The sequence below is a fragment of the Paraburkholderia sp. RAU2J genome, assembly GCF_003634845.1.
GTDB classification, from domain to species: domain Bacteria; phylum Pseudomonadota; class Gammaproteobacteria; order Burkholderiales; family Burkholderiaceae; genus Paraburkholderia; species Paraburkholderia fynbosensis.
In genome coordinates this window covers 744,177-974,862 of sequence record NZ_RBXG01000002.1, presented here as the reverse complement: position 1 = coordinate 974,862, position 230,686 = coordinate 744,177, and the positions used below count along the sequence as shown (strand labels likewise).

At 62.3% G+C, this 230,686-nt stretch carries 195 protein-coding genes, 1 tRNA gene and 12 pseudogenes (1 of these 208 running past the window's edge); 65 read left to right on the top strand and 143 right to left on the bottom strand.

Annotation, left to right across the window (positions count from 1 at the left end; genetic code table 11):
* The 4 genes and pseudogenes from frc to B0G69_RS21830 form a co-directional block, all read right to left on the bottom strand.
* On the bottom strand, positions 1 to 212 hold the beginning of the coding sequence (gene frc, locus B0G69_RS21845) for a formyl-CoA transferase (protein ID WP_121320933.1). It extends 1,036 nt beyond the left edge of the window; the window shows 212 of its 1,248 coding nt (coding positions 1-212); the start codon lies at positions 210 to 212; its stop codon lies off the left edge, out of view.
* A 26-nt stretch (positions 213 to 238) separates the two neighbouring features.
* Positions 239 to 418: pseudogene (locus B0G69_RS21840) on the bottom strand (thiamine pyrophosphate-binding protein); the annotation flags it as partial.
* Positions 419 to 885: 467 nt separating this feature from the next.
* A complete protein-coding gene (locus B0G69_RS21835; protein ID WP_121320931.1) occupies positions 886 to 1,605 on the bottom strand; it encodes a GntR family transcriptional regulator in 720 nt (239 codons plus the stop codon).
* Positions 1,583 to 1,798, bottom strand: coding sequence for a hypothetical protein (locus B0G69_RS21830; RefSeq protein ID WP_121320929.1), 216 nt, complete (start codon positions 1,796 to 1,798; stop codon positions 1,583 to 1,585). Before B0G69_RS21830 ends, B0G69_RS21835 begins: the two co-directional genes overlap by 23 nt.
* Positions 1,799 to 2,143: 345 nt before the next feature.
* Here B0G69_RS21830 and shiA point away from each other — a divergent pair, with 345 nt between their 5' ends.
* The 3 genes from shiA (at position 2,144) to B0G69_RS21815 (ending at position 5,364) form a co-directional block, all read left to right on the top strand.
* A complete protein-coding gene (shiA, locus tag B0G69_RS21825) occupies positions 2,144 to 3,463 on the top strand; it encodes a shikimate transporter (RefSeq protein ID WP_121320927.1) in 1,320 nt (439 codons plus the stop codon).
* 352 nt (positions 3,464 to 3,815) lie between these two features.
* Positions 3,816 to 5,219: an OFA family MFS transporter gene (locus tag B0G69_RS21820; RefSeq protein ID WP_121320925.1), complete on the top strand. Its 1,404-nt coding sequence runs from the start codon at positions 3,816 to 3,818 to the stop codon at positions 5,217 to 5,219.
* 10 nt (positions 5,220 to 5,229) lie between these two features.
* Entirely contained in the window at positions 5,230 to 5,364 is a 135-nt protein-coding gene (locus B0G69_RS21815; protein WP_121320923.1) for an oxalate:formate antiporter, read from the top strand.
* Positions 5,365 to 5,505: 141 nt separating this feature from the next.
* On the opposite strand, the gene B0G69_RS21810 is transcribed toward B0G69_RS21815, so the two are convergent.
* From B0G69_RS21810 to B0G69_RS21790, 4 genes are all read right to left on the bottom strand, one after another.
* The gene (locus tag B0G69_RS21810) at positions 5,506 to 8,784 is read right to left on the bottom strand and encodes a YadA-like family protein (protein ID WP_121320921.1); all 3,279 of its coding nucleotides are present in this window, start codon (positions 8,782 to 8,784) and stop codon (positions 5,506 to 5,508) included.
* A gap of 366 nt (positions 8,785 to 9,150) precedes the next feature.
* Positions 9,151 to 10,371, bottom strand: a complete 1,221-nt coding sequence (locus tag B0G69_RS21805; RefSeq protein WP_121320919.1) for a sensor histidine kinase — start codon at positions 10,369 to 10,371, stop codon at positions 9,151 to 9,153.
* A 193-nt stretch (positions 10,372 to 10,564) separates the two neighbouring features.
* Positions 10,565 to 10,990 (bottom strand): DUF3830 family protein, encoded by a 426-nt coding sequence (locus B0G69_RS21800; RefSeq protein WP_121320917.1) that lies wholly within the window; start codon positions 10,988 to 10,990, stop codon positions 10,565 to 10,567.
* Positions 10,991 to 11,552: 562 nt separating this feature from the next.
* The gene (locus B0G69_RS21790) at positions 11,553 to 12,464 is read right to left on the bottom strand and encodes an AraC family transcriptional regulator (RefSeq protein ID WP_121323810.1); all 912 of its coding nucleotides are present in this window, start codon (positions 12,462 to 12,464) and stop codon (positions 11,553 to 11,555) included.
* 195 nt (positions 12,465 to 12,659) lie between these two features.
* Between B0G69_RS21790 and B0G69_RS21785 the strand changes: the two genes are divergently transcribed.
* Positions 12,660 to 13,661: a LuxR family transcriptional regulator gene (locus tag B0G69_RS21785; protein ID WP_121323809.1), complete on the top strand. Its 1,002-nt coding sequence runs from the start codon at positions 12,660 to 12,662 to the stop codon at positions 13,659 to 13,661.
* Positions 13,662 to 13,675: 14 nt separating this feature from the next.
* Here the strand turns inward: B0G69_RS21785 and B0G69_RS21780 are convergent.
* From B0G69_RS21780 to B0G69_RS21765, 5 genes and pseudogenes are all read right to left on the bottom strand, one after another.
* A protein-coding gene (locus tag B0G69_RS21780; RefSeq protein ID WP_121316635.1) for an IS5 family transposase occupies positions 13,676 to 14,487 on the bottom strand; the annotation gives its coding sequence in 2 pieces (ribosomal slippage) (positions 13,676 to 14,148 and positions 14,148 to 14,487; 813 coding nt in all).
* A gap of 186 nt (positions 14,488 to 14,673) precedes the next feature.
* Positions 14,674 to 14,835 carry an amidase family protein gene (locus B0G69_RS41995; RefSeq protein ID WP_241991429.1) on the bottom strand — a complete coding sequence of 54 codons (162 nt, stop codon included), beginning with the start codon at positions 14,833 to 14,835 and terminating at the stop codon, positions 14,674 to 14,676.
* Between the two features lie 148 nt (positions 14,836 to 14,983).
* Positions 14,984 to 15,496 (bottom strand): annotated as a pseudogene (locus B0G69_RS41990) (amidase family protein); the annotation flags it as partial.
* Between the two features lie 64 nt (positions 15,497 to 15,560).
* Positions 15,561 to 16,322: an ABC transporter permease gene (locus B0G69_RS21770; RefSeq protein ID WP_121320911.1), complete on the bottom strand. Its 762-nt coding sequence runs from the start codon at positions 16,320 to 16,322 to the stop codon at positions 15,561 to 15,563.
* On the bottom strand, positions 16,319 to 17,245 hold the full coding sequence (locus B0G69_RS21765; protein WP_121320909.1) for an ABC transporter ATP-binding protein: 927 nt from the start codon (positions 17,243 to 17,245) through the stop codon (positions 16,319 to 16,321). The genes B0G69_RS21770 and B0G69_RS21765 overlap by 4 nt, the downstream gene beginning before the upstream one ends.
* Before the next feature lie 415 nt (positions 17,246 to 17,660).
* Here B0G69_RS21765 and B0G69_RS41075 point away from each other — a divergent pair, with 415 nt between their 5' ends.
* Positions 17,661 to 18,083, top strand: a complete 423-nt coding sequence (locus B0G69_RS41075; RefSeq protein WP_158608966.1) for a hypothetical protein — start codon at positions 17,661 to 17,663, stop codon at positions 18,081 to 18,083.
* Between the two features lie 225 nt (positions 18,084 to 18,308).
* Here the strand turns inward: B0G69_RS41075 and B0G69_RS21755 are convergent, their stop codons facing one another.
* Positions 18,309 to 19,982, bottom strand: a complete 1,674-nt coding sequence (locus tag B0G69_RS21755; protein WP_121320905.1) for a tannase/feruloyl esterase family alpha/beta hydrolase — start codon at positions 19,980 to 19,982, stop codon at positions 18,309 to 18,311.
* Entirely contained in the window at positions 19,979 to 21,112 is a 1,134-nt protein-coding gene (locus B0G69_RS21750; protein WP_121320903.1) for an OpgC domain-containing protein, read from the bottom strand. Before B0G69_RS21750 ends, B0G69_RS21755 begins: the two co-directional genes overlap by 4 nt.
* Positions 21,113 to 21,710: 598 nt before the next feature.
* Here B0G69_RS21750 and B0G69_RS21740 point away from each other — a divergent pair.
* Entirely contained in the window at positions 21,711 to 22,871 is a 1,161-nt protein-coding gene (locus tag B0G69_RS21740; RefSeq protein WP_121320899.1) for an acyltransferase, read from the top strand.
* Between the two features lie 123 nt (positions 22,872 to 22,994).
* Positions 22,995 to 23,252, top strand: a complete 258-nt coding sequence (locus tag B0G69_RS21735) for a hypothetical protein (RefSeq protein WP_121320897.1) — start codon at positions 22,995 to 22,997, stop codon at positions 23,250 to 23,252.
* A 121-nt stretch (positions 23,253 to 23,373) separates the two neighbouring features.
* On the opposite strand, the gene B0G69_RS21730 is transcribed toward B0G69_RS21735, so the two are convergent.
* A complete protein-coding gene (locus B0G69_RS21730; protein ID WP_121320895.1) occupies positions 23,374 to 25,278 on the bottom strand; it encodes an AAA family ATPase in 1,905 nt (634 codons plus the stop codon).
* Positions 25,279 to 26,037: 759 nt separating this feature from the next.
* Positions 26,038 to 26,322: a hypothetical protein gene (locus B0G69_RS21725; protein WP_121320893.1), complete on the bottom strand. Its 285-nt coding sequence runs from the start codon at positions 26,320 to 26,322 to the stop codon at positions 26,038 to 26,040.
* Between the two features lie 313 nt (positions 26,323 to 26,635).
* On the opposite strand from B0G69_RS21725, the gene B0G69_RS21720 reads away from it, so the two are divergent.
* On the top strand, positions 26,636 to 27,673 hold the full coding sequence (locus B0G69_RS21720; protein ID WP_121320891.1) for a helix-turn-helix domain-containing protein: 1,038 nt from the start codon (positions 26,636 to 26,638) through the stop codon (positions 27,671 to 27,673).
* A gap of 3 nt (positions 27,674 to 27,676) precedes the next feature.
* Here the strand turns inward: B0G69_RS21720 and B0G69_RS21715 are convergent, their stop codons facing one another.
* Positions 27,677 to 28,990 (bottom strand): MFS transporter, encoded by a 1,314-nt coding sequence (locus B0G69_RS21715; RefSeq protein ID WP_121320890.1) that lies wholly within the window; start codon positions 28,988 to 28,990, stop codon positions 27,677 to 27,679.
* 282 nt (positions 28,991 to 29,272) lie between these two features.
* Between B0G69_RS21715 and B0G69_RS21710 the strand changes: the two genes are divergently transcribed.
* Entirely contained in the window at positions 29,273 to 29,896 is a 624-nt protein-coding gene (locus tag B0G69_RS21710) for an ATP-binding cassette domain-containing protein (RefSeq protein ID WP_121323808.1), read from the top strand.
* 97 nt (positions 29,897 to 29,993) lie between these two features.
* Here B0G69_RS21710 and B0G69_RS21705 read toward each other — a convergent pair whose 3' ends face one another.
* The 4 genes from B0G69_RS21705 to B0G69_RS21690 form a co-directional block, all read right to left on the bottom strand.
* The gene (locus B0G69_RS21705) at positions 29,994 to 31,001 is read right to left on the bottom strand and encodes an NAD(P)-dependent alcohol dehydrogenase (protein ID WP_121320888.1); all 1,008 of its coding nucleotides are present in this window, start codon (positions 30,999 to 31,001) and stop codon (positions 29,994 to 29,996) included.
* A gap of 417 nt (positions 31,002 to 31,418) precedes the next feature.
* Positions 31,419 to 31,733 (bottom strand): antibiotic biosynthesis monooxygenase, encoded by a 315-nt coding sequence (locus B0G69_RS21700; RefSeq protein ID WP_121320886.1) that lies wholly within the window; start codon positions 31,731 to 31,733, stop codon positions 31,419 to 31,421.
* Between the two features lie 133 nt (positions 31,734 to 31,866).
* Entirely contained in the window at positions 31,867 to 32,028 is a 162-nt protein-coding gene (locus tag B0G69_RS41985) for a hypothetical protein (RefSeq protein WP_241991428.1), read from the bottom strand.
* Between the two features lie 191 nt (positions 32,029 to 32,219).
* The gene (locus tag B0G69_RS21690) at positions 32,220 to 32,444 is read right to left on the bottom strand and encodes a hypothetical protein (protein ID WP_121320884.1); all 225 of its coding nucleotides are present in this window, start codon (positions 32,442 to 32,444) and stop codon (positions 32,220 to 32,222) included.
* Positions 32,445 to 32,826: 382 nt separating this feature from the next.
* On the opposite strand from B0G69_RS21690, the gene B0G69_RS21685 reads away from it, so the two are divergent.
* Together B0G69_RS21685 and B0G69_RS21680 are read left to right on the top strand one after the other, a co-directional pair.
* On the top strand, positions 32,827 to 33,024 hold the full coding sequence (locus B0G69_RS21685) for a heavy-metal-associated domain-containing protein (protein ID WP_121320882.1): 198 nt from the start codon (positions 32,827 to 32,829) through the stop codon (positions 33,022 to 33,024).
* A gap of 94 nt (positions 33,025 to 33,118) precedes the next feature.
* Positions 33,119 to 33,517: a DUF305 domain-containing protein gene (locus B0G69_RS21680; RefSeq protein WP_121320880.1), complete on the top strand. Its 399-nt coding sequence runs from the start codon at positions 33,119 to 33,121 to the stop codon at positions 33,515 to 33,517.
* A gap of 255 nt (positions 33,518 to 33,772) precedes the next feature.
* Here B0G69_RS21680 and B0G69_RS21675 read toward each other — a convergent pair whose 3' ends face one another.
* From B0G69_RS21675 to prpC, 5 genes are all read right to left on the bottom strand, one after another.
* Positions 33,773 to 35,017, bottom strand: a complete 1,245-nt coding sequence (locus B0G69_RS21675) for an MFS transporter (protein WP_121320878.1) — start codon at positions 35,015 to 35,017, stop codon at positions 33,773 to 33,775.
* Between the two features lie 193 nt (positions 35,018 to 35,210).
* On the bottom strand, positions 35,211 to 35,561 hold the full coding sequence (locus tag B0G69_RS21670; RefSeq protein ID WP_121320876.1) for a VOC family protein: 351 nt from the start codon (positions 35,559 to 35,561) through the stop codon (positions 35,211 to 35,213).
* A 60-nt stretch (positions 35,562 to 35,621) separates the two neighbouring features.
* On the bottom strand, positions 35,622 to 36,809 hold the full coding sequence (gene prpF, locus B0G69_RS21665; protein WP_121320874.1) for a 2-methylaconitate cis-trans isomerase PrpF: 1,188 nt from the start codon (positions 36,807 to 36,809) through the stop codon (positions 35,622 to 35,624).
* Positions 36,810 to 36,959: 150 nt separating this feature from the next.
* Positions 36,960 to 39,557, bottom strand: coding sequence for a Fe/S-dependent 2-methylisocitrate dehydratase AcnD (acnD, locus tag B0G69_RS21660; protein WP_121320872.1), 2,598 nt, complete (start codon positions 39,555 to 39,557; stop codon positions 36,960 to 36,962).
* A gap of 360 nt (positions 39,558 to 39,917) precedes the next feature.
* Positions 39,918 to 41,087 (bottom strand): 2-methylcitrate synthase, encoded by a 1,170-nt coding sequence (gene prpC / locus B0G69_RS21655; protein WP_121320870.1) that lies wholly within the window; start codon positions 41,085 to 41,087, stop codon positions 39,918 to 39,920.
* Between the two features lie 216 nt (positions 41,088 to 41,303).
* Between prpC and prpR the strand changes: the two genes are divergently transcribed.
* Positions 41,304 to 43,295, top strand: coding sequence for a propionate catabolism operon regulatory protein PrpR (gene prpR / locus B0G69_RS21650; protein WP_121320868.1), 1,992 nt, complete (start codon positions 41,304 to 41,306; stop codon positions 43,293 to 43,295).
* Positions 43,296 to 43,469: 174 nt separating this feature from the next.
* On the opposite strand, the pseudogene B0G69_RS21645 reads toward prpR, so the two are convergent.
* Positions 43,470 to 43,808: pseudogene (locus B0G69_RS21645) on the bottom strand (LysR substrate-binding domain-containing protein); the annotation flags it as partial.
* A gap of 86 nt (positions 43,809 to 43,894) precedes the next feature.
* On the opposite strand from B0G69_RS21645, the gene B0G69_RS21640 reads away from it, so the two are divergent.
* The 3 genes from B0G69_RS21640 to B0G69_RS21630 all read left to right on the top strand — a co-directional run bounded on the left by B0G69_RS21640 (position 43,895) and on the right by B0G69_RS21630 (position 47,364).
* Positions 43,895 to 44,977: a tartrate dehydrogenase gene (locus B0G69_RS21640; RefSeq protein WP_121320866.1), complete on the top strand. Its 1,083-nt coding sequence runs from the start codon at positions 43,895 to 43,897 to the stop codon at positions 44,975 to 44,977.
* 466 nt (positions 44,978 to 45,443) lie between these two features.
* Complete coding sequence (locus B0G69_RS21635; RefSeq protein ID WP_121323807.1) at positions 45,444 to 46,802, top strand: MFS transporter; 1,359 nt, start codon at positions 45,444 to 45,446, stop codon at positions 46,800 to 46,802.
* A gap of 235 nt (positions 46,803 to 47,037) precedes the next feature.
* Positions 47,038 to 47,364 carry a hypothetical protein gene (locus tag B0G69_RS21630; RefSeq protein ID WP_121320864.1) on the top strand — a complete coding sequence of 109 codons (327 nt, stop codon included), beginning with the start codon at positions 47,038 to 47,040 and terminating at the stop codon, positions 47,362 to 47,364.
* An 83-nt stretch (positions 47,365 to 47,447) separates the two neighbouring features.
* Here the strand turns inward: B0G69_RS21630 and B0G69_RS21625 are convergent, their stop codons facing one another.
* The 6 genes from B0G69_RS21625 to ugpC form a co-directional block, all read right to left on the bottom strand.
* Positions 47,448 to 48,605, bottom strand: coding sequence for an arabinogalactan endo-1,4-beta-galactosidase (locus B0G69_RS21625; RefSeq protein ID WP_121320861.1), 1,158 nt, complete (start codon positions 48,603 to 48,605; stop codon positions 47,448 to 47,450).
* A gap of 142 nt (positions 48,606 to 48,747) precedes the next feature.
* The gene (locus B0G69_RS21620) at positions 48,748 to 50,712 is read right to left on the bottom strand and encodes a beta-galactosidase (RefSeq protein WP_121320859.1); all 1,965 of its coding nucleotides are present in this window, start codon (positions 50,710 to 50,712) and stop codon (positions 48,748 to 48,750) included.
* A 54-nt stretch (positions 50,713 to 50,766) separates the two neighbouring features.
* On the bottom strand, positions 50,767 to 51,618 hold the full coding sequence (locus B0G69_RS21615; RefSeq protein ID WP_121320857.1) for a carbohydrate ABC transporter permease: 852 nt from the start codon (positions 51,616 to 51,618) through the stop codon (positions 50,767 to 50,769).
* A gap of 43 nt (positions 51,619 to 51,661) precedes the next feature.
* Positions 51,662 to 52,567 (bottom strand): sugar ABC transporter permease, encoded by a 906-nt coding sequence (locus B0G69_RS21610; RefSeq protein ID WP_121320855.1) that lies wholly within the window; start codon positions 52,565 to 52,567, stop codon positions 51,662 to 51,664.
* A 66-nt stretch (positions 52,568 to 52,633) separates the two neighbouring features.
* The gene (locus tag B0G69_RS21605; protein WP_121320853.1) at positions 52,634 to 53,887 is read right to left on the bottom strand and encodes an extracellular solute-binding protein; all 1,254 of its coding nucleotides are present in this window, start codon (positions 53,885 to 53,887) and stop codon (positions 52,634 to 52,636) included.
* 129 nt (positions 53,888 to 54,016) lie between these two features.
* Complete coding sequence (ugpC, locus tag B0G69_RS21600; protein WP_121320851.1) at positions 54,017 to 55,156, bottom strand: sn-glycerol-3-phosphate ABC transporter ATP-binding protein UgpC; 1,140 nt, start codon at positions 55,154 to 55,156, stop codon at positions 54,017 to 54,019.
* 202 nt (positions 55,157 to 55,358) lie between these two features.
* Here ugpC and B0G69_RS21595 point away from each other — a divergent pair, with 202 nt between their 5' ends.
* On the top strand, positions 55,359 to 56,399 hold the full coding sequence (locus B0G69_RS21595; RefSeq protein ID WP_121320849.1) for a LacI family DNA-binding transcriptional regulator: 1,041 nt from the start codon (positions 55,359 to 55,361) through the stop codon (positions 56,397 to 56,399).
* Here B0G69_RS21595 and B0G69_RS21590 read toward each other — a convergent pair.
* The 4 genes and pseudogenes from B0G69_RS21590 to B0G69_RS21575 all read right to left on the bottom strand — a co-directional run bounded on the left by B0G69_RS21590 (position 56,372) and on the right by B0G69_RS21575 (position 60,735).
* Positions 56,372 to 57,100: pseudogene (locus B0G69_RS21590) on the bottom strand (haloacid dehalogenase type II). The gene B0G69_RS21595 and the pseudogene B0G69_RS21590 overlap by 28 nt on opposite strands.
* 58 nt (positions 57,101 to 57,158) lie before the next feature.
* On the bottom strand, positions 57,159 to 58,163 hold the full coding sequence (locus tag B0G69_RS21585) for a 4-hydroxythreonine-4-phosphate dehydrogenase PdxA (protein ID WP_199731313.1): 1,005 nt from the start codon (positions 58,161 to 58,163) through the stop codon (positions 57,159 to 57,161).
* A 40-nt stretch (positions 58,164 to 58,203) separates the two neighbouring features.
* The gene (locus B0G69_RS21580; RefSeq protein WP_121320845.1) at positions 58,204 to 59,379 is read right to left on the bottom strand and encodes an L-rhamnonate dehydratase; all 1,176 of its coding nucleotides are present in this window, start codon (positions 59,377 to 59,379) and stop codon (positions 58,204 to 58,206) included.
* Between the two features lie 21 nt (positions 59,380 to 59,400).
* Complete coding sequence (locus tag B0G69_RS21575; RefSeq protein WP_121323806.1) at positions 59,401 to 60,735, bottom strand: MFS transporter; 1,335 nt, start codon at positions 60,733 to 60,735, stop codon at positions 59,401 to 59,403.
* A 145-nt stretch (positions 60,736 to 60,880) separates the two neighbouring features.
* Between B0G69_RS21575 and B0G69_RS21570 the strand changes: the two genes are divergently transcribed.
* Positions 60,881 to 61,804, top strand: a complete 924-nt coding sequence (locus tag B0G69_RS21570) for a LysR family transcriptional regulator (RefSeq protein WP_121320842.1) — start codon at positions 60,881 to 60,883, stop codon at positions 61,802 to 61,804.
* A gap of 66 nt (positions 61,805 to 61,870) precedes the next feature.
* Here the strand turns inward: B0G69_RS21570 and B0G69_RS21565 are convergent, their stop codons facing one another.
* A complete protein-coding gene (locus B0G69_RS21565) occupies positions 61,871 to 63,187 on the bottom strand; it encodes an MFS transporter (protein WP_121320840.1) in 1,317 nt (438 codons plus the stop codon).
* A 309-nt stretch (positions 63,188 to 63,496) separates the two neighbouring features.
* On the opposite strand from B0G69_RS21565, the gene B0G69_RS21560 reads away from it, so the two are divergent.
* Positions 63,497 to 63,895: a hypothetical protein gene (locus B0G69_RS21560; RefSeq protein ID WP_121320838.1), complete on the top strand. Its 399-nt coding sequence runs from the start codon at positions 63,497 to 63,499 to the stop codon at positions 63,893 to 63,895.
* A 74-nt stretch (positions 63,896 to 63,969) separates the two neighbouring features.
* On the opposite strand, the pseudogene B0G69_RS21555 reads toward B0G69_RS21560, so the two are convergent.
* Together B0G69_RS21555 and B0G69_RS21550 are read right to left on the bottom strand one after the other, a co-directional pair.
* Positions 63,970 to 64,963, bottom strand: a pseudogene (locus tag B0G69_RS21555) (ABC transporter substrate-binding protein).
* A 95-nt stretch (positions 64,964 to 65,058) separates the two neighbouring features.
* Complete coding sequence (locus B0G69_RS21550) at positions 65,059 to 66,135, bottom strand: zinc-binding dehydrogenase (protein WP_121320837.1); 1,077 nt, start codon at positions 66,133 to 66,135, stop codon at positions 65,059 to 65,061.
* A 150-nt stretch (positions 66,136 to 66,285) separates the two neighbouring features.
* Between B0G69_RS21550 and B0G69_RS21545 the strand changes: the two genes are divergently transcribed.
* Positions 66,286 to 67,248, top strand: a complete 963-nt coding sequence (locus tag B0G69_RS21545; protein ID WP_121320835.1) for an AraC family transcriptional regulator — start codon at positions 66,286 to 66,288, stop codon at positions 67,246 to 67,248.
* Between the two features lie 114 nt (positions 67,249 to 67,362).
* Here the strand turns inward: B0G69_RS21545 and B0G69_RS21540 are convergent, their stop codons facing one another.
* Positions 67,363 to 68,139 (bottom strand): SDR family oxidoreductase, encoded by a 777-nt coding sequence (locus B0G69_RS21540; RefSeq protein WP_121320833.1) that lies wholly within the window; start codon positions 68,137 to 68,139, stop codon positions 67,363 to 67,365.
* A gap of 203 nt (positions 68,140 to 68,342) precedes the next feature.
* Here B0G69_RS21540 and B0G69_RS21535 point away from each other — a divergent pair, with 203 nt between their 5' ends.
* Positions 68,343 to 68,933 carry a TetR/AcrR family transcriptional regulator gene (locus B0G69_RS21535; RefSeq protein ID WP_121320831.1) on the top strand — a complete coding sequence of 197 codons (591 nt, stop codon included), beginning with the start codon at positions 68,343 to 68,345 and terminating at the stop codon, positions 68,931 to 68,933.
* Positions 68,934 to 69,074: 141 nt separating this feature from the next.
* Positions 69,075 to 69,398, top strand: a complete 324-nt coding sequence (locus tag B0G69_RS21530; protein ID WP_147440753.1) for a hypothetical protein — start codon at positions 69,075 to 69,077, stop codon at positions 69,396 to 69,398.
* A gap of 56 nt (positions 69,399 to 69,454) precedes the next feature.
* On the opposite strand, the gene B0G69_RS21525 is transcribed toward B0G69_RS21530, so the two are convergent.
* The 4 genes from B0G69_RS21525 to B0G69_RS21510 all read right to left on the bottom strand — a co-directional run bounded on the left by B0G69_RS21525 (position 69,455) and on the right by B0G69_RS21510 (position 73,253).
* Positions 69,455 to 69,664: a hypothetical protein gene (locus B0G69_RS21525; RefSeq protein WP_121320827.1), complete on the bottom strand. Its 210-nt coding sequence runs from the start codon at positions 69,662 to 69,664 to the stop codon at positions 69,455 to 69,457.
* Positions 69,665 to 69,799: 135 nt separating this feature from the next.
* On the bottom strand, positions 69,800 to 70,123 hold the full coding sequence (locus tag B0G69_RS21520) for a hypothetical protein (RefSeq protein WP_121320825.1): 324 nt from the start codon (positions 70,121 to 70,123) through the stop codon (positions 69,800 to 69,802).
* Between the two features lie 188 nt (positions 70,124 to 70,311).
* Positions 70,312 to 71,694 (bottom strand): undecaprenyl-phosphate glucose phosphotransferase, encoded by a 1,383-nt coding sequence (locus B0G69_RS21515; protein WP_121320823.1) that lies wholly within the window; start codon positions 71,692 to 71,694, stop codon positions 70,312 to 70,314.
* Positions 71,695 to 71,735: 41 nt separating this feature from the next.
* Complete coding sequence (locus tag B0G69_RS21510; protein WP_121320821.1) at positions 71,736 to 73,253, bottom strand: mannose-1-phosphate guanylyltransferase/mannose-6-phosphate isomerase; 1,518 nt, start codon at positions 73,251 to 73,253, stop codon at positions 71,736 to 71,738.
* A gap of 620 nt (positions 73,254 to 73,873) precedes the next feature.
* On the opposite strand from B0G69_RS21510, the gene B0G69_RS21505 reads away from it, so the two are divergent.
* Together B0G69_RS21505 and B0G69_RS21500 are read left to right on the top strand one after the other, a co-directional pair.
* Complete coding sequence (locus tag B0G69_RS21505) at positions 73,874 to 75,121, top strand: O-antigen ligase family protein (RefSeq protein WP_121320819.1); 1,248 nt, start codon at positions 73,874 to 73,876, stop codon at positions 75,119 to 75,121.
* Positions 75,122 to 75,211: 90 nt separating this feature from the next.
* Positions 75,212 to 75,847 carry a phosphatase PAP2 family protein gene (locus B0G69_RS21500; RefSeq protein WP_121320817.1) on the top strand — a complete coding sequence of 212 codons (636 nt, stop codon included), beginning with the start codon at positions 75,212 to 75,214 and terminating at the stop codon, positions 75,845 to 75,847.
* Here the strand turns inward: B0G69_RS21500 and B0G69_RS21495 are convergent.
* From B0G69_RS21495 to B0G69_RS21470, 6 genes are all read right to left on the bottom strand, one after another.
* Positions 75,823 to 77,013, bottom strand: a complete 1,191-nt coding sequence (locus B0G69_RS21495) for a glycosyltransferase family 4 protein (protein ID WP_121320815.1) — start codon at positions 77,011 to 77,013, stop codon at positions 75,823 to 75,825. The two genes, B0G69_RS21500 and B0G69_RS21495, sit on opposite strands and share 25 nt — an antisense overlap.
* A 51-nt stretch (positions 77,014 to 77,064) precedes the next feature.
* Complete coding sequence (locus B0G69_RS21490; RefSeq protein WP_121320814.1) at positions 77,065 to 78,381, bottom strand: oligosaccharide flippase family protein; 1,317 nt, start codon at positions 78,379 to 78,381, stop codon at positions 77,065 to 77,067.
* A 29-nt stretch (positions 78,382 to 78,410) separates the two neighbouring features.
* Entirely contained in the window at positions 78,411 to 79,421 is a 1,011-nt protein-coding gene (locus tag B0G69_RS21485) for a glycosyltransferase family 2 protein (RefSeq protein WP_121320812.1), read from the bottom strand.
* A 120-nt stretch (positions 79,422 to 79,541) separates the two neighbouring features.
* Positions 79,542 to 80,987, bottom strand: coding sequence for a hypothetical protein (locus B0G69_RS21480; RefSeq protein WP_199731311.1), 1,446 nt, complete (start codon positions 80,985 to 80,987; stop codon positions 79,542 to 79,544).
* A gap of 21 nt (positions 80,988 to 81,008) precedes the next feature.
* Positions 81,009 to 82,124 carry a glycosyltransferase family 1 protein gene (locus B0G69_RS21475; protein ID WP_121320810.1) on the bottom strand — a complete coding sequence of 372 codons (1,116 nt, stop codon included), beginning with the start codon at positions 82,122 to 82,124 and terminating at the stop codon, positions 81,009 to 81,011.
* A gap of 66 nt (positions 82,125 to 82,190) precedes the next feature.
* Positions 82,191 to 84,509 carry a polysaccharide biosynthesis tyrosine autokinase gene (locus B0G69_RS21470; protein ID WP_199731310.1) on the bottom strand — a complete coding sequence of 773 codons (2,319 nt, stop codon included), beginning with the start codon at positions 84,507 to 84,509 and terminating at the stop codon, positions 82,191 to 82,193.
* A gap of 1,382 nt (positions 84,510 to 85,891) precedes the next feature.
* On the opposite strand from B0G69_RS21470, the gene B0G69_RS21465 reads away from it, so the two are divergent.
* Together B0G69_RS21465 and B0G69_RS21460 are read left to right on the top strand one after the other, a co-directional pair.
* On the top strand, positions 85,892 to 86,812 hold the full coding sequence (locus tag B0G69_RS21465) for a helix-turn-helix domain-containing protein (protein ID WP_199731390.1): 921 nt from the start codon (positions 85,892 to 85,894) through the stop codon (positions 86,810 to 86,812).
* Between the two features lie 45 nt (positions 86,813 to 86,857).
* The gene (locus tag B0G69_RS21460; RefSeq protein ID WP_121320807.1) at positions 86,858 to 87,862 is read left to right on the top strand and encodes an ATP-grasp fold amidoligase family protein; all 1,005 of its coding nucleotides are present in this window, start codon (positions 86,858 to 86,860) and stop codon (positions 87,860 to 87,862) included.
* Between the two features lie 129 nt (positions 87,863 to 87,991).
* Here B0G69_RS21460 and B0G69_RS21455 read toward each other — a convergent pair whose 3' ends face one another.
* The 4 genes from B0G69_RS21455 to B0G69_RS21440 form a co-directional block, all read right to left on the bottom strand.
* Complete coding sequence (locus B0G69_RS21455; RefSeq protein ID WP_121320805.1) at positions 87,992 to 88,699, bottom strand: molybdate ABC transporter substrate-binding protein; 708 nt, start codon at positions 88,697 to 88,699, stop codon at positions 87,992 to 87,994.
* Positions 88,700 to 88,714: 15 nt separating this feature from the next.
* Entirely contained in the window at positions 88,715 to 89,398 is a 684-nt protein-coding gene (ligK, locus tag B0G69_RS21450; RefSeq protein WP_121320803.1) for a 4-carboxy-4-hydroxy-2-oxoadipate aldolase/oxaloacetate decarboxylase, read from the bottom strand.
* 2 nt (positions 89,399 to 89,400) lie between these two features.
* The gene (locus B0G69_RS21445; protein ID WP_121320801.1) at positions 89,401 to 90,426 is read right to left on the bottom strand and encodes an amidohydrolase family protein; all 1,026 of its coding nucleotides are present in this window, start codon (positions 90,424 to 90,426) and stop codon (positions 89,401 to 89,403) included.
* A gap of 80 nt (positions 90,427 to 90,506) precedes the next feature.
* Positions 90,507 to 91,856: an aromatic acid/H+ symport family MFS transporter gene (locus B0G69_RS21440; RefSeq protein ID WP_121323803.1), complete on the bottom strand. Its 1,350-nt coding sequence runs from the start codon at positions 91,854 to 91,856 to the stop codon at positions 90,507 to 90,509.
* Between the two features lie 516 nt (positions 91,857 to 92,372).
* Here B0G69_RS21440 and B0G69_RS40695 point away from each other — a divergent pair.
* A complete protein-coding gene (locus B0G69_RS40695; protein WP_147440752.1) occupies positions 92,373 to 92,642 on the top strand; it encodes a hypothetical protein in 270 nt (89 codons plus the stop codon).
* Between the two features lie 343 nt (positions 92,643 to 92,985).
* Positions 92,986 to 93,504, top strand: a complete 519-nt coding sequence (locus B0G69_RS21435) for a hypothetical protein (protein WP_121320799.1) — start codon at positions 92,986 to 92,988, stop codon at positions 93,502 to 93,504.
* Positions 93,505 to 93,618: 114 nt separating this feature from the next.
* Here the strand turns inward: B0G69_RS21435 and B0G69_RS21430 are convergent, their stop codons facing one another.
* The 5 genes from B0G69_RS21430 to B0G69_RS21410 all read right to left on the bottom strand — a co-directional run bounded on the left by B0G69_RS21430 (position 93,619) and on the right by B0G69_RS21410 (position 100,519).
* The gene (locus B0G69_RS21430; protein ID WP_121320797.1) at positions 93,619 to 94,920 is read right to left on the bottom strand and encodes a cytochrome c; all 1,302 of its coding nucleotides are present in this window, start codon (positions 94,918 to 94,920) and stop codon (positions 93,619 to 93,621) included.
* 15 nt (positions 94,921 to 94,935) lie between these two features.
* Positions 94,936 to 96,714 (bottom strand): GMC family oxidoreductase, encoded by a 1,779-nt coding sequence (locus B0G69_RS21425; protein WP_121320795.1) that lies wholly within the window; start codon positions 96,712 to 96,714, stop codon positions 94,936 to 94,938.
* A gap of 5 nt (positions 96,715 to 96,719) precedes the next feature.
* Positions 96,720 to 97,454 (bottom strand): gluconate 2-dehydrogenase subunit 3 family protein, encoded by a 735-nt coding sequence (locus tag B0G69_RS21420; protein ID WP_121320793.1) that lies wholly within the window; start codon positions 97,452 to 97,454, stop codon positions 96,720 to 96,722.
* A gap of 28 nt (positions 97,455 to 97,482) precedes the next feature.
* Entirely contained in the window at positions 97,483 to 99,033 is a 1,551-nt protein-coding gene (locus B0G69_RS21415; RefSeq protein WP_147440751.1) for a methyl-accepting chemotaxis protein, read from the bottom strand.
* 340 nt (positions 99,034 to 99,373) lie between these two features.
* Entirely contained in the window at positions 99,374 to 100,519 is a 1,146-nt protein-coding gene (locus B0G69_RS21410) for a branched-chain amino acid ABC transporter substrate-binding protein (protein ID WP_121320789.1), read from the bottom strand.
* A gap of 37 nt (positions 100,520 to 100,556) precedes the next feature.
* Here B0G69_RS21410 and B0G69_RS41455 point away from each other — a divergent pair, with 37 nt between their 5' ends.
* Positions 100,557 to 100,805 (top strand): hypothetical protein, encoded by a 249-nt coding sequence (locus tag B0G69_RS41455; protein WP_199731309.1) that lies wholly within the window; start codon positions 100,557 to 100,559, stop codon positions 100,803 to 100,805.
* Positions 100,806 to 100,987: 182 nt separating this feature from the next.
* Here B0G69_RS41455 and B0G69_RS21405 read toward each other — a convergent pair whose 3' ends face one another.
* The gene (locus B0G69_RS21405) at positions 100,988 to 101,713 is read right to left on the bottom strand and encodes a hypothetical protein (protein ID WP_121320787.1); all 726 of its coding nucleotides are present in this window, start codon (positions 101,711 to 101,713) and stop codon (positions 100,988 to 100,990) included.
* Positions 101,714 to 102,230: 517 nt separating this feature from the next.
* Between B0G69_RS21405 and B0G69_RS21400 the strand changes: the two genes are divergently transcribed.
* The 6 genes from B0G69_RS21400 (at position 102,231) to B0G69_RS21375 (ending at position 108,244) form a co-directional block, all read left to right on the top strand.
* Entirely contained in the window at positions 102,231 to 103,229 is a 999-nt protein-coding gene (locus B0G69_RS21400; protein ID WP_241991427.1) for a catalase family peroxidase, read from the top strand.
* Positions 103,230 to 103,419: 190 nt separating this feature from the next.
* Positions 103,420 to 103,968 carry an RNA polymerase sigma factor gene (locus B0G69_RS21395; RefSeq protein ID WP_121320782.1) on the top strand — a complete coding sequence of 183 codons (549 nt, stop codon included), beginning with the start codon at positions 103,420 to 103,422 and terminating at the stop codon, positions 103,966 to 103,968.
* Positions 103,965 to 104,906 carry an anti-sigma factor gene (locus B0G69_RS21390; RefSeq protein ID WP_121320780.1) on the top strand — a complete coding sequence of 314 codons (942 nt, stop codon included), beginning with the start codon at positions 103,965 to 103,967 and terminating at the stop codon, positions 104,904 to 104,906. The genes B0G69_RS21395 and B0G69_RS21390 overlap by 4 nt, the downstream gene beginning before the upstream one ends.
* A 129-nt stretch (positions 104,907 to 105,035) precedes the next feature.
* Positions 105,036 to 105,929, top strand: coding sequence for a hypothetical protein (locus tag B0G69_RS21385; RefSeq protein ID WP_121320778.1), 894 nt, complete (start codon positions 105,036 to 105,038; stop codon positions 105,927 to 105,929).
* Positions 105,926 to 106,807 carry a DUF3365 domain-containing protein gene (locus B0G69_RS21380; protein WP_121320776.1) on the top strand — a complete coding sequence of 294 codons (882 nt, stop codon included), beginning with the start codon at positions 105,926 to 105,928 and terminating at the stop codon, positions 106,805 to 106,807. The genes B0G69_RS21385 and B0G69_RS21380 overlap by 4 nt, the downstream gene beginning before the upstream one ends.
* A 6-nt stretch (positions 106,808 to 106,813) precedes the next feature.
* The gene (locus B0G69_RS21375) at positions 106,814 to 108,244 is read left to right on the top strand and encodes a serine/threonine-protein kinase (protein ID WP_121320774.1); all 1,431 of its coding nucleotides are present in this window, start codon (positions 106,814 to 106,816) and stop codon (positions 108,242 to 108,244) included.
* Between the two features lie 15 nt (positions 108,245 to 108,259).
* Here the strand turns inward: B0G69_RS21375 and tagF are convergent, their stop codons facing one another.
* From tagF to B0G69_RS21300, 15 genes are all read right to left on the bottom strand, one after another.
* Positions 108,260 to 108,871 carry a type VI secretion system-associated protein TagF gene (tagF, locus tag B0G69_RS21370; protein ID WP_121320772.1) on the bottom strand — a complete coding sequence of 204 codons (612 nt, stop codon included), beginning with the start codon at positions 108,869 to 108,871 and terminating at the stop codon, positions 108,260 to 108,262.
* On the bottom strand, positions 108,868 to 112,380 hold the full coding sequence (gene tssM / locus B0G69_RS21365; RefSeq protein WP_121320770.1) for a type VI secretion system membrane subunit TssM: 3,513 nt from the start codon (positions 112,378 to 112,380) through the stop codon (positions 108,868 to 108,870). The genes tagF and tssM overlap by 4 nt, the downstream gene beginning before the upstream one ends.
* Positions 112,377 to 113,705, bottom strand: coding sequence for a type VI secretion system protein TssL, long form (gene tssL, locus B0G69_RS21360; protein WP_121320768.1), 1,329 nt, complete (start codon positions 113,703 to 113,705; stop codon positions 112,377 to 112,379). The genes tssM and tssL overlap by 4 nt, the downstream gene beginning before the upstream one ends.
* Positions 113,706 to 113,745: 40 nt before the next feature.
* Positions 113,746 to 115,080 (bottom strand): type VI secretion system baseplate subunit TssK, encoded by a 1,335-nt coding sequence (gene tssK, locus B0G69_RS21355; protein WP_121320766.1) that lies wholly within the window; start codon positions 115,078 to 115,080, stop codon positions 113,746 to 113,748.
* A gap of 4 nt (positions 115,081 to 115,084) precedes the next feature.
* Positions 115,085 to 116,641 (bottom strand): type VI secretion system-associated FHA domain protein TagH, encoded by a 1,557-nt coding sequence (gene tagH, locus B0G69_RS21350; RefSeq protein ID WP_121320764.1) that lies wholly within the window; start codon positions 116,639 to 116,641, stop codon positions 115,085 to 115,087.
* Between the two features lie 9 nt (positions 116,642 to 116,650).
* The gene (gene tssI, locus B0G69_RS21345) at positions 116,651 to 118,627 is read right to left on the bottom strand and encodes a type VI secretion system tip protein TssI/VgrG (protein ID WP_121320762.1); all 1,977 of its coding nucleotides are present in this window, start codon (positions 118,625 to 118,627) and stop codon (positions 116,651 to 116,653) included.
* Complete coding sequence (tssH, locus tag B0G69_RS21340; RefSeq protein ID WP_121320760.1) at positions 118,614 to 121,229, bottom strand: type VI secretion system ATPase TssH; 2,616 nt, start codon at positions 121,227 to 121,229, stop codon at positions 118,614 to 118,616. Before tssH ends, tssI begins: the two co-directional genes overlap by 14 nt.
* Positions 121,230 to 121,232: 3 nt before the next feature.
* Positions 121,233 to 122,270 carry a type VI secretion system baseplate subunit TssG gene (gene tssG, locus B0G69_RS21335; protein ID WP_121320757.1) on the bottom strand — a complete coding sequence of 346 codons (1,038 nt, stop codon included), beginning with the start codon at positions 122,268 to 122,270 and terminating at the stop codon, positions 121,233 to 121,235.
* Entirely contained in the window at positions 122,255 to 124,120 is a 1,866-nt protein-coding gene (gene tssF, locus B0G69_RS21330) for a type VI secretion system baseplate subunit TssF (protein ID WP_121320755.1), read from the bottom strand. Before tssF ends, tssG begins: the two co-directional genes overlap by 16 nt.
* Positions 124,121 to 124,140: 20 nt before the next feature.
* Positions 124,141 to 124,644: a type VI secretion system baseplate subunit TssE gene (gene tssE / locus B0G69_RS21325; RefSeq protein WP_121320753.1), complete on the bottom strand. Its 504-nt coding sequence runs from the start codon at positions 124,642 to 124,644 to the stop codon at positions 124,141 to 124,143.
* A gap of 31 nt (positions 124,645 to 124,675) precedes the next feature.
* On the bottom strand, positions 124,676 to 125,167 hold the full coding sequence (locus tag B0G69_RS21320) for a type VI secretion system tube protein Hcp (RefSeq protein ID WP_121320751.1): 492 nt from the start codon (positions 125,165 to 125,167) through the stop codon (positions 124,676 to 124,678).
* 54 nt (positions 125,168 to 125,221) lie between these two features.
* Positions 125,222 to 126,742 carry a type VI secretion system contractile sheath large subunit gene (gene tssC / locus B0G69_RS21315; RefSeq protein ID WP_121320749.1) on the bottom strand — a complete coding sequence of 507 codons (1,521 nt, stop codon included), beginning with the start codon at positions 126,740 to 126,742 and terminating at the stop codon, positions 125,222 to 125,224.
* Positions 126,743 to 126,781: 39 nt separating this feature from the next.
* Positions 126,782 to 127,354, bottom strand: a complete 573-nt coding sequence (gene tssB / locus B0G69_RS21310; RefSeq protein WP_121320747.1) for a type VI secretion system contractile sheath small subunit — start codon at positions 127,352 to 127,354, stop codon at positions 126,782 to 126,784.
* Positions 127,355 to 127,374: 20 nt separating this feature from the next.
* On the bottom strand, positions 127,375 to 128,460 hold the full coding sequence (gene tssA, locus B0G69_RS21305; protein ID WP_158608964.1) for a type VI secretion system protein TssA: 1,086 nt from the start codon (positions 128,458 to 128,460) through the stop codon (positions 127,375 to 127,377).
* A 110-nt stretch (positions 128,461 to 128,570) separates the two neighbouring features.
* Positions 128,571 to 129,083, bottom strand: a complete 513-nt coding sequence (locus B0G69_RS21300; protein ID WP_121320743.1) for a DUF3455 domain-containing protein — start codon at positions 129,081 to 129,083, stop codon at positions 128,571 to 128,573.
* A gap of 190 nt (positions 129,084 to 129,273) precedes the next feature.
* Here B0G69_RS21300 and B0G69_RS21295 point away from each other — a divergent pair, with 190 nt between their 5' ends.
* Positions 129,274 to 130,023 (top strand): M91 family zinc metallopeptidase, encoded by a 750-nt coding sequence (locus B0G69_RS21295; RefSeq protein ID WP_121320741.1) that lies wholly within the window; start codon positions 129,274 to 129,276, stop codon positions 130,021 to 130,023.
* A 303-nt stretch (positions 130,024 to 130,326) separates the two neighbouring features.
* Here the strand turns inward: B0G69_RS21295 and B0G69_RS21290 are convergent, their stop codons facing one another.
* The 3 genes from B0G69_RS21290 to phaP all read right to left on the bottom strand — a co-directional run bounded on the left by B0G69_RS21290 (position 130,327) and on the right by phaP (position 131,901).
* Positions 130,327 to 130,614 carry a hypothetical protein gene (locus B0G69_RS21290; RefSeq protein ID WP_121320739.1) on the bottom strand — a complete coding sequence of 96 codons (288 nt, stop codon included), beginning with the start codon at positions 130,612 to 130,614 and terminating at the stop codon, positions 130,327 to 130,329.
* The gene (locus tag B0G69_RS21285) at positions 130,607 to 130,930 is read right to left on the bottom strand and encodes a hypothetical protein (protein WP_121320737.1); all 324 of its coding nucleotides are present in this window, start codon (positions 130,928 to 130,930) and stop codon (positions 130,607 to 130,609) included. Before B0G69_RS21285 ends, B0G69_RS21290 begins: the two co-directional genes overlap by 8 nt.
* Before the next feature lie 422 nt (positions 130,931 to 131,352).
* Entirely contained in the window at positions 131,353 to 131,901 is a 549-nt protein-coding gene (gene phaP, locus B0G69_RS21280; RefSeq protein WP_121320735.1) for a TIGR01841 family phasin, read from the bottom strand.
* A 364-nt stretch (positions 131,902 to 132,265) separates the two neighbouring features.
* Here phaP and B0G69_RS21275 point away from each other — a divergent pair, with 364 nt between their 5' ends.
* Together B0G69_RS21275 and B0G69_RS21270 are read left to right on the top strand one after the other, a co-directional pair.
* Positions 132,266 to 132,979, top strand: coding sequence for a hypothetical protein (locus B0G69_RS21275; RefSeq protein WP_121320733.1), 714 nt, complete (start codon positions 132,266 to 132,268; stop codon positions 132,977 to 132,979).
* A gap of 80 nt (positions 132,980 to 133,059) precedes the next feature.
* A complete protein-coding gene (locus B0G69_RS21270) occupies positions 133,060 to 133,209 on the top strand; it encodes a hypothetical protein (protein ID WP_241991426.1) in 150 nt (49 codons plus the stop codon).
* 62 nt (positions 133,210 to 133,271) lie between these two features.
* Here the strand turns inward: B0G69_RS21270 and B0G69_RS21265 are convergent, their stop codons facing one another.
* The 4 genes and pseudogenes from B0G69_RS21265 to B0G69_RS41980 form a co-directional block, all read right to left on the bottom strand.
* Positions 133,272 to 133,667 carry an RcnB family protein gene (locus B0G69_RS21265; protein WP_121320731.1) on the bottom strand — a complete coding sequence of 132 codons (396 nt, stop codon included), beginning with the start codon at positions 133,665 to 133,667 and terminating at the stop codon, positions 133,272 to 133,274.
* Positions 133,668 to 134,071: 404 nt separating this feature from the next.
* Positions 134,072 to 134,563, bottom strand: a complete 492-nt coding sequence (locus tag B0G69_RS21260) for an Ohr family peroxiredoxin (protein ID WP_121320729.1) — start codon at positions 134,561 to 134,563, stop codon at positions 134,072 to 134,074.
* 475 nt (positions 134,564 to 135,038) lie between these two features.
* A complete protein-coding gene (locus B0G69_RS21250) occupies positions 135,039 to 136,043 on the bottom strand; it encodes a DedA family protein/thiosulfate sulfurtransferase GlpE (protein WP_121320727.1) in 1,005 nt (334 codons plus the stop codon).
* 397 nt (positions 136,044 to 136,440) lie between these two features.
* Positions 136,441 to 136,631: pseudogene (locus B0G69_RS41980) on the bottom strand (LysR family transcriptional regulator); the annotation flags it as partial.
* A 672-nt stretch (positions 136,632 to 137,303) separates the two neighbouring features.
* Here B0G69_RS41980 and B0G69_RS21240 point away from each other — a divergent pair.
* Positions 137,304 to 137,831, top strand: coding sequence for an Ohr family peroxiredoxin (locus B0G69_RS21240; RefSeq protein WP_121320725.1), 528 nt, complete (start codon positions 137,304 to 137,306; stop codon positions 137,829 to 137,831).
* A gap of 194 nt (positions 137,832 to 138,025) precedes the next feature.
* A complete protein-coding gene (locus tag B0G69_RS21235; protein ID WP_158608963.1) occupies positions 138,026 to 139,687 on the top strand; it encodes an FAD-dependent oxidoreductase in 1,662 nt (553 codons plus the stop codon).
* Positions 139,688 to 139,863: 176 nt separating this feature from the next.
* Here the strand turns inward: B0G69_RS21235 and treA are convergent, their stop codons facing one another.
* Positions 139,864 to 141,591, bottom strand: a complete 1,728-nt coding sequence (treA, locus tag B0G69_RS21230) for an alpha,alpha-trehalase TreA (protein ID WP_121320721.1) — start codon at positions 141,589 to 141,591, stop codon at positions 139,864 to 139,866.
* A 346-nt stretch (positions 141,592 to 141,937) separates the two neighbouring features.
* On the opposite strand from treA, the gene B0G69_RS21225 reads away from it, so the two are divergent.
* A complete protein-coding gene (locus B0G69_RS21225) occupies positions 141,938 to 142,198 on the top strand; it encodes a hypothetical protein (RefSeq protein ID WP_121320719.1) in 261 nt (86 codons plus the stop codon).
* Positions 142,199 to 142,372: 174 nt separating this feature from the next.
* Positions 142,373 to 142,804: a nuclear transport factor 2 family protein gene (locus tag B0G69_RS21220; protein ID WP_121320717.1), complete on the top strand. Its 432-nt coding sequence runs from the start codon at positions 142,373 to 142,375 to the stop codon at positions 142,802 to 142,804.
* 36 nt (positions 142,805 to 142,840) lie between these two features.
* Here the strand turns inward: B0G69_RS21220 and benD are convergent, their stop codons facing one another.
* The 5 genes from benD to catA form a co-directional block, all read right to left on the bottom strand.
* Entirely contained in the window at positions 142,841 to 143,617 is a 777-nt protein-coding gene (gene benD / locus B0G69_RS21215; protein WP_121320715.1) for a benzoate diol dehydrogenase BenD, read from the bottom strand.
* Complete coding sequence (benC, locus tag B0G69_RS21210) at positions 143,614 to 144,636, bottom strand: benzoate 1,2-dioxygenase electron transfer component BenC (RefSeq protein WP_121320713.1); 1,023 nt, start codon at positions 144,634 to 144,636, stop codon at positions 143,614 to 143,616. Before benC ends, benD begins: the two co-directional genes overlap by 4 nt.
* Before the next feature lie 39 nt (positions 144,637 to 144,675).
* Entirely contained in the window at positions 144,676 to 145,164 is a 489-nt protein-coding gene (gene benB / locus B0G69_RS21205) for a benzoate 1,2-dioxygenase small subunit (protein ID WP_121320711.1), read from the bottom strand.
* Positions 145,161 to 146,519, bottom strand: a complete 1,359-nt coding sequence (locus B0G69_RS21200) for a Rieske 2Fe-2S domain-containing protein (RefSeq protein ID WP_121320709.1) — start codon at positions 146,517 to 146,519, stop codon at positions 145,161 to 145,163. The genes benB and B0G69_RS21200 overlap by 4 nt, the downstream gene beginning before the upstream one ends.
* Before the next feature lie 113 nt (positions 146,520 to 146,632).
* Positions 146,633 to 147,568, bottom strand: coding sequence for a catechol 1,2-dioxygenase (catA, locus tag B0G69_RS21195; RefSeq protein WP_121320707.1), 936 nt, complete (start codon positions 147,566 to 147,568; stop codon positions 146,633 to 146,635).
* Positions 147,569 to 147,745: 177 nt separating this feature from the next.
* Here catA and B0G69_RS21190 point away from each other — a divergent pair, with 177 nt between their 5' ends.
* Together B0G69_RS21190 and B0G69_RS21185 are read left to right on the top strand one after the other, a co-directional pair.
* Complete coding sequence (locus tag B0G69_RS21190; RefSeq protein ID WP_121320705.1) at positions 147,746 to 148,669, top strand: LysR family transcriptional regulator; 924 nt, start codon at positions 147,746 to 147,748, stop codon at positions 148,667 to 148,669.
* Between the two features lie 125 nt (positions 148,670 to 148,794).
* Positions 148,795 to 149,196 (top strand): hypothetical protein, encoded by a 402-nt coding sequence (locus B0G69_RS21185; RefSeq protein WP_121320703.1) that lies wholly within the window; start codon positions 148,795 to 148,797, stop codon positions 149,194 to 149,196.
* A 76-nt stretch (positions 149,197 to 149,272) separates the two neighbouring features.
* On the opposite strand, the gene B0G69_RS21180 is transcribed toward B0G69_RS21185, so the two are convergent.
* Together B0G69_RS21180 and B0G69_RS21175 are read right to left on the bottom strand one after the other, a co-directional pair.
* Entirely contained in the window at positions 149,273 to 150,487 is a 1,215-nt protein-coding gene (locus tag B0G69_RS21180) for an aminotransferase class V-fold PLP-dependent enzyme (protein WP_121320701.1), read from the bottom strand.
* 249 nt (positions 150,488 to 150,736) lie between these two features.
* Positions 150,737 to 150,973 (bottom strand): annotated as a pseudogene (locus tag B0G69_RS21175) (EAL domain-containing protein); the annotation flags it as partial.
* 168 nt (positions 150,974 to 151,141) lie between these two features.
* Here B0G69_RS21175 and B0G69_RS21170 point away from each other — a divergent pair.
* Positions 151,142 to 151,984, top strand: coding sequence for an AraC family transcriptional regulator (locus tag B0G69_RS21170; protein WP_121320699.1), 843 nt, complete (start codon positions 151,142 to 151,144; stop codon positions 151,982 to 151,984).
* Positions 151,985 to 152,071: 87 nt separating this feature from the next.
* Positions 152,072 to 152,809 (top strand): alanyl-tRNA editing protein, encoded by a 738-nt coding sequence (locus B0G69_RS21165; RefSeq protein WP_121320697.1) that lies wholly within the window; start codon positions 152,072 to 152,074, stop codon positions 152,807 to 152,809.
* A 26-nt stretch (positions 152,810 to 152,835) separates the two neighbouring features.
* On the opposite strand, the gene B0G69_RS21160 is transcribed toward B0G69_RS21165, so the two are convergent.
* The gene (locus tag B0G69_RS21160; RefSeq protein ID WP_121320695.1) at positions 152,836 to 153,738 is read right to left on the bottom strand and encodes a LysR family transcriptional regulator; all 903 of its coding nucleotides are present in this window, start codon (positions 153,736 to 153,738) and stop codon (positions 152,836 to 152,838) included.
* A 141-nt stretch (positions 153,739 to 153,879) separates the two neighbouring features.
* On the opposite strand from B0G69_RS21160, the gene B0G69_RS21155 reads away from it, so the two are divergent.
* Both B0G69_RS21155 and B0G69_RS42800 read left to right on the top strand, forming a co-directional pair.
* Complete coding sequence (locus B0G69_RS21155) at positions 153,880 to 154,299, top strand: heme-binding protein (RefSeq protein WP_347232499.1); 420 nt, start codon at positions 153,880 to 153,882, stop codon at positions 154,297 to 154,299.
* Between the two features lie 243 nt (positions 154,300 to 154,542).
* Entirely contained in the window at positions 154,543 to 154,923 is a 381-nt protein-coding gene (locus B0G69_RS42800; RefSeq protein ID WP_121320693.1) for a BON domain-containing protein, read from the top strand.
* A gap of 247 nt (positions 154,924 to 155,170) precedes the next feature.
* On the opposite strand, the gene B0G69_RS21145 is transcribed toward B0G69_RS42800, so the two are convergent.
* The 6 genes from B0G69_RS21145 to B0G69_RS41450 form a co-directional block, all read right to left on the bottom strand.
* The gene (locus B0G69_RS21145; protein ID WP_121320691.1) at positions 155,171 to 155,551 is read right to left on the bottom strand and encodes a potassium channel family protein; all 381 of its coding nucleotides are present in this window, start codon (positions 155,549 to 155,551) and stop codon (positions 155,171 to 155,173) included.
* Positions 155,552 to 155,629: 78 nt separating this feature from the next.
* Positions 155,630 to 156,640, bottom strand: a complete 1,011-nt coding sequence (locus B0G69_RS21140; protein WP_121320689.1) for a DUF2955 domain-containing protein — start codon at positions 156,638 to 156,640, stop codon at positions 155,630 to 155,632.
* 19 nt (positions 156,641 to 156,659) lie between these two features.
* Positions 156,660 to 157,793 carry an HlyD family secretion protein gene (locus B0G69_RS21135; protein ID WP_121320686.1) on the bottom strand — a complete coding sequence of 378 codons (1,134 nt, stop codon included), beginning with the start codon at positions 157,791 to 157,793 and terminating at the stop codon, positions 156,660 to 156,662.
* On the bottom strand, positions 157,790 to 159,343 hold the full coding sequence (locus B0G69_RS21130; RefSeq protein ID WP_241991424.1) for a TolC family protein: 1,554 nt from the start codon (positions 159,341 to 159,343) through the stop codon (positions 157,790 to 157,792). Before B0G69_RS21130 ends, B0G69_RS21135 begins: the two co-directional genes overlap by 4 nt.
* Before the next feature lie 18 nt (positions 159,344 to 159,361).
* Positions 159,362 to 160,465, bottom strand: coding sequence for an AI-2E family transporter (locus tag B0G69_RS21125; RefSeq protein WP_121323800.1), 1,104 nt, complete (start codon positions 160,463 to 160,465; stop codon positions 159,362 to 159,364).
* A gap of 906 nt (positions 160,466 to 161,371) precedes the next feature.
* Positions 161,372 to 161,662, bottom strand: a complete 291-nt coding sequence (locus tag B0G69_RS41450) for a hypothetical protein (RefSeq protein WP_199731308.1) — start codon at positions 161,660 to 161,662, stop codon at positions 161,372 to 161,374.
* Positions 161,663 to 161,758: 96 nt separating this feature from the next.
* On the opposite strand from B0G69_RS41450, the gene B0G69_RS21115 reads away from it, so the two are divergent.
* Entirely contained in the window at positions 161,759 to 162,649 is an 891-nt protein-coding gene (locus B0G69_RS21115; RefSeq protein WP_121320684.1) for a 2OG-Fe(II) oxygenase, read from the top strand.
* 45 nt (positions 162,650 to 162,694) lie between these two features.
* Here B0G69_RS21115 and B0G69_RS21110 read toward each other — a convergent pair whose 3' ends face one another.
* The 6 genes from B0G69_RS21110 to phnX all read right to left on the bottom strand — a co-directional run bounded on the left by B0G69_RS21110 (position 162,695) and on the right by phnX (position 171,277).
* Positions 162,695 to 163,366: a hypothetical protein gene (locus B0G69_RS21110; protein WP_121320682.1), complete on the bottom strand. Its 672-nt coding sequence runs from the start codon at positions 163,364 to 163,366 to the stop codon at positions 162,695 to 162,697.
* A gap of 97 nt (positions 163,367 to 163,463) precedes the next feature.
* Positions 163,464 to 164,951, bottom strand: a complete 1,488-nt coding sequence (locus tag B0G69_RS21105; protein ID WP_121320680.1) for a cytochrome c peroxidase — start codon at positions 164,949 to 164,951, stop codon at positions 163,464 to 163,466.
* A 174-nt stretch (positions 164,952 to 165,125) separates the two neighbouring features.
* Positions 165,126 to 167,450, bottom strand: coding sequence for an alkaline phosphatase family protein (locus B0G69_RS21100; RefSeq protein ID WP_121320678.1), 2,325 nt, complete (start codon positions 167,448 to 167,450; stop codon positions 165,126 to 165,128).
* 448 nt (positions 167,451 to 167,898) lie between these two features.
* Positions 167,899 to 169,257, bottom strand: a complete 1,359-nt coding sequence (locus B0G69_RS21095; RefSeq protein WP_121323799.1) for an MFS transporter — start codon at positions 169,255 to 169,257, stop codon at positions 167,899 to 167,901.
* A gap of 47 nt (positions 169,258 to 169,304) precedes the next feature.
* Complete coding sequence (gene psrA, locus B0G69_RS21090; RefSeq protein ID WP_121320676.1) at positions 169,305 to 170,429, bottom strand: iron-containing alcohol dehydrogenase PsrA; 1,125 nt, start codon at positions 170,427 to 170,429, stop codon at positions 169,305 to 169,307.
* Entirely contained in the window at positions 170,426 to 171,277 is an 852-nt protein-coding gene (gene phnX / locus B0G69_RS21085; protein ID WP_121323798.1) for a phosphonoacetaldehyde hydrolase, read from the bottom strand. The genes psrA and phnX overlap by 4 nt, the downstream gene beginning before the upstream one ends.
* A gap of 161 nt (positions 171,278 to 171,438) precedes the next feature.
* Between phnX and B0G69_RS21080 the strand changes: the two genes are divergently transcribed.
* Both B0G69_RS21080 and B0G69_RS21075 read left to right on the top strand, forming a co-directional pair.
* Positions 171,439 to 172,302, top strand: coding sequence for a LysR substrate-binding domain-containing protein (locus B0G69_RS21080; RefSeq protein ID WP_121320674.1), 864 nt, complete (start codon positions 171,439 to 171,441; stop codon positions 172,300 to 172,302).
* A gap of 553 nt (positions 172,303 to 172,855) precedes the next feature.
* Complete coding sequence (locus B0G69_RS21075; RefSeq protein WP_121316209.1) at positions 172,856 to 174,118, top strand: IS110 family transposase; 1,263 nt, start codon at positions 172,856 to 172,858, stop codon at positions 174,116 to 174,118.
* A 394-nt stretch (positions 174,119 to 174,512) separates the two neighbouring features.
* On the opposite strand, the gene B0G69_RS21070 is transcribed toward B0G69_RS21075, so the two are convergent.
* The 4 genes and pseudogenes from B0G69_RS21070 to B0G69_RS21055 all read right to left on the bottom strand — a co-directional run.
* Positions 174,513 to 175,001 carry a cache domain-containing protein gene (locus B0G69_RS21070; protein ID WP_121320672.1) on the bottom strand — a complete coding sequence of 163 codons (489 nt, stop codon included), beginning with the start codon at positions 174,999 to 175,001 and terminating at the stop codon, positions 174,513 to 174,515.
* Positions 175,002 to 175,454: 453 nt separating this feature from the next.
* Positions 175,455 to 176,576, bottom strand: coding sequence for a sensor histidine kinase (locus tag B0G69_RS21065; RefSeq protein WP_121320670.1), 1,122 nt, complete (start codon positions 176,574 to 176,576; stop codon positions 175,455 to 175,457).
* Between the two features lie 228 nt (positions 176,577 to 176,804).
* A tRNA-Lys gene (locus tag B0G69_RS21060) sits at positions 176,805 to 176,877 on the bottom strand.
* A gap of 48 nt (positions 176,878 to 176,925) precedes the next feature.
* Positions 176,926 to 177,144: pseudogene (locus B0G69_RS21055) on the bottom strand (Hsp20/alpha crystallin family protein); the annotation flags it as partial.
* Positions 177,145 to 177,252: 108 nt separating this feature from the next.
* Between B0G69_RS21055 and istA the strand changes: the two are divergent.
* Entirely contained in the window at positions 177,253 to 178,278 is a 1,026-nt protein-coding gene (istA, locus tag B0G69_RS21050; protein ID WP_241991246.1) for an IS21 family transposase, read from the top strand.
* Positions 178,275 to 179,093 carry an IS21-like element helper ATPase IstB gene (gene istB, locus B0G69_RS21045; RefSeq protein ID WP_121315176.1) on the top strand — a complete coding sequence of 273 codons (819 nt, stop codon included), beginning with the start codon at positions 178,275 to 178,277 and terminating at the stop codon, positions 179,091 to 179,093. The genes istA and istB overlap by 4 nt, the downstream gene beginning before the upstream one ends.
* Positions 179,094 to 179,149: 56 nt before the next feature.
* Here the strand turns inward: istB and B0G69_RS21040 are convergent.
* From B0G69_RS21040 to B0G69_RS21030, 3 genes and pseudogenes are all read right to left on the bottom strand, one after another.
* Positions 179,150 to 179,518: pseudogene (locus B0G69_RS21040) on the bottom strand (Hsp20 family protein); the annotation flags it as partial.
* A 76-nt stretch (positions 179,519 to 179,594) separates the two neighbouring features.
* On the bottom strand, positions 179,595 to 180,002 hold the full coding sequence (locus B0G69_RS21035; RefSeq protein WP_121320666.1) for an Hsp20/alpha crystallin family protein: 408 nt from the start codon (positions 180,000 to 180,002) through the stop codon (positions 179,595 to 179,597).
* 28 nt (positions 180,003 to 180,030) lie between these two features.
* On the bottom strand, positions 180,031 to 180,474 hold the full coding sequence (locus B0G69_RS21030; RefSeq protein WP_121320664.1) for an Hsp20/alpha crystallin family protein: 444 nt from the start codon (positions 180,472 to 180,474) through the stop codon (positions 180,031 to 180,033).
* Between the two features lie 246 nt (positions 180,475 to 180,720).
* On the opposite strand from B0G69_RS21030, the pseudogene B0G69_RS21025 reads away from it, so the two are divergent.
* A pseudogene (locus tag B0G69_RS21025) lies at positions 180,721 to 180,960 on the top strand (hypothetical protein); the annotation flags it as partial.
* A 31-nt stretch (positions 180,961 to 180,991) separates the two neighbouring features.
* Here the strand turns inward: B0G69_RS21025 and B0G69_RS21020 are convergent.
* A complete protein-coding gene (locus B0G69_RS21020) occupies positions 180,992 to 181,180 on the bottom strand; it encodes a hypothetical protein (RefSeq protein WP_121320662.1) in 189 nt (62 codons plus the stop codon).
* Positions 181,181 to 181,292: 112 nt separating this feature from the next.
* Positions 181,293 to 181,646 carry a hypothetical protein gene (locus B0G69_RS21015; RefSeq protein ID WP_121320660.1) on the bottom strand — a complete coding sequence of 118 codons (354 nt, stop codon included), beginning with the start codon at positions 181,644 to 181,646 and terminating at the stop codon, positions 181,293 to 181,295.
* A gap of 115 nt (positions 181,647 to 181,761) precedes the next feature.
* On the opposite strand from B0G69_RS21015, the gene B0G69_RS21010 reads away from it, so the two are divergent.
* The 3 genes from B0G69_RS21010 to B0G69_RS21000 all read left to right on the top strand — a co-directional run bounded on the left by B0G69_RS21010 (position 181,762) and on the right by B0G69_RS21000 (position 185,859).
* Positions 181,762 to 184,947 (top strand): AAA family ATPase, encoded by a 3,186-nt coding sequence (locus B0G69_RS21010; RefSeq protein WP_241991422.1) that lies wholly within the window; start codon positions 181,762 to 181,764, stop codon positions 184,945 to 184,947.
* Between the two features lie 39 nt (positions 184,948 to 184,986).
* Positions 184,987 to 185,238 carry a nickel-binding protein gene (locus B0G69_RS21005; RefSeq protein WP_121320656.1) on the top strand — a complete coding sequence of 84 codons (252 nt, stop codon included), beginning with the start codon at positions 184,987 to 184,989 and terminating at the stop codon, positions 185,236 to 185,238.
* Positions 185,239 to 185,421: 183 nt separating this feature from the next.
* Complete coding sequence (locus B0G69_RS21000) at positions 185,422 to 185,859, top strand: hypothetical protein (protein ID WP_147440748.1); 438 nt, start codon at positions 185,422 to 185,424, stop codon at positions 185,857 to 185,859.
* A 79-nt stretch (positions 185,860 to 185,938) separates the two neighbouring features.
* Here the strand turns inward: B0G69_RS21000 and B0G69_RS20995 are convergent, their stop codons facing one another.
* The 18 genes from B0G69_RS20995 to B0G69_RS20910 all read right to left on the bottom strand — a co-directional run bounded on the left by B0G69_RS20995 (position 185,939) and on the right by B0G69_RS20910 (position 205,651).
* Entirely contained in the window at positions 185,939 to 186,493 is a 555-nt protein-coding gene (locus tag B0G69_RS20995) for an ATP phosphoribosyltransferase regulatory subunit (protein ID WP_277873583.1), read from the bottom strand.
* 402 nt (positions 186,494 to 186,895) lie between these two features.
* Entirely contained in the window at positions 186,896 to 187,417 is a 522-nt protein-coding gene (locus B0G69_RS20990) for a GNAT family protein (RefSeq protein WP_121320651.1), read from the bottom strand.
* Between the two features lie 110 nt (positions 187,418 to 187,527).
* On the bottom strand, positions 187,528 to 188,061 hold the full coding sequence (locus B0G69_RS20985; RefSeq protein WP_121320649.1) for a GNAT family N-acetyltransferase: 534 nt from the start codon (positions 188,059 to 188,061) through the stop codon (positions 187,528 to 187,530).
* Between the two features lie 339 nt (positions 188,062 to 188,400).
* Positions 188,401 to 188,856: a GNAT family N-acetyltransferase gene (locus B0G69_RS20980; RefSeq protein ID WP_121320647.1), complete on the bottom strand. Its 456-nt coding sequence runs from the start codon at positions 188,854 to 188,856 to the stop codon at positions 188,401 to 188,403.
* A gap of 442 nt (positions 188,857 to 189,298) precedes the next feature.
* A complete protein-coding gene (locus B0G69_RS20975) occupies positions 189,299 to 189,673 on the bottom strand; it encodes a VOC family protein (protein ID WP_241991538.1) in 375 nt (124 codons plus the stop codon).
* A gap of 520 nt (positions 189,674 to 190,193) precedes the next feature.
* Entirely contained in the window at positions 190,194 to 190,580 is a 387-nt protein-coding gene (locus tag B0G69_RS20970; protein WP_121320643.1) for an ester cyclase, read from the bottom strand.
* Between the two features lie 238 nt (positions 190,581 to 190,818).
* On the bottom strand, positions 190,819 to 194,004 hold the full coding sequence (locus B0G69_RS20965) for a multidrug efflux RND transporter permease subunit (RefSeq protein WP_121320641.1): 3,186 nt from the start codon (positions 194,002 to 194,004) through the stop codon (positions 190,819 to 190,821).
* Between the two features lie 7 nt (positions 194,005 to 194,011).
* Positions 194,012 to 194,575, bottom strand: a complete 564-nt coding sequence (locus B0G69_RS20960; protein WP_121320639.1) for a GNAT family N-acetyltransferase — start codon at positions 194,573 to 194,575, stop codon at positions 194,012 to 194,014.
* On the bottom strand, positions 194,572 to 195,093 hold the full coding sequence (locus B0G69_RS20955) for a GNAT family N-acetyltransferase (protein ID WP_241991420.1): 522 nt from the start codon (positions 195,091 to 195,093) through the stop codon (positions 194,572 to 194,574). Before B0G69_RS20955 ends, B0G69_RS20960 begins: the two co-directional genes overlap by 4 nt.
* 94 nt (positions 195,094 to 195,187) lie before the next feature.
* Positions 195,188 to 196,576: a TldD/PmbA family protein gene (locus tag B0G69_RS20950; protein ID WP_241991419.1), complete on the bottom strand. Its 1,389-nt coding sequence runs from the start codon at positions 196,574 to 196,576 to the stop codon at positions 195,188 to 195,190.
* Complete coding sequence (locus B0G69_RS20945; RefSeq protein ID WP_121320635.1) at positions 196,573 to 198,012, bottom strand: TldD/PmbA family protein; 1,440 nt, start codon at positions 198,010 to 198,012, stop codon at positions 196,573 to 196,575. The genes B0G69_RS20950 and B0G69_RS20945 overlap by 4 nt, the downstream gene beginning before the upstream one ends.
* Positions 198,009 to 199,655, bottom strand: a complete 1,647-nt coding sequence (locus B0G69_RS20940; protein WP_121320633.1) for a dipeptide ABC transporter ATP-binding protein — start codon at positions 199,653 to 199,655, stop codon at positions 198,009 to 198,011. Before B0G69_RS20940 ends, B0G69_RS20945 begins: the two co-directional genes overlap by 4 nt.
* Positions 199,655 to 200,767: an ABC transporter permease gene (locus tag B0G69_RS20935; protein ID WP_121320631.1), complete on the bottom strand. Its 1,113-nt coding sequence runs from the start codon at positions 200,765 to 200,767 to the stop codon at positions 199,655 to 199,657. The genes B0G69_RS20940 and B0G69_RS20935 overlap by 1 nt, the downstream gene beginning before the upstream one ends.
* Entirely contained in the window at positions 200,721 to 201,773 is a 1,053-nt protein-coding gene (locus B0G69_RS20930; protein WP_121320629.1) for an ABC transporter permease subunit, read from the bottom strand. The genes B0G69_RS20935 and B0G69_RS20930 overlap by 47 nt, the downstream gene beginning before the upstream one ends.
* A 7-nt stretch (positions 201,774 to 201,780) precedes the next feature.
* Entirely contained in the window at positions 201,781 to 203,679 is a 1,899-nt protein-coding gene (locus B0G69_RS20925; RefSeq protein ID WP_199731387.1) for an extracellular solute-binding protein, read from the bottom strand.
* A gap of 176 nt (positions 203,680 to 203,855) precedes the next feature.
* Positions 203,856 to 204,599 (bottom strand): energy transducer TonB, encoded by a 744-nt coding sequence (locus tag B0G69_RS42795; protein ID WP_121320627.1) that lies wholly within the window; start codon positions 204,597 to 204,599, stop codon positions 203,856 to 203,858.
* On the bottom strand, positions 204,596 to 205,015 hold the full coding sequence (locus tag B0G69_RS20915; RefSeq protein WP_121320625.1) for a biopolymer transporter ExbD: 420 nt from the start codon (positions 205,013 to 205,015) through the stop codon (positions 204,596 to 204,598). Before B0G69_RS20915 ends, B0G69_RS42795 begins: the two co-directional genes overlap by 4 nt.
* Before the next feature lie 24 nt (positions 205,016 to 205,039).
* Entirely contained in the window at positions 205,040 to 205,651 is a 612-nt protein-coding gene (locus B0G69_RS20910; protein WP_121320623.1) for a MotA/TolQ/ExbB proton channel family protein, read from the bottom strand.
* A gap of 1,070 nt (positions 205,652 to 206,721) precedes the next feature.
* Between B0G69_RS20910 and B0G69_RS20905 the strand changes: the two genes are divergently transcribed.
* The 6 genes from B0G69_RS20905 to B0G69_RS20880 all read left to right on the top strand — a co-directional run bounded on the left by B0G69_RS20905 (position 206,722) and on the right by B0G69_RS20880 (position 215,083).
* Positions 206,722 to 209,412 (top strand): TonB-dependent receptor, encoded by a 2,691-nt coding sequence (locus tag B0G69_RS20905; RefSeq protein WP_121320621.1) that lies wholly within the window; start codon positions 206,722 to 206,724, stop codon positions 209,410 to 209,412.
* A gap of 130 nt (positions 209,413 to 209,542) precedes the next feature.
* Entirely contained in the window at positions 209,543 to 211,159 is a 1,617-nt protein-coding gene (locus B0G69_RS20900; protein ID WP_121320619.1) for a peptide ABC transporter substrate-binding protein, read from the top strand.
* Positions 211,160 to 211,176: 17 nt separating this feature from the next.
* A complete protein-coding gene (locus tag B0G69_RS20895) occupies positions 211,177 to 212,112 on the top strand; it encodes an ABC transporter permease subunit (protein ID WP_121320617.1) in 936 nt (311 codons plus the stop codon).
* A 1-nt stretch (position 212,113) separates the two neighbouring features.
* Entirely contained in the window at positions 212,114 to 213,064 is a 951-nt protein-coding gene (locus B0G69_RS20890; RefSeq protein ID WP_347232498.1) for an ABC transporter permease subunit, read from the top strand.
* Position 213,065: 1 nt separating this feature from the next.
* Positions 213,066 to 214,067, top strand: coding sequence for an oligopeptide/dipeptide ABC transporter ATP-binding protein (locus tag B0G69_RS20885; RefSeq protein ID WP_121320615.1), 1,002 nt, complete (start codon positions 213,066 to 213,068; stop codon positions 214,065 to 214,067).
* Entirely contained in the window at positions 214,064 to 215,083 is a 1,020-nt protein-coding gene (locus B0G69_RS20880; protein WP_121320613.1) for an oligopeptide/dipeptide ABC transporter ATP-binding protein, read from the top strand. Before B0G69_RS20885 ends, B0G69_RS20880 begins: the two co-directional genes overlap by 4 nt.
* Positions 215,084 to 215,384: 301 nt before the next feature.
* Here the strand turns inward: B0G69_RS20880 and B0G69_RS20870 are convergent, their stop codons facing one another.
* The 5 genes and pseudogenes from B0G69_RS20870 to B0G69_RS20850 form a co-directional block, all read right to left on the bottom strand.
* Positions 215,385 to 217,019: a methyl-accepting chemotaxis protein gene (locus tag B0G69_RS20870; protein WP_121320611.1), complete on the bottom strand. Its 1,635-nt coding sequence runs from the start codon at positions 217,017 to 217,019 to the stop codon at positions 215,385 to 215,387.
* 571 nt (positions 217,020 to 217,590) lie between these two features.
* Positions 217,591 to 218,214, bottom strand: a pseudogene (locus tag B0G69_RS20865) (transposase); the annotation flags it as partial.
* Positions 218,215 to 218,264: 50 nt separating this feature from the next.
* Positions 218,265 to 218,756 (bottom strand): hypothetical protein, encoded by a 492-nt coding sequence (locus B0G69_RS20860; RefSeq protein WP_147440747.1) that lies wholly within the window; start codon positions 218,754 to 218,756, stop codon positions 218,265 to 218,267.
* A gap of 844 nt (positions 218,757 to 219,600) precedes the next feature.
* Positions 219,601 to 220,571: pseudogene (locus B0G69_RS20855) on the bottom strand (MFS transporter).
* Positions 220,572 to 220,586: 15 nt separating this feature from the next.
* A complete protein-coding gene (locus tag B0G69_RS20850; RefSeq protein WP_121320607.1) occupies positions 220,587 to 221,429 on the bottom strand; it encodes an NAD(P)H-dependent oxidoreductase in 843 nt (280 codons plus the stop codon).
* A 164-nt stretch (positions 221,430 to 221,593) separates the two neighbouring features.
* On the opposite strand from B0G69_RS20850, the gene B0G69_RS20845 reads away from it, so the two are divergent.
* Positions 221,594 to 222,499: a LysR family transcriptional regulator gene (locus tag B0G69_RS20845; protein ID WP_121320605.1), complete on the top strand. Its 906-nt coding sequence runs from the start codon at positions 221,594 to 221,596 to the stop codon at positions 222,497 to 222,499.
* Positions 222,500 to 222,572: 73 nt separating this feature from the next.
* On the opposite strand, the gene B0G69_RS20840 is transcribed toward B0G69_RS20845, so the two are convergent.
* From B0G69_RS20840 to B0G69_RS20815, 5 genes are all read right to left on the bottom strand, one after another.
* Complete coding sequence (locus tag B0G69_RS20840; RefSeq protein ID WP_121320603.1) at positions 222,573 to 222,848, bottom strand: DUF1330 domain-containing protein; 276 nt, start codon at positions 222,846 to 222,848, stop codon at positions 222,573 to 222,575.
* Between the two features lie 367 nt (positions 222,849 to 223,215).
* On the bottom strand, positions 223,216 to 223,692 hold the full coding sequence (locus B0G69_RS20830) for an SRPBCC domain-containing protein (protein ID WP_121320599.1): 477 nt from the start codon (positions 223,690 to 223,692) through the stop codon (positions 223,216 to 223,218).
* Positions 223,693 to 223,829: 137 nt separating this feature from the next.
* Positions 223,830 to 224,657, bottom strand: coding sequence for a class I SAM-dependent methyltransferase (locus B0G69_RS20825; protein WP_121320597.1), 828 nt, complete (start codon positions 224,655 to 224,657; stop codon positions 223,830 to 223,832).
* 302 nt (positions 224,658 to 224,959) lie between these two features.
* Positions 224,960 to 225,592 carry a class I SAM-dependent methyltransferase gene (locus B0G69_RS20820; RefSeq protein WP_121320595.1) on the bottom strand — a complete coding sequence of 211 codons (633 nt, stop codon included), beginning with the start codon at positions 225,590 to 225,592 and terminating at the stop codon, positions 224,960 to 224,962.
* 452 nt (positions 225,593 to 226,044) lie between these two features.
* Complete coding sequence (locus tag B0G69_RS20815; protein WP_121320593.1) at positions 226,045 to 226,266, bottom strand: hypothetical protein; 222 nt, start codon at positions 226,264 to 226,266, stop codon at positions 226,045 to 226,047.
* A 508-nt stretch (positions 226,267 to 226,774) separates the two neighbouring features.
* Here B0G69_RS20815 and B0G69_RS20810 point away from each other — a divergent pair.
* Together B0G69_RS20810 and B0G69_RS41065 are read left to right on the top strand one after the other, a co-directional pair.
* Positions 226,775 to 227,952, top strand: a protein-coding gene (locus tag B0G69_RS20810; RefSeq protein ID WP_199731125.1) for an IS3 family transposase whose coding sequence is annotated in 2 segments (ribosomal slippage) — positions 226,775 to 227,042 and positions 227,042 to 227,952 — 1,179 coding nt in all. Because the reading frame shifts where the segments join, the coding sequence is not laid out codon by codon here.
* Positions 227,953 to 228,030: 78 nt separating this feature from the next.
* Positions 228,031 to 228,174, top strand: a complete 144-nt coding sequence (locus tag B0G69_RS41065) for a hypothetical protein (RefSeq protein WP_158608962.1) — start codon at positions 228,031 to 228,033, stop codon at positions 228,172 to 228,174.
* A 266-nt stretch (positions 228,175 to 228,440) separates the two neighbouring features.
* On the opposite strand, the gene B0G69_RS20805 is transcribed toward B0G69_RS41065, so the two are convergent.
* Positions 228,441 to 229,013 carry a phosphatase PAP2 family protein gene (locus B0G69_RS20805; RefSeq protein WP_018422420.1) on the bottom strand — a complete coding sequence of 191 codons (573 nt, stop codon included), beginning with the start codon at positions 229,011 to 229,013 and terminating at the stop codon, positions 228,441 to 228,443.
* Positions 229,014 to 230,686 lie beyond the last annotated feature (1,673 nt).

The window sequence follows — 230,686 nt, the reverse complement described above, 5'->3', positions numbered from 1 at the left end:
GTGACCGAACGCTTGTTGTGATTGAGCATCGTGAAATACAGGCTGTCCACGTCGGGAATATCGCGCAACTGCTCGCGCGTGATGTCGCCTGCGCCGGCCCGCTCCACCTTGATCACATCCGCGCCGAACCATGCCAGCAATTGCGTGCAGGTCGGTCCCGATTGCACATGCGTGAAATCGAGAATGCGTACACCGTCGAGTGCTTTGCCCATGTCATGTCTCCAGAAGGCCTTGCGATTTACTTGTACATGGTCTGGTTCTTCGTGCCCGGCGCGTACTCGCGCGGGGCGACCCAGACATTGACGACCGCCGAACGGCCGGTACGATGATTCGCTTCGCGAGCGCGCTGCCACGCGCCGGCGATCTGCGCGGGATCGCGCACTTTCTCGCCTTGGCCGCCGCGCATGTCGGCGAACCGGTGTCCGCCCGCGATGACACCAGCACTGCGCGTCTTCTGCCTGAGCGTGTCGTCGGTCGTCGTGCTGCCCATCGTCGGGTTCAGCGATGAAACACCTGCAGACATGGTGGTCTCCTGTGTCTTTGCTCTAGCGCTTAGGCCGTCTGCGCCCTGTCACATACGGTATGTGATATATCACATTCGATCAAGGCCAATTTCGAGATGCGTGTGCGTCGGAACACTTGCTGTAGCGGCTTGCTGGTCAAGGCTTTGCAGCGAAAAGGCGGTAGCAGCGTCTGGCACCGCTCGGGAAAATACTGACTCGACACATTGCTGACTCGAAATGTTGATATATCACATACCATATTTCTTACGCCGTCAACCATGGGTTATCCCTGTGCCCCGAGCAGTGCACAAACAAAAAAGGCCTGCGGTGTTTGCACACCGCAGGCCTTGTCGTCGACAACGCCGGTCAACCGCTCACGCCATCAATCCAGAAAATCGCAATTCGCCTCGACGAACGCCGCGAGATCCAGCGAGTGCTGACGCACGAGCCGCTCGGCCAGCTCGGTATCGCGTTGTTCCAGCGCCTCGATGATCCGCAGATGATCGACGATCGAGCGCGACGCGCGGTCGCTCTGCGAAATCGTCATGCGACGGATCGCCCGCACGTGGATGAAGATGTTCTTGATTGTGTCCAGAATGATCTGCGACTTCGACAACTCGACGATCGCCTGGTGAAACGCGATGTTGGCGTCGGAATACTCGGCGATATGCTCGGCCGGCGTCGCGTCGCGGAAATTGTCGAACATATGACGCAAACGGGCGATTTCCTTGTCCGTGGCGTGCAGCGTGGCAAGTCGCGCCGCCATGCTTTCGAGCGCCGCCCACATCTGGATCATCTCGACGATTTCGCGCTTGCTCTTGCGCACGATATAAATACCGCGCCGCGGCACCATGCGCAGAAAGCCTTCCTGCTCGAGTAGTGTCATCGCTTCGCGCACCGGCGTGCGGCTCACGCCGAGCGATTCGCTCAGCACGCGTTCGTCGAGGCGGATTTCTTCGCGATTCTGGTATATATCCGCGTCGGCGATCGCCTGGCGCAGCATCGCGTACGCCTGATCACGCAAGCTCGCGCTCGCGCCAATCGGCTGCAACGACAAGGTCAGCGGTGTTGCCACTGTTTCAGTTCGAAGTTCTGACGACATTCATCGCCTCGGATTGAACATGCGCGCGATACGACGTCGCCTCGCGTGGTTGCTCGCCCAAGCCGATGAACCGGCCATGTTGCGATGCAAGCTGCGCGACCGATTGCGGAATCCAGTCGGTCAACAGAACGGTGGCGGAGGCGCCCAAACCCACAACAGCAAGGGCGAGCAGCAGAAGAGAGACAAATTCCATTTGTAACTCCAAACGATTGAGTGAACGAATGACTCAATCATATGCTGCATCGCCGCATTTTTCAATATTCGGTATGTAGTATATCAGGATATGTTGTTTTCACGTAACGCTCGTATTCCTCACGTTAGCACGCGCCAACCTGGCCGGTTTGCCGGCTGGCCGCTTCGATCCAGGCACGATCCTGCGCCAACGCTCGGTGTAAACGCGCAGTTTCACCCCCTGCGCGGATTGTGAGATCCGCTTCGCATCATTAACCTTCCGGACATTCTGAGCGGATCGGCGGCGGCCGTGCCGCCCCCGCCCGATCGCACCCAGCAACCCGAGCATTTCAAGGAGACAACGACAATGAGCACCACCCTCCCGACAGCCGCGATGGCCGACCACCAGCTAGCACGCACCCAGGCGCGCAAGGCGGCGCTCGGCAGTTTCGTCGGCGCCGTGGTCGACTGGTACGACTTTCTGCTGTACGGCATCGTCGCGGCGCTGGTGTTCAACGCCGAATTCTTCCCAAAAGTCAGCCCGGCGATGGGCACGCTCGCGACGTTCGCGACCTTCGGCGTCGGCTTCCTGTTCCGTCCGCTCGGCGGCTTCGTGTTCGGCCACTACGGCGACCGCCTCGGCCGCAAGCGCATGCTGGTCCTCCCGGTGATGATGATGGGTCTGTCGACCGCGGCAATCGGGCTGCTGCCGGCCTTTTCGGTGATCGGCTGGTGGGCGCCCGTGCTGCTCGTGAGCTTGCGCGCGATTCAGGGCTTCGCGGTCGGCGGCGAATGGGGCGGCGCGGCGTTGATGGCAGTCGAAAGCGCGCCGGAAAAGAAGAAGGCGTTCTACAGCAGCGGCGTGCGGGTCGGCTATGGCGTGGGCCTCGTGCTGTCGACCGGCCTCGTGGCGCTGATCAGCCGTTCGATGGACAACGCGTCGTTCCTGAGCTGGGGCTGGCGTTTGCCGTTTCTCTTCAGCGTGGTGCTCGTGCTGATCGCGCTGTGGATCCGCTCGAGCATGGAAGAGTCGAAGGAGTTCGTCGAAAAAGTGGGTGAGCGCGGCGAGCGCCGCGCTCGGCTGCCGATCGTCGAAGCGCTGCTGCGGCATCCGAAAGCGTTCCTGCTGATCATCGCGCTGCGTCTTGCCGAGCTGTTCACGATGTACATCGTGACGGCGTTCGCACTGAACTACTCGACGGCGAATCTGCACATGCCGCGCGAATTCTTCCTGACGATCGGCCTGTTGGTCGGCGCGGTGAGCTGCGTGACGATTCCGTGCTTTGCGTTGCTGGCGGACCGCTTCGGCCGCCGCCGCGTGTACATCATCGGCGCGCTGGTCGGCATGTTCAGCGCGGTGCCGTTCTTCCTCGCGCTCGACGCGCGCTCGACGGTGTGGATCGTAGTCTTCGCGGTGATGCTCGCGAACATTGCGCACGACATGGTGGTGAGCGTGCAGCAACCGATGTTCACCGAACTGTTCGGCACCGAGTACCGCTATAGCGGCGCGGGTGTCGGGTATCAGGTGGCGAGCGTGGTCGGCGGCGGCTTCACGCCGTTCATCGCGGTGGCGCTGGTCAGCTTCGCTGGCGGCTCGTGGCATCCGGTGGCCGCGTATCTGGCGACCGGCTGCCTGATCTCCGTGCTCGTGGCGGCCAGAATGAAGACGGGGCGCGGCGTCGCCTGACAGCCGGCAATCCGTAATCGCCCGGAAACAACGGGCCGGCATGGCGCAGCTGCCACCGCCGGCCCGTTTGCTTTTGCGCCCGCAGCCACCGTTTCGCGGCACCCTGCCGCGCATCAACAGGTTGCCGTCGCATTCACCAGGATAATGCCTTATGTCTTGGCACCTCATATTGCAAAGGCCAACGTCGCACCCTATCGTTCGGCAAAGCAAAATTCCTCATGAATTTGGCCGAGTCACATGAAAATAAATTGCATATATCGATGACGCGAGAGTCCGCAACCTTTACACTGCGCCGCCTCAAGCATTGTGCATGAAACGCCGATAACAAAGCTTTCCTCACCGGAGACCGACGATGAGCAGCATTACCGAGCCAGGCGGCCAGCCAGGCTCCGCCCCATTCTTTTCGAAACAGGCCACCATCGCGAAGCCGGGTTTTTCGCGCTGGATGGTTCCGCCCGCCGCCCTTGCCGTGCATCTGTGTATCGGCCAGGCGTATGCGTTCTCCGTGTTCAACGGCCCGCTGACCAAAGTCATCGGCATTACGCAATCGGCCGCCGATGACTGGTCGCTGACCGCGCTCGGCTGGATCTTTTCGCTGGCGATCGTGTTCCTCGGCTTGTCGGCGGCCTTCGCCGGCAAATGGCTCGAACACGTCGGCCCACGCCGCACGATGTTTACCGCCGCGTGCTGCTTCGGCGGCGGCTTCCTCGTCTCCGCACTCGGCGTGTACCTGCATCAGATCGCGCTGTTGTATCTCGGCTATGGCGTGATCGGCGGAATCGGGCTCGGGCTCGGTTATGTGTCGCCGGTATCGACGCTGATCCGCTGGTTCCCGGACCGCCGCGGCATGGCGACCGGCATGGCGATCATGGGCTTCGGCGGCGGCGCGATGATCGCCGCGCCGCTGTCGGTGGCGTTGATGAACCACTTCCGCAGCGCGACCAGCGTCGGCGTGGCCGAGACCTTCGTCGTGCTCGGCATCGCGTACTTCATCTCTATGTCGATCGGCGCACTCGCGATCCGCGTGCCGGCCCCCGACTGGAAACCGGCCGGCTGGACGCCGCCCGCGACGAATCAGAACAAGATGATTTCGCGCAACCACGTGCACATCGACCAGGCATTGAAGACGCCGCAGTTCTATCTGATCTGGCTGGTGCTGTTCCTCAACGTGACGGCGGGCATCGGCATTCTCGGTCAGGCCTCGGTGATGATCCAGGAAAGCTTCAAGAACACGGTGACGGCCGCTGCGGCAGCCGGCTTCGTCGGCCTTTTGTCGCTGTTCAACATGGGCGGCCGTTTCGTGTGGGCCTCGGCATCGGACTGGATCGGCCGCAAGAACACCTACTTCATCTTCTTCGTGCTCGGCGCGGTGCTGTACTACCTCGTGCCGGGTTTCGCGGCTTCCGGCCAGATCGCACTGTTCGTGCTCGCCTACTGCGTGATCCTGTCGATGTACGGCGGCGGTTTCGCGACGGTGCCCGCGTACCTCGCGGACATGTTCGGCACGGCCTTCGTCGGCGGCATTCACGGCCGCCTGCTGACGGCGTGGGCCGCCGCCGGCGTTGCCGGTCCGGTGCTGGTGAACTACATCCGCGCGTATGAAGTCGCGAATGGCGTCGCGAAAGCCGATGCCTACACAATGACCGTTCATATCATGGTCGTGCTGCTGGTGATCGGCTTTGTCTGCAACCTGCTGGTCAAGCGTGTGGACGACAAGCACCACATGACCGACGCACAACTCGCCAAGGGCGCTTAAGGAGATCCGCATGTCGACCGCTCACACTCAAACCGTACCTCAGACCAGCAAGGCGAAACTCGCCATCTTCTGGCTGTACGTGACGCTGCCGCTGGCATGGGGCGTGGTCAATACGATCTCGCAGGCGATGAAGCTGTTCAAGTAGCACCCTGGCGGCACCCCGGCCGCTCAGGCGACGGGGTGCCAGCGAAGCGCGTGAATGGGCGCATCGCGGCGCCCCGCCATGCGCCCATTCACGTCGCTGCATATCGACACGCGCCGCCGAGGCGCGCTGCAAGTCCTCCCCTTACCACTGGTACGATGCGCCGGCGCCGACTGTCGTTGTAGCCGAACTGACGCCCGCGCCGACTTTCACCTTCAGATTCGACGTGACGCGCGCGGACAAGGCCACCGCCACCGCCTGATATCCCTTATAGCCAGCCGTCGCGACACCCAGCGCGAGGTTCTTCGTTGCATCGACCTCCGGAACCATGGTCAGCGCGATAGCCGACGCGGTGCCTGAATACGCATTGCGCGCGACCTCGTTCATGCCGCCCTGGAACTGCTGCATGTTCACGGCGTCGGCAGGCGCCTGGCCCGCCGCGACGTTGGTGATGCGGCGCTCGTTGCCGGCCGAGCCCACCGACACCGTGCCCGTCTGATCGGCCACCGAGCCCTCGCCGATCGCCACCGAGTTTGGCGCCGATGCCTTCGCGCCGCCGCCGATCGCGACTGACCCATTGCCGATCGCCTGCGCCGCATTGCCGGAACTGTTGACGGATACGTACGTGTCGCCAGTGGTTTGAATATTGTTGATGACCTGATTGAGGCTGCCGAGTTGCTGGTTCGTGCTCCAGAGTTGCGCGCCGGTCACGGCGTCGCTGCTGGTGGCCGATAGTTCGCCATCCTTCAGATTGGTCAACTGCACCTTCGGCGCATTGGCGGCTGTGCCGCCGAGCGTGAGCTTGTCGTGGGCCGAGCTGTCGTACTGAACCGCATTCGCGACCGCACCGTTGAGGTTGACGAGGGTGCTCTGCAAACCGGCGATATCCGTGCTGTTCTGCGTCACGCGGCCATCGAGATTGGTCAGCGCGCTGCCGACATTGTTCACGACCGTACCGCCCACCTTATATGACGGCGCGGTCATCGTGCCGTCCGGATTGGCCGTCGCCCCGCCGCCGAGCGCCACCGCCGTGCTCGCCGCCTGCGAATACAGTTGCGCACCGTTGACCGCATCGGTGCTCGACGGACCGACCGCACCCGCCGCGACGCCGGTGACGACCCGGTTGCCCGCCGTGCCGGCCATGTTGATCAGCGAACCATCGGTCGCCGCGCCGACGTTGATCACGCGGGTCGCCGCATCTTGCGTGACCATGCCGATGCCGCCCGTCGCCATGTTCTGCTGCAACGTGGCGAGTCCGCTGTCGAGCGAGCCGAGCGCGTCGCCGACGTTGGCCTGTGTGCCGCCCTGCACGTGATACGTGGGGCCGCTCACCGATCCGTCCGCGTTGATCTGCGCGCCGCCGCCCAACGCGGCCACCATCGGTCTGAGCTGGCCGAGATTGACCGCCGACGAATCCGCCGTGCCCGCCGCAATGCCGGTCAGTTCGCGCGCGCCGGCCGTGCCGGTGAAATCGACGCGGGCGCCGTCCGTGTCTTTGGCCACGCTGAGGTCGCGCGACGCCTGATCCTGCTGGACGAGACCGATCTCGCCGTTCGTGATCTGGTTCGTGATGTTGCTCACATCCCCTTCGATCGTCGTGGTGCGCTGGTCGAGGTTCGTGATGCTGCCGGTGTTCTGCGCGACGGCTTCATTCGTGCTGAACAGCTGCGCGCCGTTGACGGCGTCCGCGCTATCGGCGGCGAGATTGGCTGCGCGCACGTTGGTGAGCTGGACCGGCACGGGCAGGTTGCCCAACGTGACCTTGTCATGCGCCGCCGAGTCGTACTGGAGCGCATCGGCGCCCGCGCCCACACTTGTCGCGACGGCTGCCGCGAGCGCCGCGCCGACGTCGCCATACGTGGTTCCACCGATGCTGTAGACCGGCTTCTGGATCGTGCCGTCCGGATTGACCGTTGCGCCGCCTCCGAGCGACTCGACGACCGGACCGAGCTGCCCGAGATTGACCGCGGAGCCCGCCGTCGTCCCCGCCGCGACGCCGAGCAGCTCGCGCGGGCCGCTCTTGCCCGTGAAGTCGACATGCACGCCGTCCGTGTCCTTCGCGACGCTCAGATCGCGCGAGACCGGATCCTGCCGGAGCAGGCCCAAGGTGCCGTCGGCGATATTGCTGACGTTGTTGGTGATGTTGGTAATGGCCGTCGAATTTTGCGTGACCGCCTGATCGACGCCATACAACTGCGCGCCGGTCACGGCATCGGAACTGTCGGCGCTGAGCGTGCCGTCCGCGATATGGGTGAGCTTGACGGCCGTGTCCCGATTGCCGAGCGTCGCGATGTCGTGCGCCGCCGTGTCGTAGCGCAAGGCGTCGGCGCTCGCGCTCACGCCGTCCGACGCGGCCGCGGCCAGTGCCGCGCCAACGTCGTGATAAGTCGCGCCGCCCAGCGTGTAGGACGGCGCGAGCACCGCACCGTTCGAGTCGATCGACGCGCCGCCGCCGAGCGCTGCAGCCACGCCGGCGAGCTGGCCGACGTTGACCGCGTCGGTGGCTTGGGTGCCGGCCGCGAGATAGCCGATCTGCCGGTTCAGCGTACTGTTGCCCACCGAGACCACGTTCGCCCGATCCGCCATCGAGCCGGCGCCCAACGCCACCGCACCCGCCGCGGTGGCCGTGGCGCCGGAGCCCATGGCCAGCCCGTTCGGCGCCGTCTGCTGGACGAACGAGTTATAGCCGATCGCCACCGCGCCGGCCGACGTCGCGCTCGCGAGCCCGCCGATCGACGCGCTGTTGAGCCCGCTCGAACGGGCGTTGTAGCCGAGCGCGATGGAGTTGTCCGACAGTGCGCCGACCGTCGCTCCCGCGCCGACGACCGTCGAATTCACCGACAGCGCGCCCGCTGAGGAGCCTACCGCGGTCGAGCCGTCGCTCCCGGCCGCCGAGCCCCCGCCGACGGCCAGCGCATTGATGCCGGTTGCCGCGGCCACGGGACCGATCGCCATCGCGTTCAGCGCGTTCGATGCGCTGGTGCTGCTCCCCTGAACGACATTGGGGCTCACGGAGATGTAATCGGTCACCGGCGTGGGGGTCGCCGCCGCCAGCATCATGATCGGCTGACTTGCTGCGCTCCCGCCCACGTCCGCCGGCGTGCCGGCGAACACGCTGGCGTTGCTGATCGCGGCAACGGTTTCCGGGGACATCGCCGCGTCATTGGCAGCCGGGCTGGCCGGGCTGGCCACTTGCGTCGTCGACGCCTGCGCGAGGTTGATGCAACTCTGCGTCTGCGGCGTGCAATCGTCGGCGCGGGCCGCCTGCGACAACGTCAGCGCGCCCAACAGACCGGCACAGGCAGCCGTCAGCGCCCGGCACACCGAGACGCCGGACGCGCCTCGCCGCCTGGCCACCTCGGAGGCGGCGACATAGGTGCGGGTGGTTCTGTTCCATACGATTTGATATGTCTTGTTCAACATGGCTCCCAATCTTTTTATCGAGACTCACTCGCCAAGATTTTTCTTACGCCATCCTAAGCAATGAGCCTGAACACGCCATGACTCAGGAATGCAGCGCGCTTCCACTTGGCCGGCAAAAGCGAAGTGGTCAGTGTCTTCGACAGAATCGGATTGGGAAATACGACTACTCTTAAAAGAGAATTTTTTAGCTCAATTAAGAAAAACGGCATAGCGGTACTAGGATGAAAGCTGCCAAATTTCTTAATTTGAGCTTTGTGTTCTTAGGTCGCTTTAGGATGCGCTCTGAATTCGTCTCAGAGTAAAAAGACGGACATAGGTCATCGGACCCGGCACAGGGCAACGGAAGGAAAAGCGCCAGCGACCGCTTCAGGCACCCGCCGCCTGCAAGCGCATCGGAAAGGTGATCTCGAAAATGGTCCCCTCGCCTTCCCGCGAATCGAAACGAATGTCGCCCTCGAGCACCCGGCACAATTCCTTGACGATCGCGAGACCCAGGCCGACGCCCGGAATGTCGTCGTCGGTGGCGCGCTCGAATTCCTTGAACACGCGCTCCCGATCGGACGCGCCGATTCCCACGCCGGTATCCGACACACGCAGACGCCAGTGCTCGCCCTGCGTGGCGATCATCGTCAATTCGATCTGCCCGGCCTTCGTGTATTTCGCCGCGTTGGTCAGCAGGTTGAGCGCGATCTGCTTGAGCTTCAGACGGTTGGACACGACCTGGTCCAGCGTGCCGTCGAACGCGCTCTGAAGGCGCAGCCCTTTCGCTTCGATCACGGGCGCGCACGCGCTCACCAGTTCGTCGAACAGTTCGCGCAGCGCGAAACGCTCCAGCACCAGCGGACTGCTGTCGCCGAGGACGACCGAGTATTCGACCAGTTCATCCACGAGCGCTTTCATGTCGGCGGCCTGGCGGTTCGCCAGCGCAAGCGCCGCGTCGATCCTGGATGGCGCGCGGCTGATCAGTTGCAGCGCCATCGAAAACACATTGAGGAAGTTGCGCAGATCGTGCACGACGCTGCGCGTGATCTGCATGCGCGACTCGTGCAGATCGCCGACCAGCCGCTGCTTGAGCGTCAGTTCGTGATTCGCGCGTTCGAGCCGGCCGGTGTAGTCGTCGATCTTCCGGTCGCGCTCGCTGACGACTTCACGGATCGACGTCAGCGTGACGAAGCTGACGGCTTCGTCGATGAAATGCCGCGCGCGCTCCTCGTGACGCCGCGTGAAAGACGGCCGCGCTTCGCTGAATTCGACGATCGCGCCCGCCAGCATCTGCCGGAACAGATCGAGCTCGCGCACCAGTTCGTCGATCCGGTAGCCCTGCTTCCAGCGCGTTTTGCCGTGCAGGCGTGCGTCGCGCTCGATTGCATCCTCCACGTGGTCGAGGTCCTGGTTCTCCAGCACGCTGCAGATTTCGTCGAGGATGTTGGGGATGTGATCGGCCAGTTGCTCGTAGGTCAGCCGGTCGGATTCGGTCAGGTCGGCATCGCGAAAGACGGCCTTCATCCAGCGTTCGGTCAAATCGACCTGTTGCGAGCGCAACTGGGCGGCGAAGGCAGTCAACGGGGGTACGTGCGAGTCTGTCATCTAGGAGACCTGGTGCCGCAGCGCGGCGAAAAATAGGTGTGCCGCTCGCTGCGCAACGCGACCGCAGGGGCTGCAAACCGCGCTCGCGAGGCAGATCGTGAGCGCTCGGCCGGCCGCTCCCGCGCCTCCAGTATGCGCGATCTGGCGAACAAAAATTAACCAGGGTTTAAGATGGATCGACCGCGCGCCCGTTTCAGATCTTCTCGAACAGCACTTCCTGCGCCCCTTCCCACAGCACCTTGGTGCCGAGTTCGCGCAGTTTGTCGCGGCCTTCGACGATAGTCAGGAAGTGATTGCCCGCCAGCTGCCCCAGCTTGCTCGCGAAGCAGCACGAACCGTACGCGAGGATGATCTCGGTCTCGCTGTAGCCGCCCGGGTAGAACAGGATGTCGCCGACCGACGGGTGGCTCGTGTGGTTCTCGAAGCCCACCGCCACGCCGTCGTTCTCCAGCTTGAAATCACCGAGCGGAACCCAACAGCCTTCGCCGCTCCAGCGCACGTGAATGATCTTCTGGCGATACGGCAGCAGCTTGAGGAACGCGGCCACCGTGTGCGGCGCATCAGGATGGGTTTCGGCGATGAACTCATGGCCGCAGGAGGTGATTCGGAGTCGGGTCATCGCAAGGTATCCGTTGTGAGGGGTTGAACCGGGAGGGTTGGCTGGCGAGGCCGAGCGCGCTCCATTCTGTCGTCCGGTGCAAGGCTTCGACAGATACAGTTGCTTGCGCACCGGTCAGGCCAGTTAGACCTGCAACTGCCACGCCTCGGCCAGCGCGTGGGAAATGCGCACGGCATGGTCATGCCAGGTCTCGCCAGCGTGTCGCCACGAAAGTTCGTAGTTTGCAAGCCACGCAATGCGAAGCACACTGCGCATTGCGCGTGATTCCCTCCAGAGGCTTGGTTCGCATGAACCTCGCTAACGCCTCGCGATGAATCCGCGCGGCTGGCCGTGGGTCGTAGGGCAGCACGTCGTCACCAGCGCGGCGCCGCACGATGAAACCGGTGCAGCGGCGGCAACGGCCAGCGCCGCAGACGAGACATATGACGAGATAAACGCGTCGCGGGCGCCGAACGCGGCCAGGCTTGCCGCCGCCGTCCACCGCCAATGGCCGCCTCAACCCGAGCGGCCGCCTCGCTGAGCGCCGGCCGCGTCCCGCCGCGCTATCCCGCGGTATCTGTACTCAGCCGCGCAGCCGGTAGCCGAGCGGCGTCACGCCATAGCCACGCTTGAACTGCACGGAGAAATGACTGGCGCTCTCGAAACCAACCGCAATCGCAATCTGCAACACGGTCTGATCGGTAGCGCGCAGCTGCCGCGCCGCTTCCTCGAGCCGCAAGCGCGTGACGTACTGATGGGGCGTCTCGCCGGCCTCGCGGCGAAACACTCGCGCAAAATGAAAACTGCTTAGCCCGGCCTGCCCGGCCAGTTCGCCGATGCTCAGATCGGAGGCCAGATTGGCGCGAATGTAGTCGGTCACGCGGCGAATCCGGCGCGGCACCAGCCGTTCGGGCTGTGCCGGCAGCCGGCCGGGAGCGGGACGGCCGCGCGAATAATGCTGCAACAGATGCGCGGCGAGCGCGTGAGCCAGCGCGTCGACGTAGAGACGCGAGTCGGACGGATCGGCGGCAGCGCGATGCAACGCGCCGAGCATCGTGGCGATCAACGGATCGTGAAAACGCATCGCGTCGCCGAGCGACAGTTCGCGCGAGCCGCCGAGTTCCAGCTGTTCGGCGACGCTGTCGATGAGGCCACGCTCGATGTGCAAGTGCACGGTGGACAGCGGCTCGTCGCCGATCGAGCGCCAGCGCCACGAGATCGGCGAGGACGGCACGAACCAGACGTCGCCCACGCGCATGTCGGCGCGCTCCCAGCGTCCGTTCAGATTGCGTTCGAGATGCTCGGCGCCGCTCGCGAGCGTCATCAGCGTGAGGTCCTGCAGGCCCGGCGCTTCGAGCAGTTCCTGCTCGACCGGTTCGAGATAGGAGCGCAAGACGAGGTGACGCCACGGCCGGTCCACGCTCGACACCAGTCTCTGGCCAGCCATGTAGCGGTCGTAGGCGAGCGTCGTTGTCAGCTTCGGAATTCGTGCCATCACATCCATTCCCAAGGAGGTGCCGTATGCAAGGAGAAAGCCCGCCATACCCGCGTTGCCGGTCCGCTGTCAGCGCAAGAGTCAGCGCAAGATCGCGAAAATGATAGCAAGGAACCGGCTACCGTAATTTCTGGAAATAGCTAATCATTCAGGTTGTCGTCTTTCACGCGTTTCGAACGCCGGAGCTACCGTTTCATGGAACACGAATGCGATACGCTGCCGCACTGGCTGGCCGGCCCGCCGCAAGGTGAAGCCGGGCAGGCGTCGGCAGCATACAAGTCAGCGGCTTCCGCACACCCGGCCTACCCGGCCGCCGCGCGGCAAGCCGTGAAATCAGTCCACGCGGCTGAAGCATCGAGAGCATCGTCCCGCGCCGCCAACGCTGCGGCGCCCAATGGCTTTCTCACCCTCTTCACCGAGGAGGAGATCGGCACGCCCCTGCCCGCCGCGCGGCGAGCCGCGCCGTTCATCAGTCCGCTGGGGCGGTTCGGCAGTGCGCAGGACCGCATCGAATTCGTGCGGCGGCGCATCAGGCAGCTTGGCTTCGACTCGTTCAGCTATACGGCCACGCGCACGTCGTCGCATCACAAGACGATGTTCGCGCTGACCAGCTACGAGTCGCAGACCTGGCTCACACGCTACTTCCGCGAGCGCTACTTCGAGCTGGACCCGCGCGTCGCGCTCGCGTCGCCGACCGGCCTGCCGTTTCTATGGAACACCGTCGACATGCGCGCCGATCTGCCGCGCGCGCAAATGCGCAGCGAGCGCCTGGCCGGGCTGATCGACATGCTGGAGGCGACCGGCCGCAAGAGCGGGATTCTCACGCAGATGCCGCTGCCCGAGCCGGAGCTGAGCGCGAGCCTGTGCTTCAACTCGGAGGTCGGCAACCCGCGCTGGATGACCGAATCGATCGTCGCCGAAACGTTGATGTTCGCGCACTCGATTCACGAGTTCATCTGGACGCATGCGAAGACCGTGATCGGCATTGCGCCCGCGCAACAGCAGCGCGTCGCGTTGAGCGAGTTGCAGCACGCGGTGCTGAAGGCGGTGGTGCAGGGTCAGCGGGATAAGGAAATCGCCTATTTCCTCGGATTGTCGCCGCATAACGTCGACTATCACCTGCGCCGGTTGCGGCAGTTGTTCAACGTGCGTAATCGCGTGCAGTTGATCAACGTCGCGCAGGCGTATGTGTCTTAGAGGCTGTTGCGAAATTAGTTAAACACCGGTTTGAGACGCGTCCAGCAAATCAAGGCACAAGCGAGAGACAGGAAGGCCTCGTGAACATGAGCATGGCGTTCGTAGCGAATCTTCAGGCGTCGAAACGAGTGAAGCCATGCAATCGAACGCTCGACTGGCCAACGCGTTTTGCCCAGACCACTGCCGTGAGGCGAACCGATTTTTGCGAGCACCGGCGTGATGCCGCGTTCCCGCAAGCGCTGCCGATGAGGCTCGGAACTGTAGCCTCGGTCGCCCTGAACGATTTGTGGTTTATGCAGGGGACGCCCCCGCTTGCCCCGAATGTGCGGAATGGCCTCGACCAACGAATCAAGCTGGGTAATGTCGTGGCGGTTTGCGCCGGTCAGGATGACCGCGAGCGGGATGCCTTGCGCGTCGACGATGAGGTGGTGTTTGCTCCCGAGCTTGCGCCGGTCCGTGGGATTCGGGCCGGTTTTTTTCCCGCCAGCACGGCACGAATCGATGAGCTGTCCACGAGCGCTCGGGACAAATCGATTTCGCCACGACGACGCAATTCGGCCAGCAGCGTTTCGTGGATGCGTTGCCAGACGCCTGCTTCCTGCCATGCGACGAGCCGTCGCCAGCAGGCAGTGCCTGAGCCGCACCCCATCTCCTGCGGCAGCAGATTCCACGCGATGCCTGAGCGTAGTACGAACACGATGCCCGTCAGCACAGCGCGGTCGGGTGTCGGCTTGCGCCCCGCATATTGTCGATTGCGAGGTGCTCGCGCAGGCAGAAGTGGTTCGATAAGTGACCACAGTTCGTCGTCTATGAGTTCTTTAGGCATCGCTTCCTGTCAGGCAAAACAAGACAGAAAGTTAACACCAAGTCAGAAAAGTTAACAGACCAGAAAATTAATTTCGCAACAGCCTCTTAGTGGACTGCTAACGGCGTGGCGGCGAATGCCGCCACGCCGTTATCTCGTTCGGGCAGCAGGCGGCATGAGCCTCTCGCCTGCCCGTCCGCTGAACGCTCAGCGGACTTCCGGCTTACCGGTCGCCCACGTACCGATGATCTCCTCGATCGCGCGTGCCGCCGACAGCAACGCCGCCTCACCACGCACCTTGCCGACGATCTGTATCCCCACCGGCAGACCGCTCGCGCTCATCCCGCACGGAATCGCAATGACCGGCATGCCGGTGAGCGTCAACGCATAGGTGATCGCAAGCCAGTCGATGTAGGTGTCGACGCCGCGGGCTGCGCGCCTGCGCAAGAAACGAATGCACCACGCCGCAAAATGCCGACGGCGTGCGCAGCGATCCTGCCAGATCGGAACCCTGCGCGACCCAGGCGGTGCCCGACGCCAACGCGGCCGCCGCGCCGCCCGACGACCCGCCCGCCGAGCGCGACAGGTCCCACGGATTGCGCGTGATGCCGAACACGCTGTTGTACGTATGACCGGCCGAGCCGAACTCCGGCGTATTCGATTTCGCATAGACCACGCCGCCGTGCGCTTCGAGGAGCGTCACGCCGGCGTCGGAGCTAGCGGGAACCCGCTCGCGATAAACCAGCGAGCCGCGCGTGGTGCGCACGCCCGCGACATCGGTCAGATCCTTGATCGGCACCGGCAGGCCGCATAGCAGGCCGCGCTCGGCCACCGGCTTTTTCAGCAGCGCATCGGCATGTGCGTGCGCGCGCTCGAAACACAGCGTGGGCAGCGCATTGACCCGCGGCTCGACACGCGCCACCTGCGCAGCCAGCGTGTCGAGCAGATCATGCGGACTCACCGCTTCCTCGCGCAGCAACTCGACGACATCGCACGCGCTGCGCTCAATCAGACTCAAATCGACGGACATGGTGGCTATCGGCTCCGTGGTGGAAGTGCCGGCCAGTTTCGCACGCCACGTCGAATAGCGTCGATCAGCTCTTGAGCCGGTAGCCGGTCTTGAAGATCCAATGGACGATCACGAGGAACACCAGGAGAAACAGCACCGTCATGCCGAGGCTCAACTCGACGTTCACATCGGCGAGACCGAAGAAGCTCCAGCGAAAACCGCTGACCAGATAGACAATCGGATTGAACAGCGTCACGACGCGCCAGAACGGCGGCAGAATGTTGACCGAATAAAAGGTGCCGCCAAGGAAGGTCAGCGGCGTGACGATCAGCAACGGCACGATCTGCAGTTTCTCGAAGCCATCCGCCCATATGCCGATGATGAACCCAAGCAGACTGAACGTGACCGCCGTCAGCACCAGAAACAGCACCATCCATAACGGGTGCTGGATTTGCAACGGCACGAACAGTCCCGCGGTCGCGAGAATGATCAGGCCGAGCAGGATCGACTTGGTGGCCGCCGCGCCCACATAGCTCACGACGATCTCCAGATACGACACCGGCGCCGACAATAACTCGTAGATCGTGCCGGTAAAACGCGGGAAGTAAATCCCGAACGATGCGTTCGAAATGCTTTGCGACAACAGCGACAGCATGATCAGCCCCGGCACGATGAACGCGCCGTAACTGATGCCGTCCACTTCCTTGATGCGCGAGCCGATGGCCGAGCCGAACACGACAAAATAAAGCGAAGTCGAAATCACCGGCGCGATGATGCTTTGCATCAGCGTGCGCCAGGTGCGCGCCATCTCGAACTTGTAGATCGCGCGCATCGCGTAGATATTCATTGGTCACCTCGGAGCAGACTGACAAAGATGTCTTCGAGCGAACTCTGCGTGGTATGCAGGTCCTTGAAGCGGATGCCGGCGTCATCGAGCGCTTTGAGCAGCGCGATGATGTCGGTGCGGCCGCCCTCGCCTTCGTATGTGTAGATCAGTTCGTTGCCGTCTTTCGCGACCGCCAGCGCGTAACTGGCCAGCGACGCCGGCACGTGCGCGAGCGGGCGCTCCAGTTGCAGCGTCAGCTGCTTCTTGCCGAGCTTGCGCATCAGTTCCGTTTTCTCTTCGACCAGCATGATCTCGCCCGCGTTGATCACGCCGATGCGGTCGGCCATCTCCTCCGCTTCGTCGATGTAGTGCGTGGTGAGGATGATCGTCACGCCGCTTTCAGCGAGCGAGCGCACCAGCTTCCACATGTCGCGCCGCAACTCGACGTCCACGCCGGCGGTCGGTTCGTCGAGGAACAGCACGCGCGGTTCGTGCGAAAGCGCCTTGGCGATCAGCACGCGCCGCTTCATGCCGCCCGACAGCGTGATGATCTTGCTGTCACGCTTTTCCCATAGCGACAGGTCGCGCAACACCTTCTCGATGTAGGTGGGGTTCTTCGGCTTGCCAAACAGCCCGCGGCTAAACGAGACGGTCGCCCAGACGGTTTCGAACGAGTCGGTGGTCAACTCCTGCGGCACGAGGCCGATCAGCGAACGCGCGCCGCGATAGTCCGTCGCGATGTCGCGGCCGTCCACCGTTACACTGCCTTCGCTTGCGTTGACGATGCCGCAGATGATGCTGATGAGGGTCGTTTTGCCCGCGCCGTTCGGCCCGAGCAAGGCAAAAATTTCTCCGCGGTCGATGGCCAGGTTGATGTTTTTGAGTGCGTGAAAACCGCTGGCATAGGTTTTCGACAGATTCGTGACCGAGACGATTGGCTGCATGGATTCGAGGATGGCAGACACCGTGATGGGATTGGAAGGAGCGGTGCATATATTCGACCGCACCCGCAATGTAATGGAAAGTGCGAAAGCGTGCAGCGCGCCGGGTGGCGGCGTCGCACAAGCGTGTGGCCATGGTGGCGTTCCATGCCGTGCGACGAAGCAGCCTGGCGAGGCCGAGCCGCCACTTCGCTGCACTGCAAAATAGTTCGGGTTCCGTATTGATCTGGCGAGAGCGGTCCTGGATCGAGCGCTTCGCGCGGGCACGCGGCATGCGCGTAGCGCGGCCCAAAAAAGAATCGACCAGCGTGTCGCGGTTTGGTCTTTCGCACGCACACTGAGGCACACCGCTTGCGGCAGTTCATTCATGTAAGCGAGAACGCTTGCGTGATATCAACCCGATTCTCTGGAGGTAATCATGAAACCCATGACCAGGACGATTTTCGCTTCGGTGCTCGTGATGGCACTGTCGGGCGGCGCCTACGCGCAAGCGGGGGGCGGTGGCGGCGCGGGTGGCGGAGCGGGCGGCGGCGCAGGGGCCGGTGCAGGCGGCGGTAACGGCATGGGCGCCGGCGGCGGCACCACGGGCGGCGCGGGCGGGACTGCCACACCCGGCGTCGGCCCAGGCTCGATGAAGAACCCGAACAATTCGGGCTATGGCTCGCCGGGCGTGACCGGCACCGGCGGCGGAGTCGGCACCGGCACGGGTGCAACGCCCAATAGCCCGTCGACGAACCGCTCGAATAGTGACATGAACAACGGTATGAACCAGGGCACGCGCAGCGGCACCGGCACGAACGACATGAACAGTGGCGGCGGCACGATGCAGAAAAGCCAGTAAGCCATGGCCGAAGCGGTAGCGAGGCAGCGCAACCGCGTTGGTCACCCGCTCACTTCGAACAGGCGACGACGCCGATGGTGGCGCCGTCGCCTTTCTGTTTTCTGCGGCAAGCTTGCGGCGACCCGAGGGCATCGGGCCGACGTGTCAGCCTTTCAACCCAACGGCAGGTTTTGCAAAGCACTCTATCCGGCCGCAGCCTGCACGCCGCAACAGCCTGCAGCCCTCTCATCTCAAGGCACACTCGAAGCTGTCCGCAAGATTCACATTGCCTTTGCCGAGGTAGCGCGGAAACAGCGGATAGCGGCACAAAGGCCGTGAGCGTCCATTGGTCGCCGCGGCGATGTCGGTCGCCGTCAAGGTCTCGGGAGGCAACCCGCGTGTCACCCAATTGTCGAGCGCGCTCAGCAGATCCACCGACGGCACGAACACGCCGCTGCCGTGCTGAAAACCCGGCACCATGTACAGCCGCATGAAACCATCGACCTGCCCGGCGCCGAATCGATCGATCAGCGCCTCGCGATACGCGATCGTCTGATTTGGGCTGATGACTTCGTCGGCGAGGCCTTGCACGGTGATCAGCTTGCCGCCGCGCGCGATGTAGCGCGACAGGTCGGGGTTCATCGCGCCGATCGTCTGCGAGAGCGCAACAAGTTGCGCGCGATATTTTCCGGGCCGCTGCGGGTCGAATCCGAGCGGGTCGAAGTCCGCGTCCCGCGCCACGAAATAGCGGACAAAGCCGTCGCCCTGCGCGAACAGATAACCGTTGGCATAGAACGTCGGCACCGGCAAGCGCTCCGGCTGATGCGCGAGCCCGAGCAGCCCGGTCAGACGCGTGCCCTGAAAAACGTTGTAGCCGCGATAGCCCGTGACGTCCCACGCCAGCCGGTAGGGCAACGACAGGCCATCGCGCATCACCAGCAAGGTGGCGAGTTGCGCGTCCGTCAGGCATTCATCGGATGCGTGCGCGGACCGCGCGCAATGCAGCGAATCGACGATCTCCGCCTCATGCTCGCGACAGCCGGCGACATCGCTGACGATACCGTCCGCCGCGCCGTCGAGCCGGTCGCAGACGTCGAGCGTGCGTTGATAAACGCGTTCGAGCAAGGGCGGCGGAACGAAGCCGCCGGGCGTCGCGTACTCCGCGCGGCCGAGCTTCACGCCGAGCAGGCGCACGCCGGAGAAATTGAGCGCAGGCGAATTGGCGATCACGCCGTCGTAGTCGTCGGGAAAGCGCTGCAACACGGTGTAGCCTTCGCGCCCGCCGGTCGAACCGCCCGCAAAATACATGCGCTGCGGCGGCCGGTCGTAAGCGCGCGCGATCAACGCGAGCGCGACATCGTGGGTCTTCTTCAGATGCGCATAGCCGAAATTCGTCACCGCTTCATCGACGAGGCCGAACACCGCGAGCGACGAATCGCCGACATGCCCCGAGTCGTCGCCGAACGTCGCATAGCCTTGCGCGAGCGGCGCGCGATCCGGCGAAAACGGCATCACGCCGGTGCCGCTCACCACCACGCCGTTGTAGCCGCCGCCGCCGATCTGCAGCGCGCGGCCGTTCCAGCGGCGCGGCAGATTCAGATCGAAACGGATATCGGGCGTGCTCGCCTTGAGCCCCTTGATACGCCCGGTGATGCGGCAATACTCGCCGCCCTGCTGATTGCCGGGCGCGGTCGCGCGCACCATGGCCGCGGATTCGATCTGTGCGCCGGCAGTCGGCAACGCAATCAGTTCAGGAGACAGCACGGCGCCCGCGAATTCCGCGCAACGCATCGCGAGCGGCTCGCCGGAGGGCGAGGCACATACCGCTCGCGCCGCGAGCGAAAGCAGCGCGCCGGCGACGACCCCGACAGCCGTGCGCACATTCGCTCTGCGACGCCGACCGCGCCACCGCACCGTCATCCGTAACCTGCGCCATTGGCGGGCGCACCCGACTGCTGCCCTTTCCAGTCGCTCCAGCCGCGCGCGATCATCAGCACGGCGCCGATCGCGACGAGATCGCCGCCAAACCCGATCAACACGCCGCGAAAGCCATGAAACGTATGCGGCGTGGCGGTGTCGACGATCAACGACACCAGCGTGCCAGTGACGAAACACACGAGTCCGGTGCGCCCGACCGTCACCACCGCGGGCAGCCGCCGCGCGAGCCGCGCGATGCTGCCCGTGCGCACGAGCTGCGCGGCAAGCCAGGCGATGACGATGAAGTTGATCACACGATCCACGGAGAGGTTCTGTTTAAACGTGCCGGGCAACGGTTGCGTCAGCACGAAGAGTTTGACGATGGCGAACGCCAGCACCGCGACCACCGCGGCGCAGGTGAACCAGCGCGCAGTGCGGCTTGCGTGAAAGCACTCGCTGATAGGCTGCACTCGGCACAGCATGCCGAGCACGAACATCAGTTGCCATGCAAACGGATTAAAAGCCCAGTCGGCCATGTCGTCAATGCTGAATAACGCGGCCAGCGGGCGGGCGAAGGCCCAGATCGCCACGCTCAGACCGAGCGCGATCCACGGCGCTCGGCGCGCGAGCGGCACCGCGAACGGCACGCACAGCGCAAACATCACGTACATTGGCAACACGCTCGACAGATACGGTTGACGCCGCAGCACCGCGATATCGAACGCCGCGCGCAGCGGCTGATCCGCGAACGGCGTCCAGCCGCTCAGCTCGACCATCGGCGGATTCAGATGCAGCAGTGCGAGGATCGCGCCGGACACGAGCGTCAACATCGCCGTCAACAGATAGGCGCGATAGATTTCCCAGCAGCGTCTGACGAAGCGCATTTTCGCCGCGCTCTCCCCGCGGCCTGCGAGCACCGCTGTATACGCCGCAGCCGACGCATAGCCGCCGAGGAACACGAACACTTCCGCGGAGTCGCACAACGCGTACGCATGCAACATCAGGTGCGACAACGTGCTGCCTGGAATGTGGTCCAGCACGATGACGATCAGCACGAGGCCGCGAAAGAAATCCACTTCGATGGAGCGCCCCCTTGCGGGACTTGCTTCGGAACTGCCGCGACGAATGTTCATTCAGGCTCTCGGGGAATGGCGCGAGCGACGCGCCGGGAAAAGCGGCCATGAGCAATGATCCATGAGTGATCCATGAGCCGCCGTCGTTCGTAGGAACACCATGACAATAATTCGTTCCGGCGGGCTTCGTGCGCGCTGCCAACGCGCGCTGACAACCGGCCTTTAATTGCGTTGCTCAAGACGGCAATCTGAAATCGCGCTGTCGGCGTGCGGTAATACTGAGGCATCGCGTCTTCGATTCGCGGCAAGTTTTGCGGGTTTCGCGCGCAACACGTGCGTATGACCGGTCATGACCGCGGAAAAAAAATCGCCGAACGCGCGCTACGATTTTTTTCGTTTTTTTTCATCGTACGATGGTTGCACGCTTGCCCGCCGGCGCTCGCGCGCGTCAGTTGCGCGATGCCCTCTTCCGGCGGCGGCCACTCATGTGGACCGGACACGTTGCCAGCCGAACCTCGAACGGCCGGCTCGCCAGGCGTCATGACGACGCCCTCTTTTCGCCGCGGCCAGGCTTCGCCATCGCCGGGCACACCGGTCCTTCCACTACCGCCCTGAACGGCTGCGCGCCGCGCACGCCTTCGCTCTGGAAGACAACCACATGAACAACAGAATTGCCGGCTTCGACGGATTGCGCGCCATCGCAGTGCTGATGGTATTTTTTCAGCACCGGCTCTTCGGCAACATCGGCGAGATCGGGCATCTCGGTGTATGGATCTTCTTCGCGCTGAGCGGCTTTCTGATCATCGGCATTCTTTCCACGCAACGCGTGCGCATCGAAGCAGGTGCCAGCCGGTTCGGCGCCGAACTCAGGCGCTTTCTGTTTCGCCGGACCCTACGCATCTTTCCGATCTACTACCTGATGCTGGTGGTGATGTCCGTACTGATGGCGTTCGGTCTCGCGAGCCCCGAACTCGCGAGCGGCATGCCGTTTCATTTCGCGTACCTGTCGAACTTCTGGATCGGTTCGGTGTTGCGTTACTGGCCGGGGCGCTACTCGCATTTGTGGAGTCTCGCGATCGAGGAGCAGTTTTATCTCGTGGTGGCGCCGCTGTTGCTGCTGGTTGCCGTGCGCCGGCATCGCGCGGTGTGCTGGACGATCGTCGTGCTCGGACTGATTTCCCTGCTGGCGATGCGCGCCGCGCAGTGGGACGAGATCACGATCTACACGCATCCGTTGACCAACTTCTGGCTGCTGGCATTGGGTGGGATCGGCGGTCTGATGATCGCCCGCGAGCAAAGCGCCCTGCGGGCCTGGCTCGGACGCGGCATGACGCTGTTCGCTTTGAGTCTCGCCCTCGTGGGCTTGTGCGCGACCGAGCCGAGGTGGAGCGAACTGGACAACCCGATGTTATTCACCGTCATCAGCGCGGTGTACGGCGTGTGCATCGCGGCGCTGGTCAGCTCGATTGCGTGCTGCCGCAATGCGGTTGTCATCGGTATGCTCGAAACGGGCTGGCTGGTGAGGTTCGGGCGCATCAGCTATGGCTTTTACCTCTATCACAATCTGATTCCGGATCTGAGCCGCAACCATCACGCCGTGGCGTTTTTCGGCGGCACGGTGCCGATGTGGGCGCACGCGGCGGGCATTGCAGCGTCGTTTGCGATCTCGCTGGCGATAGCGGTGCTGTCCTGGCGGCTGATCGAGGAGCCGATTCTCCGGTTGAAGATGCGGCACAAGTCTCCTGCGCAGGCGGCGCGCCGGGTTGCCGCGCAGCCACCCGCTGCGTTGAAGCCCCTCAATGAGCGCGCGCCACGCTAGGACAGCACTGCCTCCGACGCTGCGTGAGCACTCGCCCTGCGTAGAGCGCTACGTCGAGACGTCAAAGGGGTCGTGGAACGCGGCTTGCGGCATATCGTTCAATCTCATCAACCGGAGAACGTCGTGGCAAACACCCCCAATGTTCCGAACGAGCATGACGAGCACGAGCGGCGGGCCGACGAAGACCCGGGCAGCCCGCCCACCGAAGTGTCCAAACCGATTGGAGATGCAATTCCGACGCCGGTCGAACCGGGCCTGGATCAGCCATTGCCGCACAAAGGCGAGGACCCTGTGCCGGAAAAAGATGAAGGCGACGGCACCCCGTTAGGCGATACCGACACGCCGGGCGTGCCTGAACCCGGACCGTCCGACTTCGCGTAGCGAGCGGCGACGCTCGAAAGACCAAGTCCAAGGCAGCGAGCGCGCAGCCGTAAAGGGTGTACAGGTCCGCGCTTGCGCGCCCGTTGACATTGAAGCCGGGTTCAGCAGGCCGCGTTCACGCTCAAGCCGCGGCCGGCTCGTGCACGATCTTGAGCGTGCTCTTGTGTTCCTTGATCAACCGGTAGACCGTTTCGCCCGGGACGGTTTCATGCTCCAGCAGTTCGTCGGCGATCGCGCGCAGCACCGGTTCGTACGCATGCAGCAGGTTGTAGCAAAGCTCGTTCAATTCCTTGAGCAGCACGTTCGCATGCTCGATCGCGCTCTTCATCTGCAAGCCCGCGTACTGCGACGGCAGCGCCGCGAGGCTGAACAGATCGCCGTCGCTGTTGAAGCCGAACTTCGACACCATGTCGAGGCCGATCCGCGACGCCTCCTGCAAATCCGATGCGGCGCCGCTCGATGCTTCGGAGAACGTCAGAATTTCCGCGTTACGCCCGCCGAGCAGCACCTGGATCTCGTTGCGGATTTCGGTCTCACGGTACAGATGCTTGTCCTGCGCCTTGGTGATGAGCGCGACGCCCAACGCGCCGCCGCGGGGCAGAATCGTCACCTCTTCCAGCACGCCGGTGCCTAGCAGCGCGGCAACCAGTCCATGTCCCGCTTCATGCACCGCGATGCGCGTGCGTTCGTCTTCGCTGAGCGCGCGCTCGGCGCCGCTCACGTCGCCGATACGCGCAATCTTGATCGCTTCCATGAAATGCTTCGCGGCGATTTCCGTATCGCCGGCTTTGCGCGCGACGAGCCCCGCCTGGTTCACCACCATCGCGACCGTGGCCGGCGACAGGCCCGTGGTCAGCCGCGCCAGTTGGTCGTAGTCGATATCCGCGGACTTCGACTTCAGCTTATCCGCGTAGAAGCGGAAAATCTTCGCGCGGTCTTCGCGATCGGGCAAACGAACCTGCACGGTGCGATCGAACCGGCCCGGCCGGCGCAACGCCTCGTCGAGATTGTCGGGATGGTTGGTCGCAGCGACGATGATGACCCCTTCGTTCGACGCGAAGCCGTCCATTTCCGCCAGCAACTGATTGATGATCCGGTTGCTCTCGGCTTCGACGGGGCCGCCGCCGGTATCCGTGCGTTTCGCGAGACCGTCTGCTTCGTCGATGAAGATCACCGTGGGCGCGTTCTTGCGCGCCAGTTCGAACAGATGCTTGACCTTCTGGATGCCGACGCCGTAGTACTTCGCGCTGAAGTAGCTGCCGGTAATCGAAATGAAGCTCGCGCCGCACTCGCCGGCCAGCGCCTGCGCGAGCCGCGTCTTGCCGACGCCCGGGCCGCCCACCATCAGAATGCCGCACGGCGCGCGCACGCCCATCGACGTGAACTGCTTCGGGTCGGACAGATAGCCGCGAATGTCGGCGAGCGCGGCTTTCGCTTCACCCGCGCCGATCACGTCGTCGAAGCGCAGCGCGGGCGTTTCGCTGAGCAGCTTCGCCCCGCCCTTCATTTCGCGCCGCATGAACCACACCATGCCGCCGATCAGCAACAGCGGCAACAGCACGCTGATGGCGTCGCGCACGTGGTCCAACGCCTGCGTCAGGCGCGCGCCGTCGGTGCGGATGTCCGCATCGGGCAGCCACACGAGTTGATACGGCGTCGCCTCGGCGGATTTGGGTTCGCCGAGCAGCAACGCGTGCGAGAACGTCGCGTTGTGGTCGGTGACGAAATATTTCGCGCCGTCACGGGTCGACACGAGGATCGCGCTGGGGCTCACGCCGATCGCGGCCACCCTCGCGTCGTGAATATCGCGCAGCATCTCCGACGCGTCTTTCTCTTCGTGCGTCCATGCGGACGGGTCGTGGCGCATCTGGCTCGCCACGCCGGTCAGCGCCGGCGCCGTCTGCGCCGCGCGCTGTCGGGAATGCCAGAAGCCCAACGCGAGCAATACCGCGATGAGCACCGCCATCACCGCGACGGTGATCTTGCGTGTGCGTCGTTTCCCAAGCGAATTGTTTCCCGGCTTCATAAGTGACTTCCAAAAACGGGCTCGAAAGGCAAGCCCCAATACTTGTCAAAATCAGGGAGGTGGAGAGTGGCGGGGAAAATCGGCTGAAGCGATAAACACCGCGCGTGCGTGGAAGAAAGAGAGCCAGGTATGCGTCTCTTTTGCCGCCTTGACCAGCGACAGTATGTCGTGGGATTGCGTCTTCCAAATCACGGAAAAGTCCTGTTTCTGCCGTCATTCCGGCGTTTTACGTCGCCGGAATGAACGAAACGGGGCGAAGATTTGAGAGGATTACCGCACTGCTCCGGCGCACAGTTTATCAGCGTTAAATTAACTGCGTGGTTTGAATAGCTATATTTAACCGCACCCTAATTAAAGCGGTCAGAATTACTTTCGCCCGAGTTTTTTAAATGCCCGTTAAAATAAACGGCAGGCCATGATGCCCCGTTTTCCTTTACGCGAGGGCACCGGCCTATTGCGAACGATACTCACGAGACGAAGCCCGGCGCGGCGCGCCTTCGAGCGGCAAACAGCGGAGGGTAAATTTATTGACGTCGACGGTACGCCCCGCGACCAGGCCACCCGGCGAAACCGCATGGATTCACGCGGCCAGTTGTCTTGCAGGTCAGGGCAGATGAGCGACGAGCCTCTCTGGGCCCGTTCGCATCATCGCCACTTTCTCTCAGGTCCTACGATTTTAATGATCGACGCTGGCCCGCATCGATAGGTTTCTCCTCCGCTTTGCTACCCCGGCCCTCGCACTCCATCCCTTAAGCCGGCTCAGGCGGCCGTACGCCGCTTCAGCCCGGTCCGCGCTTCGCTCGCCAGCCTTTCCAGCAGCCTCGCGCTCCGCTGTCGCTGGCTCGCAATCAGTTCATGCGTCTCTTCGAGCGCCCGGACGCGTTTTTCCCAATACTCGTGGTCGAATCCATATTGCAATTGCGCCGCGCCCCCGCGCGTGACGTACTCGACCATGTTCTCGATATGTTCCAACTGGCTGTCCACCAGATTGGCCGGACGCCGCCCGCCGCGTTGCGCGGTCGCTTGCTTGATCGTGCCGCTCATCGTTCATACCCCGTGTCTTGCCTGCTGGCAAAGCGTGGACCTCGCCGCCCATTGCGCCGTACCCGACGGGCCGGCGCTTGTCTGCGCAGTTGCGATTCCGGTGCGGGGCGTCAGCCAGCCAATCTGCGGCGCCGTCGGCGAAACCGACCTGCAATCTAATCGTGCGACGATATCGCAGCTTTTTTGTTACGCTTTACCATCCGTCTCAATATTTGACGCTCGGCGCGAGAAATATTCGTTGACCGGCTACTTGCCGCCGTCCCGTCGCCGGAACCGCTGTTAACCGTCGTTAGCTGGCCGCCCCCGCCGATTCATGAACCATCGTTCACTGCCGCCCCACCTCGCCGCGGCTGCCGCCGCCGATTCTCGCTCGATCATTTCGACGAGCCGTTTCAGCACGCGCGGGCTCGCGCCAGACGAGCAATTCCTCGCCTGGCGTCAGCGCGTGGGGCACGTGGTCGACGCGCCGCCGTCGAAGGAGCAGCTCACGCGGGGCTTTCGCGGTGAAATCGACCTCTATGCGGTCGGCGGAATGGTGTTGACGGACTGCCGCACCGATTCGATGTTGCTGGAACGCTCGGTGGCGCGCGTGTCCACCGACACGCGGCGCGATTACGTATTCCAGCTCTTTCTCGACGGAGAAGTCGGCCACGTGACGGGCATGCGCAAGAAGCGCAGCGATCCGGGCTCGGTGCAGGGCATCGTCGCGTTCGATCTGAACCAGCCGTTTCGCGCCGAACGCCCCGAGAGCCGTCTACTCAGCCTGTTCGTGCCGGCCGCGCTCATCGACGAGGGCTGGCGCGACGGCGCCGGGATTCACGGCCGCATCGTCCAGAAGGAGGCGCCGCTGGCGGGCGTCGTGCTCGATCATCTCGCGGCGGTCGCCCGCGAAATCCCCTCGCTCGAACCGGCCGCCGCCATCGAAGCGCTGCACACCGGCGCGCAGTTGCTGGTCGCGGCGTTTCGTAAGGCGGCGCATCTGAGCGGCACGGATCGTGCCGCGCTGCAGGCCGCGTTGATGGGACGGGTGCGCCGTCACGTCGAAGCCAACCTGCATCAGCCCGACCTCACGCCGACCAGCGTGGTCGCGGCGCTGCAACTGAAACGCGCGACGATCTACCGCTGGTTCGAGCATGAAGGCGGCCTCGGCGCCTATATCCGCCATCGCCGGTTGCGGGAAGCAGCGGACGAACTGGTCCGGTTTCCGCATCGGCATGTCGTGGAAATTGCCTACGGACTCGGTTTCAACAGCGCGTCCGATTTCACCCGCGCGTTTCGCCGCGCCTTCGACATGAGCCCGCAGGACATGCGCGTGCGCGCGCTGGACCTGCAGCGTCATCAGCCGGCGTAGCGCTCAGGCGGATGGCCGGGCCGCGCGGCTGTCGGCGCAGGCGAGGGGCGCCGCCTGCGCCGGAAACGATTTCAGCGCGATCAGCGTCAACACGGTCGCGCCCATCAGATACCAGGCCGGAATCATCGGATCGCCCGTGCGCTCGATCAGCCATGTGACGAGAAACGGCGAAAAGCCGCCGAACAGAACCACGCCGACGCTGTAAATCAGCGACAGCCCGGCCGCGCGCCGCTGCGCCGGGAACGCCTCCATCATCAGCACCGAACCCGCCCCCGCGTTGTTGACGGCCAGCGCCACGTAGGCGGTGATGATGACGAGCGCGGCGAGGTCGCCCGCGCCGTGGGTCAGTGCACGGAACGCGAGCCACGCCACCAGCAGCGACGCCCACAGCGACGCGTACTGCAAGGTCTTGCGGCTCGCGAACCGGTCGGCCGCGCGTGCGACCAGCGGCGTCACCACGAGAATCACGAGGCCCGACAGGCAGGCCGTCAGCAAACTGATCGCCGGCGGCCGATGCAGCGTACGAACGAGGTAGGCCGGCATGTAGAACACGGTGATGTAGATACTCACCGACGGCGCAGCCATCATCAGCATGCCGCAGACGAGTGCTCGCGGGTGCTCCGCGAACAGCCGCCGCGGGTCGAGCCGCACGCGCTGGCGCGGCGCGGCCGCCGGCATGCGGCGTCGCAGATACCAGCCGACCGGGCCGATCAGGCCGCCCAGCACGAACGGGACGCGCCACCCCCAGTCGAGCATCGCCGCGGGCGACAGCAACGCCGTGGTGCTCGCGCCGACCAGCGCGGCGGCGAACGCGGCCGCGCCCTGGCTCGCGCCGCGCCAGCTCACCATGAAGCAGCGCTGCCGGTCACCCGCCGACTCCATCAGCGAGGCCGATGCGGGACCGATCTCGCCGCCCGCCGCGAGTCCCTGCATCAGCCGCGCGAGCACCATCAGCACGGTCGCCGCCGGACCGATCGACGCATAGCCCGGCAGGCACGCGATCAGCCACGTGCCGAGCGTCATCAGTGCGAGCGATACTGTGAGGCCGGCCTTGCGGCCGCGGCTGTCGGCGATGTGGCCGATCATCAGCGCGCCGAGTGGGCGCATCATGAAGCCCGCGCCGAAAGTGGCGAGCGACAGCAACAGCGACGCCGCGGGACTGCTCGACGGGAAGAACAGCTTGCCGATGATCACGGCCGAGAAGCTATAGACGGTGAAGTCATACGCAACGAAGCCGTTGCCGATCACGATCGCGATGATGATGCGCCCGAGTTCGGCGCGGGATGGCGGGGCCTGGATGCCGGCGGCGGTGTGCATGAGTGGCGGTCGGGGGGGGCGTTGAGGGTTAAAGGAAAAGGCGTGGCAAAGGGGGGCGCGACGGGTCTCGCTTTCGGTCTCCCGTCGTTTCCTGTCATTAACGGCCCGCCATCGCGCAACTTGATGAGCGAGCGGCGGTGTCGCCTTCAACACGATCCCATGCCGGAATTCAAGCGCGAGACCTGGGCGCATCGGCGCGCGTGGCGCTGCTACACTGGCGCGACGCCGACCCGCCAACCTCATCCACGCGCCCTTGCCGCGCCGACCCACGCTCTCCAACTCATGCTTCGATTCCACCACCTCAGCAAGCAGTACAGCGAACGCGTCATCTTCGAGGACCTGCATTACGACGTCGTGTCGGGATGCATCGCGTTAAACGATGAATCGGGCAGCGGCAAATCGACCCTGCTCGGCATCCTCGCCGGCACGCTCGTAGCCGACGCCGGCGAAGTATGGCTCGGCGGCCATTCGCTGCGCAGTGCGCCGCTCGCCGCCAAGGGCGTGCTCACGTATGTACCTGAAGATTGCATGCCCTCGCCGGACCGAACCGGCCGCGAGTACCTGAGCCATGTGGCGTCGGAGAGAAAGACGACCGTCGGCAGCGACACGTTCGAACTGGCCGATCGCTTCGGTCTCACACCGCATCTCGACAAGCGCTTCGAGCAGATGTCGTTCGGCAGCCGCAAGAAGTTTTTCCTGACGGCAGCCGCGCTTGGCCAAACCAGCGTGGTGAGTGCAGATGAGCCGGTCGGCGGACTCGATGCGAGCGCACGCGCCGTACTGGCCGATCTGTTCAAGACGCTGGCCCGAACCCGCACCGTCTTTTTCACGAGCTACGACGCGGCTTTTACTCAAGCATGCGAGGCGACCAGCATCAGCTTCGCCGAACTCGCGAGGTGTGGCTAGCGGAGCATCGCGCGCCGCCGCCGCTCATGTCAATGGCGGCAGCAGCGGGCGTGGCACCGCGAACCTTGGCGCCACGCTCGTCTGCCGAGTGCGCAACTCACACTGCCACGCAGATTTTCCCGAAGTGAGCGCCCGATTCCTCGTGCCTGAAGGCGTCACCGAGCTTGTCCAGCGTGAACGTGCTGTCGATCACCGGCTTGATGCCCGTCACTTCCAGCGCGCGAATCATGTCGAGCTGATCCTGGCGGCTGCCGACGATCAACCCCTGCAAACGCTGCTGCCTCGCCATCAACGCCACCGTCGGCACCGGGCCCGCGCGTCCGGTCAACACGCCGATCAGTGCAATATGGCCGCCGATCCGGCAAGCGGTGATCGATTGCGGCAAGGTGCCAGGACCGCCCACTTCGATCACGTGATCGACACCGCGCCCGCCCGTCAATTGACGAACCTGCTTGCCCCACTCGGGATTGTCGCGATAGTTGATCGTGTGGTCCGCCCCGAGCTCGCGCAGCTTCGCAAGTTTCGCCTCCGATGACGACGTCGCGATCACCGACGCGCCCATCGCCTTGGCGATCTGCAAGCCGAAGATCGACACGCCGCCCGTGCCGAGTACGAGCACCGTGCTGCCCGCCTTCAACTGCCCGTCGACGACCAGCGCGCGCCACGCGGTCAGCCCGGCCGTGGTCAGCGTGGCGGCTTCGGCGTGACTGTAGCCGCGCGGCGCGTGCGTGAAGTTGTGGCTTGGCAGGACGACGACTTCGCGTGCGTAACCATCGACGCCGTCGCCGGGCGTGGTCGAGAAATCGGCGATCGCCGGCGGGCCGTTTTCCCAGAACGGGAAGAAACACGACACGACGTGATCGCCCGCCTTGAAGTCGCTGACGCCCTCGCCGACTGCTTCGACGACGCCCGCGCCGTCCGCCATCGGAATGCGACCCGCTTCGGCAGGCAGGCTGCCGTTCACCACGCCAAAGTCGTGGAAGTTCAACGAATTCGCGTGAATGCGCACGCGAATTTGGCCCGCCGCGGGTTGACCGGGATCGGGGAGATCGACCACCTGGAGGTTCGCCACGCTGGCGGGCGAACCGATCTTGACGGCTTTCATGTTTGTTTTCCTTTCGTGAGCTTGGTCGGCTGCGTGGGCCTGGTGAGCGACGTGCGTGCCTTACATGACGCACGCGCTTTGCATGCACGCTTCGGTGGCGTGGCGTGCAACGCTCGATGCTTGCCTCGCAACAAGCACCCACCCGCCGTTCGAGTCGTAAAAGGATACCGTATGCACGATTTGCGCGTCGGCGCGACTTAGGCGGACGCGCAACGAGCGAAATCGTGCTGGGACGCGAGCGCGGTTTGGATCGCGTTCATCCGATCGAAGCGAAGATTGGTGCGGGGTGCTTGATGGCAGCGGAGACGTTCCCCGTGCTGAGTGAAATGACGCGCTGAATTAAACCTGGGCCAGGCCGACGCCCCGCCCACTCGCCAGACCATAGCAAGTCCAATGCGGGACACCGCCTGAAAGCGACTACTTCACTGTCTGGATAACTTCGAAGCCCTCGAATTCCGGGTGCCCGAGATAGAGCACGCGGTTTTCGTTGCCCGCGCTCCGATGCGCAGCCCGAAAGGCTTCCGACTTCGTCCATGCTTCGAACGCCGCGTGGTCGCGCCAGATCGTATGGCTGGAATACAGAACGTGATCTTCCTTCTGCGGTCCCCTCAGCAGATGAAATTCCACGAAGCCCGGAACCTCTTTCAGATGCGTGTCACGAGACGTCCACAGATGTTCGAAGGCGGCCTCGGACCCGGGCGTCACTTTGAAGCGGTTCATGGCGATATACATGCTGTCGGCCTCTTTGCAGTAGCGGTACGGTGGCGGGCAGCGGACTCTCCAGCCCGGCTCATTCGCGAGTCGTGAGCCCGCGACGCGGCTTTTTATTATAGGCCCGCACTTGCCGACGCTCTGCTCAGCCCGCCTACGTCTGCATCGCAGCAGGATTCAACTCGATATGCAGGATCACCAGCCAGCGTTTCGGACAGTCTTCGGGGATTTGCACGTGCTGCCCCGCCTCGCCGCTCTTTTCGCCGCTCTTTTTCACGAAACCCTTCTCGCGCGCGAAGCCGAACGCGCCGCGCATCGGCTTGCAGCCAGAGCGTCACCAGTCCCGACGTCACGCAACTGGACAGCCAGATCGTGTCATGCGGCAGCGCTGAGTCGAGCTGCTGCGCGGCATAGGTGAAGATGGTCGTGAGCACCTGGTTGGTGACGAAGGCAACGGCCACGACTTGCACAGCCCACGAAACATCATGATGGATCTCGACGACGGTCTCATGACAGGTCGAGTCCCAACAAGCGGCGAGCTTCGAGTTCGGCCAGCGCCATCGCCGCTGCGAAGCAGCGCACCGGGGGGCCACAACCGCGTCCGGTGATCCGCTGAATCTGCTTGTCATGCCGGGTGATCGCGACGCGCAGTGCGCCTTTGAACCGCTGACCCGGAGCGGGAAACACGCACGCTTCGACGCGCACGTTTCCCTTCGTCTGATCGAATGCCATACCGCCTCCAGCAAACTCCGTTGCTTTCTTTACGGCAAGACGCCAGTCGCCCACTCTAGTGACATCGCCATAAAGGCCGCGAAACGATTGCTGCGGACGGTATAAAAATTCCGTGAAATAAAATGCGCGCGCTGCGCTACGACGCGGTTAGCGCCGTAGCGCAGTCTTGCAAGGAACCAGACGCGCACCGCGCCCCTGTCTGATGCGGCAGGCGCCGCCGGCGCGCTCACACCGACGCTTCCCCGATCGAACTGGCTCGCTGACAGCTTTCACGCCGTCGCGTTGGATTGCCCGGCTCGGCGTCTGGCATTCGTCAAAGGGGCTTGACCTTACCGCACTGGGAAGGTCCACGCTTGAGTCTGGTTTCTGATAGGAGCAGGAAATGGAATTCGCCATCCCCGACATGGCGTGTGGTGGATGCGCCAATGCAATCAGCCGCGCCGTCACCCGTCTCGACCCTGCCGCGAAGCTCGACCTCGACGTCGCCCTCAAGCGCGTCGAGGTCGTCTCGACGCTGTCCCGGCAGCGGCTCATCAAGGTGATCGAGGCGGCGGGTTTTCATCCCTCTCCAGGAAATTGAACGGCATGCCTGCGGGAACACACGGCGCCTGGTTAAACTTTCGCTTCCCGGCAGCAGATCACTCGAGACACTCCTTACCAACGGACATCCCACTATGAAAAACCGTCGCGCATTTCGTGCTCTTTGTTTGTTCAGCGGCTTGACGTTCGCCGTGGCGGCCATGCCGGTCCACGCGCAGCAAGCGCCCGCGATGCACGGCATGCACATGTCCGGCTCGGAGCATGCGGATTCAGGCGAATCGACGCAAGCGTTCAAGGCCGCCGACGACAAAATGATGCAGGACATGAGCGCCCCCGATTATATGGGGGACGCCGACAAGGACTTCGTGGCCCACATGATTCCGCATCATCAGGGGGCGATCGAAATGGCGCAGGTGGAGTTGAAATATGGCAAGGATCCGGAGATCAAGCGCCTCGCGCAGAACATCATCAAGGCGCAGCACGATGAGATCGCCTTCATGCGCCGGTGGCAGGCGAAGCACGGCGGGAAGTAAGCAGCAAGCAAGTGGCGCGTACGCCCGACGCCGCCGGGGTGGGCGTGGGGCATGCTGCAAAGTGTGCGCTGCCCGATGTGCTGCCGTCCATGATGACACCACCCTGCGGCACGGGCATCACTTCAAAAAATCCTGGCGCTCCACGCGTTTCGCCGCGCATTTCAGTTGTGCGATGAACGCCTCGCTCGCGTCGTCTGCGAATGTGTACTTGCGTTTCCTGGGCGTGCGCTGGTCGGCAAGCACATCACATGCCGTTCACCATAGCGGCCGCTTGCGAAGCAGCGGCCTCATCGCGATCAAGCCGATGATCGGGCCGGGCAGCAGCAGCCAGGCGACCCGTGCATCGAGCGAATGATAGGCACTCGTCGACCACAGGATCGAACACGCCGACAGGAAAAAGCCAAAGCTGTTCTGCAAGGTCAGCGCACCGCCGATTTTATCGGCGGGACAAGCCTTGACCGACAGCGCGGAGAACTGCGGCGAATCGGCGATCACGCTGATGCCCCACACCAGCAACAGCGCGAGTTGCCCCGCGCTACCCAGCGCCGACGACAACGGGTAGACGGCGCACAGCGTGCCCGATATCGTCAACGCGAGCGCGGCGGTGCGCGCGCTGCCGATCGACTTGCTGAGCCTGCCGCCGAGCAGGCATCCTATCGCGCCGATCGCGATGATCAGAAACGACCAGAGCGCGACGGCACTTGCGGACACCTGCGCGCTGCCTGCAAAAGCCCGCTGCACCAGCAGCGGCGTGAGCGTCCAGAACGCATACAGTTCCCACATATGCCCGAAGTAGCCGAGCGCGGCCGCGCGAAACTCGCTGATGCGCAGGACTTGCCCCACGCCCGCCGACAACCCCGCGCGCCGGTTGCCGGCGCGTCGCGCGTGCGGCCCTTCGCCGAGCACGAAGACCAGCAGCGCGCCGATCACCGCGAGCACCGACGACGCCAGCACCACGGTCTGCCAGGGAACGGTCGCAAACAACGCCCGTATCGCATGCACCGATGCCGTGCCGAGCGTCAGCATGGCGACCAGCAACGCGAGTGTTTGCGCGGCACGGCGCGGGTCCCACGACACCAGCAGCTTCATCCCCAGCGGATAGATGCCGGCCAGCGCGACCCCCACGCCGAAGCGGAACCCGATTGCCGAAGCCAGTCCGCTGCTGCAGAGCGCAAACAGCGCGTTGAGCGTGGCGCCGAGCACGCCGCACACTGCAAATACCTTGCTGGCAGAGATACGATCCGCGAGTCCTGTCGTCGCCGAGAGCAATGTGCCGACGATAAAGCCTGCCTGCACTGCATTCGTCAGCCAGCCGATCCCGGATGCGTTCAATTGCCATGCTGTTTGCAGGTCGCGCATCGCCCCATTCGCGCTGAACCATAGCGATGTGCCCAGCAGTTGAGCCACGGCGATCACCAGCACGGCGCGCTTCGCCCGCGCCGCGATCGCGGCTGCGTTCGCCGTATTCGCCGTGCCCGCAGCATCCAGCCTGTCGTCCATCCTGCCTCCTCCGGCCCGTTCTTTGCCCGGCCTGCGCGACGCGCCATTGTTGTATCGATGGCCCCGTCATGTCACGTGATCGGGACTTACCCGAGCAACTATAACGGAGACACGACATGGAAACGTTGAACGCGGATGCGCCCCCGCTCGCCAGCAGCAACCGGGCAGGGTCTTTCGGTCTACAGAGATGATGTCACACGTGCACAAGCACATTGACTAGCTTGCCAAACGGATCGCGCACATAGAAGCGCCGCACGCCCCACGGTTCGTCGGCCGGTCCATACTCGATCGGAATGGCCGCCGCCCTCACGCGTTCGAGCGCGGCGGCAAGATCATCGACTTCGATCGACAGATCGGGCACAGGCGTGTCCGATCCTCCCTGTGAAGCGAAGCTGATCTGCACAGTCATCGTTTCGGAAGACCCGTACGTTGCGATCCAGCCAAGATCCATCAGCAGATCGAGGCCGAATATCTGCTGGTAGAAACGCTTGGCATCCTCCACCGCTTGCGTGCCGATATTCGCAACGATTCTTTTGACCTTCATGGGTCCCTCCGCAACCGTGTAGCGAGCACATGCCTGAGCGGTACGCCAGGCAGCCGGGGCTCATCCCTCCTGCGGCACCCGCACCCACCCTTCCATCAACACGCGCGCACTGCGGCTCATCATGGCCTTCGTCACCGTCCATTCGCCAACCCGGCGGCTCGCTTGCGCGCCCACCCGCAGCGTCCCCGACGGATGCCCGAAGCGCACCGCCTCACGCTCGCCGCCGCCCGCCGCCAGATTCACGAGCGTGCCCGAAATCGCCGCCGCCGTGCCGATCGCTACGGCCGCCGTGCCCATCATCGCGTGATGCAGCTTGCCCATCGACATCGCCCGCACCAGCAGATCGATGTCGCCCGCGCCGACGCGTTTGCCGCTCGACGCCACGTAATCGGCCGGCTTCGCGACGAACGCGACCTTCGGCGTATGCTGCCGCGTCGCGATCTCGTCGAGATGCTTGATGAGACCCATGCGCAGCGCGCCATGCGCGCGAATGGTTTCGAACATCGCAAGCGCCTTCTCGTCGCTATTGATCGCGTCCTGCAACTCCGTGCCCGTGTAGCCGATCGCGTGTGCCTCCACGAAGATGGTTGGAATGCCCGCGTTGATCATCGTCGCCTTCAGCGTGCCCACGCCGGGCACGTCGAGGTCGTCGACCAGATTGCCGGTGGGGAACATCGAGCCGCCCGCGCCCTCTTCCTCCGCAGCCGGGTCCATGAATTCGAGCGGGACTTCCGCCGCGGGAAAGGTCACACCGTCGAGTTCGAACTCGCCGGTTTCCTGCACGGCCCCATCGCTCATCGGCACGTGCCCGATGATCGTCTTCCCGATGTTGGCCTGCCAGATGCGCACGGTGGCCACGCCGTCGCGCGGAATGCGGCTCGCGTCGACGAGCCCCGCGCTGATCGCAAACGGCCCGACGGCGGCGGAAAGATTGCCGCAATTGCCGCTCCAGTCGACGAAGGCTTTGTCGATCGATACCTGGCCGAACAGGTAATCCACGTCGTGATCGGGCCGGCTGCTTTTAGCGATGATCACCGTCTTGCTGGTGCTCGACGTCGCGCCGCCCATGCCGTCGATCTGCTTGCCATACGGATCGGGGCTGCCGATCACGCGCATCAGCAGCGCGTCGCGCGCGGCGCCGGGTACCTGAGCCGCCTCGGGCAAATCCTGCAGGCGGAAGAACACGCCTTTGCTGGTGCCGCCACGCATGTAGGTGGCCGCAATCTTGATCTGCGGTTTATGGGCCATGAATGTCCTGTCCTGATGTGAGCGAGCGGCGCGGCCTGAGAAGAAAGCCACACCGCCCATGCTGCATTATGTTCACCGCTGCTTCGCCGTGCTGCGGCAGATGCCAGCGACGCAATCAAATCGAACCGATCAAACGCAAATGAATCCCGCTCAAGCCGCCGCCTTCGACGACTCGAGAAAATCCTGCGCAAAGCGTTGCAACACGCCGCCGGCTTCGTAGATGGAAACCTCCTCGGCGGTATCGAGCCGGCACGTCACCGGCACCTCGACGCGCTGACCGTCCCTGCGCCGAATCACCAGCGTCAGATCCGCACGCGGCTTACGCTCGCCGATCACGTCGAACGTCTCCGTCCCGTCGATGCCGAGCGTGAGGCGGTTCACACCGGGCTTGAACTCCAGCGGCAACACGCCCATGCCTACGAGATTCGTGCGGTGAATACGCTCGAACCCTTCCGCGACGATCGCTTCCGCGCCCGCCAGACGCACGCCCTTCGCCGCCCAGTCGCGCGACGAGCCCTGCCCGTAGTCGGCACCGGCAATCACGATCAGCGGCTGCTTGCGTTCCATATACGTTTCGATCGCTTCCCACATGCGCGTAACCTTGCCATCGGGCTCGATGCGCGCGAGCGATCCGGCTTTCACCTTGCCGTCTTCGAGCACCATCTCGTTCTTCAGCGTCGGGTTCGCAAAGGTCGCGCGCTGCGCGGTCAAATGATCGCCACGGTGAGTCGCATAGGAATTAAAGTCCTCTTCCGGCAGGCCCATTTTCGCGAGGTATTCGCCGCTCGCGCTGTCAGGCAGGATCGCGTTGGACGGCGACAGGTGGTCCGTCGTGATGTTGTCTCCGAGCACCGCCAGCGGGCGCATGCCCCTGAGCGTGCGCTCACCGGCAAGCGCCCCTTCCCAATACGGCGGACGGCGAATGTAGGTGCTCATCTCGCGCCAGTCGTACAGCGGGTTGGCTCGTTCGCCTGAATCGACGGAGGCCGTGAACATCGGTTCGTACACCTTGCGGAACTGCTCCGGCTTCACGCTCGACGCAACGATCGCGTCGATCTCTTCGTCCGACGGCCAGATGTCCTTCAGCGTCACGGCATGGCCGTCGGCGTCGATGCCGAGCACGTCTTTCTCGATGTCGAAGCGAATCGTGCCCGCAATCGCATACGCGACGACCAGCGGCGGCGAGGCGAGAAACGCCTGCTTCGCGTACGGATGAATGCGGCCGTCGAAGTTGCGGTTGCCCGACAGCACGGCGGTCGCATAGAGATCACGCTCGACCACTTCTTTCTGGATCATCGGATCGAGCGCACCCGACATGCCGTTGCACGACGTGCACGCATACGCGACCACGCCGAAGCCGAGCTTCTCCAGCTCGGGCAGCAGCCCCGCCTCCTCGAGATACAACGTGACCGCCTTCGAGCCCGGCGCAAGCGAGGTCTTCGCCCACGGCTTGCGGGTCAGTCCGCGACGGTTCGCGTTGCGCGCGATCAGGCCGGCGGCGATCATGTTGCGCGGGTTGTTGGTGTTCGTGCAGCTGGTGATCGCGGCGATGATCACCGCGCCGTCGGGCATCAGTCCCGGCTCGTTCTCCACCTTGCCGCTGATGCCGCGCGCCGCCAGTTCCGAAACCGGCAAGCGGCGATGCGGATTCGACGGCCCGGCCAATGTACGCACCACGCTCGACAGATCGAACGTCAGCACCCGTTCATACTGGGCGTGCTTCAGCGTGTCGGCCCACAGGCCGGTTTCTTTCGCATACGCTTGCACGAGCTTGACGAGTTGATCGTCGCGGCCCGTGAGCTTCAGGTACTTGATGGTCTGCTCGTCGATGTAGAACATCGCGGCCGTCGCGCCGAATTCGGGCGCCATGTTGGCGATGGTCGCGCGGTCGCCGAGCGTCAGCTTGCTCGTGCCTTCGCCATAGAATTCGAGGTACGCGCCGACCACCTTTTCCCTGCGCAGGAATTCGGTCAGCGACAGCACCACGTCGGTGGCGGTAATGCCCTCGCCCGGCTTGCCCGTCAGCTCCACGCCGACGATATCCGGCAAGCGCATATACGACGCGCGGCCGAGCATCACGCTTTCCGCTTCGAGCCCGCCCACGCCGATCGCGATCACGCCGAGCGCGTCCACCATCGGCGTATGCGAATCGGTGCCGACCAGCGTATCGGGGAACGCCACGCCGTCTTTCACCTGCACGACCGGGCTCATGCGTTCGAGATTGATCTGATGCAGGATGCCGTTGCCGGGAGGAATCACGTCGACATTCTGAAAGGCGCGCTTGGTCCAGTTGATGAAATCGAAGCGGTCTTCGTTGCGGCGATCTTCGATCGCGCGGTTCTTGGCGAACGCATCGGGGTCGAAACCGCCGCATTCGACCGCGAGCGAATGATCGACCACGAGTTGTGTCGGCACCACCGGATTGACCAGCGCCGGGTCGCCGCCTTGCGCGGCGATCGCATCGCGCAGGCCGGCGAGGTCGACCAGCGCGGTCTGGCCGAGAATGTCATGACACACCACGCGCGCCGGAAACCACGGAAAATCCAGCTCGCGCTTGCGCTCGATGATCTGCTCGAGCGACGCGGTGAGCGTCGCCGGATCGCAGCGGCGCACGAGATTTTCGGCCAGTACGCGCGACGTGTACGGCAGCGTGTCGTACGCGCCGGGCCGGATCGCGTCGACCGCGGCACGCGTGTCGAAGAAATCGAGCTGGGTGCCGGGAAGGCGTTTGCGGTTTGCAGTATTCATGGCTTAGGAACCAACAGTAATGAGCCGGGGACGACGGCGGCATCGGTCACGCTCAGCCGCGTCTTGTCAGGTGACGCTTCGCTTGCGGACCGGTCAGGCAATGGTTGTAGTTTAGCTCGCTGGATTGCGGCCGTTCGTTCGAACGCGTTGCATGCTACGTTGCGCGAGCGGCCGACTATGCCGCCGCTTCGGCCACCGCAAAAAGGCGGCCTTGACCCGGGGTATCGGCGAGCCAAGGCCCAACTTCATTGCATCGCGCTCAGAGGACGCAACGCAGGAGAAACGCTTGCGCGGCGGCCTATTGCTATTTTGCTGCTACGCATTGAACGGCTGACACATGCGCTTTCGAGCACCGTTGCGTCAGACGCGTTTGGCAAGCGGTACGAACGGCAGATCGTCGGGTCCGGTGTAATTCGCGCTCGGCCGGATGATCTTGTTGTCGATACGCTGCTCGATGATGTGCGCACTCCAGCCGGCCGTGCGCGCGATCACGAAGATCGGCGTGAACATCGCCGTCGGCACGCCCATCATGTGATACGAGACCGCGCTGAACCAGTCGAGATTCGGGAACATCTTCTTCGCGTCCCACATCACCGATTCGAGCCGCTCGGCGATATTGAACAGCTTCGTGTTGCCCGCTTCCTTCGAGAGCTTCCTGGCAACTTCCTTGATGACCTTGTTGCGCGGATCGGAGATCGTGTACACCGGGTGGCCGAAGCCGATCACCACTTCCTTGTTTTCCACGCGGCGGCGAATATCGGCCTCGGCTTCATCCGGGCTCTGATAGCGCGACTGGATCTCGAACGCGACTTCGTTGGCGCCGCCGTGCTTCGGCCCGCGCAGCGCGCCGATCGCACCGGTGATCGCCGAATAGAGGTCCGAGCCCGTGCCCGCGATCACGCGGCCGGTAAACGTCGACGCGTTGAACTCGTGTTCGGCGTACAGGTTCAGCGACACATGCATTGCATCGACCCACGACTTCGACGGCTCGACGCCATGCAGCAGATGCAGGAAGTGGCCGCCGATCGAATCGTCGTCGGTCTCGACTTCGATGCGCTTGCCGTTGTGCGAGTAGTGATACCAGTACAGCAGCATCGAGCCGAGCGAGGCCATCAGCTTGTCGGCGATGTCGCGTGAGCCCGGCAGGTTGTGATCGTCCTTCTCCGGCAGCACGGTGCCGAGCACCGACACGCCGGTGCGCATCACATCCATCGGATGCGCGGCGGCCGGAATCCATTCGAGCGCGGCCTTGACGTTCGCGGGCAGCCCGCGCAGGCCCTTGAGCCGGGTCTTGTAGGCCGTCAGTTCGGCCTGGGTCGGCAGCTTTTCGTGGACCAGCAGATAGGCGATCTCTTCGAATTCGCACGCGCTCGCGATGTCGAGAATGTCGTAGCCGCGATAATGCAGGTCGTTGCCGGTCTTGCCGACGGTGCACAGCGCCGTGTTGCCCGCGGTCACGCCGGACAGCGCGACGGATTTCTTCGGTTTGAATGCGCCTGTGTTCGGCGTGCTGTTATCTGCTTCACTCATCAGTTGTCTCCAGAAGGCATGGTGGGGCTTTATGACTGGCATCCTTAAACGCAAAGAACGGGCCAGCCGTGATACCAGGCGCTAAGTGCCTGATTTAAAGGAAGACAGCCGCCACACCACAGCCACGACCCATTTCACAAATGAAATCGCCATTTCAGTTTGGGAATGGGTGCGCGCATAATAGATAGACTCTCCAAGCCTGCCGCGAGCCACCCCGTGAGCACACCGCTTTTCGAACCGTCCCCGCGCCCCCGCATCTGGGCGCTCAGCATCAGCCGCCTGCGCGATCTGTTCTTCGACATCGCCGGCGAATACGTCGAACGCGCGGACCTGCGCATCGTCTCGCACGGTTTCGAAGACGCCGTACGGGAAATAGAAAGCGCGGGCGCGGGCCGTCCCGATGTCGTGATCGCGGGCGGCTCGAACGGTGCGTATCTGAAAACGCGCGTGTCGGTGCCGGTCGTGCGGATCAACCCAACCGGCTTCGACGTGATGCACGCGCTCGCGCGGGCGCGACGCGACGGCGCGCGGGTCGCGCTCGTCACGCACGGCGAGACGCCCGACGAAATACGGCGCTTCACGGCCGCCTACGCGCTCGACATCACGTTCGCGTCGTATCAATCCGTGCAGGACGCGGAGAGCGTCGTGCTCGACCTGAGCGATCGCGGCATCGACGTCGTGGTCGGCCCCGGCCTCGTCACCGATCTCGCCGCGAACGCCGGCATGGGCGCGGTGTTTCTCTATTCGCGCGCGTCGGTGCGCGCCGGCTTCGACACCGCGCTCGAAGTCGCGCAGGCCACCCGCCGCGAAACCGTGCGCCGTCAACGGCTCGACAATCTGCTGCAACATCTGCGCGATGGCGTCGTCGCGCTCGATGCACAAGGCCGTGTCGAAGTGATGAATCAGCGTCTTGCCGGCGTGCTCGGCATCGACGCGGCGAAAGCCGTGGGCCGCGTACTGCTCGACCTTGCGCCCGATCTCGCCGGCAGTCTGCCCGACGCGGACGGCGACAGTTTCTGCACGGTGCGCGGCGCGAGCTATGTCGTGCATCGCGGGCCGCTCGCCAGCACGAGCGCGGCGGCAGGCACCGTGCTCACGTTTCAGGAATCGCGTGCGGTCGAGCGGCTCGACCGAACGTTGCGCGCGCGGCAGCGCGTGCAGCAGTTCACCGCGCGCTACCGGCTCGACGACATCGTCGGCGCGTCGGAATCGATCGAGCGGGTGCGCTCACTCGTGCGGCGCTATGCGAGGTCGGACGCGACCGTGCTGATTCTCGGCGAGAGCGGCACCGGCAAGGAGATGGTCGCGCAGAGCATGCATCAGTTGAGCGCGCGGCGTGACTTCGCTTTCGTCGCGATCAATTGCGGCGCGTTTCCCGAGGCATTGCTGGAGAGCGAGCTGTTCGGCTACGAAGAAGGGGCGTTCACCGGCGCGCGCAAGGGCGGCAAGGCGGGGCTCATCGAAGTCGCGCATCGCGGCACGCTGTTTCTCGATGAAATCGGCGAAATGCCGCTGTCGTTGCAGAGCCGCCTGTTGCGTGTGCTGCAGGAGCGCGAGGTCGTGCGGCTCGGCTCGACGGAGCCGACGCGCGTCGATATCCGGGTCGTCGCGGCGACGCATCGCGCCCTGACCGAGGGCGTCGAAACGGGCAGTTTTCGCGCCGATCTCTACTACCGGCTCAACATTTTGAGCATCGCGCTGCCGCCGCTGCGCGAGCGGCCGAACGATCTGCTGCCGCTCGCCGCCGAATTGCTGCGCCAGGCCGCGGCGCGTGAACCGAGGCTCGCGGCGCGCGTGCCCGACATGGTGACGGCGGAGCGTGTGCTTGCCGGTCTCGGTGGATCGTTGCGGCGTTATGCGTGGCCGGGCAACGTGCGTGAATTGCAGAACGTGATCGAACGGATTGCGGTCGAACTCGCGGACGCGGACATTGGCACGGAGACGGACACGAGCGCGGGTGCGCAAGCCGACAGCGCCTTCGTCATCACCCGCGAGATGCTGCGCACCATCGCGCCTGAAATCACCGAAGCCCACGCGCGCCCGGCGAAACCCGCTGCGCTCACGCTGCGCGAACGCAGCCGTCATGTGGAAGCCGATCAGATCCGCGCCGCGCTCGCGGCCCACGACGGCGATCGCGACGCGGTCTGCGACGCGCTCGGCATCAGCAAGACGACGCTGTGGCGCAAGCTGAATGCGGCGGCCCGCTAGCGCACGCGCCGCTACTCGGAACCCCGCTTCGCGCTGCGGGATCGCCGCGACGTAGCGCAGCGCCCATCCCACGAAAACTTTGGCGAGCGGCGCCGGGTTGAACGTGCCGCTCACTTCGCGGCCGACGCCCGCCGTGCCGCGCCCTTTGCGAAAGACACGCGCGCCCCGAAGCAGCTAAGTTTGCTCGCCCGACTCCCTCGCCCCCCACTGCGCGAACTCCTCGCTCAGGAAATCCACGCACACTCTGACCTTCGCCGACTGCGCGAGCCGCGCCGGATAAACCGCCCACAGATTCGCCGACTGCATGACCTCGGGCAACACCTGGCGCAACTGCCCGCTCTCGAGCAGCGGCCGCACGTCCCACATCGAGCGCAACACGATGCCGCGACCGGCCAGCGCCCATTGCACCGCGACTTCACCGTGATTGGTCGGCAGTGGCCCGGTCACTTTGATCGACGCCGCTTCGCCGCGCACCGTCAGTCGCCATAGACCGAACGGATGGTCGCGCTCCCGCCATTTTAGATGGAGACGACAGGAATAGAATAAGCGCCGTTGAATCGTCAAACGCCCTGATCGAAGCCCCGAAGGAGGAGCACAACATGTCGAAGAAATATCGGATTGCCGTCATACCCGGCGACGGCATCGGCGTCGAAGTCATGCCGGAAGCGATTCGCGTGCTGGACGCGGTGCAACAGCGCTTCGGCATCGAACTCGAATACCAGCACATCGAATGGGCGAGCTGCGACTACTACGCGAAGCACGGCAAGATGATGCCGGACGACTGGAAGACCCAGCTGCAATCAGCCGATGCGATTCTGTTCGGCGCGGTGGGCTGGCCGGACACCGTGCCCGATCACATCTCGCTGTGGGGATCGCTGCTGAAGTTCCGGCGCGAATTCGATCAGTACATCAACCTGCGCCCGGCGCGCCTGTTTGCGGGCGTGCCGTCGCCGCTCGCCGGCCGCAAGGCGGGCGACATCGATTTCTGGATCGTGCGCGAGAACACCGAAGGCGAATATTCGTCGGTGGGCGGCGTGATGTTCGAGGGCACCGAGCGCGAATTCGTGCTGCAGGAATCGGTGTTCACGCGGCACGGCAGCGAGCGCGTGCTGAAGTTCGCCTTCGATCTCGCACAGCGCCGCGAGCGCAAGCAGATCACGGTCGCCACCAAGAGCAACGGCATCGCGATCAGCATGCCGTGGTGGGACAAATGCGCGGCCGGCATCGCGGCGCAGTATCCGGACGTCAAGTGGGACAAGCAGCATATCGACATACTGTGCGCGCGCTTCGTGCTCAATCCCGACCGCTTCGACGTGGTGGTGGCGACCAATCTGTTCGGCGACATCCTGTCCGACCTCGGTCCGGCGTGTACCGGCACGATCGGCCTCGCGCCGTCGGGCAACCTGAACCCGGACCGAAAATTCCCGTCGCTGTTCGAACCGGTGCACGGCTCAGCGCCCGATATCGCCGGCAAGAACATCGCCAATCCCATCGCGATGATCTGGTCGGCCGCGATGATGCTCGACTTCGTCGGCGAGTCGAGCGGCAAGGAACGCGAAGCGCACGACGCGATTCTCGCGGCGATCGAAGCGACGCTGATCGAAGGCCCGCATACCGGCGACCTCGGCGGCAAAGCGAACACGACCGAAGTGGGCGAGGCGATCGCCGCGAAACTGGGCTGAAGCGATCAGCCTGCTTCATGCCAGTTAACGTTCAGCAATGAAGTTCTGACCATCCTCACGGGCGCCGGGTTGAAGCACTCACCGCGGCGCCCTCCCCGTTCTCTCCTCTGAACCCGGCGCACTGCGCGTGCGCCGGGGCATGCGCGATCTCCGCGTCGCCCAGGCCGGCTCCGCGAGCCGATGTGCGCTCGCAACATCTCGGGTAATCCCGCCTTGCCCCCGGTTGTCGGATTACTTACAGTGCGTGTTCGCAGAAAGAATCGCGGTTCTATATACGAACACGCCACCCAATCAGTCATGCCACCGCCACGGCAATCGCCGGTTACGGCTTCCGGACCGCCTTGCCGTCGTCACGCAAACGGTTTGCTGCGGCGGGGGCATCGTGCATCGCTTCCAAACGGCGTACGATCGTGAAAGAAAGGAAAGGCTCGTGTTCCGCGAGCCTTTTGACAATCGGGAGACCATCATGAGCCGCAGCACTGCTGTGAACGTTCAGACATTCATCAACGAACACCCCTTCTCGCCGTTCCAGTGGCTGGTATTTTTCATGTGCTTCGTCATCGTCCTGCTGGACGGTTTTGACACGGCCGCCATCGGCTTCATCGCGCCTTCGCTGATTGGCGAATGGGGCATCGCCAAGCCGGCGCTCGCGCCGGTGCTGAGCGCCGCGCTGTTCGGCCTCGCGTGCGGCGCCCTCGGTTCGGGCCCGCTATCCGACCGGCTCGGGCGGCGCGTGATGCTGCTGAGTTCCGTGCTGCTGTTCGGCGTCGCGTGCCTCGGCTCGGCCTTTTCGAACAACATCGAACAACTGACCGCGCTGCGCTTCATCACGGGCGTCGGCCTCGGCGCGGCCATGCCGAACGCCGTGACGATGATGGGCGAGTACTGCCCAGACCGCCGCCGCGCGACCGTGATCAACCTGATGTTCTGCGGCTTTCCGCTCGGCGCCGCGTTCGGCGGTTTTCTCGCCGCGTGGATGATCCCGCATTTCGGCTGGCGCAGCGTGCTGCTGCTCGGCGGCATCACGCCGCTGCTGCTGCTGATCCTGCTGGTGAGCAAGATGCCGGAGTCGGTCCGCTACATGGTGGCGAACAACAAGCCCGTCGAGCGGATTCGCGCGGCGCTCTCGCGCATTTCGGGCGACGCGGTGCAGGCGAGCGCCTTCACGATGACCGAAAGCGCGCCGCAAACCGGCAGCAAGGGTCTGGGCGTGGTGCTGTCGCGCTCGTACATCATCGGCTCGGTGATGCTGTGGGTGGCCTACTTCATGGGCCTCGTGATCTTCTACGCGTCGATCAACTGGATGCCGATCCTGCTGAAGGACGCCGGCCTCACGCCGCAACGCGCGACGCTGATTTCCGCGCTGTTCCCGCTCGGCGGCGTCGGCGCGGTGGTGTGTGGCGTGCTGATGGACCGCTTCAACGCGAACCGGATCATTGCGGCCTGCTATGCACTGACTGCGGTGAGCGTGTATTTCATCGGCCAGGCGGCCGGCAATGTGGGCGCGCTGGTGTTCATCGTGTTCGTCGCGGGCGTGCTGATGAATACCGCCCAATCGTCGATGCCGGCGCTCGCCGCCGCGTTCTATCCGACCGAAGGCCGCGGCACGGGTGTCGCGTGGATGCTCGGTGTGGGCCGCTTCGGCGGGATCGCGGGTTCGTTCCTCGTGGCCGAACTGGCGCGCCGCCATTTCACCTTCGGCGGCATCTTCGCGACGATCGCGGTGGCGGGCCTGCTGTCGTGCGTGGCGCTACTGATCAAACAGGCGGCGCGGCCGCATGTGGCGACGACGAACACCTCGAAGGCGGAGTCGTTCGGGCATTGAACAACGCGCCCGGCAAGGGCGCGCCTGCTGCATCCGCTGTTATCCGCTGTTTCTCGAAGCCGCCCGCCTGGGCGGCTTTTTCATTTCCAGCGCGTGACAGCAGGAAGGCTGGAGGGTAAAAAAGCGTGCCTCGCTACTTCCCGATAGACTACGCGGTTGTTTACTCGTGCGGCGGCTGCGCTGGCCGATGCCATCGTCGCCGCGGCACCGCTCATCTCAAGTCAGGATTCCGGTAATGAAACGCGTAGTCGTCTCCGCGCTGCTGGCGGTGTGCCTCGCGCAACCGGCCGCACAGGCCGTTGCACAAACCGTCAACGATCAATGTTTTGCGCTCGGCGATATCGCCGGCCAGGTCGCCTCGTGGCGTGCGCACAAGAAGACCAAGGCCCAGGCGCTCGACCAGGCGGCCAAATACTACAAGGACCTGGCCGACTTGCAGGCGGTCGACGCGATCATCGAAAAGATTTTCAGCCCGGGCACGCCGCGCATGACGCCCGACCAGGCCAGCATGGCCTTCACGTCGGAGTGTCTGAAGAAGAACGGGCAGGCACCCGCCCAGTGATGCCTGCCAGCGGCGCACGGTGCGGTGTCATGTAGCACGGCCCGCGCGCCGGACGCTAACCGGCGCTCAGGCCGGTGCGGATGCTAGCGTCGGCGAAACGCATCCAGCGACGGCAACGCGTTGCCGTGAAAATCGAACAACGTGTTGTTGTCCCACTGATCGCCCGCACCGTTCTCCCAGCCGACGTTCGGCGTCGGAATCCATTCGGGCTCCCACCAGAACACGCCTTTGCCGCGGCCGTCGGGGATCGCCTTGACGACGTCCGTTACCGCGCCGAGAAACTGCGCCTGGCCCGCCGGGGTCTGCGCAAAGGCCGAGGTGCCGACGTTGGTCATCGAGTTGGGCTCGGAATCGCCGTCGCTGGTGGTCCACGGATACGCAGTCTCGACCACCATCACGTCCTTGTCGTAGCGCGCCGCCAGATCGTTCGCGTTGTTCTGCAGATCGCTCAGCGAGCCTTGCCACTGCGGATAGTACGACAGGCCGATCACATCGAACGTCACGCCGCGCTGCGTCGCGCTGTCGAACCACCAGCGGCTCTTCGCGTTGTCGCCACCGCTGTCGATATGCAGCATGACCCTGGTGCGCGGATCGACGGATTTGACCGCGTCATGCCCTGCCTTCAACAGCAGCGCGAGGTTGTCCAGCTGGTCGTACTTGCCGAGCGGCCACAGCATGCCGCCGGTGATTTCATTGCCGATCTGCACCCACTCCGGATGCACGCCATCGCGCTTGAGCATCTTCAGCACGTTCGACGTGTACTGGGAGAGCAGCGCGCACGTCTGTGTGATGTCCTTGCCTTCCCACTCGTGCGGCGGATACTGCTTGCCCGGATCAGCCCACCAGTCGCTGTAGTGGAAGTCGATCAGCACGCGCAGACCGAGCGCGACCGCGCGGCGCGCCAGCACGCGCACGTGCTCGGCATTGTTGTAACCGGCCGCGGGACTCTGATTGGCCGGAAAATAGTTCGGATTGCCAGGATCGTTCCAGACCTTGATGCGAATCGAGTCGACACCATGGCTCTTCAGAATCCGCAAACAATCGAGCCGCTCGCCATGCTCGTAAAACTTGGCGCCGTTCGCTTCCAGTTCGAGCAGCGTCGAGACGTCCGCGCCCATTGCAAAGCGGGCGCCGTGCGCGGCGGATTCACGCTCTCCCGCGATGGCCGGCACCCCCACCGTCGTGCCGACACCCGCCGCGGCCGCTGATGCCAGCCATCCCAGCATTTCTCTTCGGTTCATTCGTCATCCTCCATCTATTGAATGGCGGCTCTTCTCGAGGCCGCCTGGTCCGGTGTGATGCGCCTGTGTTTCAACCTCCGATCTTGCTACTTCTCCGACTACTCCCTTCGCTCATCGAAACCGGTCCGAACGGCCCGCCAGGTCAGGCGTCTTTCCATGCGCAGACATCGCCGGTATTCAGGCGCGGCGCGCCGAGCACGAACGTCGCGTGGGACGGCGCCGGCGCCTCTACCGGCTGCTCGCCGAAATTGAATGCGAAGGTCAGGCCGCCGCGCCGGCGCATGCGCAAGCCGTCGGTCAGCAGCTGCGTCGCGATGCCCGCGTCTTGCGCAGCCTGCTGCAACACCGCGCGATGCAGCGCATGCGACAGCCAGGCCGCCACATAGCGAACCTTGCCGTGCGTGAGGAGCGCCGGCCACGCGTCGTCGAATTGCGCGGCGACGCGCGTTTCGGCATTGGCCCGCACATGCTCGCGCCAATACACGGCGGTGCCCTGCGTACCGTCGATCGACAGCGCGGGCGTGAGCGTGGGCCGCAGCGACTCGACTTCGAGCACCTGCATCGGCAGCACGCGTTGCAATGCGCCGGGCGGCAGGTTGCCAGGCATCGCGAACGCGTCCGTCTTGGAGCCGCTGCGCGGGCCGAAGACCCATTGCGCGCTGCTACGTTCGATCTGCTGCACGAGCAGGTCGTCGATCACGGCGATACTCGGCACGACCACGAGGCGATACGCCGACAGGTCCGCACGGCTCGACACGATATCCACGTCGAGCCCGAGCTCACGCAGCGCTTCGTAGTAGTCGAACACCAGCGTCTGATAGTCGAAGGTCTTGCCATGACGCTGAATCTCGAACATCCATTGCGTCTCATAGTCGAAGACGATCGCCACGGAAGCGCGCGCGGGTGCGCCGAGTGTCGAGAGCGCCGTGGACTCCGCGATTTCGCGCGCCGCCTGCCGTACTTCGAGGCCGCCCGGTGACAGTTCGTTGTTCGGCAGGTTGAGCCCGGAGTGCATCTGCTCCTGCGCATACGGACACTGACGCCAGCGGAAGTACGACACCAGTTCCGCGCCATGCGCGAACGCCTCGTACGCCCACAGCCGGACCATGCCCTTCGCGGGCACCGGATTCCACGGCGCCCAGTTGACCGGCCCCGCCTGCTGCTCCATTACCCAGAAGCGTCCCTTGCCGATCGCGCGATAACGGTCGTGGTCGAACGCGGACACGTCGGGATGCGCGGTGCGCGCGAAACGCGCCTTCTGCTCCTCCGGCAGCGCGATCGACTCGGTACGCGCGATCGGATAGCTGTCCCAGGCGGCGACGTCGAGCGCGTTATCTTCGGAGAAACGATAGTGGTCGAAGGTCGTGAAGAAGCCCATGAAGTTGTGCAGCAGATTCGCCGTCGGCGCATGCTCGCGCAGCACCTCGACCTGCTCGCGATGGAAGCTCGCCACTTCGTCGGACATGAAGCGGCGGAAGTCGAGCAGGTGGATCGGGTTGGCGTCGGTCGGCGTCAGGTTCGGCAGGCCGATCGCGTCGAACGACGGGTACTCCATGCTCCAGAACACGTTGCCCCACACATCGTTGAGCGACGCGATCGTTTCGTAGCGCTGCTGCAACCATGTCTGGAAGCGCCCGAGCGCCGCAGGCGAGTAACTCGGCACGGTCTCGTGACAGCCGAGTTCGTTATCGGTCTGCCACGCGACGATCGACGGGTGCCGCCCGTAACGCTGCGCCATGGCGGCCACGATGCGCGTGCATTCGCGCCGGTACGTCTCGCTCGAAATATCGTAGTGACGGCGCGAGCCGAAATTCCAGCGCGTGCCGTCGGCACGCACCGGCAACACGTCCGGATGCGCGTCGATCAGCCATTTCGGCGGCGACGCGCTCGGCGTGCCGAGCACGAGTTTCAGCCCGGCGGCAGCGAGCGTTTCGACCGCCTCGTCGAGCCATTGCCATTCGAAAACGCCCGCGCGAGGCTCCATCCGGCTCCACGCGAATTCAGCGATCCGCACATGCGTAATGCCGAGTTCGACCATACGCTTTGCATCGTCGGCCCACATCGCGCGCGGCCATTGTTCCGGGTAATAACAGACACCAAGTTGCATGAGAGAAGTCTCGTTATGAGTTGACGAGTAGACGGGTTGACGTCGGGCAGGTGCTCAGCCTTTGCTCGCGCCGAAAGTCAGACCGGCGACGAAGTGCCGTTGCATCGCGAAGAACATCAGCACGGAAGGCAGCGCTGCGAGCACCGAGCCTGCCGCGACCAGGTTCCATGCGGTCGTCCATTGCCCCTTGAGCGCGGCGACGCCCACGGTGATCGGCGCGGCCTCGTCGCCTTGCGTGAGACACAGCGCCCAGAAATAGTCGTTCCAGACAAACGTGAACACGAGGATGCCGAGCGCAGCGAGCGCGGGACGGATTAGCGGCAGCACGATACGCAGATAAATGGTCCATTCGCTCGCCCCTTCCACGCGCGCCGCCTCGATCATCTCGAACGGCAACTGCTTGATGAAGTTGCGCAGAAACAGCGTGCAGAACCCGGTCTGAAACGACACGTGGAAAATCACCAGCGCCCACACGGTATTGAACAGACCGAATTTCAGCGCCATGTCGCGCACCGGAATCATCAGGATCTGGATCGGTACGAAGTTGCCGGCGACGAAGGCGAACAGCACCGCCGTATTGCCGGGAAAGCGATAAGTAGCCAACGCGAAACCCGCCATCGACGCCAGCACGATCGCACCGAGCACCGAGGGCACCGTGATCAGCACGCTGTTGGCGAAGTAATGCAGCATCGGCGTTTGCGTGAGCGCCGCGCCGTAATTTTCGAGCAGCGCGAAATGCTTCGGCCAGGTCCAGTAATCGCCTTGTGCAAGCTCGTCCGACGAACGGATCGACGTGACGAGCACGGCCAGCATCGGCAGCAGCCAGAGCAGCAAGGCCAGCGGCAACGACGCCTTATAAAGCGTGCGATTGATTGGTTTCCAGCGTTCGACGGGAAGCGGATACATGACACGTAACTCCTGGCAAGCGGCAAAAAAGGCACGCGGCGAATCAGCGTTCTTCGCGCAACATGCGGCGAAGATGGAACACGATATAGACCAGCATGATCGCGAACAGCACGACGGCAATCGCCGCGGAATAGCCTTCGCGGTAGTACTTGATCGCCTGGTCGTACATGTAAAAAGCGAGCACGGTGGAGCTGTCGAACGGACCACCGCCGCTCATCACCGCGATCAGGTCGAAGCTGCGCAGCGCGCCGATCACGGTCAGCACGACCGCCATGAAAGTGGCCGGGCGCAACTGCGGCAGGATCACGTGCCACAGCAGACGCAGGCCCTTCGCGCCTTCCATGCGCGCCGCTTCGACCACTTCGGGATTGATGCCCGTCAGACCGGTGAGATACAGCACCATGCAGAACGGCGTTTGCGGCCACAGCGCGGCGAAGATGATGCCGAACGTCACCGTGCGCGGATCACCGAGCACCGGTATGCCGTGCCCTACGATCAAACGCAGCAAGCCGAAGCCGGGGTCGTAGAACCAGCTGAACACCAGTCCGACCACCACGCCCGACAGCACGAAGGGTGCGAAGAACAGCGACTTCACGACACGCATGCCGCGCACGTGCTGGTTCAGATACAACGCGAACATCAGACCCAGCGGCGGCGCGAGCAGGAACAGCGCGAGCCAGATGAGGTTGTTCTTGAGCGCCGTATAAAACGTGTCGGACTGGAACAGTTCGACGTAATTGCCGAGACCCACGAAGGTCTTCGGCGTCATGCCGTCCCAGTTGTAAAAGCTGAGCGAGATGCTGCTGATGATCGGGTAGACCACGCACAGACAAAACAGCAGACATCCCGGCAACAGGAAGAAAAACGCGGCGCGGTGCTGATGACGGCGCGTCGTCGAGACGTGACGACGCCGGGCCGCCGGTAAGCGGCTCGCTGCGGTATGAGACATGGATCGAGCCTCGTCGGAAATCGAAGGCGGGCGCCGGCAGCTGTTACGCCGCCGGCGCTGCGGGACTTACTTCTGGTAGATGCGCTTCCTGGTCGCTTCGAGGCGCGCGAGCACGGCGTCGAGTTGCGACGGATCGCTGTAGAACTGCTGCATGGCCTTCATGCCTTCGTCGGCCATTTCCTTCTGCATGTCGCGGTCGTAGAACTGCGCGATCCCGCCCTTGGTGTTCGCGAGCGTCTGGAAGCCGACCTTCGAGATCGCGTCCTCAGGCTCGGCGGCCTCACTGTTCGACGGCAGTTGACCCCAGCCCTTCGCCAGTTCGGCGTTGATCTGCGGCTGCTCCATGAACGCGAGCAGCTTGCGCGCGTCGGCCTTGTTCTTCGCCTTGGCGGGAATCAGCAGCACGTTCACCGGGCCGTCCTCAGCCATCGGCACATTGGCGTCGATCACCGGGAAGCGGAAGAAGCCGATTTGCGGTTTGATCGACGGCGGCAGGCCCGCCGAGAAGAACGTGCCCATCAGCATCATCGACGCCTTGCCGCTCGCGAGGAACGGCGCGATCGAATCGAGATCGTACGAGAGCGCGTTGTCGATGAAGTAGTGATCGTCGATCAGCGTCTTCCACGTCGTGTAGACCTTCTTCACGCGCGGGTCGGTGTACGGAATCTCGCCGGCCATCAGCTTCTGATGGAACTCGTTGCCGTTGATACGCAGATTCAGGTAGTCGAACCATGCGGCGAGCGTCCAGCTATCACGCGCGGCCACCGCGATCGGCGCGACCCCGATCGCCTTCAGCTTCCTGTTCGCCTCGAGAAATTCGTCCCACGTTTTCGGCTCGCTCTTGATGCCGGCCTTCTCGAACAGGTCCTTGCGATAGAAGAAGCCGTACGCGTCGTAGCCGAGCGGCGCGGCGTACTGCTTGCCCTTGTACGTGGATGCTTCCTTGACCGACGCATACTGTTGCGACCAGCCATTCTTGCTCCAGTCCGACGACAGGTCTTCGAGCAGGCCACGTTGCGCGTAATAGGCCATCCGTTCACCGTCGTGCCACGACACGACATCAGGCGGATCGGTGGCGAGCCAGCCGCCCATCTGCACCTTGTACGCTTCCTCGGTGATGTAGGTCACCTTGAGATCGACGTCGGGGTTGGCTTTCTTGAACTTGTCGAACGCGTCCTGCCACGTGGAGCGCTGGTTGCCGCGCGCCGATACGTTGATGTTGAGCGTGGCGGCGTCGGCCGTGACGCTGGCTAACGCGCCGGCCACCAGGGCCGCGGCAATCGACACCTGGGCAAGACGGCGAAGGCGAAGAGCAATCATCTTGTGTCTCCTTGACTACCTTGTTGACTGACAGCGAATGGCCGTCAGCGAAGTAACCCGCTCTGTGGCGGAATTCGGCTGGGTGAACCCGGCGGATTCATCGGGTTTCGGTATCCTGACTACCTGTGTTCAGGCGGCGATGCGCTCGGGCTCGAACGTGCTACGCCGCAATGCGATTCCTTGCGCGTCGAACACATGGCACGCCGACGGCGGCACATGAATGCGGATACGCTCGCCGGAGCCGATCGGCGTATCGCCGGCCGCCTTTGCGATCAGCGTGCCTGTAGCGTGGTCCGCGTGAATGTAGCTGTGCTCGCCGAGCCGTTCCGAGAGCACCGTCGCGCATTGAACGAACTGCTCGTCGCCGTCGAGCCGCAAATGCTCCGGCCGCACGCCGAGCGTGACCGGCTGGCCGCGTTGCAGACGCTGGCCGTCCACGTGCGCGATCAGCTTTTCGCCGCTTTGCGCGAGCGACACCGCCACGCTGCCCGGCTCGATCGCATCGACCGTCGCGTCGATGAAGTTCATGCGCGGCGAGCCGATGAAACCCGCCACGAAGCGCGACTTCGGATGGTGATACAGCTCGAGCGGCGCGCCGGTCTGGGCGATGCTGCCGAAGCGCTCGGCGTCCGCGCCGGCGTGCAGCAGCACGATGCGATCGGCGAGCGTCATCGCTTCGACCTGATCGTGCGTCACGTAGACCACGCTCGCATTTGCAAAGCGCTGATGCAGACGCGCAATTTCGACCCGCGTCTGGCCGCGCAATGCGGCGTCGAGATTGGATAGCGGTTCGTCGAACAGAAAAACGCCCGGCTCGCGCACGATGGCCCGGCCGATCGCGACGCGCTGGCGCTGCCCGCCCGAGAGCGCTTTCGGATAACGCTCCAGCAAGCTGTCCAATTGCAGAATGCGCGCGGCTTCGCGCACCTTGCGCTCGATCACGTCCTTGGGCTGCTTCGCGAGCTTCAGGCCGAATGCCATGTTGTCGAACACGGTCATGTGCGGGAACAACGCGTAGCTCTGGAATACCATCGCGACGCCGCGCTGCGCGGAGGGCACGTCGTTCACCAGACGCTCGCCGATGTGCAACTCGCCCTCGCTCAAGTCTTCGAGACCGGCGATCATTCGCAGCAGGGTCGACTTGCCGCATCCCGAAGGGCCCAGGAAGACGCAGAACTCGTGCTGCGCGATTTCCAGATTGACGCGCCGGATCACCGGCGGATGGTCGCCGTATGATTTCTGCACGTCCGTCAAACGAATGCTCGCCATGCTGTCTCCGTTGGATTTAACCGCTTAAATTTCACAAAAAAATAAGCGGCCAACGCTTGTGCAGTCGGCATTTAATCGCTTAAATTCGAGTTCGAGGGAAAAAGTCATGGCGGGTGTCTCCGTGTGTTTTCCAGAAACTTAGCAATGTCGCAGAATGCTTGCAACATCTGAATCGCATTCCCTAAATATGGGATAAACGACCATGGTCACGCTGTCCGAAGTGGCAAAGCGGGCGCACGTCACCGCCGCCACCGTCTCCAACGTGCTGCGCAATCGCGAGAAGGTCCGGCCTGAAACGGCCGAGCGCGTGCTGAAGGCCATCGCCGATCTCGGCTACCGGCCCAACCTGAACGCGCGTGCCTTGGCGGAGGGCCGCTCGTCGACGCTCGCGCTGATGCTGTCGAACATCTCGAACCCGTTCTACCCGGAGTTCGTGCTGGCGGCCGAGCGCGCCGCGCGCAAGACCGGCCACTTCCTGATGGTCTGCAATACCGACGACGACGCCGAGATCGGCCGCGCGTATCTGAACCAGATCGCGGGCACGCTGGCCGACGGCGTGCTCGTGATGAACACCGACATCACGATCAACGATCTGTGCGCGTCCGCCACACACAGCGCGCCGATTCTGCTGGCGATGTGGGAACACCCGGAGTCGCCGCCCGCGCTGCCGTGCATCGCGGTGGACTTTGCGCATGCGGGCGAGTTGGCCGCGAAACATCTGCTCGAACTCGGCCATCGCGACATCGGCCTGTTGATCGGCGACGGTTGCGGCGGCTTGCAGGATGCGCGCTCGAACGGTTTTCGCGCGGCGATGCGCGCGGCCGGCATCGAAGCGGATGCCGCCGCGGTGCTGCAGATCCGCGACTCGATCGATGCGGGCTACGCGGCCTGTATGCAGTTGATGTCGAACCGTCCGCACCTGAGCGCGATTTTCGCGACCAACGACCTGCTTGCGATCGGCGCCGCGCAGGCGCTGATCACGCTCGGCCGCGCGGTGCCGGACGACGTGTCGGTGATCGGCATCACCGACATTCAACTCGCCCATCAGGTGCACCCTGCCCTGACCACGGTCGCGATCCAGACCGCGGCGGTCGCGGAGTTGTCGATAGACAGTCTGATTCGCCTGATTCAGGCGCCTGAGCAGCAGCCGTCGATGGTGCTCGCGCCGTTGCCGGAACTGGTGGTGCGTGCATCGACGGGACCCCGGCGGCCCAATCAGACTTTCTGCCGCACCGCCTCCTGATGCGCTTTCACGAACTCGGCCATGCTGTTGAAGCGGAAGTCGACCTTCGGCTGCGAACCCGGATTCATCGTCGCGCCGAAGCCCTGCTTCGCATGCCGGCGATAAATTCAGCACGAGGCCAGACCGAATTCGTTGGCGGGCTGGTGATCGTGAAACAGGCTCTCGGCCGTGTGCAAGATTTTGTCTTTGCCGATGCCCCGCTCGCCGAGTTTTTCCAGCATGTATTCGAAATTGCGCGGCGACGGCTTATATGACCCGACGTCTTCGGCGGTGATGATTGCGTCGAATTCGACCTGCAGTTTTGCGTTGCTGTAGGTGAAGCTCTCGTTGTCGACGTTCGACAGAATGACGAGCTTGTAGTGCTGCTTCAGGTAGTGCAACGCCGCTGCCGAATCGTCGAACGCCGGCCAGTTGCGGATCGACTCGCCGTACGCAATACAGTCGGCGAGCGTGTAGGGCACGCGCCATTCCTCGGCGAGACGCTTGTAGACGATCGGCAGCAGTTCCTGATAACGCCGCGCGGGCGTGTACTTCTGCTGCGACGACTCATGCCGCGCGTGCGCTTCGAGCACCTGGTCGCGCGTGAGTCGGGGCTCGACGCGCTCCAGCAGCGACCGCAAGCCTTCGAAGATGCCGGTCTCCCAGTCGATCAACGTCCCGTAGCAGTCGAAGGTCAGCGTATCGAAGTCGGTCAGTTGCATAGGGGTTCCTCATCGGATGAAGGGCTCGCGCTGCGCGTCGATCCCGTCCATCATGCGCTCATCGAGACACGCGGTCCATCGCCATCCGCGTGACGATGTCGAAGGCCTTCTGGGTTGCGCCGACATCGGCCTTGCCCCGGCCGTGTATGTCGAACGCGGTGCCGTGCGCGGGCGTCGCGATTGGAACCGGCAGGCCGCCGTGCACGGTGACGCCGCGCCAGAAACCCATCAGCTTCATCGCGATCTGGCCTTGATCATGGTACATCGTGACCACGCCGTCGAACGCCTTCTGGTCGCGCGCCCGTACGAAGATCGTGTCGGCGGGGAACGGTCCCTGCGCGTCATAGCCGAGCTTGCGCGCCGCTTCGACTGCGGGCGCGATCACGTCGATCTCCTCGCGTCCGAATGCACCGTTGTCGCCATTGTGCGGATTGAAGCCGCACACCGCGATGCGTGGCGCCGGGTTGCCCGCGCGTTTGAGACCATCGTGAATCAACTGCACCGCGCCGGCGATCCGCTGTTCCGACAGTTTTTCGCTGACGTCCTTGAGCGCGATATGCGACGTGACGCGCGAAGTCCACAGTTCATCGAGCACGTTGAACTCGCAGAAGCTGCCCGTGTAGCCGAGTTGCCGGGCGAACCATTCCATTTCGTCGCCGGTTTCCATGCCGGCCATATGCAACGAGGTCTTGTTGACCGGCGCAAACAGCATGCCTTGCGTGACATTGTTCTGCGTGAGCGCAAGCGCCTGCTTGAATGCTTCCAGACTGTAGCGGCCGCCGCGCTCGGTGGACACCGCGCGTTCATAAGGCAGATCGTCGGGCAAGCGGAAGTCGATCAGCGACGGCACGCCCGCGTGGCGGAACGCGGCGTCCGCGTGGTCGACGACCTCGTACTCGAAGCGCTGATCCGCGATCTGCATGCCGGTCTCCAGCTCGCGCCGGTCGCCGATAATCAGCAGCTCGGCGCGCGCACGGTTACCGGCCTGCGCGAGCAAACGCGCGATCAGTTCCGGACCGATGCCGGCGGGGTCGCCGAGCAGCACTGCAATGCGTGGTTTCATGTTGCTCATCCTGTTCCTTTTGTCGAGCTGGCAAGCCGTCTTACTCGATGATAGTGAAATCCGAAAGGTGCTTGTCGCTCAACGTGATGCCGAGGCCCGGTGTATCGTCGGAAAGCTGCAGGTAGCCTTTCTCCGGACGCGGCTCGCCATCGAAGATGTAGTAGAAGAGTTCGTTGCCGACTTCCACGTCGAACACCGGAAAGAACTCGGACATCGGACTCGCGGTGCTCGCCATCGTCAGGTGATAGTTGTGCATCTGCCCCGCATGCGGAATCACCGGCACCGACCACGCTTCGGCCATCGCATTGATCTTGCGCGCCGCCGTGATGCCGCCCACGCGGTTCGTGTCGTACTGGATCACGTCGACTGCGCGTCGTTCGAGCAGATCCTTGAAGCCGTAGCTGGTGAACTCATGCTCGCCGCCGGACACAGGAATGATGTTCATCTTCTTCAGTTCCTGATAGCCCTCGATGTCGTCGCCAATCACCGGTTCCTCGATCCAGCGCGGATTGAATTCGGCGAGACGCGGCAGCATGCGCCGCGCGTATTCGAGCGTCCAGCCCATGTAGCATTCGAGCATGATGTCGACCTCGTCGCCGACCAGCTCACGCAACAGCCGCACCTGTTCGATGTTTTTCGCCATACCCTTCGGGCCGTCTTTCGGACCATAGCCGAAGCGCATCTTCATTGCCGTAAAGCCGTCTTCGAGGTAGCCCTGCGCTTCGCCGAGAAACGCGTCGCGGTCGTCGTTGTTGTAGAGCTTCGACGCGTAACACCAGATCTTCTCCTTGGTGCGCCCACCGAGCAGCTTGAACACCGGCTTCTTCACCGCCTTGCCCATGATGTCCCACAGCGCGATGTCGACGGCGGAAATCGCCGCCATGCCGATGCCTTTGCGGCCCCAGGCGAGCGTGCGGCGATACATCTTCTGCCAGATGTACTCGTTGTCGAACGGGTCCTCGCCGATCGCGATCGGCGCGAGATATTCGTCGATGATCTGCTTGGCGACGCGCGGCGCGAGCGCGCAATTGCCGATGCCGACCGTGCCGTCGTCGCATTCGATCTCCACCACCAGCCAGCCGTGGAAGCGGAACGAGCCCATCGCATCGCCACGTTCGTAGAGAATGTCCACCGCGTTGGTGCAGAAATGCGCCTGCGGTGGCACGACCTTGCCTTTCCATTCGAAGACGCGCGTGCGGATATGCTTGATTTTCATGTCGATGATTCCTCGAAAGAGTTAGTGGCCCGGGCGTTCGCCGAGCGGTACGGAATGACGGGAAACGGATGCGGACGAGCGCGGCGCGCGTCGGAACGTGAGCAGCAACGCCGCGCCGATCAGACCGACCGCCGACAGCGACAGCATCCCGGCTTGCGGCGAGCCGGCCCAGTGTTCGGCGAGGCCCTTCAGGTTGGGCGCGACGAAGCCGCCGAGGTTGCCGATCGAATTGATCAGCGCGATGCCGCCCGCGGCTGCGGCGCCACCGAGATAGCCGGTCGGCAAGGTCCAGAACAGCGGTTGCACGGAAACGAAGCCGATCGCGGCGACGCAGAATGCCGTGAGCGCCAGTACAACGGACGAGGTGAGCGCGGATGCGCCGATGCCGAGCGCCGCGAGTGCGAGCATGGCCGCCGCCCAGTTCCGGTGATTGCCTTGGCGATCGGCCATGCGCGTCACGCAGAAAGTGCCGACGATCGCCGCGATCCACGGAATGGCGCTCAGCAAGCCGACCTTGGTGCCGACGTGGCCGCCCGTGAGTCCGGCGATGCGCGTCGGCAGATAGAACACCACGCCGTAGACGCTCATCTGAACCGCGAAATAGATCAATGCGCAGAACAGCACGCGCGAGTCGCACAATGCGGCGAGCACCGAAGCCGGGCCATGCGCGAGCTTGTGCTCGTCTTCTTCGCGCAGAGCGCGAGCCAGCGCATCACGTTGTGACGCATCGAGCCAGGCGGCTTTCGCGGGCCGGTCGGTCAGATAGAAATAGGCGACGACGCCCACCACCGACGCCGCCAGCCCCTCGACGACGAACAGCCATTGCCACGGCAACAGGCCGAACGGATTGCCAGAGTCGAGCAACAGACCCGAGACCGGACTGCCGAGCAGCAACGCGAGCGGAAAGCCGAAATAGAACATGCCCATCGTTTGCGAGCGGATTTTGGCAGGAAACCAGTTGGACAGGAACAGAATGATGCCGGGGAAGAAACCGGCCTCGGCAATGCCGAGCAGCGTGCGCAGAACGTAGAAACTCGTAGCGTCGTGAACCAGCGCGGTACACGCCGACACGATGCCCCACGTGACCATGATACGGCTCATCCAGACGCGCGCGCCGAAGCGGTACATCAGCAGATTGCTCGGCACCTCGAACACGGCGTAGCCGATGAAGAAGATGCCCGCGCCGAACGCGAAGGCCGCGTCGCTCAAACCCGTGTCGGCCTGCAGCACGTTCTTCGCAAAGCCGACGTTCGCGCGATCGATAAAAGCCAGCACGTACATCAGGATCAGAAAGGGCAGCAGCCTCGTGCGCGCTTTCGCAATCGCGCTGTCGAGCGCCGCGCCGGCGGTCGTCATCATGCTTCGTCTCCTTGAATTTATTCATCGACCCGGCTTGTCAGTGTAAGCCGCGAGTCGTTCGATAGCCGCTAGTGTGCGAAACTATCCAATAACTGACCATTGAATAAATCGAATCAGCTGATTCCCTGGAGTTATCGCTCACATGATCGCGCCCGCCTCCGCCATTCGCAAACGTCTGCGTCTGCGCCATCTGCAGCTGATGGTCGCGCTCTCGGAAACCGAATCATTGCGGCGTGCCGCCGACGAACTGGCCATGACCCAGCCCGCTGCCACCAAAGCCTTACAGGAACTTGAGGATACGATCGGCGTATCGCTGTTCGTGCGGCATGCGCGCGGCATGGAACCGACGGTCTTCGGCGAGGCCGTGATGCGCTATGCGCGCGTGGTGTTCGAAGATCTGGACGAGTTGCGCGAGGAACTGGCCGCGATCGAGGCCGGCGACATCGGCAAGGTGCGCATCGGCGCGGTGATGGCGCCGTCGCCCGAATTGCTCACACAGACCATCGTCAAGCTGAAGGAAGCACATCCGCGTCTGCAGATGGCGGTGACGATCGACACCAGCGACGTGCTCGTGCAATCGTTGCAGCAGGACCAGCTGGATATCGTGATCGGACGGATTCCTGATGGCTTTCCGGCGCTCGACCTGAGCTTCGAGACCTTGTCGGAAGAGGCGTTGTCGATCGTCGTGCGCCCCGATCATCCGGCTGCGCTCGCGACCGTGCGGCCAAAGCTCGCGGAGCTCGCACGCTATCCATGGATCATTCAGCCGCATCCGAGTCCGATGCGGCAAGTGATCGACCAGACCTTCCGCGAGTCGCGGGTCGCGCCGCCGGTCAGCACGGTCGAGACGTCGTCGATCTTGACCACGTTGTCGCTGCTGCGCGACTCGGACATGCTCGCCGTGTTGCCCAGTTCGGTCGCGCAGTATTACGTCGAACTCGACGCGATTGCCGCCGTGGCCACGCCGCTGCGCGGACGGCTCGCGCCCTATGGCTTGATTCTGCGCAAGAACCGGCGCATCACGCCGGCCACGCAACTGGTGATCGACTCGATTCGCGCGGGGTGAGTGGCGCTTCCTGGCGGATGTGAAGTGTGGCGTCGTCAAACGGCGCGCCGCCACGCAACGATTTGTTCAACGTCTTGAACGCCCGGCGAATTCGAGTTCGCCGCGATTCTCGAGATCGTCGGACGTGGTGATCGTGTCGAGCGGAATATCCGGCCGCATGAAGAACGTCGCGACGATCCCCACCGTGAGCAGCCCAAGCGACCCGGCAAACGGCAGCGTCCAGCTTCCCGTGCGATCCACCACGAGGCCGAACACGATCGGCGTGAAAATCCCCGCTACCGCCGAGCCCGCATTCACCAGCCCGCTCGCGACTCCGACGTGTTTCGGCGTGATGTCCATCGGCACGGCCCACACCGGCCCAATCGTCATTTCGAGGAAGAAGAACGACAGGCTCATGCAGGCCGCCATCACCGGCAACGACTTCACCACCATGACCGGTGCGAGGAATACCAGCGCACCGAGGAACGCGCCGATAATCACATTGCGCCGCGCCGCGACGACATTGCGCGTGCGCTTCAGCACACGGTCGCTGATCACGCCGCCCGCCGTGTTACCGACCACGCCGGACAGAAACACGCCGGCCGAAAACATCGCCGAGCTTTTCAGGTCGAGACCGCGGCCATGCATGAAGAAAGTCGGCAACCACGTGAAGAAGAGCCAGCCGGTCCATCCATAGCAGAAGTACACGAGCATGGTCGGCCCAATGCGTTTGAGAAGACGCCGCCACGGTGTCGGCTCGCCCGTTTTTTCGACCACCACCTTGCCCGCTGGCGGCAATTCCGCTTCTTCCTGCGCGGTCATATGACGATGTTTGCGCGGGTTGTCGGTGAAATACCATGCGTAGACCACGACCCACACGAACGTCAACGCACCGACCACGAAGAACGATGCGCGCCACGACGAGTACGCGACCAGCAACGCGACGAACGGCGGCGTGATGGCATTGCCGAGCCGCGAGAACGAATGCGTCAGCCCTTGCACGAAGCCGCGCTTGCTGGAAGGAAACCAGTTGGTCAATGCGCGGGCCTGCGCCGGCAATGCCGCACCCTCGCCGATGCCGAGCAGCATGCGCGCACAGAACAGCGAGACGATACCGCCCGCGAGACCGGTGGCGACCGTCGCGACGATCCAGATGCTCGCGCAGGTGACGAGCGTGAGCTTCGCCCCGAAGCGATCGCTGACCCAGCCGCCGATCACCTGGCAGATCGTGTACGTGTACGCGAATGCAGCGAAGACGAGCCCCACGTGGGTGTTGCTCAAATGCAGGTCGTCGCGGATCAGACCCGCCGCTGCCGACAGATTGACGCGATCGAGATACATGATGAACGACATCGCGCACATGATCGCGAGAATCGCTCGACTGACTTTGGGTCGATGCAACATTGTCTCTGTCTCCTCCGGATATTTCGCCTCGTTGCCCCGTATGACTCGGGAGGCGGGCTGCTGATGCGTCCAGCCGCGTAGGGAGCGCGGCGCTCAGTTTTGTGCGGCCATTATCTGGACACCGGCGATAATTGACCAATGAATTGTTTCGATACTGCGATCACCGCTGGTTATCGCTGAGGCGTTCGCCGCGTGCTGCCGGCCTGCATGCAGTCTGCAGGCACAATGCCTGCGCACGCATGACGTGACCGCAGACCGGATCGCCTTCGCACCGCTGACCGGATGATGAACAACCTGACTGTGAGCCCTATGGCGCAATACCTGAACGCTGCAACCCTGCTCGAACTCGTTCGCGCGGCGCAAACGCGCGCCACCGCGCCTTGCGCACGCACGAAAACGCCGCTGGACGGCTGGCAATCGCAGCCGCTGTCGCTCGACGAGACGCAGTTCGAGGAAATCGGCACGCTGTTGCCGGAAGACGATCCCGAACCGACCTTCAGCGAGTATCTGCCGGGCAAGACGAACTACTGGTCGGCCGATGCGCCGATCGCGCCGCGCTACTTCCCGTACAACCGCTGCGCGCTCTGGCAGTGCTCATTGTGTACGCGGCTTTATCTTCGCTACGTCGAAGGTGGCGGGTATTTCGTCGATCGCCGAATCCGTGCGGTGCAGGCGGAGTTGATCGAGGACGTGCCGCTTCCGGCGTGATGCGTGTGGCGTGATGAACGCTTCGGCATTGCGCGTCGAGGCGTTCGTCATGCGCAGATACAACGACGCACCACTCAAACGCTCGCGATATGCGTGTCGGAGATCGCACGCACGTCGATACTGCGCGGCAGAATCGCGTCGCGGTTCGCGCTGTCGGCGACCTTCTGAAGCGCGTCGATGTCGGCGTCGGTGACGAAATGCTGCTTCAGCGACGCGCGCTGCGTGATCCGTTTCGCGGCATCGATCGGCGAGCGTGTCAGCGTCGCGTAGATCTGTGCATAGGCGTCGGGATTGGCCAACGCCCAATCGCCCGCGCGTTGCAGCCTCAGCAGAAAATCGGCGATCGCCTTGCGCTTGTGCACATCCGCGAGCGCGGCGCCCGAGGCGGTGATAAAGCCCAGTCCGCTATTGATACCCGTGCCGTCGCGCAGAATCCGCGCGCCGCGTTGCACGGCGATGCCGTAGTAAGGATCGAACGTCGCCCACACTTCGATCGATCCCGATGCGAACGCCGCGAACGCGTCCACCGGCAGAATGAAGCGGACCGTCACGTCGTCTCTCGACAGTCCCGCCTCGGCAAGCGCGCCATAGAGCTGGAACTGCGAAATGCTGCCGCGCGCCGACGACACGAACACCGTGCGCCCTTTCAGGTCCGCCACCGTGGCGATCTTCGAATTCGGCGCGACCAGAATGCCCAGTTGCGCACCCGAGCCGACTCGCGTTGCGACGATCTTCAACGTGGGATCGCCGAGCGCGGCCGCAAGCACCGGCAAGTCGCCTGCCGGCGCGAGATCGACGGCGTTCGCGCGTTGTGCTTCGAAGAGCGGCGCCGCGCCCTGAAAGTTGGCCCAGCGATACGCATACGGCGCACCGTCGAGCACCTTGGCGGCTTCGACTAGCGCGCGCGTGCCGCCCGCCTGGTCGCCTAGCACGAGCGTGGTCGACGCTGCCCCCGGCTGCGTGTGCAGCACGTAAAGCAAACACGCTCGCGGCGAGTGCCGGTGTGGCGCCGAGCAGCTTCAGCGCACGGCGTCGCTGGAAAAACGACGGGGAAACGGATGCGGCCATATGTCCTCGCTTACGATTGAGTGACAAGCGTAGCGGCGGTCGCGGGTCGTGGGAATGAATCGATTGCGATATGTATATGAGCGCTCGCGTGAATATCATTGCTCGTGATCGATAACCACGCATTCGAAGCTGCTCGCGCAGGCCGCCGCCTCCATCGCTTCGGGCAGCGCGGCGAGCGGATAGACACGGGGGTGTAGCTTGGTGAGATCGAGCTGCCCGCTGCGAACCAGGTCGAGCAGCCGACGATACGACTCACGCGGATACATGAACTGGCCGACAATTTCCCAGCCGTTCAACATGACTTCGGTATAGGGAATCGGCAGCGGCACGGCCATGCTGCCCATCAGAACCAGCCGGCCGCCTTGCGCGAGACCACGTAGCGCCGCTAGCGTGAGATTGGGATCGCTCGCATTGCCGACCATGTCGAATGCCATATGCGCGCCGCCGTGCGTAGCCTCGCGCAGCGCTTGCGCGTCGGCCTGCACGTCGCCGGTGGCCGTGACCGTGACGACCCGCGCACGGTCGAGCGCCGCAAGCGCCTCGAGCGCTCGCGCATTTCTCCCCACCGCGACGATCCGGCTCGCGCCCATCGCCAAGGCAAGCAGCACGGCGCCGGTGCCATAGGCGCCCGTCGCGCCGGACACGATCAGCGTTTCGCCGGCGGCGAGCCGGCCGCGCAACAGCCCGCCGAGCGGCACGATGCAGCGGGTGGTCATCGCGAGCTGAACGGAACTCAGATGCGGCAGATCGTCGGCCGGCGTCACCGCGCTGGCGGGATACGACGCGTATTCGGCCAGCGTGCCGTCGGGCCAGTCGGCCTGCACGCGCTCTGCTGCCGCGCCGTTAGCGGTTACGCCCAGCAAAACCTGTGCGGGCTCCCGCACGTTTTCCTGCGCGACGAAATACGACGACAGAACGACACGCTGCCCGGGACGCAGATGCCACACGTCGCGACCCACCGAATGTACGATACCCACGCCATTGCCACCCGGGACGAACGGCTGTGAAGGTGCGTGGTAGATCGGCAGTTTGCCGTCCACGTAGGCCTTCATGTACGACATCAGCGAGGACGCTTCGACGCGAACCACGACGCCGCCCGCGCGCGGTTGCGGCACCGGAATATCGTTCAGACTCAGGGCGCCGCCCAGCCGTTCGAGTTGCCATGCTTTCATCGAAGAGATCCTCCGTGTATGCGCGTTGCCACGGCTCGCTTGTCGTTGCATCGAGCCGCACGGTTCGTCGCGTGGATGGCGCTATGATCCCGCCGTAAAACCTCCGTGCCTATAATAGAAAAGCCCTCATTCCTATTAGACCGTACATTTATGGACGCGCTTTCCGACGTACTCTCGATGCTGCGCGTGAGCAGCGTTCTGTCGTCCCGGTTCGAAGGCAGTGGGGCGTGGGCGTTCCGCTTCCCCGCGTATCAGGGCATCAAGTTCGGTGGGGTACTGGCGGGCCGCTCTCATCTGTGGATCGAAGACAGCAAGGCGCCGCTGACGCTCGAACCAGGCGATTTCTACATGCTGACGGACGGTCAGCCGTTTTATTCGGCAAGCGACCCATGCCGCGCGCCGCTCGATGGTCCGGCAACTTACCGTCGTATTCGCAGCGCGGATGGCGTCGTGCGTTATCGCGGTGAAGGTGAAGGTAATGGTGATGGTGAAGGCGGCGGGCGACGTGATCCCGAACGCGTGATCATCGCGAGCGGCCGCTTCACGTTCGAAAACGACGTCACAGGCAAGCTGCTGAGCCATTTGCCGCCGCTGATTCATCTGCGCGCCGCGGAGCTAGGTTCGCAGGCGCTGTCGCGCTTGCTCGATCTGCTCGAATGGGAAACGACCGGCCTGCATGCGGGTGCGGACATCGCGCGCAGCAGTCTTGCGGCGCTGGTGCTCGTGCAGGTGCTGCGAACTTATCTCGCGTCTACGCCGCAACCCGAGGGCTGGCTCGGGGCGCTTGCCGATCCGAAGATCGGCAGCGCGTTGTCGATGATGCACGCGCAGCCTGGCGAACGCTGGACCGTCGAGAGCCTGGCGTACGCGGTGGGTATGTCGCGCACCGCGTTCGCGGCGCGCTTTCGCCGCCAGGTGGGCAGTGCGCCCGTCGAATACCTCGCGCAGTGGCGGATGACGATCGCGTGTTCCGCGCTCAAGCACTCGGAAGCGTCGCTGACCGACATCGCGTTGCGCATCGGCTATTTGTCCGACACCGCGTTCAGCATCGCATTCAAGCGCTCGACCGGGCAGAGCCCCGGCCGCTTTCGCGCGCTCAGCCGCGAGACGTGACGGTTGCCGGACGACGTCGAGCACTTCGCCGGCGGTGCGCCGATAGAAAGTGAGTCACAGGGTGCCGTTTTTTGCGTTTCCAGCCAGCTTCCGGCACCCGCTCTCTTCCCTCACTCAGGCCGCGCGATACATCTGCGCACCCCACGGCGCGCCGATCGTGCCGCCATCCACGACAATCTCGGCGCCGGTCATTCCCGAGGCGTCCTTCGACGCAAGAAACAGCACCGCCGCCGCCACTTCTTCCGGCGCCGCAAGACGGCCCATCGGAATACGCGGTGAGAGCGCCTGTTCGGTTCCGTCGAGCGTTGCGCCCTCGCGTGCGCCGCGCGTCCAGATCGGCGTGCGCGTGCCGCCCGGAATCACCGTGTTCACGCGGATGCCGCGCTGCACGAGCTCGGATGCGAAGACCTTCGCCATGCCGGTGATGCCCGCCTTGGTGGCCGAATAAGCGGCCGAGCCCGGCGAGCCGAGTTCGCGCATCACCGAACCGTTCAATACGATCGAGCCACCTTCGCTCATCAACGGAAGCGCCGCCTGCACCGTCAGAAACACCGCCGTCAGGTTCGTGCGAAGAATCGCGTCGAACGCTGCGGCCGATGTGCCGCCGAGCGGCGTCGGTGCGGAAATGCCGGCGTTGGCGAACACGATGTCCAATGCGCCAAACGCGCTTTCGATCTGCTTGAACAGCGCGCCGATTGCGGCTTCGTCATCAAGATTAGCCTGCACGCCTAGCGCGTTTTCGCCCAACTCCGCCACCGCCTGATCGAGCTTGGCCCGGTCGCGGCCCGTGATTACCACTCGCGCGCCTTCGGCAATCAGCAGCTTCGCCGTGACGAAACCGATGCCACTATTCCCACCCGTGACCAACGCTGTCTTTCCTGTGAAACGCATCTTCCTTCTCCTGGATCGCTCCGCCGGCACGCTCCGTAAGCCACGGCCGCGCGACGCCCTGAACGGTTAAGCGGCTTCGTGCCGCTGCTGACAAACGAACTATTCGAGGACCTTCCCTCATCATCATTCTGCATGTTGATCATCATGCACATTTTCAGTATTATGATCATCATGCAGATTGTCAAGTGTCGGAGAACGGAAAAATGGGCTACTCACAGGCGCAGAAGGCTGAAAGCAGGCAGCGCGTTCTGGAAACGGCGGCGCGGCAAATTCGTGAAGACGGGATCGCCGCGCTCGGCGTCGCGGACTGCATGCGCAGCGCCGGACTCACGCATGGCGCGTTCTACGGCCATTTCGATTCACGCGACGCGCTGATTGTCGAGGCGCTCGAATACGCGGTCGCGCAAAGCCGGGAACGTATCGAAGCGCTGCACACCGGAACGGGCGCGTCCAACGCAAAAGAGCCGCTGCAGGCGATTGCGGAGGCGTTTCTCGGCGAGCGTCATATCAGGAACCCCGGCAGCGGCTGCGCGTTGTGCGCGCTCGCCGGCGAGGCGCGCCATGCGAGCCCCGAAGTTCGCGAGCAGCTGACAGCCTACGTACATACGCTGGCGGCACAAATCGCCGAGACACTGGCGGGTCGAAGCAAGAGCGCGGCGCTTGGCATCGTCGCGACCATCATCGGGGCGGTGACGCTGGCGCGGGCGGTGGACGACAAGCAACTCGCGAAATCGATTCTCGCTGCATCGCTCGATCTGATCATGGCTCAGGGCGGAGATGCCGGCGCCGGGTAAAACCGTTGCGCGCCGTCTCGCACGCGTTGCCATGACGGTCGTTCAGGCAATCATCCAATCTATTCCAATGAAGCCCGCAGGATGAGCCGGTGTGTTTTTGCTTCGGTGGCGGCAACCGGCCGGGCCCTCAACGGGCCCGCGATGACAATACCGCTACGGCAGTGGCTTGCGTTGCTCTCGCGTGGTGTCGCCGCTGTGGCGACGCTGCTGCTCGCGGCGGTGCTGTTTGCGCTGGGCGCCGCCATCACACGCACACCCCTCACCGTTGCACCGATTACGCTGGTCGCGTGGCAGGTCGAACCCGGTTGCGTGGCGATGGTCATCAGCGGGATTGCTGATCGAGCATCCGGACATCACGGCACTCAACACCGCGGGCTGGGACGTGCTGACCTACATGATCCTGGTACCGAGGGGGGGTGTCTGCTCTCTGGCGTGGTTCGCGACGCTGCATCATTTGCCGCCTGAAGTGGCTTCCATCGGCATGCTACTCGTGCCGATCATGGGCAACAGGCTACGGCAACTCAGACGCCGTCGCTATCCCTGCTCAGACGCCGCGCAAGCTCGCGACCGCGTCCCGTCAGTTTGAGTGTCGAGATATCGCCGTCGTCGCGCCAGGCGATCTCGACCAGCTCATAGCGGCTCAGCGCAAGTACTTCCGCATCGAGTTCTTGCGGACGCCTTTCGGCATCGCTCAGGCGCAGCAGGGTCGCGACTTCGTGATGGGTCAGCATCGGCTACCTCGTCGGTGAATAGAGGACATGCCGACATCGTAGACACGCAGCCCGACATTCAGGCTACGGTTGTGTTGCGCAAAATTACCGCGTTACAAATGGCGAGGACGTTCGCCGCCACCGCGCAGGCTCACGCTACTTGCCGCGCGCCACCGACACCAGTTCTTTGACACGCCGTGCGATGCTCCCCAGCACACCATCGGGTCCACTCGTGGACGCCTTTCTGTGCGGCATGTTCTGCAAATCGTGCCAGTCATCGTGGAGCGAACGCGCATGACTCGCCGGTGTGAACGGCCACTCGATCACCACTGCCCGCAGGATCGCCGCACGCGGACCTTTCTCGGCCCTGTCGATATAGGCATTGATCGCCAACGCCTCTTGCCTCGCCGATTCGTGGGAATCGGTGGCAATGAAGTCGTTCAGCCCTTCGATATGGACGCACCATAACTGTTCGCTCACGTCCTGTCTCCGTATGGGTTCCTGATTGCCGACCCGCTCGCTGCGGATAACGCCCTGTTCGTCTGCGGCATTTCCGCTCAACACACCACCGATATACCGCCATTTTTATACCTGGGCCATTCGGGGCTCTGCTTTCCACAACCACAACCCGACTTCCTGTACCGTATTACTGGGGCCTCGATCTAAGATCAGTAAGCATTAGGATGATGAAGCCCCTTGAATACAGTCGCGAAAATGATTTTGACGTCCAGTGCGAATGACCAGTTGCGCAGGTAATACAAATCGTGCGCCACACGGCCCTCCATCTTTTCGATGCGATCGGTTTCACCGCGAAAGCCGTTGATCTGCGCCCATCCGGTGATGCCGGGTTTGATCCGGTAGCGGTGGATATAGCCTGACACGATGTGCTGATAGAGATCGTCGTGTTCGAGCGCGTGAGGACGCGGCCCCACCACCGACATATCGCCGCGCAGCACATTGAAGAACTGCGGCAGTTCATCGAGACTCGTGCGCCGAAGGAATCCGCCCACCTTCGTAATGCGTGGATCATCGCGTGTCGCCTGCTCCAGCAAGCCCGGCTTCTGCTCGTGCAGACGCATGGTGCGAAACTTGTAAATGCTGAAAACCCGCCCGTCCGCGCCTTTGCGGCGCTGCCTGAAGAAGACCGGGCCGGGCGAACTCAGCTTCACGGCAATCGCACAGGCGAGCAGAATCGGCGACACCGCGATCAGCGCCCCTAGCGCAAAAAACCGGTCGAACAGTTCCTTCTGCACCATTGCCTTGGGCGGTAGCGGCGACGCGGCCAGATTGATCGTCGGCAGCCCCAGCAGGTCGGTCATGCTGCCTTCGAAGAGCGCAAGCGTGCGCACATCCGGCATGAACCGGATATTGATCAGGTCGTTGCGAAACTCGTCGACGAGCCGGAGAATCGAACGCTCTTCGGTCAGCGGCAACGCCAGCCACACTTCGCCGATATTCTGCTCACGAACGTAGCGGGCAAAAGCGGCATGCTCTTCAAAGACCCTGACGGGCGCCGCGGTCGCGACTGCGCTGCCCGGGCGCAGGTTATACAACGCGTTGGCGCGAAAACCGGCGGCAGGCGACATTTCCATCTTACGAATGATCTCGTCGCAATGCTCTGCGCACGCCGCAACCGCAACCTGCTGCAAATTCAAACCCGCATTGCGCATCCGGCCGAGCAACGCATGCGTCACCATGCGCCCGGCCATCATCGCCGCACCCGAAATACCGGTCCAATACACGAACCAGAGACGCGACACGAAATCGATCCGGTGCAGCGAAAACATCAGCACCATCGCGCACGCCTGAACGAGCAGCCAGCCGAGCGCGACGTGCCCCGCGAGCGCGCGCTTGGAGCGGCCGCGCCATGACTCGTACACGCCCAGCGCCGGAAACACCGCGAGTGCAAAGGCCGCCGCGAAGGCGACGAACGCCAGATAGAAACTGCGCTGCGAGTCCGTTTCGAAGCGGATCTGCGAGGCCACGAGAGCGCCCGAGAGGATCATCGCCACGTCGAACAATCTTGCCAGTAGACCAGTAATCAATCGCATTGCAGCCCCCTAAGAGCACGCATCCGTTCGACCCGCCTGATTCAGCCGCAACGCCCATACTTGTCGTCGAATCTGACGATGTCGTCTTCGCCAAGATAGGTTCCAGACTGAACTTCGATGATCTGCAGCGGCACGCGGCCAGGATTTTCCAAACGATGACGTATGCCCAGCGGGATATACGTCGACTCGTTTTCGCCGAGAAGAAACTGTTCTTCTCCACGCGTGACGAGCGCCGTCCCGCTCACGACAACCCAATGCTCCGCGCGATGGTGATGCATCTGCAACGACAGGCGGGCGCCCGGCATCACGACGATGCGTTTGACCTGAAAGCGATCGCCGTGGTCGATCGAATCGTAAAAGCCCCACGGCCGGCGCACTTTTCGATGTGCGTCGGCTTCCGGCGATTTTTCCCGCTTGATGCGCAACACCAGTCCCTTGATGTCCTGCACGTGCGAGCGCTCCGCCACCAGCACGGCGTCGTCGGTCTCGATCACGATCAGATTGTTCGTGCCGACACAGGCAAGCAGCCGGCCGCCTTGCGAACGCGCATAGGTTGCGGTCGCGCCTTCGAACAGCACGCGCCCATTCGATGCGTTGCCGCAGTCGTCCTTTTCCATCGCCTGCCAGACCGCATCCCACGACCCGAGATCCGACCAGCCTGCGTCGAGCGGCACCACCACGCCGGCGAAAGGCGAATCAGGTTTACCTAACTGTTCCATCACGGCGTAATCGATCGAATCTGAGGGCGAGCGCAGGAATTCGGCGGCGTCGGGAATGACGCACTCGGTGGTTTTTCTCGCGCCCTGATGCGCCTGAACGCACGCAGCGTGTATCTCCGGCTGAAAACGTTCGATCATCGCAAGCCATACCGATGAACGGACCACCACCATCCCGCTGTTCCACCAGTAATTGCCCGACTCCACATACTGAGCGGCGAGTTCCGCTGCGGGCTTCTCGACGAAGCGCTCGATGCGACGTGCGCCATCGCGCAACTCGCTACCGAGCCGGATATAGCCGAAACCGGTGTCCGCGCGGTCAGGGGGAACGCCTAACGTGGCGATCGAGCCCGCTTGTGCGTGGCGCGCTGCGACGTCGATGGCGCGATGAAGCGCGTCGAGATTGGCTATCGAATGATCAGCGGGCATCACGACCAGAATGGCGTCCTGTCCATCGGCGCAAGCGGCCAATGCGGCGAGCGTAAGCGCCGGCGCGGTATCGCGGCGCGCGGGCTCCACCACGATGCGCGCGTTCACCCCGACCTCGCGCGCCTGTTCGTAAGTGGCAAAATAATGCTCGGTACCGCAGACGACGACCGGGTCGGCCGACACATCCCAGAAGCTGCTGAAGCCCGCCATGCGCCCCATCGTGGCTTGCAATAATGTCTGGTTACCGATCAGGTCGATCAACTGCTTCGGAAACTGCTCACGCGACATCGGCCACAGACGAGTCCCCGATCCCCCGGCGAGAATGACCTGCACGAGCGGCGGATAGTCCACCAGAGCCCTTTCGATCGAATCGGCATCCGTCGTTGCGTCCGTCACTGCCGTAACCTTTCCCATATAAGCTCCCTTAGCTTGATGCCGGCGCGAGAGCGCCCGCTCGATGTCCGCGCATCACGCGTGGCGACGCGAAGCGCGTCAAAGACTTCTCATGTGATTAATGACAGGACGTCTGTAACGGACGGACAGAGCCAACCAGTTCGTTGCGCGGAGGATGTACGTAGCGGCCTATCGGTCTGATTCGGCTTCTCAACGCAAGCATCGGCGCGATCGGGTCGCGGCAGATCGCGTAAAGGCAATGAAAGCGAACCGGCGTTATGCCGACAGACTGATGCCCATAGCGCCGCACTCGATGTGATCAATCATAGACAGCCCACGCTGCACCACAGCATACGTGGCGCGAACAGTGGAGATTTTGGCTCTGCTCGTGGGGCCGGATTTCTTGAGTATCTGGATGAAGCTTACGCAGCCAACACCGGCATACGCCGAGGTTGGAAATCAATGACGACACGTGGTACCGTGCAATTAACGTGCTCACGTTTGATTCCTCAAAGATACGGACACCGATGTTGTCCATGCCAGTCCGACGCTGGCTTTCCGTCTCCGACTCCATGGCGGCTGTCTCCACATGGACGAGTCTTCGGGGCCCTGTGCGCCATTTGGTTTTCCTGGGAGTCGCAATGGCTTACATATCGTTACTTGCGCTATTCCTGACTGTGACCAATCTGGTACCGGTAAGCGCGGTAGGTCTTGCCCCGCTCCTCTTATGTTCATGGCGCTTTTTCGGCAGAAGTTACCCCGCGTTTATCACGCCACTCACCTTGCTGACGCTGCTGATCGTGGTGTCGACACTGCTCTACGATCCCGCGTCGTTTCTTGAATTCGATTTTTACCGCCGCGACGGCAATTTTTTCATCTCCTATGCGCCGATCTTTGCCGGTTGCCTGTACATGCACCGCTGGGATCTGAACAAAGTGCTTCGCACGTTCTTCGTGTTTGCAGTGGTGATCAACCTGCCGCTTTACGCTTACTACATTCTTGAGAATGGCTTACTGAGCATTTTCATCCATCCCGATGCGAGCTTTGGCAGCTACTTTATTGCACGCAACGCAGCCGGCGGCTTCTTTGCGATGCTGTTCTGCCTGGGCGCCGCGTGCTATCTGCAAAGGCGCAGCAGGCTGATTCTTGCGCTGTTGGCCGCCAACGCGTTGATGCTTTTCTCCACTTATAGCCGCGGTTCGCTGCTGGGCGTTCTAGCGGCGCTGCCCTATCTCTACTTCGGCCGCAAGCGCTGGATGCTGGCCTCGCTGATAGCCAGTCTTCTCGTGGCTTCCATCGCAATGGGGCTCTACAACACGGACCCGACGGTCAACTATATGGGTTACTCCTTCACGATTCAGAATCAGGATGCGAAGGTCGCCAATCTGAGCATCCGCTACGAATGGCTGTGGCCACGCGCGCTCATGTACTTCGAACAAAGCCCGATCATCGGCCTCGGGTTCGGTTCATTCGACGACCATATCGGCAGCGTCGTCTCATACTTCCACGCCGTGGGTATTCCGTCGGACGTGTCGATCGAACATAGCGACTCGCATGCGCACAACTCCTACCTCAACTTTCTCGCGGAACTAGGCCTGGTTGGACTCGCGCTGTTACTGAGTTTTTTCTGGAAGCTGATTGAATGGAGCCAGCACGGCGCGGCGGCCGCCGCGCTGATCGGCCGGGGACAAAACTTCGCCGCGTTCCGGTTCGTCGAAATCTCGTCGGTTTGCCTGCTTGTGATGGCCGCGACCGAACATCGGCTCGTCTCGCCGTCGAACGTTCTGATCCTTTCGCTTGTCATCTCGTTGTTGCTCGCATGGCGGCCGTCCAGCGCCGTCGCGTTCGAACGGTCACCGCGCACGCCGGATGGCCCCACGCCCTCGTGAGCGATAATACGGCCGCACTCAACCAATCTGCCCGCGGGAGGCGCTCTTTTCAGCCACGCGGCAGTCAGAAAGCGACAACGAGAGGACCCTATGTGGACTGTGTTCACCAACCTGGGCGACGCCGCCATCACGTTGCCCGTGGCGGCTATTTGCGCCGGCTGGATTGCGCTATTCAATGTGCGTCTGGCACTTCGCCTGATCGGCGTACTCGCCGTTGGCGCCGCGCTCGTGGGCGCAACCAAGATCGTCTATGCCAGTTGGGGAATAGCCATTCCGGCCGATGATTTCCGCGTCATTAGCGGTCACACCATGCTGTCGACGTCCATCTGGATGGCCGCCATTGCGCTCTTGCTGAAGTGGTGGCGGCAGCCGATGCTGCCGGGCATCGTCGCGGGCATGGTGATCGGAGCGCTGACTGGTTTTTCCCGCCTCGTCGATCATTCACATACGCTGCCCGAAGTCATTTCCGGCTGGCTGCTTGGCGCGCTCATGGCGCTAGTTTTCTTGCGGGCGGTCGTCCACGTCGAGCCCGAACGATTCGGAGCCATCTGGCCCACGCTAAGCCTTCTGCTAGTCTCCACGCTCGCCTATGGTCACAAGGCGCCGCTTCAACATCTGATCGAAACACGTTCGCCGCAAATTCGCAAACACGTGCCATCCGTCATGGCCGTGCTGGGGCGGATTCGCTATCGCCTCCAGTCTTACGATGCCACGTCGGCCAGATGACGTTCGTCGACGGACTGCGGGTCTCTGACCGGATACGGAAGAAACTGCTCGACGCAGGCGTACGGAAGCCGGGACTCGATGAAATCCGTCAGTGCCGCCTTGAAGTTCTCCGTTGAAAAGCGCTCGGCATTCCGGCGGCATTGCCGGGGGTCGAACAAACCAGCATTGTTTTCAAAGCGGCCGACCGCTTCCAGCAACGACTCCAGTGTCTGCTCGCCAAAGAACACGCCTGTTGGCCGATCGAGCGGCAACCCGACGACCGTTTCAAGCGCGCCGCCCCGGCCGAATGCGATCACCGGCGTTCCGCATGCCTGCGCTTCCACCACCGAGATACCGAAGTCTTCTTCCGCCGCAAACACGAACGCGCGGGCGCGCCGTAAATGATCGACGAGAACTTCCCATGGTTGATGACCAAGAATCGTGACGTTTTCTCCCGCGCAAGATTTGATCTTCTTCATCTCAGGGCCATCGCCGATCACCACGAGCCGCCGCTCGGGCGTTTGCGAAAACGCTTGCACGATCAGATCGATGCGCTTGTACGGCACCATCCGCGACGCCGTCACGTAGAAGTCGTCCTTCTGGGTACACACCGTCATGCTGGCGAGGTCGACCGGCGGATAAATGACGGTTGCGTCGCGTTGATAGGCCTTCCTGATCCGCCGCGCAATGAACTGCGAATTCGCGACCAGGTGATCGACGCCGTTGGCCGAGCGCGAATCCCATCCGCGAATGTAATGGAGCAGCACGCGGGCCATCGCGGACTTGATGCCGGTACTCAGGTGAGACTCCCTGAGATACTGATGCTGCAAGTCCCACGCATAGCGAATGGGCGAATGAACGTAACTGACGTGGACCTGGTTCGGCCCGGTCAGTACGCCCTTCGCCACCGCATGCGAGCTGGAAATGACGAGGTCATAGCCGGACAGATCGACCTGTTCGATCGCGATCGGCATGAGCGGCAGGTAGGCGCGGTAGCGCCGCCGGGCAAAAGGCATTCTCTGAATGAACGACGTATGGACAGTCTTTCCCTTCACGCAGTCGCGGTCTTCCAGAAAATCGACAATCGTGAAGATGTCCGCGTTCGGGAAGCACTCGATGATATTTTTCAACACCTTCTCCGCGCCGCCCGAGACCACCAACCAATCGTGAACAATAGCGACTTTCACTTCGACCTCCTGTGAGATAGCAACCGGGACCTCCGCGTGCGAGGTCCTGCTTCATTCATCCTTGGCGGCGCCTGCCTGAGGCCGAAAGCCGCACGCCATTCGAACCATGCCAAACGCCCGCTCGGCGCCCGGCAACAGATTGATCAACTCAAGGCGGATCATGATGCCCATCAGCATCACAGCCAGCGCTGCTTCGCCGATCACCCGAGCAGAGGCCATCCCTACCGCACCGTATCGAGAAGCAAGAAAAAGGGCCGTCATCACATTGATCAATCCGGAAACCACACCCGTCACGGCAAGCAGCTTGTCTTTCTTTCGCGGCACGAATACATAGAACGCGACAAACTGGTTAAAAGCGGCGAAGGGGAACATCCATGCGAAGATCTGCAATACGTGCGCACTCGGTTCAAATGCGGGCCCCAGAATCAGCGGCAGCACAAATGGCGAAAGCGTGAGCGCGCCACAAAACGCCAGGAGTCCATAGCCGATCAACAAGGTGGCGCCTCGCCGGGTCGTGACATGCGCACCCTCTTTGTCGCCGAGCGCGAGCTGCCGCGATATCGTGGGAATGAACACCTGCGACGCCGGCCCCATCAGACTGAGCCCGATCGTCGCGAAACGTTCGGCCGCGCCGAAGTAGCCCACCTGGGCGGGCGTGGACAGCAGCGTCAACAGATAAGTCGACGACGCCGTGAGCACGACCGAGCCCGACGAGTAGCAAAACAGCATCGTCGAGCCTCGCACGAGAGGCACGACGCCTGCAAACCTGAGACGCGGCAAGCCCAGTTGCCAGGTCGTCAGACCGTACGAAATGATCGAGGACGCCACGCCCGCGATCAGCAGACTCGCCAGCACCCACACGGCGTCGTCGGGCCCATTGACCAGATTCAGAACCAGCACGAGACTCAGCGCGAAACCGAACACCTCGATCATGATCGGGGTTCGAAAGTGCTGGCGCCCCTGGAAAAGCCAGCCCAGATTCATCGCCGACACGATACCCAGCAGCGTGGCGAGCAAACCGATCATCGGCCGCTCCGACAGGACCGGCGAACTCATCGTCGCGACGACGCCGATACTGCCACCCAGCAATCCCATCACAAGGCGTGCGCTCACTTGCAACGAGTAGATGGAGTTGCACTCCGCCGCCGATTGCGCCTTCGACACCTCGCGCATGCCGACGAACGTGAATCCATAACCGGCGACCATCCATATCACGTTCATCAGCGACATCGACGCCAATACCCGGCCGTACTCGGCGACGCCGAGAACCCTGCCGTAGAACGGCACGACGATGATGAGATAGATGTACCTCATCAAATAACCGCCGTAGACAAACGCAATAACGTTGGCGCCCGCTCGTCTATCCATACTGCCCCCTTTCTCGCGCGTTCCGGACTTCAGCGCCCAGCCGCGCGGCGGCGGGCAAGCGGGTTGGAGATATAACGCACGACGAAGTCGGACAGCGGCGAATAAGGCACGAGGCACAAACTCGACAGCACGAGCGTGCCGAGTTTCTTCTTCACACCCCAGAACGGGTTCGCGATGATCGTATGCAAATAGGTGTGGGAGTTTCGCGTCATCCAGCGCCAGCGTGTCGGCAGGGTCGCGCGATAGACGCTCGAACAGAACGTGGCCCTTTCGTGAGAAAAGTCGTAAAAGACTGGCGGCAGTTCTATCTGCAACCGAGTGCGGGCGATATCCCTGAGTATCGCCCAGCGCAGGTTGAAGACTTTCGGCGCTTTGTTGAGCTGCTCCGAATTGGCGAACGAGACCGTCTCGCTGTGTGCGTTATGCACACGATAGCCGCCGAGCGATTTCGGCACCGTGGCAATAGGCCCCGTCAATGCCGCACCGTAGATCGCGTAGAAGTCCGCGCCGTAGCGGTTGATGCCTTCCTCCGGTATGGGAAAGAAGCGCCTCAGGGCACTCACACGATATGCATTGCCCGACGCGGGCGGCGAGGGATAAAGCCAGCCGCTCAGCAACAGCTTTCCGCAGTCGTGTGGTGGTTCGCTATGGGGTACATGGGTGCCGGTTAGCACGCTGTCGCAGTCCATCACGTCGAGGCGGAATTGCACCTTCGCCCAGTTTCCCTCCGCGAACAGGCGCATCACTTCGGAGACCGCGCTCGGATAGAGAATGTCGTCGGAATCGAGGAAGATTACATAGTCCGTTTCAAGCACGCCGATCGCATGGTTATACGCGGAGACCTGGCCGCCGTTCGTCTTGAAGACGGATGAAATACGCGTGCCGTACTGTTCAATGACCGCTCGCGAGCCGTCGGTCGAACCGTCGTCGATGACGAGCACCTCCGTTCCTGGATAGTCCTGAGCAAGCGCCGAGTCGATCGCCTCGACCAGATAGCGCGCGTAGTTGTAATTGCAAATCGCAACGGTAACGTGGTTCATGATTTCTCGACGGTATCCAAAAGTTCGATCAAGCGAAATCCGATGACCGTAAAACTGACGACACACGTGGCAAACACGACACTTCAACTGGATCGGGCATAGCCTTGCCTGATCGTATGGCTACGTGGCACGACGCAGAACTACATAAGCGAGGTGCTTCGGCGGATTGTTGCCAGCGCCGTTGACCCGATCCGGCACCTTGAATCGAACTTTCAGCCGCTGGTCGTCCCACGTCAACGCAACGTCGTCGCGGGCGCCCGCTTCGCCGGTCAGTGCATCGATAAACTCGACCCGGGTAACACGCGACGACGAAGGCGGCCCAAGCCCCGGCAAGCCGACCGTCTGCCAACCCGGGTCCGCCCTGACCTGCATCACGATGTCGCTGCCGGAAAACAAGCCGGTTCCTGCGGCGCCTGGACTGAACTGCAACGGCTTCGACAAGCTGGCGAGCGGTCCATCGACGGTTCGATGCAGTACGACCAGGCTTTGACCGGATACGTTGTAAGTCCGCTCAGGCGGACCCCGATGCGTAAGCCGGAATGGCTCATAGCCATCCCAGTGATAGATCATGGACAGATACTTGTCCTGGTCGTTCCAGTTTCTATCCAATGCCCACACGGCGAAGTCGAAGAAATAGCGCGGCAGGTAGTGCGGATCTTTCATGTACGTGTCACCTATTTCCGTTTGCCAGATTCCGCGTGCAGGACCGTTCTTCACGTACTGCTCATACAAAGGATCCAGATCGGCGACAGGAAGGTAATGCGTGTCGAGGTAATCGACCCAGTCCAGCATGCGTTCATCCAACACCGGGCTCCTGTACTCCAGCCATCGCTTGAAGTTGGAGAGCCCGCCCTGATCCGGCCAGCCGCCGTACACGACATACGCGTGGTAACCGCGGATAATTCGTGCCGCCGGAATATGAATCCGCTCGACGTAATCCTGCATCGCCCGCTCGTAGGGCTTCGCGCGCTTGCGGTCCGAACTGAAGTCCGGGCCGTGCCAGAACGAGGCCTGCGGCGAACCACCGGACAACTTGCCGGCCGCCTCGTTCCAGATCTGGAAATAACGCAGGTTGAACGGCGGCGTCGAATACTTGCGAACCACCGCGTCGACGTAGCGCGTCCACGCCTTCTCGTCGACAGGCGCCGACTTTGAATCTCCCGGCACGCTCGCATTCCACTTCGGCGTGTATGCGAGCAGCAGCAACGAGCCGATTCCGTTGCGATCATTTCGAATCAGGACCGACGGCAGATCGCTATTGAATGTGGGGCCGGTCTTGTCGATGCGCATCGCGTCTCCCGGTCCGTACTGCTGGCCAGGTCCCACCGAATCGCGTCCCCAACTGATGCCCATCGCGTGCCACATCTGAATATCGCTGGCCGATCCGGGCCAGCCGTTCGAGCCGATCAGGTCGGTAATCCGGCGAGCAGTCGCGCGATGTTTGCGCGCATCGGATACCGCCGCGAGCGCGCTCTGCGTACGCACCAGAGGTATCGTCGCGCCCGCGAGCGCCGCGAGTATGCGCAGTGCTCGCCGTCGGCCGGCACCGTTTTCGACGCGATGCATTTGCCTGCCCAGAACCATGCGTCAACTCACCGACGCGCGCGGCGTCAGGTCCGGCAAGCGCTCACCGCTGTGGCCGTAGAGAATCTCAAGCACTTTCTGCGCCGAATACTCCCAGCGAAACTCGCGAGCGTGAAGCAAGCCCTTCGTTCGGTGACGCTCCCTGAGTTCTGCGTCGCCCATCATTGTTGAAATCTTTGCGGCGATGTCGTCAGCCGACATCGCATCGCAATACATCGCGGCGTCGCCACACGCTTCGGGTATCGACGTGCGCGACGAGGCAATCACAGGACAGCCGCAGTACATCGCTTCGAGTGGCGGCAGTCCGAATCCCTCATACAACGACGGAAAAACGAGGCAACCCGCGTTCTCGTACAAAGACTTCAATTCGCCGTCCGATACGAAGCCAGCCCACAGTACCTGCTTCGAGAATGCCGGTGGCCCGTCATCGGCGCTATTGAAGATGCGCGGATTTCTACCGCCCACAATGACGAATTTGATTCCGGTGAGATGTCCGAGCTTGCCGATTGCCTCTAGCGCCCGCTGCAGGTTCTTGCGCGGATCGATACTGCCGACAATCACACAGTAAGTGTCTTTCGCAAGTCCAAGACGGCTCAATACCGCGGGATTCGACGTGACCCGGTCGAGATGGTCCGCGCCGGGCGTCACGACCGTCACGCGCGATTCATCGATTTTCAGGTGATGGCAAATGCGCGTCTTCGAGAATGCCGAGACCGTCAGAATCAGCGGCCGGGTTCGTCGCAGGCATGCGAAGCAAACCCGGTACCAGAGCCGGAATTTTCTCGAGAAGCCTTGCGGGACATCGTAGATCGACATGTCATGGACCATCACGATCTGTGCGCGCTTGAACAGCGGATTGGTATTGCACAGATTCAGGAGCGTCATGCCCCGCGCCGCGATCGGCAGCGTGATCTGCTCCCACAGCGTGCCGCGCAGCCACGGAAAACGCCGCTGGCGTGCAAGCAGCGCGCCCGGCTCGATTGCATTTTGCGGCATGAAGACTTCCAGTTCATCACCAGGGAGCGCGCGCATCTGCATCGCTCTCGTGAGTTCATAGGCGACCCGCTGAACGCCGGTGACGGGCTGGGAAGTGAACTTTCCGTTGATTGCAAAGGTCATCGGGTGCTCCGTTTAACGCCGTCACGAGATTACGCTGGCTGCCATTTGCCTGAGCCCAGAGCGAGATCAATGCACTGCTTCCGGCTCGCCGGCATCGCTGGCGTAATTCGTCGCGTAGCCGTAATTCCGTGTACTTCGCCGCAGCGGGATGCCGTTGAAGACCGCGCCGGCAATGCGTCCCTCGGCGCGCTCCATCTTCTTGATCGTGTCGGCGATCTCCTCCTCGCTCTGCATGCCCGAACGCAGGACCAGCAACGACGCGCCCGCTTCACTCGCGATGATGGAAGCGTCCGTGACCGCGAGAAACGGAGGCGTGTCGATGATCACCAGATCGAACTGACCCGCGAGCCGCTCCAGCACATCCTTGAAGCGCGGTTTCATCAGCAGTGCGGCGGGATTCTCCGGACGCAAGCCACAGGACAGGAACGTCAGGCCCTCGACGCTCGTCTGCCGCAATGCGCTGCGCAAAGGCATTCGCTCCGCGAGCACTTCCGAGAGTCCGCCACGATTGCTGCCGTTGAACAACGACGCGAGATGTCCGCGCCGCATATCGGCGTCGATCAGCACGACACGCGTGCCGATCTCCGCATGCAGAATCGCGAGGTTTGCGGCAATAAAGCTCTTTCCCGCCGAAGGCGTCGGCCCAATGACCATCAGGACGTGATTGCGCGCGCGTGCAAGATCGCGCGTCACCGCGGTGCGCACGTTGCGAAGCGCCTCGACCGACGTATCGTGCGGAAAACGTGAAGCCAGAGCCCGGCTGATGTCGCCATCGAGCAAGGCCGCCGCACCGTGAAACTGAATATCGGGCGAGCCTTTCTGGAATGGCAGATTGCTTCGCCCCGCCAGACCCGGTAGTAATTTTCGGCCCACGCCGGCAGACAGGCGATCGAGCAACAGCTGCTGCTGGCTGAACAGGATCTCGCCGAAGACCGGTACGCTCATGCGGCGCTCGACGTATTTGGGGTCGGTCACGCCGGTCATCACATGGCGGCGCATGAAGACCAGCGTGACGCCGGAGACGAGCCCGAGTATCAAGGCCCCTCCAAGCACCAGCACGGGCTGCGGCTTGACCGGACGATGAGGCCTGATAGCCCGGTCGACGATATGCGCGCCGCCCGTGGTACTGGCGCGCCGAACCTGCAATTGCTCCGCTTTCTGAACCATCCCCATATAGACCGTTTCCGCCACCTTCTGCGCGCGGAGCAGATCGACGCTTTCACGCTCGGATGACGGCATGCCGTTGAAATGACCGTTGAATTTCTCTTGCGCGTCCTTTAATTGTGCCAGTTGCGTGTCGATGTTCTGGATCCAGCGGCTGCCAACGGTATAACGGTCGAGGAGTTGCGTACGCTGCAGTTGCAGGGACGCAATCTGCCTGTCGAGGTCGAGGCCGCCCTGAAGATACGCTTGCGCCTCGGCCGTCGGTTGCATCGACTGTGCATTCGCGCGGAAATGCTTGAGATTGTCCTCGGCTTTCCTGAGGTCCGCGAGCAAGCGCGGAAGTTCTCCGTTAATGAAGGCGAGCGTGGTCGTGTCATTGAGTTGCCGGCTGGTAATGGCAGAGGCCAGGTATTGCTGGCCCACAGCATTGGCGACTTCCGTGGCCTTATCCGCGCTTTTATCCATATACTCTATCTGCATCAGACCCGAGTCTTTTGCCTTGTCGCTAACCTTGACCAAGTCCTCAAAGCGCTTGACCGCGTCGAGTTCATTCCACCGAATGACCTCGAATTTCGTGCCGGGCCGCGCTTCCAGCTGCTTCACGAGCATCGAGACGCCGTTGTCCATTGCCGGCGTGCCCACTATGCCTCTGACGAGTAACTGATCCGACGGTCCGCGCAACTCGTACGCGCCATCTGCGAGGGCGATCAAGGTGAGCTTTTCTTCCTCGAGTTCTCGCGGCACATCCAGAGCGCCAATCTGAATACGCTCGCCACCCCACGCAAAGGACTTCAACCCAAACCACGGCGCCGCCGGCCGACCGGGAGTCGCAAACTTCTCGGCGATGGCACCCAGAACCGGAATCTTGTGCGGCGTCACCGACACGTCGAAGCGGAACCGGTCGATCACCGGGTCGAGCACCGAGCGGCTATGCATGATGGCCATTTCGGTCGCTGGCGCCGGCGCAGGCGGCGCAAGCATTTCCTGATTCTGCAAGGCCAGGCCGAGCGCATTCGGCTCCGGCGGGTCCACGCGCAGGAGGACATCGGCCGAGTAGATCGGTGTCGCGATAAGTAGATATGCCACAGCCAGTGTCAGAACGACCACCGTCGTGACCACGATTTCCCAGATGTGGTCGCGCATCAACGTGAGCATCCCACGCGCGCTGAGTTGGCCACGTTCGGTGCTGGCAGAGAGCGAATTCTGAGGGTAGTAATCCACCGGTTTGATCCTTCCATGTTCGATGGGCAGAGTAATGATTCGATGCTGCTCTGCTGCACCACCAGTTCGCGTTCTGAAACCGCCGCCGGACGACGTGGGTAAGTGCATTGCCCGGCAGCACCTCGACGTGACGTGCTGCGTTAGATTGGCTCGGAGAGCTGCGTTCCGGACCGCGCGAACGACGGATGACAGTGCTGCGTACTACATATCATCGGCGTCTTTACTACCTCAGCTGCAACGCCCTCTCCCCACCACGATCTCAACGAATTAAAAATCCTCCAAGATATTCGTGCTACGAAAAACTATTCTGTAATGGACCCTGAAAAACTGATGTATTGAGATTGTTATGGTCACTGGCTGCCGCTACTTCATAAAACAGGAATAGGGGCTCGCGGCATTGACGATGCCAACCTCCAACTGCACAGGTAGTTCGAGAGAACGCCTTGCGATCCAATGGCTCACGTCTGGCGTGATGGCCTCTTCGCCAATCAGACGCTCGCCCGGCAAGGTCGATCTTCATGTATGAGAACGCCGGATCATCCAACCATATGTCACGATCGCCACGAGCGCCAGCCGCGGCGCGATCAACGCCAGCACCGCACCCCTGCGGGCACGGTGGTACATGATCGCGCGTCAGCCTACTCGCGCAATGCTTCGACCCGACACAAATCCAGCGGTCCATGGAGGACGGTAATTGGACATATCCTCGCCGAAGCACGGCGATGGCGCGTTAAAGCACATACGCATGTTGCGGAGTCGGAAATCGGCTCATTCAGGCCGCCAATTTCTCTCTTGATGCTGCAGTGAAGCATAGCCTGCTTAAAAAGCGGCAATTCGTCATCGGCATAAATTCGGGTGTTAATGGCCGATTATGCAGAGGGGATTACAAATGCAGGGCTATTGCAGAAAGGCTTGTTGCTATCTGCAATTAATGTAACAGAGTTATACGGGTCAGTGCATATGCCGTAACGAACCGGCTCCGCAATTCATGTACACAAATTGTCTATCCGCGTGCACCTGCCGCTCGGCAGCCCTTGTGTCATCGAGTGAAAGCGCGCCTGGGAGGAAGCGCTATTCACAAGATCCTTGCGTATTAGTTACGGAAAATGTTTCTCGCGGGAATACATATTAGAACGCTTTGCCTTCCATTGCGAGGTAAGAATTTCCCTCGCCATGACTATTACGCCAAAACACCCGCGAACGCCAGCCAAGTTCGTCGTGGAAATTTCGATGCGTTAATCTCGCTACTCAGGGTGATTAGCCTGTGCAGAGAACTCAGCCTGATGACTTCCACCGATTGTCTTACGTCGGACGTGAATAAGCGTCGGAATGGACGGAATGCGATGAAACACATTGGCCTTCTGGTTTTTCAGCACTGTTCGATGGCAACCACAGGAGCTATCGGCGACATATTTCGGCTTGCCAACGAGTTCGAGAAAGCCAGGGGCAAGGAACCGCCATATCGACTATCCGTGTTGTCCGATGCGGGGGGGCTGGTAACCAGTTCGTCCAGCATCTCGATCTGGACGCAAAGCCTGCCGCGTTATAGCCTCGCCGATTTCCACGCGTTCTTCGTAGCGTGCCGGGACGCGACCGAGACCGCGGAATCCAATGACCGCTTTCTTTCGTGGATCTCGCTTCAGGGGTCCATTGCATCGTTTCGTGTGCAGCAAGGCGCGAATCTGGCCGTCGTCTGCAGGAATCCATTGCAATCGACTGTGCCCATATTTCTATTCGATGACAGCGGCAGCACTCGCGACGGCGGCGGTGTGAAACCCACCGACCTGGCACTTTCCCAGATCGAGCGCGACCTGGGTTCAGATACCGCGCGAAAGATCGGCCGCATTCTGCATACAGGCTACACAGAGCAGAACAAGTCGGAGCTGGACGATGCAAGCGTCACCACGACCACCGAAAAAGTCCGCGAGTCGGCACGCTGGATCAAGGAGAACTACAGTAAGGCGATCTCAGTCGCTCAGGCGGCCGAGTCCGCGGCCATGAGCAAGCGCAATTTTCAGCGCCGCTTTAAATGCGAATTCGGTATGACGCCACTCGAGTATCTGTTGCGTACACGCTTCGAGATCGTATCCGCGATGTTGAGAAACACCGATTTGCCTGTCGACAAGATTGCGCGGCGCTGTGGCATGGGCGACGGCAATCGTTTGGGGCGACTGTTCAAGGAACGGTATGGGATGTCGCCCACGCAATTTCGCGCCCGGCAACATTTCGAATCCGAAGAGCGATATCTGGCGCGCGAGGAAAACTGGAATACCTCTACTGAGATTGTGCGAGAAGCCCCTTAGGACTTTCAATACCGCTTCGCGGTGCCGCCAGTTACGGATGGAAACATGACAACGATAAAGTCCGCACAGTTCGACGGGGATGCCGCTGCATCCGTTGCAAGGCATCAGGGAGTCGTGTTGTCCGAAGATATACCGGTCGACGTGCCACCCGTATTGGCCGATCCGTATCGGTTGCCTCAGCACCCCGTCTCGACGATCAGAAGACTCAAGGAAGCGGCGAAGTCCTTTCTGCCCGACTCTCTTTTCCTGAGTCTGTTGCATCATAAATGTATTGGCCGCTATCCTAATCTGCGTCGCCCTGCCACTTTCAACGAGAAGATCCTGCAACGCAGTCTCAGGCCGGATCCTCGCTACATCGGCTTGACCGACAAACTTCTGGTTCGCGAATACATCGCCAGCAAGATAGGGGCGAAGCATCTGATACCTCTAGTCGCAGCGCCGGATGTGTTCACACGCGAAGTATTCGACGCGCTTCCGAGTGCATTCGTGATGAAGGCGAATCACGGCAGCAGCTTCGTCGAGGTGGTGAGAAACAAGTCGGAAACATCGTTCGAAGAACTGCAGCGTCGCGCCGAGCAGTGGCTGGCAATCGACTTTTACAGCATTGCGCGAGAGCGGCACTATCGCACCATCGAGCCGCGTATCTTCTTCGAGCATCTGCTTCTCGATGCACGCGGCCAGATACCGGCAGACTTCAAGGTGCATTGTTTTGGTGGTCGGCAGGGACCGCCGATCATCTACATACTGGTGATATCGGACAGATTCGGAAACGCGACGCATGGCGACGTGTACGACATCAACTGGAATCACCTCGACGTCGAGATCGGCTTTTACAAGCGGAGTGCCGCGCCGGCACCTCGCCCGGCAAACCTGGAAGCGGTACTGGACACCGCGATCGCTCTCTCTGAAGACTTCGACTATGTCCGCGTGGACCTGTACGCACCCGATAACCTGGTCTACTTCGGCGAACTGACGTTCACACCCGGCGCGGGCGTATTACCATTCACGCCGGACAGGATCGACTACGAGTGGGGAAAGCTGCTGGCGTGAGTAGGCGGCAAATAGAGATCACAAGTCCTGCGGCGCAAAGGGAAAGCCGTTGCCATGGAGCGCTCAAACGGGCGCGTAACCGCCCCTTCGGCCGCACTTCGCGCAAGCCCGAACCACCTTCTACTGCGATCAAGCGGGCTCCATCCCGTTCTCCAACTTGGCGCCGTCGGCTTCGCGCGACGTCAGAAACGCCAGCAGCGCCTGCGCGGCCTCGCGCTGGGGCGTCGCGGCGCAGATCGCGGCCGCAAAGACGGTGATGGATTGCGCCTCGGGCGGCAATGCGCCGACCACGTCGATGCCCGGCAAGTGGATCAATTCGCTCAGTTGCTGAAAACCCAGCGCGACCTCGCCCCGAGCGACCAATACCCCCACCGGGACACCGGGCGGCGCCTGCACGGTGCGTGGAGCAATGGTTTCCGCTATGCCCCAACGCTCGAACAACCGGTTCAGATGCGCTCCGCTAGGACCCGTCGAGTAGCCGATGCTGCGTGCGCTCAGGATGGCGTCGCGCAGCGCCGCTTCGGTACTGACGTCCGGCCGCCGTTGCCCTGCCGCCACCGCAATGGCAATGCCCGAGCGCGCAAGTGCCACCCGGCTTGCCGGATCGACGCGGCCGGCTGCCGCCAACCGGTCGAGCGCGTCCACCGCCAGCACGACGATATCGAATGCTTCGCCTTCCTGAACACGCCTCGCCGCATCGACACCGCCGACCGACTCAATCGCAACCGGCTGCCCCGCCAAACGTTCGTATGCGACGGCGAGTTCGGCCAGTACCTGGCGCGTAGCCATCGACGAGATGCCGGTGATCGGCGTGCGCACGGTTTGACCGCTGACCATCTTTTGCCGCCCTCTTCAGTCTTTGTAACGCAATCCGGCCTGTTCCAGCGGCCCGCGCATGTTGTACATGTCCAGACCCAGCACGCCAGCGGCCAGCTTCGCGCGCTTCCCGGCTTCGTTCGCTTCGCGTGCAGCCGCTTTTTCGAGCACCAATTGCGCCGACGCCGCGGGCACCACCGCGACGCCGTCGTCATCCGCGACGACAACATCGCCCGGCGTGACCAGCGCACCCGCGCACACCACGGGGATGTTTACCGAACCGAGCGTCGCCTTGACCGTGCCTTTCGCGGAAATCGCCTTGCTCCAGACCGGGAAGTTCATCTCCGTCAGCACGCTCACGTCGCGCACGCCGGCGTCGATGATCAACGCGTGAGCGCCGCGCGCCTTGAAGCTCGTCGCCAGCAGGTCGCCGAAATAGCCATCGGTGCAGTCCGTGGTCACTGCGGCTACGACGACGTCGCCCGGCCGGATCTGCTCGGCCGCGACGTGCAGCATCCAGTTATCGCCCGGCTGCAGCAGCACGGTGACCGCGGTGCCGCTGGCGCGCGCGCCGACATAGATCGGCCGCATGTACGGCTTCAAGAGACCCGTGCGTCCCATTGCCTCGTGCACGGTTGCCGAGCCGAGCGCACCGAGTTTCCCGGCAACATCCGCGTCCGCGCGCGCGATGTTGCGATAGACGACTCCAAGTTCATACATGATTACTGTCCCTTCGCTTTAAGCAACGCATCCAGACGCGGATAGACTCGCCGCGCATTTCCTTCGTAGATCTTGTGACGCTCTTCCGCATCGACATGCGCCGCTTCGATATAGCGTTTCGTGTCGTCGAAATAGTGGCCCGTCTCGGGATCGATGCCACGCACCGCGCCAATCATTTCGCTCGCGAACAGAATGTTGTCGACGGGGATCACGCGGGTGAGCAGATCGATACCCGGCTGATGATAGACGCAGGTGTCGAAGAAAATGTTGTTGAGCAGATGTTCCTTCAGCAACGGCTTTTTCAGCTCCTGTGCGAGTCCGCGGAAACGCCCCCAGTGATAGGGCACCGCGCCGCCGCCGTGCGGAATCACAAAACGCAGCGTCGGAAAATCGCGGAACAGGTCCGACGTCAGGCACTGCATGAAGGCCGTCGTATCCGCGTTCAGGTAGTGCGAGCCGGTGGTGTGAAAGCACGCGTTGCAGCTCGTGCTCACGTGGACCATCGCCGGAATATCGTATTCGACCATCTTCTCGTAGATCGGATACCAGTAGCGTTCCGACAGCGGCGGGCTGGTCCAGTGACCGCCCGACGGATCGGGATTGAGATTGATCGCCACGTTGCCGTACTGCTCGACGCACTTGACCAGTTCCGGAATACACGTGGCGGTGTCGACGCCCGGGCTTTGCGGCAACATCGCCGCCGGCACGAAGTGCTCGGGAAAGAGTTGGCTCACCCGATAGCACAACTCATTGCAGATGGCGGCCCACGTACTGGAGATCTGCGCGTCGCCGATGTGATGCGCCATGAAACTCGCACGCGGGCTGAAGATCGTCAGATCGAGGCCGCGCTCGCGCATCAGCTTCAACTGGTTGCTTTCGATCGAATCGCGCAGCTCGTCGTCGCTGATCCGCAATTCCGAGGCTTTCGGCATCTCGGACGGGTTATTGATGCCCGCGATCTGGCGGTTGCGCCACGACTCCAACGCTTTCGGCGCGGTAGTGTAGTGGCCGTGAATGTCGATAATCACGGTCTCTCCTCAGAAAATTGATTCGACCAGCGACGCGCCACGACAAAACTCGCGCGCGCCGCGTTTCCTTGCCATGTCACTCAGTGCGCGGTATTCGGGCTTGCCGTCGTCTCGCCGGCGCTCACGCGCTGACTCGCGAGAATGGCGATCGCGGCCAGTGTAGCGGGGATCGCGAGCATCGCGAGAATCGCGCCGAACTCCCAGCCGAACCCGAGCAGCGCACCGCCGATCGCCGAGCCGAAGATGCTGCCGAAGCGGCCCATGCCGAGCATCCAGCTCACGCCAGTTGCACGCGCCACGGTCGGATAGCGGCCTGGCGCATACGCGTTCAGACCGGTTTGCGCGCCGCTCATGCAGAAGCCCGCAGCAAACACCAGCAATGCCAGCGATGAAGACAATGCGCCGATATAGCCCAACCCGAGCACGCACAGACCACCGCCCAGGTAAGCCGCGCTGATCACCGGCGCGGGCCGGACCTTGTCCATCACCCAGCCGACCAGAACCGCGCCGACCGTGCCGCCGATCTGGAACATCGCCGTGATGTTGGCCGCCGCGGTGACGGTGAGACCCGCGTCCTTCATCAGCGTGGGCAGCCAGCCGGTCAACAGATAGATCACGAGCAGGCCCATGAAATACGTGACCCACAGCGCGAGCGTCATCGAACCATAGCCTTGCGAGAACAGCACACCGATCGGCTTGCGCGTCGGCAGCGGCGGTTCGCTCGAAACGAACACTTCGTCACCGGCAAAGCGCGCGCCGCACACGCGGCCGAGCACCGCGCCGATACGCTTGGGCGATGCGCCACGCACGGCCAGCAAACGGGCCGATTCCGGCAGCAGCCAGATCTGGAACGGGATCAACAGCAACGGCAGCGCACCGCCGAAAATCAGTACCGAGCGCCAGCCGTGAATCGGAATCAGCCAGCCGGCAGCGAAGCCGATCAACGCCGAGCCGAGGTTGAAGCCCGTGAACATGATCGTGATCAGCAATGCGCGCTTGCGTTGCGGTGCGTACTCGGACAGCAGCGTCGTCGAGTTAGGCATCGCGGCACCAAGACCGATGCCGGTCAGTAGTCGCAACAGCGCCATCGCGGTCGGCGTTTGCGTGAACGCGGTAGCAATCGTGAAGATGCCGAATAGAAACACCGACGTAATCAGCACCCACTTGCGCCCGATGCGATCCGACGCCGGTCCCGCTGTCAGTGCGCCGATCACCAGACCGATCGGCGCCGCACTCATCACGAGGCCGAATGCGGGGCGCGAAATGCCCCAGTCGTGAATGATGGAAGGCGCGATGAATCCCATGATGGCGACGTCCATGCCGTCGGCCGTCACGATCAGAAAGCACAGCGCGACCAATAGCCACTGGTAGGCCGAGATCGACCGTTCGTCGATGAACGCCTTGATATCAATTCTCTTACCGCTCGTCATTGCGCTTGTCATTGCGCTTGTCATTGCGCTCGTCATTCCGCTTGTCATCAGATTTCTCCTGTCTCCTTTACTGGTTTTATCGCGCGGCCGAAGCTCGTGGCTTCGCGCTCTCGTTAATCGCGCTTGCCGTCATGTCGGTGCCTTGCCTACCTTCCTCAAATGATCCGGTCTGAAGGTAGCGGTTCGGGCTCCGGCGTCAAAAGGGCGGGTTAACCAGATGTGTGAATGGAGTATTCGGGTTTTGGTTGTTCCGCATAGCATCGCCGGAAACCGAGAAACGCCCTCATAAGCCCTTTGAATAAGGCTCGAACGCGATCCGGTAGCCCTTGGAGACGGCCTCGCCCGACGCCCTTGCAAGCGCACCTCAATAAATAGAACAGATGACTCGGGAACGAAGTCGCATAGAACGGCGGATCGAGCCGATGCTTTTCGCCGCACTCTTCCTTTCCTCATATCGCGATGAAGCGACGCTGATCGATATCGCTCCAATGTCGCGTTCACGAGGCAAGTAAATCGATGGGTGACGAAGTTCGCACCGCGCCGTCTTTTTCAATCTCTTTCGGTCTCTTTCCCCATCTAAAAAAATTATGGCGTGTCGTCGTGCAGACCGCTGGCGCTGCCGCGAATAAAAAATGGCGGCTCCCACCGGAGCCGCCATTTTTCGTTTACCGCATGGGCGCCATACTTCTACCGACCGCCTTCCCGCTCATCCCGAACGGCGGCGCATCGACCGGCGTTCGGTGCGGCGTGGCCCATATCGGGCTCGTGGGGTTGAGTCATTGGTAAGTAAAAGTCCTGATACACAGGCTCTGAAAAAGATGCATGCTTTTCGGCATGGGCCGCGGTTATAGCGTGAAGAACGAGATGGAGAGTTTGGGCCGCACACGAATGCGCAATCCGCGGTTCATCGCGCGGTCGTCTTCAATCGCCGTCGATCCGTGACGGACCTTGCTGCTTCGACGCCGCATCGGACGATTCAAGCCTTCACAATTGCGGTAGCTATACGCGAATGACTGACTACAATGAGTGAATGCAGGCGAAGCTGCAAAGGCGGTCCGTTCGGACTCGCCCGGTTCAGACATAACGGTCGGTAGTGTGGCGTTTCGATTCCTTCATTGGAGGCATGCTCATGACGTGCCTGAACGAAAGGATTGTCGGCGCAATACTTTTTGTGCTGAGCGGATTCGCGTTCGCGGACAGCTTCATCGGCAATGCGCCCGTGGAGATGACGGTGACGAATATCGCGCCGATGCCGATGGAAGTCGGCTCGGCCATTGCAGAGCCGCAACGTTATTTGCAGCACTATGAAATGGAATATCAGCCGAGCCGGGGTGAGCCGTTTTATGCGCAACTCGATCAGTTCTACACTGCGCAGGTGACACACGAATTCCGGAGTGGCGCCGCGAAAACCGGTTCAGGAACGCAGGCGCCAACGCAACCCACGCCGGGCTATCTCCGTATGGGTCCGTCGACGGCGCCGCAACTCTCGCTCATCGATTTACCGAACACGACCTTGACGCTGCGCGCACAACCGCAACGAAGGCTGTCGTTGACTGTCGACCAATGGGTCGTTTCCGCGACTGCGCGGATTGCGATCTTCCATTCACATAGTACGGGCGCGACGGTTTCTGTCCGGCGCGGCTTCTAGTTTCGATTGCTATGAGGAAGTTCCCCGGCGCGCAGCCCGCGAGTGGTGACGCAAAGCGGCGGAGATAAAAAAGGCGGCCCATCGGGCCGCCTCGAAGCAAACAATCGACCGCGATCAGTTCGCCGCTACCCTCGCCCGCACCTTCGCGACCTGGTCAGCGGTCACGGCCGCCCCCTTGTTGCCCCAGCTCGAACGAATGAAGGTCGCAAGCTGCGCGACGTCATCGTCGCCGTAACGCCAGCCGAACGGCGGCATCGCCAGCGGTGACGGCGCCGACGCAGTCGACGGCAAACGCGCGCCGCCCAGAATCACCGCTACCAGCGAGTCCGGATTCGCCTGCGTCACCATCGGGTTGTCGACCAGCGACGGGAACACGCGCGTGGCGCCTTGACCGTTCTGGCGATGACAGGCCGAGCAGCTATCGATGTAGATGCTCGCGCCGCGCCCCGCTGCCTGACCCGCGAGAATCGACTTGAGCGTGGTGTCGTCGGCATGGAACGGCATCGAATCAGCGGACCCACCCAGGCTCTTCAGATACACCGCGATCGCGCCGAGGTCGCCATCGCTCAGGTACTGCGTGCTGTGCTCGACGACTTCGCCCATCGGACCCGACACGGACGAATGCGGATTACGTCCGGTCTTGAGCGACGCGACGATGTCTTCCTTCGACCAGTTCACGAGACCGCCGCCCGCTGCCGAACGCAGGTTGATCGGCGCGGTACGCTCGAGCGAGGAACCGGACAGATAAAGATCGCTCTTGCCGCTCAGATCCTTTTCCTCGAAGCCGACGCCGCGCGGCGTGTGGCACGAACCGCAATGCGCGAGACCCTGCACCAGATACGCGCCGCGATTCCACTCGACATTCTTCGACGTATCCGCGACATAGCGCGAATCGTCATGGAACGCGCGGCTCCAGTACGCGAGCGGCCAACGAATGCTCAGCGGCCAGATCGCATCGGAGGCGTGGTTCGGCTGCGCCGAGGCCGGCACCTGCGTGCTGAAATAGGCATACAGGTCCAGCAGATCGGCGTCCGACACCTTCGCATACGACGTGAACGGCATTGCCGGATAGAGACGTGCGCCATCCTTTCTCACGCCCTGGCGCATCGCCAGCACGAACTGTTCGAATGTATAGCCGCCGGTGCCGTGCTCACGGTCGGAGGTGATATTGGTCGAATAGATCCGGCCGACCGGCGTATCGAACGGCAAGCCGCCCGCAAAAGGCGCGCCGCCCTTCGCCGTATGACACGCGACGCAATCGCCCACGCGCGCCAGATAAGCGCCATGCACGGCGTCGCCCTGCCGCCCCGCGAACGCCGGATCGATCGCAGCGGCGGGCTGCACCGATGCAAACGCCCATAGCGCACCCACGGCCACGACAACGGCGGCCGCCACACCCGTAATGATTTTCCTCATGTTCGTATCGCTCGTTCAGACCTGCACCATGGCGCCGGGGTTCTTCAGATATTGCGAACGGATGTTGCTCGCAGCCCAGTAAGCAAGGCCGCCGACGAGTCCCGTCGGGTTATAGCCAATGCCATGCGCAAACACGTTCGCACCGAGCACGAACAGATTCGGCACGTCCCAGCTTTGCAGGTACTTGTTGACCACGCTCGTCTTCGGATCGGCGCCCATCGTGGTGCCGCCGCTGATGTGCGTGCTCTGATACGCGCGCGTGTCCCAATGGGTGCCGGGCTTCAGAATGCGACCCGAGATCGACTTCGGATTCATCGCACGGCCGATTTCCATCATCTTGCCGGCCACGTATTCCGATGCCTTGAGATCGTTCTCCTGCCAGTCGAGCGTGAGCCGCAGCAGCGGCGAGCCGTACGCATCGCGGTAGTTCGGATCGAGGTCGAGAAAGCAGCTGCGGTAAGCCATGTTGCTGCATTGCGATTCGATGCGGCCGGTGTGCACGAAGTTGTCCTTCACCGCCTGCTTCCATTCGGTGCCCCACTTCGGCGTGCCCTTGGGCAGCGGAATGCCGCGCACCGGACCATTGCCGGTCTGACGGCCCCAGATGATGCCGCCGCCGATGAAACCGAGCTCGCTGTGATCGAAGTTGTCCGCGTTGAATTCCTCGATGGCCTGACCGCCGCCGCCCGCACCCATGAACGGGTTGATGTACGTGTCCTTGTCGAAGAACATGTTGACGCTATTGAGCAACTGATAGCAGAAGTTGCGGCCGACCACGCCTTCGTTGGTATCCGGGTTGAAGGGCTGGCCGATTTTCGAAGTCAGCATCAGGTGCACGTTGTGCAACTGGAACGCGGCGAGAATCACCATCTCGGCGGGCTGCTCGACTTCATTGCCTTGCGCGTCGATATAGGTCACGCCGGTGGCGCGCTTGCCGCTCGCATCCGTATTGACCTTGACGACATGCGAATTGACGCGCAATTCGAAATTCGGCTTGCGCAGCAGCGCGGGAATGATCGCCGTTTGCGGCGATGCCTTCGAATAGTTCAGGCAGCCGTAGTCGCTGCAGAAGCCGCAGAAATTGCACGGGCCGAGCTGGCAGCCGTATTCGTTCGCATACGGTCCTGACGCATTGCCCGCAGGCAGTGCGAACGGCTTGTAGCCGAGACCTTTGGCCGCCGCGGCAAAGAGCTTGCCGGTCGGATGATCCGCAAGCGGGGGCAGCGGGTATTCACCCGAGCGGCGTCCTTCGAACGGATTGCCGCCTTCGACCGGCTTGCCCTCGATATTGCCCGCCTTGCCCGACGTGCCGCACACGCGCTCGAAGCGGTCGAAGCTCGGTTCGAGTTCGTCGTAGGTGATGCCCCAGTCCTGCAGATTCATGCCCTCGGGGATAAACTTCTCGCCGTAACGCTCGGCCACGTGGCTCTTCATGCGCAGTTCGTCCGGCATGACGCGCGACTGCACGCCCGACCAGTGCGCGCCCGCACCACCGACTCCCTCGCCCGGTTTGAACGAACCGATCTGCCGGTACGGCACTGCCGTATCGTTCTTCGTGTGGCGGTTCGTGACCGTGGTCTTGGCCAGGTTCTGCAACAGCGCCTGACGCGCCGAGTATCTGATTTCGTCGACGATCTGCGGATACGCGAAATCCGGCACGGTTTCGCGCGCATCGCCGCGCTCGAGCGCGACCACGTTCAGACCCGCGTTCGCCAGTTCGATCGCCATGATCGAACCCGTCCAGCCGAACCCGACGATTACCGCGTCGACCGGCTTCTTTTTGATGCTTGCCATCTTTCTTATCCTCGCTTGCCGTAGAGGCTCACCGGTGCATACGGATAAGGTTTGGCCTCACCCACGAACTCCAGGTAATCGGCGCGCACGCCGGGGTAGCCGATCATCTTCCATGCAGCCATGTCCTTGTTGCCGCCGTAGGACGGGTCGCAGAAATAGCCTTCGTAGACGTTGTTGAGCAGGAACGAGCTGAAGAACGTCTTCAGCCTGAAGCCCTCGACCGTCAGCTTGCCGGACTCGATCGCCTTGAACATGTCGGTGCGCTGCGCGCCCGTCAGTTCGGCAAAGGTCTTGCCGCTGAAATGCTCGCGGCAATACGCGTTGATCGCGCGAATGCCGAGACGGTACTGTTCCTTCGGCGTGAGTTTCGACTGATAGCCGAATTCCGCCTCCGCGGGCAGGAACGGCCCCTGCATGTACCAGCGCGTCGCGTCGCCGTACGGCGTCTGCATCTGGCGGTCGATGTATTGCGGCACGCCCAGTTCGACGGCACCGGGACCGACGTCGTCTTTCGGAATCAGCACGTCGCAGGCGGCGTTCACGAACGCCCATTCTTCCGGCGTGAAATAGCCGGGGGTGTAGTTTTCCGCGGTGGGTCTATCGGGCGGCGGCATGCCCGGCGCCTGCATCTGCGAGCGGGATTGCACGACGGCGCCGGAGACGCCGACGACCGCTATCGGAGCAATCGCCAGCGAGCCCTTGAGAAAGCTGCGGCGGCTGCGATCGTTGGTAATCGTCATTGTGATGTGTTCTGGGGGTGAAGAAAAATCAAGCGACCTTGAATACGTCGACCACGCCATGCAGACTGCGCGACTGCTCGTTGAGCGCCTGCGCCGCGGCGGTCGCCTGCTCGACGAGCGCCGCGTTCTGCTGGGTGATCGAGTCCATCTGGCTGACTGCCGTATCGACCTGCTCGATGCCGGCGCGCTGCTGTTCGGCGGCGGCCGCGATTTCGTTGACGATGTCGGTAACCTGACGCACGGCGACCAGCACCTCCTGCATGGTGCGGCCCGCGTCCGCGACGAGGTCCGAGCCGACCGTCACCGTCTCCACCGACTCGGAGATCAGGTCCTTGATCTCCTTGGCCGCCGCCGACGAACGTTGCGCGAGACTGCGCACCTCGGAGGCGACCACCGCGAAGCCACGGCCCTGTTCGCCTGCGCGCGCGGCTTCGACCGCCGCGTTCAGCGCGAGAATGTTGGTCTGAAAAGCGATGCCTTCGATGATGCCGGTGATGTCGGCGATCTTGCGCGAGCTCGCATCGATCCCGCCCATCGTGCCGACCACGCGCTCGACCACTGCGTTGCCGCGCGTCGCGACGAGCGACGCGCTGTCGGCAAGCGAACTCGCCGTGCGCGCGCTCTCCGCGTTCTGTTTCACCGTCGCGGTCAACTGGCTCATGCTGGCCGCGGTTTCTTCGAGCGATGCGGCCTGCTCTTCCGTACGCGAGGACAGGTCCATCGTGCCGGACGCGATCTGCGCGGTCGCGGTCGCAATCGATTCGCTGCTGCCGCGCACGGCGCGCACCGTTTTGGCGAGGCTCGCCTGCATTTTCTCGACGCCGCGCAGCAGCGTGCCCATCTCGTCGTCGGCGTGCACGTCGATGCGGCGGCTCAAATCGCCTTGCGCAATCGCGTCGAAATGGTCGAGTGCCTGATTCAGCGGATTCATGATCGCGCGGCGCAGTGCGAACCAGCTCAAACCGGCGGCCAGCACACCGATCACGATCATCACGCTCGACAGCGTGAAGAACGTGCGAAAGCCCGCTTCCGCCGCTTCGTAGTTCTGCTTCGCGTTGCTGTACAACGCCTGCTTGACCTTCTCGTTGGCCGCGTTCATGTCGTTGTAGAGCGCACTCAGCTGCGTCATCGCGATCTTGTCGACCTGCTCGCGATCGTTGGCCTTGATCGCCTCGATGAAGGCGGAGACCGCGCCGCGCATTGCCTTACGGCGCTCGGTCGCCTCGCTGATCAGGCTCGCCTCGTTCTCTTCGTGCGGCTGCTCGACGAACTTCTTCCACCACTCGTCCGATTTCGTGAAAAAGCCGCCGGCACGCTGAATCTGGTCGGCGGTTTTCGGATCGTCCGGATGCAGCGCGACGCGGTCCAGCACGAGGCGCGTGCGGGCAATGTAGATTTCCGCGTTGCCGATATTGGTCGCCGCGGTCAGCTTGTTCTCGTAGGTGTCGCGATTCGCGCGATTGGCCCGGCTGGTGCCGAGCAGACCCAGCACGCCGATCGCCACCATCAGGATCGCGAGGAATCCCATCGTCAGCGCAATGCGCGCCTGCAGCGAAGTCGCCGCCTTACCAGCCTTCATTTTTCTCTCCGAGGACGTCGCCGTGGGCATCACAGCCTTCCATCCTCGTTTACGGCATGTACTTAATTACCTTTAGAACGACGGCGCGATTGTGTGCTTTCTGGGCATTACCTGCAGGCTCGCGCGCATGCAAAGGCATTGGCTCGCGCGTTGCGGCAAGGGAGGGAAGTTCGGGGGAAAGGTACGGCCGCTGGGGCGTGTGCCCGAACAGGCGGCGCTCGGCCTAAGGGTGGAGAGAGCTTGCGAGCCGGATAGCAGCTGCCGCTTCAGAAACGCATCGAGAAGCAAAAAGGGCTTCGATGGCGGGTTACCCATCGAAGCCCCGATCGAGTCTTACCGCTTACATCTTCACTACGTCGACCAGCGTCTTCTTGCCGTCCTTGTAGTCGTACAGCGAGATCACGCCGTGCTGCAGGTCACCCTTCGGATCGAACGTCGTCTGCCCGGTGACGCCCTTGTAGTCGGTGCCCGCGATCTTCGCGAGAACCTTCGACGGGTCGGTCGAGTTCGCGCGCTTCATTGCGTCGACCACGATATACACCGCGTCGTACGTGAACGGCGCGTCGAATTCGATCGGATGGCCGAAGCGCTTCGTGTACTTCGCCGCGAATTGCGCGCCGCCGTCCATGCGCTCGACGGCCATGCCCGCCTGCGAGCACACGACATTGCCGGCTGCCGCGCCGGCCAGCTGCGCGAGGCTTTCGGTACAGACGCCGTCGCCCGACAGCACCTTTGCGCGCACGCCCAGTTGGCGCGCCTGCTTCGCGAACGGACCGCCGGTGGCGTCCATGCCGCCGTACATGATCGCATCCGGATTCTCGCCCTTGATCTTCGCGAGAATCGCGCGGAAGTCGACGGCCTTGTCGTTGGTCGCGTCGTGCGACATGACCTTCAGGCCGAGCGCCTTGGCGGTCTTCTCGAATTCGTTGGCGAGGCCCTGACCGTATGCCGTCGAATCGTCGACGACCGCCACAGTCTTCACGTTCAGGCTCTTCGCCGCGTAGTTTGCGAGCGCCGGACCTTGCTGCGCGTCGGTCGCGACTACACGGTACGTCGTCTTGAAGCCCTGTTGCGTGTAAGCGGGATTCGTCGACGACGGCGAAATCTGCACGATACCCGCATCGCTATAAATCTTCGATGCCGGAATCGATGCGCCCGAGTTCAGGTGGCCGACCACCGCGACGACCTTATCGTCGACCAGCTTTTGTGCAACCTGGGTGGCCTGGCGCGGATCGGCGGCGTCGTCCTGCGCGTCGAGCACCAGCGTGACCTTCTGAGCGTTGATCGTCAGGCCCTTCGCGTTGATTTCCTCGATCGCGAGGCGCGCGCCGTTCTCATTGTCCTTGCCGAGGTGGGCCGAGCCGCCCGTCAGCGGACCGACGTGACCGATCTTGACGGTCTGATCGGCAGATGCCGTGGTAGTCATCGCGGCGAATGCTACGACTGCGGCGCTGATCGGCAGCAGTTTGTGAAACTGGAACGACATTCAAAAATCTCCTCTTTGTTTTCCAAATCAATTGCTTATGACACTATCAACGCTGCTGGATTCATTCCGGCGAATTTGGCGCGAATGCGGCCACGTCGTCGAATTTCAGGTGCAGGACAATAACGTAAAACTGGCGATCGTAAAAGGTTTCGAAGGCATGCGGGCGGGTGGGGAAGCTCTGGAAACCCCTTTGGAACGTAGCACGCATCGAGCGGACGAAAGGATAAGATTTGTAAAAGGCCGCTTTATCCCGATCAATAAATCTTCTTTTGATTCTCGCAAATAAAACGAGGAACATCCATGAAAAAAGAGTGTTTGCCGTAGAACACCGCGTCATAGCTGCTGAACAGTTTGTCCACCGGAAAGTTGCTCGCGAACATGCCGCGGTTCACGCCGAACGCATCGATGTGATCCACCGTAGCGCGGGGCGAGACCGTCCGGCGCTATGGCGAAGCGTCAAGCCGCGCGTTATTTGAACAGAGACTCGGACTCGTCAATCGCTCTATTTCGGCGTCTCCATCGCTCTTCGGCCTGCACAATTTTCTTGCGGCTGTGAAAGTGCGGATTCATCCACCACGGAGCCGAGATTCCTTTGTGTTTATCGCCCTCTGCGCCGATCACCGCGATCTCGTGAAGCGGCACATGAGGACGCGCCGCGGTCCGCTCGTCGCCGAGCACACCGATCGACGCCACCCGCATGATCTTCGGAATCACCGAATTGTGAAACGCGAGCTCGCACTCCGAGCAGCTGGCCCACGCAGCCGGCCGGTACTTCGCCGGCCACGAATTCAGGATCATGTGCTTCAGATCTCCGCCTACGTGCGGGCTGCCGTCGTCGATCACGGTTTGTGTCGTGCCGTTCCTGAGCCTTTCCTGCACCGGTCTCCAGTATTTGAACGCATAGCTTCCGGCGAAAAAACAGTGAACGTCCTGCATCAACGTCAGTTGCACAACGCGGCGGAAATCGTTGCCGTGCGTGCCGGCCTTGCCTCTGTTTTCCAGGGTGAAGAAGCTGTAGCCATCCTCGACGTGGCCGCCCACCATCTGCCGGGTCACCCAATCGGCTTCACGTGTGACGTGCAGAAGACGCGTACCCTTCATCAACACGGCAACCGGCACGTGACGAATGAAGTCGTTCACGTTCCGGCGCTGCAGCGGCTCACTGTCAGCCACCACGCCATTGCGCCTGAGCATGGCCTTTTTCCAGTCGCCGGCAGTGAGGGTGCCATTCACGACGGCGAACCCGCCGGGGGCCGAGTCATTTGAGTCACTGCCGGCAAATGCGCAATGCGTGCAACTGGCGCACTGTTCACCCAGTGTTTTCGTACTGAGCTTTTCAGAAGACACAATCCACGATTTAGTCATTCGCTTAGTAGTTCTGGAGGTTGAAAAAGTCCGGCCGCATTGCGCCGCTTAAGGCGCTATTTATGCGGAGCTGCTCACGTACAACACCCGGTCATGCAGTCTTATTCCTTTTCATTCGGCACTTCGACGCGCGGATCACTCCACTCACGACTGGCACCGCGCGCGAAAGTACGCGCCGTCACGAAAACAGCAACCTGACTATAATTTCTAACGAATTACTCAATAGCTCACCGTGTCAGACACTCCGCAACGACCAGCAGCGACAGACAGCCATGCGCATCGACACGCCGCGTCGCGACGATCGAAACTATGGTTTAGTTATGCGCTCATCGTCGTCACAGTCGGCGTGCTGGGCGGTGTCTTCGCCTATGTGGCCGGCTGGTTTCCGCGCACGGCCTATGGCGCTCAGCCTCGCGCGCAATGGATCGTCGACGCATTCGAAGCGACGACGCGTCCGCATCCGGGATTCCGTCGCAATCACGCGAAGGGCATTTGCGTAACCGGCCATTTCCACAGCAATGGCAATGGCGCAGCGCTTTCCAGAGCCAGCGTATTCGAGGCCGGTACGTACCCTGTTATCGGGCGATTTTCCGCGCCGGGCAGCAACCCTGCACAAGCCGACGCCGAATCGAGCGTGCGCAGCTTCGCGTTGCTATTCAGCTTGCCCGGCGACGAACAGTGGCGCACCGGCATGAATTCCGCGCCCATCTTCGCGGTCGGAACGCCACAAGCCGTATTCGAAGAACTCTCCGCGCGCGCGCTCGACGCAACGGGCCACCCAAATCCCGCACACATGGCGGCCTTTCTGCGCAAACATCCCGAAGCGCAAGCATTCGATGCATGGGTCGCCGCGCATCCGCCGTCGTCGGCATTTTTCAATGCCCCCTATTTCAGTGTCGACGCGTTTCGCTTTGTCGATCACGAGCGCCGCGCCCAGTATGTTCGCTGGCGCGTGGTGCCCGAAACGCCTTATCAGCCGCTCGAAGAACACGAAAGCGATCCGGACTTCCTCGCGCACGGCCTCGTCAAGCGGCTGGAACAAGGTCCGTTGCGCTGGCATTTGATGATCTCCGTGGCGAAGCCCGGCGATCCTGTCGACGACGCGACCCGGCAATGGCCCGCGCAACGCGATCGCGACAGCATCGATGCGGGAACGCTCGTGATCGATCATGCGCAGTCGCAGATCGACGGCCCGTGCCGCGACATCAATTTCGACCCGCTAGTGTTGCCACAAGGCATCGAAGCGTCGAACGATCCGCTGCTGCCTGCGCGTTCGTCCGCGTATGCCGTGTCGTTCGAGCGTCGCACGAGGGAAGAAGCACGCTTCGGCGCAGCGCGCAATTGACGCGCTCGGGCCGCGCGACACAGTCCGCACGGCAGCGCCGGAGCCGGCGCGGACGTCCTAGGCACAAACCGCCGATCGCGGATAAACTGGCTTCTTTTCGGCCCGCGCCGACACGTAGCGACACGCAGACTGTCATCCGCCTCGAGACATCACCGACCAGCTACGCGACTCATCAAGGGGACGAATGTCGATGACTGGAGCAGAATTAGGCAGCATGCTTCCAGGCATGCTGCCACGACTTTGGGCGTTCGCTCTGCGCATTTCGGGCGACCGGCATGACGCGGAAGATCTGGTTCAGCGCGCCTGCGTGCGCGCGCTGGAACGCGCGCATCAATTGCAGCCCGGCACCGCGCCGCTGAGCTGGATGTTCTCGATCGTCCAGTCGACGTGGATCAACGAATTGCGCGCGCGCAACGTTCGCAGCCGCTCGGGCATGGATTGGGACGACGACTTTCTCGAGACTGCGCCCGACCCCAACGCACGAACACCGGAGCAGCACGCGATGGACGGCCAGATCATCAGCGCGGTGCAGCGGTTGCCCGAGGCGCAGCGAGTCGTTATGCTTCTCGTAGGCGTCGAAGGGCTCAGCTATAACGAAGCAGCCGAAGCACTGGACGTGCCGATCGGTACGATCATGAGCCGGCTTTCGCGGGCGCGCCAGGCCATCGGCGCACTGTTCGGCGGTCAGAATGAAAAGCGTCAAAGAGCTGCATCGAATGTTAAGGACCCGGGGCGATGAAAATAGACGACATCCTGCTCTTGGCATATGTCGATGGCGAACTGACGCCGGGCGAGCGGCTGGAAGTCGAGAAAGCGATCGAGGCATCGGCTGATATCGCCGAGCGCGTCGAGCTGCTCGAAGCGTCCAGGCTGCCTTATCAGCAGGCGTACGCGCGGCAAAAACTGCCGCCGGTTCCCGACAGCCTCACGCAGAAAATCGCTGAACTCACGCGAACCTATTCGGCGCCGGAAGGTGTCGCGATACATGCTGCCGCAACCGCGGCCGGCGCCAACGATCCGATCGCCGCCGAGGCGCAGACTCCCACATCGCGTTCCGCGCCGGTGCGCTCCAGAATGCGCGTCGCCGCGCCTTGGCTCGCGGTCGCTTTCGTCGCCGGCGCATTTTGCTCGGGCATCGTATTGCGCGTCGCCCCGAGTGCGATACCGGGCGCGGCCGGGCCTGCCGGTTCGCAGGTCGCCGCCAACGGCGTGTCTCCATGGGTGCGCGCCGCCGCCGGCTATCAGCAACTGTATTCGCGCGACACCGTCGCGCTCGGCGCGCCCCCCGCCGATGTATCGGCGCGCATCGTCGCGGACATCCGCACTCAGGACGGACTCGAACTGCGTGTGCCCGATCTGAGCGCCATGGGACTCACGTTCAAACGCGTGCAGCGTCTGCGCTTTAACGACAAGCCGCTGGTCCAGATCGTCTATTTGCCGAAAGAAGGGCCGCCGGTCGCACTGTGCGTGATGAAGGACGCCAAACCCGACGCCGGCCTCGCGCAACAGCGCGTCGAACGGATGGATGTCGTGACGTGGCGACAGGCCGAGCTCAGCTATGCGCTGATCGCGGAACCGGGCGCCGCGGATCTGCACGCAATCGGCAAGCAGATTGCCGGAAGCGGTGTGGGCGCGATGTTCAGTCAGAACAGCACGATGTTGCAGCCCATCACCTGATGCGTTTGCCGTCGATGGAATAAAGAGGGAGCGCTGGATGTTGTATCGAAGGTGCGGCGTCATTGCCGCGATCTTCGATCGGCAAACCAGCGCATGACTTCAGCCTCTTCCGTCACTCACCGACAATCCGTGCTTTCGCGGCTCGCCGCATGCGGCGTCCTGCTGGCAGCGCTGATTCCGCTCGACGCGCGCGCCGGCTGGACCGTCACCGAAGCCGACAGGCCGTATCGCGTGATCCACGCGACCAGCGTCGATACGGCGAGCGGCGCGGGTAATCGGCTGGCAGACGGCGACATCGTCGAGAGCGCGCCGCAGGGCGCGCTACAGATGCAGGACGACGCCGGCAATATCCTCGCGCTCGGCCCTGACACGCGAGCCCTTCTCGGCCCGGCCGAGCGCGTCTCGCTGCTCGACGGCTGGATCAAGCTCTCGCGTCTCTGCGCGAACTCATCGTGCTCGCAACCGGTGGTGGAAACCACGCACGTCGGCGCAGCACCGGACGACGGTTCGGCAATCATCATCACCGCATCGAACGCCCGCGCGGGCGACGCGGCCGTATTCGTCGAAACCGGTGGAACGGCGCTCACGGTGCGCATCGACGGCAAGCATGCGCCGCTTCGCCCGCGGTTGTCCGGTGGCCAGTTCGCCTCGTTGAGCGCCGCCGCGCCGCCCGTCGTCACCACGCGACTGCCGCCCGATTTTCTCGCCGGCATGCCGGTGTCCTTCCGCGAAGCGCTGCGCCCGCTTCAGGTCAAACTCGACACTCACGCCGTGCGGCCCGACACGCCACAGGCCACGCCCGTCAGCTACGACGACGTAGCGGCATGGCTCACCAGCGCGCTGCCCGCCCGCTACCGGCCCGACACGCGCTTTGCAACCCGCTTTCGCACGCGGCTCGCCGACCCGGCGTTCCGTCACGCCATCGACAGCCACCTTGGCGTGCTGCCCGAGTGGCGCACGCTGCTTGATGCGCCATCGTCCCCTGCTCGCAGCCGGCCACGCGCCGCACTCCGATTCCCATGAAACTCTCCCTCGCTCTGAAGTTCAACCTGGTGTTCGTCGGCATCTTCACCGTCGGGCTCATCGCGGCCGGCGTGATCGCGCAGCGCGTGCTGCAGCGTGAAGCGCTCGACCAGACGCGTCATGACGCAAACGTGATGATCAGCGCGGCGGGATCGATGCAGCATTACACCGCCGCGCACATCACACCGCTGCTCGCCACGCAGATCAAATACAGCTTTGTGCCGGAGTCGATCCCTGCCTTTTCCGCGATCGAGATGCTGAACCAGTTGCAAAAGGAATTTCCGAACTTCTCGTACAGGTCGACGATGCTGAACCCGACCAATCCACGCGACCGCCCGACCGATTGGGAGACCGACGTCATTCGCCATCTGCATGACCAGCCTGCACTGAAGGAGCTGACCGGACAACGCGACGGCACCGACGGCCGCACGCTGTTTCTCGCGCGCCCCACGCGCATTACCGACGCGTCGTGCATGGCGTGCCACAGCACGCCGTCCGCCGCGCCGCGCACGGTGCTGGACAAGTACGGCCCGGCGAACGGCTTCGGCTGGACCATGAACGAGGTGATCGGCGCGGAGTTCGTGTCGGTGCCGATGACCCAGCCGATCGAGCGTGCCCGCGTGTTGTGGCGCACCTTCATGGGATCGCTGGCCGCGGTCTTCGCGGCGGTGCTGATCGTGATGAACGTGATGGTTCACCTGCTGGTCACGCGGCGGATCGCGACGCTATCGCGCGCCGCCGACGCGATCAGTCTCGGCAAGCTGGACGATGCCACTGCGCTGCCGACCGGCTCGGACGAAATCGCGTCGCTGGCGGTGTCGTTCGGACGCATGCGCACGAGCCTCACCGAAGCGTTCAGAATTCTCGACGAAGCGTAGCGCACGATGCGCGATGCCACCCCGAACCACGGCGTGCACGCCGCCACGTTTCCCGCCTGCATCGGCCGATACCGGATCGAGCTCGTGCTGGGCCGTGGCGCGATGGGCGTCGTCTATCTTGCGTTCGATCCGAAGATCGAGCGCAACGTCGCGCTGAAAACGATCCGCCACGACCTGCTGCACGACGCGAGCGGCGAGCGCCCGACGGACGATCCGCGCCAGCGCTTTCTGAACGAAGCGCGCGCAGCGGGACGTCTGATTCATCCGCACATCGTGCAGGTGTACGACTTCGACGAAACCGGCGACACCACGTTCTTCACAATGGAATACGTCGCCGGCGAAACTCTCGCCGCACGGCTCGGCGCCATCCGGCCGACGCAACGCATGCCGCCCGCGCGTGCGCTCGGATGGTTCGTGCAACTGCTCGACGCGCTGGATTACGCGCATGGCGCGGGCGTCGTGCATCGCGACATCAAGCCCGCCAATCTGATGATTACGGAGCGCGGCGCATGCAAGGTCACCGACTTCGGCATCGCGCGAATCGGCGCATCGGATCTGACGCAGGCGGGCATGCTGATCGGCACGCCGAGTTACATGTCGCCCGAGCAGTTCACCGGCGAGCCGCTCGATGCGCGCGCCGATCTCTTTTCGGCTGCCGTCGTGCTCTACGAAATGCTGACCGGCGTTTGCCCGTTCAACGGCGCGCCAAGCGTGGTCATGCAGCAGATCCTCAACGTGACGCCTGCCGTGCCGTCGACGCTTGCGCCGGACCTGCCCACGTCGCTCGATGCGATGTTGGGCAAAGCGCTGGAGAAACGTCCCGGCGAGCGCTTTCAGTCCGCCGCCGAGTGGCGCGCGAGCCTGCTCGCGATATTGAGCGCGATGGGTGCCTCGGGCACACCCGGCGTGGAAGATCCGACCAGCGACGACAGTCTCGCCGAGCGCACCGTGATCGCGGGTGCGAGTCAACCGGCCGTGCTCGAACCGCCCGCGACGGATTCGACACCGCGGTTCGCGCCGCACGCCATCGCGCAACTGGAAAGCCGGCTCGCGAGCCAGGTCGGCCCCGTAGCGACGCTGCTGATGCGGCGCGCGACAGCCGATGCGCCCGACGTCGCGACGCTGCGCGAGCGCCTGGCGCGTCACTTTCCGGACGATGCGGCGCGGCGCGACTTCGACGCGCTGCTGGCGCAGCTAGGGCCGCTGCGGCACGCTGAGCGGCCAGCGCCCGAGCTCATCCCCGACCAGGGGCTCGATGCGGCGTTGCTGCGGGAGGCGACGCACAAGCTCGCGGCTTATCTCGGGCCCATCGCGAAGATCATCGTGGCGCGCGCCGCAGCCGGCGCCATCGACACGCCGACATTCCACGCGAGACTCGTCGAGGCCATTCCGGATGCGGCGCGGCGCGACGCGCTGCGCCGCGATCTCGGTCTTTGACGGGCACCGGCCCGGCTAGTCATCCGCGTGGCCGTCGAGAAGCCGCAGGAATAACGCGGTATCGAGCGGACCGTCGTGACGATGCCGAACCAGCGGCCCGCGCTCGCCCGCCGTCACACGATGCCACCACAGGCTATCGGCGTCGCCCGCTGACGGCAGACTCGCCGTCGCCGCGTGCGCTTCATGCGTGGGTAACCCAGCAAGCGCGGCCTCGAACGCCGTCAGCGAAAAGCCCGTTTTCAGCGACGACAGCGCAAGCCGCGCAGCCGCTTCGTGCCACGCCGCACCCGGCGCGTCGTCGTCGCGCGGCGGCTCATCCGCGCCCGTCATGGCGCGGGCAATCGCAAACGGAAAATAGCGGCCCACCGCATCGATGCCCGGCATCATCACACCCGCATATCCGTACCGGCCGGCGACGCCTGGCCGCACCGAGAAATGCCATAGCGGCATCGCGAGATAGCTGTCGAGCCATGCGTCGCCGAAGCGTTCACGCGTTTTCAGCATGCCGGCTTGCAGCCATCGGTCCCATTGCGCAACGAATTCCGGTGCGAGCCCCTGGCCGACAAAATCGCCGTGCGTGCGGACCTTGCCGTAGAAGCCCGTCTTACGAATGCGGCACGGCCTCATAGTTGCGCCGGACAGCGAAAGCGGTCCAAGAGTCCCGCACGGAACGGGTTGTTCACGCTGCTCGCGGCCACGGCCAACGTCACGCGGCCCGCATCGAACGACACCTTGAAACGATCCGCCTGACCGTCCTGCGCGATACGTGCGCCGTCGAGCAAACGGAACAGTGCCCACGCGCCGTCGGCGTGCAAGGGCAATGTTTGCGGCGGATCGAATTCGACGTGCGCCTCGCCCGTGCCTTTGCCGCTTGGCCACTGGAAAGCCGCGGCGGCCCCAGGCGACTCGCGCGTCGCCACCAGCTGCTGGCCGTCGATGTCGAGCACGAAACGCTTCACCGCGGGATCGAGGCTCGCCACCTTCGCGCTGAAGCGGACCGATACGTCGCGGCCGCCATCGCGGAACAACGCATCGCGAATTGCGGCGGCGTCCTGGAACTGCGCGAGCACGTCGTCGCCGATGCCGAGCGAGCGCGCCTCGGGACGCCAGCGCCAGGTCGCGCCCGACATATCGACCCGGCTTTGCAGGTTCTTCTGGAAAAAATCGTCGATCAGACCACCGGGCGCGAGAATCCGGCTGAAGTCGTCGGGCGCGGCATCGCGAGTGGAGGTCCGCACGAGCGGATAACGGCCGTCGAGCGCCTGCCGGCACACCGGCGCGACACTCGCCGCCCACAGCGCGCGAAGCTGCGCACGCTGGCTTTGCAGCTGCACGGTATCGGCATTGGCGGCGACGCCCTGCAACACCGACGCAAGCGGCGCGGGCGCGCCCTGCGACAACAGCTTCAACCGGTCCAGCGGCGCGGTGGACGGCAACGGCAACGACTGCCGGCGCGCGGAGTCTTCCGCCTGCAAGGTCGCGGCGGCGTCCTTGAGCGCGGCGATCGATTCGTCGATCGGCGCGGCGCCCGGCTTGCCCGCGAGGTCGTGCAAGGGCTGGAAATGCGTGTCCATCGACGTGGTCTTGCCTGCGTCGGGCACCGCGAAAGTGGTTTCGCGCGCCGCCGCCTGCACCAGCGCGCGCAATGGCGAATTCGGCGAGCCCAGCAGATTGGCGACGCGCGCGCCCGCTTCCGGCGCGTTGAACGGCACCACGTTCACATCGTCGAGCAAAGCGTCCCATTGGCGGATGCCTTCCTCGTAGTACAGACGCGTGAGCGCCGTGCGCAATGCGTCGACGCCGCCCGCATCCAGCTTCGCGTCGCTGCGGCCGAGCACCCAGTCGTCTTTCGACAGATTCGCGAGCGCTACTTCGCGCAGCCGCTGAAATGCCGCGAAACCGGCTCGCGTATACGCACCGTCGACACCTTGCGTGAGCGGCGCACCGCTCCTGCGCACGAACACCAGCAAGCCACTCGGGCCGGCCGCTTTGGCCACCGCGAAATCGGCGAGGCGCAACTGCGCAAGCTGCTGGCGGATGCGGCCGTCCAGGCGCTGCGCCAGCGGAACGCGCGCGAGCGCCGCGCGGCTTTGCGCGATCAGGTTCTGGTCCAGCGGCAAACCGGAATCGAACTGGCCGGCCTGAAACAGCGCATCGAGATGCTGCTCGATCGCCGCGCGCTGCGCGTCGGTGGCGCTGCGCAGCGTGCCGTGCTGCCAGTCGCGCAGCGCCCACGTGACGATCGCGCCAGCATCGAAATGCGACGGGTCGCCGAGCATCAGATACGCGCGCAGCACCTCGTACTGCCCCACGGCATTGCTCGCATCGCCACGGCGTAGCGCTTCCTCCATCCGCTGTACGACGATCGGCAGCAGCGTCTGGCGCAACAGACGTTGATAGACACGCTCCGCTTCGAGGCCGAGCTTCTCGCGTTGATCGAAGCGCAAGTTCGACCACCACGGCGCGCCATGCGCGGCGCGGTCGGCCGCGCCGCCGGGCAACGCGCGCGCCGCATCGAGAACGGGCAGCACGGCGAGCGGGTCGTCGCCGGACGCGATCTGCCGAACCTGCGCTTGCAGCGCGGCGATCTGCTCGCGGCTCGCGTCGACGAAGCGGCGATTCGCGCGGTCGCCGATGAAGAGCGCCACGAGGCCGGCGATCAGCAGCGCGATCACGAGGCCGATCGCCACCCGCTGAAAACGCGCGCGCCAACGCTCGACGCGCAGATTGCTGCCCGCGATGCCCGCTTCCGCGAAGATCACGTCGTGCAGCAGACGCTTGACGAAATACGCCCGCCCGCTCGACGAATCCGCGAGCAGGACCTCGCGGCGCAGGCCGAGCGCCGCTGCCATCGAACTCATCATCCGGTCGAGCGGACGGCCGCTCTGCGTGCCGCTCGTGAAGTAGACGCCGCGCAATAGCGGCGTGCGAGCGAAGCGCGACGCGCCGAACACGTCGCCGAGAAAACGCTGCAACGAGGTTTCAATGCCGGCGAACTGCTGCGGAAACGCGTAGATCAACGCACGGCGCCGCACGTCGGTCTCCTGCTGCATGCGCTGCACGACGCGCGCCTGGAGTTGCCGATGCAGCAGGTGGAACTCGTCGGGGAAACGTTGCAATGGCGCGGCATCGGCGGCGTCGTGCGAGGTGGCGTCGTCGGCGGGCGGCGCATACGGGAACGTCATGCCCCAGACCTGTTCGCGCTCGTCGCGGCCGAGGTCGTCGAAGAATTCGGAGAATCCGGACAGCAGGTCGCTTTTGGTCACCACGACGTACACCGGGAAGCGCATGCCCAGTTGCCTGTCGAGTTCGGCCAGCCGCTCGCGCACGGCGGCCGCTTGCGTGGCGCGCTGGGCGTCCGTCTGCTGCAGCAGATCGGCGGCGGAGACGACCACCATCACGCCGTTCAACGGCCGGCGCGGCCGGGACTTGCGCAACAACGCGAGGAACCCGAGCCATGCGCCGCGATCGGCGTCGCGATGACTGTCCTGCGTCGTGAAGCGGCCGGCGGTGTCGAGCAGTACCGCGTCGTCGGTGAACCACCAGTCGCAATGTCGCGTGCCGCCGACCCCGCCGATCGCTTCGGCGCCGAGCCGTTCGGCGAGCGGAAAGCGCAGCCCCGACTGGGTCAGCGCGGTCGTCTTGCCGGCGCCCGGCGCGCCGACGAACAGGTACCAGGGCAAGTCGTACAACGCATGACCGCGCGCGCCGATCCAGGACGTCAGACGCGCTTTCATGCCGCCGCTTCGCATGCCGTCCGTGCCGCGCACGCCGTTCGCGTGATGGCGCAACGTCGACAACGCGGCCTCGAAGCGCTCGCGCAGCACGGCGAGGTCGGCGTCGGCGGCTTTTTGCGCGTCGCTGCGCTCGCGGTTCGCGGGGTCCGCGGCATTGGCGATCAGATTGCGCACGAAGTTCGACTGCGCGATCCGCACCTTCGCAGCGCGCACGCCCCAATAGATCGCCCAGCCCGCGATCAGCAGCGCGATGGCGATCCGGCGGCCCGTCACATTGCCGAGCGGCACATGTGCGCCCACCGCGACCAGCGGTCCTTCGAACCACAGCACGACAGAAAGCGCGAGCACGCCGGCCAGCGATACGACGATGGGTTTCCGTAACAACGCTAACCACTTCATGACGCAGCTCCCGGCGCAAGAATCACAATGGCGACGCGGCGGTTCTTCGCGCGGCCCGCCGCGGTGTCGTTAGAAGCAAGCGGCTCGGTGTCGCCGCGCCCTTCCGCACTCAGACGCCCGGACGAACCCAACCGCTGTGCGATCAATTCGCGCACCGTATCGGCGCGCGCCTGCGACAGCGCCACATTGGAAGGAAAGCGCGCCGACAGAATTCGTTGGTTATCCGTATGACCGACTACGACGACGTTGCCCGGCTTGTCGCGCAACGCGTCGCCGATTCGCTGCATGAGCGGCACGAAATGCGGATCGAGATCGGCGCTGCCGGAGGCGAACAGTTGCGTGCCACCCGCCGTGTTGTCGATGGTGACCGTGGTTCGGTCCGCCGACTCGCTCACCGACACGAGCCCCTGAGCGATCTCGGGCGCGAGGAATCCGGACAGCGACGCGGCGAGACCCGGCTGTGCATGCACCTTGTTCGCGAGCACCGGCGCGGGCGCCACACGAATCGAGCGCATCGATGCAAAGACCGGGTCAGAGAAATCGTTGATGCGCAGGTTCAGGATCAGACTGGTTGCGACCAGCACGAGCGCGGCCAACGCGCCGGCCACCCACAGCGGCACGAGTTGGAACAGACGCTTGCTGGCCTGCACGGCCGGCTGCCAATGCGGCGACAGGCCGCGTTCGACGGGCGGCCTTTGCGCGCGGATCAACTCCGCGAGTCTTTCGCGGATCGCGTCGAGTTGCGACTTGCCGTTCTCGACCAGCCGGTAGCGTCCGTCGAAACCGAGCGCCAGCATCACGTAGATCAATTCGAGCAGATCGAGATCGGCGGCCGGCGTCTGCGCGACGCGCTGAAGGATCGCGAAGAGCCGCTCGCCGCCCGACGCTTCGTTATGAAACGTGACCAGCAAACTGCGCTGTCCCCACACGCCCGCGCCCCATGGCGTCGCGGCGATCGCTTCGTCGATGAAGGTGCACAGGCAGTAACGTGCGGGGCCGAGTTGCGCATCGGGCACGCCGAACGCGCGGCCATTCGTCTCGAACGTGCGCATCATGTCGATCAGTTGCGTGCGCAGCGCGTCGAGATCCGCATGGCTGGTCAGGCGCCGCAACGGCAGGGCCAACTCCAGCAGCGGATTGGCGGCGCGCAGCAGCGGGTTGAGGCCCGGCGACGCGGCATCGAGCGGCGCGAGCGGTGGTGCCGACGCCTGCGCGCGACGTTCGCGCTCCGTGTTGAGCCGGCGGCCTGGCGTCGGCATCATGATCGTGCACGCGGCGTCGAGAAAGTCCGGAGCGTCGGACGCCGGGTTGGTGTCGTGGGTCATCGCCTGAGTCCTGATGTGGGTCGTGACGTGCGTGCGGGCTTCATCGACGGATCGCCCAGCATTCCATCGTCAGCGCGGGAAAATCCCCGGCAACGTACAGCGCCATTCCCGCCGACGAAGCCAGGTTCTGCCATGCGTCGTTCGAGTCGTCGAGCTCGAAGTAGCTGAAGCCCGCATGAAACGGCAACTGACGCGGGGCGACCGGCAGCGCGCGCAAGCCGATCCCCGGCAGTTGCAGATTCACGAGGTCGCGGATGTGTTCGATCGCGCCGATCTTCAACTGCGCGGGGAAGCTCGCCTGCAGCGCGTCGGCGGGCATCTGTGCGCGCACCGCGAGCACGAAGGTGGCCGACCCGAACAGCGCGCGGTCGGCGACGCGCGCCACCCGCAGACCGTAGCGGCGTTCGTCGAGCGGCACCGGCACGACTTGCGGATCGGCGACGCGGCTCAAGGCGAGCCGCAACGCGTCGATCACCGGCGTGAAGGTTTCCGCGAGCCGGTCGTGACGGTACGCGGGAAACACCGGTGGACGCCGCTCGTGCTGGCCGAATGTCGCGAGCTCGCCGGCAAGCTGCACGGTCTCCTGAAACAGCGACTCGGGATGCAGTCCGCTCATCGACATGAAATGGCCGATCAGCGGTTGCGCGCGATTGATGGTTTGCAGCAGCAGAAAGTCCGAGATTTCCGCCGCGCCGGCGGCATGGGGTTGTGCGAGGCGCGCGGCGAGCGTCTCGCCGCGTTGCTGCAACAGACCGTTCAGCTCGGTGGTGAAGCGCGCGAGGCGGCCGGCGACGCGCAAGTCGAGACAGGGCGCGCAGTACGCGTCGTCGAGCAGCACGCGCGAATCGGCAACGCGCTCGACGATCTTCGCCACGCCGAGACACGCGTGGGCGTTCGCGACGTCCGATTCGAACGCGAGACGCAAACGCAGCTTGCCGACCTGCATCAGCGTGGTGACGGCGTCCCGGTCGTTACTGTCGTGCACGTCGAACTCGTCGATCCGGTAGCGCGCCGGATTGTCGGGCCGCTCGGCGCCGCCCGATTCGCCCGCGCCGGGACGGCGCACCGGCAACGCCAGCACGACCAGCAGGTTCGAGATGCCGTCGGGAATCTCGAGCGGTTCGGGAAGCGCGTCGTCGGCGGGCAGGTTGAACGGCGTGCCGTCGGGCAGCACACCCGCCGCCGAACGCAGCGACAGCTTGCCGAGCTTGAGCAGGGCGTCGTCGATTTCGAGCGACGTGAAGCCCCAGCCATACGCACGCAACGGCGCGGCGCGCCCTTCGAGCTGAGCCTGCAGATGCCGGTCATGCTGCTGCAGATGCTGCGGCTGCAGGAACATGCCTTCGGACCAGATCACCTTGTTGTTCCAGGACATAGCGTTACTCCCGGTCCGCGTCGAGCGCGTCGAGCTGCGCCTGATAGGCGCGGCTGAAGGGCTCGCCGAAGGTGCGGTGGAAGTCGTCGCCGGCATCGCGCGCAACATGCTCCCAGGTGTCGACGTAGCGTTGCCACAGACGCGCGCGCCGGTTGCCCAGCAGCGCATCGATGCCGTTCGCGGCATCGAGCGACTTCTCGATCGCGGCGGGCTCGATGCGGGCCATCGCGTGCGCGAGCGCGGCGCGCATGCCCGCGACGACGGCCAGCTCGTGCGCCTGAATGTCGTGGAACGCGGCGTGCAACGCGTCGCGCGGGGCGAGGTAGCCGCCACCGCGTGAAGCGAGCATTTGCGTCAATGCCGCGTCCACGTCGGGGAAAAACTTCAGTGGGTTGTTGTCGCGCTCTTCGATCAAGGTCATTGCGATGCGGGTCTCGCGTTTTGCCATCGAGCGCGAACGCAGCGCGCTCATCGCGCCTTGCGTCGCTTCGCGCAGCATCGCACCGGCCAGTCGTGCGAGTTCGGGCGCAGGGATGTGGCGCACGGCGTTGGGGTCGATGGCGAGGCCTTCGAGTAAGGCGGTGGCGGTGGCGTCGGGGTTGAGATTGGGACTCGGCTCGGGACTCGCGCCTGCGGCCGGGTGCAACGGCTCGGCTGCGCGCGTGGCGGTTGGCACCGCATTCGCGATCGGGCTTGCAGTCGCGTTCGCACTGAACGTCGAAGACCAGCGCATCGAAGGCAACGATCCGGCTTGCGCGTTCGAGCGCAACGGGTCAGTGCCCGTTTCGCCGCCGAGCGGTTCGCGCTGCTGCGCCGCAGCGGGCAACGGCGTGACGGCCAACGTCGGCACCTTCAACGCCACCTGCTCCGGCGAGACATGCTCGAATGTACGCAACGATGTCGCCTCGACGCGGCGCGCTGAATCGGACAACGAAGCACGCAACGGGTCCACCGGCGTCAACGCGTCCAGCAAAGCCTGATTCGCATTGCCGACAAGCGGCGCAGGTTCGCGCAACAACGGCGCGGCGGCCAGCGGATCAGGAAAGAACGGCGTGCCGGACGGCTCGTCCTTCGGTAAATCCCAATCGTCGGGAATCAGCGGAGCCGTTCGCTTCACATCCCAATGCGCCTGCTCCGGCCACGCCGGGGGTGCAGACGTTGCCGGCGCGGCCCGCGTCATCAGCGTGTCGGGAACCTCGACCGGCGGCTCCGTATGCGGCTCCGATACCGCTGCCGCATCGATCGACACCTCCAGCACATAAGCGCCGATGCGCAGCCTGTCACCATCCTGCAGCACGGCCTCACGGCTGCCGTCGAGCACACGTTCGTTCAACACGGTCGGGTTGCTGCCGCAATCGATCAGCACGAAGCCCGCCTCGCGCGAGTCGATTCGCGCATGCAGCCGCGACACGTTGCGCTGCGGATCGGCGAGCACGATCGTGCAGTCCGGCGCGCGGCCGATCGTCCCGCCTTCGTGATCGAGCCGGACACTGCGCGGCGCGGCAGAAGCGTCGCCGCCATGCACGGTCAGCGTGAGTGACGCAGAGTGGTTCGGTGACACGTGAACTCCTTATTTGACGAGCTTGCGGGTGCCGTCGTCGGCATCGCGCGGCGGTGTGGGAGACGGCGGCGGAACGTTGAGCGCGACGGGCGGCACGCCTGGACCGAGCGGAATCGGAAAGCTCGACATCTCGATCGTTTCAGGGCCGATCAGGACGTAGGACGCGCCGGCGCGCAACGCGATCGTGGCGCTCGCCTCGATCTCGACCGTCGCGCCCGCCGTGATCCGCACGGCCGCGCCCGCGCCGAGCGAATACGCGCCGCCCGCGAACTGCTCGTGCGAACCGAGCGTCGCGGCCGACACGCTGCCGTCCACGCGCGAGCGGCTGCTGCCGCGAATCGTGTCGTGCCGCGCGCCGCCCGTTTCGCGATACTCGTTGCCGTCGACGCGCCGATGCGAATCGTGCGCGACGTTCATCAGCGCGTCATGCGCGACCCACGTTTCGTGGTCGCGGGCCGCGTGGAAGAACAGTTGCTCGCTGCCCTTGCGGTCGTCGAAGCGCAATTCGTTGTAGCCGTTGCCGCCTTGGGTCGAATGGCTTTTCAACGTCGACAGCGCGGCATTCGCGGGCAATTCGTACGGCGGCATGCTGGTCGAGTTGTAGAGCGCACCGGTCAGCACCGGCCGGTCCGGATCACCTTCGATGAACTCGACCAGCACTTCCTGGCCGATGCGCGGCAGCATCATCGCGCCCCAACGCCGGTTCGCCCAGCCTTGCGACACGCGCACCCAGCCGCGGTCGAGCCGTTGCGCGCCGCCGCCCTGCGCAAGCTGCTCCCAGTGAAACTGCACTTTCACGCGGCCATACGCATCGGTCAGAAAGTCATCGCCGTCCGGCCCCACGACGACCGCCGTCTGCGGGCCCGCAACCGACGGCACCGGCGTGATCCGTTCGGGGCGAAACGTCGTGTCGGCGCGAATCGCGGTGAAGCGGCAATCGAACAGCGGCATGCTCGGGTCGTCGCTGGATACGTAGGCGTCCGATGCAATGTCCGCCTCGATGCCCGTGACGAGGAATTGCCGTTCCTGCGCGCCGTCCGGATGATCGCGCAGGCGAAACAGGCCGCCTGCCGCGATGCCGCGCGACGTGCAACGCGCTTCGATGGACTGGTTCAGCGCCTCGTGAACCTCGACATTGACGCGCGCGACACGCTCGCCGTCGGCGGCGCTGCGGTGCCCCGTCAAGTGTTCCTGCTTCGCGTAGCGGGCCGGATCGAACGGCGCGCCGCGTGTCGCACGCGCCATCAAGCCCTGACTGTTGCTGACGGACGCCTTTTCGAAATCGTAGTCGTTGACTTCGTAGCGGCCGGTCTGCAACGTGGCGCCCGACACCCAGCGGTAGATGCACTCCTCGTCCTGCTCCGGCGTTTCCCACGCCTGATACGGAATCGTTTCGTAGTGCGCGATGGGCCGATGCGCGCTGTTCGAATCGGTCAGCACCAGCGTGCTCTTGCCGCTCGCGTGCTCGAAAAAATAGTGGATGCCCTCGCGCTCCAGAAGCCGGCTGACGAAATCGAAATCGGTCTCGCGATACTGCATGCAGTGCTCAAGCGCCGGATACGCCGCGCTACACGTATTGCGCAAATCGACGCCGAACGATTCGAGTATGCTCGTCACGATTTGCGGCACCGTCCGCTGATAAAAGAAACGCCGGTGCGACGCGCGCGTCAATAGCCAGAGGCGCGGATGCACGAGCGCTTCGTAACGCGCCATGCGGTTATGCGTGGTGTCGCCGGGCGTCAACAGCCGCAGTGTGGTCACGATGCCGTTGAACTGGCGCTCGCCGCCCGCCGGAAAGTCGAGCGTCACGGACAGTTCCTCGCCGAGCACCGCCCCAGGATCGAGATCGTTGTGCGCGCTCAGAAACGTCAGCTCGAATGCGCTCAGGCGGCCGAGCGCCTCGCGCGCCGACATCCGCAGAAACACCGCCGTGTCGCCGAGCGCCGCGCACTGCATGCGAACGTGCCGTGTGCTACTCGAAGTCATAAGTCAACTCTCCGTCCTGCTCGCCGACATGCACGCGCGCCAGCGCCCTGCCGTCGATCACGCGCGACAGCACCTCCGCGCTGATATGCGGCAGCACGCCATGCGTGAGGATCGCGTCGATCATCCGGCCACCGCTGTCCATGCGCGTGCAGCGCGCGGCGATCTGCGCGATCACGCCGTCGTCGTAAGTGAACGGCACCTGGTGTGCGCGCCGCACTCGCTGCGCCACCCGTTCGAGCTGCAGAACGACGATCCGCCGCAGCATCTCGTCGCTCAGCGGGTAATACGGAATCGTCACCATGCGGCCGAGCAGCGCGGCCGGAAAGGTGAGCAGCAGTTCCGCATGCAGATGACGCTCGATTGCGTCGGCCTCAGGCAGGCGTTGCGGGTCGACACACAACTGTGCGATGCAATCGGCGCCCGCGTTGGTGGTCAGCAGGATCAGCGTGTTGCGGAAATCGATCGAACGGCCTTCGCTGTCTTCCATGCGGCCTTTGTCGAATACCTGAAAGAACAGTTCGTGCACATCGGGATGCGCCTTCTCCACTTCGTCCAGCAACACCACGCTGTGCGGCCTGCGGCGCACGGCTTCGGTCAGCACGCCGCCCTCGCCGAAACCGACGTAGCCCGGCGGCGCCCCCTTGAGCAGCGACACTGTGTGCGGCTCCTGGTACTCGCTCATGTTGATCGTGATGAGGTTCTGCTCGCCGCCGTACAGCAATTCGGCGAGCGCCAACGCCGTCTCCGTCTTGCCGACGCCCGAGGTTCCCGCGAGCAGGAACACGCCGACCGGTTTGTCCGGATTGTCGAGACCAGCTCGCGAGGTGCGGATGCGCCTCGCGATCGACTCCGCCGCATGACGCTGGCCGATGATCCGCCGGCCCAGATGATCCTCGAGATGCAGGATGGTGTCGGTTTCCTCCTTCACCATTCGCAGCACGGGAATGCCCGTCCAGTCCTGCACGACCGACGCGACCGCCTGCGCATCGACGGCCGCCATGATCAGCGGCGCGTCGCCCTGCTGCACGGCGAGCGCATCCTGTTGCGCGCGCAACGCGGCCAGATCGGCGCCTGGCGCGTTCTGCGCCAGTTGCGCGCGCTGCGTGAGAAGGCCCGCCACCAGCTCGCGCTCGACGGACCAGCGGCTTTCGAGTTCCGCAAGGCGTTGCGTTTGCTGGTCGAGCGCGTCGGACGCCTGCGTGTGCCGCGCGACGGTGTCGATGCCGATCGCGCTCTCGCGTTGCAATACCGCGAGTTCGGTCTTGAGCGCGGCGATCCGCTGACGTGCGTCGTCGACGGCGGCGGGCGTCGCGTGCTGACTGACGGCGACGCGCGCGCACGCGGTATCCAGCAGATTCACCGACTTGTCGGGCAACTGCCGCGCCGGAATGTAGCGATGCGACAGCCGCACGGCTGCTTCGACGGCTTCGTCGAGAATCTGCACGCCGTGATGCTTTTCGAGCGCGGCACTTACGCCGCGCGTCATCAGGATCGCGCGCGCTTCGTCAGGCTCGCGCACCTGCACGACCTGGAAGCGCCGCGTCAACGCGGGATCTTTTTCGATGTGCCGCCGGTACTCCAACCATGTCGTCGCGGCGATCGTGCGGACCGTGCCGCGCGCGAGCGCCGGCTTCAGCAGGTTTGCGGCGTCGCCGGTGCCGGCGGCTCCCCCTGCGCCGATCAGCGTGTGTGCCTCGTCGATGAACAGGATGACCGGCTGTTGCGCCGACTGCACGTCGTCGAGCACCTGGCGCAGCCGCGTCTCGAACTCGCCCTTCACGCTCGCGCCCGCCTGCAGCAACGCGACGTCGAGACTGCGCAGCACGACGCTGCGCAACGCGGGCGGCACGTCGCCCGCAGCAATCCGTTGCGCGAGTCCTTCGACCACCGCCGTCTTGCCGACGCCCGCCTCGCCGGTCAGCAGCGGATTGTTCTGGCGGCGCCGCATCAGGATATCGACCAGCTGGCGAATCTCGTCGTCGCGTCCGACGATCGGATCGAGCGCACCCGTGCGGGCTTGCGCGGTGAGGTCGACGGTGAAGCGCAGCAACGCGTCCTGGGTATGGCCAAGCGCGTTTGCGACGGCCGGCGCCTGGATCTCGGTCTGCGCTTGCATCTGTGTCTGCTCCGGCGAGCCGTCGAGCACCGCCTCGAAACGCTCGATCAGATCGTCGAGCCTGACCCTGTCGAATTCGCGCGAGATGCCGCGCATCGCGTTGCGCAGCGCGGGCGTCTTGAGCGCGCCAACCAGCAGGTGCGCATTGCGCACCCGCGCCGCGCCGAACAGCAACGAGCCGTAGACCCAGCCACGCTCGACCGCTTCTTCGAGCTGCGACGAGATATCCGTAATCGAAGTCGAGCCGCGCGGCAAACGGTCGAGCGCTTCGACCAGATCGCGCGCGAACGCAGCGGGCTCGATATCGAAGTGCCGGATGATTCGATGCAGATCCGAATCCGGCAATTGCAGCACCTGATGCAGCCAGTGCGCGACTTCGACATACGGATTGCCGCGCAGCCGGCAAAACGCGGTTGCGCTTTCCATCGCGCGGAAGGCCAGCGCGTCGAGTTTGCCGAACATTGCGGCGCGGCTGATATCTGCCATGGTTTATCCCCGTGGGTGAGACGGCGCGCGCGCACTCGACGCGCGCATGTTGATGATGAGTTGCGCCGCATCCGCCTGCGCGGGACGCGTCAGCAACCAGGTCGTATAGCCCAGCCGCTGATGGCGGCCCAGTGCGAGACGCGGGACGTCCGCGCGTCGCAAGCGCAGATTGACGTCCCATTCGAGCGGATCGCGCACATAGTTGCGTACCCAGTCGGCGACGCGCACGAGGCTCGGCTCGCCCGGCAGGAAGCGCCGGTAGTCGTCGATCGAAAGCGGGCCGAGCACGACGCGAAACTTATGCTGACGATCCCACGCGCGCGCACCCAGCACGGTGGCCACGCCAAGCCGCGCGCTCTCGCCGTTTGCGCCGAGGCGGCTGAGCGTCGATGGCGGCAGGCGCAGCCAGTGCCCGACGTTCTCGATCACCTGGACCGGCACGCCGAAAAAGCGCGCGAGCACGAGTCGCAATCCAGCCGCATGCCGCGTCGGGCCGCTCAGCACGCCGGCGAAATGCAGCTTGGCGAAATCAGGCACGGCGTCGCGATTGCACAGTGCCGCCTCGCCGAGTCCGAAGGTCGTGCCGACATACGCGGAGAAGCGATCGCCCGTCTCGCGATCCAGACTGACGACCGGTTGCGCGACGGCCCATGCGCGATACAGCAGCGACGTCATCCGGTGATGAAACACATCGAGAAAGCGGGCAAATGCCGGGTCGTTCGCGTTGCGCGCGCGGTCGCGCACGTACTCGGTCAGATGCGTCGGCATCGGACCGTTCGGCCCAAGCAGTCCGAAGAAATTCACCACCAGACGCGGCGGCGCCGCGCGCTCCGCGTCCACCGTAAAGCTGCGCATCGTGGTGGGGAAAAAAATCAACTCTGCTTCCTGCGCGAAACGCACCGCATCGTCACGCGGGCGAAGCGACGCGCCGACGCGTGGCAGCTGCGGATGCGCGCACTCGAGCAAGCGCACCGCGTGGAAAAAATCGTAGCGGTTGGCGTTTGTGGAGAGGCGTTCGAACAGCGTCATAGCGTTCGCCACGGTCCGCTCCTCGGCGCCCAGCGCATGATTTCACCGCGCGTGAGGCTATGCACGATCGTCTCGGTGAATGAATTCAACGACACGTACTGCGCAAAGAAGCGCGCCAGCACCGCGCCGAACAGAAATGCCCCGCCGCCTTCGAAACCGGCTTCGTCCAGCAGCAGCGAGACTTCGAGGCCGCGTCCGAATACCAGCGGGCCACGCGAAGGCAGACGCCGTGTCACCGCTTCGGAGCCGATCGAGCGCAGAGCGTCGACCTGCCGCGCCGACACGATATCGCCGGACGGCACATAGAGGCCCAGCAGATCGCGCATCGCGCGCGCGCCTTGCACCGCATCGGTGTCCAGCAGCGACGCGTAGTTCAACGACAGGTGGCTCAGCAAGCGCCAGGCAATCGGGCCCTCGGCAAACGACGGCAACGGCCGGCTCGGTCCCGCCACGCAGCGCACGCCGGCCACCGGCGCCTCGAGATCGATGGTGAAGTCGGCCGTGTCGCCGCCGAGCGGCATCGTCAACACCAGGTCGCGGTTCGTGCACAGCGCGCTGAGCCCTAATTGATGCAGTTCACCGGTGTGCGGCGCGCCGCGCGTATCGACCAGCGCGATGAAGGTCTCGCTGCCGAGGTAATGCGTGCGCGCGCCGTGAGCATCCTGACGCGCGGACGGTTGCCGCTTCTCGCGCCGCACCTGGTAAAACGCGGCGGCGGAATCCGGCACGCCAAGATCGCGCGCGCGATAGAACGGCTGGAACTCGATATCCGCACCCTCACCTGCCCGGTAACCGGTGACGCTTTCGATCTGATACACCTCGAAGTCCATCGGCCGGGTGCGGTCGGGCACGACATGATGTTCGAACTGCTCGCCGTTGACGGCGATCCGGTCGGTGCGTCGGCGGAAGAGATTGATGCACGGCGTGCAGTGAAGCGCGAAATGCGACGCGTCGACCCGTTGTTCGAGTGGCGGGTCCGCGCGCGACAGCAGCACGACCAATTCGATTTCGTCGCTATCGCAGCGGCTCATGAACGGCTTCAATCCGTCGATCGACAGAAACAGGAAGCGCTGCGAAAACGCGAAATACTCCTGCAGCAGCCGATAACCCGGAAACGATTGGCCACTGACGGGCAACAGTGCTTCGTCATCCGAAAAGCCGTGAGCTTGCAACGACGACGGCGGCAAAACGGTGCCGCTGCTGTCGTGGGTCACGGCGACACCGAGCGTCGAAGCGAGCAGCAATTCATAAAGACGCTCGGGTAGACCTTCGCCGCCGCGCAGATAAAGATGCACGCTGTCGAGATCAATGTCCCGCATCTTCAGATTGTTCGACGCGCGCAAGCGCAGCTTCAAACAACTCCTGACGCCTTTGGGCAGCGTCGCGCTCACACCATCGAGCGCGCCCGCATGAGTAAAGAGCCGCGCGTCGACCAGTTCCAGCGGCCACAAGCTCACCGCGTGGCCTGTGCGGAATTCGCAGCGGGTCGAGCTATCGCCATCGAGCCGCCCATGCAGGGACGTGCCGCGCGGTATCTCCACCCCTTGCGCCAGCGACGGATGTGTGGCGTCCGGCTGCATCTGTACGACGGCCATCGCGGGCGTCGGCGCGAGATAGTGCGGATAGACGAGTTCCGCGAGATGTTGCGTGAAGCGGGGAAACTCCGCGTCGATCTTCATCTGCACCCGCGCCGCGAGAAAGCTGAAGCCTTCCAGCAAACGCTCGACGTACGGGTCCGCGCAATCGAAGCTCTCCAGCCCGAGCCGTCCCGCGACTTTCGGGTACGTCTTAGCGAATTCCGCACCCATCTCGCGGACGTGCTGAAGCTCCTGGCTGTAGTACTCGATCAGTTGTGGATTCATGACTGGTGTCTAAATGGCGCTCACAGCGAGCCGCTCTGTTCGATCACGCTTGCCTGACCGGCTTCGAGATCGAACTCGGTGCGCAGATAAAGACGTTCCGGCACTGGATGCGCATGAAGATCGGCTTCGACGATGAACGCGAGCGCGTTGTGCTGGCCGCCGTTCTCACCCGTCGTCACCGCACGCACGCGCAACGAGCCCCGCAGAATCCGCGGCTCGAAGGCGCGAATCGTGTCGGTGAGGCGCCGCTCCATCCGTACGATGTCGACACTGGAAGCGCTTTGGCCCGCAAGATCGGCAAAGCCGAAATTCAGCACCGAATCCGCGACATGGGGAAAGCGCGCAATGTCCTGCGCCGCCGCGATACCTTGCGCGTTCAGGAGCCAGCCGAGATCACGCATCACGCTGCGGCGCAGAGCGCTTGCCGAGCTCGTGCGATGTTCGCGGGTTTCGCGTGTCGCGGCGGGCTCGTGATCGGTCAGCCGTTCCAGTAGCGACGGCTGGATGCGCTCAGCGTTTTTCATCACGGATTCGGGCCTCGTTCGCGTTCGGTGCTCAGGCTTCCGCGTTCGCGGGGATGTTCCACTTGCTCTCGACCACGCCACCGAGCGCAGAACCAGTGGTTGGGTCCTGCTGCTGGTACGTCACGTGGAACTTCTCGAAGTTGAGCGCGACATTCTCGGTAAAGCGGTCCTCGCCGTCGGAGCCGCCCGTGGCGTAATTCACCACCAGCACTTTCTCCAGTTCGATCTTGTAGTACTCCAACGGCGTCGTGCCGCCGGCTTTGCGCACAGTCAACGTCACTGTCGGATAGTGCTTGCCGGTCGCGCACGCGGTGATGAGCGACGGCGTGGAGCGGTCCGTGTACTTCGTCACCGACAGATCGTGCACGGCAACTTTTCCGCCACCGCCGCCGGTGCCGAGGTGCATCGTGCCGGACTGGCTCAAGCCCCAGCTCCACGACAGCACATCGATTTCATCCTTGTGCTTCGTATCGAGCGATTCGCCTTTGACGGTGCCGAGTGCCAGAAAAATATCGACTGCCATGATGTGATTCCTGATTGAATGACTGCGGTTGAATGAAGCGTGAGCGGCGTATCGTCAGGCTGCGCGCGCCGAAGGCAGCTTCGACACGAGGCGCAGCGAGACGGTAAGGCCTTCGAGCTGATAGTGCGGTCGCAAGAAAAATTTCGACGTGTAGTAGCCAGGATTGCCCGCCACCTCTTCGACGACCACTTCGGCGGCGGCCAGCGGACGGCGCGCCTTGGTCCCCTCCGACGAATGCGCGGGATCGCCGTCGACGTATTGAAGAATCCAGTCCTGCAGCCAGCGCTGCATGTCCTCCTTTTCGCGGAAACTGCCGACCTTGTCGCGAGCAATGCACTTGAGGTAGTGCGCGAAACGGCTGCACGCGAAGAGATACGGCAGACGTGCGGCAAGATTGGCGTTCGCGGTGGCGTCCGAATCTTCGTATTCGATCGGCTTGTTCAACGATTGCGCGCCGATGAACGCGGCGAAGTCGGAGTTTTTCTTATGCACCAGCGGCATGAAACCGTTCTTCGCCAATTCCGCTTCGCGCCGGTCGCTGATTGCAATCTCGGTCGGACACTTCATGTCGACGCCGCCGTCGTCCGTAGGGAATGCGTGCACCGGCAGGTTCTCGACCGCGCCCCCCGACTCGATGCCGCGAATCCGCGAACACCAGCCATAGGTGCTGAACGACCGGTTGATATTCACCGCCATCGCATAGGCCGCGTTCGCCCATGTGTATTTCGACGCGTCGCTGCCGGCCGTGTCTTCCTCGAAATCGAACGCCTCGACGGGGCTCGTTTTCGCGCCATAGGGGGGCCGGGCGAGGAAGCGCGGCATCGCGAGACCGATATAGCGGGAGTCCTCGGAGTCGCGCAACGAACGCCACGCGGCATGCTCCGGAGTCTGGAAAATCTTCGTCAGATCGCGCGGGTTCGCGAGTTCCTGCCAGGAGTCCATCAGCATCACGGCCGGGTCCGCACCCGCGATGAACGGCGCGTGGGCCGCCGCCGAAATCTTGCCGATCTGCGTCAGGAAATCGACGTCTGGCCCGCCGTTGTCAAAGTAATAATCCGCTACCAGCGCGCCATAAGGTTCGCCGCCGAACTGGCCGTACTCCTCTTCGTACATCTTTTTGAAGAACGGGCTTTGGTCCCACGCGACGCCTTTATATTTGCGCAGCGAATGGTGCAGATCGTTTTTGGAAACGTTCAGCACGCGCAGCTTCAGTGTCTCGTCGCTCTCGGTGTTCGTCACCAGATAATGCAGGCCGCGCCATGCGCTCTCCAGCTTCTGGAAGCGCTCGTCGTGCAGGATGACGTTGACCTGCGCGCTCAGTTTTTCGTCGATGCGGGCGATCATGGATTCGATTGTCGCGAGGGCGTCGTCCGAAACGAGTTGCGTGTCCTGAAGAACCTGCTGCGCAAGCGTGCGCACCGCAGTTTCAACGGCTTCTTTCGCCTTTTCGGTCTGCGGCTTGAAAGCCCTTTGGAGCAGGCGCTCGAAATCGCCGGAGGCGCCGATTTCAGCTTGCGCCGCGTCCGTGGATTCGCCGCTAGGGTTCTGCTGCAGGGTGTCGATAGTGTTGGCCATGGTTGCTTGTCTCGATGACTTTTGACGAAGGGCTGACGCTCAGGCTTGCGGCGCGGGCTGCGGGCTCGCGTCAGGCTTGTCGTCCGGCGTATGCACTGGCTTATTGCCCTGCTTATCGCGCGCTTCGGCGCCGCCGGCGATGGCGTCGAGCAATGCCGGATCGTCGAGCAATCTGCCGACCAGTTGTTCGGCGTCCGTCTTGCCGTCCATATAGGTCAACAGGTTCTGCAACTGGCTGCGCGCTTCGAGCAGCCTCGCGAGGGGCGCAACGTTCCTTGCGATCGCGGCCGGCGAGAAATCGTCGATGCTTTCGAACGTGATATCGACGCCCATCTTTCCTTCGCCCGTCAACGTGTTCTCGACCTGCATCGCGACACGCGGCTTCATCGAGCGAAGACGTTCGTCGAAGTTGTCGATATCGATCTCGAGAAACTTGCGCTCCGCGACCGGCGACAGCGGCTCTGCCGGTTGCCCCGACAGATCCGAGAGCACCCCCATCACGAAAGGCAGACTCACTTTCTTTTCCGCGCCGTACACTTCGACGTCGTATTCGATCTGAACGCGGGGCGCGCGATTTCGCCCAATGAACTTCTGACTGTTCTCTCTGGCCATCTTGCTGTTTCTCCGTTCGGTTAGTCGGACGACGCCACGCCGGCGGCTCCAATTACGTTGGTCAATTGAGCGAGCCCTTCGGGCGCAAGCTCCCTGATGAGATCGACAAAGGTCTTGTCGACGAGTCTTTTCGCGCGGCCAAGCAGTAACGGGACTGGACTCGACGGTTCATGGCGCGCGTAGTAATCGCACAGGCGGTCGAGCATCGCGATCACGTCCGCGCGGGTCGACACAGGGGTGAGCATCAGCGGCGCTGCGTCCATCTCGACTGCGTCCTGTGAGTGCGCGCCGCCGAGGCGATGCCGGTCGAGACACGCGTCGAGCAGCGCCTGCGCACGCCGCAAAGGCGTCCGCAAGACCGTGAGATCGAGAGAGCGGCCGTGCCCGACGCGTTCGACGAGCGTCGCCTCGATGCGCTCCGCGTGCGCCGATGCAACACGGAATGAGCGCGACAGCGACGCGGCCCGATCCGCAGCCGCGGCCACGGATGCGTCGATCTCCGCCAGCGTCGCCGCGTCATTCGCTTCGCCTGCGGTTGGCTCGTCGTTGACGGCGAGCCAGCGCTTCAACGTGATCCATGTACTCGCCGAGTGCAGTTGCGGCACCAGCGGCGCATTCAGAATCTCCTCGACCAGCCCCGCGTTGTCGGCAAGCGCGGCCAATGCGTTGATGCGCGCAGTCGGATCGTCCGCGTCGCCGGATTCGAGTTGCGGATGCACATGCGTCCACTGCGTGTCGAGCAGGCCAAGGACGAGCGCAAGACCGTCGGTAAGCGCCACGACGCCTTCGACGGCGACCCGCGCGCGAATCAGGTACACGACCACGCGCAGATCGCGTGTGCGGGCTAACAGGTCGGCGCACAACGCATCCGCGGCTTTCCAGTCGGGCGGCACGGCGGGTACGAGGGTCGTGCCGTACTCCGCTTCCGGACGGCCGTGTGCCGCCGCTTCGAGCGCGCGGAACGACGGATCGTATTCGAGGTCGTCGCCGCAGGGAGATGCATCGGTGAGACCGTCGAGCCACTTGTGCCAATCGGGGTGATCGATGAATTCGACCGCCATGCCTTCGGTTTCGGCAAGCCGCGAGTCGGTCGGTTCGGATTGCATATCAAGTTCTCTCATGTTGAACAAAACATTCGACACGTCGATTTATTCCAGTCATTTTTGTGCTTTATTCCGCCACGTCGTTTCCGCACGCAATGCATGCTTTCTAGCGCCTATCGATAGAACACATAGCGCGCAAAGTAAGCGGAACTGCCTGTTTGATGTCTGACCGAACACTGGTGTGTCGGCATCGCACCACCCACTGTGTCCACACGTTGCACATAGGTGATTGACGACAGCGCGCCCGGCCCTCCGGTACTGTGAGTCGCCAATAGCAGTTGCGGTACGCTGCCGGGCGTCTCGCTTGGCTTCTGAGCGATTGCATGTCCGACGATCCGGCTGCCATCATCTGCTTCCCATGACGGACCCGCGCGATGCTGAATAATGGCGACGCCGTTCTCGTCATAGAGCGTCGCCTGCGGATTGCGGAATACCCACCCGAGGTGTCTCTGCGCGTCGAATTCACACGAGTAGATCTGCACGCCCGATGCCGTTGCAGCCATCACGCGCGTGGCGCCGGGTGGCTCGATGGGCTGCGTATCGGCGATAGCCGGTGCGACGCAACCGCCGAGCACGATCCCGCTGCCGAGCGCCAGTACGGTCGAAATCAAAGAGGGCGTTGACATCGTGTCTCCCGTGGATGGACGGCGTGCAGCGCGAAGCGTGTCAGGAACGCGCGCTGTGTGCCATCACAACATCCAGGCAGCCGGATCTATTCCATCTCAACCGGGAAGTGAGCGCACCTGTTGCGGCATGGAATAAAACGCTTTCGATGACTGTTATGGAAGAACCTGCTCACCGGAACGACATCAGTTCATGCCAGCTATCACGATTCCATCCCTCCTCAATCAGCCGACGCCAGAGCCACGAAACGAGGTGCAATGGACGCCGACCCGATACAGCGGCGTCATGATCGGCAGGTATCCGCGGCAGCCGCAATCGTTTGTCGCTGCGGCGCTAGAGGCACTCGGGAAAATCGCGAGCGGCACGAATGGCCGCAGGCTCATGGACGCAATCGTCATGGCCGGGGCGCTCGTTCACACTTCCCTGCCATATAAAGTGGCGATTCTTCCTTCCGGCGATAGCACCGAGTTGTCACTATCGCGAGGGCCGTCGTTCGGCAGGCGAATCTATCTGCGCGGCAATTCCACGACCGCGTCGAATATCGATCGTGCGCGCGGAAACAAGCAGATCGCTCGACGAGCCGCGGTGAATGCGCCCCCAGTCGCGCCCGAGCCGTTCGACGTCGCGCAATGGTTGGAACCTCAACTGAGTTTTCTCGACGGCGACGTTGGATCGCCATCGTCGATCCGCTGGAATCCCAATCAATTCAGCACACCGGATGGGCACCGGCCGCCATTCATCGGTCTCGCGCATGAGCTCATCCACGCGCTGCGCAATCTGCGGGGTGAAACCCCTGTCATGGTCGAGGACGACGAGCGCGACGTGACCGGTCTTCGCCTTTCTCAGGGCAACGCGATCACGGAAAACGCGATCAGGGCCGACCATGGCATTGTGCCTCGGACGCGCTATTCGGGTATTCAGTCGGGAGCGACGACAAGCTGAGCGGGATGGCGGGGTATGCACGCGAGCGGACGCCGCGTTCGGCGCGCGTGGCGCAGAGCACTCGCCACGCGTGAGATACGCGGGCTAAAGCAGGTCGCTTACGCTACCTAAAGCGCGAATGGACGCGAGGCTCGTGTCCTGTCGGTGGGAAGACAAGCGCTGAGCCTGTCTCACCTAGGAGGAATGCAAAGGCGAGTCAGGAGGTAGTGGCGTGGTATGGCGCTTTGCGACCCACGCTCACACACGTTCATGACTCGTTCTTCATCGCGTCGCGGTTTGCGGCGCAATGGAGTCTCGATATCCCTAACAAAGTCTCGTGCTCATCACCCACGACATACCGTTGAACCGCGCGACGATCGAATCCAGCAATTCACGTCGTGTTTGAACGAGCGCTATCTCGACTTCCTCGAAGCCTCTATCCGGAAACGTTTTGATATCCACGTGCTCGACGTTGCGCGAAAACGGCAGCAACACCTGCCAGATCGCCGCAACGCGTATCCCCTGGACGCGCGCGCGCACCACCAGACGATGGCAATCCGCGGCACGAATCGCCAGTAATTGAAGCTCCGTTTCGACCCGCCCACTATTCATGCCGATCCCCCTGTGTTTGCCAGACCACGTCTTCCCGATCTTCGCGGTCCTCGGTCCGCTGATTGCTCCGTTGGCTCTCCGACGGCGCGTTGCCAATGCCGCGCAGTCTTTTCAGCAACGCCTGTGCATGGTCCCGATCGGTTCGTGAAATATCGCGTCGGGCGAGTAGCGTTTCGATGCGCCGGCGCCAATAGCCCGGCTCGTTGATCAGAGTTGTGGAAGCGATCGAGTCGCCGAGGTTCGTTATCCTTTCGAGCGCAACGACTATCGCTTCGATATGCGACAGATCACTCTTACAAGAAGCGTCAAATGCCATTACACTCCCGAACTACCTGATGTCTTGAATGCGTTGTGTCGCGTCTATTTCGGTCCGCGTGTGCGATACCACCAGTCGACGTGATCGAGATTTCTAAGAAGCTGCCCACGACGGTGTTCGCGGCGATAATGGCTGATTACCAGCGGTATTGCGATCAGCAGTGCGGAAACCCCGATCGTCAATCCCATCCATCGTTCGGTCATTTGCAACCTCGTCTGAAAAGAAACCGCGTGATTCACGCGATTCCGATTACGGGCGTCCCCTGGCAGCGTCAGGGTCAATGAACGGACAAGACATCACACTCATACGCCGTTCAATCCGATACCCGGACAAACCAACAGGTAATGCGATGCCATGCCGGTCCGGATCGTCCGATCCGTCCTGCTTCTTAGAAAACGTTTGAATAGCCCTGCAGTGCCCGGCTAGTCGGCGCGAGCGTGATCGCGGGACTTTTGAGAGTCCGGCGCAGCGGCCGTCAGCGGATTACGCTGCGCCATTGCGATGGCCTGCGCGGTGGCTTTCAACACCGTGTCGTAAGCAGCACCGGCACTGGAAACCGTCGACTTCAATATCGTGACGGCAGCATCGGAACCGGCAGGCGCATGGCTCGCGACGCCGTCGACCAGCGCTTGTAGTTTGCTGTTGTGCTGCTCGAAGCGAGCCTTGGTGAATTTCATCCACTCGGCTTGCGTATGGGTCGCCAGTCCGAGCAACTGGTGGTTATAAGAAAGCGCTTTTTCAGCGAGCGAGCGCGCAGCTTGGGTCTGATGAGACCAGAGTTCGACGGGTGCCTGACCGGACACCACTGTCAGCCAGGCCTTCTGATTCTCGGCAAGCGCCGTCTTGACCATCTGCTGATTCAACTCGACGAGTTCTTCGAAACACTGGAATGCCCGCTGCGCCAACGAAAACACGGCCGCAACGCTATCGTGTTGCATCCCGTCGATTTGTGGGTTGGTCGAGAAATACATTGCTCACTCCTTTAGTCATACGTATTAATTGGCTCAGAAGAGGGCAAGAAAATCTGCCGCAACTTGCCCCGGCGAATGCTCGAGGCCCGCGGGACGCAAGCCCGACGCATTCCGCACTGCAGCATTAGATGATTCATTCTAACTTTGTTAAATGGGTAGTTGGAGCGCTCTTTTCCAGGTGATTACCCTGGCTTTTCGTGCACTGCGGCCAGCTGCATTTGTCAGAGGTACGAAGACCGCTGACCGGTCGGTTGCGATCTGACTCAAAGCGTTCGAAGGACATCGTCGGTCACTCGGCGCCAGGACGGCTCCGCGCAGTCGTTACAATGCTTCGGATGAACCCCCTTTCTTCCCCTAGCATCCAATGAGCGACACGCTGACGTCCTATTTCCGGAGCGACGACGCCATGCGCAGTCGCAGCGTCAGCAGACTCATGCTGTCCGGCACGGTCGATATTCCTGTCCCGCCTACCCGTCTGCTGGCGGATTGGCAACGGGAGATCGCGTCGCGCATGGTTCTGGAGCCCGGAGACGTCGAGGTCATGCCTTTGGCGCGAGCGCGCATGCGTTGGCCGGAATACTCACGCTGCGTGCAGGCAGCGTCCGACTGGACGCGTGCGCTTGGTCTGACCGAGATACTCGCCTCCAGTGACGTCGCCCTCATGGCCTGCCGCGGCGCGCGATATCACCATGACGGGGCGCAATATGGCGCAGCGGCCTTCTGCAATCTCTTCCTGAGCGAGGACAAGGGGCTCGACCTGCATTTTTCCTCTCTCGGCCGTCGCATTCCTCTGACCCGTGGAACGATTGTGCTGTTCGATACCGCGCAGCCTCATGGGGTCATTCAGCGCGGCAGCCGCGGATTCAATGCAGTCGAATTCACGCCGGATCAGGATCATGTCCAGATTTTCCTGACCTGGGAGCTTCCCATTGAAGATGCCCATGTCGCGCAAGCACTGAAGGTCGACTTCGATGTCGCTCCTTCAACCTCGTCGCAACTGGATCAAGAGCAGGTCTTGCTGAATGGTGAGCAGGTCGTCGTGTGTCCGGAATCTGGCCATTGGCGTCCGGTCGACTGAAGCCACTTTTCGGGCACCGGGTTTAATCGGCGGCGGGACGGTGATTCATCCAGCACGCAATCGGCAGCAACGAAGTGCCGATGAGCGATCAGCAGCTCGAAAAGAAAATCTCGGGTCTCGCCGATCGCATTCTTTCGCCGGAGCAGACGTGTGCGCTGATCGACAAGTGCTGGCATGTCGAGCAACTGGGCCGCGCAGCGGAGAGCGCGCTGGCGGCGTTGCCGCGTTAGGGTTTGAAACGCCGCACATCGATGCCGACAAACTCGCGAGCTATCGACATCGATGCAATTGACTAGTGACTGGAAAGCAGAACGTTTGCAATCACGCCGGTTGCAATCGCGGCGAGCACATAGTCTCCGTTCACCCCCACCCATTGATACCCGCGCGGCGGCGCTTGCAAGCCATGGCCGTGCCAGTCGTCGACCACGTAGTTGCGGTTACGATATTCCGCCGGGAGCCGTTCACCCTTGTGCCAGTCGGCGTGGGGAACCGGGCCGCCCGGACGCCTCGAATCGGCGTCGTGCGGCGCAGGTCCGTGACCATGCGACGGGGGATGTCCCCCAGGGCCATGCTTGCCGTGAGACGATGGACCACCGTGATGGTTGTCATCGTGAGGTTGAGCGAAAACGGCGAATGACGTACCGAGCAGAGAAGCGATCAAAAGCTTCGCGACGGCTGTTGTTTTCATGGCTGCATCTCAAGAAAGTGGTTGGAATGACAGTCTGGAATTCGATGATGACCCGGGTGCGAGGCACCTGTAGTGGGTCATCATTAGCCGGCTGCGCGAGGTGGCCGGCCTTCGGCGGCTTTCGAAAAAGTCAGAGGAATGATTGCACGAAACGTTCCTGACGGCCAATCGCGATCGATCGGCCATCGATTCAGAAGCGATGTGCCTTGATGATCGAAGCGACAGAGATCGCTCCGCATGCGCCGACCGGGATGAACCACGCATCGGATGTTCCTCGCGCCGCGTCACCCTTCCATTTGATTACACCCCCGCGATGCGGCGCGGCGCCCGGCGATCGCGCGCAACGCCCTGCACGTTCGCAGGCAATTCGTGCACGCGGCGTGATCGTCGTTGGCATCCTCCTGCTACACAAGCCTGACGACATTACCAATGCCCTGCCGTGTCATCTTCGTATAAGGGCAAAACCGTTCGGCGTTGCGGACCAGTTTCTCCGCGACCATGCGTTCGACGCCAGGCAATCGGATACGGATATCCGCGGTCAAGACACACAGGCCGTCCGTCGGATCGCGCCCGAAATCGACCGTGACTTCGACCGAGGCACCCGGAATCGCGATGCCCGCGTGTGCCGCGAGCAGACTCAACGCGCCGTGAAAGCAGGCCGCGTAGCCCGCCGCGAACAGTTGCTCCGGATTGGTGCCGCCGCCGGGCCCGCCCAACGCCCTCGGCAATCGCAAGTCGACTGCGAGATTGCCGTCATCGGAACGGGCGATGCCCGACGCGCGACCATGCCCCGCCTCTCCGCCAGTGACGATGACAGTGGTCGAATAGAGCGTATGGTTATCGCGCCCGCGATACTTTTCGAATAGCCACAGCGGCGGTGGACGCAATAAGGTCATGGCATGCTCGGTCGGTTTCTGGTTCTATTTGGCGGCTTGTGTCTGGGTGAACCACGCATCGAAGTTCACCGTGCCAAGGCGCGGGTTGGCGCCCGGCACGAGCGTGTCGTCGTGCACTGCGCGCCGAAATAGCGGGCGGGCGCATCTGCGACGGCATTGCGTGAATCTTGAGTCGTCGAGAGAAAACGACGTTACCGCCGATGAGTCCCGCGCCGCCGATCACAACGATCTGCATGATGTTCCTCCATGAGCTTGTGCGCGGTTCTCGCGCACCGCTGCCCATTGCGGACTCCGGCATGGCATCGCGTTGCGCATGCGTGTGCCGGTGCGGCGCCGGTCTGGCCGCACGATTCGCAGGCCATCCGTACGAAGCATCGTAGGCATGCGCCGCGTCATGCGGTAGAGCCGCGCAGGGACGCACCGTGTTGTGTGAGGAGCACCCATCAATCTGGCCTCTCGGCGGCGACAAACGCAATCAGTACGCGACAAGTGTCCCCCGCTCCGCGCCGATTGCAGCGTCGCTCATCGCTCTCATCGGATCGACATCGAAGCCTGCCGCACGCCATGCTTCGACACCGCCGGTCAACGGCAAGGCGAGCTGGACACCGGCTAGCCGCAACCGCCTCGCCATCCACGCCGCGGATGTCTCGTTTGGACATGAACAATAGATGACGAGCGTCCGGTTCCCGCCATAGCGTTGCACGATCTGCTGCGGCTTTTGTTCATCGGCAAGCACAGCGCCGGGAATGACGAACGGGTCGAGCATCCGGCGTTCGGCGGAGCGGATATCGAGCACGACCGGCCGCGGGTTGTGTGCGAGCAATGCATGCAACTCGCCCACGCTGATCCGCACCGTTTCGAGCGCCCTCGCCATCATGATTCGCCGGCAATAGCGGTACAACACGTAAAGCGCCAGTACGATGCCGACGGCAATCAACGCTTGCCAGCCCAGATGGGAGACCAGTACAAAAATGACGCCGATCTGCGACGCGAAGATTGCGCCAACGGCCAATCCAGTCGATGCCCAAAGAGCGACGCCCGCGCAATCGTGCAACACGAAGGCACGCAGCCTGACCGCCATCGCACCGCATAGCGGCACCGCGACAAGCGACAGACCGGGCACGAACCGCGCCACGATCAGGACCCGGACTCCCCAGCGGCCAAAGAAGCGCTCCGTGTTGCTGACGCATGTTTCGCGCGATAGCGACAGTTTGCAAACGGTATGAAGCGTGCGCTCGCCGTAGCGCTTGCCGCCCTGATACCAGATCAGGTCGCCGAGCAGACCACCCATCACAGCGGCCGCCAGCATGGGCGCGAGATGCAGCAACGTCGACGACGCGACGTGCGAGGTGAGTGCGATACCCGCTCCAACCGTGATCAATGTCGGAGTGACGGGCAATGGCAGGCCAAGGGAAGAGCCGAGCAAATTCAGGAATACGATCAGCATTCCGTACCGCGTGATCAATTCATGCGACAACATGGCACTCTCCTGGGCTTGCGCCGCTGTGTCTGGAAGATCGTTCATCGCTGTGCCTGAATCGACCCAGGCGAGCACGGCCTTCTCGCAGTTCTGCCTCCAGCGAGCGCCACTTGAACGACCTGTTCTTGCAAATCAGTTGGACGACATTCACCGCACTGCCAACTGCCGTTTTCCGCTCCTCCCGAAGCAACGGATGGGCAAGGCGCGCCTTCTCCGGACATGCGCCCCCACTGAGCAGTAGAAACTGCTACGCGCTTTCGCACGATTCTTACGGGATGCGGTTCGCTGGTTCGCTTCAGGTGGCTTGCGCCGCCACCGTCAGGACAAATCGTAGGCGGGGTCGTCGAGCGGTAGTAGCCCCGCGAAGGAGCCCACCGTGTTGCCGGGCAGACAACAATCAATAAGAGAAGGGCAAGGAGACGTCGGTTGCGCACTGCAATCGAGAGCACGGATCTGCTCGGTCATGTAGTCGATGAACCCGCGGATTCGCGCCGGCAAATGCTGACGGCTGAGGTAGCTGGCATAGTGGCCACGATCATCTCCGAGGGCGTATCGGGCAAGGCATCCCTGCAAACGGCTCTCGCGCAAGCCGGTCGCCCGCCTTCGCGAAGCTGGCTTCGCTCACCGCGGCAAGAAACGCAATGACATCCGCGTAGCTGGCCGCAAAGCTGCACGCGAGCGAGCCCTCGCTCGCGGCAGGTTGTGAGTGCGCAAAGCTGGTCGAAGTGAGCATAGGCTGGACACCGTTCAGTTCACGAGGCAAGGCGGATACCTGCAGCATCGCTGCGGCGACTTCCATCATGCGGTGATCATCCGCGCAAGCGGATCTCGGAAGATAAAAAGTCGCGGCTTGAGGTCTCCAGGCAGCACGAGACATTTCGCTTCCGGCTTTCTGAGGCAACGGGCGGGTTTCTAGTGAATCTCATGCCAGGTTGAACTGGCACTTCCACGCCAGCCTTACGAAAATAACAACCGCACGCTTTCGATTTCTACGTCGATATGCCTACCCCACCGGCTCCGCGCTGATTGTTTCCCGAAAGGCAACACCATGCGCTCCTGCCCGAGGCTTCTGCATCTGCCCGGACCAGGCTAGCATTTGCTCTAACATCACCGCGTATGTTTCACTGGCGTGCGCGGAGTGATCAGCAGAGCTCCGCAAAAATCCACCAGCGCCGCGGACGAACCGCAAGTTCGCGGGCGACAGGCTCACCCCTGCCCTACCGCGTTTGAACAGGTTCGTAGAATTACTGGATCAACACCATGGACAATCTCACCCCTCCGCCTTTGACCGTACTCGATAAATATCACGGGCAGGACTTCCAGGGGCTCTATACCGGCACCGTACGGGTGACGGGCGGCGAGGCCAAACATGGCAGAGCGTCCGGAATCGTCCGTTCGGACGATGGCAATCTCGATCTCAACCTGCGCTTGCCGGAAGCCCTGGGCGGCCCGGGCGGCGGCACCAATCCCGAGCAGCTGATCGCCGCCGGCTATGCAGCCTGTTTCCACGGCGCGTTGACGCTGATTGCCGCCAGAAACAACATTGCGCTCGTCAACGCGGCCATCGACGCTTCCGTGACGTTCGGACGCGACCCGGTAGACGGGATGTACATGCTGACAGCCGACATCCGGATTCATTTGCCCGGTGTGGACCGCGCTATCGCCGAGCAGCTCGTGCGCAGCACCGAACGCGTCTGTCCGTACGCCAAGATGGCGCGACACGGGATGGTCAATGTGGTCGCGCTGTATGTCGATCCACCTGAAACAGAAGGCGTCGGGCCCGAATGACACCGGCTGCGGCGAGCGGAGGGTAGCTCGCCCCTTTCGTGAACGGACCCGACGTGTCGACCTGGCAACTTTCGTGGACGGTATTCACCATGAACGACGATCTCGACTTGTTATTGCAAAGGCGCACTTCGGATACCGTCGAACAGCGGAGGATGCGATCGGCCCAGAATCCGGCCGAACATGTATGGGGTGACATGCATGCTCAGTTATCCGAGCGCGAGATCGAACGATCCAGACGCCTCGGTGCGCCGCGGAAGTACCCGGCCGGCGAGTTTCTGTTCGAAGCGGGACAGGTCTGCGCGGGCATGCTCATCGTACTGAACGGCACCGTGCGGATTAACTACCGCGACGGGCTGGGTCGATCCCTGAATGAAATGGTCCTGCAACCGGGGCAATTCATCGCGGAGGTCGGCCAGCTGTCCGGCAAGCCTGCGATGGTCGACGCGTGCGCGATCGAAGACGTCGAGGCGTTGTTGCTTGCTCCGCATCAACTTCGTCAGTTGATCGTCAGCGAGGCCGAACTCGGCGAGCGCGTCATGCGTTCGCTGATCCTGCGCCGCTCGCGCCTCGTGGAAATGGGCGCGGGTCCCGTCATCGTCGGTGGGGAGAGCGATCGCGAAGTCGTCGCGCTACAGCATTTTTTCGCACGCAACGATTACCCGCACCGTACCGCAGATCCGCAATGCGACCCGCATGCGAGGCGTGTGTTGAAGCAGGCCGGCATATCGGCTGCAGAATTGCCGGTCGTGCTCTGTCTTGACGGCTCCGTGCTTCGGCGTCCTGACCCGGCCGAGATCTCGTCGCAGTTAGGCTGGTGCCCCTCGTTCAGATCGGGCCATATCTACGATGTCACGATCGTAGGCGCCGGGCCGGCCGGACTGGCGACAGCGGTCTACGCCGCGTCGGAGGGACTTTCGGTCCTCGTGCTGGATGGGCGAGCGCCCGGAGGCCAGGCGGGCGAGAGCTCACGCATCGAAAACTACCTTGGTTTCGCGACAGGCGTTTCAGGTAGCGCACTGGCGCGCTGCGCGTTTCTCCAGGCTCAGAAGTTCGGCGCGCAAATGGCCATCCCCGTGGCGGTCGAAAGCCTCGAGTGCGACGACTTTCCAATCCGATTGAAATTGACGGACGGCCAGCGTGTGCGCACCCATACGCTCGTGATCGCCACCGGCGCATCGTATCGCCGCGCGGAAAAAAACGGGCTCGACGAACTGAATGGCCGTGGTGCGCACTATTGGGTATCGCCTGCAGGGGCGAAGCTGTCCGAGGGAATGGAAGTCGCGGTGATCGGAGGCGGCAATTCAGCGGGACAGGGCGCTGCCTGTCTGGCCATGCATGCTGCCCGCGTTCATCTGCTGTTTCGCAGAAGCGGTCTTGAATCGACCATGTCGCGGTATCTGATCGACCGGCTTTCCGACGCGCCCAACGTGGCCTTGCACGCTCAAGTGGAAGTCCAGTCGGCAAGGGTCGCTGACGGTACGCTGTCCGGACTGCTCTGCGCGACCCCGAGGGGCGCAATGACGCTGGGCGTGCGTCATGCGTTCATTTTCACCGGTGCCGCGCCCAATACGCAATGGCTGAAAGGCTCCGGCGTGCGTACCGACGACAAGGGATTCGTCGTGACGGGCGCGGCGGCGGGACATCCAGGGCCGTTCTCGGGATCGCTCGAAACCAGTATTCCAGGCGTGTTCGCCATTGGCGACGTCCGGTCGGGCTCCGTCAAGCGCGTTGCCGCGGCGGTCGGCGAAGGCGCCGGCGTGGTGGCCCAAATACATGGAGTCATCGAGAGAAGGCGTGATCCTGTCCGCTCGGTGGCGCGCGAAGCGAGCGTGGCGGCGACGTGCGTGTATGAATAGCCCGGACGCGCAGCGACGGACGACGGGCAGGCGAGCCGGAGCACCGACATAGGCTGAGCCCACGCGCTCCTGGGCATGGCAGGAGCGAATCCAGCCCAATTGCATGGGCCGGATCCGGTTATGAAGCGCCTTTAAAGTGATCGCGGATTTCCGTGTTTTCTCAGGTACTCCATCCATCACTGCCCATTGCCATACATATCGAGCAGCATCAACGTCACACCGTTGGTCCAGCCAAAGCCGTCCTGCAGCGGATACTCCCCGCCGCCGCCGCCCCCTTCTCCCGCTCCTTCGACGACATACTTCTCGACGAGTTTCTGCTGCGTCTTGTAGACGTTTTCGACGTCCGCGAGAAAGCGCGTGCCAATCGGCTTGGCCAGATCGGCGCGTCCATAGCGCTTGAGCCCCTGAATCGCGATCCAATGCAACGGTGCCCAGCCATTGGGCGCATCCCACTGCTGCGTGGTGTTATAGGTCGACGTCGTCAGACCGCCATCTTTGAGCAAGACACTTTGGACTGTCCGCGCGGTTTTCCACGCACGATCAGGCCACGCGACGGCCGCCATCAACGGATAAAGCATGGCGGGCGTCTGATTGTCGCGAATCTTGCCGAGCTGCCAGTCGTAGTCACCGTAGTAGCCCTTGTCGTTCCACAGATAACGGTTGATGCCTTCCGCGCGCCGCGCCGCGTAGCCGACGAACTGCGCGACGCAGGCGAAATCCCGGTTGATGCTGCAGCCGCGCACGATCGTCGTCTCGAGATGGAACAGCAGGCTGTTCAGATCGACCGGAATGATCGATGTGGTGCGCACGGTCGACAGGTTCTGGTTGTCGCCGAACCAGCGCGAGCTGAAATCCCAGCCGCTTTCGGCGGTCGCGCGCAGATCGCGGTAGACCTCGTTTGCCGGACGCCCACCGGCCTGCTGCGCGGTCTGCACGTCTTCGATATAGGACTCGTTGCGCGGCGTGTCGAGTTCGTCCCAGTAGCGGTTCAGCACGGTGCCGTCGCGCAGCACGACGACGTTGCGCGTCGCACTGCCGCGCGCGGTGCTGGATGCCCCCTGCATCCAGTACGCGTACTCCTTGCGCAGCGCAGGCAGATACTTCTGATAGACCTTGTTGCCTTCTTTCTGCGCGGCAAGCTCCACCATGTACGAATAGAACGGCGGTTGCGAGCGGCTCAGGTAGTACGTGCGATTGCCATTCGGAATATGGCCGAACGTGTCGATCATGTACGCGAAGTTATCGAGCATGTTGTCGACGAGATCTTCGTGTCCCGACTCCTGCAGGCCGAGCATTGTGAAATAGGTATCCCAGTAATAGCCCTCGCGAAAGCGGCCGCCCGGCACGACGTAGGGCTTGGGCAGCGGGATCAGCGAACTGTAGTCGGGCGCGCTCGTTGTCGTGCGCGTGAGACCGGCCCATAGCCAGTCGATGTGCTCGCGCAAACTCTGGTTGGGCGGCGGCGTGAGGCTCTGATCAGGCGGCGGCGTGAAATACTGGTTCACGAAGGCCAGCAGCGAAAAGCCCGGCTGGCCCTTCTGTGCTTCGTATAGCTGCACGATCGTCGCGGGATTTTCTTTCGGCGTCGAGTCCACGAAGGTCTTCTGGTCGCTGAAGATCTGCGCGGTCTGCACGGCGACGAACAGATCGCCGTACAGGATGTCCGGTGCGGGCGGCAATGCTGCGCCGACCTGGGTATCGGCGAGGCAAGCCGCAGACGCGAGCGCGAGGCTCGCGATGCATGCCGCGCTGAGCGCGGTCAGCGAGCGCTGCTGCGTGATACGGTGTCGACTGTGCGAAAGGTGAGCAGCCCGCTGCCATGCGGATCGTTGCAACGATGGGTCGAGAAATCGCGCGTCATTCGCTGACGCCGCGCCGGTACGAGACTGTGACTGGATGCTCATGTCGCCTCCTGGGTAGATGGGCATTGCACTTGGTCTCGTCGCACGATGCCGTCTGTATGCGGCATGCATCACCGGCACGCCACTGCCGGATCAAGGCATCCGAAGCATCGCATGCGCGGGGAGATCGAATCAACTGCGGTGCAGCAATTCCAACGAGCGGAGGCTGGCCGCCGTGGGCGGCGGTGAATTAAGGTAACGTGTAGGCTCGGATTCGCAAGCCGGTTGCCTGTGGCGGGTGGGTTAGGGGTGAGTTAGCGGGTGAACCGGCATCGGTTTGAAGAGCGACGCCGCGTCCGGGCAGTCGGCCATATTTCCAAGGTAAAACGCTGCGGGAGTTCCAACCAGCATGAAACCCCTTTGCTTCGCCGCCGTCCTCGTCGTTCTCGCTGCCGGCTGCACGTCGACATCGTCGCCCACGAATGATCAGACCACTCGCACAAGTCCTGCTCACACGGATAGCTACATTCTGCACGGCCCCAACGGGGCGGCGCCTTACGACTCCACGTCAAGGCCACCGAGGCTCAGCGTCGGCACCAGCTATTCCGATACGCAATTGATCCTGCCGTGGTTCCTCAATGACATCATCAACTTCGTGAACTACCGGTAATCGGCTGGCGAGGTGCCGGCAACGCAGCGTCGAGTTTGCGGATTTCTTCGGGTCGATGTCGATTCTGCGGCTTGTCAAACGTCGTTGCCTGGAGAAACAACCCGTCATGAGGCTGGCCTTGCCGTTTTTCCAGAGCTCCGGCTGCCATCACAATCCGATTCCGGAGGCAACACCGTGGACAAACTCACTGATCCGATCCTGCAGGTCCTGTCTGACTACCGGGCTGCGGTACTCGCAAAAGATGTCGACCGGTTCGCAGCGCTGTACGACCGGGACGTGGTGCTGTTCGATATGTGGGCAGCGTGGTCATACAAAGGCATCACGTCCTTGCGGGACATGACGGCGGGCTGGTTCGGCTCGCTGGGTACGGAACGCGTTATGGTCGATTTCAGCGACGTGCAAGCGACTGTCGGCCAGGACCTCGCCTTTGTTCACGCCTTCGTGAACTTCAAAGCTGTGACGACCGACGGCCTGGAACTGCGCTCGATGGACAATCGGCTGACCATGACGCTCAGGCAGACAGGCGATGGGTGGAAGATCATCCACCAGCACACTTCGTCGCCGATCGAGCCCGGTACGACGAGCGTTATTTTCAAGCGCGGGTAAGGCGCGCCGCTCGCCTCGCCTGACTTTGCGCCGCGTTCAGCCAGTATCCCCACCGGCCACCGGCAACACAGAGCCCGTGATATAGCTGGCCTCATCCGAAGCGAGGAACAGAATCGGCGCAACCTGTTCGTCAATGCTGCCGTAGCGCTTGAGAAACGTCGATTCGGTGACCTGCTTCACCGCGTCGCTCATCCACGCCTTTTCCTGCTCGCTGTCGCCGGCGGTATTGCGCGGGACGCGTCGCGGCGGCGCGTCCGTGCCGCCTGGTGCGGTAGCGACCACACGGATGTTGTGCTCGGCGTATTCCATCGCCAGTGACTGCGTCATCGCATTGACACCGCCCTTGGCCGCCGAATACGGTACGCGGCGGATGCCGCGCGTGGCATTCGAGGAAACGTTGACGATGGTTCCCGCGCCACGCTCGAGCAGGTGCGGCAGCACGGCATGGCATGCGTACAGCGTCGGCATCAGGGAGCGCCGGATTTCCGCGTCGATCTGCGCAGGTTCGAACTCGGCGAAGGGGCGCATGCGAATGGCGCCACCCACGCCGTTGACCAGAATGTCGATGCCGCCAAACCGGCTCACTGCAAAAGCCATCGCCGCTGCGGCGCCTTCGTAGGTCTCGAGGTCGGCGACGAAGCCGGCCGTGTCCGCGTCGCCTGCTTCGGCCGCAACGTCGGAGACGAAGTCGGCGCGGTCGACGAACAGCACCCTGGCGCCCTCGGTGGCCGCACGCAGCGCCACTGCGCGGCCGATGCCCTGCGCCGCGCCAGTGACGACCATGACCTTGCCAGCGAATCGTTGCGGGTTCATGCGGGCCTCGGTGCTGCGTTGGGAGTGAACTTCTCGTAGTGGAAGCTGTTGGGCTTCACGCCGTTGTCGTCGAAATGCTTACGCACGGCATCGACCATGGGTGGCGGCCCGCACAGGTACACGTCGACGTCACCGTCATTCAAGGCTTCAGGCGGCATGTGCTGCGTGACCCAACCCTTGCGTGGGTGGTGTGAATCCGCTTCGGCCACGACGGTGGCGTAGGTGAAGTTCGGCAACTTCGCCCTATACGCTTCGATGGCATCGACCTGTACCAGGTCAAGCTCTCGCGTCACGCCGTAAATCAGGTGGACCGTCTGCTGCGAATGGGCGCGCGCCAGCACTTCGAGCATCGACAGGAATGGCGCCAGGCCCGTGCCACCAGCGAGAAACAGCAATGGCCGCTCCACTGCCCGCAGATAGAAGCTGCCGAGGGGTCCGGTCAACTCCAACTTGTGGCCTGGCTGTGCGGAATCAAGCCAGGTGCTCATCACTCCACCGCTGATTCTCTTGATCAGAAAACTGATTTTCGATTCACTGGGCGCCGATGAAAACGAATACGAGCGATGCTGCCCGCTGCCTGGCACATCGATGTTCACGTATTGACCCGGCAAAAATACCGGTGCCGCCGCGTCCACGTCGAGTTCGAGCACCACGGCCGCGTCGTTGTGCGGGTCGATCTTCGATACGGTCGCGGCGAACTTGCTCTGCCCGGTCTTGCATGCAGCGGACGAGGCCGGCACCGTAATCACGCAATCGCTTTCCGGCACCATCTGGCAGGTGAGTACGAGGCCGCTCTCCTTCTCGTCCTCGCTCAGCGCGTCGTCGATGTAGTCGTCGCCCAGGTCGTAGCTTCCGCTTTCGGCGCGACACTTGCAGGTGCCGCACACGCCGTCGGAGCAATCCATCGGCAGGTTGATCTTCGCGCGAAAGGCGGCATCGAGTACCTTCTCGCCCGCCTTGCAGGTGACGAAACGGGTCACGCCGTCTTCGAAATTCAGTGCAATGTTGTAGCTGGACATCTTGCCTCCTCTACTTCCAGTTTCCACCGGCGCCACGTTTCAAACGTGATAAACGTCGAGCACCTGGCGGATGTAGTCGTCCTTGAGCACGATTCGCTTATAGGAAATCAGCAGTTCATCGTCGGCCTTTCGCAACGTCACGAACATCGTGCCGAAGAACTGGTCGGTCGTTTTGTAGCGATGGCTGAGTGTGTTGAAGTTGTAGCGCAGGTCCACCTCGTTCTCACGCTCGGCCAGCACTTCCACATTGGTAATGTTGTGGCTGGTCCGTGGTTCGGGCATCGAAGCGCCGCTGCGTTCGGTCTTGATACGGAACACACGGTCTTCCAGGCCGCCACGGTCCGCGTAATACATCAGCGAAATCTGACTCTCGTGGTCGTCGGTGAGCTGGTCGTCGTCATCCCACGCGGGCATCCAGTAGGTGACGTCTTCGGCATAGCAGGCAAGCCATTCGTCCCATTGACGGTCATCGAGCAGGCGGGCTTCGCGGAACAGCACCGCGCAGATTCTCTGGTAATCGAAGCTCATGCCAGCACCTCCCCTTGTTCCTTTTTCAACGCCTCGCGCATCACATGCACCCAGTATTCGTGCTGGCACACAAACAGACCTTCGTCTTCGCTGCGCTCGCCCGAGATACGCGGCTTGAGCCCCATACCTTTCGCATTCGCGTCGGGGCCTTCGACCCACAACGGCGCCCCGCGCGAAAGGTCGTTCCACAACGCGGTGGTGCCGGCATAACCTGCCTGGCAAGCGCGGAACTCTTCGAGATCGTCGGCGGTGCCCATTCCCGAGACATTGAAGAAATCTTCGTATTGACGGATGCGGGTCGCGCGGTCGCTTGCGCTCTCGCCCTTCGGGGCAAAGCAGAAAATGCTGACTTCGGTCTTATCCACGCTGATCGGACGCACCACGCGAATCTGGGTACTGAACTGATCCATCAGAAACACGTTGGGATAAAGGCACAGGTTTCGCGTCTGATTGACGATAAAGTCCGCCTTCACTTCGCCGACGCGCGCCTTGATTTCGTCACGGTATTGATAGACCGGTCGCACTTCCGGGTTCATCGTGTTGGTCCAGAGCAGGATGTGACCGTGGTCGAAACCGTACACGCCGGCTACCGATTTGCTCCAGCCATTCGCATCCACCGCCTTGGTGCCATCGACCTTGCGACGGTCCATCGTGGCGGCATAGTTCCAGTGCACGGTGCTGACGTGGTAGCCGTCGCAACCGTTCTCCATCTGCATCTTCCAGTTGCCGTCGTAGATATACGAGGAATTGCCGCGCAATACTTCCAGCCCGTCCGGAGCCTGATCGACGATCTGGTCAATGATGATTCTGGTCTCGCCAAGATAGTCCTCCAGCGGCATCACGTCCGCGTTGAGACTGCCGAACAGGAAGCCTCGATAGCTCTGGAAGCGAGCGACTTTCTTCAGATCGTGCGAGCCGTTGGTATTGAATTGCACGGGGTATTCGGTAGTCTTCACGTCCTTCACTTTCAGCAGCTTGCCGGTGTTGGCGAAGCTCCAGCCGTGGAACGGGCAGGTGAAGGTTCCTTTGTTGCCGTGCTTTTTCCGGCACAGCATCGCACCCTTGTGCGCGCAGGCGTTGATGACTGCGTGCAGTTCGCCGGTTTTGTCGCGAGTTATCACGATGGGCTGGCGGCCAATCCACGTGGTGTAGTAATCGTTGTTATTGGGAATCTGGCTTTCATGCGCGAGATAAACCCAATTGCTCTCGAAGATGTGCTTCATCTCGAGATCGAACAGATCGGTGTTCGTGAAGATATCGCGGCGGCAACGGAATACACCGTTCTGCCTGTCATCCTGGACGGCGCTGTGAAGCAGTTCATCCAGCTGCGTGGCTTTGTCGATAAGAACTGACATGTGAGCTCTCCCTACACGTGCTCCAGCAATGGAGCACGCGCTTCGGTGTCGAAAGGATTCTTGCGGAGAATTGAGCGGCAGCAGTGGTGTGACTCAGCCGCCGCGTCGAGCGGTTACGCCGTAACTGACGCTCGCAGGCGATGGACGACCTGGTTGTCCTTGCCCTTGACCAGCGGAGTCAACTGGATGTCGAACTCGATTTCCTTGTACGCGTCGGCCTTCATGCCCAACGCCGCGCCGCCGGTCTTGTCGACAACGGGCGGAATCAGATCCTCGCGAGTGGCGTAGGCGAAGTCGTCCCAAATCAGCGGGTCGCCCTCGATATTGATTTGCGTCGTCAGCTTGCGGTAGTTGTCGCTGGTGACGAAGAAGTGCACATGCGCCGGACGGTTACCATGCCGGGCGAGCACGTCCAGCAGCTGTTGGGTCGCGCCCCGAGGCGGACAACCGTAGCCCACCGGCATGAGCGTGCGGAATTCGTACTTGCCGTCGGCACTCGTGCTCACAGCGCCGCGCAGATTGAATTCGGATTGCGCACCGGTCGGGTCGAAATGCGAATAGAAGCCCTTCGAGTTGGCGTGCCAGCACTCGACCATCGCACCGGCAACGGGCTTGCCGTCTGAACCGGTGACCGTGCCACGGATAACGAGCGGGCCTGCATCGTCATCGGGATTGATGTCGATCTTCGATACGCCATCGCGCACCGGCGCACCGGCGACATACAGAGGACCTTCGATGGTGCGCGGCGTGCCGCCCGTGATTTCGGCCGCCTTATCCGCTGCGTCCATGCGAATGTCGAGATATTTTTCCAGACCGAGGCCGGCGGCAAGCAGCGCTGCTTCACCATCCTGACCGAGCTTGTTGAAGTAGTGGACGCCGGCCCAGATTTCATCAGGCGTCATGTCGAGATCGTCGATGGCCTTGAAGAGGTCGCCCAGCAGGCGTTGGACGATCTGTTTGGCGCGTGCGTCGCCGTCCTGGCTTCCGAGGTTGGCAGCGGCCCTCAGCAGGTCCTGCACCTCCTTCGTATCGAACACTTTAACGCTCATGTCTGCTCCTGAATCTCTGTATTTTTGAGTGGGGTTAACCCTCGATTCGGCACCGACCGGTTTATGTGCGAAAGGTATAATCGATTGCTGAAACAGAGTGTGAATGCAGGATAATGGACGTCGGAAAGCCTCGTCCAACACTGATTTAGTATCGGTCCATATCCAGGAGGTATCGAAATGGAATTGCGGCATCTTCGCTATTTCGTCGCGGTGGCCGAAGAACGCAACTTCACACGCGCGGCGCAGCGACTGAACATCGCCCAGCCGCCTCTGAGCCGTCAGATACAGCAACTCGAAGAATCGCTGGGCGTGCAGCTCCTCGAGCGCAACTCGCGCCCGCTGAAACTGACGGAGACCGGCAAGTTCTTTTATTCTCATGCCGCGCAACTGCTGTCCCAGACTGCGGAGCTCGAATCGATGACGAGGCGCGTGGGCAACATCGAACGAAGTCTCTCGATTGGATTCGTGGGTTCAACGTTGTACGGGATGCTGCCGAAAATTATCCGGCGCTTTCGTGATGAGAACACTACCGTCGAACTCAGCCTGCACGAGATGTCGACCATGGATCAGATCAGAGCGCTGAAGGACGGCCGGATCGATGTCGGCTTTGGGCGCATTCGACTCGAGGACACACACATCCGCCGGGTGATTCTTCGCGAAGAGAAGATGATTGTCGCCTTCCCGGACGGCCATCCACTTTCGTTTGCCAAACCGGTCGTCGCGCTTCGTGAGCTGGTCAACGAGACTCTGATTATTTTTCCGAAGTCGCCGCGCCCGAGCTATGCCGATCAGGTACTGGCGGCATTTCAGGACCGGGCGCTCAAACCTCGCCGGATCTATGAAGTACGGGAGTTGCAGATCGCGCTGGGCCTCGTCGCGGCGGGCGAAGGCATTGCCATTGTTCCGAGCAGCGTCTACGGCCTGAAGCGGGACGACGTGAGCTACAGGGAACTGGATGACCCGACTCTGGTTTCTCCGATCATCATGAGTATGCGCGCGCTCGACGAGTCGCGAGACATTCGGGAAATGCTCGAACTCATTTATCGTCTTTATGAAGAGCAGAAGATATCCTTTGCACCCCGTACCGATCGGGGCCGGTAGTGCGGGTTATCGAGCGCAAGCCGGGCGATCCACACAAATTGCTGGCAATCTAAGCGCCAGGCTCACCGATCCCAGTAGATGCCTTTACAATCCAGCACTTCGATTCGACAAATGTGATTTGCGCCATGAAATATCTGCTTGCCTCGACACTCGCGGTGGTCATCGCAGCCGCCGGCGCGGCCGCGAACGCCCAAACGTCCGCGGACACCGATACGCCGAAACAGCAATGCGCCATTGGATATGTCACGGGTATCGGCGGAACCGCACAGAGCGTTCGCGAATACCTCGCGACACCCGAGAGAGACAGATATCGCTACCTGGCCGACCACCCAATGCAATGCCAGATCTCCGATGAGGGGCGCGCGTCTGGCTGTGTCGGCATGACGAGCCTGCGGCGTGAAAGAGTCAGCGTGTACGACGATATCGACAGCACGACGATGGCCGTGGTCGCGCGCGTGGAACTCGATCAGGGGACATACCCGGTGATTATCGTTGTGTCGAAGAAAGACGTGAAATGCGAGGAGTGAGAGTGAGTGCCCTCACGGCACCCACCATTGAGCTGACGGCGACGACGAAGCGGTATGGTCCGCGCTCAGGCGCCGCTCAATCTCCCCTCGATTGCCGACGCGTCAGCGCCCGTATTTCATCCAGCAGCGTGCCGGTCTCCGACTCGGTGGTCAGATAGCTGACCGAGGCACGCGCGATCTGTTTAAGTCCTCTCGATTCCATATCCAGCGGCGTGTAGGGGACTCCATTGCTTCCGATCACGACACCGCGAGCCGCGAGACTACGCTGCACCGATACGGCGTCCAGCCCCGCCACGTTGAACGACACGAGGCCGGATCGTTCGACGCCTTGATCCAGCACCGTCACTCCCGGAATAGCAGCCAGTTGCCTACGTAACGTCTGCGCGATGCCGTCGATTCGTGGGCGGATATTGCCGATTCCGATCTCAATAGCTTCCTGCAACGCATTGGCGAGCCCACAGTGCAGCGCCAGCGACGCTTCCGACATTTCGAACCGCGCAGCGTCGTTGCGCAAGACGGGTTCGCCATTCGCATCCAGCGGCGCGCAGTGCGTGTCGACGAATGCCGGCGTCAGCCTAGATAGAAAATCCTGCCTGATATACAAGAGGCCGGTGCCTCTTGGACCACGCAGTGCCTTACGGCCCGCACCGCTCAGCACATCGCAACCCACCTCGACTACGTCGACAGGAAGTTGCCCCACGGCCTGTGCGGCGTCGATGAAGTATGGGATGCCGTGACGGCGCGCTACCCGCCCGATCGCCGCGGCCGGATTGATAAGGCCGCCGTTCGCCGGCATCCACGTCAGCGCAATCAGACGCACGCGGTCGTCGAGCATCGCCTCCAGCGCGTCGGGATTCACCGTGCCGTCAGCATCGGACGGAATGGCTTCGATCGTCGCACCGGCGCGTTGCGCCGCCAGCCGCATGACAGCCAGATTGCCGCCCCATTCGTGACGCCCGACCAGGATGCGCTCGCCCAATCGCCACGGGCCTAATGCGGCGAATGCGGCACCCCAGCCGTGTGAATTGCCGTTGGTCAAGGCAATCTCGGCCGGCTGTGCATTGAGCAGCTGTGCGGCAAGTGCTCGCGCGCGTTCGGTCTGCTGGCGTCCAGCTACGCCGGCTTCCATCGGCCCAATCGTGGCCTCGCGCCACAGATGGGCATGGATCGCTTCGAGCGTGGCCGACGACGGCAACGATGCGCCGGCGTGATTGAAATGCGTCGTGCTTCGTGTTCCCGGCGTGCGGGCACGCAACGCGTCCACGGCGGCGGGCGAGAGGGGCGAAGACATGTTTTGCTCCAATGACTCGAATCGGGTTCAGGCTTGCGTGAGAGAAGTTCGCTATGCTACGCCTTGATATGGGGAGGCGCTGATTTCAGGCAATGTTTTCACGTGCTGTCCCAACACATCGCGCCTCCCATTACCCGCCTGTTCCATCCCGACTGACGACGTGCTCCCCCGAATTCTCAGCGCGGCATGAACGGTCATCGGAGAACTCCGGACGCGACCTGCCCCACAACCGGCAGGCAGAAAATTAAACGACTGTCCGAATGAACGATCGCCCTTGAGGTAGTCGATGTCAAAGCGCTTCAGATACGCAAGGGATGAATAACCCGTCCCGAAGTCGTCAATCGAGATCCGACTCCCCGCATCACGGAACGTCAGCAATTTCCCGTTCAATTCGGCATCCAGCAACAAGCCTTCGGTTATTTCAATGGCGACGCTCATTCCGGGCATCCCCTCCCGCATGAGGTACGAGGACCATTGAATACACACCTGTCGTTGCACTCCGGCGCTGAAGATTCCGGTTACGGCGCAGAACATACAACTGCTTATAATTCCGCTGTGAAGCCGGTTGCCGCCCTCGATGAAACAGCTTCCAAAGGACGAACCCGGCGACCAGAGCAGAGTTCATGCAGCCCCTGCGTCATATGAGAGTTGATCATGGCACGTAGCGAACCGAAGAATCAGTCGCGGTATTGGTGGGATCGTCACACACCGGGCCTAAGCCTGATGTGCGCGGATTTCACCACCCAGCAGTATGCCCCGCATACACACGAGGGTCTGGTGATAGCGGTCACCGAAACAGGCGGTGCCGTGATCAAGAGCCGTGGCGTCGTCGAAGAGGCGCGCTCGTCTACCTTGTTCGTTTTCAATCCGGTCGAGGCGCATGCCGGCTGGATGGGTTGCAGCGAGCGGTGGCGTTATCGGTCCTTCTATCTCACGGAGTCGGCGCTCAATGCGGTCGCGCACGGCCTTGGGATCGAGGACGTGCCGTATTTCACGAGCAATCTGTTCGGCGAGGCCGATCTCATCGACGGCTTTCTTGCGCTGCATCGGGCGCTCGAGGACGGTCGCGATCTTTTCCGTGAGCGGGAATTACTGTTCTCGACGTTCGGACGTTTGTATCAGCGGCACGGCAGCGGCGGTGGACGTATCGAGCCGGCGCCGCACGACCGGGCGTTGGTTCGGATCGTGACCGAGCTGATCCATGACCGGCACACCGAGAACCTGCTGCTGGAGGATCTGAGCGGCGCCGTCGGCCTCACGCCCTTCCAGCTCATCGGATTGTTCAACCGCTGTGTTGGTCTGCCTCCGCACAAATACCTGACCCAGGTGCGTTTGAGCCGGGCATGCCACCATCTGCGTCGCGGGATGCCCATAGCCGATGTGGCGGCAGCGACGGGATTCTACGACCAAAGCGCACTCACCAGGCACTTCAAGCGCTGTTATGGAATGACGCCGTTGCAGTTTGCCCAGGCCGCGGCCGACAGGACAGCACACTAGCCCCGATTTCCGTCGCAATTTTTGCCAATACGCGCCGGGCGCGCCTCCCGATACTTCCACCATCTGTTACCCGTATTGGAGGCAAGCATGCCCGCATGTGCGTTCTATCACGCGAATCCTGAGAGCCTGACACTCGAAACCCAGGTGATCGACGCCAGACCTGGGCGCGTGGTTCTCGCCGAGTCCCCCTTCTATCCCGGCGGCGGCGGCCAGTTGGCCGACTGCGGCACGCTCCATCACAACGGCGGAGAAATCGCCGTGACGGGATTCGATATGGTTGACGGCAGGCTCTGGATGCGCCTCGCCGATCCCGCCGCCGAACTCGCCGGGACGGTCGAGGCCGTGGTCGATCCGGCATTCCGGCAGATGATGCGGGAACTCCACACGGGTACTCACGTGCTCAATGCGTTGATCTTTCAGGCTTTCAATGGCGCGCTCGTCACTGGCGTACAGATGAATGACGACGGCACGGCGCGGATGGATTTCGACGTGCCCGAGGCCGACAACGATCGCCTGCGAGCGCTGGAGGGCCCGGTCAACGACGTCATCCGACAGAATCTCCCTGTGCGGGACGTCTACCTGCCGATCGCCGCGGCGCGCGAGGAGCAGGGGCTGATTCGTTCCAGGTCGGTGGCACCGCCGCCGACCGACGATGGCCAGATTCGTATCGTCGAGATCGTTGGGCTGGACCGCCAGGCATGCGGCGGAACTCACCTGTCGGAAACCGGGGCATCGCGCGCGATCCGTATTCTGAAAATCGACAACAAAGGTCGCCACAACCGGCGTGTGCGCATTGGCCTTGTGAATGCGTCATTACACAGATAAGCGCAGAACGAGCCGCCGACAAGCCGTCAAATAACGCCTTCCGCTTTTCCGGGGAGGAGCCGCACGGCCAGAAAGTCGATCAGTGTGCGTACGCGACGCGGCACTGAGCGACCTCCCGCCCATACCAGATGAACGGGTACGGGCTCCGGTTCGAACGAGTCGAGCACCGTCACCACTTGCCCTGCATCAAGAAGTTTCTGCACCTGGAAGATCGGTGCTCGACCTATGCCGGCTCCGGCTGCGGCCGCTGCATTGCAGGCTAGCGCGCTCGTAGACCGGAAGCGTCCTGCGACTTCGATTGCGCCACCTGCGTGGTTGAACGTCCATGTCTCGCGCAGCGGATGCTGACGCAGCATACAGTCGTGAAGAGCAAGCTCGGACGGATGAGCCGGGTAGCCATGCGAGGCGAAATATTCCGGTGTGCCAAACACGACGCGTCGCAACGTACCCACCTGCTTCGCGCGCAGGGTCGAGTCCGGAAGTCGGCCCAAACGGACAGCGAGATCGATGTTGGTTTTGGTAAGGTCAAGATGCTGCTCGGCGAGCACGAGTTCTACCCTGACGTTTTCGTGAATCGATAGAAACTGCGCAACGAGCGGCGAAACGAAATCAGCGCCGAATGCCGTCGGCGCTGCGATGCGAATACTGCCGCGCAACTGGGTTGCGTGATCGACGAGTTCGTCACGTGCCGCGTCGATTTCTCCGAGCGCGGGTCGTATGCGTGCGGCGAACTTCAGGCATGCCGCAGTAGGCTGTACGCGGCGTGTCGTCCGGTGGAACAAGGTCGCGTTCAGATCACGTTCTAGCGCCGCAATGGCGCGGCTCACCGACTGCAACGTTCGGCCTAGCGATCGCGCGGCGGCCGTCAAACTTCCTTCGTCAAGAATAGCCAACAGTACTTCATATTCGTCCCTGTTCATGACCGTCATTCTCTCGTTTTCTGGAAGAATCTTTGCCGGCTCGCGCGCCTATGCGCGGTTTGGTCGCCGTCGTACATTCTAGCCGTGCAGACACCTGATTGGTTCCTACGGAGACGACTAATGATCCAACGAAACGAGAATGAAATGCCTATGAGCTACAGCGACCGATTCAGCCTCGCCGATGCACGCCGCGTCGCGCATGCGGCCGAAGAGGAGGCAACACGTCATGGTTGGCCCATGGTGATCGCAGTGGTGGACAGCGGTGGACACCTGGTGCTTCAGCAACGACTTGATGGAGCGCAACTCGGCAGTATCCAGGTGGCGAGACAGAAGGCCGTAACGGCCGTGCTGTTCCGGCGTCCCACGCGCCTTTTCGAGGACGCAATTGCGCAAGGAGGACTCCACCTGCGCCTGCTCGGTATGAATAACCTCGTGCCGCTCGATGGAGGGATTCCGCTGATTCGCGACGGAGCGGTGGTCGGCGCGATAGGTGTGTCGGGCATGCGCTCCGATCAGGACGCGCTGGTCGCCCAGGCCGGTGCTGATCAGTTCATGGCAAAGGAGGCATGAGAAAGGCGCCGGTCTTGGGGGTCAGCGTGGCGAGACAGCGTGAAGCCGTGAGTATCGAACTTCCGTGGCCGCCCAATTCGCGACATTACCCCCTTCGTCGTCAACCCATTCCTTCGCCGCAGCGGCCACTTGCATCGCCCACAACATTTCGACCATTCCCGGGTATTCTTCAGTGAACGGCAGGGCTGCGTCCAGTTCTTCTGTTTTTCCACTGCGCAGTTCACGCAACCCAAAGGAGGCAGCATGAATATAACCGGGGCGAGCAGAATCATCGGCGCAATGTTGACTGCGGCCAGCGCGTGTTGCGCCATCTATGCGAACGCGCAAACAACCATGAGCGCGCCGCCGGACCCGGCTTTCCAACGGGTGGCGACCTCGACGTCGCCGCCTGGAACCAGGCCGGATACCTCGGTGATTCGTGACGTTCGTCGCGCCCTCAGGCGCGTACCGGACATGGACGACTCCGGAATTCACATCAGGGCGCGCCTCGGCGTCGTCACGCTCACGGGCGAGGTACCGGAGAGCTGGCAGATCTCGCGCGCGGGCAATGCGGCAAGGTCTGTGCTCGGCGTCAGGTCGGTGACGAACAGATTGAAGGTGAGAGAGGAAGACAGCGCGCGTTGAGTCACATCTCGCGGCACCGGCCGGATGGGACCGCAGTGCGGCTGCGGCGGAGATTGCAATGCTCGGCCGTAGTTGGCTGCTCCGTCCGGCCCGTGTATCGCAGCAATCATGGTGGCGAATGGGGTTCGGGCTCCAGCTTCTGGCCATGCGTACGAGCATTTCAATCGGGTCACCAGGCGACGGCGGACAACATCGTCGATTACTACGTGGGCCGGTTGAAAAAGTAGCGGTCGGCCAGCGCGCCTCATCAATCCCGACCCCTCGCCCGGTGCGCCGCTTCCTGCACGCCCCGCACAGCCGCCGCCACGATCAGGCCGGTGAACACCATGCCGAGCAGCCCCAGCAATATTGCGTCGATCCGGCCAAACGTCGACGTAGGCACTACGTCGCCGTATCCGATGGTCAGCGCCGTGATCGCGCAGAAGTACAGGGTTTCCCCAAACGGCGAAGGCGTTCGCTTCACCGTCTCCACGGGATCTCCCATGTAATACATGGCGAGCGCCAGTAGCAGGAACAGCAACAAAATACCGGCGAGAATCGAACGCAGGTACCACAGCGTTCTGCCGGATTCCCGCAAGATCTCACGTGCCTGCACGCGCAGGACCGCGTCGCTCGTCGTATTTCCCATTGCAAGCTACCTCCTTGACTGTGCCCTGACGGACGCCAATGTCGGCGACGGGCAGAGACACGGACGCGCGCAGCGTCGTCACGCGGGGCGGCGTTGCTCGAAAATCAGCAACATCAGACACGCGTAGACCGTGACGGCCACGAAGAGCCCCATACGGACCGCGAACGCCGTGTAGACGTCCTTGCCCGCCGCACTGTCCTGCACCGATTGGCCCAGCAGAATGATCATGGTGACCAGGCTGTTCAGCCAGAAGCCCGGTGAATAACGCGTCGGGCTGATGCGATAGAGCTTGCGTCCCACCAGCAGCCCGAACAACAGCATCCACAGATAGAACATCCACAGGCCCGCAAAGAGCCTGAGCGCAAACCAGAACACGATCGCGAGCAAGCCGCCGAGCAGCGTGGAGCCGATGAGATCGCGCGCTGCGCTGCGAGCCGTCGTGGTGCAGCTTTGTCGACCGAGACTGACGGACTTCATGATGATCGGCATGTAGCTCGCGGGGTCGGTGATGGCGAGCAGATAGGCCGGCATGACCACGAGCGCGGCGCGCAGCGCGATGCGTGCAGCCTGCCCGTCGGGCATGGCCTGAACGGCAGGCCGTGGCCCTGCGCTTGCGGGCTCGGGAAACAGCATGTGAGTCAATGCGGCCACCAGCACGGCGAGCACAAGACCCTTCACCAGTGCGCCAACGACCGTCACCGCCAACGGCAAGTCGGCAGTTCCCGCAGCGGAGACCATCGTCAGCCCGGCCACCAGAAAAGTAGAGACCAGGTTATTCCCGCCGCGCAATCCATAGCGAAACGCAAGGAAGAGCATCAGGCCCACAAGCATTACGCCGGCGAACGCGTAATGGCGCAGCAACGGAACAAGAAGCAGCCCGCTGCCCGTCGTCAAAGCGACGACCAGCGCGAGCGCGACGCCCGCCTTGAACGACAGTGGCCGGTTTTGCGTCGCGAGAAGGAAGACGGCGAATACCGGCGCGATGACCGGGATCGACAGGTCCAGCGCGAAGCTGATCGTCAGGCACAGTGCCGTGCCTGTAGCAATGCGTAGCGTACGTCGCCCGAGAAGCTGAAGCCTGTGTTCCATGGATGCAGTGGCTCGTCGTTCAGTAAAGGTAGGAGATCCAACTCATCACGCGCAGAAACACGCGACCCAGGGGATTGAGCGGATTGCCCGGATCTGGAAACGCCATCACCTCCGCCTGCCCGCCGACGCGAACGTTGCGAAGGCGCGCCTTCTCACCCGGTTCGAACTCGACGATCACCGGAAAGCGTTGCGCGGGGCGCAGCCAGTCGCGGCTGTTCTGTACCGTGGGCAGACTGCCGGGCGGCGTGCCCTGCCCCACGCTCACGCCATATCCGATACTGCGAATCCGCCCCTCGAAAACCTCGCCCGGCAGCGCGTCCAGCGCAATCGCCACGGGCGTGCCAGGCTGCAGATGACCCAGATTGTTTTCGGTCAGATCGGCGCTGACCCATACGTCGCGGATGGCAATCAGCGTCATGACCGGGCTGCCCGCCGCCACGAACTGGCCGACTTCCGTGCGCAGATCCGTGATGACGCCACCGGTGCGCGCCGTGACGTGGGTGTTGGCAAGATCGAGCTCGGCCTTTTTCAGCGCCGCGCCAGCGCTGCGCAACTGTGCGTTGTCTGCCTCCTGACCACCCTGCTGCTCGCGAGCCCGCTCCACTTCGGCGCGCGCTGCCGCGACCTGGCTTTGGGCCTGCTCGTGAGTCGCTCGCGCCACTTCGAGGCGCCGCAGCGAGACGGTGCCCTCGTCATCGCGATACAGCCTTTCGAGGCGCTCGCTATCTTGCCGTGCCTTGATTTCATTCGCGACGGCCGCGCGCAGCGAGGCGAGCGCCGAATCGATCCCGGCCGTGCTCGCGCCGACCTGCCGGCGCGTCGATTCGAAGTCGGCCTGCGCGCGATCGACGGCGATCCGGTATTGCTCGTTATCGACCTCGAAGAGCACGTCGCCTGCTTTGACTTCCTGGTTGTTATGCACGAGAACACGCGTCACTCGCCCCGATGCTTCCGCGGCGACGGAGACGACGTAGGCTTGAATGCGCGCCTGTTGCGTATAAGGGGTGAAGCGATCGGCAAGCAGATACCAGATCAGGCTGACCACGATCAAGCAAACGACCCACTTCACCGCCTTGCCCGACGGGTCGGCGGCAGGCGGTGGGGACGGCGGGCTCAGCGGAGTGCCTGCGGCGGGTTCTGGCTTGTCGCTCATCGTGACGAACCCCCGGATGAGCTGGCGGTGGCGGATGGCGTATTCGTTTCGTTCAGCAAGTCGCCCCAGTCGGTGCGCTGCTGCATCTGCTGACGCGTGGCGGAATCGATGAGCGGCTGTTCCGAGTACCAGCCGCCTCCGAGCGCCTTGTAGAGCGCAATCAGACTGCCCACCGCGTTGCCGCGGTTGACGATGTACGCGTCCTGCTGTGCGAACAATGCACGCTGCGCGTCGAGAACGCGCTGAAAGTCCGAGTAGCCCTCCCGATAGATCGTATTGGCGAGCTTGACCGAGCGCTGCGCGGCCCGTTGTGCGTCGTTCAGGATCGTGTCCCGCTGCCACGCGGCGAGGATTGTCGTGGCGGCGTCGTCAGCCTCGCGGGCCGCTTCGCGCACGGTGTTCTGGTAAGCGATGGTCAGTTCCTGCAGCCGGGCGTCCTGCACGCGCACGTTGTTGCTTATCTTGCCGTGGTCGAACAAATTCCACGTGACGCTCGGGCCACCGATCAGGGCCAGCGTGCTCGGCGAACCGTTAAGGGAACTCGCGCTCCAGACGAGGGAGCCAAGCAGTGACACCGACGGGTAAAAATCGGCCTTCGCCACGCCGATAAGCGCGGACTGCGCGGCCATCTGCAATTCGGCCGCGCGCACATCCGGACGGCGCAGCAGAAGATCTGCGGGGACGTCCTGCAGCACGGCGCGATCCACGAGTGGCAGCACTTCCGCTTTGTCCGGCTGCACATTCAGTTCCGGCAACGGGCCAGGCGGGCGGCCAAGCAGCACGGATAGTGCATGACGCGCAAGCACGGTCTGGCTCTCGAAATCGGGGATGCTGCTCAGCGTACCGAGATACTGCGTCTTCGCCTGCTGCAGATCGAGTTCATCCGTCTCACCGCTTTTGAAAAGCTTTAGCGCAATCTCGTAGCTGCGCTTTTGCAACTGGGCGTTCTCGCGCGCAATGCGCAGGCGCGCCTCGGCCGTGCGCAGCGTGAAATACGTATCGGCGACCTGCGCGTGCAGCAGGACCAATGCGTCATCGCGATTGGCTTGCGCCGCGAAAAACGAAGCGTTGGCCGATTCGATTGCGCGGCTGAAGCGCCCCCAGAAGTCCAGCTCCCAGCCCACGCTAAAGCCCAGCCCGTACTGCCAGTAGCCGCCCGAGTGCGGATTGACTCCATCCGAGCGTTTGCGCGTCGAATAGAGGACGTCGGCATTGGCCTGCTGCAGCTGCGGATAGCGGCCCGCGACCGCGATGCCCAGTTGGGCGCGCGCCTCGAGCACGCGCAGACCGGCAATCTTCACATCGCCGTTGTTTGCATCGGCCTGTGCGATCAGGCTTTCGAGGTTCTGGTCCGCGAATATCCGCCACCATTGCCGAATGTCAGGCTGGGCCGCCTGCTGGGTGGCCTGCTCGATTGACGTGCTGCTCCAGTGCTCTGTCCAGCTCTCGTGCTGCGGGTGAAAATCCGGTCCGACTCGTATGCACGCGCTCAGGCAGCCCGTGGCGAGAAGCGGCCAGTACAGGCGCGCGTGAGCTGCCGCGGGGGACACGGATCGCCTCCGCGAGCATCAGGCGTGATGCCCTTCTTTTAGCCGCGCCGGCTTCGCCGGGTCTTTTACCCATCGCCAGAACAACTGATAGCCCACCGCGAGCATGACGGGCCCGATGAACAGGCCGATGACACCACCTGTCACCATCCCCCCGAGCGCGCCGATCAGCACCACGGGCATGGGTACGGCGACGCCGCGGCCTAGCAGCAATGGCTTGAGCACATTATCCGCAAGTCCCGCGACGAACACATAGACCGAGAAGATGATCGTTATGGTGCTTACGCCTTGCGTGACGATCACGAAGGCAATCACGGGCACCGTGATCAGCGTGGCGGGCAACTGCATGATGCCGATCAGCAGCACCGCCAGCGCCAGCAGGCCTGCACCGGGAATACCCATGAGGACGAACGCGACGCCGATGAGCAGCATCTGGATGAACGCGATCCCGACCACGCCTTGAGCGACCGCGCGAATCGTGGCCGTACAAAGTTCGGTGATTTGCGGGCCGTTCTCAGGACCGGAGATGCGCGAAGCAATTTGCACCGCACTGTTGTGGCCTTTTTCGCCATGCGCCATCAAGATGCCGGCAACGATCAGAGCAACGAAGAATACCAGCAGTCCCGCGCCCAACCCTGTTACCGTTCCGAGCACAGCGAGACCGGCCTCCTTGAGTTGCGGAGCGAACTTCTGCGCCAGCCCTGTGAGGTCGATCGAGGCCTGCTGCCAGAAGTCGTAGACACGCTGCCCAACGATCGGCCAGCCGGCCACCGATGCATCTGGCGGTGGAATGTTAAAGCTGCCGCTCCTGAAGATGGCCATGCCATGCTCGATCGAATTGGCCACCGCGACGCCCAGCAGATACGTCGGCACGAGGATGATGCCAAACGCGACGAGGATGATCAGCGTGGCGATCAAGCCATCCTTGTTGGCGAGCGTACGCCGGAGTCTGACCTGAAGCGGATAGAGCGTAATCGCGAGGATCAACGCCCATACCATGAGATTCAGGAACGGGACGAAGATCCGGAAACAGAAAATGGCCAGAACGGCAACCAGTCCTGCGCGAATCAGTACGTCGAGCAATTCTCTGGACTGCACCCGTTCGGTAATCGGTGTGAGCATCATCATTTGTCTCCCGCAGGTCATCTCGAGAATGCGCTGGCGACACTCCAGGGCCCGTTCATCACCATGGCAGTCGGGACGGACCCATGCCGCCGCACAGTCATGCAGTGCAGTTCAGTGCCAGCATCCGACATCGAGCTTGCTGATCTTCGCTCCTTCAAAGCTAAGGTTGGCCATCAGGCCCAAGTTCGTCAAAACGAAACCGACGATCGGCAACGAACTCGTGCCGGCTGGGGAATTACCTGAACCGAGACGAGAAGCGGTAGCGGTTTCTCCGCATGCATCCTCTCTGGATTCTCTGCTTCAACGGGTTCGGACGAGTCAATCAACGTCGTGATGGGAAGCCATTCAGCTCTGGGAGATTCGGCCAGGTGGGCTCAACAGGTAGCCGATGTCAAACCGGTACGAATGGGCCATATTCCGCAACAGGCCTGCCGACATCGACATGGCGATCGCCGTACAGAATTACGTCGGATCAAGCATAGGCCTGAGACAGGTCGCTAGATATTGGACCTTGGTCGTATGTCGCAGCGAGAAGTATCGATTGACCGGTGCTTCGCTAGCGTCAATCCCTGTCTCTTCGTCATCCATTGCGGAATGACGAAACGGGCCGCCTGGCGCGCTGTCACGCGCCGCTAACGGCCCCGCATCCTGGCATGGCTCTATCGCTGGATAACCACCAATAGTGAACGTCACCGATTCTTCGAAAAATGTTAATAGCCGTCAGTTCGTGGCATGGGTACGCCCCGCACATCAGGTCTCGCACGTACGCTCACTGCTGGTGGTTCGTCTTGCCGAACGCGATCGAGGCCTCGGCGTTGCGAAAAAACACGGCCGGCAACGCGGCTGCTGCGAGCAGTGCGGCCATGACATACACGGGTAGTCTGAATGAGCCCGAAGCCTGCAGCATCAGGCCCGGAGCAAACGGACCAAAAAGACCACCGAAGTCGCCACAAAGAAGGATGACGGCGATCCCCCTGAACCGCCGCCAGGGAGCCAACTGCTTGGCACGTTGCTCCAGCAATACGAAAGGCGGGGTCCGCCGCCTTGCCAGGCAACGGTAACTTCAGGGGTGCGATGCGACTCCAGCAGCTGGCGGATATCGGTCTCCAGCGTTGCCTGAGACATCCGGTGTTTTTCGTTGGGATACAGCGCCTCCTTCGACAGGAAAGAGCAATACTTGCAGTCGATCTCTGTCATCGAGTTATCTTCATGAGCCGCTAAGATGATGGGTTGATTTCGGCCTTGCCGGCATTCCCGCGATACCCCCTTTCCAGCCCATAGCTTGACACTCCGATGTCCATAACCGTCAGTTTCCCCGCCGAAGTGCGCGATTGGATCGCTCAGAACCTCACACGCGGCGTTGCTCCACAAGCGATTGTGCGCGAGTTGGTCGATCGAAAGAATGCGATCGAACTCGCGACGGCGATGGTCAATGCGGTCTCTTCGTCTTTTCTGTACGGCACATCGTTGCCGGGCGCGACGCTCGAAATAGGCGGTGCGCCGGTCACCTACGAACCGGAGGCGCTGCGCGTGCCGGACGGACCGACGATCCGGCTCGGCGAGCGCCAGGTGCGAGTCATTTCGCGTATGCAGCGGCCCGCTGCGGTACTGCTCGACGATTTTCTGAGCGCGAACGAATGCGAGCAGTTGATCGCGCTCGCGCGCCCGCGTCTGAACCATTCGACCGTGGTCGATCCCGTCACCGGTCGTGATGTCGTGGCGGGCCACCGCAGTAGCGACGGAATGTTTTTTCGTCTTGGCGAGACCCCGCTGATCACGCGCCTGGAAGCGAGGATCGCCGAACTCACGGGCCTGTCTGTCGAGAACGGCGAGGGTCTGCAACTGCTGCATTACGAAGCCGGCGCCGAGTCGACACCGCACGTCGATTACCTGATCCCGGCCAACCCGGCGAATCAGGAGTCGATCGCGCGCAGCGGACAGCGCGTGGGCACGCTGCTGATGTATCTGAACGATGTGGAAGCCGGCGGCGAAACCGTGTTCCCGCAACTCGGGTGGTCGGTGGTGCCGCGCCGCGGCCAGGCGCTCTATTTCGAATACGGCAACCGCTTCGGGCTCTGTGACCCGAGTTCCCTGCATACGAGCACGCCTTTGCGCACCGGCGAGAAATGGGTGGCCACCAAATGGATTCGCACACGCCGCTTCGTGCCGCGCGATCAGGCGTAACGGTCGGTTTGCGAGGCGGCTGAGCACGCGCCCCGCAGACCGGTTTCAACGCTGGAAGACCTCGTCGGCGACCCAGCCGTTCGACGTCAAGTGCACGCCTTCGCGTAACTGCATCGTGCCCGCGCCTTCGATCACACGCTTGATCATCGGGAATACGCGCTGTACGTCGGCATTTTGAGCCCATGCCGCCGGCTCGATCTTGTACGTATAGATCACCGAAGTCGCGGTCTTGCCGTCTACCTGCGTCGGCCGTTCCCAACCCACTACCTTGTCGAGCTTGAGCGTCGCCGCGCAGAAATCGGCCGGGTGCGTGACGCGCGAGTTGGCGGTCGCGACAACCTCCGGAATCTGCAGATAGTACTTCTTGCCTTCATCCGTCAACTGATATTGGCGCGCGTTCGCCGTGATCTTCTTGCCGGTGCCGTCGGTGCGTTCGACCACCACGTCTTTGCCCGCGACGAGTTTGAGTTTCTCGAGTACCGGCATCTGTACCGCATCGCGCGTACCGGCGGCCTGGTCGTCCGTCGTCGCGTAGATCGGCCAGTCGTATTTGGCGAGGCACAAGTGGCCGCGCTGGCCGAGGAAATCGTTGATGGCGCTGGTGAAGTTTTCCTGGCTGACGTCCTGACTTTTGTCATGGCAGCCGGCGAACAGGGATAGTGCGATCAAGGAGAGTGCGCTGCAGGTGAAGCGGGCAAAGGTGAAACGTCGCGTCATGGTGTTTGTTGCTCGAGTTGAGTTGCCAGGTACGAATAAAACGGGACGCGCGGCCTGCCCCAAATGGATAGACTGCGCGCAGGAATCGCCGACTTCATCAGTTCACGCAGGCGCCGCTGGTAGGCGGCGTGGCGGGCGGCTGATAGCCGTCGGTCAGCGTGTTCAGGAAGCAGACCAGGTCCGCGATGTTCTGCTGCGTCAACTGCGGCGTCGAGTGAACCGCGCGCGGCTTGGCACCGTCGGCCGCGGTAGTACCTCCGGCGTCGGTCTGCCCCTGACCCATCGGCAGTTCTTCGTCGATGTTGCCCTGGTAGGCCACGGGCAGATCGTTGAAGGCCTGGGCGGTCGCGCCCGACGCAGCCGTCGGGAACAGCGCGAAGGACGGGTTCTGCGTCATCTGGCTGGTGTCGCCGCCGGTGCTCGGATACCAGTACTCCGGATTCGTGTCGCGCGTGTTGTAGAAATTGAGCACCTGCACGAGCGAGTGGAACACACCGTTGTGGAAGAACACGCTGCGTGTCGCGACGTTGCGCAACGTCGGCACCTTGAAGCGGCCGCAATACGGATCGGGGACATTCACGCCGGTGAACGAATCCGGGCCGGCGCCGCTGCTGGCCGTGCCGGGTGTGTGGATGTTGTTCAGCGGGCCGCACAAGCCCATGTCGTAATACGACGTGTCGTTGTTGCTCGGGATCGGATCGGGGTTGTCCCAGATCTGCTTGTCGTTGCGCGGTGCACCGATCGCCTGATACGTGAAGTCGGTCATGAGCGCGACCGAGCCGTTGAAGTTCGCGCCGGCATAGTGGCACGCAACGCATCCCGCACCGTGATCGGTGTCGTTGAACAGCTGCAGGCCGCGCATTTCCGCCGCCGTCAGCGTACCGCCCACCTTGTTGGACAGATACAGGTCGAACTTGCTTGCGTAAGGCTGGAAGCTCGGATCTTCCTGCTGATACGCCTGCAATGCGAGACCGACGTCGGTGAAGGTGGCGTTCGCGTCGGAGAACACGTTCGCGCCGAATGCCTGCTGGAACAGCGCCGCGTACGACGCGTCCTTCACGGTCTGCACGACGGCGGCCGGTGACGCGTTGTTCATTTCGAGCGGATTGAGCAGCGGCAAGGCCGTCTGCGTGGCGAGCGTCGTCGCGCGGCCGTCCAGCATGAAGCCGCCGCCTGGTGCGTTCTGCGTGATGCCGTCGGGGTTGTCGGCGACGTCGTTGTAGGGGGGCGTCATCGATTTGTAGCGCAGCGAAGGCACCGCGCGCTGGCCTTCCAGCGATGGATCGGAGCCGAGCTGCACGGACAGGCTGTTGGGCGGCCCGTACGCATATTGAGGGCTGTGACAGCTCGCGCAGGACATGTTCTTGCCGCCGGACAGATTCTGGTCGAAGAACAATTGCTGGCCGACCTGCGCCGCCGCGCTGAGCTTGACCGTGGCCGGGGGCGCCACGCTGCCGCCCGAGGTCGGCGGGTTCGAGCCGCTGCCGTTAGTGCTACTACTGCTGCTGTCGCTGCCACCGCCGCCGCCGCAGGCCGTCAATATCAAAGAAAGCGCGCAGATCACGCCCACGGAGATTTTTCGCATATTAATTTTTTTTGCCTGAGTCCGATTGCCGGGCGGTCCTGGCAGGGCCGAAGGGCCCCCTGGCAATGGGACGGACAGAACGGAAACTGCCGGGCCGCGAAAAACGCGGCCCGGCAGGGAGCAATTACGCGCTTGCCGATGCGGGAGGCGATCCATTGCCTCCGAGCTGCGCACTTACTTGGCGAGGGCCCACACGTTGGCCTGGGTTGCGTCCGGACCAGCTTTACGCGAAGCCAGCGAGGTGCTCGTCACGTCAACCGGGTTCAGCTTCTGCGTGTAGGTTGCAGGCGTGATGTAGGCGTGGTTCATCGGACGCACGGAGTCAAGGTGCGTATCGGCGCTGCCCGCGAGTTCCGGCAGGTTCAGGATGTTGCTCGCGATGAACGACTCCGTGTACTTCGCGCGAGCGAGGTACGTTTGCGGCTGAGCCGGGTCGGCGATCTGGAACATGTCCTGCAACGTGCGCACCAGCGAGAAGTGGCTGTACTCGTCGCTGTCGACAACGTTCGCGTTAGCCTGGTTCGTCGCCACACCGAAGACCGAGTTGCCGTGACCGTGGTTGCCGGCGTTGTACAGCGTGGTCGTCGTCGGCGTGAACTTGCCGTTGGCGAACGTCAGCGGTGCCTGGTTCACGTTCGACGTCACCGGGTTCCAGCCGCAGCACGAGGTGGAGCTACCTTCACCTTCGTCGAACATCACGACGATCGCCACCTTGCGTTGCTTGTTGGTCCACAGCGGGGACGCCTGGATCTTGGCAACCACCTGACGCACGTAGTCGTCACCACGCTGAACGATCTGCGTGCTGCCACCCGAGCAGGACGGATCGCTGCCCGTGCCGTGCATGTCATCGCACTGGTCCGGCATGATGAAGTTCACGTTGCCCACGTCGCCGAGTGCGAGGTCGGTGCTGAACTGGTCGAAGTTGAAACCGGTCGGGATCTTGTAGGCCGTCGATTTCGCCCAGTCGGCGGCGGTGTACTGCGTGCCGAAGATGCTGCGGTTGTCGGCGTAGAACTCAGGCAGATTGCGCGTCTGCTGGTAGGCCATGCCAGGGTGGTGCTTGGTCTTGTACAGCGCGCCCGGCACCGTGAAGGCCGTCCCGTTGCCGCCCGGGCCCTTGAATGTGTCCGAGATGGCCGCGTCGGCAATACTGTCCGCGCGCGGGTCCTGGCCCGGGTTCATCGATTCGCTGTAGCTGCGCCACGTCATGCCGGCTTGCGAAAGCAGCGTGAACAGGCTCGGAGCCGACACGTTGTGGTTGGCGACCGCGCCAGGCGTCATACAGGCCGCGCTCGTCAGGGCCGTGAGGTGAGCCGTGTCTTGCGGCGGCAGTGCGCCGACTGCGACGAGCGGCTGGCCGTCCGAAGCGGTGCCGCCGGCAAACGGCTTGTCCGTCGGTGCGTTGCTGCCGCTCGTGCCTGCGCCGCAGCCCCACCAGTTGTCGTCCACGATACCCCAATCGTCCGCGCCGCCGAGTGCCGTGTAGTTCGGCTCGCTCGGGTTGCCGGTCGAGTAGTAGGTCGTGAACTGGTTGTTGGCGGCCAGGAACTGGTTGATGAACGGAGCGTTCGTCGAATCGAGAATCCCCGGCGTACCCGGCGTCGGGCCCACGCTGTGATTCTCGAGCATGATCACGAACACATTGTCGTAACGCGGAATGCCTTCGACGTTGAACGCGGCCTGCTGTGCCTGCGCGAACGTGACGGGCGCCTGCGACACGGTCGGCTTCACGACGGTTGCGGCGCTCACGCCTGTTGCGTTGACCAGCGACGGATCGCCACCCGGCACGGCGAGGTTGTCGGGGAACAGGTCGCCGCGATCGAGCTTGGTCGTCGCGTACGTGTAGCGGTTCGCGAGCTGGTTCTCTTCGAACAGCACGGACTGTTGCTCTGCGCCCGAGAGCTTGTTGACGTCGCTGAGCACGTCGGCTGCAGACACCGTCACCGACGACGCGCCGAGAGCCGGCGTGCTCATGCGCGTGGCCACGTTGGCCTTCTCGGCCGCGTAGGTCGTGCCGTTCGCTTCGACGAGACGCTGAACTTCGCTCGACATCGGGCTGATCACGACGCTCGTCGCGCCCTGGTCGGTGATCTGCGCAGCCGAGGCGCGCAGGATCATGTGGCTCGGGACTGCTGCGCCGGTCGCCGTGTTGGTGGCCTTGGTGCTCACGTCGGCGATCAACTGGCCGGTGGCGCTGGTTTGCAGCGAGAAGTGACCGTTGCTGTCCGTCGTCGCGGTAACTTCGGAAGCGTCGCACTTGCCGTTGCCGTTTGCGTCGACGCAAACCGTGGCGCCGGCGTAGTAGCCTGCCTTGATGGTCGGATTGCCGCTCGTGTTGCCCGGCACGTAGCCGGCGGCCGCAACGACACCGGAGACTGTCGGCGGCGGGTTGCTGGCGGTAGGCGAGTTGTCGCTATTGCCGCCGCAGGCTGCCAGTACGCAGGCTGCCGCGATCGACGTGAGAAGAGGAGTAGTACGCTTTATTGGATTGGCCGACATTGTGGGGTGTCCCTGTTGGTTGCATGTACTGCTTCTTTTTCGCGCCTTCCATCTATGCAGGCGACAGGGGATTATCGGATCGGCGTATTTATCTTCAGTGAAGGGAAACTTTCATTACATTTACTTTCACAAAATACTTATCGACAAAGCAGATCGACATTTTCATCAAACTGAGATCTGGATATAAGCGGGGAAAACTACGTTCTGCCGTTTTCCGTCACAGCCGCAGTTGGCATCGACGCCTCGCTTTTCTCCGTTCGCACGATCGCTGCGTTTTTCCGGACGTGGGTGGAGATAAGCTCGACAGTGCGGTCCACGCCGCTGTTCTGCACCGCGATCAGATACGACGTGTTGTGCCGGTCGTCGACCAACAGGCCGAGCGTGAAGACACCGTGGCTGAGGCGGTTGAGCGAAGCGGTTGGCTCACCAACCGCCTCACCCAGATTTCTTACTGCAATGCACCGGCAATAACCTGCCCGCTCCCCGTTTCCAGCGAGACATTGCGCGTCTCGTTCCCACGAATCCACCAGTACGCGGCCGCAATCGGCCCCGGCAACGCTAGCACCAGCAGTGCAATCAGTGCCGACGACGGCGTGCCCGAACTCGCATACGCATTCGTCAACATGAGCGGCGCGACGACCGCACCGACGCGTCCTACGGCCACGGAAACACCCAGCCCCGTCGCCCGCACACGAGTCGGTAGAATTTCGGACGAGACGACGTAGCCGGAAATATAAGCCCATGTCACGCCGAACTGGATCATGCAATAGCCGATCACCATACCGGGCAGCGAAGTTGTCCCGTAGATAACGAGAATCGACAACGTGGTGAACGTGTAGCTGACGAACAGCGATGCACGCCGCCCCCAACGCTCGACCAGTACTGAAGCCGTCAAGCCGCCCATCAGCGCCGCGGCATTCCCGTACATGTAGTAAAGCGGCATATCGCCGGCCGACACTTTCATGAACGGAAGAATCACCAGAGCCATCAGCGAAAGCACCCCGTATACAACGGCCGCCTGCGAGAAATTGAATGCGCTGGCCACCAGGCAGCGTCCTCGATATTCGCCGAAGAGCGCCCGCACGTTGCGCCAGAACGCGGCCTGTTCAGGCATGAATCCAACCGAGGGATAACGTCGCCCCGCTTGCGCCGCCTGCTGCGGCGATGCACTGCTCACAATCTGATCGACGACTGCTTCCGCTTCTTTCACGCGGCCTTGTTGCAGCAACCAGCGCGGCGACTCGGGAATCACTCGGCGAATCCAGAAGAACAGCAATGCCATCGTCGTGCCGAGACCGAAACCGACACGCCACGATATGTCCGCTGGCAGGTTGTTCAGCACCAGATACGACACGGCGGCCGACAGCAGCGCACCGAGCGGAAAGCCCGACAGAATCAGCGAATCGGTTTTACCGCGATGCCGCTTTGGAATGAATTCGCCCATCGTCGCGGTGACGGCCGAATATTCACCGCCCACGGCCAACGCGGTCATCGCGCGAAAGAACAGGAACGAGTCGAAGTTCCATGAGAACACGGTCATCACGCTGAACGCGGCGTACCAGAGCAATGTGGCGAGAAAGAGCCGCTTGCGGCCAAACCGGTCGGCCAGATAACCGAAGCCGATCGCACCCACGAGCATCCCGAACACCCACACGCTGACGGCGATAGAGCCCTGCCCGGCGCTCAAATGCCACTGCGTCTTCAAAACGCCAAATACGCTGCCGATGATATTGGTTTCAAACGAATCGAGCGCCCAGCCAACGCCCAATGCGACGATCAGCAATGTATGAAAGCGAGTCCACGGCATGTTGTCGAGACGCGCGAGCGCGTCGGTTTGCGTCGTGTTTTTAGGGTTCACGATGGTTCCTTGAGCAACATCGGTTCGAAATCGAAAGAAGGAAAACGCTCGCGCGAGCCAATGAAATTCCGGCCGCGCGCGCCGTCAAATGCGTCGTCGACAATGCCGGTCCATTCGGCTGACGTGAGACCGTACGCGGCTGGGTGCGTATCGACGCCCAGCAGTCGCAGGAATTCGGTGAGACGTTGTGGCGCATGTTCCAGCGAGCCGAAAATTGCGTCGAGCGCCGCGTCGCACGCCGGATCGGCGCCGATAGCAGCCCGCATCACGGCGGGCAGACAGAACGAACATGCAAGGCCGTGCGGCACGCCGTGGCCGAGCGTGATCGCATACGAAATGTTGTGCGCGAGCGCGGTCCGCGTATTCGAGAACGCAAGGCCCGCCCGCAACGCACCGAGCGCCATCTGACCGCGGGCGTCGAGATTCGTGGGAGCGGCGGCGACTTGCGGCAGCGCGGCGATGATTTCGCGCGCGGCTTCGACTGCGAGGCCCCGCGTGACCGGATTTGCATGTACGTTCCACAGACTTTCGAGTGCATGCGACAACGCGTCGAGTCCGCTCGCCACGGTCTGCACGCGCGGCAGCCCGACCACGAGGCGCGGATCGACCAGCACCGCCTCCGGGTACAGATCGTCGCGCGACAACGACAGCTTGCGCTCGTTCTCCGGGTCCCACACGGTGGCCCACGATGTGACTTCGCTACCCGTGCCGGACGTGGTGGGAACGGCGATGATCGGCAACGCGCAGCGGCCGCTTTCGTGCCCTTGCGTCAGATACGCGAGCATCGGCTCGAATTCGCCGTGTTCGGCGGCCAGCACTTTCGCCGAATCCATCACCGAGCCTCCACCCAACGCGACCAGCACCTCGGGCAATCGAGGCAACGCGGTAAGTTGCGCGCACGCGGCACGCAGCATCGAAATGGAGGGATTCGCTTCGACGTTGTCGATATACGCGAGCGCGGGACCTGCAATCGTTTCGATCCGCTGCGTGATCGCCCGGAATGGCGCGTCGCGGTAGGTGACGATCGCGTAACTGCGGCCATTGAGCAGCGTGCCGATTTCGTTTAGCGTATCGACGCCGAGACGCACGCGCACGGGGTTATGAAAGCTCCATGTCTTCACGCATTCTCTCCGGCGGCGAGACGCATTTCGATCGCGTCGATCACCGGCAACAGATCGGCAATACTGTCGATCACGTAGTGCGCGCCGGATCGCGCGAGACGTTGACGCGCGGGTTCGATCCGCGTGCGTCGGCCGTCGTCATCGAGCGACTGCCAGTCGGTCAGCGAGAGCCCCACTTCGTTGCCGCTCGCCGCAATGCCGACGGTCCACATGCCGGCCGCGAGACCGGATTCGAGACCCGTTGGGCTATCGTCGACGACGACGCACGCGCGCACGTCGGGGGCACCGAGCGCCAACGCGTTGTCGAGGCACATGTCGGGAAACGGGCGTCCGCGCGACACTTCGCTCAGGGTACAGCAGTGGTCGGGGCAATAGCCTTTGTCGCTCGCAATCGGCAGCAGGTTGTTCATCACTTCGCGCGGATAGCCGGTCGTGCTGCCGATACGAATGCCGCGTGCGCGCAGCGCCGCCAGCGAATCGAGCGCGCCCGGAATCAGGTCGCTATAGCGCGCCACGTTGCGCTCGTCGACGCGCAGGAATTCGGCGTACAGCGCGTCGACGTCGCCTTCATTCGATTGCGCGCCGTGACGCGCGCTCCAGCGCAACTGCACGTCGGGCATCCGCAGAATCGCGACGATATGTTCGCGTTTGGCCGCACCCATCGGCGCGCGTGCCTCGGCTTCGGAGATCGGCACGCCGGCCGACGCGAAGCATTGGCGAAATGCATCGACCGGCGCCATGCAGCCGAAGTCGAGCACGGTGCCGGCCCAGTCGAAAATTGCGGTGGTGACGGGGCCGCGATACGTGCGGCCGTATGAGCAGGCGGTTTGAAAGGGGGATGGCTGCATCGTGTTCATGACCCGAAAGGTGGCGAGGTGTCGATGAACACAGCTTAGTTTTGTCACATGACGCACCTATGATCGAATCACCCGGTTAATTACTATGTTTCAACCGATTTTTTCGATGGATCGCCTGGGACAATACTTTCGATGAATTCGCCTATCCGCCTATGACGCTCGTTCAGTTGCGCAGTTTTATCGCAGTCGTCCAGCACGGCGGCTTCACGGCCGCGGCGCGCGCTCTGTCGATCAGTCAGACGACGATCACGTCGCAGATTCAGGCACTCGAGGAAGAGCACGGGATCGAGCTGTTCCACCGGCGCGGCCGGCGTGTCGAGTTGTCGGCAGTCGGCATGGACCTGCTGCCGATCGCGCGGCAGATCAGCGGCCTCGAAGCCGACGCCAATTCGATGCTGCACGACAGTGGCACGCTCAAACATGGCTCGCTGAAAATCGGCGCGGTCGGCCCGTTTCACGTGACGGAAATGATCGAGTCGTATCACGCGCTATATCCGCACATGCATCTCGCGGTCACACTCGGCAATTCGGAGGCCGTGTTACGCGACCTGAACGATTACGCGTGCGATGTCGGTGTGATTGCCAGCGTGTTCGACGACGAGCGTTATCACATGCAACCGTATGCGCGATATCCGGTCATAGCGTTCGTCAATTGCGCACACGAGCTGGCCTCTCGCGACATGATCACCCTCGACGAACTCGCTGCCGAACCGCTATTGATGCGCGAACCCGGCTCGACAACACGCAAGGCGCTCGAAACCGCCTTTATCGATGCGGGCTTGAAACCACGCACGGCAATGGAGATAGGCAGCCGTGAAGCGTTGCGCGAGGCCGTTGCGCGTGGGCTCGGTGTAGGTACGGTGTCGCAATCGGAATACGTTCCCGACGACAGGCTGCGGCCGTTGCGCATCGACGGAGATCCGGTTAGCACACACATTCACGTGTGCTGTTTGCGCGAGCGGCGCGATAGCGTGCTGGTATCTTCGTTTTTCAAGGCGTTGAAGAAATCCCGGTAGCGGCGAGTGGAATGCGGCCGGCACAATGATTCGATTGGACGTAGTTGTGGAGGAACTCGATTACCTTCCGAAAATTCAATCAAATAACTTCCGCCTCGGGTGATTTAAGCGTTGAAACAGGCCACTTCCACCGCTCTTGTTATTCAAATAGCTTCCGAGATCGACAGCTTTAAATTGTGGACGCTCGCCGGTCAGTCGACATGCGGCTGCTGGTCGTCACTTTGCTGCCATTGGAAGCGCAGTAGCTGTGAATGTCGGCTTCAGAGAAGGCGAACGAGTCCTAGCGACCCGATATAGATAGTCCGTCCCGCTTTCATCGATACTGGTGGGACTGGCAGCGAGCTGCCAGTCGAGGCGGGACATGCACCCGTGGACTACGAATATCCCGACCCAAACGCCTGGACGATTGCCGCTTTAGCTTCGAGTCCACGGGTGCGCCTGCGTCCGATAACGAATACTCAGGGTTCGCCGTGGCACCGGCTCACTATATTGCCTTCGCTGGACGCAAGCATGCATGTCCCTACGGGGTAATCTATCACTTGCGGAGGTTCACATGGCACCTCTATCGAACCAGCAATTCAAGGCTTTCGTCGGCCTCGACTGGGCAGATACCAAACATGACATCTGCCTACAGCAGGCAGGCGACGACAGGCGCGAGTTCGACTGCATCCCTCACCAGGTTACGCGCATTGATGAATGGGCAAAGGCGTTACATCAGCGCTTTGGTGGTCCGATCGCGGTCGCGCTTGAGCTGGCCACAGGGCCGATCGTCTCTGTGTTGCAGAAACATGCGTTCGTCACTCTATTCCCGATCAACCCTGCAATGCTCGCGAAGTACCGTGAGGCATTCAAGCCGAGCCGGGCCAAGGACGATCCCACCGATGCCGAACTGGCACTCGACCTGCTGCTGCGCCATCCTGAGCGGTTCAGCCCGCTCAGGCCGCAGAGCGCAGGCATGCGCTCCTTGCTGAGCCTGATCGAACAGCGTCGTGAACTGGTCGGCGACAAGACCCGGTTCACCAACCGGCTAACCAACGCACTCAAGCAGTATTATCCTCAAGCCTTGGAATGGTTCGACGACATCGACACGGTGCTGTTCTGTGATTTCGTGACCCGCTGGCCTACTCTGCCGGCAGCCAGGCGCGCGAACAGAAAGACCCTTGAAACGTTCTTCCATGCGCACAATTGTCGCCGGGCCCAACTGATTGAGGGACGTCTGGAGTCAATCCGCTGCGCTGCATCGCTCACTGATGATCCCGGTATCGTTGCACCTCACCGGTTGCTCGCGCTGATGCTGGTGACGCAACTGCGCACAGCGCTCGCTGCGATTGACGTGTTCGACAGGGAAATCGCGGCAGTCGCACGGGCGCTGCCCGACTTCGACCTGTTTGACAGCTTGCCCGGCGCAGGTCCGCATCTGACACCGCGCCTGCTGGCTGCGTTTGGCGAGCAACGTGACCGCTTCAGGGGCGCGGATGAACTGCAGAAGTACTCCGGCATCGCGCCGGTCACCGAGCGCAGCGGCAAGAAGTGCTGGGTGCACTGGCGCTGGCAATGCCCGACCTTCCTGCGCCAGACCTTCGTCGAATGGGCGGGCCAGACCATCAACAAATCGTTCTGGGCGGGCGCCTACTACCGGCAACAGCGGGCGAAGGGCAGCTCGTATCAGGCCGCCGTGCGGGCATTGGCGTTCAAGTGGATACGGATCATCTACCGCTGCTGGCAGACCGGAACGCGGTACGACGAGAACATCTACCTCAACGCCTTGAGGAAACGCGGTTCACCACTCCTCGGGAACCTCGGGCTTCCGGGGTAGCCCGCTCCGGTCGACGGGTTACGCAACTGCTTCCGGATCCGTGGGTTGCCTCCGCTTGACGTCATGTCGCGAGTTGTCCACGGCCGGCCGGCGGGTCGCCTGTTATGACCATGACGCTGGCCGGCGGTGGGCAACTCGCCAGATGAGCGCACGACGTTTCTTCGACATCCGCCGTTTCATGAATGAGCGACGCCCGAGGCTACAAGGTCAAGGATGTGGGCTGCGCATGCCCTCGGAAAAACCTTGACTGACCGCCTCAGGGCGTGAAGCGGAAATACAAGGCATCGAATTCGATGGCCGAAAGCGGTCGTTCAATTTTCGAATGACCGGCATCGGCAAAGGGAAGCGAAGCGCGAGAGAAGATGCTCACGCATCCACTGAGACCAGGCAGAATCTAGTCCAGATAGAAACCCGAAGCTACAAGGCCTGGAACTCCATTGATCTTGACTGCCTTCACATAGGTCCATTTATGTGAAGGCTGAGTCTGCCCGGGCCTCAGGAACATGTAATCGACCCAGCCCGATCCCTTCGTTTGCGCCGTCTGAATCATCGCGTCGTGAAACAGCTTGCCGTTGGTGTCTTTCTGACCGCTAACGTTGGTGCCTTCACGGGCTGGGAAGGCCGGATTCAACAAGACATTTGCTTTCAGATCGTAGACGAACAGATAGGTGTCCCCTTGGAACCACTCGCTGCCTTTCACTCTGAACTCGGTAAACGCGGCCTTACCTTTGGCGTCAATCAGTGCCGCGGCTTTGTCGACCAACGCTTCGGTTTGTTTCGTTTTCTCCGACGCCGGGGGCGATGACTGAGAAAATGCAGGCGAGACGGAGCAGAACAATCCAGCCAGCAGCAAGATGCTCGTAAGGAGAGCTTTCCCGTTCATAGCGCTACCTCCAACTTCTACAACGCGTGTTGTTTCGTGCGTCGGTTGCTCTTCCTGGCCCGGATGGTGGTGATGGATTTGGCCAGCCTCTGCGCGAAATCGCGCGTATATCGCGAATTTGCGGACGCATGCCGCTTTCAGCGACTAGTCCAGCCAATCGAATGACGACCTTATCCGCGACCGCGTGGCGTTTCGCGATAGGCTCGGCGAAGGCCCCACAAGCGCCACTTGCAGAAGTGAAGCACCCACTCCGCATCTAAAGAAACTAGTACGCGAAGCCCAGCCCCGTCAGGCTCGTTTTCCCGCATCGCATCGGCGACTTGACGTGGCGCTAGCGACCGCAGCTAACCGTAGTCGACCGAATAGCGGCCGGTCGCGACTGGCGGAAACTGCCGGCCGCAGCCCTATGCGATTTCGTTGCATGCGAGTCGCGGCATGGACATCACTTACTCCCTACGTACTGCGCGGCAGACGTACCGTGAACGCAGTTTCTGTCTCGTCAGACCGCGCTTCGATCGTACCGTGATGGGCCTTGGCGATTTCGCTGGCGATATACAAACCGAGTCCGAGACTGCCCTCACCGTCTCGTCCATTCTCACGATCCGGACCGCGCTGGAGGGGATCAAAGATGCGCTTCAGTAGCGACCTCTCGATGCCGGGTCCGCTGTTCCTGACCTCGACCCGAACCTCCGCCTCGTCGCCAGTCACCACCACGCGCACCGGCGAGTCCGGCGCTCCGTACCTGTCCGCATTCAGGACCAGGTTGCCAAGCAATTGCTGCAGACGCTGGCCGTCCCAGACGCCTTGAGCGTCGCCGTGCAATTCCAGCTCGATCTGTCTGTCCGGATGAACTGCGCGCAGCTGGTCTAACTCATCGGCGAACACGTCCGCCAAATTAACGCTGGCGGGAATGACGTTGATACCGAAGCCTAGCCTGGTCCGATTGTAATCACACAGGTCATCGAGAAGCGACTGCATCCGGGCACCGCTTCGCATCAGCCGCGCTGCAGCTCCCGATACGCGCTCCCCCGCATTCAGGGCGGCGAGATAGGAGGCCGTCACCTGAATCGTCTGAAGCGGGCTGCGCAGGTCGTGCCCGAGCATCCCAAGGAACAGATTGCGGGCTTGATCGACTTGCTCGCTGAAAAACCCGACTGATTCGGCGAGCGCCTGATCGATGGCCTCATTGAAACGGATGACGTCGTCCAGATCAGGAGCGTTGGGTTGGCAGTCCTCCATCCACAAACGGAGCACACTGGCGCGCAGCGCGCGGTACTCGGCGACCAGCTGCTTGATGTTGAAGCCGCCTCGCGCGCGCAGAATGGCATGCGTTTGCGCCGCTGTTTCCGGGGCATCGACCGGTACCGGGGCTCGCCCCAACGATTCCTGGTGTTGCGCGTCCCGGGTTTGCGAAGTCCGCAAGTCCTTGGCCACAGCTTCGAGAATCTGCTGCGCGTGGTCGCGTAAGGCGAGCGATTCCATGCCGGCTGCAGCTGGAACCAGCGTGGCTGCAAACGCCTCCCACTGCGCCACAATAGATTCCATATTTCGTAAGATGAAATCAGCGAGTCGCATGCCTGCTCCTGTGGAAAGAAGTCACCGAGGCATTCTTGTCGAATTTATCCTACGCGGGAATTCGTGATACAACCCCGTCGGGTTTACGCTGCTTCGAGTGGCTACTTTCCGGCCCCATCGCCGACCAGCCGCGATAGAGCCGATGCGCTTATCCGGCACCCCCCGACCGGACACCGGGCATGCAGTCCTGTCGCGCGTGCAAAGTCCGACTCAAGCGTGCCGACTGGGTAGGCCGTACTGGATTCGAACCAGTGACCAACGGATTAAAAGTCCGCTGCTCTACCAGCTGAGCTAACGGCCCGGCTCGCTCGATGTCCGCCGCGACCAGGGCACTTCCCGACGGTTTGCCCTAGCCGATATCGATCGTGCGACTCGTGGATCGCGCCGGCTCCGATTTTGGCACGGTCAACGTGAGCACACCATTGTCGAACTTTGCCAGGGCGTGATCGGGGTCGGCGTTTTCCGGCATCGGGATCGTGCGCACGAAGTTTCCATAGGCGCGCTCGAGCCGGTAGCAGCCGTTTTCCTCGCTGCGCACGTCCTGTTTCTTCTCGCCGCGCAACACGATTGTCATCGGCACCTGTAAATTGATACACCGTCGGCACTGAGGAATTGATACACCTCGACGAAGGGATAATGGCCGCTTTGAGCGGCGATGATCTCGTACGAGGGATACATGCAGATCAGGATATTGCACAAGCAGGGCAAGAGCCTGCGTGCCATTGCTTGTGAGGTTGGCTGCTCCGTCAACACGGTGAGGAAATATCTGGCGACGCAGGACGCGCCGATGTTTCGGCCCGCAGCGACTGCGCGCGATTCGATACTGAAACCGTTCGAAGCCTATCTTCGGGAACGGATCGCGTCAGCGGCACCGGACTGGATTCCAGCGACAGTTCTGTGGCGCGAGATCCAATCGCAGGGATTCAATGGCGGCGAGAGAATCGTGCGCAAGTTCGTTGCGACATTGCGGCCTCTACCGGCGCCCGATCCTTTGGTGCGATTCGAGACTGCCGCGGGCGATCAGATGCAGGTCGACTGGGTCGAGTTCCGCCGGCGCAAAGGAGCGAATCTGTTCGCATTCGTGGCCACTCTCGGCTATAGCCGCGCGACTTACGTCGAATTCGTTTCCGACATGCGACTCGATACTTTGCTCAGGTGTCACGTCAACTGTTTTAACTGGTTCGGCGGTGTGCCGCGCCGTGCGCTGTACGACAATATGAAGACCGTTGTCATCGAGCGGGATGCTTATGGTCCGAAGCAGCACCGTTTCCAGCCGGGGTTTCTCGACTTCGCCCGGCACTACGGGTTTCAGCCCCAGCTTTGTCGGCCTTATCGCGCGAAGACCAAAGGCAAGGTCGAACGGATGAACGGATATTTGCGCCGCAGTTTCTACGTTCCGCTGGCCGCCCAGTTCAAGGCGGCCAACGTCGAACTGGACGTGACGACCGCCAACACTGAAGTCTGGCGTTGGCTACGCGAAGTTGCGCATGTCCGGATACATGGAACGACCCGCTTGAAGCCAGGCGAGCAGTTGCTTGTTGAGCAGAAGGCCTTGCAGAGCGTACCGCCACCGTATCCGTCGCTGTTGCCAGCAACGACACCGGCGAGCGGACAGGAGTTGCGCGAGCGATTCCACGACTGGCTATCTCCGCTACAGCACCCGCTGTCCGTGTACGACCAGCTGATTCGGGTTGCCGCATGAACATCGCACACGAACGAGTGGCGCAGCTATGCGCCCAGCTGAAGCTCACGACCATCGCGGACGCGTTGCCGCACCTGGCGCAAAAGGCGATCGCCGATGAGGTAAACCTGACAGAGTTTCTCGAATCGGTACTTAAGGCCGAGCACACGGCGCGGCTCGTCAGGCAGCGCGCGACGTTTGCACGCCTGGCAGGCTTCCCGACGATCAAGACCCTCGACGGTTTCGACTTCGCAGCAGCCAGCGGTGTGCCCAGATCGCAGGTTCAGGAGCTGGCGAGTCTGACGTTTCTGGAGCGAAACGAGAACGTCGTATTACTCGGACCGAGTGGCACAGGCAAAACGCACATTGCAATGGCGCTTGGTTATGCAGCAACGCAAGCTGGAATCAAGGTGCGCTTCATTACGGCAGCAGACCTGCTGATGATACTGACCACGGCACATCGGCAGAATCAGCTGGGCGACGCCCTCAAACGGTTCATCAACCCGTACCGGCTGTTGATCATCGATGAGATCGGGTACCTGCCGATGAGCCGTGAACAGGCCAACCTGTTCTTCCAGGTGATCGCCAAACGATACGAGCGCGGCAGTCTGATCGTGACCAGCAACCTTCCATTCGGGCAGTGGGACCAGACGTTCGCCGATGACGCAACGCTCACTGCTGCCATGCTCGACCGGCTATTGCATCACGCTCACGTCGTGGCGATCCAGGGCGAGAGCTATCGACTACGCGACAAGCGGCGCGCCGGACTGGTTATGAAGAGATCGACTACGACAAAGGAGAACGCCGCCAACGGAATGCGGTCGGCACCGCAATAACACTACAACCCGGTGTATCAAATCTGAAGTGCCGATGCCGACAGAAACTGTATCAATTCCTGAGTGCCGTTGACAACGATCGCCCCATCCTCGACGCTCACATTCAGGTCTTCGCGCTCCATCCCGGGCAGCTCGGCGGTCACGCGCAACACCTTCCCTTCGTCGACTACGTCGATGCGCGGCTGGAAGCGCGATGAACTGAAGTCGCCAAACCATCGTTCGAGCGCGCCGCGGCCTGCAAACGGGTCATGGAAGAACTCTTCCACAGCACGCCACGGTTCGCGTGAGAACAGCCGCGGAATGTCAGGCCACGGGGCACGCCACTGTTCATTCGCCGGGGGGCTTTCCGGCCTGTCCGCATCGGACTTGCGGGCCGCCCCGCGTAGGAACTTGAAGGGATTCCACTTTTTCGGGTCCGTGTTCATCGTATCCTCCTCTACGGTCCGGCCGGAGAACACCGCCACCGGTTTTCTTCCTGTCGTTGCTGCCCACCTGCCGACTTCAGTCCGTCCGCACTTCGATCCGCCGCGGCCGCGCTTCGTCGCGGCGCGGTATCGTCAGCCTCAGCACGCCGTCCTTCAGGTTTGCGTCGATTTTCGTTGGGTCGAAGTCAGCCCCAAGAGCGAACGCCCGCGCGAAGTGAGGCTGGCGGATCTCGGCGTGATGCAGACGCAGCCCCTCCGGCGTGGGTACAACTGCCTCTGCCTCGATGTACAGGTTGCCATCGTGCACCTTTACATCGAGCCGGTCCTTTGTCACACCGGGCAAATCCGCCCACAGGGTGATGCCCTGGCTATCCTCGAAGATGTCCACGGGCGGCGTCAGCGTGATCCGGCGTTGTGACTGGTCGTCTTCGCGCCGCGCCACCGCCTTTTCGTCTTTCCTGGCAAGTTCTGTGGTGTCGTTCATGATGTCCTCCTCAGTTCTGCGACGGGTTTCATTGAACGGTGATGGCCCGCGGCTTGGATGTCTCCCGCTTGCCGATGCTGACGGTCAGGCAGCCATTGGTGTATTGCGCCTTAACGTTGTCGGGGTCCGCATGCTGCGGCAGTTCAATGACGCGCCGGAAAGAGCCGACGAACCGCTCCTGCGCATAGGTGCGCGTGTCGTCGCCAGCCGCGTCCGGCTGTGCGGTCCTGCGCTCGCCGCTGATGGTCAACAGCCCTTTGTCGATGGATACGTCGAGGTTCGCCGGATCGATACCCGGCGCGAACGCGACGATCTCGATCGAGTCGTCAGTCGAACCGATGTTGACCTGCGGGAATGCGCCGGCGCGCCCGGAACGGATGCTGGAGGGGAAGCCGCCGAAGAGGCTCGCCATCTGCCGTTGCAGACGGTCGAACTCGCTGAAAAGGTCGGTCCCGGAATAGAGATCACTCATGGTCGTTTTCCTCCTTCAAACCAGCAGGGAAGACGAACCAGCCTACGCGCTCCAGTCCGTCCGCCATGCTGCGGGCAAACAAATCGAAACACGCAGCGCGCCAAAATCTCCCAGCGCGACTGCCCGAACGATATTCAAGATAGGACTGGAAACGGAAATTTTGAAGGGGCGATGGCAACTTTTTGTTCTTGAATTCGGATTGCCCCCCTGTGTTCACGACACCGTGCAACACCCTGCGAGGACACCATGGAATTCGAATACGATTGGCTTACTCTTGGGCGTCACCGTATCCGGTTCCGTTCAGCGAAGGGTTTCCCGACCGAGTCGATGCGCACGGCGGTCGAACTCATCCGGCCGTCGATCGACAGCAACATGAGCGCCCAGGCGCGGCTGGTTGAAGTGGTGTTCCGGCAGGAGTCCGCTTACGAGATTGCTGTCGGCACCACGTTCGCCGACGACCGGCTATGCGCGCCGCAGCTCGAGGCGCCTTACCAAGCGCCTGGAAGGGAACTCCACATCAGCGTTTCGTAACATTAACCGCCAGAATCTCGTAACCGGGATCGGCGTGCTCTTTCGCCACCTTCTCCGCTTCCTCGTACGAGAGAAACGACATGGCTTCCTTAATCTCCGGCGCCAGGCCAATGTCGCCGTCCTCTGCCGTGCATAGGAACTTCTCGCCGGTCTTCACGACGTAGAGTGTCGTCATGTTCCCCTCCACGAATTCAGAAACATCCAGTCTAGCAGGCCTGAAGGGTGACGCACGATCGCCGGATCGCGGATTCAAACGTCGCGCGGAGTACGAGTCGCCGTGTTGCACATCACCGCGCGAAAGGCTTGGCGCGACGCCAGATCTGGAAAGCGTCGGGAACAAAACACAGCCCGGGCTCTCGGCCGATTGCCAAGGCCTGCTGTTCGCTCATCCAGTATTGCTGACGCGCCGCGTCGTACTGAAGATGGCTGTGCGCCACCTGCCGCCCCAACCACTGGCGCACTGCCACCGGATCGGTGCCTGTCGTCCTCGCGAGTCGCTCCGCGGAGAGGGGATTGTTAGCCAGTGCTTCATACAGCCGGAGCGTGTCTGCTTCAGCGAGCGGTGTTTTCGATCTCAAGGCCTCGCGCCGATGCGCCAGTGCGCCTAGGTAGTCAGACAGCATGCCTTCGAAAATGGTCACGTTGACCTCCTATGATTTTCCGTAGTCGAGCATTCCGCTCTGGTAGTAATCTGCGTACAAGCGACCATCCGATGATTGCCGTTTGACCAGTTCAGCATGAGCCTGGAACGTTGTATTGACGGTTGGAGCCAGCGTGGTAAACGTCGGGATTGTTAACGCTCCGTGCGCAGCGCTAAGCATTCGCCTGCTTGGCGAACTCGAGTTGAGGCGCGAGGGCGCGGTGGTGCCTTTGCCTGCTTCGCGCCGTACGCGCGCGCTGCTAGGCTATCTCATCCTGTCCGGCGCGCCGGAACGGAGATCAGCGCTGTGCGACATGCTATGGGATGGTCCCGACGATCCCCGCGCGGCACTTCGCTGGAGCCTGTCCAAGCTGCGACCTCTGCTCGACGACGCAGCGCACGAACGCATCGTGGCGAGCCGCACGCATGTCGCTTTCGAGGCTGCCGGCGCATTTGTCGATGCAACGAGAATCCAGACGCTGCTTTCGCAAGGAACGGAGTGGACCGCTGTTTCAGCGCTGGAGGAAGCAGCGCAATTGCTCCGGGGTGACTTTCTTGGCGGGCTCGAGCTTCCCGGCTGCTACCGTTTCTACAACTGGTGCGTTGGTCAACGCGAACGCTTCGGCCGGCTTCGCGGGGCGGTTCTGCGCGCGCTCGTGGGAAGGCTGACGCCGGACCTGCCGCGCACCCTGCAGTATGGTCGCGAACTGGTCGACGCAGATTCACTGGATGAATCGGGCCACGCAACGTTAATCGGGCTACTGGAAGCCGCTGGCCGTCATCCGGATGCGCAGGAGCATTACCATTACGCGCGCGAGCTTCTTCATCGTGAACTGGGGGCACGCGCATGTGCGACGCTCGACGAGGCTGTTCAGCGCATGCGCCAAGGTACTTGTCGGGCCCGCCCGAACGACAGTTCTGGGCGCCTACATCGCGCTGAGAATCGAGCGCCTGCAGACACCTTCCATGCAGCCATACAGAGCGAGGGAGCCAGCGCGGGCGATCAGCAAGCGCTCACGCGTCTGCCACTGGTCGGGCGCAACGTGGAACGAGCAAGGCTGGACGGCCTGTTGACGACCGCGTCTGTCGCCAACCAGCTGACACTGCTAACCGGTGAGCCGGGCATCGGCAAGACGCGCCTTCTGGAGTATTTCAGCCAATGCGCGTCGAATGCCGCATACCGCGTGCTTCGCGGCCGTTGCTATGAAGCCGAGACTATCCGCCCTTACGGCATCTGGATCGACGCATTGCGCGACGTCGAGACCGACGCATCGCAACTCGTCGGCGAAAGGCTCGCACCGCTCTTTCGCCCCACTGTCCAAAGTTCGTCTGAAATCCCGCGCGACGAGGGAAGCCGCGAGCGGCTTTTCGAAGCGGTTGTGGCGCTGATTGACCGCATGTCCGGTGAACAGCGATTGGCCTTCGTCCTCGACGATCTGCAGTGGCTGGACGAATCATCGGCGGCGCTGCTGCACTTCGTGTTGCGACGACTGGACCGCGAGCTACCAGTCGTCTTTGTCGCCGCCGCGCGTCCCGCTGAAACGGACGAAAACCGGTTCGCAAGGACGCTTCTGCAATCGTTGGCGCGCGACTGTAAGGTGACGCGCGTTACGATGGCGCCTCTTTCTGCTGACGAAGTGGCTGCGCTCATTGACGCATCGGGGAGCGATATTCGGCTCGACCAGGCGATGAAAGACAGTGGTGGCAATCCACTTTACGTGCTCGAATTGACGCGCACACAGCAAGCGAATACCGGCGCCTCGACGCTCTCTGTAGAAGCATTGATCGCGGATCGGCTTTCCCCGCTCGATGCGCGCACACGGGATCTGCTCTCGGTCGCGGCGTCCATCGGTCATGGGTTTGCTCCCGAGCAGCTCGCGCAGTTGCTCGACCGTGCGCTTCCTGAAGTCCTGTTGAGCGTTTCCGACCTACAACGCCGAGGAATTCTTGCAGCGACGCAAACCGAGTTCGATTTCGCCCACGACCTGGTGCGTCAGACTGTCTATCGCATGCTCTCGCAGCCACACAGGCGCGCGATCCATCATCAGATTGCGCGACAACTGTTAGCCGAGAGCACGCACGACCCGCGACTGCACGGCGAGGTCGTTCATCACGCGACCTTGGCGGGAGACTCGCGGATGACGGCAGCAGCATGCGTCAAAGCAAGCAACCAGTGTCTGAAAGTCTTTTCGAGCACCGAGGCTCGCGCTGTCGCAGATCGCGGCCTGACTCATGCACGTTCACTACCGCGCGGGAGTGAGCGGGTCCGGCTTGAAATACAGTTGCTCGTCGCACGGCTTGAGGCCCTGGCGAGTTCGGGCCACGCATGTCCTGCGTCGATGGAACAGGAATTCGAGCAAGCCATTCAGGAGGCGGACGCCCTGTCGCTTCATGCAGAGGTGGTGCAAGGTCTCCATAGCCTGTCGTGGCTAACGCAACAGGCAAACGACATCGAGCGTACGCGAGACGTGACAATCCGCGCCGAAACGGCGGCGCGCAAGGCCGATGCGACGACGCGATGCAGGCAGCTTTCCAATACCGGTCGGTGCCTGCTTGAACTGGAGCGCGAGCTGCCGAGGGCACGCAGAGTTCTGCAGGATGCGGCTGCACTGGCAGACCGCCTGGACCTGCGTGTCGTGGAATTGATGTGGGGCGCCGCGCTTCTCGCGCGAGCCGAGGGGCAACTGGAGATCGGATGCGCCCGGTTGGGCGACGCCGTTCGGCAGGCACAGGCGATCGGTGATCACTGGCGTGAATACCAGTGTCTTGTCTGGCTCGCGACTATCAACTTCGAGCGTGGCGCATATTCAGAAGTCACGCAGATGGCCGGCGCAATCGTCGCGGCGGCGCAGCGGATGGGCGACTCGGGCGCGCCGTATGCAGAGGTCCTGAGCGAGATCGCGTCGATCCGTCTGACGCACGGCGACGCGTGCACATTCGTATTCGAAGGGCTCGCCGCATTGCGGCAGGCAGACGACAAGCGACACCTTTGCTACGCCCTGAACGAGGTGGCGCTGACCTGTCTGTACTGCGGATGCAGCGACCGTGCGATCGCTTACGCGCGCGAAGCACTCAAGGCAGCCGAAATACTTGATTCATCGACGGAAAAGATCGTTGCAACAGCGGTCCTCGTCGAGGCGGCGGTCATTGCAGGCGAGATGGCAACCGACGATCCCGTTCTCTCCTCATTACACGCGTTACTCGCCGACAAGCCGATCACGCCTCGGAGTCAGGCCGCACTCCAACGGCTCCATGAGCGCTATCCGTCGACTACAACGATTGTTCAAACGCGGGCACATTAGGATGCGGTGGTACAGGCTCTGCGCAAAGGGAGGTTCGAGATGTCGCACGTCGTTGTTGAAAGGAGCTTTTTGACGCCACAGTCGGATGCGGACTTATCTGTGGTAGAAGACCGTCTTGCCCCGTGCAGCGAACTTTACGGCGTCGTCTGGAAACGCAGTGTAGTGTCGGTCGATCGCCGGCACATGATCTGCGAGTATGAAGCACCGGACGCCGAAACCGTCCGCAAAGTGCAACGGGAAGCCGGCGCTGCCTTCGATCACATCTGGTCGGGTGACGTCATCGAAAGCTAAGCGTCACGTATGCGAATGGACCGCGCGTCTGCGATGCGGATCGAAGGCGGTATATGCTTTTAGCGTTGCATCTTGCACTTGATCAATTTGGAACTGCGACTTGTTGTTGACCGACAGGGTCCAGGTCTACTTCAGCCGTGGTGTGCTCCAGACTGGCATTGTTTTGAGGAGGCGAGTGTTTCCGTGAGCGACCAATATTCTTCGGCACTCGATACCGCCTACCGTCGAGCGATTCGATTCCACAAGGCGAGGAATAGCCTCCCGGCACAAGCGTCTGCGATGGTCGAACGGCATTGCCAGCTTGCCGAAGGAATGTCGTCCGCGCTAGCCAGCGAATCGGGCATCCATGTGCTCAACAAAGTAGAGCTGAATCAATTCCTCGTCCGGTTCGGCTCGACTGAGGTATCCGAGCAATCCGACCAGGCGACGAGGGATGTCATTGCTCAATTGGCAACAGAAGGCAGCTTTTTCTTCTCGGGCGCGGAATGGAGAGGAATGTGCGTCATGCGCGTGTCAGTTATCTCCTGGGCGACGACCCAGGCGGATGTGGACCAGGCGGTTAACGTCATCGCGGAAGCGTGGGGCAGGGTGAAGAACAACGCGAAGCATCCGGCGACTTGAGATGACGCCTCGCGCCTGCGACTTCACGCCAGGCTTGCAATTGATCCCAACCACAAGCCTTTTCCCGCGTTTCGTGTTGCTATACGAGCCCTTGAGCTGTCATCGCCAACAGCAGCCGTTCCGCACCGATTCCAAAGCCCGCACCTTCCCGATACGCCCCGCCGCCCACCACTTGCTGCTGCGCTCCGAGTTCAGTGCAGCGCATCTCGAAGCCCCGACCGTTGAGATAGTAGCTGAGGCCTCTACGAGCTGAGTCGTCGATTTCATAGCCAAGTCCAAGTGAATCAAAGAAGCCAATCACTATCTCCTGACTACGTTTGACCGCCAATTCCGGATCGGGGCAAAGGTACTCGAATCCCAGTTGCGAGAATTCCCTATACCGACCGGCTTGCGGTCGTTCATAGCGATAGCATCGAGCGATATAAAAGAACATCCGTTCCTGTTGGCGACCCAGCAACTCTATACACCGCTCCTGGAAAAGAGCAGTCGCCTCCGGGATTAGGCAGCAGGCGCGTCCCTTCTTATCGGGAAAGGCCCACATTTGGCCGATGATCTCACTGCCGCCAGCCTTTTGGATGAACGTATCCTGCGACCACAAAGCGGGAACAATAGCCTCTTCTGCCCCAACGTTAATGAAGATAGCTCCGGAACTGATTTTCTAGAGCGCGTGTTTGCGCAGCTTCCTTACCAACGATGAAACGGGTTCCGCGAATCATGGTCATGAGAATCCTCTTCGGTGTAAAAATAAAAAAAGGCGCTTAAGGCGCCTTGGTCGTTTGTGCACGGAAAGGGAGGAACGAGATCCCGGATTCCCTGCTATGGACGTAACGGACCACGGCGCATTGGATAGCAACCGTGATGGTGGTGAGACTTGCTCGTGACGTTACGAAGTTCCATGCTGCTAATACTGACACACAAACTGGTTTTTGTGTACAGACCGTTATGTTTCGGCTTGCCGGTTTAGGAGACCGCATTGACCGACCGTTCGTGGCCGGCGACCGCCTTCGCGCGTCCCGGCACGAGGCGCCCAACTCAGTCAGGTCGCTCCCGGGGCATCGTCGTCAGCGAGCAATGCCCAACGTTCATGGTCGCGCCATTTTCCATCAATGCGGAGATAGCGCGGTGAAAAGCCTTCCTGTTTGAAGCCCACGCGACGCACGAGTGAGATTGATGCCACGTTTGGCGGTTGGATGTTCGCCTCAAGGCGATGCAAACCAAGCTCGGCGAAGGCGTACATGACGGTCGTTCGAAGCGCCTCTGTCATTAGACCGGTTCGACTGAAGTCTGACATCCCGTAATAACCGAGATAGGCACTCTGAAAAGCGCCCGCAACAATCTCGTTGAGGTTGATCACACCGATCACCTTATTCGAGACATTTTCCCGTGCAACTAGTCCGACATTTGATCCGGTCAGTCCGCGTGCAAACCAGCCGTCGAATCCAGCCTGATCCGTGAATGCCGTGACCCACGGCCAATGGTATTCTCGATTTGCCAAATTTGCAGCAATCAAATCGGCGGCGTCGGCACGGGTCGCGCGACTTAGTTGAATGTTGCTCATAGTCGTTTGTTGGAGGGGCATGCAGGATCTGGATTGTCGCCGATCTAACGAAGACCGTTCAATGACTGCTTGTGGCGACGGAGGTCGATGTGAAGGCCGAACCGAACCACCTATACGTCGTTCGTCACTGGCTGGCGAGGAATTCGGTAGACGACGGACTTGTACTTCGGTGTCAGGCGGCTTTCCACAATGACGCCTCCCAACGACTCGGCGATGCGCCGACTGGGGCGGTTCTCTTCGGCAACCGGATAGGTAAAGCTTTCAGAGCCAATGGTTCGCGTTGCCCAGCGTGCAACTAGAGTTACAGCTTCACGACCAAAGCCATTTCGATGACGATCTTCACGAATCCAGATGCCGAGTTCCGGGCTCGCGGTATGTACGCGGTGAAGTCCGGCCAACCCAAGGAAACTCCCGTCAGCGCGTTGACGCAGTGCGAATACATAGTCTGACCCATCGGCTATCGACGGTATCCAGGACCGCCAAACACCGTCAAAATCATGCCGGGACGCCGGTGGCTCCCATGCCATGTGACGGGTCAGCGAAGGGGTGATGCATGAAAACGTCGCATCGGCGTCGCTGGCCGAGAACGGTTTGATCAGGAGCCGGGTTGATTCAATCTGGATTTCTGTCGGCCGCAGCAGCATCTCAAGTCCTCCGTCGAGGTTTGTTTATATTCATCAATTGTCGACGAATCAGAAACCTGCGTGGGACGTCCCTTCATGGCCCGCCTGCCGCCGCATGCAAAAGGGGTAAGGTGATCGTCAACCCTTCGCTTGTTCGAGAATCAGCCGTTCAGGCGATGCGGATAGCCCGACCGGTTGCTATCGACAACTGAAGCCAGCGGAGATTGTTGACGATCATTGCCCATGTCCCGACCGTCCGAAATTGGGCTGAACTCGGCAGTACATGGTTGGGCGTCTGGACGCTCGAACTTCTGTCGCCGACTCCAGCGATGGGCCGCGTCCTATGAATACCAATGCAGCCTAGCTTTCTTCCTGTGTTTCGATTGGCTGACGCACATAGTAGATATCCCATTCTCCTTCGTCAGTCTTTACAAATCCATACCGCTGGTAGAAGCGGTTTGAATCACTGCCGCGTAGAGCACCGAGGCGGATTGGCATGCGTTGCGCGTCGGCGTTCGCGAAGACGTCCCGCAAGACGGCTGCGCCGATTCCTTTCCCTTGGTGCGCCGGCAGAACGTAAAGGTGGTCCAGTAGCCAGTAGTCTGCCTGTGGGCGAATGAGGATAAAGCCCGACCGAACGCCATCGACCTCTATGAATCGACACCGCGCAGGGTCGAATGACGCGAGGAAACGCTCGCGGGCACGCTGCGGGTCGAAACGACTGATGCGCTCCAGACTCTCGCGCATCGCGGCGATACGGATGGCGACCAGTATGTCGGCGTCGGACTCGGTTGTATCGGAAAAGGCGATGTTCATTAGGAACGGCTTCCGGTCAAAGGATTCGCGAGGCTTACTTCTTATGCGAATACTATCGCGCCGAATCGATTGTCACCAATTTGCACTTTGGGGCCGAAGGTCCGCTTCCTGGCCGACCTGTGCCCGACAGCGATCGGCCGCCGCAATCCACTCAGGACACTCACTTAAGTTTGGACGCAACGGCAGCTTGCAGAGGCGGCCGTTGCTTTTACCGCTGCGGTTGACGGAACATTGGCGAGCCTGATCCGCGGCGACGCTCGATGAACGGCCGGGTCCGATGTCCGGCATAAACAACTTGTGCCGTGGAAGCAAGTAGCGAACTGCCGCGAGCTTAACTGCGCGGCAGCGGCGCCAGCGAACTGTCGGGTTGAGCGAGTGGCGAGGCGGCACTCTGGCAAAAAATAACCCGGTCCTCGCCCGGTACATGCTATATCGCGCCTGCTCATCTAAGCGGTTGCCCAATGCTGAGGAGGTTGCCCTCGCTATCTCGGAACCAAGCACCTCTTTCGCCTACACCACCCTTGGACGGGTAGTTTCCTTCTATCTCAACGATCCCATCGATGGTCTTCAGTCCTGGAAGATCGTATTCTTCGAACGTGACTCCGCGCTGTCGCAGTTCGCTTACGGTTGCCTGGATGTCATTGACCTCCCAAGCCATTTGTGTGTGCGTACCAGAGGCCGATCCAGACGACTGAAAGAGTGTGAAGTAGCCACTGCCGCACTTGTAGCGGAGGCCGCCAGGCCGTTCTTCCACCGGCTCAAGACCGAGCTTGCTCGAGTAGAAGGTTCTCGCTCGAGCGAGGTCTTGCGCTGGCATCCGGGTTGATACGTCGCTGTGTTGAAGCATGGGACACCTCCGAGGAAAAGAAACCTTGTTCGCTCCGTCCCGTCCAAGGCTCCGGTCTGCAGCCCCCGGGAACCGGCCTTCAGGAACATGAGATAGATCATAGCTGCGATTGTGATGTCGGTCGGTGGGAGCCCAGCTCAGAACTGGATTGGCAAACCTGGGAAGATCCATTTGATCCTCTCCCCCAAAATCGAGCATGCACTCCGGGCCGCAGAGGCGCCAGGCCGGACAATCCTAGGCATTTCCCCTTAACCGGCAGGGTGGCCATGCAGGCCGAAATCGACCACGCGCACTTGACGGCTGCTGGTCGACAACCGCGTGCCACGTCGGCTGATGACCTGACAAAGCGTGAATGGCGGGCGATGGTCTGCTGTCTGGGGTAGAACCGACGTTTGAATGTCCCTTCCCACATGCCGACGAACGGCAGTAGTTGGCCGATGTGTGCCTGAAGGTGTCCAGCAAGGTGCGTACGCCAGCGGCTAATACCCAGCTACAGCTGGACCTCAATCGAAGCCTTATCGATGACCGACCATACCTGCCGAATCCTTTGTCCGTGAAACTCGTAAAATACGTTTTCAGCGAACGCGATCCGCTTGCCATCTACGCGGAGTCCGAGAAACGTACCCGTCGGCGTACAGTCAAACTGCAGTCGGCTCGCGATATGCGGCGGCTCGCAAACGAGGAGCTGAATCTCGAAGCGGAGGTCCGGGATTTCGCGAAAATCTCTCTCAAGCATCTCGCGATAGCCTGACAAGCCAATCCGTTGGCCGTTGTATTTCACGTCATCGCTAACAAACCGTCCCAACTTGGACCAGTCCTGCCGGTTCAGACAGGCAATATAGTCCCGATAGACTTCAGACAGATTGATTTCACTCACGGCAATCGTCCCTCGCGTGTCGACCGATCACTTGATTGTCAACCATCTGAGCCATGCCGTCGAATGACCGGAGTTGTCCGACCGCTGCCCGATGCGGTCGGCTCAGACCGACCCCATTGCGGCCTTGCGCCGCTCTCCAAAGCGGTCGTTCGATCCTCTGTTCGAACGCTTCAATTGTCCGCGCTTTTCGAAAGACGCATCGCGCGATTCCCGATGCCATCGACAGCGCGTGGGCCGATCATGTGCTGACATCGCGAGTCAATCCGCGCGACTGGCGCCGATAGCCACGCAAGCGCCGCAGCGCGCCGAGCGGCCCTTGCTGCGCGACCGCCGCCACCGCCTGAAACGCGACCGGCGCAAATACCAGCCCGAGCAAGGTCGCCGTCACGACGCCGCCGAACACGCCCGTACCGATCGACCGGCGGCTTTCCGCACCGCCGCCGCTCGCCAGCACCAGCGGCACGACGCCCAGCAGGAACGCCGACGACGTCATCACGATCGGGCGAAACCGCGCGCCCGCCGCGCGTATCACCGCGCGCGTCAGCGGCACGCCGCGTAGGCTCAGGTCGCGCGCGAATTGCACGATCAGGATCGCGTTTTTCGCGGACAAGCCAATCACTGTGATCATCCCAACCTTGAAGTAGATGTCGTTCGGCATGCCGCGCATCAGCATCGCCGCAATGGCGCCGACTACGCCAAGCGGTACGACCATCAACACCGCGAGCGGAATCGTCCAGCTTTCGTATAGCGCGGCCAGCGCCATGAACACCGCCAGCAGCGACAGTCCGAGCAGCAACGGCGTCAGCCGCGCCGCCGCGCGTTCTTCGTGCGCCGCATCGACCCAGTCGAACGCGATGCCCGCAGGCAAGCTCGTCGCGAGCCGCTCCATCGCCTCCATCGCCGCCCCCGAACTGACACCGCTCGCCGCACGGCCGTTCAGATCGAGCGACGGATAGCCGTTGTAGCGCGTCAATGCGACTGGCCCTCTGGTCCAGCGGCGTGTCGCAAACGACGACAGCGGCACCATCGCGCCCGACTGATTCGGCACCGACAACGCCAGCAGATCGGTTTCCGTCATCCGCGTCGCCGCATCGCCCGCCACCAGTACGCGGCGCATCCGGCCACCCGCCGGAAAATCGTCGACGTAGTACGAGCCAAAGGTGCTGCCAAACACGTCCGCAATCCGGTCGAACGATACGCCGAGCGCGTACGCCTTCGCGCGGTCCACGTCGAGTTCGATACGCGGCGCGTCGGGCAGATCCTCGAAATGAATCGACGCCAGCGACGGATCGGCCTTCGCGCGCTCGGCAAGCTGGTCGCGGGCGGCCTTCAACGCGTCGCGGCCCAAGCCGCCGCGATCTTCGAGCCGGAACGTGAAGCCGTCCGAATGCCCGACGCCCGGCACCGACGGCGGCAATTGCGCCTGCACGTTGCCGTCGAGAATCCGGCTGAACGACCGGTTCAACGTGTCGCGCAGCGTCATCGCATCAACGCCGCGCTGGCCCCAGTCTTTCAGCGTAACGAATGACATCGCTACGTTCTGTCCGCTGCCCTCGAAACTCCAGCCGATCACGCTTGTCACGTTCGCCACCGCCGTTTGCATGCGCAAAATCGACTCGGTCTTTTCGACGACGGCGAGCGTGCGCGCCTGCGTCGCGCCGGCCGGCAACTGGATCATCACCTGCAGTTGGCCCTGGTCTTCGACGGGCAGGAAGCCGCCCGGCATCCGCCAGTACAACGCGCCGCACAGCAGCAGCAATACGGCATACACCGCGAGCAGCGGCCCGATCCTGCGCATCGCGGCGGCCGTCATGGCCCGGTAGGCGCGCGACGCGCGCTCAAAGCCCTGTTCGAAACGCGTCGAGAGGCGGGCAGCAACGCCACGCAAGCCGCGTCGCGCGTCACGCTGACGGACCGATTGCGCAGGCGCGCTCAGCAGGTTCGCACACAATGCGGGCGTCAACGAAAGCGCCATGAAAGACGACACCAGCATCGACGCAATCATCGCGACCGCGAATTGCCGGTAAATCCCACCGACGCCGCCAGGAAAGAACGCCATCGGCACGAACACGGCGGTCAGCACCGCCGTCACGCCGACGATCGCACCGCCGATCTGTTTCATCGCTTTCAATGTCGCGTCGCGCGGCGCCATGCCCTCTTCGTCCATCACGCGATGCACGCTCTCGACCACCACGATCGCGTCGTCGACCAGAATTCCGATCGCCAGCACGAGGCCGAACATCGTGAACACGTTGATCGACAAGCCGAATGCGTACATCGTGACAAACGCACCCATCAGCGTGACCGGAATCACCACTGTCGGCACCAGCGCGTAGCGCAGATCGCGCAGGAACAGCCACATCACGAGAAACACCAGCAAGATCGCCTCGGCCAGCGTGATCAGCACTTCGCGAATCGCAACGTTGACGAAGCGCGCGCTATCGAACGGCACCTGAACCGCGACGCCCGGCGGCAAACGGTTCGCCAGTTCCGCGAGCCGCGCCCGAATCGCGCCCGATGTTTCGAGCGCGTTGCCGCGCGGCCCGAGTTGAATCCCGACCGTCGCCGACGGCTTGCCGTTCAGGCGCGACCAGAACGTATAGTTGTCGCGGCCGATCTCGACCCGCGCGACGTCGGCAAGCCGCACTGCCGAACCGTCGGGGTGCGCTTTCAGCACGATCTGGCCGAATTCCTCCGGCGACAGCAACTGCCCTTTGATGTTCACCGACGCGGTCAGCTGCTGGCCGTCCACCAGCGGCGCGTCGCCGAGTGTGCCTGCCGCGACGCTCGCGTTTTGCGCGGCAATCGCGGCGTTGACGTCGGACGCGGCGAGGCCGAATTCGCGCAGCTTCATCGGATCAAGCCAGACGCGCAACGCTTCGTCGGCGTCCCACAGTTGCGCGGAACCGACGCCCGGCGCGCGCTTCAGTTCACGCATGATGTCGCGGCTGAGGATGTCGCTCAGTTGCGCGGAATCGCGCGTGCCATCGGTGGATGTCAGCGCGACCAGCATCAGGAACGTGTTGGCGGCCTTGAAAACGCTGATACCCTGCTGCACCACCTGTTGCGGCAAACGCGGCTCGACCTGCTTGAGCCGGTTCTGCACGTCCATCATCGCGATATCGGGGTTGGTGCCGGGCGCGAAGGTCGCCGCGATTTCAAGGTTGCCGAGGCCGTCGCTGGCGGTTTCGTAGTAAAGCATCCCGTCGGCACCGTCGAGACTTTCTTCGATGATGCTGCCGACGTTCGCATCCACGGCTTCCGTCGATGCACCCGGATAGACGGCGTCGATCACGATACGCGGCGGCGCGAGTCGTGGATATTGCGCGACCGGCAGTTGCGTCAACGCGAGCGCACCCGCGATGATTACCGCAAGCGCCAGAATCCACGCAAAGACCGGTCGGTCGATAAAAAAGGAGGCCAAGGCATGCTCACGCGTGTGGGTTCGGTGCCAGCGCGACCGGCGAAGCGAACACCGGCGCATCGGCGAAACGGGCCATATGGAATGCATCGACCAGCTTGCCGTCGCGCATCGCGAACGCTGGCGAGCGTCCTTCCTCGATGAAACCGAAGCGTTGATACAGAGCGATCGCGCGGTGGTTGTCGACGAACACGGTCAACTCCAGCCGACGCAGGCCGAGCAGCGTATCCGCGCACTCGACGGCCGCCGCGAGCAGCGCCGTGCCGACGCCGCGCCCGACGTAATCGTCATGCACGGCGATACCGATTCCCGCGCAATGCGCCATCCGGTGCATGCGCGGCAACACGTCGATCATCCCGACCACGCGACCGCCCGCCTGCGCGCACAGTCCGAGCGTGTTCGCGGGCATTTTTTCGAGCCAGCTCCCGACCGTCGCGTTCGAGCGATACGGCGTCTGCAACGTGCCATGCCGCGCGCCGGGGCAGTTCATCAACGAAGTGATCGCGTCGAGGTCGGACACTTCGCGGGCGCGGATAATCACATGCGCCGTGTCGGGTTCTAACGAGACGTTCATACGGCCGCCTCGATTTCCGCTTGCAGATGACCCATCGGCGCGCGTAAGCGGCCCATGAACACCGAGTCGATCAGCATGCCGTCGCGCAGCACGGCGCCGCGAAAGGTCGCTTCGTGCGAAAAACCGAACTTGCGGTACAGCGCAATCGCGCGATGGTTGTCGGCGAACACGTTCAGCTCGAGTCGGCGCAGCCCGTACCAGTTGTCGGCGGCATCGATCAGTTCGGCCATCAGTCGCGTGCCGACGCCCTTGCCCTGCCAGTCGTCGTGCACGCTGATACCCAGCCAGCCGCTATGCGCGCGACGCAGCGCGCCCGGATGCAGATCGGCCGAGCCGACCAGCGTATCGCCAACCAGCGCTGCAATCGCCATCGACGGCGCCGCGAGCTTCGCGAGCCAGCCTTGAGTCTGCAGCAAGGTCGGATACGGACGCATCGGGTTCTGGCGCATCACACCGGGGCATGAATGCAGCGCGTGGAGTTGCGCGGCGTCGTCCGGATGCAGCGGCCTGATGCTCATCTCGACCGGTTCGGCCCCGAACCGTGTCGTGCTCTCAAATATTGTCGTTGGTTCTGTCATTGTTATGGCCTTCAATCTGTCATCGGAAACTCACTCACAGCGTCAGTTCAAACGAGCGTGCCAGCAAGCCGGGCAGTTTCCAGCCGCCGGTCTGCCGCTCGCCCTCCGTTCCATCGTTCAGCAGCAGTTCCGGCTGGGCGTCGAGACGTTCGAGTTCGCTCGACAGCAAACGGTACAGGCTGTCGTCGAAACGCATCGCGTCGACCGGCGCGACGATCTGGCCGCGCTCGACCCAGAACGTCGCGAAACGCGTCATGCCGGTCAACCGGCAATTCATCCGGTCAGAAAAATTCACGTACCAGAGATTGCCAACATACAGGCCAGTATCGATTGCGGCAAGGATATCGGCGGCGTCGAGATCGCCGCCCGCCATCGCCAGCGACTCGGGCGTTTCGCTGGCGAGCGCGCCGTTCGGCGTCAAACCGTATTCGCGCGCGCTACGGGCGTTGGTCAGTTGCCCAGCGTTGCGGCCGTCGTGAATCAACGGCACGCTGTCGCGCTGATAACCGTCTTCGTTGAAGCGCGGCGTGATATTCAGGCTCAGGTCTTCGGTCATCGACACGCGCGGATCGAGCGCGACCTCGCCGCTGTGCAGCCGGTAAAGCGGGCTGCGCGCGGTGGCGTTCGCGCGCGCGGAAAACCCGCCCCACGACGCCGCGCCGACCAGTTCCTGCATCGCCGACGGCGCCAAATACGTGCGATAGCGCCCCGGCGACAACGCGCGCGGCGTGTGTCCAAGCACCGGCAAACGTGCGGCGGCCTGTTCTACCTTCGCGGCGAACACGCTGTCGTCCCAGTGGTCGCTGGTGTACGCGCTTTTGATCGCACGGCCGCTCGGGTCGTACAACGACCAGCTAAAGCTGAAGTTGCTGACTTCGTACCAGCCGCGACTGCCGCGCGACGACGAGAAGCCGCGCACCATCGAGCCACCTGCATAGAAGCCGACGAAATCGAGTCCGCGCGCGCTTTCGGTGACGATCCGCAACAGTGCGTCGGGCGCGGGCAGCTTGCCGCTGCGGCGCGTCGATTGGGTCCATTGGGTGGCGTCGTACAACAGATGCGGGTCGTCGGGCGCATCGCGCAAGCCGTCGCGCAATGTATTCAGCGCATCGGCGATATCGCGCAGATCCGTCGCTGGATCGCCGCATACCGTGAAGCTCGAATACGCCTGCCTGGCGCCGTCGATCAGGCGGAGGGTCAGTTTGCCTTGCGACACCTGGCCGATCTGCCGAACCTTGCCACCGTTGAAGCGGATAAAGTCGGATTGCTCCGCCGACAGCCGCGTCAACGCCACTTCGTCGCCGCTCAGCAACGTGTCGATCGCGTCGGCGAGCAGCGCGAAATGCGCGTGCCAATCCGGCGACTGCGCGTTCGAGGCGAAATCGAAGCCGCTCGATGCATTGACCGCATTGGTTGTAGTCATCGCGCGCCTCCGAATACATCGACATGCCTGAACACGCACGGCGGCGACGCATGGCCGACGCGCACCAGCTGCACCGGTTCGCCTTTGCCGCACATCGACGTGCCAAACACTTCGCGCGTGCCGGCATTGCCGACCGCGCTCAGGCTGCGCCAGAAATTCGCGGATATGCCGCGATAATTCGGTTGCTTGACGATTTGCGTGAGCTTGCCGTTTTCGATCAACTGGCCGAACTCGCAGCCGAATTGAAACTTGTTGCGGTGATCGTCGATCGACCACGACGTATTGGTGCGCATCAGGATACCGTGTTCGATGCCGGAAATCATTTCGCCCAGCGTGCTGGTTCCCGGTTCGATATTCAGGTTCGCCATCCGGTCGATCGGCGCGCGATTCCAGCTCGACGCACGCGAATTCGCGACGCCCGCCATCTTTGCGCGCTGTTGCGATAGCGCGCCACCGAGCGGACGTTCGAGCACGCCATCGCGAATCAGATACTGTTTGCGCGCTTCAGTGCCGTCGTCGTCGAATGCGTACGACGCGGCTTCTTCGCGCAACGACGGATCGAATGTCACGTTGAGCAGTTCCGAGCCGTAACGGTAGGTGCCGAACATGTCCGGCTTCACGAAACTCCATCCGGCAAAGTTGCGTTCGTCGCCGAGAATCCGGTCGAGTTCGAGCGGATGCCCGATCGATTCGTGAATCTGCAACATCATCTGATCGGGCATCAGCAGCAGGTCGCGCGGACCAGCCGGACAGTTCGGCGCGGCCAGCAAGGTCAGCGCGTCGATGGCGAGCCGCACGCCTGCGCCGTCGAACGCGTAGCGGTCCAGCACTTCGACGCCGCCTTGCGCGAGCGTGCCGTAATTGCCGCCGAGCGTGCGCACCTGCGTGTCGCCGTTCGCGTGCGCCGCGACGCTCATTTCCGGCATCACGAGGCAAAAGCGCTGGTCGATTCGCGCGCCGTCGCTGGTCAGATAAACCTGTTCGGTGCGCGTGATCTGCACGGATGCCGTGCGCTCGACGATCCGGTCGTCGATTTTCGCGGCGGCGCATTCGTGCGCGAGACGCGCGAGCCATTCGCCGCGCGTCGGCAGCGGCTGGTCGGCATTGGGCGAGACATACGCGCCGCTCAGCGCTTCGCGCGACACCGTGCGATGGTCGATCAGCGATGCGCCGGCGCTCGCCAGCGCACGTTGCGTCGCGATATCAAGCGCAGCCTGCAAGCCCGCGATGGACAGATCCGTGGTTGCCGCATAGCCTGCGCCCGCGCCGGCCCACGCGCTCAGCATGGCGCCGCGTTCGCGCTGCGTGCGCAGCGGCTGCGCGACGTCGTTGCGCACTTCGTGGTCGTCGATCTGTTCATCGACAATCCGTAAGGACCAGAACGCCGCGTTGCTCTTCAACGCACGGGCGGCCTGCGCCCAGCGCGATTCGCTCATTGCAATACCTCGGGTTCGTCGTGCTCCGGCGCGATCATCGACGCGGCGAGCAACGACTGCGTATAAGGATGTGACGGCGCATGCAGCACGTCGAGCGTGTCTCCCGCCTCGACCACGCGGCCGTCCTTCATCACGATCACGCGATGCGCCATCGCACGCATCACCGCCAGATCATGGGTGATCAATAGATAGCTTAACCGGTACTTCTTCTGCAAGCCCGCCAACAACTTAAGCACCTGTTGCTGGATCGACACATCGAGCGCGCTGGTCGGCTCGTCGAGGACCAGCACTTCCGGTTCGACCGCCAACGCACGCGCGATCGCTATGCGCTGCCGCTGACCGCCGGAAAACTCGTGCGGATAGCGCAGCATCGATTCTTGCGGCATGCCCACTTCTTCGAGCATCGTCCCCACCCGCGCGCGGCGCGTGCGCGCATCGATGTCCGGCCGGTGCACCTCGATCCATTCCCCGACGATCTGCTCGACCGTCATACGCGGCGATAGCGACCCGAACGGGTCCTGAAACACCACCTGCATCCGCGAGTACAACGCGCGGCGCGAGTTCGCGCCCCGCAAAGCCGACAACGGCGCGCCGTCGACATGGATATGACCGGCGGCGGGCCGTTGCAGACCGAGCAGCGTCGCCGCCAGCGTCGATTTTCCGGAGCCCGATTCTCCGACCACGCCGAGCGTCTCACCGCGACGCAGCGTCAGATCGACGTCGTGCACCGCGCGAAACGTCGAACCGCTGAGCAGCGAGCGCCAGCCTTTCGCGGCCGTCCGGTAATCGACCGCGAGGCCTTGCACCTCGAGCACCCGACGCGCGTGCGGTTCGATCGGCTCGATCTCGCGATGCGGTTCGCTGTCGAGCAAGCGCTGCGTGTAAGGATGCTGCGGCGCTGCGAACAGCGCCTGGGTCGTATTGGTTTCGACCAGCACACCCTTTTCCATTACCGCCACGCGTTGGGCGAAGCGGCGCACGAGATTCAGGTCGTGCGTGATCAGCAGCACCGCCATGCCGCGATCGGCGGCTTCCTGTTCCTGCAACTCGATCAGCAGATCGACGATCTGCTGACGCACGGTGACGTCGAGCGCGGTAGTGGGTTCGTCGGCGAGCAGCAGGCGCGGACGGCACGCGAGCGCCATCGCGATCATCGCGCGCTGGCGTTGTCCGCCGGATAGTTGATGCGGGTAGCTGTCGATCCGCCTTTCCGGCTCGGGAATGCCGGTACGGCGCAGCAGTTCGATGCCGCGTGCGCGCGCCGCGTTCGACCGCAAACCTTCATGCAAACGCAGGCTTTCGGCGATCTGCTGACCGATCGTGAACAGCGGATTGAGCGCGGTCATCGGCTCCTGAAACACCATCGCGAGGTCGGCGCCGCGAATCCCGCGCATCTGCTGCTCGGTTTTTTGTAATAGATCGACGCCGTCGAGACGGATCTGGCCGCTGGTCTGCGCATGTTCGACGAGGCGCAGGATCGACAGCGCCGTGACGCTCTTGCCCGAACCGGATTCGCCGACCAGCGCAACCCGCTCGCCGCGCCCGATCGTCAGATTCAGTTCGCGAACCGCGATCTTGTCGCCGAAACGGATCGAGAACGTGTCGATTTCCAGCAAAGGCTTGTGCAACGTTGCGTCGCTCATCACTTCCTCCCGCCGAACGCCGAGCCGCGTGAACGGGCGTCGAGCGCATTGCGCAACGCGTCGCCCATGAACGTCAGCAGCAACAATGTGATCACCAGCGCGGCAAACGCAGATGCCGAAATCCACCATGCGTCGAGGTTGTTCTTGCCTTCCTGAAGCAGTTCGCCCAGGCTCGGCGTGGGCGGTGCGACACCCAGCCCCAGAAAGTCCAGACTTGTCAGCGACAGAATCGCGGCGCTCATCCGGAACGGCAGGAAGGTGATAACCGGCGTCATGCTGTTCGGCAGCAGATGACGCCAGATGATCTGCCAGTTGCTCAAACCCATCGTGCGCGCGGCGCGAACGTAATCGAGCGAACGGTTGCGCAGGAATTCGGCGCGCACATAGTCGGACAACACCAGCCAGCCGAACATCGACAGCAGGATAAACAGCAGCCACAAACTCGGCTCGAAGATCGACGCGAAGATGATCAGCAGATACAGGTCCGGCATCGAACTCCATACTTCGATCAGGCGCTGCCCGATCAGGTCGGTGCGGCCGCCGTAAAAGCCTTGCAACGCACCCGCCAGCACGCCCAGCACGATACCCGACACCGTCAGCGCAAGCGCCATCAACACCGACAGCCTGAAGCCGTACAGCAATCGCGACAGCACGTCGCGGCCGTATTGATCGGTGCCGAGCCAGTTGGTCGCGGACGGCGACGCGGGAAACGGCCGCGTCGCGAAGTAATCGATCGTGTCGTAGTGGTAGTGATTCGGCGGGTAGATCGCGAAGTTGCCTTTCTCCGTCAACTGCTTGCGGATAAACGGATCAAGATAGTTCGCGCGGGTCGGAAAATCGCCGCCGAACGTCGTTTCCGGATAGTCCTTCACGATCGGAAAATAGTCATGGCCGTCGTAACGGACCATCAGCGGCCGGTCATTCGCAAGCACTTCGCCGAGCAGGCTCAGCACGAACAGCGTTGCGAACACGATCAGGCTCCAGTAACCAAGCTTCTGCTGGCGGAAACGCTGCCATACGCGTCGCCCAGGCGACACGGACACCGGCAACGCGCCGGGCGGCAGATTATCGGTCCAGGCTGTTGAATTGGATGCGGGGGTCGACGAGGACATAGCAGACGTCAGCAATGAGTTTGGTCACGAGACCAATCAGCGTGAACAGGAACAGCGAACCCAGCACGACCGGATAGTCGCGGCGGATCACCGAGTCATAAGACAGTTGGCCCATGCCGTCGAGCGAAAACAGCGTTTCGATCAGCAGGTTACCGTTCAGGAAGGCGCCGATAAACGCGGCGGGCAACCCGGTCAGCAGCGGAATCGCGGCGTTGCGCAATACGTGCTTCCACAGCACGTCACGCTTCGGCGCGCCTTTCGCCCGCGCGGTCAGCACGTATTGACGACCAATCTCTTCGAGAAACGTATTCTTGGTCAGGATCGTGACGATCGCGAAGTTGCCAACCACCGACGCCGTCACCGGCAACACGATGTGCCACAGATAATCGAGCACCTTGCCGAACGCGCTGAGTTCGTCGAAGTTATCGGACGTGAGGCCGCGCATCGGGAAGACCTGCCAGAAGGTGCCGCCGCCAAACAGCATCAGCAGCAGCACGCCGAACACGAAGCCCGGAATCGCGTAGCCGGTCAGCACCATCACGCTGGTGGCGGTATCGAAGCGCGAGCCATTGCGCACCGCTTTCGCAATCCCGAGCGGCACCGACACGATGTAGGTCAGCACGACCGTCCATAACCCGAGCGTGATCGACACGGGCAGTTTCGAGCGGATCACCGCCCACACGCTCTGATGGTGATAGTAGGACTGGCCGAGATCGAAACTCGCGTAGTCCCTCAGCATCTTCAGATAGCGCGTCAGCGGCGGTTTGTCGAAGCCGAACTGCTTCTTGATCTGCTCGATCTGCTGCGGATCGACGCCCTGGCTGCCGTGATACGCGCTGCCGCCGCCTCCGCCTTCGCCGCCGCGCTGCTGGCCGTGACGCAACTGCGTCATCATCTGTTCGACCGGACCGCCCGGCACGAACTGCGTCACGAAGAAAGTCAGCGTGACGACGCCGATCAGCGTCGGGATCATCAGCAGCAGACGTTTGATGATGTAGATAAACATAAGCCCCTCACTTCGCCTCGGCGGTATTGGCCGCAGCGGACGGCGTCTTGCGATACCAGTAGCTGACGATCCAGTCCTCGCCCTGGAAACTGACCGGCGTCACCGACGGGTAGCCGAGGGTGCTTTTGTACGCGATCCGCGTATCCGGCGCGAAATATTCGGGCACCAGGTAATAGCCGTTGATCAGCACGCGGTCGAGCGCATGGGTCGCGGTTTCGAGTTCGTTCAGCGTGGTCGCGTGGGTCACCGCGCGCACCAGCGCATCGACCGCCGGCGACCTCACGCCCGGATAGTTCTCCGAGCCGACCTGGGACGCCGATGCGCTGCTGAAACGACGCTCCAGTTCTGAACCGGGAATCGTCACGCGCAGATAGACGAACGTCGTCATATCGAACTCGAAGTTGTCGATCCGCTTCTGATACAACGCACTATCTATCTCGCGCATATGCGCATCGATGCCGAGCAATTGCAGGTTGCGCATATACGGCAGCAGTACGCGATCCATGCCCGGCTGATCGTCGATGATTTCGATCGACATCGGGTTGCCGTGCGCGTCGCGCAACTGGCCGTCGCGCACTGTCCAACCCGCTTCGGCGAGCAGGCCGCGCGCTTCGCGCAGGTTCTCGCGCAACGAGTGCGGCGCGATCGTGTCGGCCTGCCTGACCATTGGACCGAACACGGCCGCCGGCAAACTCGCGCGATACGGGTCGAGCAGCGTGAGTTCGGCAGCGGTCGGCGCGCCTTGCGCGGCGAACGGGCTATCGTCGAAGTAGCTGTTGGTGCGCCGGTACTGGCCGTAGAAGGTCATCCGGTTCAGCCAGTCGTAGTCGAACGCGAGTGCAAGGGCATGCCGCACCCGCACATCCGAAAACATCGGCTTGCGCGTGTTGAACATCAGCCCCTGCATCTGCGCGCCGTGATCCGGAAACAGTTTGCGCTGCAACACGCCGTTCTCGAAGTTCTTGCCGATATAACGGCGCGCCCACTGCATCGAACTGTATTCGACCATCACGTCGGTATCGAGCGCTTTCAGCGACTCGAGCTGCGTGTAATGATCGTGATAGAGCTTGAACGCGACGCGCGCGAAATGGTACATGCCGCGCCGCGACGGCAAATTTGCGGCCCAGTAAGCCGGATTGCGACGGTAGACGATCTGCGTGTCGTTCTTGCGCTGCTCGATCAGATACGGGCCGCTCGACACCGGCGGCACGTTGGTCAACTGATCGAACGCGATGCGCGTGCCGTTGGCTTGCATCGCCCACTTGCGCGAGAAAACCGGCAGGTCGCCTGCGATCAACGGCGCGTCGCGTTCCACGTGCCTGAAGTCGAAGCGCACCCGCGACGGGTCGAGCACCGTGGCGCGGCTGATCACCGCGAACTGCGAGTTGAACAGCGGCGACGCCTGCGGGCTGGTCAGCGTATCGAACGAATACTTGACGTCGTCGGCGGTGATCGGATCGCCGTTCGAAAAGCGCGCTCGCGGGTCGATATGAAACACCGCTGATTTACCATCCGGCGCCACCTCGACGTCGTCGGCGATCAATGCGTATTCCGACGCGAGTTCGTCCCAGCTGCGCTGCATCAGCGTATCGAACATCAGATGCAGGATGTCCGGCGCCGGCGCACCACGCGTCAGGAACGGATTCAGCGAATCGTAGCTTTGCGCTTCGTCGTAGTTCTGGAAAACCAGTGTGCCGTCGCTCGGCGCATTCGGGTCCGCGTAGTCGAAATGCGTGAAGCCGGACGGATACTTCGGCGCGTCGTACTGCGCGATCGACGCCCTCGCGAACGCGGGCGCGGTCGTCAACGGCACGACCAGCAGCCCCGCGACGAGCGTCACCGCAACCCGCGTCGCGAACGCCGTAACGACGCGCGCGCGCGGGCCTCGAAACCTGTCGGTTGTCATCATGCGTGTCTGGACGCGCATCGGCTCGTAGCCGACGCACGATGCTTCGAAACCGCGCGGGCAGCGGCGGGTAGCCACCACTCGCGCGGTTCCGGGTTGAAGGCCGGATGGGTAAATTGCGAAGGCCGGAAGTTCGCGTCGAAGCTGAGCTTATTCGTCGTCGTTACTCGTCGTGGCTACTCGTCCTCGGACGGTGTGGTCTTGAACGAGAACTGAACTTCGCCGACATACGGCTCGGCATTCTTCTCGCACTTGTACGCCTTGCCTGCGGCAATCACGGCTTCGTTGAACACCGACGTCGGCGGCGTGACGCGCATGATCTTCACGTCGCTGACATTGCCGTCCGTACCGATCGTCAGATGCGCGATTACGTCCGCCGAAATACCTTCCGTCAATGCCTTGCGCGGAATCACCGGCTGCACCGACTGACAATGACCGCGACCGTCCACCACGCCATGCAGCGCGGGTGGCGCCGGCGACGCGGCCGGTGCCGGAGCAGGTGCCGGCGCAGGTGTCGGCGACGCGACCGTCGGAGCGTTCGGAGCCGGATTCGCCGTGGGCTGGATCACCGGCTGCGGCGTCGGTCGCGGCGGCGGCGGCGTCGGGGTCGGCTTCGGTATTTCGTGCTTCGGCTGCGCTTTTGGCGGCGCCGGCGGCGGCTCCAGCTTCTTCACCTCGGGCGGCGGAGGTGGCGGAGGCGGCGGCGCAATCTGCACGCGCATTTCCTTCGGCGGCGGAGGCGGCGGCGGCTGGAACTTCATGTGCGACACGCCCAGAATCACCAGCGCCTCGACCAGCACCGCAACGCCGATGGCCAGCTTCATGGGCATGCGACCGTGATGCGCCGGCGTCGTCGATGCCCAGAGTGCACCGTCCAGGCGGTTTTGCGGATCTTTCATGTCGATGGCCGGTGAACTCATGTCGTCGGGTTCGTGGCCAATGCAACCGAACTGATGCCCGCCGCGCGCACCAGGTCCATCACCTTGACGATATTCTTGTAGCTCGTGCCTTCGTCGCCGGCAATCGCGACATCTACTTTCTTCGAGTCGTGAACCAGACCTTGCAGACGCGCGGTCAGTTCGTCGGGCGTCACGGGCTTCGAATCCAGATAGATTTCGTCCGTCTTCGTCACGCCGATCGATACCTTGATGGTCTGCTGCAACTGTTCGGCGGTGCTCGATTGCGGCAGGTCGAGCTTGATGCCTGCGCCCTGGATCATCTTCAGCGTCGCGAGCATGAAGAACACCAGCAGGAACATCATGATGTCGATCATCGGGATGATCTCGATGCGCGCTTTCTCTTCACCGCCGAGGTAATGGCTGCGATGGTTTCGCATGGTCCGTCTCCTTGAGTGCGGGCGTCAGACTGCGAAGCGCGATACGAGCAGCGACTTGATGAGGTCGAACTGGTTGACTGTCATCCGGATACGCTTGTTGAAGTAGTTCAGGAAGATCACGCAGATGATCGCGATGGTCAGCCCGCACGCGGTGGCCGTCAGCGCGTGACCGATGCCGCCCGTCACACCGTTCGGGTTCGCGGTGCCGCTCGCGCCGAGCACGTTGAACGATTCGACCATGCCGATGATCGTGCCGAGCAGACCCAGCAACGGGCCGAGCGTCACGGCCGTGTCGAGAATCCAGAGGTTACGGTCGAGACGCGGCAACTGGAACATGATCGTTTCCTCGATCTCGCGTTCGACCACGGCTTCGCTCTTGCCCTTCACTTTCATCGCCGACTTGACGAGTTCGCCTTGCACGGTCTGCTTGTAGTGCTCGGCCACTTTGGCGGCATCGTCGGGATTGGCTGCATCGACGAGTTTCAGGTCATGTTCGAGGGTCCTGCCGGCACGCACGGCACGCGAGAAGAACATGAATCGTTCGATGATGATCGCGATGCCGAGCAGGAAGATGAACGCGAGGAGAGGGATCAGACCCATCGACTGGATCGAGTAGTTAATGAGGGTATTCAGCACTGCGGACTCCGGTTAGTACAGGCTCAAGCGGCCGTTGAATAACGGTAGGTTTCGAGATGCCGGCTGCCTTGTGAGTCGCCGGCTAAAGGCGCGCCACTTATGCAAAGCCCGTACCAGGTCAGGCGACGGGTTTCTCCGTGACGAACGTCGCCAGTCCTTACACGGGACGCTTTGCCTTTTATTTCATGAACTTACCGAGCGCAACAAAGATCTCGCATGCCCGCGGCTTGCGTGGCGCTCGCGCACGCATATAGCAAAACAAATTGATTTTTGTAATTAGAGTAAGTCCGCTTTCCAAGACTTATTCTGCCAAAGCCTTTAATCCTTTATTGCAGAAATGGTGCGAAAAGTCGCACTTGAAGCGTTTTGGTGCAATCTTGGAATAGCTCTAGACAATTTCATTACGTATGCCTTTCATATTACTTTCTGTTTAGTATGACAATAGGCACCAATTGAAGACCAGCTACCGCCCACAAATGCCTACACGCAGCGGGAAGCACCTTACCGAATCATTTTCTTACACTTATTACCGTTCATTTCAATGGCACGCTAATCGCCCCGAATTAGGGAATTTAATTCCCACGGGCCATTTTTTATTTAATGCACCAATTCTGTAATTAAGCATTCGTGCGGTGCGTAAACCGCACCAAATCGTAATAAAAATAGGCCGTCTAACTTTATTTTTTCTAATGGAAACTTTCCTACGTTCTGTTACGCGCGAGAAATGCTTTATTTCCAGCACCAGCCGCGCGACACAATTTTTCGTAAGTCTGAATTCCTAATCAAATCAATCGCTTCGATGCATTTGCGGAGGCCGCTCAAGGCCTTTCCGACGGTCCGCGACTTCACACATGGCATATCTCGTGCTCTTGCTGCGCTCGCTTCAAGACCAAGGCGCGCGTCCGACACGATCGGCGACGCACCCTGGACGGGATGTGCGGGACGGCGCGGGGATGCGCCGGACAGCGAAGAACTCGCTGACGTCAACGCACTGCAGCGCATGCGCAACTCGCGCCTGCGTTTGCGTGATCGTTCAACGGAAGTGGCCTCAACAACAAGAAGGAGCGGAAGTGAAACAAAAGCGATTGGCCTCAGCCATCAAAAGAATCATCGGAGCCGAGCTGGTGTTGACAGCGGCGTTCGTCCCGCTGGCGCACGCACAAAGCCAACCTGATACAGCGGCCGTTCCGACGGCCGCAAGCACGCCAGCGGCGACTGCCCCCGCCGTCAGCAAGCTCGAAAAAGTAGAAGTCACCGGTTCGCTGATCCGCACATCGGATAAGACCGGCAACGTCGAAGTCCAGACCGTTACAGCAAAGGAAATCCAGCAAAGCGGCTACACGACCGTGGCCGACTTCCTGCGCGGCATGTCTGCCAACTCCGCGTCCAGTTGGGGTTCCACCACGATGAACGGCACGGCGCCGGGCGGCTCGGGGATCGCATTGCGCGGTCTGTCCGAGAAGTACACGCTGGTGCTGGTCGACGGCCAACGCGTCGCGAACTACGCACAGGCGGTGAACTTCACCGACACGTTCTTCGACGTCAACACGATCCCGCTGAACATCGTCGATCACATCGAAATCGTGAAGACGGGCGCCGTGTCCGCATACGGTTCCGACGCGATCGCCGGCGTGGTCAACATCATCACGAAGAAGAACTTCCAGGGTCTTCAGATCGACGGGCAGCTCGGCAAGGCACAGCATCCGGGTAACGCTCAGGGCAACTTCAGCGTGCTCGGCGGCTTCGGCGACCTGAACTCGGATCGTTTCAACGTGACGGCAGCCGCCAGCTACTATCGCGATTCCGGTTCGACGCTCGATCAGCGCGACATGACCAAAAACGAAGACTTCAGCCAGTTCCCAGGTGGGTCGGCGGGTCCTCTGGGCCCGAACCAGCAGTCATTCTGGCAACTGCCGGACGGCTCGACCGCCGCGTTGAGCCCATGCCCTCCGGGCAGCACTAACGCGGCGGGCGCATCGTGCGTGTACAAGAACGCGAACACGTACTCGCTGATTCCGCAGACGACGCGTATGAACGCGAAGGTGCGTGGCACCTTCAAGATCAACGACGACATGCAGGCTTACGCCGACTTGTGGGCGAGCCGCAACGAGACGGTCCAGTACTTCGGCAGCCCGGCCATCAGCAGCACGTCGAACGTGTTCAATCCGGCCACCGGCTCGGTGTCGCAACTCAACCGCACGGTGTCGGCGCTGAATCCGTACAACCCGTACGGCGTCGATACGCCGATCAACCTGACCTTCCCGGGCGTTGCCGCGCGGGAAGACACGGTGTCGACGTTCTGGAAGGCGTCGACGGGCGTGAAAGGGTCATTCACCACGCCAAAGGCAGGCGACTGGGACTGGTCGGTGGACTATGGTCATTCGCAGAGCACGGTCGACACGACGTACTCGAACATGATCAACACGGCCGCGCTTGAAAACATCCTCGGCCCGAACGGCGGCTACAACTTCGCGGACCCGGCATCGACGCCGAACGGTCTGAACGGCCTGTTCCAGAACGACTACCAGCAGGCGATCTCGAAGCTCGACAGCGTGACGGCGAAGACCTCGACCGGCAATCTGTTCAAGCTGCCGGCTGGCCCGGTCGGCATCGGTTTCGGTACGGAATTCCGTCACGAAAGCTCGCTGATCAACCCGCGCACGTACTCGTCGCAAGGGATCGTCGTGCCGGCGAACGTTCAGTCCGTCGACGGTGAACGCAACATCGCGGCCGTGTATTACCAGATCGATATTCCGATCATCCACAACCTGACGTTCACGCAAGCGGGCCGCTATGACCACTATAGCGACTTCGGCGGCGCGTTCTCGCCGAACTTCGCACTGCGCTTCCAACCGGTCCAGATGCTGACGACGTACGCGTCGTACAGCCGTGGTTTCCGCGCGCCGACGCTGGTCGAAAACTCGCAGGCAACCTACCTGGCTCACCAGAACCTCGTCGACCCGAACGACCCGAGCGGCGTGCCGACCAAGCACTTCACGACGGAACAGATCAACGGCAATCCGAACCTCCAACCGGAGCACACCAAGAACTACAACATCGGCTTCGAACTGTCGCCGGATGCGTCGACCGATATCGGTGCAGCGTTCTACAAGATTCATATCGACGGCGTGATCGGTACCGACGATCCGAATGCCGTGCTGGATGCCAACGACCCGTCGAGGGTCGTGCGCAATCCTGACGGCACGGTCCGCTACATCTCGCAACAGTTCGTCAACCTCGGCTCGCTGGATACCGACGGCTTCGACATGAATTTCCGCAAGTCGGTCGGCACGAAGTACGGCACGTTCACGCTGTCGGGCGACTGGGCGTACGTGTGGCACTTCAAGCTGAACAGCCCGGGCTCTGCAACGCAGGACTTCGCTGGTAACAACCTCGCGCTGCTGCAACCGTTCGGTGCGTCGAATCCCCGCTGGAAGGGCAACACGAGCCTGACGTGGGATTACCGCAAGATGACCACGACGCTGAGCTGGCAGTACACGGGTCCGTACACCAACGCAGTGGCAGCCGAGTTCGGCGACGGTGGCACGGGTTCGGTGGCGTCGTATAGCCAGTTCAACCTGATGATGACGTATCGCGGCTTCAAGAACTGGACGATCTATGGTGGCATCCAGAACATCTTCGACAGGACGCCGCCGTTCGACGTGGAGTGGCAAGCAACGCCGGACATCACCGGCTACGACCAGTCGCTGTACACGAATCTGGGCCGCTTCTTCCAGATCGGTGCGACCTACCGCTTCTGATCGTCGCAGCGGGCTTTATCGCAGGACCGTAGGTCTCCTCTTGCCTCTTCTTCGTTGTTGAAGAGGATTGGCGGCGGTGCCTCGTGCACCGCCGGCTTTTTTGCTTTACGGATACCACTTGAAATACGCAATGAAACCGATTCACGCTACCCGGACGGCGTTGGCCGCGTTCGCGCTCGCCCTTCTTCCCCCCGCCCACGCCGTGACGGTCCCGCCCGGCGTCACGCTCGCAGCCACTCAGGAACTCACGCGACAAACACCCGTCGAGGCAGAATCGATCGACCCCGCGCATATCGAATCCTGGGCCGCTAATACCATCGGCCTCGACCTGTTCGAAGGCTTGACGCGAATCGCCGCCGACGGTGCGGTCGTGCCGGGCGTCGCGCAATCGTGGAGCCGCAGCGCACCCGACACATGGATCTTCAAGCTGCGCCACAACGCGCGCTGGAGTAACGGCGAGCCGGTCACGGCCGCCGATTTCGTCTATTCATGGCAACGCGTGGTCGATCCGAAGACCGGCTCGAAATACACGATCCTGGTCGAGTTCGTGAAGAACGCGAAGGCGATTCTGGCGGGCAAGGCGCCGCTCTCCAGTCTCGGCGTGCGCGCGGTCGATCCGTACACGGTAGAGGTCAAGACCGAAGACCCGACCGCGTTCTTTCCGCAACTGACCGCAATGTCGACGATGGCGCCGGTGAACCGCGCCACGGTCGCGAAGTACGGCGACGAATGGACCCGTCCCGGCCACATGGTCAGCGACGGTGCGTATGCGTTGAGCGACTGGCAACCGGGCAACCGTCTCGTGATGGTGAAGAACGACAAGTACTGGGATGCGAGCAAGGTCGCGATCACGAAAGTCACCTATCTGCCGATCGAAAGCGACGAAACGGCAATGCGGATGTATCAGGCCGGCCAGTTCGATTACACGTATACGATTCCGTCCGGCATCTATAACCAGGTCAGCAAGCAGTTCGGTTCCGAGCTGAAGACCGGGATGTTTATCGCCACCTACTACTACTCGCTGAACAACGCCGACCCGGCCTTCAGGGACAAGCGCGTGCGCGAGGCGCTATCGATGGTGATCGACCGCAACCTGCTGACGTCTAAACTGACCGCAAGCGGCGAGTTGCCGCTGTACGGCCTGATGGCGAAAGGCACGCAAGGCGCGGCGCAATTCCAGCCCGACTGGGCCGCGTGGCCGATGGCGAAGCGCATTGAAACCGCGCGAGACCTGTTGAAACAGGCGGGCTATTCCGACGCAAAACCGTTGACGTTCACGCTGACATACAACACCAACGACCTGCACAAGAAGGTCGCGCTATTCACGACGTCGGAATGGCGCACCAAGCTCGGCGTCAACGTGAAGCTCGAAAACGTCGAGAACCGCGTGCTGCTGAAAATGCGCCACGACGGCAAGGTGCAGGCGTCGCGCGACGGCTGGTTCGTCGACTACAACGACGCGATGTCGTTCTTCGACCTGATCCGCTGCAACAGCGTGCAGAACGACCAGCACTACTGCAATCCGAAGGTCGATGCGTTGATCGACCAGGCGAACCAGCAGATGGATGAAGCGAAGCGCACCGCGATGCTAACGCAGGCGCACGACGTCGCGATGAACGACTATCCGCTGATTCCGATGTTCCAGTACTCGGCGGTGCGGCTCGTGAAATCGTATGTGGGCGGCTATTCGCCGACCAACTACGTCGATCAGCGGCAGTCGCAGGACATGTACATCATCAAGCACTGAGCGCAAGGAGCCTTGCCATGCTGGCTTATACATTGCGCCGCGCGTTATGGGCGATCCCGACGATTCTCGCCGTGATCACCGCGTGCTACCTGCTGCTGCACCTAACGCCCGGCGGCCCGTTCGATTCGGAGAAGCATCTGTCGGCGGCCGTGCTTGCCAATCTCGACGCGAAATACCACATCGATCAGCCGCTGTGGAAGCAGTATTTGCTGTACATCGACTCGCTGCTGCACGGCGACCTCGGCGCGTCGTTCCGTTACACGGACTGGTCGGTCAGCGAACTGGTGTGGAAAGCCCTACCGGTCAGCCTCGGCGTCGGCGGCATTTCGGTGCCGATCGCGCTGTTGATCGGTGTGGCGCTCGGCACGGTTGCGGCGGTGCGCCGCAATGGCGTGATCGACTACGGCGTGATGTTGCTCGGCAATCTCGGCGGTGTGGTGCCGCCATTCATCCTCGGCCCCGTGCTGGTGTGGGTCTTCGCGATCCTGATCAAGCGCGGCGAGCATGGTCTGCTGCCCGCCGGCGGGTGGGGTGATGGCGACTGGCACTACCGCGTATTGCCGATCGTACTGCTCGTGATTATCAACGTATCGACGATCGCGCGCGTGATGCGCGGCAGCATGATCGAAGTGCTGTCCGGCAATTTCATCCGGACCGCGCGCGCGAAAGGTCTGGCCGGCCGCACCATCGTCTTGCGTCATGCACTAAAGCCGGCGCTGATGCCGGTCGTATCGCTACTCGGCTCGCTGTGCATTTCGTCGATCACCGCCGCGGTCGTCACCGAATCCGTATTCGCGCTGCCCGGTCTCGGGCAACTGGTCGTGAACGGCGCGATCAATCGCGACTACACGCTGGTGCTCGGTCTGGTCGCATTGATCACGGCAGTCGCGGTCCTGTTCAATCTGCTGGTCGATCTTGCTTACGCATGGCTCGATCCGCGCATCCGGTACTGACATGAAGATTCGTCTATTCAACGTGGCCGCGCGTGCGTTCGTCGCGCCCCCGGCCGATGCGGCGTCCGCAGGCGGCTGCCTGCCCGGCGGCATCGTCACGAAGGCTTCGCGCGGACCGTTCGCGATTGCCGGCATGCGCTTTTTGCGTAATCGCGCGGCATTTGCGAGTCTCGTGATCCTGCTGCTGATCGTCGTCGCATGCTTTGCGGGGCCGCTGTTTCTGCCCAACAATCCGGTCGACAGCGACTGGGGATCGATCAGTCTGCCGCCGTCGTGGCTCGGCATGCATCTGTTCGGTACCGACGAACTCGGTCGCGACCTGCTCGCGCGCACGCTGGTGGGCGGGCGCGTATCGCTCGAAGTCGGGTTGCTCGGCACGCTGGTGTCCGGACTGATCGGCGTCGCGTGGGGCGCGACAGCCGGCTTCATGGGCGGACGCGTCGATGCCGTTATGATGCGCGTCGTCGACGTGATGTACGCGATTCCGTACATGCTGATCGCGATCATGATGATGACGCTGTTCGGCCGCGCATTCTATCTGGTCGTGCTGACCATCAGCGCGTTTTCGTGGCTCGATATGGCGCGCGTGGTGCGCGGTCAGACGCTGTCGCTGCGTTCGCGCGAATTCGTCGACGCGGCGCGTGCGACTGGCGTCAGCACCCGCGCCATCATCGCGCGGCATATCGTGCCGAACCTGATCGGCGTGGTGGTCGTGTATGCCACGGTCACAGTGCCGTCGATCGTGCTGACGGAATCGGTGCTGTCGTTTCTCGGACTCGGCGTCCAGGAGCCGATGACGAGTTGGGGCGTGCTGATCGAAGACGGTGCCCAAAAACTCGAATCGATGCCGTGGCTGCTGCTCTGCCCTGCCGTCATGCTGTGCGTGACGCTTTATTGCGTGAACTTCGTCGGCGACGGTTTGCGCGACGCTCTCGACCCCAAGGATCATTGACATGGCGCTACTCGAAGTGAAGGACCTGAGTGTGCGCTTCACGCGCCGCGAAGGACCGCCGGTCGATGCGGTCCAACGCGTGTCGTTTTCGCTCGACGCGGGCAGCACCCTGGGTATCGTCGGCGAATCGGGGTCGGGCAAGAGTCAGACCGTGATGGCGCTGCTCGGTTTGCTGTCGTCGAACGGCAGCGTGTCGGGCACCGCACTGTATCGTGGCGAAGACGGCGGCGATCTGCTGACGATGAACAACGCAGCGCTGAACAGGGTTCGCGGCAACCGGATCGGCATGGTGTTTCAAGACCCGATGACGGCGCTCAATCCGTTTTTGACCATTGAACGGCAGATGACGGAATCGCTGCAATTGCACAGGAAGCTGTCGCGTCGCGAAGCGCGTCGGCGTGCCATCGAGGTGCTCGACACGGTGCGGATTCCCGATGCCGCACGCCGCATCGGCATGTATCCGCATGAGTTTTCCGGTGGTATGCGGCAGCGCGTGATGATTGCGATGGCGTTGCTGTCCGAACCGGAAATTTTGATTGCCGACGAACCGACTACCGCGCTCGACGTCACCGTTCAGGCGCAAATCATCGAATTGCTGCGCGAACTGAATCGCGAGCGCGGCACGGCAATCGTCCTCATCACGCACGACATGGGCGTGGTCGCCGGTTTGTGCGATACCGTGATGGTGATGTATGCAGGGCGTACGGTCGAGCAGGCAGACGCGCGCGCGCTGTTCGCCGCGCCGACCCATCCGTACACGATCGGCCTGTTGAACGCGCTGCCGCGCATCACCGACGACGACGACCGCCCGTTGCAAACCATTCCGGGCAATCCGCCTTTGCCGGGGCAAATCGGCGCGGGTTGCGCGTTCGCACCGCGTTGTTCGTTTGCAGACGATACTTGCCGCACCACAGTGCCGTCGCTCGATGCGCGTAGCGATCTGGCGGGTGCATTGCGCGCGTGCCACCGTCCGGTTCTGGCCATTCTGGAGGCCGTTCGATGAGCCAGCATTTCGCTTGCAACAGTACCGAACCGCTGCTGTCGGTGAACGAACTGAAAGTCCATTTCAGCGTGCCGCGCGGCAAATTACCGTGGTCTGGCAAGGCCACCCTGCGCGCTGTCGACGGCGTGTCGTTCGATGTACGGCGCGGCGAAACCGTCGGGCTGGTGGGTGAATCCGGCTGCGGCAAGTCCACGCTCGCGCGCGCGATCGTCGGTCTTGCGCCTGCGTCGGGCGGCAGCGTCAAGCTTCATGGCGTCGAAACCTTGCAAGGCGCGAAGCGCGATCTCGGCATCTTACGGCGCGACGTGCAGATGATCTTTCAGGATCCGCTGGCGTCCCTCGATCCGCGCATGACGATCGAGCAGATCGTCGCGGAGCCGTTGATCACGCATCGGCCCGATGTCGCGCGCGCCGATGTGCGCGCTCGCGTGCTGACCATCCTCGAACGCGTCGGCCTGAATGCGCAGCATCTGCGGCGCTATCCGCATGAGTTTTCGGGCGGGCAATGTCAGCGCGTCGGAATTGCACGGGCATTGATCAGCGAGCCGCAACTCGTGATCTGCGATGAACCGGTGTCCGCGCTCGACGTGTCGATCCAAGCGCAAATCGTTAATCTATTGCGCGATTTGCAACGCGAACTGTCGTTGTCGCTGCTGTTCGTCGCACACGATCTGGCCGTGGTGAAAGCAATCAGCCATCGCGTGATGGTGATGTATATGGGGCGCGTGATAGAGTTCGGCGAAAAACGCGCGCTGTACGCGGCACCTGCGCATCCCTATACCCGTGCATTGCTGTCGGCCGTACCGGTTCCCGACCCGACCGTCGAGCGCGCGCGACGGCATCTGCTGCTTCAAGGCGAGATTCCGTCGCCGTTGCAACCGCCGTCGGGATGCGCGTTCCGCACGCGCTGCCCCGCCGCGATCGACGCATGCGGTGATGCGCAACCGCAAGCGGTTTCCCAGCAAGGTGACGCACGGCGGGTTGCGTGCATTCGGGTGCCCGTTCCTACCGAATAGCGCCTGTTTCATGGACCCTCCTGCTTGCAGGGGTCGGGGCTGGCGAGGTGCGTCCGCCGCCACGCCGACCCTGACAGTGCCATTGAGCTCCTGCGCGCAATGGTGGCTGCTTTCCGAAAACCCGCTGCACGCCTCCTGAGGCACCCCGCTCACGCTGCATCCGCCAGCATCGTCCGGCGACAGCCCGACCCAGAACACCGGCACGCGTACTGCGCCCGAACGTCTTCATCGAGCGCATCGTTCTAACAGGGATCCCAATGTAAGAGGATCGCGAAAGCCGACCCACGCGCACCTCGAAGTCTCAGCTTGGCGTAGCCAGTCCTGGCGAAGTTTTGCTCCGATTCCAGGTGATAACCCGCGAAGAATGCGCTTCGATTGGAGCGGTCTGCAAACGAAACGTGCTGATCGACGACTGCAGTAGTGTCGCCTGTTCGGTCAATGTTTGTGCTACCGCAGCAGCCTGTTCGACAAGCGCGGCGTTCTGTTGGGTGGTGCTATCCATCTGTGTGACTGCATTGTTCACCTGGTTGATACCCGCACTCTGCTCTGCCGCGGCGGAAGCTATCTCACTCGCAACACCAGAGATTCTCGAAATCGCTTCCTGCGCCGCGCGAATCTTCACGCCTGTGCTATCAACGAGATCTGCACCGCTATGAATTCCCTCCACCGTACGGTTGATCAGCGCCCGGATCTCTTTGGCTGCGGAGGCGCTGCGCTGAGCAAGTAATCGAACTTCACCTGCAACAACGGCGAAACCACGTCCCTCTGCGCCTGCCCGGGCGGCTTCTACCGCAGCATTCAGGGCGAGAATATTAGTCTGGAATGCAATTCCTTCGATCACCGAGATGATCTCCACCATCCGCTGTGATTCCTTCGACACCTCATGCATCGTCGACACCGCGTCGCCAGCCATCGAACCACCCTGATTGACGATCTCCTCTGCGTCAGCCATCAGTTGACTCGCCATTTGTGCGTTCTCGGCCGTCTGCCTGACCATCGCGGTCATCTGTTCCATGCTCGCAGCCGTTTCCTCGAGAGACGCCGCCTGATTTTCTGTGCGCGCGGACAGATCCGCGTTGCCGGCGGCGATTTCGTTTGCACCCGTCGCCACTTTGTCCGCGGCGCCCTTGATCCCCGCAATCGTGCGGGCGAGCGCATCGCGCATGCCTTGCATGGTGTGTAAAAGACTGGAACTGTCGCCCTGACGGGTCCTGATTACGATGTCGAGGTTACCCGCAGCAATATCGTCCGCCACTTGAGCCGCGTAAGCAGGATCTCCACCAATCGCGCGCTGGATACTGCGGTTAGTAAAGAAGCAGAACGTCGAAAGTAGCACCGCGAGTGCCCCGAAAATTCCCCCGACGAGATACAAGGACTTCCTGAACGCCGAATTGATATCGTCCACATAGGCACCCGTCGCGATAATCCAGTCCCACGGGGCGTACCGCACTACATAGCCAATCTTGCCGACAGCGGCGGCGGACGGGTCGTGCGGATGCGGAAACACGTACTCGACAAAGCCGCCCTCTGGACTCTGCGCCTTCGATGCAAACTCCACGTAATGATGCCGGCCGTCGACATCGGTCGTGCCGCTGAGATCCTTACCATCTAGTGCAGGTTTCATCGCGTGCATGATCATGCGCGGCTTGGAATCGATCACGAGAAAATAGCCGTCCTCTCCATAGCGTATATGTTGTAGCCGTTCAAGCGCCTGCCGGCGCGCGTCCGCTTCGCTGAGGGCGCCGCTTTTCGCAAGCAGGGCGTACTCTGTCACGATGCTGAGCCCTACGTGCGCAACATTCACCAGATCGTTTTTGCGTTCTTCGATGCGGGTCTGCCGGGACAACCAGGCCGCTGAGACAGACACGACGAGAAGTGCTATCAGACTGACGACCAGAGGCAGCCAGAGCTTTTGCGAGAAACTGAATCGGTACATGCGCACTCCCCATCCATATCGTATCTTGATGATCGCCACTGTTGCTGTCGTGGACCGAGATCGGTGCAAAACGCGATTACCCAGTCCGTTTATCGACCGCCACGGCACCGATATTTCTAGAGACAAACCCTCGTTGAGCGAATAGCCGGCTCTACAGCGCGCCTTCGCTGCGAGTGGGCGAACCCTGGCCGTCCTCGGCTGCGTCGCGCAACGGCGCGGGAAATTTGGTTCTATGGGCGCGGTAAAGTGTGGAGGAACTTGATTTCCTTCCACAAATTTAACCAAATAACTTCCACCTTGAGCAAATTTTGAGGCCAAAACACGCTCAACGCCTCTGTCTTCTACCCAAATAACTTCCGACGTCAACAAGATTCCACCATAAATCTTCCAACGTTGGAGACTGTGGTCGAACGACGTTGCGATCCAAGCCGCGAGGCCTTGCCAACACCCTCCGACGATGTACGTGCGCGTATTTCGCAGAAGGCGGCCCCGCGTTTCGCGTGAAGGCGGACAGGTATTTCGCGCGAAGCTGGACAGTCGGAGCGCAGCGACGCAGGGGTTTTCTGCTTTTACGCTGGCGCAGGAGCGCGATCTTCTCGTACAGGCGCACGGTCTTCACATCGAAACCAGTCGGACTGGTCCGGTCTGCAGTTTCAATCATGTCGAGGTATCGCTGGACGCTTTCCTCGATCTGCTGCTGGCGTTTGTCGATTTTGCCCGCAGTGAAGTTTCTGTCGCGGCTGTTCACAGCCTTGAATTTGCTGCCGTCGATGGCAACCATGTCGCCGGATAGCAGCTTCAGTCCTCGACACAGCTCGACGAAGCGACGGCATACGTTGCGAATGGCCGGGCCATTATCGCGGCGAAAGTCGACGATCGTCTTGAAGTCTGGCGCCAGACGTCCTGCCAGCCACATCAGCTCGACATTGCGCTGGCATTCGCGCTCAAGACGCCGGCTTGAGGGTACCCGGTTCAGATACCCGTAGATATAGATCTTGAGCATCACGCCAGGGTGGTAGGACGGGCGCCCGGTGATTGCGGGCGTGGTGCCGTTGAAGCCGAGCGTCGTGAGGTCCAGTTCGTCCACGAACACGTCGACGATTCTGATCGGGTTGTCCTGGCCGATGTAGTCATCGACGCATTCGGGAAGTAGTGCGACCTGCTTGCGGTCATCGCCTTCAACGAATCGCTTCATGAGTCACCCGGTCTCAATGAGTTGATTCAGTTTAGACGATGAGTGCGTTTTCACACACCCTCGGCCGGCAATAGCGGGCTCTGCGAAAAGCTAGCGTCCACGTGGAGATTCGTATATCGAGCGCCGACCAGCACGTCTACCGGCGTCACCGGATTGTCGAGGACACGATAAGCGCCTGCGAGCTGAAATATGGCTTCCTTTACTTTGAATCTCACCGTACCCAAGGCTCCCCCAGCCAGCGGATCGGACGTCTTTGAAAGATCCACGTAAACCGAGTCGAATATAAGTGCCCAACGGCCTCGGCGAGCTTCAAATGCACCCATGACGCCAAAATCGAGGTTTTTCCACACGTCGGAAAAGCTCGCATCTATATTGGTTGTTGGTGTTCTCGCGCCGAGACGTCCCCACCCACTTAAACCGGCAGCCCACAGGTACGGAGTTGCCTCGAACTGCCAGGCATCCTCAGACGGCACAGCCTGCGCGAGTACCGGTGAAGTGGTAACGAATGAAGCGACCAACACTCCAAGTCTCGCGAGTTTCAAGGGGGCCTCCATCCCTTGTTCCCTTCCATGTCGGCCGAATTCGAAAGCCGCAAGGCAGCCAGCGGGCACGTTCCTGGCCCGATGGCGATCCAGGGATTTCGCGCACTGATGCGTCCGCGCCACGGGCGCAGCGGGAGTGGCACTTGTGTCACCCACCCGCGCATACGCGTGGCACGCAAACGCGCTGGGAACGGAGCTATCTGGCAGTTTTATAACTTTGACCCGTCCCACGTTTCTTTTCCCATGGTTGCGTCGGCCAGAACCGCCCCCCTCCGCGAATAGTCCGCACTTAGCTTTGGGCGCGCTAAATCAACCTCCGAAGTATCCGCGTTGGTCTCACCAGGAACTGTAGTCGTCGAGAATTAGGATGACCATGGGACTTTAGTCCAATGCCCGTCTCGTCCGGTCATCCTCGAATATTGTTCGCAAGAATCAGCAGAGTTAATTAAATATCTGCCGCGCACTGCGACGCACAAAGCACGACGACGTTGCCTCGAACGTCGTTCACGCCGGGTGCTCTGTGGCCGACAGTGTCCTCTCTGCCGCGGGAAACATCAGCTCCATCAACCGGCTCTGTTGGCGCCGGAGTCCATTGACGGATCAGCACCCGCGTCTTCCGCGCTCATATCGGCAACGCAGGTAAGCCAGCCTCCTGGTGATTCGAACTGTGTCAAGCGTGTTCAAACCCGTAGGACGGTGACAGGATGAAAGCGGCTGCCGAGCAAAAATGATAAATCGGAAGCGGCGATTGAGCGATCCTCTACCGGCGGCTAGTGGCCGACACCCGTCCGACGCGATCGGCCGCACCCGACCCAGAAGGGACAGTCGGATTTCTCGACAACGGTCATACATTCGGTCTTGTGTCGTCCCAGCGGACCTCCGGCGATCTGGGGCTGCCCGTGTTGTAGCGGGATGTGGTCCACCAGCATGCGGCCGCTCCAAGCGATAGCCCGATTGCAAAGAGCGTAGCCATGAGTACCCCTTGCCCTGGTGCCCACGCCGTACTCATCAACGCGCCAAAGGCAGCCACCGCGAATGCCGAGCCGCTCTGCCTGCTTGCATTGAGCACGCCAGCCGCCACCCCAGCACGGCCTGTGTCGACAGCAGTCATCACTGCGGCCGTGACGGCTGGCGTTATCACACCCGAGCCAAAGCCAACCGCCGTCAGATACAACGCCACACGCCAGTAGGATGTGTCACTCGACAAGCCGAGCAATCCTGCAAAACCGAGCGCGTAAAGCACGAAGCCCCCGACAACGACATGGCGGGTACCGTAAGCGCGGCAAAGTCGGCCGGCTGCAAAACTACCGCCCGCCACCAGCACCAGCACAGTTGCACCGGCCTTCAATCCACCATCGACGACGAGAGCTCGCCAAGCCGTTAGCCCTGCCGTTGTCAGCGTCGCTGCTTTGGCATGAGTGTAACCCGTCGGTGCGTGTGTGAAGGCGTGTACTGGTGCCACGACCGCTTCGCGTGCGTAACCGTCGATACCGTCGCCCGGCGGCGTCGCGAAATCGGCGATCTGCGGCTCGCCATCAAGCCACGTCGGAAAGAAAATCGACACGACATGGTCGCCGACTGAGAAAGCCTCTACGTCCGGCCCGACCGCCTCGACCACGCCTGCTCCGTCCGCCATGGGGATGCGTCCCGGAGAGGCTGGAAGCCGCCCCGTCACGACGCCCAGATCGTGATAATTGAGCGAGGTCGCATGCAGGTGGACCCGGATTTCTCCCGGGCCGGTATGTCGGGATCGGGCAAGTCGACCATCGTGAGGGCTTCGAGGCCGACCTGACCGTTGGAGCGGAACGCGCGCATGATTGGCAATCCTGATCAGGCGCGGGCAAGCGCCGCGGGCTGTGATTCGGCTGAGTCCAGGTTCTCAACGGGATCGCCCTGTTGTGCCAGGTGGATGCGGAGGCCCGTTTCTCCGGAACCGAGACCGGGCTTGAGCACCTGCTGTCCATCATAGTGTCCGCCATTCTGAGTGCGATACGGGATTGGCGTGTCGGTGAAGAGATTCTCCATCCGGACCTTGAAGGCTGCCGCGACTTCCACCCAGCGCTCTTCAGACAGGCGGTCGCTCTGATAGATGGGGAAGGGCGGCATAACATTCATGCCCGGATAGAAAAGCTGTCCATGCTGGACGGGCCACAAGATCTCGTCGAGTCGGCCATTGACACCGCGCTCGCTATAGTGCGGCTCGCGGCCGCCCATGCTGACGACAACCATCGCCCGGCGACCGGCTAGCGTTCCTTCACCATACCGATCGCCCCAGCGCTCACCACCCTGCAGGCCGACGCCGTAAGCGAAGCCATGTGCATAGACACGCTCGACCCACCCCTTCAGGATCGCCGGCGTGCTGAACCACCACATCGGGAAGGTGAGGATGACCGCGTCGGCCCACAGCAGCTTCTGCTGCTCAGCCACGACATCGGCGGGTTGGGTGCCCGTGGCGAAGGCGTTGCCCGATTCCGATGCATAGCGTAGCCGATCGGCGTTCTTACGCTGCGGGAAGTCGGCTGCATCGGCGACGGCCTTCCAGTGCATGGCGTAAAGGTCAGATACTTGAACCTGATGGCCCTGCGCGGTCAGCGTTTCGACCGCGAGGTTCTTCAAAGAGCCGGTCAGCGACTGGGCCTCTGGATGGGCGTGGACGATAAGAACATTGCTCATGCGGTGATCCTGAATAAGAAAGGGAAGAGGCAGCTTTCGACCGTTCTCCTCAAAGCTAGACAGCCCAAAGGACTTTCACCGTTCATCTCGTTGGTGGTGAAGCATGCAGCGTAAATGGTGATCAGGTATATTTGAAATGAATTTCATAGATACCTGGTATTGCCATGGATAATTTGCGTAGTCTCGACCTGAACCTTCTGCGCACGCTCAATGTATTGCTGGAGGAGCACCACGTAAGTCGGGCGGCCGAGCGCCTCAATCTGTCGCAGCCGTCTGTCAGCGTCCACCTATCGAAGCTCAGAAGAGTCTTTAAGGATCCTCTGCTTTTACCCGGGCCTCGCGGTATGCGACCAACGGCAAGAGCCGACTCGCTGCGGGAGTCGCTTTCCGTGGCCCTAGCTGCCCTGAACGAAGTCATGTCGCCGTTACAGCCGTTTGACCCATACACCGCAGCCCTAACTTGGAATATTGCAGCGACGGATTACAGTGAAACGACAGTACTGCTACCCACGCTTCCAAGGCTGCGTGAATATGCGCCGAATTCTCGCGTTAGCGTTACGCAGATCGCCCCCCGTCTCATCGCGAGACAATGCGAAAAAGGTGAAGTTGATCTAGCATTCCATACGGCGGACGAAGCACCTGACGGGTTGCGCCGAAAGACTTTGTTTCAGGAAAAGTATGTCTTGGTCGGACGGCCTGATCATCCGCGACTCAAACGAAGAATTACCGTGTCGCAGTTTTGCAAACTGGATCATGTAATCGTGTCACCGGATGGAGGGGGATTTGTCGGCGTCACTGATATGACTTTGGCGCAGATTGGTTTGAAGAGGCGAGTTGTACTTTCAGTACCTCATTTCACCTTCGTACAAGACGTTTTGTCGCGTACCGACTTGGTCGCGATGCTCCCATCGCGACTGCTTAAAGGCGAATCCAGATTGCAATCGATCGCGCCACCGGTCGAGGTTCCTGGGTACGAAATGGTAATGCTGTGGCACGAACGGTCACATCGCGACCTTTCGCATCAATGGTTACGGGAGCTTATCGGTTCAGGCATTAAGGGGGACAATTAGGAGGCGCGAAGATGTGACGACTTAGAAAGGGTTCCGTTGAAAAGTGGCCGTCCCGTGCGTCGCGTTGGCGAATTTAACTTATTAGCGTCACTCGGATGTTGAGGTTTTCTCTTTGCGTCGATCCGGCGCTCGCGTTATCGCCAGTTTTGTACCAGTGGCGTGCGGCGTCAGCCCTTGGAAATTGAATGATAAGCGCGCGCTCAAAGTTTTCGATCATGTCTGGATAGGCAGCACCGCCCCACATGACTATTTGTCCACCGTGACGCGCAATAGACCGTGTCGTTAATGCGCTGGAGACATCACTCTTTTCGTCCACATCTCTGATTTCGACAACTACACCAAATTTCATGCGTCTGACCGGACGCACCGACGGTCGGTCTCGCGCCCCAACCCCGCCAAATATGCTGTCCAGATCGGATTATTGCCATCGCATTTTCTATCGCCAACGAACCGTACGTAGAAATTCGTGAAGTCAAGAAGAGCCGCCTCCAAAGGGATGGCCCCTAACTCTGAGACCCTTTCGGCGAACTGAAGCCGAAGATCAAACAATTCTTTGGCGTAAAGCATTCCAATTGCATCCTGCGAGACGTTTTTTCCTGTTGCGAATCTAACGATTGTTGCCAATCCTCGTCTGGTTGTTGAATGTCCGAAAGTGGCCGCCCAGCGACTGCCAGCGTTGATTCCATTGGCGTCGCACGAGACGCGGGCTCGGGCACTCAAGGAGATTTCGATTCGACGCGCTGTTTGACTGCGGCATTCATCGCCTGAAAGTTTCGCCGGGTTTCCTCGATTACGTCTTTCGTCAACCGTCCAACAAGCAATCCAGAGAAAGACTCTGTCTGCTCAAGGCGGGTGCCGCCGGCTACGGCCGAGAGGTGAATGCAATGTGTACCGTCGAAGACGCCGCGAACCCATACACTGCCTCGCCAGCAAAGGTCTCGTTCCGGACGAACGAGCAGGACAGTCGGCTTGAACACCATCGAATCCGATCCAGTGCCTAGCACAATGCGGATTGTTGATCCTTCCTTGAAGTCGCCGTCAACCCGAGTAATGAAGGGATTCCAATCGGAATACGCGGCGCTATTCGATACGATCTTCCAGACATCAGCAGGCGGACGATAGATAAGAACCTCAGCATGCGCGCTGCTATTTTCGTGAAGGACAAAAAAAGGCTCCAATTGCGCCGACAACACTGATGATGATGCCTTTCAGTAGCAATCTCCGTAAGCCCATATTCGCCCCGTAATCCATTGCAATTGTTCTGCTGCAGCCTTGAATGCACAGACTGTCGACGATCCAGGCATCGATGTCGAACGTCTCAAATTGGCCGCTAGGCAGCACTGGCCTGAATAAGACGCAGTCCCCATCCCGCATTTAACGTGCCGTCTTCGCGTTGCATGGGCGCAAACGCCGCTAATAGTTCGCTCTTGAACTGCGCGCGCGCCGATTCGGACATCCTGTCGGCATCGTAAGTGTCGAGCATGTCCAACCATAACTGCTCCGGCGTAGGCATCCAGTCAATTTCGATGTCTTCAAACACGACATTAGCGAAACCATGCTGGAGTAGTTCACTCCAGCCGGCTTCACTGCGTGTCCGCGCATCACCGAGTGGTAAGTGTGTCAGGTTCGCCTTCGCAATCGGTCTGAATATGTCTAAAAAGACTTCACCGACTTCCCCGGTCAGAAAGGCCCGCCCGACGACAGCGGAAAAACTACCGCCTTTACGCAGTACTCGGCGAATTTCACGGATTACCTGCTCTATGTCGTCCATCAACATCAGAGCCATGTGCGACAGTACGTAGTCCACGGAACCGGTATCGAGCGACACCTCTTGTGCGCGCTCATTTATCAACCGTACATCCTGCGGCAATACCGCCCGAGCCGCACCCAACTCGCCATCGCTCATGTCGATGCCGATCAACTTCGTTCCTGCGTGGCCCCTGTCGTTCAGAATTTGTAGCAGTGGCCCATCACCGCATGCCAGATCGAGCACAGTGCGCGACATCTCATCATTCGGCACACGTTCAGCCAGCGCATGATAGGAAGATGGGTATTGTGCCTGCGTCGATCGCGCAGGATGATTGCCATAGGCCCGGCGCGTTGCTCCCGCCCGACGACGGTGAAAATCTTTTAAATAGATTTCTGCTTGGGATGTCATTCTTGCGTTACCCGCTTGTTCAATTCTTGGTTGTACGCCTAGACTCTGGATCGTTCAATTCCACGGGAATTGTCAACGAACTAGACCACGATGTCGAATGTCCCTTCCTGGCCGCACTCTGCCTGTCGCGGCCGACGACAGGCGTCCCCGCTTCTGCCGATCGTCTGAGATCCACGACTGGCCGTTTCTCTGCGCGATGGACACTGTTGCAAATCGGCTGCTTTGCGCTGCATCAAAGCGGCTTGAGCGCAAGCATCTGCCAAGCCCAACGCGGGCATACTGTGGAACAGCCCCCTGGCGTTTCAGGCAACCGGCTTGCGCCACACGCTGGCTAGCCACAGCTGCTGCTCACGCGGCAAGCCGGCGGGCCGGTAATAGTGCTCAATTTCGACGAAGCCTGCGTCCGCCATATATCGGCGCCATGCTTCGAGATCATGGAAGACGCCGTAGCGGCCGTGGCTCCAGCCTTCCTGATTCGTGCCGCGCGGGTTGGAGCTGAACAGCACGCCGCCGGGCTTCAGCGTCGCGTGCAATTGCCGCAATACGCGCGGCAACGCCTGACTCGGGACATGGAACAGCGCGGCGTTGGCGAAAATGCCGTCGAAGTGCGTGGCCGGCAAAGCGAGATGCAGGAAATCCTGCTGCCACACGTCGCAGCCAGTCGCGTCACGCGCCATTGCAACGAAGCGCTCGGCGCCATCGAGGCCGACCGCGCAATGGCCGAGTGTAGTGAAGGCCTTGAGATCTCGCCCCGGCCCGCAGCCGAAATCCAGGATCGTAAGAGGCGGCTCGACTTCGATATGGTGCAGCAGCGCCGCGATGTTCTGCGTGACGTCGTGGTCGTACGTGCCGTTGCGGAAATCTTCCGCGTGCGCGTCGTAGTGCTGCAACGTAACGGCACTGATTTTATCGAGGTCGCGGGGGTCGAGTTCCATGCGGGAAGTATATCTCGGGGCATTTCCCGCACGACTACGTCGTACTTCCGGTGGCATCGGTCGTGGTCGGTTGCGTGCCGAACAGGATGAACAACGCGATTCCGTGTGCGCAACTGATTCCTCTTGGGTTTCTGAGGAAAGCGCATTGTGTCAGGCGAACGACTGGAGATGGTCGTACCTTGCCCATCGTCGTGCGATCGACCCGTGCGTGCCACGAGCGGCAGGACGCGACCCATTCGGCCATAGCAGGACGCGACCCATTCGGCCATAGCAGCTCGCTCGCTGGTCGTCCGTTACCGGATTTGGAGCGGCCACGCATACGGGCGAGCCGAACATCGTATTCAACGAGCGGCACGGCCCGGTCACTTCAAGGGCGGGTGGAAGCATCCCTGAATTCCATCCGTGGGGCGGCGGGTGGGTGTCCCGCCGCCAAGCTCGACAACTTCCGGAGTTCAGTCGTCCTGCTGTTCAGCCATTTCTGCCGCCACATGAAGTCCATTGTCCATGGCGGCCTCTTCTGTCGCGTAAGCGATTCCCGGTACGTGCCGCACTTCCTTGATCGCGTCTCCAGTATGGTCGATATGGACGATCTCGAATGTGTACCCGCCTTCAGCCAGTCGGATCGGTTCAATACGGTAGGTGTGTTTGCCCTTGCTTATCGTTCTTGTCGGCACCGATTTTTCTCCTTTGCGTTATCTTTCGCCGCCACCGATATTCCACGTCTGTGAACTCTTGCTAATGGCAGGTTGGCCCGCTGCCAGTCCGCCGGCTGACAAGTCCCGCCTCAATTTTCCGAAACCAAGCGTTTGCACAGTCGGGCAAGGACCATGCCGCGAGAGGGGCTGCGCACTCGCCTTTGACGTGAGCGTTGTCGGCCGCTCGCTGCGCATATGGTTTCAATGGGGCCAGGCTCCAGCGCGGTGGGAATACGGAGTTCCGGGGACGCTATCGGACTTTGGTCCCATTGGTCTAACCCGCCTGGCCGAGTAGGCTGAAAAATCCGTCGACGTTGGGACGGCGACATATCCGCAATATCCCCGGGAGTTCATCATGAAATTTCTTGTGGTTACCACTTCGGCCATTTTCATTGCAGTGCTTTCGAACCCGTCCGTTGTAGTGGTCTAATTTCCTCGGACAGGTCGATAGGGGGACAATCCGGAATCGACGAGGAAAAAGAGCAGGATGACAAGAAGGCGCCGACAATTTGACACCAGCTTCAAGCTGGAAGTGGTACGGATGGTACGGGACCAGGGGTTATCGGTCAGCGAAGTCTGCCGGTCGATGGACCTTGTTGAGACAGCCGTGCGGCGCTGGGTGGCCCAGTACGACGCAGAGCGTGCGGGCGGCCCCGGCGAGGGCAAGCCGTTGACGGCGGAACAGCAGCGCATCCGGCAACTTGAAGCGGAGAACCGGCAATTGCGCGAGGACAATGCGCTGCTAAAAAAAGCGTCGGCCTTCTTTGCCCGGGAACTGAAGTGAGTTACCGCGTGGTAACTCACTTGCAACAGGAGGCCGTATCGGTCAGTCACGCCTGCCGGGTGTTGGAGGTGAGTCGCTCTGGCTACTATGCGCACCAGCGCGCTAAGCCGAGTGCAAAGAGTCTGCAGGAGCGGACCCACGTCAAGGCAGCATTCGTCGCCAGTGGCGCGAGCTATGGCAGCCGCCGTGTGATGCATGCGCTGCGGGAGCATGGGCTGCATATTGGTCGCTACCGGGTGCGGACGCTGATGCGCGAAGCGGGCCTGCGCACGAGCTGGAAGCGCAAGTTCGTCTCGACGACCGACAGCAGGCATACGCTACCTGTCGCGGAGAACGTGCTCGACCGGAAATTTGAGGTCGCCGAGCCCAACCGCGCGTGGGTTTCGGACATCACGTATATCCGCACGGCGCAAGGCTGGCTGTATCTGGCGGTCGTACTGGACCTGTACTCACGCAAGGTGGTCGGCTGGTCCATGGCGCCGACCATGCCGGCCGCACTGGTCATTTCGGCACTGACCATGGCGCTGCAGCAGCGTCGGCCAGCGTCAGGCCTGCTCCTGCATTCGGACCGGGGCAGCCAGTACGCGAGCGATGAATACCAGGCCTTGCTCAAGCAGCATCACGTGGTTTGCAGTATGAGCCGCAAAGGAAATTGCTGGGACAATTCGGTAATGGAGCGGTTCTTCCTGAACCTGAAAATGGAGCGCGTGTGGCAGCGTCAGTACGCCAACCACGATGAAGCACGGCGCGACATCAACCAGTACATCGTCGGTTTTTACAACGCAGTACGCTTGCATTCGACTTTGGGCTATCTGTCGCCCGTTGCCTACGAGGCAAAACCGACAGTAAAAGAACCTATCAGCCTGTCCGAAATAACTTGACCACTACACGTCTGGGCTCAAGACAATTCCGCAACCAGTGCGCCGGCGGCTGCAGAGCATCCCGACGAGATCGTGAGGATGCACCAACAGGTGGCCGCAGCCAATCGTGTCTATAACAAGCACGTAGCCGCTGCACAAAAAGTTTTCGATGAGAAAAAGGCAGCAGCCAAAAAACAGCGTGATGCTGCCATAGCGGCAGCACATCAGGGTGTGGGCCAATAGAACGACGACGTTCCCGGCACCTCAGTGGTTCCTCCGCAGCAACAACCAAACGCTACCATGCTATTTGAGCCCACAGAGGACGTTACGCTCCCTGCTAGGCAAGTGCGGTCACCGACATAGATCAGGACGTGTGTTCCGCCGCTGATCGCGATCGGCAGCCGTCGACCCACAACGGACGGCTGAACACGAGTCAGCTTCAAGGACCATAACAGCCACTTGCGGCCGCACCTTCACTTGCACACCACTCGTCCGATTCACAGCCCGGGCTAAAACCGCTTCGCAAAGCCAACTGTAAAACCGTGCGGGAGAATCTGGACGAACAAGGGTGTCTGCCATGTCGTGCTCAGGTATCCGACCGCCGTGCCGAGTGCCCAGCCAGCGAGAACGTCAGTCTGCCAATGTGCCTGGCTTTTCACGCGTGCAATCGAATCGTAGAGCGGCAACAATTCCAGTCCCCATACCCACGGGTCACGCCGACCATAGTTGACGATGAACGGCGTCACAAAACTCGCCTGAAGGGTGACCTCGCCACTTGGAAAACTCTGTCCGCCGCTGAACCATTGGTTAGGTCCCTGGCCCGCATTGGGCCGCTGGCGACCGAATGCGTACTTCATGCCTTGTGCAGCGACCGCCGAAATCGCCGTAGCGTCGGCCGTTTGCCAGAAGGTATGGCCCAGTTCGTTGTCGTTCCCCAGCCACAGAGATCCGCCCACCGTCGTGGCGATCACGGCATATTCAAGTCCGAGCTGAACGTTGCGGTTCCATATGCCGCTCTGATCCAGGGCGACCTTGCGGTCGATCCCGCCGGCATATGCGCCCGAAAAAGCCAACGCCGTCATCGCGGCGGCACCGCACCGTCTTGCTCCTACCGTCATTCCAGGAGTGGACAATCCCAATGGACCTCACGCGAAAGATTCGATTTTACCGGTCAGCCCTTGACGCGTTCGAACAAAGAAAGCAACTGCCAAAAAACATTCCAACGTGCCAGGCGCAACGCACATGCCCGGACGAAAAACCACAGCTCGAATCGTCGGAAACCGGCCTAGCGGCGTACCTCCACCGTGGCGGCGAATCGGTTCTGATATTCGTGGCCGAGTCGCCCTTGTGCACCAATGGAAGTTCCAACGGGACGGCATGAGGCGAGCTGCATAGCACTAACTTGCTCGTCGTCGCCGCTTGCCCGGCCACTCAGTCCGAGCGGTGTCCGCCTTCGCTGACAGCTACCTGTCAGCTGTGACGAGTACCACGGAACGCAGGACAGGCTACCTATATCGAGATGTGGTGCGGTAGTGGTAGGTTTGGTTTGTCTGTTGCCGAACGCAAACCCGACGTTCGAGCGACCGTATGACCGCAGGGGCCAACGACCGTTGATGGCCTTTGAGCGTTGCGTTCGAACACTCATCTTCTGCACGCGCCGTACCACTTACGGTCAGCAATGCGGCGGCGCTTACAAGCACCGCCCCTTTCCAGAATTTGCGGGTCATTTTTCATCTCCTGTTCGCCGCTTACGAGATCCGTGGACGCCGCCGCGCCTGAACGAGGTCTTTATTTGGGGTACCGGTGGGCGCAGAAGGGACGGGCGCCGCATGGATGCCGCCGAAACGCGGACATGCCACAGTAGTTCACTAGCGGAATGCCTCGCGAATCACACGACAATATTAGGAAGTTGCGTCGTACTTTCCTGCCAAGATTCAGACGTGTTCAGGGAACTGAAAGCGCAATGTCATAGCGCCGATACACGCTTTGCTTCCTGGGCGGCAACTCTCGCGGTTGCCCGAGCACGATCGAACCTCCAACGTCGACATTGGCCGAGGGTGTGGCGTATCGGATCTGCATCTCAACGGCCGCTACCTGAGCGTAGCCGACCTTCGAATGTCCATCCGAGAGCGTCGGCGAATGGCCGCAGTTGGCCGAAGGCGGGCATCCGACCGAGTCCGGTCAGACGCCCTTCGGCCGCGAACTTCGGCAGTCGGCCCTTACCGCACCTTCACCTCGCGAGAAATCACCCGCTCGCGGTCCACGCTTGCCACCCCAAACCGCCAGTTGGCACGTGCTTGCTCATCCACCTCGCGGACCGGCTGAAAGCGCTGCTCGGGCTGTGGTCCGGCGCGTTTGCCTGTACGGGAAACGCGAACAGCTCAACCCTTTTCCGCACCGCGCCGATATACCACTCGAACGCAGGGCCAGGGCAGGGATTTCATGCGCGCCCACCTTCAACCCATCGTTCGCCCCTCTCCTCTCCATCTGGTTCGAAAAAATAGTTGCGCGGAGCACTATGGTTTCGGTGGCCGGTGCCGATAAGAGCACTCATAGGTCCCCCCAGACGAGGCTTCCCAATGCCACTTGATTTTATCGCCAGCCGCCCGACCCGATTGAAACGTACTCTCGTTATTCTGGTTGGCTGTACAGGCGTACTTGCCAGCCTGTCGATTTGGGGCCGGGTACCCGCCGATGTACTCGCTGACGCGGATAGAGAGGTTACCCACTTCGGCCCCGCGCTAGTGGGCACCGC

What these genes read in the sequence shown, in the direction of transcription:
- B0G69_RS21250 (WP_121320727.1), bottom strand. Translation starts at nt 136,043, where the DNA reads ATGTTGTCGCATGAATTGATCACGCGGTACGGAATGCTGATCGTATTC.
- B0G69_RS20955 (WP_241991420.1), bottom strand. Translation starts at nt 195,093, where the DNA reads ATGAGCATCAGGCCGCTGCATCCGGACGACGCCGCGCAACTCCACGCG.
- B0G69_RS21140 (WP_121320689.1), bottom strand. Translation starts at nt 156,640, where the DNA reads ATGGAACACAGGCTTCAGCTTCTCGGGCGACGTACGCTACGCATTGCT.
- B0G69_RS21700 (WP_121320886.1), bottom strand. Translation starts at nt 31,733, where the DNA reads ATGTATATCGCCATGAACCGCTTCAAAGTGACGCCCGGGTCCGAGGCC.
- B0G69_RS20940 (WP_121320633.1), bottom strand. Translation starts at nt 199,655, where the DNA reads ATGAGCGACGCAACGTTGCACAAGCCTTTGCTGGAAATCGACACGTTC.
- B0G69_RS21320 (WP_121320751.1), bottom strand. Translation starts at nt 125,167, where the DNA reads ATGGCAGTCGATATTTTTCTGGCACTCGGCACCGTCAAAGGCGAATCG.
- B0G69_RS20900 (WP_121320619.1), top strand. Translation starts at nt 209,543, where the DNA reads ATGAAACCGATTCACGCTACCCGGACGGCGTTGGCCGCGTTCGCGCTC.
- tssA (WP_158608964.1), bottom strand. Translation starts at nt 128,460, where the DNA reads ATGCAATCCGAACCGACCGACTCGCGGCTTGCCGAAACCGAAGGCATG.
- B0G69_RS20890 (WP_347232498.1), top strand. Translation starts at nt 212,114, where the DNA reads ATGAAGATTCGTCTATTCAACGTGGCCGCGCGTGCGTTCGTCGCGCCC.
- B0G69_RS21160 (WP_121320695.1), bottom strand. Translation starts at nt 153,738, where the DNA reads ATGACGGTCATGAACAGGGACGAATATGAAGTACTGTTGGCTATTCTT.
- B0G69_RS20845 (WP_121320605.1), top strand. Translation starts at nt 221,594, where the DNA reads ATGGATAATTTGCGTAGTCTCGACCTGAACCTTCTGCGCACGCTCAAT.
- B0G69_RS21005 (WP_121320656.1), top strand. Translation starts at nt 184,987, where the DNA reads ATGTCGCACGTCGTTGTTGAAAGGAGCTTTTTGACGCCACAGTCGGAT.
- B0G69_RS21200 (WP_121320709.1), bottom strand. Translation starts at nt 146,519, where the DNA reads ATGTCAGTTCTTATCGACAAAGCCACGCAGCTGGATGAACTGCTTCAC.
- B0G69_RS21545 (WP_121320835.1), top strand. Translation starts at nt 66,286, where the DNA reads ATGGACGCGCTTTCCGACGTACTCTCGATGCTGCGCGTGAGCAGCGTT.
- prpC (WP_121320870.1), bottom strand. Translation starts at nt 41,087, where the DNA reads ATGAGTGAAGCAGATAACAGCACGCCGAACACAGGCGCATTCAAACCG.
- B0G69_RS21135 (WP_121320686.1), bottom strand. Translation starts at nt 157,793, where the DNA reads ATGAGCGACAAGCCAGAACCCGCCGCAGGCACTCCGCTGAGCCCGCCG.
- B0G69_RS20985 (WP_121320649.1), bottom strand. Translation starts at nt 188,061, where the DNA reads ATGCTGCTGCGGCCGACAGAAATCCAGATTGAATCAACCCGGCTCCTG.
- treA (WP_121320721.1), bottom strand. Translation starts at nt 141,591, where the DNA reads ATGAGCATCCAGTCACAGTCTCGTACCGGCGCGGCGTCAGCGAATGAC.
- B0G69_RS21225 (WP_121320719.1), top strand. Translation starts at nt 141,938, where the DNA reads ATGAAACCCCTTTGCTTCGCCGCCGTCCTCGTCGTTCTCGCTGCCGGC.
- B0G69_RS20975 (WP_241991538.1), bottom strand. Translation starts at nt 189,673, where the DNA reads ATGCCAGCGCAAGACCTCGCTCGAGCGAGAACCTTCTACTCGAGCAAG.
- acnD (WP_121320872.1), bottom strand. Translation starts at nt 39,557, where the DNA reads ATGAATACTGCAAACCGCAAACGCCTTCCCGGCACCCAGCTCGATTTC.
- B0G69_RS41455 (WP_199731309.1), top strand. Translation starts at nt 100,557, where the DNA reads ATGACACTATCAACGCTGCTGGATTCATTCCGGCGAATTTGGCGCGAA.
- B0G69_RS21820 (WP_121320925.1), top strand. Translation starts at nt 3,816, where the DNA reads ATGAGCAGCATTACCGAGCCAGGCGGCCAGCCAGGCTCCGCCCCATTC.
- B0G69_RS21525 (WP_121320827.1), bottom strand. Translation starts at nt 69,664, where the DNA reads ATGCTGACCCATCACGAAGTCGCGACCCTGCTGCGCCTGAGCGATGCC.
- B0G69_RS21670 (WP_121320876.1), bottom strand. Translation starts at nt 35,561, where the DNA reads ATGAAGGTCAAAAGAATCGTTGCGAATATCGGCACGCAAGCGGTGGAG.
- B0G69_RS21640 (WP_121320866.1), top strand. Translation starts at nt 43,895, where the DNA reads ATGTCGAAGAAATATCGGATTGCCGTCATACCCGGCGACGGCATCGGC.
- tssC (WP_121320749.1), bottom strand. Translation starts at nt 126,742, where the DNA reads ATGGCCAACACTATCGACACCCTGCAGCAGAACCCTAGCGGCGAATCC.
- B0G69_RS41075 (WP_158608966.1), top strand. Translation starts at nt 17,661, where the DNA reads ATGAAACCCATGACCAGGACGATTTTCGCTTCGGTGCTCGTGATGGCA.
- tssF (WP_121320755.1), bottom strand. Translation starts at nt 124,120, where the DNA reads ATGAATCCACAACTGATCGAGTACTACAGCCAGGAGCTTCAGCACGTC.
- B0G69_RS21270 (WP_241991426.1), top strand. Translation starts at nt 133,060, where the DNA reads ATGAGCGATCAGCAGCTCGAAAAGAAAATCTCGGGTCTCGCCGATCGC.
- prpF (WP_121320874.1), bottom strand. Translation starts at nt 36,809, where the DNA reads ATGGCCCATAAACCGCAGATCAAGATTGCGGCCACCTACATGCGTGGC.
- ligK (WP_121320803.1), bottom strand. Translation starts at nt 89,398, where the DNA reads ATGTATGAACTTGGAGTCGTCTATCGCAACATCGCGCGCGCGGACGCG.
- B0G69_RS21705 (WP_121320888.1), bottom strand. Translation starts at nt 31,001, where the DNA reads ATGAAAGCCGTCAAGATCGGTTCGCCCGCCAGCGTGGCGAACCTCCAG.
- B0G69_RS21835 (WP_121320931.1), bottom strand. Translation starts at nt 1,605, where the DNA reads ATGTCGTCAGAACTTCGAACTGAAACAGTGGCAACACCGCTGACCTTG.
- B0G69_RS21560 (WP_121320838.1), top strand. Translation starts at nt 63,497, where the DNA reads ATGGCGCAATACCTGAACGCTGCAACCCTGCTCGAACTCGTTCGCGCG.
- B0G69_RS21395 (WP_121320782.1), top strand. Translation starts at nt 103,420, where the DNA reads ATGACTGGAGCAGAATTAGGCAGCATGCTTCCAGGCATGCTGCCACGA.
- tssH (WP_121320760.1), bottom strand. Translation starts at nt 121,229, where the DNA reads ATGGCAGATATCAGCCGCGCCGCAATGTTCGGCAAACTCGACGCGCTG.
- B0G69_RS20880 (WP_121320613.1), top strand. Translation starts at nt 214,064, where the DNA reads ATGAGCCAGCATTTCGCTTGCAACAGTACCGAACCGCTGCTGTCGGTG.
- B0G69_RS41065 (WP_158608962.1), top strand. Translation starts at nt 228,031, where the DNA reads ATGCACCAACAGGTGGCCGCAGCCAATCGTGTCTATAACAAGCACGTA.
- B0G69_RS21030 (WP_121320664.1), bottom strand. Translation starts at nt 180,474, where the DNA reads ATGAGTGATCTCTATTCCGGGACCGACCTTTTCAGCGAGTTCGACCGT.
- B0G69_RS21620 (WP_121320859.1), bottom strand. Translation starts at nt 50,712, where the DNA reads ATGCAACTTGGTGTCTGTTATTACCCGGAACAATGGCCGCGCGCGATG.
- B0G69_RS21425 (WP_121320795.1), bottom strand. Translation starts at nt 96,714, where the DNA reads ATGGCAAGCATCAAAAAGAAGCCGGTCGACGCGGTAATCGTCGGGTTC.
- tssE (WP_121320753.1), bottom strand. Translation starts at nt 124,644, where the DNA reads ATGAAAAACGCTGAGCGCATCCAGCCGTCGCTACTGGAACGGCTGACC.
- B0G69_RS21075 (WP_121316209.1), top strand. Translation starts at nt 172,856, where the DNA reads ATGGCACCTCTATCGAACCAGCAATTCAAGGCTTTCGTCGGCCTCGAC.
- B0G69_RS21035 (WP_121320666.1), bottom strand. Translation starts at nt 180,002, where the DNA reads ATGAACGACACCACAGAACTTGCCAGGAAAGACGAAAAGGCGGTGGCG.
- B0G69_RS21380 (WP_121320776.1), top strand. Translation starts at nt 105,926, where the DNA reads ATGAAACTCTCCCTCGCTCTGAAGTTCAACCTGGTGTTCGTCGGCATC.
- B0G69_RS21375 (WP_121320774.1), top strand. Translation starts at nt 106,814, where the DNA reads ATGCGCGATGCCACCCCGAACCACGGCGTGCACGCCGCCACGTTTCCC.
- benC (WP_121320713.1), bottom strand. Translation starts at nt 144,636, where the DNA reads ATGTCCAGCTACAACATTGCACTGAATTTCGAAGACGGCGTGACCCGT.
- B0G69_RS21180 (WP_121320701.1), bottom strand. Translation starts at nt 150,487, where the DNA reads ATGTCTTCGCCCCTCTCGCCCGCCGCCGTGGACGCGTTGCGTGCCCGC.
- B0G69_RS21550 (WP_121320837.1), bottom strand. Translation starts at nt 66,135, where the DNA reads ATGAAAGCATGGCAACTCGAACGGCTGGGCGGCGCCCTGAGTCTGAAC.
- B0G69_RS21260 (WP_121320729.1), bottom strand. Translation starts at nt 134,563, where the DNA reads ATGACCTTATTGCGTCCACCGCCGCTGTGGCTATTCGAAAAGTATCGC.
- B0G69_RS21505 (WP_121320819.1), top strand. Translation starts at nt 73,874, where the DNA reads ATGGCTTACATATCGTTACTTGCGCTATTCCTGACTGTGACCAATCTG.
- B0G69_RS21275 (WP_121320733.1), top strand. Translation starts at nt 132,266, where the DNA reads ATGAGCGACACGCTGACGTCCTATTTCCGGAGCGACGACGCCATGCGC.
- B0G69_RS20980 (WP_121320647.1), bottom strand. Translation starts at nt 188,856, where the DNA reads ATGAACATCGCCTTTTCCGATACAACCGAGTCCGACGCCGACATACTG.
- benD (WP_121320715.1), bottom strand. Translation starts at nt 143,617, where the DNA reads ATGAACCCGCAACGATTCGCTGGCAAGGTCATGGTCGTCACTGGCGCG.
- B0G69_RS20925 (WP_199731387.1), bottom strand. Translation starts at nt 203,679, where the DNA reads ATGACAACCGACAGGTTTCGAGGCCCGCGCGCGCGCGTCGTTACGGCG.
- B0G69_RS21790 (WP_121323810.1), bottom strand. Translation starts at nt 12,464, where the DNA reads ATGGCACGAATTCCGAAGCTGACAACGACGCTCGCCTACGACCGCTAC.
- phnX (WP_121323798.1), bottom strand. Translation starts at nt 171,277, where the DNA reads ATGCAGCCATCCCCCTTTCAAACCGCCTGCTCATACGGCCGCACGTAT.
- B0G69_RS21100 (WP_121320678.1), bottom strand. Translation starts at nt 167,450, where the DNA reads ATGTCGGCCAATCCAATAAAGCGTACTACTCCTCTTCTCACGTCGATC.
- B0G69_RS21580 (WP_121320845.1), bottom strand. Translation starts at nt 59,379, where the DNA reads ATGAAAATCAAGCATATCCGCACGCGCGTCTTCGAATGGAAAGGCAAG.
- B0G69_RS20870 (WP_121320611.1), bottom strand. Translation starts at nt 217,019, where the DNA reads ATGTACCGATTCAGTTTCTCGCAAAAGCTCTGGCTGCCTCTGGTCGTC.
- B0G69_RS20840 (WP_121320603.1), bottom strand. Translation starts at nt 222,848, where the DNA reads ATGAAATTTGGTGTAGTTGTCGAAATCAGAGATGTGGACGAAAAGAGT.
- B0G69_RS21115 (WP_121320684.1), top strand. Translation starts at nt 161,759, where the DNA reads ATGTCCATAACCGTCAGTTTCCCCGCCGAAGTGCGCGATTGGATCGCT.
- B0G69_RS21080 (WP_121320674.1), top strand. Translation starts at nt 171,439, where the DNA reads ATGACGCTCGTTCAGTTGCGCAGTTTTATCGCAGTCGTCCAGCACGGC.
- B0G69_RS21500 (WP_121320817.1), top strand. Translation starts at nt 75,212, where the DNA reads ATGTGGACTGTGTTCACCAACCTGGGCGACGCCGCCATCACGTTGCCC.
- B0G69_RS21170 (WP_121320699.1), top strand. Translation starts at nt 151,142, where the DNA reads ATGGCACGTAGCGAACCGAAGAATCAGTCGCGGTATTGGTGGGATCGT.
- B0G69_RS21510 (WP_121320821.1), bottom strand. Translation starts at nt 73,253, where the DNA reads ATGGGAAAGGTTACGGCAGTGACGGACGCAACGACGGATGCCGATTCG.
- B0G69_RS21605 (WP_121320853.1), bottom strand. Translation starts at nt 53,887, where the DNA reads ATGATTGCTCTTCGCCTTCGCCGTCTTGCCCAGGTGTCGATTGCCGCG.
- B0G69_RS21155 (WP_347232499.1), top strand. Translation starts at nt 153,880, where the DNA reads ATGAGCTACAGCGACCGATTCAGCCTCGCCGATGCACGCCGCGTCGCG.
- shiA (WP_121320927.1), top strand. Translation starts at nt 2,144, where the DNA reads ATGAGCACCACCCTCCCGACAGCCGCGATGGCCGACCACCAGCTAGCA.
- B0G69_RS21435 (WP_121320799.1), top strand. Translation starts at nt 92,986, where the DNA reads ATGACGTGCCTGAACGAAAGGATTGTCGGCGCAATACTTTTTGTGCTG.
- B0G69_RS21810 (WP_121320921.1), bottom strand. Translation starts at nt 8,784, where the DNA reads ATGTTGAACAAGACATATCAAATCGTATGGAACAGAACCACCCGCACC.
- ugpC (WP_121320851.1), bottom strand. Translation starts at nt 55,156, where the DNA reads ATGGCGAGCATTCGTTTGACGGACGTGCAGAAATCATACGGCGACCAT.
- B0G69_RS20945 (WP_121320635.1), bottom strand. Translation starts at nt 198,012, where the DNA reads ATGAGCGAATCGCGCTGGGCGCAGGCCGCCCGTGCGTTGAAGAGCAAC.
- benB (WP_121320711.1), bottom strand. Translation starts at nt 145,164, where the DNA reads ATGAGCTTCGATTACCAGAGAATCTGCGCGGTGCTGTTCCGCGAAGCC.
- B0G69_RS21145 (WP_121320691.1), bottom strand. Translation starts at nt 155,551, where the DNA reads ATGGGAAATACGACGAGCGACGCGGTCCTGCGCGTGCAGGCACGTGAG.
- B0G69_RS21020 (WP_121320662.1), bottom strand. Translation starts at nt 181,180, where the DNA reads ATGACGACACTCTACGTCGTGAAGACCGGCGAGAAGTTCCTATGCACG.
- istB (WP_121315176.1), top strand. Translation starts at nt 178,275, where the DNA reads ATGAACATCGCACACGAACGAGTGGCGCAGCTATGCGCCCAGCTGAAG.
- B0G69_RS20950 (WP_241991419.1), bottom strand. Translation starts at nt 196,576, where the DNA reads ATGACTACAACCAATGCGGTCAATGCATCGAGCGGCTTCGATTTCGCC.
- B0G69_RS21465 (WP_199731390.1), top strand. Translation starts at nt 85,892, where the DNA reads ATGGCAACCACAGGAGCTATCGGCGACATATTTCGGCTTGCCAACGAG.
- B0G69_RS21630 (WP_121320864.1), top strand. Translation starts at nt 47,038, where the DNA reads ATGAAACGCGTAGTCGTCTCCGCGCTGCTGGCGGTGTGCCTCGCGCAA.
- B0G69_RS21485 (WP_121320812.1), bottom strand. Translation starts at nt 79,421, where the DNA reads ATGAACCACGTTACCGTTGCGATTTGCAATTACAACTACGCGCGCTAT.
- B0G69_RS21475 (WP_121320810.1), bottom strand. Translation starts at nt 82,124, where the DNA reads ATGACCTTTGCAATCAACGGAAAGTTCACTTCCCAGCCCGTCACCGGC.
- B0G69_RS42800 (WP_121320693.1), top strand. Translation starts at nt 154,543, where the DNA reads ATGAATATAACCGGGGCGAGCAGAATCATCGGCGCAATGTTGACTGCG.
- B0G69_RS21405 (WP_121320787.1), bottom strand. Translation starts at nt 101,713, where the DNA reads ATGCTCAGGCGCAATGGCGTGGTGGCTGACAGTGAGCCGCTGCAGCGC.
- B0G69_RS20935 (WP_121320631.1), bottom strand. Translation starts at nt 200,767, where the DNA reads ATGTCCTCGTCGACCCCCGCATCCAATTCAACAGCCTGGACCGATAAT.
- B0G69_RS21565 (WP_121320840.1), bottom strand. Translation starts at nt 63,187, where the DNA reads ATGTTGCATCGACCCAAAGTCAGTCGAGCGATTCTCGCGATCATGTGC.
- B0G69_RS20820 (WP_121320595.1), bottom strand. Translation starts at nt 225,592, where the DNA reads ATGGAACTCGACCCCCGCGACCTCGATAAAATCAGTGCCGTTACGTTG.
- B0G69_RS20885 (WP_121320615.1), top strand. Translation starts at nt 213,066, where the DNA reads ATGGCGCTACTCGAAGTGAAGGACCTGAGTGTGCGCTTCACGCGCCGC.
- B0G69_RS21190 (WP_121320705.1), top strand. Translation starts at nt 147,746, where the DNA reads ATGGAATTGCGGCATCTTCGCTATTTCGTCGCGGTGGCCGAAGAACGC.
- B0G69_RS21415 (WP_147440751.1), bottom strand. Translation starts at nt 99,033, where the DNA reads ATGAAGGCTGGTAAGGCGGCGACTTCGCTGCAGGCGCGCATTGCGCTG.
- B0G69_RS21595 (WP_121320849.1), top strand. Translation starts at nt 55,359, where the DNA reads ATGGTCACGCTGTCCGAAGTGGCAAAGCGGGCGCACGTCACCGCCGCC.
- B0G69_RS21070 (WP_121320672.1), bottom strand. Translation starts at nt 175,001, where the DNA reads ATGAACGGGAAAGCTCTCCTTACGAGCATCTTGCTGCTGGCTGGATTG.
- phaP (WP_121320735.1), bottom strand. Translation starts at nt 131,901, where the DNA reads ATGTATTTCTCGACCAACCCACAAATCGACGGGATGCAACACGATAGC.
- tssK (WP_121320766.1), bottom strand. Translation starts at nt 115,080, where the DNA reads ATGTCCTGGAACAACAAGGTGATCTGGTCCGAAGGCATGTTCCTGCAG.
- catA (WP_121320707.1), bottom strand. Translation starts at nt 147,568, where the DNA reads ATGAGCGTTAAAGTGTTCGATACGAAGGAGGTGCAGGACCTGCTGAGG.
- B0G69_RS21785 (WP_121323809.1), top strand. Translation starts at nt 12,660, where the DNA reads ATGGAACACGAATGCGATACGCTGCCGCACTGGCTGGCCGGCCCGCCG.
- B0G69_RS20990 (WP_121320651.1), bottom strand. Translation starts at nt 187,417, where the DNA reads ATGAGCAACATTCAACTAAGTCGCGCGACCCGTGCCGACGCCGCCGAT.
- B0G69_RS20960 (WP_121320639.1), bottom strand. Translation starts at nt 194,575, where the DNA reads ATGAACGTCTCGTTAGAACCCGACACGGCGCATGTGATTATCCGCGCC.
- B0G69_RS21730 (WP_121320895.1), bottom strand. Translation starts at nt 25,278, where the DNA reads ATGAAGCCGGGAAACAATTCGCTTGGGAAACGACGCACACGCAAGATC.
- B0G69_RS21295 (WP_121320741.1), top strand. Translation starts at nt 129,274, where the DNA reads ATGCCAGCTATCACGATTCCATCCCTCCTCAATCAGCCGACGCCAGAG.
- B0G69_RS20930 (WP_121320629.1), bottom strand. Translation starts at nt 201,773, where the DNA reads ATGTTTATCTACATCATCAAACGTCTGCTGCTGATGATCCCGACGCTG.
- tssM (WP_121320770.1), bottom strand. Translation starts at nt 112,380, where the DNA reads ATGAAGTGGTTAGCGTTGTTACGGAAACCCATCGTCGTATCGCTGGCC.
- B0G69_RS21390 (WP_121320780.1), top strand. Translation starts at nt 103,965, where the DNA reads ATGAAAATAGACGACATCCTGCTCTTGGCATATGTCGATGGCGAACTG.
- B0G69_RS21720 (WP_121320891.1), top strand. Translation starts at nt 26,636, where the DNA reads ATGAACCATCGTTCACTGCCGCCCCACCTCGCCGCGGCTGCCGCCGCC.
- istA (WP_241991246.1), top strand. Translation starts at nt 177,253, where the DNA reads ATGCAGATCAGGATATTGCACAAGCAGGGCAAGAGCCTGCGTGCCATT.
- B0G69_RS21490 (WP_121320814.1), bottom strand. Translation starts at nt 78,381, where the DNA reads ATGGATAGACGAGCGGGCGCCAACGTTATTGCGTTTGTCTACGGCGGT.
- B0G69_RS21265 (WP_121320731.1), bottom strand. Translation starts at nt 133,667, where the DNA reads ATGAAAACAACAGCCGTCGCGAAGCTTTTGATCGCTTCTCTGCTCGGT.
- B0G69_RS21515 (WP_121320823.1), bottom strand. Translation starts at nt 71,694, where the DNA reads ATGCGATTGATTACTGGTCTACTGGCAAGATTGTTCGACGTGGCGATG.
- tssI (WP_121320762.1), bottom strand. Translation starts at nt 118,627, where the DNA reads ATGACTTCGAGTAGCACACGGCACGTTCGCATGCAGTGCGCGGCGCTC.
- B0G69_RS21110 (WP_121320682.1), bottom strand. Translation starts at nt 163,366, where the DNA reads ATGACGCGACGTTTCACCTTTGCCCGCTTCACCTGCAGCGCACTCTCC.
- B0G69_RS21125 (WP_121323800.1), bottom strand. Translation starts at nt 160,465, where the DNA reads ATGATGCTCACACCGATTACCGAACGGGTGCAGTCCAGAGAATTGCTC.
- B0G69_RS20825 (WP_121320597.1), bottom strand. Translation starts at nt 224,657, where the DNA reads ATGACATCCCAAGCAGAAATCTATTTAAAAGATTTTCACCGTCGTCGG.
- B0G69_RS20850 (WP_121320607.1), bottom strand. Translation starts at nt 221,429, where the DNA reads ATGAGCAATGTTCTTATCGTCCACGCCCATCCAGAGGCCCAGTCGCTG.
- B0G69_RS21805 (WP_121320919.1), bottom strand. Translation starts at nt 10,371, where the DNA reads ATGACAGACTCGCACGTACCCCCGTTGACTGCCTTCGCCGCCCAGTTG.
- B0G69_RS20805 (WP_018422420.1), bottom strand. Translation starts at nt 229,013, where the DNA reads ATGACGGCGTTGGCTTTTTCGGGCGCATATGCCGGCGGGATCGACCGC.
- B0G69_RS41995 (WP_241991429.1), bottom strand. Translation starts at nt 14,835, where the DNA reads ATGCCGGTCATTGCGATTCCGTGCGGGATGAGCGCGAGCGGTCTGCCG.
- B0G69_RS21540 (WP_121320833.1), bottom strand. Translation starts at nt 68,139, where the DNA reads ATGCGTTTCACAGGAAAGACAGCGTTGGTCACGGGTGGGAATAGTGGC.
- B0G69_RS21185 (WP_121320703.1), top strand. Translation starts at nt 148,795, where the DNA reads ATGAAATATCTGCTTGCCTCGACACTCGCGGTGGTCATCGCAGCCGCC.
- B0G69_RS21755 (WP_121320905.1), bottom strand. Translation starts at nt 19,982, where the DNA reads ATGACGGTGCGGTGGCGCGGTCGGCGTCGCAGAGCGAATGTGCGCACG.
- B0G69_RS21625 (WP_121320861.1), bottom strand. Translation starts at nt 48,605, where the DNA reads ATGAACCGAAGAGAAATGCTGGGATGGCTGGCATCAGCGGCCGCGGCG.
- B0G69_RS21535 (WP_121320831.1), top strand. Translation starts at nt 68,343, where the DNA reads ATGGGCTACTCACAGGCGCAGAAGGCTGAAAGCAGGCAGCGCGTTCTG.
- B0G69_RS21460 (WP_121320807.1), top strand. Translation starts at nt 86,858, where the DNA reads ATGACAACGATAAAGTCCGCACAGTTCGACGGGGATGCCGCTGCATCC.
- B0G69_RS21095 (WP_121323799.1), bottom strand. Translation starts at nt 169,257, where the DNA reads ATGCCGTGGACTCGCTTTCATACATTGCTGATCGTCGCATTGGGCGTT.
- B0G69_RS21410 (WP_121320789.1), bottom strand. Translation starts at nt 100,519, where the DNA reads ATGTCGTTCCAGTTTCACAAACTGCTGCCGATCAGCGCCGCAGTCGTA.
- tssB (WP_121320747.1), bottom strand. Translation starts at nt 127,354, where the DNA reads ATGGCCAGAGAGAACAGTCAGAAGTTCATTGGGCGAAATCGCGCGCCC.
- B0G69_RS21300 (WP_121320743.1), bottom strand. Translation starts at nt 129,083, where the DNA reads ATGTCAACGCCCTCTTTGATTTCGACCGTACTGGCGCTCGGCAGCGGG.
- B0G69_RS21740 (WP_121320899.1), top strand. Translation starts at nt 21,711, where the DNA reads ATGAACAACAGAATTGCCGGCTTCGACGGATTGCGCGCCATCGCAGTG.
- B0G69_RS21800 (WP_121320917.1), bottom strand. Translation starts at nt 10,990, where the DNA reads ATGACCCGACTCCGAATCACCTCCTGCGGCCATGAGTTCATCGCCGAA.
- B0G69_RS21240 (WP_121320725.1), top strand. Translation starts at nt 137,304, where the DNA reads ATGGACAATCTCACCCCTCCGCCTTTGACCGTACTCGATAAATATCAC.
- B0G69_RS21065 (WP_121320670.1), bottom strand. Translation starts at nt 176,576, where the DNA reads ATGCGACTCGCTGATTTCATCTTACGAAATATGGAATCTATTGTGGCG.
- B0G69_RS21690 (WP_121320884.1), bottom strand. Translation starts at nt 32,444, where the DNA reads ATGGCATTCGATCAGACGAAGGGAAACGTGCGCGTCGAAGCGTGCGTG.
- B0G69_RS21430 (WP_121320797.1), bottom strand. Translation starts at nt 94,920, where the DNA reads ATGAGGAAAATCATTACGGGTGTGGCGGCCGCCGTTGTCGTGGCCGTG.
- B0G69_RS21750 (WP_121320903.1), bottom strand. Translation starts at nt 21,112, where the DNA reads ATGAACATTCGTCGCGGCAGTTCCGAAGCAAGTCCCGCAAGGGGGCGC.
- B0G69_RS21285 (WP_121320737.1), bottom strand. Translation starts at nt 130,930, where the DNA reads ATGGCATTTGACGCTTCTTGTAAGAGTGATCTGTCGCATATCGAAGCG.
- tagF (WP_121320772.1), bottom strand. Translation starts at nt 108,871, where the DNA reads ATGAGGCCGTGCCGCATTCGTAAGACGGGCTTCTACGGCAAGGTCCGC.
- tssL (WP_121320768.1), bottom strand. Translation starts at nt 113,705, where the DNA reads ATGACCCACGACACCAACCCGGCGTCCGACGCTCCGGACTTTCTCGAC.
- B0G69_RS21765 (WP_121320909.1), bottom strand. Translation starts at nt 17,245, where the DNA reads ATGCAGCCAATCGTCTCGGTCACGAATCTGTCGAAAACCTATGCCAGC.
- B0G69_RS21165 (WP_121320697.1), top strand. Translation starts at nt 152,072, where the DNA reads ATGCCCGCATGTGCGTTCTATCACGCGAATCCTGAGAGCCTGACACTC.
- B0G69_RS21440 (WP_121323803.1), bottom strand. Translation starts at nt 91,856, where the DNA reads ATGACGAGCGGTAAGAGAATTGATATCAAGGCGTTCATCGACGAACGG.
- B0G69_RS21715 (WP_121320890.1), bottom strand. Translation starts at nt 28,990, where the DNA reads ATGCACACCGCCGCCGGCATCCAGGCCCCGCCATCCCGCGCCGAACTC.
- B0G69_RS21615 (WP_121320857.1), bottom strand. Translation starts at nt 51,618, where the DNA reads ATGTATCCGCTTCCCGTCGAACGCTGGAAACCAATCAATCGCACGCTT.
- B0G69_RS41985 (WP_241991428.1), bottom strand. Translation starts at nt 32,028, where the DNA reads ATGCGCGGCGCGTTCGGCTTCGCGCGCGAGAAGGGTTTCGTGAAAAAG.
- B0G69_RS21585 (WP_199731313.1), bottom strand. Translation starts at nt 58,163, where the DNA reads ATGAAACCACGCATTGCAGTGCTGCTCGGCGACCCCGCCGGCATCGGT.
- B0G69_RS40695 (WP_147440752.1), top strand. Translation starts at nt 92,373, where the DNA reads ATGGGTGACGAAGTTCGCACCGCGCCGTCTTTTTCAATCTCTTTCGGT.
- B0G69_RS21575 (WP_121323806.1), bottom strand. Translation starts at nt 60,735, where the DNA reads ATGACGACCGCCGGCGCGGCGCTCGACAGCGCGATTGCGAAAGCGCGC.
- B0G69_RS21570 (WP_121320842.1), top strand. Translation starts at nt 60,881, where the DNA reads ATGATCGCGCCCGCCTCCGCCATTCGCAAACGTCTGCGTCTGCGCCAT.
- B0G69_RS21680 (WP_121320880.1), top strand. Translation starts at nt 33,119, where the DNA reads ATGAAAAACCGTCGCGCATTTCGTGCTCTTTGTTTGTTCAGCGGCTTG.
- B0G69_RS21710 (WP_121323808.1), top strand. Translation starts at nt 29,273, where the DNA reads ATGCTTCGATTCCACCACCTCAGCAAGCAGTACAGCGAACGCGTCATC.
- B0G69_RS21815 (WP_121320923.1), top strand. Translation starts at nt 5,230, where the DNA reads ATGTCGACCGCTCACACTCAAACCGTACCTCAGACCAGCAAGGCGAAA.
- B0G69_RS21235 (WP_158608963.1), top strand. Translation starts at nt 138,026, where the DNA reads ATGCATGCTCAGTTATCCGAGCGCGAGATCGAACGATCCAGACGCCTC.
- B0G69_RS21455 (WP_121320805.1), bottom strand. Translation starts at nt 88,699, where the DNA reads ATGGTCAGCGGTCAAACCGTGCGCACGCCGATCACCGGCATCTCGTCG.
- B0G69_RS21685 (WP_121320882.1), top strand. Translation starts at nt 32,827, where the DNA reads ATGGAATTCGCCATCCCCGACATGGCGTGTGGTGGATGCGCCAATGCA.
- B0G69_RS21675 (WP_121320878.1), bottom strand. Translation starts at nt 35,017, where the DNA reads ATGGACGACAGGCTGGATGCTGCGGGCACGGCGAATACGGCGAACGCA.
- B0G69_RS21830 (WP_121320929.1), bottom strand. Translation starts at nt 1,798, where the DNA reads ATGGAATTTGTCTCTCTTCTGCTGCTCGCCCTTGCTGTTGTGGGTTTG.
- B0G69_RS21725 (WP_121320893.1), bottom strand. Translation starts at nt 26,322, where the DNA reads ATGAGCGGCACGATCAAGCAAGCGACCGCGCAACGCGGCGGGCGGCGT.
- B0G69_RS21480 (WP_199731311.1), bottom strand. Translation starts at nt 80,987, where the DNA reads ATGCATCGCGTCGAAAACGGTGCCGGCCGACGGCGAGCACTGCGCATA.
- B0G69_RS41450 (WP_199731308.1), bottom strand. Translation starts at nt 161,662, where the DNA reads ATGACAGAGATCGACTGCAAGTATTGCTCTTTCCTGTCGAAGGAGGCG.
- B0G69_RS20895 (WP_121320617.1), top strand. Translation starts at nt 211,177, where the DNA reads ATGCTGGCTTATACATTGCGCCGCGCGTTATGGGCGATCCCGACGATT.
- B0G69_RS21290 (WP_121320739.1), bottom strand. Translation starts at nt 130,614, where the DNA reads ATGAATAGTGGGCGGGTCGAAACGGAGCTTCAATTACTGGCGATTCGT.
- B0G69_RS20915 (WP_121320625.1), bottom strand. Translation starts at nt 205,015, where the DNA reads ATGCGAAACCATCGCAGCCATTACCTCGGCGGTGAAGAGAAAGCGCGC.
- B0G69_RS42795 (WP_121320627.1), bottom strand. Translation starts at nt 204,599, where the DNA reads ATGAGTTCACCGGCCATCGACATGAAAGATCCGCAAAACCGCCTGGAC.
- B0G69_RS21610 (WP_121320855.1), bottom strand. Translation starts at nt 52,567, where the DNA reads ATGTCTCATACCGCAGCGAGCCGCTTACCGGCGGCCCGGCGTCGTCAC.
- B0G69_RS21105 (WP_121320680.1), bottom strand. Translation starts at nt 164,951, where the DNA reads ATGCGAAAAATCTCCGTGGGCGTGATCTGCGCGCTTTCTTTGATATTG.
- B0G69_RS21530 (WP_147440753.1), top strand. Translation starts at nt 69,075, where the DNA reads ATGACAATACCGCTACGGCAGTGGCTTGCGTTGCTCTCGCGTGGTGTC.
- B0G69_RS21635 (WP_121323807.1), top strand. Translation starts at nt 45,444, where the DNA reads ATGAGCCGCAGCACTGCTGTGAACGTTCAGACATTCATCAACGAACAC.
- B0G69_RS21420 (WP_121320793.1), bottom strand. Translation starts at nt 97,454, where the DNA reads ATGACGATTACCAACGATCGCAGCCGCCGCAGCTTTCTCAAGGGCTCG.
- B0G69_RS21770 (WP_121320911.1), bottom strand. Translation starts at nt 16,322, where the DNA reads ATGAATATCTACGCGATGCGCGCGATCTACAAGTTCGAGATGGCGCGC.